The organism is Rhodospirillaceae bacterium, assembly GCA_018662005.1.
Taxonomy (GTDB): domain Bacteria; phylum Pseudomonadota; class Alphaproteobacteria; order Rhodospirillales; family JABHCV01; genus JACNJU01.
The window spans coordinates 1-176290 of the sequence record JABJHA010000008.1; the positions used below are offsets into that span (position 1 = coordinate 1).

183 protein-coding genes, 2 tRNA genes, 4 pseudogenes and 2 riboswitches are annotated in these 176290 nt (G+C 55.1%); of the genes and pseudogenes, 71 read left to right on the forward strand and 118 right to left on the reverse strand.

Annotated elements, in window-relative coordinates:
- Positions 1 to 64: 64 nt before the first annotated feature.
- Positions 65 to 139, reverse strand: a tRNA-Val gene (locus tag HOL66_04320).
- A gap of 107 nt (positions 140 to 246) precedes the next feature.
- On the opposite strand from HOL66_04320, the gene HOL66_04325 reads away from it, so the two are divergent.
- The 3 genes from HOL66_04325 to HOL66_04335 are packed head-to-tail and all read left to right on the forward strand — an operon-like array spanning position 247 to position 2587.
- Entirely contained in the window at positions 247 to 1131 is an 885-nt protein-coding gene (locus HOL66_04325; protein MBT5243449.1) for an N-formylglutamate amidohydrolase, read from the forward strand.
- The gene (locus HOL66_04330) at positions 1128 to 1655 is read left to right on the forward strand and encodes an N-acetyltransferase (GenBank protein MBT5243450.1); all 528 of its coding nucleotides are present in this window, start codon (positions 1128 to 1130) and stop codon (positions 1653 to 1655) included. The genes HOL66_04325 and HOL66_04330 overlap by 4 nt, the downstream gene beginning before the upstream one ends.
- A 53-nt stretch (positions 1656 to 1708) precedes the next feature.
- Positions 1709 to 2587, forward strand: coding sequence for a transglycosylase SLT domain-containing protein (locus tag HOL66_04335; protein ID MBT5243451.1), 879 nt, complete (start codon positions 1709 to 1711; stop codon positions 2585 to 2587).
- Here HOL66_04335 and HOL66_04340 read toward each other — a convergent pair.
- Entirely contained in the window at positions 2584 to 3798 is a 1215-nt protein-coding gene (locus HOL66_04340; protein MBT5243452.1) for a CoA transferase, read from the reverse strand. The genes HOL66_04335 and HOL66_04340 overlap by 4 nt on opposite strands.
- A gap of 117 nt (positions 3799 to 3915) precedes the next feature.
- Here HOL66_04340 and HOL66_04345 point away from each other — a divergent pair, with 117 nt between their 5' ends.
- The 4 genes from HOL66_04345 (at position 3916) to arfB (ending at position 8067) form a co-directional block, all read left to right on the forward strand.
- Entirely contained in the window at positions 3916 to 4599 is a 684-nt protein-coding gene (locus HOL66_04345; protein MBT5243453.1) for a class I SAM-dependent methyltransferase, read from the forward strand.
- A 131-nt stretch (positions 4600 to 4730) separates the two neighbouring features.
- Positions 4731 to 6926, forward strand: a complete 2196-nt coding sequence (locus HOL66_04350; GenBank protein ID MBT5243454.1) for an adenylate/guanylate cyclase domain-containing protein — start codon at positions 4731 to 4733, stop codon at positions 6924 to 6926.
- Between the two features lie 26 nt (positions 6927 to 6952).
- Positions 6953 to 7630, forward strand: coding sequence for a hypothetical protein (locus tag HOL66_04355; protein ID MBT5243455.1), 678 nt, complete (start codon positions 6953 to 6955; stop codon positions 7628 to 7630).
- Positions 7630 to 8067, forward strand: a complete 438-nt coding sequence (gene arfB / locus HOL66_04360) for an aminoacyl-tRNA hydrolase (GenBank protein MBT5243456.1) — start codon at positions 7630 to 7632, stop codon at positions 8065 to 8067. The genes HOL66_04355 and arfB overlap by 1 nt, the downstream gene beginning before the upstream one ends.
- 15 nt (positions 8068 to 8082) lie before the next feature.
- Here arfB and HOL66_04365 read toward each other — a convergent pair whose 3' ends face one another.
- Positions 8083 to 8751: an HAD family phosphatase gene (locus tag HOL66_04365; GenBank protein MBT5243457.1), complete on the reverse strand. Its 669-nt coding sequence runs from the start codon at positions 8749 to 8751 to the stop codon at positions 8083 to 8085.
- Between the two features lie 230 nt (positions 8752 to 8981).
- On the opposite strand from HOL66_04365, the gene HOL66_04370 reads away from it, so the two are divergent.
- On the forward strand, positions 8982 to 9452 hold the full coding sequence (locus tag HOL66_04370) for a YbaK/EbsC family protein (GenBank protein ID MBT5243458.1): 471 nt from the start codon (positions 8982 to 8984) through the stop codon (positions 9450 to 9452).
- Here HOL66_04370 and HOL66_04375 read toward each other — a convergent pair.
- The 3 genes from HOL66_04375 to HOL66_04385 are packed head-to-tail and all read right to left on the reverse strand — an operon-like array spanning position 9449 to position 13140.
- On the reverse strand, positions 9449 to 10069 hold the full coding sequence (locus tag HOL66_04375) for a glutathione S-transferase family protein (protein ID MBT5243459.1): 621 nt from the start codon (positions 10067 to 10069) through the stop codon (positions 9449 to 9451). The two genes, HOL66_04370 and HOL66_04375, sit on opposite strands and share 4 nt — an antisense overlap.
- A gap of 18 nt (positions 10070 to 10087) precedes the next feature.
- Positions 10088 to 12544, reverse strand: a complete 2457-nt coding sequence (locus tag HOL66_04380) for an FAD-dependent oxidoreductase (GenBank protein ID MBT5243460.1) — start codon at positions 12542 to 12544, stop codon at positions 10088 to 10090.
- 23 nt (positions 12545 to 12567) lie between these two features.
- On the reverse strand, positions 12568 to 13140 hold the full coding sequence (locus tag HOL66_04385) for a cupin domain-containing protein (GenBank protein ID MBT5243461.1): 573 nt from the start codon (positions 13138 to 13140) through the stop codon (positions 12568 to 12570).
- A 352-nt stretch (positions 13141 to 13492) separates the two neighbouring features.
- Here HOL66_04385 and HOL66_04390 point away from each other — a divergent pair.
- Positions 13493 to 13669: pseudogene (locus HOL66_04390) on the forward strand (sodium-independent anion transporter).
- On the opposite strand, the gene HOL66_04395 reads toward HOL66_04390, so the two are convergent.
- Genes HOL66_04395 through HOL66_04405 form a run of 3 tightly spaced genes read right to left on the reverse strand, consistent with a single transcriptional unit; the run spans position 13666 to position 17558 of the window.
- Positions 13666 to 14703: an adenylate/guanylate cyclase domain-containing protein gene (locus tag HOL66_04395; protein MBT5243462.1), complete on the reverse strand. Its 1038-nt coding sequence runs from the start codon at positions 14701 to 14703 to the stop codon at positions 13666 to 13668. The pseudogene HOL66_04390 and the gene HOL66_04395 sit on opposite strands and share 4 nt — an antisense overlap.
- Positions 14704 to 14726: 23 nt before the next feature.
- Positions 14727 to 16232: a CoA-acylating methylmalonate-semialdehyde dehydrogenase gene (locus tag HOL66_04400; protein MBT5243463.1), complete on the reverse strand. Its 1506-nt coding sequence runs from the start codon at positions 16230 to 16232 to the stop codon at positions 14727 to 14729.
- Between the two features lie 15 nt (positions 16233 to 16247).
- Positions 16248 to 17558 carry an aspartate aminotransferase family protein gene (locus tag HOL66_04405; GenBank protein MBT5243464.1) on the reverse strand — a complete coding sequence of 437 codons (1311 nt, stop codon included), beginning with the start codon at positions 17556 to 17558 and terminating at the stop codon, positions 16248 to 16250.
- A 161-nt stretch (positions 17559 to 17719) separates the two neighbouring features.
- Between HOL66_04405 and HOL66_04410 the strand changes: the two genes are divergently transcribed.
- Complete coding sequence (locus HOL66_04410) at positions 17720 to 19204, forward strand: PLP-dependent aminotransferase family protein (protein ID MBT5243465.1); 1485 nt, start codon at positions 17720 to 17722, stop codon at positions 19202 to 19204.
- On the opposite strand, the gene HOL66_04415 is transcribed toward HOL66_04410, so the two are convergent.
- Positions 19201 to 19662: an Lrp/AsnC family transcriptional regulator gene (locus HOL66_04415; protein ID MBT5243466.1), complete on the reverse strand. Its 462-nt coding sequence runs from the start codon at positions 19660 to 19662 to the stop codon at positions 19201 to 19203. The two genes, HOL66_04410 and HOL66_04415, sit on opposite strands and share 4 nt — an antisense overlap.
- 148 nt (positions 19663 to 19810) lie before the next feature.
- On the opposite strand from HOL66_04415, the gene ald reads away from it, so the two are divergent.
- From ald to HOL66_04430, 3 genes are all read left to right on the forward strand, one after another.
- Complete coding sequence (gene ald, locus HOL66_04420; protein MBT5243467.1) at positions 19811 to 20926, forward strand: alanine dehydrogenase; 1116 nt, start codon at positions 19811 to 19813, stop codon at positions 20924 to 20926.
- Positions 20927 to 20947: 21 nt separating this feature from the next.
- Complete coding sequence (locus HOL66_04425) at positions 20948 to 22318, forward strand: aspartate aminotransferase family protein (GenBank protein ID MBT5243468.1); 1371 nt, start codon at positions 20948 to 20950, stop codon at positions 22316 to 22318.
- 82 nt (positions 22319 to 22400) lie between these two features.
- Entirely contained in the window at positions 22401 to 23504 is a 1104-nt protein-coding gene (locus HOL66_04430) for an HD domain-containing protein (GenBank protein MBT5243469.1), read from the forward strand.
- On the opposite strand, the gene HOL66_04435 is transcribed toward HOL66_04430, so the two are convergent.
- The 3 genes from HOL66_04435 to HOL66_04445 all read right to left on the reverse strand — a co-directional run bounded on the left by HOL66_04435 (position 23501) and on the right by HOL66_04445 (position 25175).
- Positions 23501 to 23716, reverse strand: a complete 216-nt coding sequence (locus tag HOL66_04435; protein ID MBT5243470.1) for a SlyX family protein — start codon at positions 23714 to 23716, stop codon at positions 23501 to 23503. The genes HOL66_04430 and HOL66_04435 overlap by 4 nt on opposite strands.
- A complete protein-coding gene (locus HOL66_04440; protein ID MBT5243471.1) occupies positions 23713 to 24744 on the reverse strand; it encodes an N-alpha-acetyl diaminobutyric acid deacetylase DoeB in 1032 nt (343 codons plus the stop codon). Before HOL66_04440 ends, HOL66_04435 begins: the two co-directional genes overlap by 4 nt.
- Before the next feature lie 161 nt (positions 24745 to 24905).
- Positions 24906 to 25175 carry a hypothetical protein gene (locus tag HOL66_04445; protein ID MBT5243472.1) on the reverse strand — a complete coding sequence of 90 codons (270 nt, stop codon included), beginning with the start codon at positions 25173 to 25175 and terminating at the stop codon, positions 24906 to 24908.
- Between the two features lie 247 nt (positions 25176 to 25422).
- On the opposite strand from HOL66_04445, the gene HOL66_04450 reads away from it, so the two are divergent.
- The gene (locus HOL66_04450) at positions 25423 to 25644 is read left to right on the forward strand and encodes a helix-turn-helix transcriptional regulator (GenBank protein MBT5243473.1); all 222 of its coding nucleotides are present in this window, start codon (positions 25423 to 25425) and stop codon (positions 25642 to 25644) included.
- Positions 25645 to 25679: 35 nt separating this feature from the next.
- On the opposite strand, the gene HOL66_04455 is transcribed toward HOL66_04450, so the two are convergent.
- The 10 genes and pseudogenes from HOL66_04455 to HOL66_04500 form a co-directional block, all read right to left on the reverse strand.
- Entirely contained in the window at positions 25680 to 26558 is an 879-nt protein-coding gene (locus HOL66_04455; protein MBT5243474.1) for an EamA family transporter, read from the reverse strand.
- A gap of 58 nt (positions 26559 to 26616) precedes the next feature.
- Positions 26617 to 28176, reverse strand: coding sequence for a cytochrome C oxidase Cbb3 (locus tag HOL66_04460; GenBank protein ID MBT5243475.1), 1560 nt, complete (start codon positions 28174 to 28176; stop codon positions 26617 to 26619).
- A 4-nt stretch (positions 28177 to 28180) separates the two neighbouring features.
- Complete coding sequence (nirJ, locus tag HOL66_04465) at positions 28181 to 29383, reverse strand: heme d1 biosynthesis radical SAM protein NirJ (protein ID MBT5243476.1); 1203 nt, start codon at positions 29381 to 29383, stop codon at positions 28181 to 28183.
- A gap of 4 nt (positions 29384 to 29387) precedes the next feature.
- Entirely contained in the window at positions 29388 to 29894 is a 507-nt protein-coding gene (locus HOL66_04470) for an Lrp/AsnC family transcriptional regulator (GenBank protein MBT5243477.1), read from the reverse strand.
- Positions 29864 to 30319, reverse strand: coding sequence for an Lrp/AsnC family transcriptional regulator (locus HOL66_04475; GenBank protein ID MBT5243478.1), 456 nt, complete (start codon positions 30317 to 30319; stop codon positions 29864 to 29866). Before HOL66_04475 ends, HOL66_04470 begins: the two co-directional genes overlap by 31 nt.
- Positions 30316 to 31262, reverse strand: a pseudogene (locus tag HOL66_04480) (Lrp/AsnC family transcriptional regulator). Before HOL66_04480 ends, HOL66_04475 begins: the two are co-directional and overlap by 4 nt.
- 2 nt (positions 31263 to 31264) lie before the next feature.
- On the reverse strand, positions 31265 to 32380 hold the full coding sequence (locus tag HOL66_04485) for a protein nirF (GenBank protein ID MBT5243479.1): 1116 nt from the start codon (positions 32378 to 32380) through the stop codon (positions 31265 to 31267).
- A gap of 110 nt (positions 32381 to 32490) precedes the next feature.
- Positions 32491 to 32829 (reverse strand): cytochrome c, encoded by a 339-nt coding sequence (locus HOL66_04490; GenBank protein ID MBT5243480.1) that lies wholly within the window; start codon positions 32827 to 32829, stop codon positions 32491 to 32493.
- Positions 32804 to 33619 carry a uroporphyrinogen-III C-methyltransferase gene (gene cobA, locus HOL66_04495; protein MBT5243481.1) on the reverse strand — a complete coding sequence of 272 codons (816 nt, stop codon included), beginning with the start codon at positions 33617 to 33619 and terminating at the stop codon, positions 32804 to 32806. Before cobA ends, HOL66_04490 begins: the two co-directional genes overlap by 26 nt.
- A gap of 109 nt (positions 33620 to 33728) precedes the next feature.
- A complete protein-coding gene (locus HOL66_04500; GenBank protein MBT5243482.1) occupies positions 33729 to 35372 on the reverse strand; it encodes a nitrite reductase in 1644 nt (547 codons plus the stop codon).
- Between the two features lie 167 nt (positions 35373 to 35539).
- On the opposite strand from HOL66_04500, the gene HOL66_04505 reads away from it, so the two are divergent.
- A complete protein-coding gene (locus HOL66_04505; protein MBT5243483.1) occupies positions 35540 to 35932 on the forward strand; it encodes a hemerythrin family protein in 393 nt (130 codons plus the stop codon).
- 73 nt (positions 35933 to 36005) lie between these two features.
- On the opposite strand, the gene HOL66_04510 is transcribed toward HOL66_04505, so the two are convergent.
- From HOL66_04510 to HOL66_04535, 6 genes are all read right to left on the reverse strand, one after another.
- Positions 36006 to 36749 carry a hypothetical protein gene (locus HOL66_04510; protein MBT5243484.1) on the reverse strand — a complete coding sequence of 248 codons (744 nt, stop codon included), beginning with the start codon at positions 36747 to 36749 and terminating at the stop codon, positions 36006 to 36008.
- Entirely contained in the window at positions 36746 to 38314 is a 1569-nt protein-coding gene (locus HOL66_04515; protein MBT5243485.1) for a hydrogenase iron-sulfur subunit, read from the reverse strand. The genes HOL66_04510 and HOL66_04515 overlap by 4 nt, the downstream gene beginning before the upstream one ends.
- 101 nt (positions 38315 to 38415) lie before the next feature.
- Entirely contained in the window at positions 38416 to 39267 is an 852-nt protein-coding gene (locus HOL66_04520) for an SCO family protein (protein MBT5243486.1), read from the reverse strand.
- A gap of 73 nt (positions 39268 to 39340) precedes the next feature.
- Entirely contained in the window at positions 39341 to 41035 is a 1695-nt protein-coding gene (locus tag HOL66_04525; protein ID MBT5243487.1) for a cytochrome C oxidase subunit I, read from the reverse strand.
- A 12-nt stretch (positions 41036 to 41047) separates the two neighbouring features.
- Positions 41048 to 41590 (reverse strand): cytochrome C oxidase subunit II, encoded by a 543-nt coding sequence (locus tag HOL66_04530; protein MBT5243488.1) that lies wholly within the window; start codon positions 41588 to 41590, stop codon positions 41048 to 41050.
- A 21-nt stretch (positions 41591 to 41611) separates the two neighbouring features.
- Complete coding sequence (locus HOL66_04535) at positions 41612 to 41779, reverse strand: hypothetical protein (protein MBT5243489.1); 168 nt, start codon at positions 41777 to 41779, stop codon at positions 41612 to 41614.
- 291 nt (positions 41780 to 42070) lie between these two features.
- Between HOL66_04535 and HOL66_04540 the strand changes: the two genes are divergently transcribed.
- The 4 genes from HOL66_04540 to HOL66_04555 are packed head-to-tail and all read left to right on the forward strand — an operon-like array spanning position 42071 to position 47193.
- A complete protein-coding gene (locus tag HOL66_04540; protein ID MBT5243490.1) occupies positions 42071 to 42991 on the forward strand; it encodes a protoheme IX farnesyltransferase in 921 nt (306 codons plus the stop codon).
- Positions 42988 to 44481 (forward strand): carboxypeptidase M32, encoded by a 1494-nt coding sequence (locus tag HOL66_04545; GenBank protein ID MBT5243491.1) that lies wholly within the window; start codon positions 42988 to 42990, stop codon positions 44479 to 44481. The genes HOL66_04540 and HOL66_04545 overlap by 4 nt, the downstream gene beginning before the upstream one ends.
- Positions 44482 to 44533: 52 nt before the next feature.
- Positions 44534 to 45940, forward strand: a complete 1407-nt coding sequence (locus tag HOL66_04550; protein MBT5243492.1) for a threonine synthase — start codon at positions 44534 to 44536, stop codon at positions 45938 to 45940.
- On the forward strand, positions 45937 to 47193 hold the full coding sequence (locus tag HOL66_04555; GenBank protein MBT5243493.1) for an insulinase family protein: 1257 nt from the start codon (positions 45937 to 45939) through the stop codon (positions 47191 to 47193). The genes HOL66_04550 and HOL66_04555 overlap by 4 nt, the downstream gene beginning before the upstream one ends.
- A 10-nt stretch (positions 47194 to 47203) precedes the next feature.
- Here HOL66_04555 and HOL66_04560 read toward each other — a convergent pair whose 3' ends face one another.
- On the reverse strand, positions 47204 to 47779 hold the full coding sequence (locus HOL66_04560; protein MBT5243494.1) for a YqgE/AlgH family protein: 576 nt from the start codon (positions 47777 to 47779) through the stop codon (positions 47204 to 47206).
- A 218-nt stretch (positions 47780 to 47997) separates the two neighbouring features.
- Between HOL66_04560 and HOL66_04565 the strand changes: the two genes are divergently transcribed.
- Positions 47998 to 50127, forward strand: a complete 2130-nt coding sequence (locus tag HOL66_04565) for a hypothetical protein (GenBank protein ID MBT5243495.1) — start codon at positions 47998 to 48000, stop codon at positions 50125 to 50127.
- 35 nt (positions 50128 to 50162) lie between these two features.
- Positions 50163 to 50645, forward strand: coding sequence for a peroxiredoxin (locus HOL66_04570; protein ID MBT5243496.1), 483 nt, complete (start codon positions 50163 to 50165; stop codon positions 50643 to 50645).
- 19 nt (positions 50646 to 50664) lie between these two features.
- Here the strand turns inward: HOL66_04570 and HOL66_04575 are convergent, their stop codons facing one another.
- The 3 genes from HOL66_04575 to HOL66_04585 form a co-directional block, all read right to left on the reverse strand.
- The gene (locus HOL66_04575) at positions 50665 to 50856 is read right to left on the reverse strand and encodes a hypothetical protein (GenBank protein MBT5243497.1); all 192 of its coding nucleotides are present in this window, start codon (positions 50854 to 50856) and stop codon (positions 50665 to 50667) included.
- Between the two features lie 165 nt (positions 50857 to 51021).
- On the reverse strand, positions 51022 to 51855 hold the full coding sequence (locus tag HOL66_04580) for an NAD(P)H-binding protein (protein ID MBT5243498.1): 834 nt from the start codon (positions 51853 to 51855) through the stop codon (positions 51022 to 51024).
- 50 nt (positions 51856 to 51905) lie between these two features.
- Positions 51906 to 52313, reverse strand: coding sequence for a DUF4345 domain-containing protein (locus HOL66_04585; protein ID MBT5243499.1), 408 nt, complete (start codon positions 52311 to 52313; stop codon positions 51906 to 51908).
- A gap of 88 nt (positions 52314 to 52401) precedes the next feature.
- Here HOL66_04585 and HOL66_04590 point away from each other — a divergent pair, with 88 nt between their 5' ends.
- Positions 52402 to 52998 (forward strand): TetR/AcrR family transcriptional regulator, encoded by a 597-nt coding sequence (locus tag HOL66_04590; GenBank protein MBT5243500.1) that lies wholly within the window; start codon positions 52402 to 52404, stop codon positions 52996 to 52998.
- A 20-nt stretch (positions 52999 to 53018) separates the two neighbouring features.
- On the opposite strand, the gene rnhA is transcribed toward HOL66_04590, so the two are convergent.
- A complete protein-coding gene (gene rnhA / locus HOL66_04595) occupies positions 53019 to 53465 on the reverse strand; it encodes a ribonuclease HI (GenBank protein MBT5243501.1) in 447 nt (148 codons plus the stop codon).
- Entirely contained in the window at positions 53455 to 54423 is a 969-nt protein-coding gene (locus tag HOL66_04600) for a homoserine kinase (GenBank protein MBT5243502.1), read from the reverse strand. Before HOL66_04600 ends, rnhA begins: the two co-directional genes overlap by 11 nt.
- Before the next feature lie 111 nt (positions 54424 to 54534).
- Between HOL66_04600 and HOL66_04605 the strand changes: the two genes are divergently transcribed.
- The 6 genes from HOL66_04605 to gcvPB all read left to right on the forward strand — a co-directional run bounded on the left by HOL66_04605 (position 54535) and on the right by gcvPB (position 61641).
- On the forward strand, positions 54535 to 56256 hold the full coding sequence (locus tag HOL66_04605; GenBank protein MBT5243503.1) for a peptidoglycan-binding protein: 1722 nt from the start codon (positions 54535 to 54537) through the stop codon (positions 56254 to 56256).
- A 59-nt stretch (positions 56257 to 56315) separates the two neighbouring features.
- Positions 56316 to 56885, forward strand: a complete 570-nt coding sequence (locus tag HOL66_04610) for a hypothetical protein (GenBank protein MBT5243504.1) — start codon at positions 56316 to 56318, stop codon at positions 56883 to 56885.
- 67 nt (positions 56886 to 56952) lie between these two features.
- A riboswitch (glycine riboswitch) is annotated at positions 56953 to 57072 on the forward strand.
- A gap of 3 nt (positions 57073 to 57075) precedes the next feature.
- Positions 57076 to 57190: riboswitch (glycine riboswitch) on the forward strand.
- A 66-nt stretch (positions 57191 to 57256) separates the two neighbouring features.
- Complete coding sequence (gene gcvT / locus HOL66_04615; GenBank protein MBT5243505.1) at positions 57257 to 58369, forward strand: glycine cleavage system aminomethyltransferase GcvT; 1113 nt, start codon at positions 57257 to 57259, stop codon at positions 58367 to 58369.
- 22 nt (positions 58370 to 58391) lie between these two features.
- On the forward strand, positions 58392 to 58766 hold the full coding sequence (gene gcvH, locus HOL66_04620; GenBank protein ID MBT5243506.1) for a glycine cleavage system protein GcvH: 375 nt from the start codon (positions 58392 to 58394) through the stop codon (positions 58764 to 58766).
- Between the two features lie 14 nt (positions 58767 to 58780).
- Entirely contained in the window at positions 58781 to 60124 is a 1344-nt protein-coding gene (gene gcvPA / locus HOL66_04625) for an aminomethyl-transferring glycine dehydrogenase subunit GcvPA (GenBank protein MBT5243507.1), read from the forward strand.
- A complete protein-coding gene (gene gcvPB / locus HOL66_04630; protein ID MBT5243508.1) occupies positions 60124 to 61641 on the forward strand; it encodes an aminomethyl-transferring glycine dehydrogenase subunit GcvPB in 1518 nt (505 codons plus the stop codon). The genes gcvPA and gcvPB overlap by 1 nt, the downstream gene beginning before the upstream one ends.
- 3 nt (positions 61642 to 61644) lie before the next feature.
- Here gcvPB and HOL66_04635 read toward each other — a convergent pair whose 3' ends face one another.
- The 5 genes and pseudogenes from HOL66_04635 to HOL66_04655 all read right to left on the reverse strand — a co-directional run bounded on the left by HOL66_04635 (position 61645) and on the right by HOL66_04655 (position 65496).
- Positions 61645 to 62934 (reverse strand): aminotransferase class III-fold pyridoxal phosphate-dependent enzyme, encoded by a 1290-nt coding sequence (locus HOL66_04635; protein ID MBT5243509.1) that lies wholly within the window; start codon positions 62932 to 62934, stop codon positions 61645 to 61647.
- A gap of 166 nt (positions 62935 to 63100) precedes the next feature.
- A pseudogene (locus tag HOL66_04640) lies at positions 63101 to 63394 on the reverse strand (hypothetical protein).
- Between the two features lie 58 nt (positions 63395 to 63452).
- Entirely contained in the window at positions 63453 to 64403 is a 951-nt protein-coding gene (locus tag HOL66_04645; GenBank protein ID MBT5243510.1) for a glutathione S-transferase family protein, read from the reverse strand.
- A gap of 23 nt (positions 64404 to 64426) precedes the next feature.
- Entirely contained in the window at positions 64427 to 65038 is a 612-nt protein-coding gene (locus tag HOL66_04650) for an FMN-dependent NADH-azoreductase (GenBank protein ID MBT5243511.1), read from the reverse strand.
- A gap of 38 nt (positions 65039 to 65076) precedes the next feature.
- Positions 65077 to 65496, reverse strand: a complete 420-nt coding sequence (locus HOL66_04655; protein MBT5243512.1) for a DoxX family protein — start codon at positions 65494 to 65496, stop codon at positions 65077 to 65079.
- A gap of 139 nt (positions 65497 to 65635) precedes the next feature.
- Between HOL66_04655 and HOL66_04660 the strand changes: the two genes are divergently transcribed.
- The 13 genes from HOL66_04660 to HOL66_04720 all read left to right on the forward strand — a co-directional run bounded on the left by HOL66_04660 (position 65636) and on the right by HOL66_04720 (position 77627).
- Complete coding sequence (locus HOL66_04660) at positions 65636 to 66541, forward strand: LysR family transcriptional regulator (GenBank protein ID MBT5243513.1); 906 nt, start codon at positions 65636 to 65638, stop codon at positions 66539 to 66541.
- A complete protein-coding gene (locus HOL66_04665; GenBank protein MBT5243514.1) occupies positions 66538 to 67047 on the forward strand; it encodes a DUF1285 domain-containing protein in 510 nt (169 codons plus the stop codon). The genes HOL66_04660 and HOL66_04665 overlap by 4 nt, the downstream gene beginning before the upstream one ends.
- A gap of 10 nt (positions 67048 to 67057) precedes the next feature.
- On the forward strand, positions 67058 to 67678 hold the full coding sequence (locus HOL66_04670) for a CoA pyrophosphatase (GenBank protein MBT5243515.1): 621 nt from the start codon (positions 67058 to 67060) through the stop codon (positions 67676 to 67678).
- The gene (locus HOL66_04675) at positions 67675 to 67962 is read left to right on the forward strand and encodes a hypothetical protein (GenBank protein MBT5243516.1); all 288 of its coding nucleotides are present in this window, start codon (positions 67675 to 67677) and stop codon (positions 67960 to 67962) included. Before HOL66_04670 ends, HOL66_04675 begins: the two co-directional genes overlap by 4 nt.
- A 53-nt stretch (positions 67963 to 68015) precedes the next feature.
- Positions 68016 to 69254 carry a CCA tRNA nucleotidyltransferase gene (locus tag HOL66_04680; GenBank protein ID MBT5243517.1) on the forward strand — a complete coding sequence of 413 codons (1239 nt, stop codon included), beginning with the start codon at positions 68016 to 68018 and terminating at the stop codon, positions 69252 to 69254.
- A complete protein-coding gene (locus HOL66_04685; GenBank protein ID MBT5243518.1) occupies positions 69251 to 69889 on the forward strand; it encodes a lipase in 639 nt (212 codons plus the stop codon). The genes HOL66_04680 and HOL66_04685 overlap by 4 nt, the downstream gene beginning before the upstream one ends.
- Positions 69890 to 70178: 289 nt before the next feature.
- Positions 70179 to 70877 (forward strand): cytochrome c3 family protein, encoded by a 699-nt coding sequence (locus tag HOL66_04690; protein ID MBT5243519.1) that lies wholly within the window; start codon positions 70179 to 70181, stop codon positions 70875 to 70877.
- 26 nt (positions 70878 to 70903) lie between these two features.
- On the forward strand, positions 70904 to 73132 hold the full coding sequence (locus HOL66_04695; GenBank protein MBT5243520.1) for a molybdopterin-dependent oxidoreductase: 2229 nt from the start codon (positions 70904 to 70906) through the stop codon (positions 73130 to 73132).
- Positions 73133 to 73135: 3 nt separating this feature from the next.
- Entirely contained in the window at positions 73136 to 73987 is an 852-nt protein-coding gene (locus HOL66_04700; protein MBT5243521.1) for a 4Fe-4S dicluster domain-containing protein, read from the forward strand.
- Positions 73987 to 75423: a polysulfide reductase NrfD gene (gene nrfD, locus HOL66_04705; protein ID MBT5243522.1), complete on the forward strand. Its 1437-nt coding sequence runs from the start codon at positions 73987 to 73989 to the stop codon at positions 75421 to 75423. Before HOL66_04700 ends, nrfD (HOL66_04705) begins: the two co-directional genes overlap by 1 nt.
- Before the next feature lie 4 nt (positions 75424 to 75427).
- Positions 75428 to 75973 (forward strand): DUF3341 domain-containing protein, encoded by a 546-nt coding sequence (locus HOL66_04710; GenBank protein ID MBT5243523.1) that lies wholly within the window; start codon positions 75428 to 75430, stop codon positions 75971 to 75973.
- 38 nt (positions 75974 to 76011) lie between these two features.
- Positions 76012 to 76545 carry a c-type cytochrome gene (locus HOL66_04715; protein MBT5243524.1) on the forward strand — a complete coding sequence of 178 codons (534 nt, stop codon included), beginning with the start codon at positions 76012 to 76014 and terminating at the stop codon, positions 76543 to 76545.
- Positions 76546 to 76583: 38 nt separating this feature from the next.
- On the forward strand, positions 76584 to 77627 hold the full coding sequence (locus HOL66_04720; protein MBT5243525.1) for a hypothetical protein: 1044 nt from the start codon (positions 76584 to 76586) through the stop codon (positions 77625 to 77627).
- On the opposite strand, the gene HOL66_04725 is transcribed toward HOL66_04720, so the two are convergent.
- Positions 77615 to 78061, reverse strand: coding sequence for a tRNA (cytidine(34)-2'-O)-methyltransferase (locus HOL66_04725; protein ID MBT5243526.1), 447 nt, complete (start codon positions 78059 to 78061; stop codon positions 77615 to 77617). The two genes, HOL66_04720 and HOL66_04725, sit on opposite strands and share 13 nt — an antisense overlap.
- Positions 78062 to 78238: 177 nt before the next feature.
- Here HOL66_04725 and petA point away from each other — a divergent pair, with 177 nt between their 5' ends.
- The 3 genes from petA to HOL66_04740 are packed head-to-tail and all read left to right on the forward strand — an operon-like array spanning position 78239 to position 80823.
- A complete protein-coding gene (gene petA, locus HOL66_04730; protein MBT5243527.1) occupies positions 78239 to 78793 on the forward strand; it encodes a ubiquinol-cytochrome c reductase iron-sulfur subunit in 555 nt (184 codons plus the stop codon).
- 12 nt (positions 78794 to 78805) lie between these two features.
- Positions 78806 to 80035: a cytochrome b/b6 gene (locus HOL66_04735; GenBank protein ID MBT5243528.1), complete on the forward strand. Its 1230-nt coding sequence runs from the start codon at positions 78806 to 78808 to the stop codon at positions 80033 to 80035.
- Positions 80032 to 80823: a cytochrome c1 gene (locus HOL66_04740; GenBank protein ID MBT5243529.1), complete on the forward strand. Its 792-nt coding sequence runs from the start codon at positions 80032 to 80034 to the stop codon at positions 80821 to 80823. Before HOL66_04735 ends, HOL66_04740 begins: the two co-directional genes overlap by 4 nt.
- A gap of 181 nt (positions 80824 to 81004) precedes the next feature.
- On the opposite strand, the gene HOL66_04745 is transcribed toward HOL66_04740, so the two are convergent.
- The 6 genes from HOL66_04745 to HOL66_04770 all read right to left on the reverse strand — a co-directional run bounded on the left by HOL66_04745 (position 81005) and on the right by HOL66_04770 (position 84912).
- Positions 81005 to 81409, reverse strand: a complete 405-nt coding sequence (locus HOL66_04745) for a hypothetical protein (protein MBT5243530.1) — start codon at positions 81407 to 81409, stop codon at positions 81005 to 81007.
- 41 nt (positions 81410 to 81450) lie between these two features.
- The gene (nrfD, locus tag HOL66_04750; GenBank protein ID MBT5243531.1) at positions 81451 to 82653 is read right to left on the reverse strand and encodes a polysulfide reductase NrfD; all 1203 of its coding nucleotides are present in this window, start codon (positions 82651 to 82653) and stop codon (positions 81451 to 81453) included.
- Positions 82653 to 83429, reverse strand: coding sequence for a 4Fe-4S dicluster domain-containing protein (locus tag HOL66_04755; GenBank protein ID MBT5243532.1), 777 nt, complete (start codon positions 83427 to 83429; stop codon positions 82653 to 82655). Before HOL66_04755 ends, nrfD (HOL66_04750) begins: the two co-directional genes overlap by 1 nt.
- 42 nt (positions 83430 to 83471) lie before the next feature.
- Positions 83472 to 83951, reverse strand: coding sequence for a hypothetical protein (locus HOL66_04760; protein ID MBT5243533.1), 480 nt, complete (start codon positions 83949 to 83951; stop codon positions 83472 to 83474).
- A 41-nt stretch (positions 83952 to 83992) separates the two neighbouring features.
- The gene (locus HOL66_04765) at positions 83993 to 84367 is read right to left on the reverse strand and encodes a c-type cytochrome (GenBank protein MBT5243534.1); all 375 of its coding nucleotides are present in this window, start codon (positions 84365 to 84367) and stop codon (positions 83993 to 83995) included.
- Between the two features lie 143 nt (positions 84368 to 84510).
- Entirely contained in the window at positions 84511 to 84912 is a 402-nt protein-coding gene (locus HOL66_04770; protein MBT5243535.1) for a methylglyoxal synthase, read from the reverse strand.
- Positions 84913 to 85048: 136 nt separating this feature from the next.
- Between HOL66_04770 and HOL66_04775 the strand changes: the two genes are divergently transcribed.
- A complete protein-coding gene (locus tag HOL66_04775; GenBank protein ID MBT5243536.1) occupies positions 85049 to 86236 on the forward strand; it encodes an MFS transporter in 1188 nt (395 codons plus the stop codon).
- Here HOL66_04775 and HOL66_04780 read toward each other — a convergent pair.
- Genes HOL66_04780 through HOL66_04805 form a run of 6 tightly spaced genes read right to left on the reverse strand, consistent with a single transcriptional unit; the run spans position 86223 to position 92239 of the window.
- On the reverse strand, positions 86223 to 86978 hold the full coding sequence (locus HOL66_04780) for a VOC family protein (protein MBT5243537.1): 756 nt from the start codon (positions 86976 to 86978) through the stop codon (positions 86223 to 86225). The two genes, HOL66_04775 and HOL66_04780, sit on opposite strands and share 14 nt — an antisense overlap.
- A gap of 1 nt (position 86979) precedes the next feature.
- Positions 86980 to 87906, reverse strand: a complete 927-nt coding sequence (lsrF, locus tag HOL66_04785) for a 3-hydroxy-5-phosphonooxypentane-2,4-dione thiolase (GenBank protein ID MBT5243538.1) — start codon at positions 87904 to 87906, stop codon at positions 86980 to 86982.
- Positions 87907 to 87931: 25 nt separating this feature from the next.
- Positions 87932 to 89956, reverse strand: coding sequence for a bifunctional aldolase/short-chain dehydrogenase (locus tag HOL66_04790; protein ID MBT5243539.1), 2025 nt, complete (start codon positions 89954 to 89956; stop codon positions 87932 to 87934).
- Positions 89953 to 90264 (reverse strand): PilZ domain-containing protein, encoded by a 312-nt coding sequence (locus tag HOL66_04795; protein MBT5243540.1) that lies wholly within the window; start codon positions 90262 to 90264, stop codon positions 89953 to 89955. The genes HOL66_04790 and HOL66_04795 overlap by 4 nt, the downstream gene beginning before the upstream one ends.
- Complete coding sequence (gene mtnA, locus HOL66_04800; protein ID MBT5243541.1) at positions 90261 to 91355, reverse strand: S-methyl-5-thioribose-1-phosphate isomerase; 1095 nt, start codon at positions 91353 to 91355, stop codon at positions 90261 to 90263. The genes HOL66_04795 and mtnA overlap by 4 nt, the downstream gene beginning before the upstream one ends.
- Positions 91352 to 92239, reverse strand: coding sequence for an S-methyl-5'-thioadenosine phosphorylase (locus tag HOL66_04805; protein MBT5243542.1), 888 nt, complete (start codon positions 92237 to 92239; stop codon positions 91352 to 91354). Before HOL66_04805 ends, mtnA begins: the two co-directional genes overlap by 4 nt.
- Positions 92240 to 92388: 149 nt before the next feature.
- Here HOL66_04805 and HOL66_04810 point away from each other — a divergent pair, with 149 nt between their 5' ends.
- Genes HOL66_04810 through HOL66_04820 form a run of 3 tightly spaced genes read left to right on the forward strand, consistent with a single transcriptional unit; the run spans position 92389 to position 94028 of the window.
- Entirely contained in the window at positions 92389 to 92844 is a 456-nt protein-coding gene (locus HOL66_04810; GenBank protein MBT5243543.1) for a PaaI family thioesterase, read from the forward strand.
- 2 nt (positions 92845 to 92846) lie between these two features.
- On the forward strand, positions 92847 to 93272 hold the full coding sequence (locus tag HOL66_04815) for a PaaI family thioesterase (GenBank protein MBT5243544.1): 426 nt from the start codon (positions 92847 to 92849) through the stop codon (positions 93270 to 93272).
- A gap of 12 nt (positions 93273 to 93284) precedes the next feature.
- Entirely contained in the window at positions 93285 to 94028 is a 744-nt protein-coding gene (locus HOL66_04820; GenBank protein MBT5243545.1) for a peptidylprolyl isomerase, read from the forward strand.
- Here the strand turns inward: HOL66_04820 and HOL66_04825 are convergent, their stop codons facing one another.
- On the reverse strand, positions 94029 to 94451 hold the full coding sequence (locus tag HOL66_04825) for a GFA family protein (GenBank protein MBT5243546.1): 423 nt from the start codon (positions 94449 to 94451) through the stop codon (positions 94029 to 94031).
- Between the two features lie 164 nt (positions 94452 to 94615).
- Here HOL66_04825 and HOL66_04830 point away from each other — a divergent pair, with 164 nt between their 5' ends.
- Complete coding sequence (locus tag HOL66_04830; GenBank protein MBT5243547.1) at positions 94616 to 95698, forward strand: M48 family metalloprotease; 1083 nt, start codon at positions 94616 to 94618, stop codon at positions 95696 to 95698.
- Between the two features lie 10 nt (positions 95699 to 95708).
- On the opposite strand, the gene ychF is transcribed toward HOL66_04830, so the two are convergent.
- The 4 genes from ychF to HOL66_04850 all read right to left on the reverse strand — a co-directional run bounded on the left by ychF (position 95709) and on the right by HOL66_04850 (position 99257).
- Entirely contained in the window at positions 95709 to 96809 is a 1101-nt protein-coding gene (ychF, locus tag HOL66_04835; GenBank protein ID MBT5243548.1) for a redox-regulated ATPase YchF, read from the reverse strand.
- 6 nt (positions 96810 to 96815) lie between these two features.
- Positions 96816 to 97412, reverse strand: coding sequence for an aminoacyl-tRNA hydrolase (locus HOL66_04840; protein ID MBT5243549.1), 597 nt, complete (start codon positions 97410 to 97412; stop codon positions 96816 to 96818).
- 27 nt (positions 97413 to 97439) lie between these two features.
- Entirely contained in the window at positions 97440 to 98141 is a 702-nt protein-coding gene (locus HOL66_04845; GenBank protein MBT5243550.1) for a 50S ribosomal protein L25/general stress protein Ctc, read from the reverse strand.
- 183 nt (positions 98142 to 98324) lie between these two features.
- Complete coding sequence (locus HOL66_04850; protein ID MBT5243551.1) at positions 98325 to 99257, reverse strand: ribose-phosphate pyrophosphokinase; 933 nt, start codon at positions 99255 to 99257, stop codon at positions 98325 to 98327.
- Positions 99258 to 99701: 444 nt separating this feature from the next.
- Here HOL66_04850 and HOL66_04855 point away from each other — a divergent pair, with 444 nt between their 5' ends.
- Positions 99702 to 100268 (forward strand): FABP family protein, encoded by a 567-nt coding sequence (locus HOL66_04855; protein ID MBT5243552.1) that lies wholly within the window; start codon positions 99702 to 99704, stop codon positions 100266 to 100268.
- A gap of 105 nt (positions 100269 to 100373) precedes the next feature.
- On the opposite strand, the gene HOL66_04860 is transcribed toward HOL66_04855, so the two are convergent.
- The 6 genes from HOL66_04860 to HOL66_04885 form a co-directional block, all read right to left on the reverse strand.
- Positions 100374 to 100739: a response regulator gene (locus HOL66_04860; protein ID MBT5243553.1), complete on the reverse strand. Its 366-nt coding sequence runs from the start codon at positions 100737 to 100739 to the stop codon at positions 100374 to 100376.
- A gap of 322 nt (positions 100740 to 101061) precedes the next feature.
- Complete coding sequence (locus HOL66_04865; protein MBT5243554.1) at positions 101062 to 102000, reverse strand: hypothetical protein; 939 nt, start codon at positions 101998 to 102000, stop codon at positions 101062 to 101064.
- 78 nt (positions 102001 to 102078) lie between these two features.
- Positions 102079 to 103230 carry an aminopeptidase P family protein gene (locus HOL66_04870; protein ID MBT5243555.1) on the reverse strand — a complete coding sequence of 384 codons (1152 nt, stop codon included), beginning with the start codon at positions 103228 to 103230 and terminating at the stop codon, positions 102079 to 102081.
- 4 nt (positions 103231 to 103234) lie between these two features.
- Positions 103235 to 104002, reverse strand: coding sequence for a peptidoglycan editing factor PgeF (gene pgeF / locus HOL66_04875; GenBank protein ID MBT5243556.1), 768 nt, complete (start codon positions 104000 to 104002; stop codon positions 103235 to 103237).
- Between the two features lie 66 nt (positions 104003 to 104068).
- Positions 104069 to 104548 carry an SRPBCC domain-containing protein gene (locus HOL66_04880; protein ID MBT5243557.1) on the reverse strand — a complete coding sequence of 160 codons (480 nt, stop codon included), beginning with the start codon at positions 104546 to 104548 and terminating at the stop codon, positions 104069 to 104071.
- Between the two features lie 2 nt (positions 104549 to 104550).
- A complete protein-coding gene (locus HOL66_04885) occupies positions 104551 to 104868 on the reverse strand; it encodes a winged helix-turn-helix transcriptional regulator (GenBank protein MBT5243558.1) in 318 nt (105 codons plus the stop codon).
- Positions 104869 to 104994: 126 nt separating this feature from the next.
- On the opposite strand from HOL66_04885, the gene HOL66_04890 reads away from it, so the two are divergent.
- Entirely contained in the window at positions 104995 to 105303 is a 309-nt protein-coding gene (locus HOL66_04890; protein MBT5243559.1) for a hypothetical protein, read from the forward strand.
- 96 nt (positions 105304 to 105399) lie between these two features.
- Positions 105400 to 105710, forward strand: a pseudogene (locus HOL66_04895) (hypothetical protein).
- 56 nt (positions 105711 to 105766) lie between these two features.
- Here HOL66_04895 and HOL66_04900 read toward each other — a convergent pair.
- Genes HOL66_04900 through rfaD form a run of 3 tightly spaced genes read right to left on the reverse strand, consistent with a single transcriptional unit; the run spans position 105767 to position 108629 of the window.
- Positions 105767 to 106840: a class I SAM-dependent methyltransferase gene (locus HOL66_04900; GenBank protein ID MBT5243560.1), complete on the reverse strand. Its 1074-nt coding sequence runs from the start codon at positions 106838 to 106840 to the stop codon at positions 105767 to 105769.
- An 8-nt stretch (positions 106841 to 106848) separates the two neighbouring features.
- Positions 106849 to 107646, reverse strand: coding sequence for a prolipoprotein diacylglyceryl transferase (locus tag HOL66_04905; protein MBT5243561.1), 798 nt, complete (start codon positions 107644 to 107646; stop codon positions 106849 to 106851).
- Positions 107643 to 108629, reverse strand: a complete 987-nt coding sequence (rfaD, locus tag HOL66_04910) for an ADP-glyceromanno-heptose 6-epimerase (protein MBT5243562.1) — start codon at positions 108627 to 108629, stop codon at positions 107643 to 107645. Before rfaD ends, HOL66_04905 begins: the two co-directional genes overlap by 4 nt.
- Before the next feature lie 138 nt (positions 108630 to 108767).
- Here rfaD and HOL66_04915 point away from each other — a divergent pair, with 138 nt between their 5' ends.
- From HOL66_04915 to HOL66_04940, 6 genes are all read left to right on the forward strand, one after another.
- A complete protein-coding gene (locus HOL66_04915; protein MBT5243563.1) occupies positions 108768 to 109073 on the forward strand; it encodes an accessory factor UbiK family protein in 306 nt (101 codons plus the stop codon).
- 219 nt (positions 109074 to 109292) lie between these two features.
- Positions 109293 to 109796: a hypothetical protein gene (locus HOL66_04920; GenBank protein ID MBT5243564.1), complete on the forward strand. Its 504-nt coding sequence runs from the start codon at positions 109293 to 109295 to the stop codon at positions 109794 to 109796.
- A gap of 2 nt (positions 109797 to 109798) precedes the next feature.
- Positions 109799 to 110611: a pyrroline-5-carboxylate reductase gene (locus HOL66_04925; GenBank protein ID MBT5243565.1), complete on the forward strand. Its 813-nt coding sequence runs from the start codon at positions 109799 to 109801 to the stop codon at positions 110609 to 110611.
- Positions 110612 to 110781: 170 nt separating this feature from the next.
- Entirely contained in the window at positions 110782 to 111261 is a 480-nt protein-coding gene (phaP, locus tag HOL66_04930) for a TIGR01841 family phasin (protein ID MBT5243566.1), read from the forward strand.
- 100 nt (positions 111262 to 111361) lie between these two features.
- On the forward strand, positions 111362 to 112252 hold the full coding sequence (locus tag HOL66_04935) for a DMT family transporter (protein MBT5243567.1): 891 nt from the start codon (positions 111362 to 111364) through the stop codon (positions 112250 to 112252).
- A gap of 14 nt (positions 112253 to 112266) precedes the next feature.
- On the forward strand, positions 112267 to 112611 hold the full coding sequence (locus HOL66_04940; GenBank protein ID MBT5243568.1) for a tRNA-binding protein: 345 nt from the start codon (positions 112267 to 112269) through the stop codon (positions 112609 to 112611).
- Positions 112612 to 112663: 52 nt separating this feature from the next.
- On the opposite strand, the gene HOL66_04945 is transcribed toward HOL66_04940, so the two are convergent.
- From HOL66_04945 to HOL66_04965, 5 genes are all read right to left on the reverse strand, one after another.
- Complete coding sequence (locus HOL66_04945; protein ID MBT5243569.1) at positions 112664 to 114196, reverse strand: SAM-dependent DNA methyltransferase; 1533 nt, start codon at positions 114194 to 114196, stop codon at positions 112664 to 112666.
- A 5-nt stretch (positions 114197 to 114201) separates the two neighbouring features.
- The gene (locus HOL66_04950) at positions 114202 to 114855 is read right to left on the reverse strand and encodes a restriction endonuclease (protein ID MBT5243570.1); all 654 of its coding nucleotides are present in this window, start codon (positions 114853 to 114855) and stop codon (positions 114202 to 114204) included.
- Positions 114856 to 115024: 169 nt separating this feature from the next.
- On the reverse strand, positions 115025 to 116341 hold the full coding sequence (locus HOL66_04955) for a HAMP domain-containing protein (protein MBT5243571.1): 1317 nt from the start codon (positions 116339 to 116341) through the stop codon (positions 115025 to 115027).
- A gap of 1 nt (position 116342) precedes the next feature.
- On the reverse strand, positions 116343 to 117026 hold the full coding sequence (locus HOL66_04960) for a response regulator transcription factor (GenBank protein ID MBT5243572.1): 684 nt from the start codon (positions 117024 to 117026) through the stop codon (positions 116343 to 116345).
- Positions 117027 to 117042: 16 nt separating this feature from the next.
- Complete coding sequence (locus tag HOL66_04965; protein MBT5243573.1) at positions 117043 to 117549, reverse strand: MarR family transcriptional regulator; 507 nt, start codon at positions 117547 to 117549, stop codon at positions 117043 to 117045.
- Positions 117550 to 117667: 118 nt separating this feature from the next.
- Between HOL66_04965 and HOL66_04970 the strand changes: the two genes are divergently transcribed.
- The gene (locus HOL66_04970) at positions 117668 to 118555 is read left to right on the forward strand and encodes a branched-chain amino acid aminotransferase (protein MBT5243574.1); all 888 of its coding nucleotides are present in this window, start codon (positions 117668 to 117670) and stop codon (positions 118553 to 118555) included.
- 17 nt (positions 118556 to 118572) lie between these two features.
- On the opposite strand, the gene HOL66_04975 is transcribed toward HOL66_04970, so the two are convergent.
- The 31 genes from HOL66_04975 to HOL66_05125 form a co-directional block, all read right to left on the reverse strand.
- Positions 118573 to 119400 carry a TIGR00730 family Rossman fold protein gene (locus HOL66_04975; GenBank protein MBT5243575.1) on the reverse strand — a complete coding sequence of 276 codons (828 nt, stop codon included), beginning with the start codon at positions 119398 to 119400 and terminating at the stop codon, positions 118573 to 118575.
- Between the two features lie 12 nt (positions 119401 to 119412).
- On the reverse strand, positions 119413 to 120132 hold the full coding sequence (locus HOL66_04980; protein ID MBT5243576.1) for an HAD-IA family hydrolase: 720 nt from the start codon (positions 120130 to 120132) through the stop codon (positions 119413 to 119415).
- On the reverse strand, positions 120038 to 120511 hold the full coding sequence (locus HOL66_04985; GenBank protein ID MBT5243577.1) for a molybdenum cofactor biosynthesis protein MoaE: 474 nt from the start codon (positions 120509 to 120511) through the stop codon (positions 120038 to 120040). The genes HOL66_04980 and HOL66_04985 overlap by 95 nt, the downstream gene beginning before the upstream one ends.
- Before the next feature lie 2 nt (positions 120512 to 120513).
- Positions 120514 to 120765 (reverse strand): molybdopterin converting factor subunit 1, encoded by a 252-nt coding sequence (gene moaD, locus HOL66_04990; GenBank protein MBT5243578.1) that lies wholly within the window; start codon positions 120763 to 120765, stop codon positions 120514 to 120516.
- A gap of 18 nt (positions 120766 to 120783) precedes the next feature.
- Positions 120784 to 122040 (reverse strand): molybdopterin molybdotransferase MoeA, encoded by a 1257-nt coding sequence (locus tag HOL66_04995; protein MBT5243579.1) that lies wholly within the window; start codon positions 122038 to 122040, stop codon positions 120784 to 120786.
- On the reverse strand, positions 122037 to 122546 hold the full coding sequence (gene mobB / locus HOL66_05000; protein ID MBT5243580.1) for a molybdopterin-guanine dinucleotide biosynthesis protein B: 510 nt from the start codon (positions 122544 to 122546) through the stop codon (positions 122037 to 122039). The genes HOL66_04995 and mobB overlap by 4 nt, the downstream gene beginning before the upstream one ends.
- A gap of 1 nt (position 122547) precedes the next feature.
- Entirely contained in the window at positions 122548 to 123117 is a 570-nt protein-coding gene (pgsA, locus tag HOL66_05005; protein ID MBT5243581.1) for a CDP-diacylglycerol--glycerol-3-phosphate 3-phosphatidyltransferase, read from the reverse strand.
- A gap of 52 nt (positions 123118 to 123169) precedes the next feature.
- Complete coding sequence (uvrC, locus tag HOL66_05010; GenBank protein MBT5243582.1) at positions 123170 to 125074, reverse strand: excinuclease ABC subunit UvrC; 1905 nt, start codon at positions 125072 to 125074, stop codon at positions 123170 to 123172.
- Between the two features lie 497 nt (positions 125075 to 125571).
- Complete coding sequence (locus tag HOL66_05015) at positions 125572 to 125997, reverse strand: dihydroneopterin aldolase (GenBank protein MBT5243583.1); 426 nt, start codon at positions 125995 to 125997, stop codon at positions 125572 to 125574.
- A gap of 15 nt (positions 125998 to 126012) precedes the next feature.
- Positions 126013 to 126768: an SDR family oxidoreductase gene (locus HOL66_05020; protein MBT5243584.1), complete on the reverse strand. Its 756-nt coding sequence runs from the start codon at positions 126766 to 126768 to the stop codon at positions 126013 to 126015.
- A 31-nt stretch (positions 126769 to 126799) separates the two neighbouring features.
- The gene (locus HOL66_05025; GenBank protein MBT5243585.1) at positions 126800 to 127774 is read right to left on the reverse strand and encodes a calcium/sodium antiporter; all 975 of its coding nucleotides are present in this window, start codon (positions 127772 to 127774) and stop codon (positions 126800 to 126802) included.
- Positions 127775 to 127778: 4 nt separating this feature from the next.
- Complete coding sequence (locus tag HOL66_05030) at positions 127779 to 128270, reverse strand: RNA pyrophosphohydrolase (GenBank protein MBT5243586.1); 492 nt, start codon at positions 128268 to 128270, stop codon at positions 127779 to 127781.
- Positions 128267 to 129742 carry a hypothetical protein gene (locus HOL66_05035; GenBank protein MBT5243587.1) on the reverse strand — a complete coding sequence of 492 codons (1476 nt, stop codon included), beginning with the start codon at positions 129740 to 129742 and terminating at the stop codon, positions 128267 to 128269. Before HOL66_05035 ends, HOL66_05030 begins: the two co-directional genes overlap by 4 nt.
- Positions 129743 to 129768: 26 nt before the next feature.
- Positions 129769 to 131076, reverse strand: coding sequence for a S41 family peptidase (locus tag HOL66_05040; protein ID MBT5243588.1), 1308 nt, complete (start codon positions 131074 to 131076; stop codon positions 129769 to 129771).
- The gene (locus HOL66_05045) at positions 131073 to 132260 is read right to left on the reverse strand and encodes a peptidoglycan DD-metalloendopeptidase family protein (GenBank protein MBT5243589.1); all 1188 of its coding nucleotides are present in this window, start codon (positions 132258 to 132260) and stop codon (positions 131073 to 131075) included. Before HOL66_05045 ends, HOL66_05040 begins: the two co-directional genes overlap by 4 nt.
- Positions 132257 to 133816, reverse strand: a complete 1560-nt coding sequence (locus tag HOL66_05050) for a 2,3-bisphosphoglycerate-independent phosphoglycerate mutase (protein MBT5243590.1) — start codon at positions 133814 to 133816, stop codon at positions 132257 to 132259. Before HOL66_05050 ends, HOL66_05045 begins: the two co-directional genes overlap by 4 nt.
- 9 nt (positions 133817 to 133825) lie before the next feature.
- Positions 133826 to 135535 (reverse strand): aldehyde ferredoxin oxidoreductase, encoded by a 1710-nt coding sequence (locus HOL66_05055; protein ID MBT5243591.1) that lies wholly within the window; start codon positions 135533 to 135535, stop codon positions 133826 to 133828.
- Between the two features lie 26 nt (positions 135536 to 135561).
- On the reverse strand, positions 135562 to 136026 hold the full coding sequence (gene rlmH, locus HOL66_05060; protein ID MBT5243592.1) for a 23S rRNA (pseudouridine(1915)-N(3))-methyltransferase RlmH: 465 nt from the start codon (positions 136024 to 136026) through the stop codon (positions 135562 to 135564).
- A gap of 42 nt (positions 136027 to 136068) precedes the next feature.
- Positions 136069 to 136422, reverse strand: coding sequence for a ribosome silencing factor (gene rsfS / locus HOL66_05065; GenBank protein MBT5243593.1), 354 nt, complete (start codon positions 136420 to 136422; stop codon positions 136069 to 136071).
- 86 nt (positions 136423 to 136508) lie between these two features.
- Entirely contained in the window at positions 136509 to 137111 is a 603-nt protein-coding gene (locus tag HOL66_05070; GenBank protein MBT5243594.1) for a nicotinate-nucleotide adenylyltransferase, read from the reverse strand.
- The gene (locus HOL66_05075; protein ID MBT5243595.1) at positions 137099 to 138373 is read right to left on the reverse strand and encodes a glutamate-5-semialdehyde dehydrogenase; all 1275 of its coding nucleotides are present in this window, start codon (positions 138371 to 138373) and stop codon (positions 137099 to 137101) included. Before HOL66_05075 ends, HOL66_05070 begins: the two co-directional genes overlap by 13 nt.
- Positions 138370 to 139479 carry a glutamate 5-kinase gene (locus tag HOL66_05080; protein ID MBT5243596.1) on the reverse strand — a complete coding sequence of 370 codons (1110 nt, stop codon included), beginning with the start codon at positions 139477 to 139479 and terminating at the stop codon, positions 138370 to 138372. Before HOL66_05080 ends, HOL66_05075 begins: the two co-directional genes overlap by 4 nt.
- 17 nt (positions 139480 to 139496) lie before the next feature.
- Positions 139497 to 140528 carry a GTPase ObgE gene (gene obgE, locus HOL66_05085; GenBank protein MBT5243597.1) on the reverse strand — a complete coding sequence of 344 codons (1032 nt, stop codon included), beginning with the start codon at positions 140526 to 140528 and terminating at the stop codon, positions 139497 to 139499.
- Between the two features lie 190 nt (positions 140529 to 140718).
- A complete protein-coding gene (rpmA, locus tag HOL66_05090; GenBank protein ID MBT5243598.1) occupies positions 140719 to 140979 on the reverse strand; it encodes a 50S ribosomal protein L27 in 261 nt (86 codons plus the stop codon).
- A gap of 6 nt (positions 140980 to 140985) precedes the next feature.
- On the reverse strand, positions 140986 to 141522 hold the full coding sequence (rplU, locus tag HOL66_05095) for a 50S ribosomal protein L21 (protein MBT5243599.1): 537 nt from the start codon (positions 141520 to 141522) through the stop codon (positions 140986 to 140988).
- Positions 141523 to 141741: 219 nt separating this feature from the next.
- A complete protein-coding gene (locus tag HOL66_05100; protein MBT5243600.1) occupies positions 141742 to 142734 on the reverse strand; it encodes an ABC transporter substrate-binding protein in 993 nt (330 codons plus the stop codon).
- 48 nt (positions 142735 to 142782) lie between these two features.
- The gene (locus tag HOL66_05105) at positions 142783 to 143916 is read right to left on the reverse strand and encodes an ABC transporter permease (protein ID MBT5243601.1); all 1134 of its coding nucleotides are present in this window, start codon (positions 143914 to 143916) and stop codon (positions 142783 to 142785) included.
- On the reverse strand, positions 143913 to 144836 hold the full coding sequence (locus HOL66_05110; GenBank protein ID MBT5243602.1) for an ABC transporter permease: 924 nt from the start codon (positions 144834 to 144836) through the stop codon (positions 143913 to 143915). Before HOL66_05110 ends, HOL66_05105 begins: the two co-directional genes overlap by 4 nt.
- Positions 144826 to 145647, reverse strand: a complete 822-nt coding sequence (locus HOL66_05115) for an ABC transporter ATP-binding protein (protein ID MBT5243603.1) — start codon at positions 145645 to 145647, stop codon at positions 144826 to 144828. The genes HOL66_05110 and HOL66_05115 overlap by 11 nt, the downstream gene beginning before the upstream one ends.
- Before the next feature lie 20 nt (positions 145648 to 145667).
- Entirely contained in the window at positions 145668 to 147107 is a 1440-nt protein-coding gene (gene hydA, locus HOL66_05120) for a dihydropyrimidinase (protein MBT5243604.1), read from the reverse strand.
- A gap of 24 nt (positions 147108 to 147131) precedes the next feature.
- On the reverse strand, positions 147132 to 148382 hold the full coding sequence (locus HOL66_05125; GenBank protein ID MBT5243605.1) for a Zn-dependent hydrolase: 1251 nt from the start codon (positions 148380 to 148382) through the stop codon (positions 147132 to 147134).
- A 109-nt stretch (positions 148383 to 148491) separates the two neighbouring features.
- Between HOL66_05125 and HOL66_05130 the strand changes: the two genes are divergently transcribed.
- The 10 genes from HOL66_05130 to preA all read left to right on the forward strand — a co-directional run bounded on the left by HOL66_05130 (position 148492) and on the right by preA (position 159006).
- Positions 148492 to 149124 (forward strand): TetR family transcriptional regulator, encoded by a 633-nt coding sequence (locus HOL66_05130; protein ID MBT5243606.1) that lies wholly within the window; start codon positions 148492 to 148494, stop codon positions 149122 to 149124.
- 126 nt (positions 149125 to 149250) lie between these two features.
- The gene (locus HOL66_05135; protein ID MBT5243607.1) at positions 149251 to 150243 is read left to right on the forward strand and encodes a BMP family protein; all 993 of its coding nucleotides are present in this window, start codon (positions 149251 to 149253) and stop codon (positions 150241 to 150243) included.
- Between the two features lie 75 nt (positions 150244 to 150318).
- Positions 150319 to 151848 (forward strand): ABC transporter ATP-binding protein, encoded by a 1530-nt coding sequence (locus tag HOL66_05140; protein ID MBT5243608.1) that lies wholly within the window; start codon positions 150319 to 150321, stop codon positions 151846 to 151848.
- Positions 151845 to 152894, forward strand: a complete 1050-nt coding sequence (locus HOL66_05145) for an ABC transporter permease (protein ID MBT5243609.1) — start codon at positions 151845 to 151847, stop codon at positions 152892 to 152894. The genes HOL66_05140 and HOL66_05145 overlap by 4 nt, the downstream gene beginning before the upstream one ends.
- Positions 152895 to 152913: 19 nt before the next feature.
- The gene (locus HOL66_05150; GenBank protein ID MBT5243610.1) at positions 152914 to 153858 is read left to right on the forward strand and encodes an ABC transporter permease; all 945 of its coding nucleotides are present in this window, start codon (positions 152914 to 152916) and stop codon (positions 153856 to 153858) included.
- 3 nt (positions 153859 to 153861) lie between these two features.
- Entirely contained in the window at positions 153862 to 155133 is a 1272-nt protein-coding gene (locus tag HOL66_05155) for an amidohydrolase family protein (GenBank protein MBT5243611.1), read from the forward strand.
- 13 nt (positions 155134 to 155146) lie between these two features.
- On the forward strand, positions 155147 to 155782 hold the full coding sequence (upp, locus tag HOL66_05160) for a uracil phosphoribosyltransferase (protein ID MBT5243612.1): 636 nt from the start codon (positions 155147 to 155149) through the stop codon (positions 155780 to 155782).
- A gap of 4 nt (positions 155783 to 155786) precedes the next feature.
- Complete coding sequence (locus tag HOL66_05165) at positions 155787 to 156248, forward strand: DMT family transporter (protein ID MBT5243613.1); 462 nt, start codon at positions 155787 to 155789, stop codon at positions 156246 to 156248.
- 99 nt (positions 156249 to 156347) lie between these two features.
- The gene (locus HOL66_05170; protein MBT5243614.1) at positions 156348 to 157703 is read left to right on the forward strand and encodes an NAD(P)-dependent oxidoreductase; all 1356 of its coding nucleotides are present in this window, start codon (positions 156348 to 156350) and stop codon (positions 157701 to 157703) included.
- Position 157704: 1 nt separating this feature from the next.
- Positions 157705 to 159006, forward strand: coding sequence for an NAD-dependent dihydropyrimidine dehydrogenase subunit PreA (preA, locus tag HOL66_05175; GenBank protein MBT5243615.1), 1302 nt, complete (start codon positions 157705 to 157707; stop codon positions 159004 to 159006).
- Here preA and HOL66_05180 read toward each other — a convergent pair.
- The 8 genes from HOL66_05180 to HOL66_05215 all read right to left on the reverse strand — a co-directional run bounded on the left by HOL66_05180 (position 159003) and on the right by HOL66_05215 (position 167234).
- Positions 159003 to 159935, reverse strand: coding sequence for a sensor domain-containing diguanylate cyclase (locus tag HOL66_05180; GenBank protein MBT5243616.1), 933 nt, complete (start codon positions 159933 to 159935; stop codon positions 159003 to 159005). The two genes, preA and HOL66_05180, sit on opposite strands and share 4 nt — an antisense overlap.
- Before the next feature lie 36 nt (positions 159936 to 159971).
- A complete protein-coding gene (locus HOL66_05185) occupies positions 159972 to 160775 on the reverse strand; it encodes an HAD family phosphatase (protein ID MBT5243617.1) in 804 nt (267 codons plus the stop codon).
- Positions 160776 to 160835: 60 nt separating this feature from the next.
- Positions 160836 to 161183, reverse strand: a complete 348-nt coding sequence (locus HOL66_05190) for a fumarate reductase subunit D (GenBank protein ID MBT5243618.1) — start codon at positions 161181 to 161183, stop codon at positions 160836 to 160838.
- Positions 161184 to 161185: 2 nt separating this feature from the next.
- Entirely contained in the window at positions 161186 to 161575 is a 390-nt protein-coding gene (locus HOL66_05195) for a fumarate reductase subunit C (protein MBT5243619.1), read from the reverse strand.
- Entirely contained in the window at positions 161572 to 162315 is a 744-nt protein-coding gene (locus HOL66_05200) for a succinate dehydrogenase/fumarate reductase iron-sulfur subunit (protein ID MBT5243620.1), read from the reverse strand. Before HOL66_05200 ends, HOL66_05195 begins: the two co-directional genes overlap by 4 nt.
- Entirely contained in the window at positions 162312 to 164066 is a 1755-nt protein-coding gene (frdA, locus tag HOL66_05205; GenBank protein MBT5243621.1) for a fumarate reductase (quinol) flavoprotein subunit, read from the reverse strand. Before frdA ends, HOL66_05200 begins: the two co-directional genes overlap by 4 nt.
- Before the next feature lie 111 nt (positions 164067 to 164177).
- Entirely contained in the window at positions 164178 to 166472 is a 2295-nt protein-coding gene (locus HOL66_05210; GenBank protein ID MBT5243622.1) for a PAS domain S-box protein, read from the reverse strand.
- 15 nt (positions 166473 to 166487) lie between these two features.
- Positions 166488 to 167234, reverse strand: coding sequence for a transporter substrate-binding domain-containing protein (locus tag HOL66_05215; protein MBT5243623.1), 747 nt, complete (start codon positions 167232 to 167234; stop codon positions 166488 to 166490).
- Positions 167235 to 167516: 282 nt separating this feature from the next.
- Here HOL66_05215 and HOL66_05220 point away from each other — a divergent pair, with 282 nt between their 5' ends.
- The gene (locus HOL66_05220) at positions 167517 to 168014 is read left to right on the forward strand and encodes a hypothetical protein (GenBank protein ID MBT5243624.1); all 498 of its coding nucleotides are present in this window, start codon (positions 167517 to 167519) and stop codon (positions 168012 to 168014) included.
- A 237-nt stretch (positions 168015 to 168251) separates the two neighbouring features.
- On the opposite strand, the gene HOL66_05225 is transcribed toward HOL66_05220, so the two are convergent.
- From HOL66_05225 to HOL66_05255, 7 genes are all read right to left on the reverse strand, one after another.
- Complete coding sequence (locus tag HOL66_05225; protein ID MBT5243625.1) at positions 168252 to 169502, reverse strand: sodium:proton antiporter; 1251 nt, start codon at positions 169500 to 169502, stop codon at positions 168252 to 168254.
- Between the two features lie 204 nt (positions 169503 to 169706).
- Positions 169707 to 171539: a DEAD/DEAH box helicase gene (locus HOL66_05230; GenBank protein MBT5243626.1), complete on the reverse strand. Its 1833-nt coding sequence runs from the start codon at positions 171537 to 171539 to the stop codon at positions 169707 to 169709.
- A gap of 406 nt (positions 171540 to 171945) precedes the next feature.
- Positions 171946 to 172022 (reverse strand) — tRNA-Met (locus HOL66_05235).
- 102 nt (positions 172023 to 172124) lie between these two features.
- The gene (locus HOL66_05240; GenBank protein MBT5243627.1) at positions 172125 to 172718 is read right to left on the reverse strand and encodes a hypothetical protein; all 594 of its coding nucleotides are present in this window, start codon (positions 172716 to 172718) and stop codon (positions 172125 to 172127) included.
- A gap of 141 nt (positions 172719 to 172859) precedes the next feature.
- The gene (locus HOL66_05245) at positions 172860 to 173864 is read right to left on the reverse strand and encodes an oxidoreductase (protein MBT5243628.1); all 1005 of its coding nucleotides are present in this window, start codon (positions 173862 to 173864) and stop codon (positions 172860 to 172862) included.
- Positions 173865 to 175112, reverse strand: a complete 1248-nt coding sequence (gene ccrA, locus HOL66_05250; protein ID MBT5243629.1) for a crotonyl-CoA carboxylase/reductase — start codon at positions 175110 to 175112, stop codon at positions 173865 to 173867. It abuts the gene before it with no gap.
- Positions 175113 to 175157: 45 nt separating this feature from the next.
- Positions 175158 to 175772 carry a TetR family transcriptional regulator gene (locus HOL66_05255; protein MBT5243630.1) on the reverse strand — a complete coding sequence of 205 codons (615 nt, stop codon included), beginning with the start codon at positions 175770 to 175772 and terminating at the stop codon, positions 175158 to 175160.
- Positions 175773 to 175994: 222 nt separating this feature from the next.
- Between HOL66_05255 and HOL66_05260 the strand changes: the two genes are divergently transcribed.
- Positions 175995 to 176290 (forward strand): ATP-binding cassette domain-containing protein (locus tag HOL66_05260; GenBank protein MBT5243631.1); only part of this gene is annotated, 296 nt, incomplete at its 3' end.

Consider the following 176290-nt stretch of genomic DNA (forward strand, 5'->3'; position numbering starts at 1 on the left):
CATTTTTTGATAACGTCGTGCTGATCCAACATAAAAACCCCAGGCTTTAGGCCTGGGGTTTTTATGGTGGGCACGACTGGGATTGAACCAGTGACCCCTGCAATGTCAATGCAGTGCTCTCCCGCTGAGCTACGCGCCCTTTTATCGGCGGCTGTTGGTGCGCCGTAAGGAAGGGGGTTTTAGTCCGATCCGGCGAGCTTGGCAAGTCCTAGTGCACCGTAAAGCATCCTGTGTTATTAGAAAACAATGTCTGGCTCCCCGAACAACACCCCGTCCTCACCTTTGGACATCCTGCGCCCCGGCAAGTGGTCGGCACCGCTGGTCTTTGCCTCGCCCCACAGCGGCCAGGATTATTCGCAGGCGTTTATCGATGCCTCGCGGCTCGACCCGCTTGCTTTGCGCCGCTCCGAAGACGCCTTTGTCGATGAAATTTTCGCCGCCGCGACCGCTTACGGAGCCCCCCCGCTGCGGGCCCGTTTCCCCCGCGTCTATGTGGACCCCAACCGGGAACCCTTCGAGCTTGACCCCGCCATGTTCAAAGACGCCCTTCCCGCCCACGTCAACACGACCTCGAGCCGGGTCGCCGCGGGGCTTGGCACCATGGCCCGGGTGGTCACCAGTGGTGAGGAAGTTTACAACGACAAGCTGCACTTTGATGATGCCAAAAGCGCCATCGAAGCCACTTACATCCCCTACCACGAGGCCCTGAAGGGGTTGCTTGAAGAAGCCCGCCAGCAGTTCGGCGGATGTTTGCTCGTTGATTGCCATTCCATGCCGTCGGTCGGCGGCCCCATGGACCGGGATCCCGGTTTCCGGCGTGTCGATTTTATCCTTGGCGACCGCTACGGGGCGTCGTGCGCGCCTGAACTCACCGATCTGGTCGAACAGACCCTGCAGTCCATGAATTACGTGGTCACCCGCAACAACCCGTACGCTGGCGGCTTCACCACCGAGCATTACGGAAAGCCCGAAGCCGGCTGTCACACCCTGCAAATTGAAATCAACCGGGCGCTCTATATGAACGAGATGAAAATTTCCCGCAGCGACGGCTTTGAGAAATTGACAGAAGACATCAACCGATTGATGGAGGTTCTCGCCACAATCGATCCCAAAACCCTGGTGGCCACATGAACAACACGCTTGTCCGTGACGTCACGGAAGATGACTGCGCCGCCATTCAGGCTATTTACGCCGACCATGTCCGGGACGGGCTGGCCAGTTGGGAAGAAACACCGCCGGACGTGGCCGAAATCAACCGTCGCATGGCGGAGATAAAAAAGGGTGGATTCCCTTACCGTGTCATCGAGCTTGATGGCGTCGTCAGGGGCTACGCTTACGCAGGTTCCTACCGGCCCCGGCCAGCCTATCGCTTCACCGTTGAAAACAGCGTCTATGTGGATAGCGCCAGCACCGGAAAAGGCCTTGGCGGGCGCTTGCTGGAAGACCTGATTGAACAATGCACAAGCCTTGGATTCAGGCAGATGATCGCCGTCATCGGGGATTCGGCCAATACCGCCTCGATTAAGCTTCATGCCCGTTACGGCTTCGCCCATAGCGGTGTTATGGGGGCGCTCGGCTTCAAGCACGGACGCTGGCTTGATCAGGTATTGATGCAATTACCGCTGGGCGAAGGCGACAAAACCCCGCCCCAGTGAGTTTTTGGCACGACCATTGCTAGATACCTTACGGGTATTTGGAGCAACGGTTTATGTTTATACGGTTTTTACTGGTTTTAACGGCGTTGACGGCGGCCTTTGCGGGCTCCCGTACCGTCCATGCTGAAACGGTTCAAGCCATTGGAAACGCTCAAGAATTATGCGATATCCAGGTCGCCCGGGTCGAACGGGCCAGAAGCATCCCGCAGCACCTTCTAAAAGCCATTTCACTGGCTGAAACTGGTCGCTGGGACGCGCTCCGGCAGGAAAATTATGCCTGGCCATGGACCGTAACGTCCCTTGGTAAGGGTCATTTCTTCCCTGACAAGCAATCCGCATTGCGATTCGTTCATCGCCTGAAAGCGCGCGGTATCACCAATATTGATGTCGGTTGTATGCAGATAAACCTGTTTTACCACGGTAGCGCCTTCGCCAGCCTTGAGCAGGCCATGGACCCGGCCACAAACGTCGCTTACGCCGCCCGTTATCTGAACGGGCTGTACAGGACGACCCGGTCATGGACCAAGGCGTCGGGCTTTTATCATTCGACCACCCCCAAGCGCGCCAAGGCCTACAAGATGAAAGTTTTGAAGTACTGGAACCAGCAACGCAAATACGCAGCACTTCAGGATCGCAAATCTGTCGACTACGCCCGCATGGCGACCCTGAACAAAAACCACAAGGCGCAAAAAGAAGCCGCCCTGAGCAGCGCCGGCAAATCGGTTCGCGGCAACCAGATGGCGGCCTGGCGGACGGATGATCCGTCCGGCCACGACATGGCGACACTGGCGGCCATGCGACGGGTTTCAAAACAGGCCCAGTGGCATGAAAAGTATTTTGGCAGCACCAACAAGGGCAAAGGCGAGGCCTTCGCTAAAAAGCGCCGCAAACAGCTTGATAAGTGGCGGCTGACACGGGTAGCCGCAAACTAGACCACCCCGGCCTTCCTCAAGGCGGCAATTTCCCCCTCATCAAGGCCGAGCATGTCTTCTAAAATCTGGACTGTGGCCGCGCCCAGCGCCGGGCCCAGACTGTCGACCCGGCCCGGCGTTTCCGACAATTTGGGCATCACGGCCGGGATAACCACCTCGCCAATGGCCGTATCCTTATCGGTGATCGTCGCCAGGTTGCCGCGGGCATCAATATGGGGATCTTCAAAAATGTCGGCGATGGTGTTTAAGGGGGCGCACGGAACCTCGAACTTCAGGCACAGTTCCATGACCGCCTGTTGGTTCAGTGAACCGCTCCAGGCGGCTACCAGTTTGTCGACACGATCACGGTTGGCAAGGCGCTTGCGTTGCTCGCCATAACCTTCTTCGCCACCCAGTTCGGGACGCGCCATAGCCGCGACAAGGCGCTCGAACATTTTATCGGTGGTGCAGGCGATGGCCACCCATTTGCCGTCACCTGTCGGGAAGTGTCCATGCGGACAGGCATTGGCGGTTCCGACCCCTTCGCGACCACGCACGGCGCCGTCTTTGGCATAAACCGGGGCGATTTCATCGAGCACCCGGAACACGGATTCATAGAGCGCCACATCGACCATCTGACCGGTGCCGCTGGTATCACGCTGACGCAGGGCCAAAAGCACGCCAACCGCCCCGTACAGGCCGGACAGGTAATCGGCAAGGGATGTCGAACCCGGTGTCACCGGTGTCTCACCGGGCATCCCGGCGAGATGGCTTAGACCGCCAAAAGCATGGGCGATCCGGGCAAATCCGGGGCGATCGCTATAGGGGCCTGTTTGCCCGTAGCCCGATACCCTGAGCATCACAAGCCTGGGATTGATCCGGGATAATTCATCCCAGCCCAGACCCCATTTCTCCATCGTGCCAGGGCGAAAATTTTCGCACACCACATCGGCCTCACAGGCGAGCTTTTTGAATATATCGGCGCCTTCAGGGTGGGAAAGGCTAAGGGTCAGCGAGCGCTTGTTGCGCGCTTCGGACAACCAGGCCAGGGTCGAATCGGGACGCCCCGAAGGGGTGCCGAAACGACGGAACGGATCGCCACTGCCGGGCTGTTCCACCTTAATAACCTCGGCCCCGAATTCTCCCAGGATGGAGGCCGCATACGGGGCGGCAATAAAGGTCGCCACATCAAGCACGCGGATACCCGTAAGTGGTAAGTCTTGCATTGTCATCGAATCATCTCCACATCAGATAACAACAACCGGAAACAAAATAAATTCAAGACTTTTCATTTACGGCCCTTTGAGTCTACAAGGTGCGTCGTTAAACTTGCAGAAGATCCCAAGACAATGAAATCACGCCAAAACGCCGACGTTCTGCCCTCCATGATCGAACTCAAAGGCAAGAAAGTCGCCGACATCGGTTGCGGTGATGGCTCGCTGACCCGCCTGATGACCCGCCACGGCGCCGATGTTATTGGCGTCGAACCTTCCCAAGAACAGTTGGAGCGGGCACGCGCCGCCAAACCGGCGGGCAATGAGATCTATACCGAAGGCCAGGGCGAGGATCTTTCCTTCAAGGATAACAAGCTGGACCTGGTGGTTTTTTTCAATTCCCTGCATCACATCCCCATCGACAGCCAAGACAAGGCGCTTTCGGAAGCGGCCCGGGTTCTTAAGCCCGGCGGTATGGTTTATATCAGCGAGCCCATGGCCGAAGGCGAACACTTTGAACTGATGAAGCCGGTCCACGACGAAACCAGCGTCCGCAACGCCGCCTGCAAAGCCATCGGCAAAGCCGCCGGGCACGGCCTGACCCCGGAAACCGAAACCACTTACCTTCATCAGTCGCTCTACCCGGACTACGACACATTTCGCAACCGCATTCAGGCGATCAACCCTGGTCTTGATGATGATTTTGACAAACTTGAAAAGACCCTGAAAAACAACTTTGACAGCCTTGGCCACAAAACCGAGGAAGGAACCTGCTTTGGCCAACCCATGCAGGTAAACTTGCTCGTTAAAACCGGCTAATCCCCCGTCGTTATCTCCTCTATTGTTCGGTCAACCAAATATGATACCTTTTTGAGGCGATCAGGGACGAAGAAGTCGGTTCTGTCCTGGGTGTTATGGCGTGTCTGAAACACGCTAACGGACTGGGTTAAATGAGCAAAAAGATAACTTTTGAAGTTCAGATCCTGCAAGGCGGGCGTTGGGAAACCCACGCCTCGTATCCGGGCGACCAACAGGGTCAGGCGATCCAGGACGCCAAGGCGCTGGAGAACATTTCCACCGTCACCAGCGTCAAGGTCATTCGCGAGGAAATTGACCCCGATAGCGGGGCGGCACAGGAAAACAACATCTTCGCCAGTTCCAACTTGCCCGATGACCAGCAACCGGTCGGCAAAATGGAAGCCAAGAAAGCCAAGGTAGCCGGTGGCGGGGGTGGGGCAAAAAAAGCCGCCCCTGCGGCAAAAAGATCGGCCAAAAAAGCAGCACCCAAGAAATCATCCGGGATGATGGCCGGGGCGGAAATTCCACAGCAAATTGAAAGCTTCAACCCCGACGATGAAAAGGAAGAAGCGACGTTTTCTATCTTTGGCTTGCTGATCAAGCTGTTGATGGCGTTGATGTTCAGCACCATCATCGCTTCCTTGATTTCCAGTCTGGTTGGTGTGTGGTTGCGTGAATCATCGTTCCGGGCCAATACCCAGTCCAATATTCTTTTCGGGCTGTTCATCGGCACCTTTGCCATTTCTTTGATTTCCATGGGTATGTCGCTTATTTCCAAGGCGAGATTGAAATCCGCCGGCAGGCCCAGGCCGGTCAGGGCGGCGGCCCCTGCCAAAGCCAGCACTGCCAAGCCGAAACCGGTTGATAGCAAGAAAGATCACTTACCCACCAGCTTCCGCGATGAGGCCGAAAAAACGGCGAAAGAAAGCAAGGAAGACGCTGATCCGGAAGAAGAAAAAAAGAAAGACCTGGAAGAAAAGAAAGAGGAAGAAAAGAAGGAAAAAGAGGAAAAGGCGACGCCTGAAGCAGACGCCGAAGCCGACGCCGAAGCCGACAGCGAAATCGGCGCCGAGGTCGGCGCCGGGATCAACGCGCCCTGGGTCAAAAAGCAACAAAAGTTTGTTATGGATTATCTGCTCGCTGCCATGGAGCAGGGCGGCGTCGACAAAACAAAACTCGACAATTTCAACAAGTTCGGGGTCAACCTGTTCATCGCCGGGGCCTGTGAAACCCTGTCCCAGGAACACAATCTGGACGGCAAGACCATGTCGATGGTGATCAGCAAGCCGGTCAGCTATATGGGCTTCAAGCAACGCGATGCCGAGGCCTTCGCCGACCGGATTCAAGGCTACCTGCTTGCCGATTCCAAATATATGCAAGCCTATCAGGCCGGTCGCAGCGCCATGAAGAGCCACCTGGAGGAAGACCCGGAAGCCTCTGAACAACTTCAAAAAGCGCTCGAAGAATGGAACAAGCCGAAAGAAAAGGCTGAATCCTCTGGGCCTGTCACCGTTCTGTTCACCGATATCGCCGGATCAACAAACATGACCCAGACCATGGGTGACGCCGTCGCCCAGCAAGTTGTGCGCGCCCATAACCGCATCGTCCGCGATGCCCTGGCGCAGTTCAACGGCACTGAAATCAAGCATACCGGTGACGGTATCATGGCGTCCTTCTCGACCACATCCAACGGCATTGACGCGGCAGCGGACATGCAAATGGGGACGCTCAAGCACAATGCCAACAACCCGGACCTTCCCCTGGGGTTGAAGATTGGCCTTAATGCCGGTGAGCCGATCGCCGAAGACAACGACCTGTTTGGCACCACCGTTCAGTTGGCGGCGCGTATTGTCGACAAGGCCCAGGCCGGGCAAATTTTCGTCTCTGCCACGGTCCACGGTATATGTGGAGGCAAAAATTACGCCTTCGTCACCCGCGGCCCCTTCGAGATGAAGGGCTTCGACGGTGGCCTGACCCTGCACGAACTGATATGGGACAAGGATGGCGTTATGCCCGAACCGGATCCCGTGCCTGTTCCTGAACCGGAGCCAGAGCCGGAGCCGGAGCCGGAGCCAGAGCCAGAGCCAGAGCCGAAACCGGAACCGGAACCGGAACCGGAACCCGAACAGACCCCGGAGCCGGAGCCCGTTGCCGAACCAGCCCCGGCGCCAGCGCCTGAACCTGAACCGGCTGCAGAGCCCGAAGACATCGAAACACCCGCCCCACAACCAGCCCCGGATGCTGAACCCGCTGCCGCGCCTGCACCTGAAGAGCCGCAACAAGCAGCCCCAGCTCCCGCAACCGCCAACGGCGACACGCTCGAGGCAGATGAAACCAAGGATCAGTGACCCCTCGTGTGATGGGACAAGGGCGCATGAAACGTTGGTATTCCCTGTTTTTACTTCTTCCCGCACTTGTCCTTGCGGGCAGCCATGCGGCTTTTGCGGCCCCCCGCTGCCCGCCTCCTGCGCAACCGGCTCGCGTTAACATCACGACCGCCCCGGCCAAGGTGGTTTATAAAACCGGCCACAGCCGCAGCGACCTTAAGCGTATGCAAAGGGCAAAGGGTAGACATCAGGGGGCCGGAAACTGGCGGGTTCTGGGTCTGACCCTGACCGAATTCAGGTACGCCATCAAGACTTCGGCGAGGCTCATCCCGATCAACGGCGGCGGTTATTGCGCGCAGCCGGTATCCTACGATCTGACCATCGGGTTTTCCGATTTTCTGGTCCATATCGACCGCCAATACCGGCGTGGCAGTTGTGAATTTGCCGCCATCCGCGACCATGAGATTTCTCATGTGACGCTTTTTCGCAGTAATCTTTCGCGTTACATGCCGATCATCAGGCGTCAGGCCAGGGAGGCGGCAGCCAGGGTCAGATCGGTGAGCGTGCGCGACCCGAACAGCGGCGCGGAACGCCTTCAGGACCAGATGCAGCGCCGCATGAACCCGCTGATCAGTAAACTCAACCGCGAGGCCGATAAATCCAACGCCCGCATCGATACACCGGGCAGCTATCGCAATGTCCACATGCTCTGCGATAATTGGTGATGGCAAAAACCCCGATCCAGATTACTGATGACCTGTTTCTCGACCCCGGTGAAATCGAAGAGACCTTCATTCGCGCCGGTGGCCCTGGCGGTCAGAACGTCAACAAGGTTTCCAGCGCCGTCCAGTTGCGCTTTGACGCCCGCCACAGCAAAGCACTGTCCAATGCGGTTTATTTGCGCCTGAAGTCTCTGGCCGGACGGCGGATGACATCCGAGGGCATCATCATCATCGAGGCGAAACAATTCCGCTCCCAGGAGCGCAACCGCGAAGACGCCCTGAACCGGCTGACCGCTTTGATCCGCGAAGCGGCAGAACCGCCAAAATACCGCCGCCCGACCAGGCCCAGCAAGAAAGCCAAAGCCAAACGGATGGATACCAAGAAACAGCGAGGACAAACAAAAAAAGACCGCGGGCGGGTTTCAAAATTTGACGAGTGATCTTGTTTAAGAACCTTAAATCAATTGAGCAATGGTCGGCTTGAGATTGGCAAAATTATCGATCACCCTGTCTGCGCCGGCTTGCATCAGGTCGGCTTCATGGTCATCCAGGCAATGATCGCCGCCGCTGAAACCGACCACCACCATGCCGGCCGCTTTGCCAGCCAGGACACCATTGCAGCTATCTTCCACGACAAGACAATTTTGCGGCTTCACATCCATGGCCTTCGCCGCATGTAGGAAGAGATCCGGTTCGGGCTTGCCCCTGCTCACCATATCGCCGGAAAACACCGCATCTGTAAAAAGGTCGGCAAGCCCGGTATGGCCCAGTTTCCAATGCAGACCTTCATTGCCTGTGCTGGAGGCGACACATCGGTTGATACCCAAGGAGAGAATGGTTTCCCGGACACCTGAAATCACGCTCAGACCGGTTTCAAATTGTTCCCTGATATAGTCATTCAGGGCCTCAAAAAAGTCCTCCGCAAGCGGTTCGCCAAGGCGCTTCTCGGCTTCGGCGGCCAGTTTCAGCTGCCAGGCGTCGTACGGCATGCCGGTGAAGTCTTTCATATATTGCCGACGCTCATACGCCAGTCCCGCATTTTTGAGGAATTTCAGTTCCGCCGGAATTAAGATTGCCTCGCTGTTTACCAGCACCCCGTCACAGTCAAAAATCACCAGTTTCATAGAAGACCATACCTTGTTGCCGGGAACATGAGCCTGTTTGAATTGACCATAGAAAGGTCTTATCGACCAATCACGATTTATTACGGATCGATGATCATATTCGCCAGAACCACACTGGTTTTTACAGCCTTTTTCATGTACAATAATCTATTGGAGAATGTCCCTCTTTCAAGCGGCGGGGATGGTCTTCCAATCCACGATCTCCGCCCGGAACCATAAGGAGACGGATCATGGGTATGGCCATCACACTTAAACAATATCTCAACGACTGTCAGGTCAGTTTTGAAGAGATCGAGCATCCCTATCAGGCGACATCCATCAGCACCGCTAACAGCGCCCGCGTCGCCAGCGAGCTTCTGGCCAAAGGCGTCCTGTTGTATGACGAGGAAGCCTACGTCATGGCCGTCCTGCCAAGCGATCACATGATTGACCTGGACAAGATGAATAGCTGCTTCGACCGGCGTTTCAAAATGGCCGATGAAAAGGAAATAGAAGCCCTGTTCGAGGATTGCGATCCCGGCGCGGTTCCCCCCATCGGCGCTGCATACGGCATGAAAGTGATGTGGGATGACAGCCTGTCAGGGAAACCGGATATCTATTTTGAAGGCGGCGATCACCGCACCCTTATCCATATCTCGGGCGATGATTTCAGCAAACTGATGACCGGCGCCAAACACGCGGGTTTCAGCACCCACGTTTAATCCTGTGACGGATGCGTCGATGAGAACCCTTCGAGGGCGTTCATGCGCCCGACAAGCGCCCCAAGGCGCGGGAATTTCGCCTCGTCGATGAGGTCCGGCAGGACGATGTTGATGAATTCGTAAGTCACCGCGGTGGTGATGTCGACTTGGCTCATTTCAGGCCCGGCCAGCCAGCCGCCGTCTTCGGGGGCCGCTGCTTCGAGCGCGCTTAATCCCGCCAATGCCTGCCCGGTGGCAGCGTCGAACCACTGATCCCAGAACTTGTCTTCGGGACGGCGGTTCTTCTCGTAGTGGGCGACAACGCCCTTTTCAGCTGCCCCGACAGCCAGCGACAAGAGCCTGAGTGCTTTGCGGCGTTCAGGCCCCGCAGCCGGAAGCAAGGCCCGCTCAGGGCCCACCAATTCGTCGAGATACTCAAGAATGGCGATACTGTCGATCAGCACTTCGCCATCATCAAGAACCAGCGCCGGGACCCGCCTGAGCGGGTTGAGTTCACCAATGGCCTGCACGTCGGTGGCGGTGCTCAACGCTTTGCGCTGACATTCAAAACCAAGCACGTTAAGGCTCACCAGTGTTCGCCTGACAAACGGCGACAACAATCGACCGATAAGTATCACGTCTTGTATTCCTTTCTTCTAGGCCTTGATCCGTTCACTTTTGGGATCATAGAACGGTTTTAGCGAGGCCGTTGCCGGGAAACGCTGGCAAGAGACTTCGATTTCATAGCTTCCGGCGTTAACGTAATCCGCATCGACACCGTCATCACATTCCACATACCCCATGCCGAGGGATTTACCGAGCGCATGGCCGAACATGCCTGATGTGATGTAACCGACGATTTCGTTGTTGCGCCAGATCGGTTCGTTGTGAAACATCAGTGGTTCCGGATCATCAAGGGCGAACTGGACAAGCCGTTTCTTGACACCATTCTTGCGTTGCTCTTCGAGCGCATCCTTGCCGATAAAGCCGCCCGGCTTGTCCCAGGCGACGGCGAAGCCAAGGCCCGCTTCAACGGGGGTGTCTTCACCGGCAATGTCATGGCCCCAGTGGCGGTAGGCTTTTTCGGTGCGCAGGGAATTCATGGCGTGCATCCCTACGTGTTGCAGCCCATAATCTTCCCCCGCCGCGACGATCAAGTCGTATACGCCGGTGGCGAATTCTGTCGGGATATAAAGCTCCCAACCCAGCTCACCAACATAGGTAATGCGCGAGGCCCGGACCATGGCGTAACCAAGCTCAATCTGCTGACTGGTGGCGAACGGGAAGGCCTCATTGGACAGGTCCGCCGGGGTCAGGGTTTGCAAAAGCTCGCGGGATTTCGGCCCCATGACGCTGACCATGGCCATACCGGAGCCAACATCGGTCAGGACGGCGTGAGCACCTGTCGGGATATTCTTCTTCAACCAGTTGAAATCCTTAGCTGCCGACGAGAAAGCGGTGACGACCATATAGCAGTCTTCGGCGGTCCTGGTGACGGTCAGATCGGCCTCGATGCCACCCTGTTCATTAAGCCACTGGGTGTAGACGATCTTGCCCACGGGCACCGACATATTATTGGCGGCAACCTTGTTGATAACCGCCTCGGCGTCGCGCCCCTGCAGCAGGAATTTTGCAAACGAGGTTTGGTCCAGCAAGCCGACGTTTTCACGGATGGCCATGTGTTCCTTGCCTGAATGGGGGAACCAGTTTTGCCGCCCGTATGAATATTCATAAACGGGCTCGACCCCTTCGGGTGCGAACCAGTTTGCCCGCTCCCAGCCACCGGCCTCGCCAAAACAGGCGCCTTTGGCTTTCAGACGGTCATGCAGGGGGGAGGTTCTGGCCATCCGTGCCGATTCAAACTGACGGAACGGCCAGTGCATGGCATAAAGAAGCCCCAGCCCTTCGACCGTGCGGTCATGCAAATACTTGGCGTTATTCTGAAACGGCAACATGCGGTTGATGTCCACATCCCACAGGTCCATCGGCGGGCGCTTGTTGACGATCCAGTCGGCCAAAACCTTGCCTGCCCCGCCAGCGGACTGGATACCCGTCGAATTGAAACCGGTGGCGACGTAGAAATTTTCGACCTCCGGCGTCGGCCCCAAATAATAGCGATCATCGGGGGTGAAGCTTTCCGGCCCGTTAAAGAACAGCTGGATGCCGACATTTTCCAAGGCTGGCAAACGGCGCATGGCGGTTTCCAAAATCGGCTCGAAATGGTCGAAATCATCGGGCAGCTGGGTGAAGGAGAAATCATCGGGGATGCCGCCCATGCTGGCCATACCCCACGGCTTGGCAACCGGCTCGAAGGCTCCCAGCAACAGTTTGCCGGCGTCTTCCTTGAAATAGGCGCAGTTGTCCGGATCGCGCAATACCGGCAGGCCGGGAGTCATGCCTTCAAAATTATCGGTGACGATATAAAAATGCTCGGCGGCGTGTAAGGGAACATTGGCCCCGGCCATCAAACCAAGCTCGCGCCCCCACATGCCGGCGCAATTGACGACGACCTCTGCCTGGATGTCGCCCTTGTCGGTGGCGACGCCGGTGATCCGGCCATCCTTTTTATGAACAGCGGTGACCTTGGTGTCTTCAAAGATTTTGGCACCGCCCATTTTCGCACCCTTGGCCAGCGCCTGGGTCAGGTCGATGGGATTGACCTTGCCGTCTTTGGGCAGGTAGACCGCGCCGACCACATCGTCAATGTTGATCAGCGGCCACTTGGCTTGCGCTTCCTTAGCCGATATGACGTCAACTTCCAGGCCAAAAACCCGGGCCATTGATGCGCCACGCTTGAGTTCCTCGAAACGGCCTTCGCTGGTGGCAAGCGAAAGTGAGCCATGCTGGGCGAAGCCTGTCGCCTGCCCGGTTTCTTCTTCAAGACTGCCAATCATCTCGGCCGTGTACTGGGCCAGCTTTGTCATGTTCTGGGTTGCCCTAAGCTGCCCGACAAGACCGGCGGCATGCCAGGTGGTGCCACAGGTCAACTGCTTGCGCTCAAGCAGCACGACGTCACTCCATCCCAGTTTGGTCAAATGATAAGCCAGTGAACAGCCAACAATACCGCCGCCAACGATGACGACCTGGGCCTGGGTGGGGAATTGTTTCGACATGACGTTACCTCGTTTTTAAATGTTCAATATGATGGTGGGGTAACAACCCAGACGACCGCCGTTGGCACGTCGCCGGGATTGTGACAGGTGTGAGGAAGATGGCTTTCAAAGGCGAAGCTGTCACCGGTCGCCAGAGTTTGAGTGTTACCGGCAACGGTCAGCTCAAGGACGCCTGAAACCACATAGCCGCCCTCCTCGCCTTTTCGGGAATAGGGCTCGCCGGTGCTGGCCCCGGGTTCCAGGGTGGTCATCAGCATCTCGATTTGACGACTCAGGTTTGGCGACAACAGCTCTTCACTGACCCCGGTTCCCGTGTAACGCAACTGTCGCCGGGTATCCTTGCGGACAATGAAATCACGCTCGTCTTCTGCGGCCACCGCATTGCCCTGAAAGAACCAGGTGATCTGAACAGCCAGCGCGTCGCTGATCAATTTCAGATTGGGAATGGTGACCGGGGAGATATTGCGTTCAACCTGGCTTAACCAGCCCGTCGAACGACCGACTTTAGCAGCCAGCTGCGGTATGGTCAGGCCCTTGGCCTTGCGCAGATCGCGGACCTGAAAGCCAACGGGGATTGAGTCATTGTGCTTGATCATCTGACTGTCTTCTGATCACCGGGAGATCGTGTTGACGGACAACTTCAAGGGAAAAATTAGGCCTCATCCCGGCAAAAGTAAATGAAATAAACAATGTAAAATTTCATTTTTATGAAAAATATTGAAAAAACAGACCCTTGGCGGCGCATTTTTTACACTTGCCAAATCTCTAATACACGATATGAAGAGCCCCTCTTTCCTCGCCCCCTGAAAATGGACATGCCAAACCGTGATCAAGCCAACGCTTGCAGCTTTTGCCGATCGCCTTTCGGCAGCCGATTGGCGAGACAGGGAACTTCCCCCGTTCACCCCCGGCCGCATCAAGACCGAGGTGCTTTCGGGGCTGACCGTTGCCCTGGCCCAGAAATACGAAACCCTTGGCAAGACCATCCAGTTGCGCCATCTGTCGCCAGACTGTCACCGGTTGCTCAATCGGGCCGGTCAATTGATGGTCGATTCAGATGATGATCCCAGTTACGGCATCGCCGTCGACTATTCCATCAAAACCGGAATCATGGGCAGCCATTAGGCGGCTGTCCGAACAAGGGTGAACAATTCCGTTTCGTGGGCCCGCCCACGCAACTGAACAACGCCCTTTGAGACGGCCTGAAAAGCTGTGTCCAGGGTGATGTGTTCGAGTAATTCACCTGAAATCAAAAGTCCACTTTGCAACGCCTTGCACTGTTGCTCGATACGCGCCGCCGTGTTGACGGTGTCGCCGAAATAGGAAATTTCCTGTTTCTGGTCGCCGATCTGACTGATCACCACCGGGCCGCCGTGCAGGCCAATGTGGTAAGACGGCACGGCCCCGAACTCAATTTCATACTGGTCAGCCTTGCCAGCCACGTAATCGTCAATGGCGAAGCAACAGCGGATCGCGCGCATATTGGCGGCCCCGGTTTTAAGTGGCCACGTCACCACCACCTGATCACCCACATAACGATGAATATCGCCACCATGTTCGATGATCGGTTCGGTGATATCGAAAAAAAATTTGGTGATCAGCTTTTGCACCCCAACATCACCTAGACGCTCGGCCAGCGCGGTCGAACCGGCCAGATCAAGAAACATGAAAATCTTGTCCTCGCGAACTGGCTGGCGGTATCTGCCGAGGATAATATTTACCAGGGTATGACCGCCTAGAATGCGGATAATCTGATTGATCGTCTGAACCACGAAGACGACCGACAAGACGACAATCAGGATGCGAAGGAATTCGGGTTTGAAAATAAAGTCCAGGCTATAAAGCCCATGGAATATCGCCCGCCCGAAGATACCACCACCGATGACGATAAACACCAGCACCAAAGACTTTAAGGCGATGGCGGTGAGAAAATAGAGCTGCCTGATCCTGGCGCCATAGCGGCTTGGAATCAGAACAATTTCGAAGAACCAGACCAAAGACCCACCAAACAGCCACATAATGCCGCCATGGACCATGGCCGTGGGCCGATCCACTTCGCTGCCCAAGTCACCCACAGAGGCGTAAAAGACTCCCGTCAGTCCGGCCAGGATCGACAGAATGACGAACAGTCGAAGCCGGGATGCCATCAATCGGGACAAATCAACTCCCCTGTTTTAGGATCTCAGTGGTCGGAGCCGCGCTTGAAATTGAATTCGGCGCCCTCGCGTATGCCTGAAGGCCAGCGCGTGGTCATGGTTTTCAGGCGGGTGTAAAAGCGTACGCCCTCCATGCCATGGATATGGTGATCACCGAAAAGCGAGCGCTTCCAGCCGCCGAAGCTGTGATAGGCGACGGGAACCGGGATCGGCACGTTAATACCGATCATGCCGATTTTGGCGCGGCTGGCGAAATCGCGGGCCGCGTCACCGTCGCGGGTGAAGATCGCGGCACCGTTGCCATATTCATGATCGTTAACCAGGCCAATGGCGGTGTCATAGTCCTCGGCGCGAACGACGGAAAGAACAGGTCCGAAGATCTCGTCCGTATAAATGGACATGTCAGGGGTGACCTTGTCGAACAGGCAGCCGCCAACGAAGTAACCGTTCTCATACCCTTGAAGGGATATATCACGGCCATCAACGACCAGTTCGGCACCGGCGGCGACACCGGCATCCACGTAACCCTTGATACGATCCTGTGAGTCCCGCGAAATAACCGGACCCATTTCAGAGTCTTCATCGGAATAGGGGCCAACTTTCAGGGCACTCACTTTTGGCGCAAGTTTTCCGACCAGCGTATCGGCGGTCGCGTCACCGACACAGACGGCGACGGAAATCGCCATGCAGCGCTCACCGGCTGATCCGTATCCGGCACCCATCAGGGCATCGGTGGCTTGATCCATATCGGCGTCGGGCATGACGATCATGTGGTTCTTGGCGCCGCACAATGCCTGCACCCGCTTGCCGTGGGCGCAACCGGTTTTGTAAATGTATTCACCAATCTGGGTCGAACCGACAAAGCTGATGGCGTCAATGCGCTCATCTGTCAGCAACACATCGACGGCTTCCTTGTCGCCGTTGACGACGTTGAGAACACCATCGGGCAGACCGGCCTGGCTTGCCAGTTCGGCAATCCGAATGGCGACAGATGGGTCACGTTCGGACGGCTTCAGGACGAAGGTATTGCCACAGGCAAGGGCCACCGGATACATCCACATGGGGACCATGGCCGGAAAGTTAAACGGCGTGATACCGGCGACGACGCCGACAGGCTGACGAATGGTGTAGCTGTCAACGCTGGAGCCGACATTTTCGGAATACTCACCCTTCAAGGCCTGCGGGATACCGCAGGCGAATTCGACAACTTCAATGCCCCGGCCAAGCTCTCCACGGGCGTCGGGCAGGGTTTTGCCATGTTCCGCCGACAGCAGTTCAGCCAGTTCGTCCGTATGCTCGATCAGCAGTTCACGCAATTTGAACAGCACCTGGGTGCGTCTGGCTGGCGGGGTCGCGGCCCAAGCCGGAAGGGCGGCGGCGGCGGCGGCTATAACATCACGAACCTCATCGGCGCTTGCCAATGGAACCTGGGCCGTCACATCGCCGGTTGCCGGGTTGAAAACGTCGCCCAGGCGGCCGCTTTTCCCTTCGACTAATTTACCATCGATAAAATGGTTCAGCGTCTTGGTCATCTTTCTTGATCTCCTTTAGAGGTTCGCCAGAACATCGCGCAGGATGCCGCCGATTTCGTCAATATCACTCTTTTGGGCAATAAATGGCGGGGCGACCAGGGCGCAGTCCCCGGTAAATTTAACATGCAAGCCAGAAGCAAAGATCTTCTTCATGGCCCGGGTGCCGGCGATGCCGGGGGCCTCGCCGGTTGAAATGTCGATACCGGCAAGCATCCCGTAACCACGAATATCGGTAACCTTGTCCAGATCCTGCATATCATAAATCATGTCGAGGAAATATTCGGACATTGCCGCTGACTTATCGAACAGGCCATCATTTTCATAAATGTCCAGGGTCGCCAGGCCAGCCGCGCAAGACGCCGGATTGCCCGAATAGGTGTAACCGTGGAAGAATTCGACCGCCCCGTCGGGTGCGGCATCAACGACGGTGTCGTAGATTTCATCCCTGACGGCGACAGCGCCCATGGGCAGCACGCCATTTGTCAGGGCCTTGGCCATGGTCATGATATCCGGGGTGACGCCGAATTCCTGGGCGGCGAATGGCTTACCCAAACGCCCAAAGCCTGTGATCACTTCATCAAAAACAAGCAGGATGCCGTGGGTGTCACAAATTTCGCGAAGCCGTTCAAGATAGCCCTTGGGTGGCACCAGACAACCTGTTGAACCGGCAACCGGCTCGACAAAACAGGCCGCAATGTTACGCCCACCGAGCAACTGGGCGAAACGTTCAAGGTCTTCAGCCATTTCGGCGCCGTGTTCGGGCTGGCCGCGACCAAAGCGGGCTTCCGGCGTCCAGGTGTGGCGCATGTGCGCGATACCGGGCATCACGGAGCCAAAAATTTCGCGGTTTTTCATCAGGCCGGAAAGCGAAGTGCCGCCAATGTTGACGCCATGATAGGCGCGCTCGCGCGAGATAAACCTGGAACGGTGCCCCTCGCCGCGGGCGCTGTGATAGGCCATGGCGATTTTCAGGGCAGTGTCGATGCTTTCAGAACCGGAGTTGGTAAAGAACACATGGTTGATTTCATCGGGGGTCAGGGCGGCGACACGGCTTGCCAGCTCGAAAGACGGCGGCGAGCCGATCTGGAAATGCGGGCTGTAGTCGATTTCCATCAACTGCTTGGCCACGGCGTCGGCGATTTCCTGACGGCCATGACCGGCAGCGCAACAGAACAGGCCGGATGAGCCATCTATGACGCGGCCGCCGTTATGATTGGTGTAGTGCATGCCCTCGCCCTTGACGACAAGCCGGGGGTCGGCCTTGAAGTCGCGGTTGGCGGTAAATGGCATCCAATGGCTTTCAAGACTGTTGGTCGTATACTGCATTGGATAAGCTCCTGTTTCACGCACCCTGGTTTGGCCCATCGGTGCAGATCATTTCAATGATAAATAAGGGCGTCTAACTTGTCCCCGTATAGCAAACACCGTAGTCTTTCCGGCTTCGGATATTGTAGAGCCAATTAACGTTTTTTGCCTAGGCCAACACCATGCGAGACCAGCTTTTTCATCTTCGCCGCGAGGCGGGAAGCAGCATTCAGGTGCAAATCCGTGAAATGCTGGTTTCGGCTATCCTTAGTGGCCAGATGCCCGGCGGCGACCCACTGCCGTCCAGCCGCAAGATGGCGAAAATCCTGAAAGTTTCCAGAAACACGGTGGTCCTCGCCTATCAGGGGCTGGCCGATGACGGTTATCTGATATCGAAAGAGCGCAGTGGCTTTTACGTCGATGAAGATATCCTCGCCGGTCGCCTGATCCCATCGGATGGGACAAAAGAGAAAACAGAAGAACCGGCCACAGCCGATGCCCCGGACTGGGAAGGCCGCTTTCGCCTGCGCCCCTCGCAGGGGCGCAGGGTCAATCGACCGGTCGACTGGATGGATTACCCCTACCCCTTTATCTTCGGCCAGGTTGACCACACCCTGTTTCCGCTTGCCGCTTGGCGCGACTGCAACCGCCAGGCCCTGGGCTCGAAGGAGCTGGAAGCCTGGACCCGGGACGCCTACGGCGCCGATTATCCAATGCTGATTGAACAAATCCGAACCCGCCTTTTGCCGCGCCGGGGCATCCGCGCTGATAATGACCAGATCCTGATCACCATGGGCGCACAAAACGCCCTGTACATGCTCGCAAGTTTGCTGGTTTCAGAAACCACCACTGTCGCCCTTGAGGAACCGGGCTACCCGGACGCCCGCAATATTTTCAGCCTGAAGACACGGCACCTGAAACCCATTGCTGTCGACGAACACGGATTGCCCGTCGATGATCGCCTTGACGGTTGCGATCTGGTTTATGTCACCCCCAGCCATCAATACCCGACCACCGCGACCATGCCCCTTGAACGCCGTCAGGCGTTGCTCAAGCGCGCGGCGGAAAAAGATTTCCTGATTATCGAAGATGATTACGAACCCGAAGCCAGTTACGTGGCCGAACCGACACCGGCCCTGAAATCACTGGATGACAATGGCCGGGTGATTTACATGGGCAGCATGTCAAAATCCCTGTTTCCGGGCTTGCGCATCGGCTATCTGGTCGCCTCCAAAACCTTCATAGACGAGGTCAGGGCCCTGCGTTACCTGATGATGCGTCATTCACCGACCAACAACCAGCGAACAACCGCCCTGTTTCTGTCGCAAGGCCATCATGACTCGCTGGTCCACCGCCTGCACCGGGCTTACCGGGCGCGCTGGGAACGCATGAACGAAGCCCTGTCCCGACATCTTCCCCGGTCCTCGAAAGCACCATCCATCGGCGGCACCAGTTTCTGGGTCGAAGGCCCTGACGGACTTGATGCTGAGAGGCTTGCAAAAACCGCAGACGGGCGCGGCCTTATCATTGAGCCCGGGCGCATCAATTTTCTGGAAGCGGACGCACCAAGCAATTTCTTCCGGCTCGGCTTTTCGTCAATCCCGACGGAACGAATTGATCCCGGCATTGAATTGCTGGCGCAACTGATCGAAGAGCAAGTCGGTTAGGACAGAGGAAAGACAGATTTCTTGCACACGGTCCTGAGAGCGAAGTTGGACTGAATGCGCAAAACGTTGGGAAGCCGCGACAGGTAAAGCGTGTGAATACGCTCGTAGTCAGAAGCATCCGATGCGGCGACCCTGAGAAGATAATCGAAACTGCCTGCCATCAAATAGCACTCCATGATTTCAGGACACTCCGAAACCGCCGCCTCGAAATCACCGAGATTTTTCTCGCTTTGCGAGGTCAGCGAGACCTCGACAAAAATATTTGACAACTTGCCGATAGCGGCCTGATTGACGAGCATCGTATAGCCTTCAATGATACCCGATTCCTCCAGCAGGCGGACCCGTCGCAAACACGCCGAAGGCGACAAGTTAATGCGCTCGGCAAGCTCTGCATTGGACAGGCGGCCTTCCATTTGCAGGTTTTTTAAAATCGTAAAATCTATGTCATCAAGTTTCATAATTAGAATATTATTCTACTAAATACAGATAAATCAAAATAATTCGCGTCTTTTAGCCCTTTATCCCATCAAATTTTGAAAGCACCTTCAACGCCAATCCTCCTACACTCGGTCCATTATTTTCTTAAACCAGATTATGGAGGCAGCAATGTTGATTGGCGTTCCCAAAGAGATTAAAAACCATGAATACCGGGTCGGCATGACCCCGACAGCGGTCAGAGAGCTGATCCATCACGGTCATAAGGTGATTGTCGAAACCAACGCCGGTATGGGCATTGGAATGGACGACGGAACTTATGAAGCCGTCGGCGCAACGGTCCTTGGGACCGCAGCGGAAGTTTTTGAAAAAGCCGACATGATCGTCAAGGTCAAGGAGCCCCAGCCCGGCGAATGCAAAATGTTGCGCGAGGGGCAAATCCTGTTCACCTATCTGCACCTGGCCCCGGATCCGGAGCAAACCAAACTGCTGGTCGAATCCGGCTGCATTGCCATTGCCTACGAAACCGTGACCGACCGCAAGGGCGGCCTGCCGCTGCTCGCCCCCATGTCGGAAGTCGCCGGACGGATGTCCATTCAGGCTGGTGCCAGTTGCATGGAGAAAGCCCACGGCGGCGCCGGTGTCCTGATGGGCGGTGTTCCGGGTGTCGCCCCTGCCGAGGTTGTCGTTATCGGCGGCGGTGTGGTTGGCACCAATGCGGTAATGATGGCCATGGGCATGGGCGCGCACGTCACCGTTCTGGATCGTTCCATCGACCGCATGCGCGAACTGGACACGGAATTTGGCAGCCACCTGAACACCATTTATTCGACCGTCGATGCCATCGAGAATTATGTTCTGGCTGCCGATCTGGTCGTCGGAGCGGTGCTGGTGCCGGGTGCTGCTGCACCCAAACTGGTGAGCGCGGAAATGATCAAGAACATGCATGCAGGATCGGTCATCGTCGATGTCGCCATTGATCAGGGCGGTTGCTTTGAAACGTCCCACGCGACGACCCATGCCGACCCCACATATATCGTTGATGACGTCGTCCATTACTGCGTCGCCAACATGCCCGGCGGTGTCGCCCGCACATCGACTTTTGCGCTCAATAACGCTACCCTGCCCTTTACCACGGCACTTGCCAACAAGGGCTACGCGCAGGCATTGCTTGATGATCCGCATTTCCTTGAAGGACTGAATGTCCACACCGGAAATGTGACATACAAAGCGGTTGCAGATGATCTTGGTTACGCGTATCAACCTGCTAAGGAAGCTCTTGGATAAATCCTATATGGAGAAACGTCGATGACCCACGCACCCAACTCGCTCGCCGCCAGGGATCTTGCCTATAGCTTGCATCCTTACACCAATCTGGCAGTCCATCAGGAGCGAGGCCCCATTGTTATCACCCGGGGCGAGGGAATCTACGTTTATGACGATCAGGACAATCAGTACATCGAGGGCCTTGCCGGCCTTTGGTGTACTGGCCTGGGCTTCAGCGAAAGCCGCCTTTTCAAAGCAGCCCAAACACAGTTTGAGCAGTTGCCGTTCTCTCATTCGTTCGCCCACCGGGCAACCGTGCCGGTCATCGAGTTATCTGAAAAAATGGTCGAAATAGCCCCGGGTGACTTATCGAAGGTCTATCTGGTCAATTCCGGATCCGAAGCCGTTGATACGGCCATCAAGATGGTCTGGTACTATCACAACGCCATCGGCAAGCCCGAGAAGAAGAAAATCATTTCACGCAAGCGGGCCTACCACGGCGTCACCGTCGCCGCCGGTTCCCTGACCGCGCTTCCTTACGCCCAGGACGGATTTGATTTACCCATCGACCGCATCCTGCACACCGATACGCCTTGCTTCTATCGCAATGGCGAGGAAGGCGAGTCCGAAGAAGATTTCGCCACCCGGTTGGCCGACAATCTGGATAAACAGATTGAGTCTGAAGGCCCTGATACAGTTGGCGGTTTCATCGCCGAACCGGTGATGGGCGCGGGCGGCGTCATGTTGCCGCCCAAGACCTACTTTGAAAAAATCCAGAAAGTGCTTAAAAAACACAGTGTTCTTATGATTGCCGATGAAGTCATTTGCGGCTTTGGGCGGACCGGCCAGATGTGGGGCTGCGACACCTATAATATCAAGCCCGATCTTCTGACCTGCGCCAAGCAATTGTCATCGGCGTATCTGCCTATTGGCGCTGTCATGGTCACCGAACCCGTATATGAAGCCTTTGTCGAGCACAGCCGCAAACTGGGTATTTTTGGAACCGGCAACACTTACGGCGGCCATCCGGTCGCCGCCGCCGTTGCCCTTGAAACCCTGAAAATTTACGAAGACGACGACATCATGGGCCATGTGCGTGACGTTTCGGTCAGGTTCCAGCAACGCCTTGCCGGACTTGCCAGCCATCCGTTGGTCGGCGAAGCCCGCGGTGTCGGCTTGATCGGTGGCGTGGAAATCGTCGCCAACAAGGAAACCCGGGAACAATTTCCGCCTGCGACCAAGGCCGCTGCGCTCGTTGCCGAGAAAATTCTTGGCGAAAAACTGATCATCAGGCCCCTGCCCGGCGACGTTATCGGCATTTGCCCGCCGCTGATTGTCACCGATCAGGAAATCGACGATATCTTTGATCGCATCAAACGTGGATTGGACGCCGCCCAGGAAGCTCTCGGTTAAAGGTAAACAGGCTTGCAAGGGCATTAATGGCTTCTTACATTAGTACGCACTCGTTGTTTTTTAGCCGATGAGAAAGCGTCTGATGGACGGAAATCCAAACCTCACCGTACCCCATATCTATATCGTTAATGATGAGCGCGTGCATCTCGAAGAAATTCGCCTTGTCCTGAGCCACCTGTTCGAGGTGAGATCTTTCGATAGCAACAATGCAGTCCTCGAAGCCATGGCTGTAAGCAAGCCCGATCTGGTCATCGTTGATGAGAGAATGCTTGAAAGTGGCAAGGGCTGCCTTTTCGACAAACGCAAACATTCTGATCTGAAATCAGTCCCATTTATCGTCTCGGGCCATGCAAGCGCCAGTCAATATATAAGCGGCGAGGGCTCCGGGGCTGATCGCCTTCTGATCAGGCCGTTTTCCAAAAACGCCATCCTCATGCAGGTATCGGACGCCATCAGCTACAACTTTGAACAGAAATGGGAAAATCTGCCGGAACTTGAAATGACGACCCTGCAAAGCACGCTTGGGGAATTTCAGGATATTTCCAAGGCAATCGAGGAAAACCGGCCTCTTGACCTTCAGGCTTCAAGCGATAGCTGCCAACCGCTGGTCCAGTCCGTCAACGATCAGAATTTCCATGGCATTCTCGATAATATCCGCGGCCACCACAACTACACCTACGTTCACTCACTCAGGGTGGCCACGTATCTGTCTATTTTTGGTCACGCCATTGGCATTCGCGATGACGACCTGCTGACCCTGGCCACCGGCGGCCTGCTCCATGATGTGGGCAAGATGGTGACACCCCAGGAAGTGCTCAACAAAAGCTCCAAACTGGACGACACCGAATGGCAGTGTATGAAGCAGCACGTGGAGAATTCTTCAAAAGTCTATGATCAAACACCGGATATCACCCAAGGCATCCGGATCATCGGCGAACAACACCACGAAAAGCTCGATGGCAGCGGCTACCCCTTGGGCCTGAAGGGCAAGGAGTTAAACGAACTGGCCCGGATGTCGGCGATTGTCGACATCTTTGGCGCACTGACTGACGAGCGCTCCTACAAAGAGGCATTCCCGCCTGAAATGGCCTTTGATATTCTCGGCGAAATGACGGCCCAGCTTGACCAGCGACTTGTCGGGATATTTCGCGAAGTTCTGGAAGGGCATGGAGAGCTGGCCGCCTAATAATGGGGCGGCGGCGGATCACCCGATTCGGGTGCGTCAGCGGCGGCAATACGGGTCGCCACTTTTTCTTCCAGTTCCTTTATACGGCGGGTCAGGCGCTCAATGGTCTGCCATTGTTTGGCCAGCTCGTCGCTCAAATCATGGCTCATCACCTCTTGATGGGCCAGCGCTTCTTCCAGCTGATTAATCCGTCCCGACTGCTCCTCACTCATTGACCATCCCCGTAATCTTCGGCGACAACCGCCAGACAATCGCCTTTGCCGACAAGCCCCGGCACCCCTTTACACAGGATAACACCGGAACGTCCGGCATGATGCACAAGGGGTGAGCGTTCGGGCGTTTCGATAAAATGGATCTGCCCCAGCGGCTGGTCCTTCTCAACATCATCGCCAAGCCCCATGAAGGGCTCATAAAGACCATTATCCCGGGCACTGGTGAAGCACGCGCCGTCCGGCGTACACATCAGGCGTGTCGGTGGCAGGCCCAGCTCTTCGCGGCTAACCGGCTTTTCATCAACAATACCAAGGTGGGCGAGAATGTTCCTGACCCCGGTTTCGGCAATGGCGATGGTTTCAGGCGTTGCCGTACCGCCGCCGCCAAGTTCCGTTGACAGGAAGACCTTGCCCATTTCTTCGGCCGTTGTGTCGATCATTCCCGCCGCGTCCAGTTCCCGCAAAACTAGTCCGGTCGGGGCCGCGAAGGCTTTCATGGCGGCCAGGGTTTGGCTCATTTGCTTTTCGTCGTCCAGTTCATGGATAACCGCGCAGGGCATGAAATCCAGGGTCTTGCCACCGGCGTGAAGATCGACGGCCACATCGACCATCGGCAGGATGTGGTGGCTGACAAAGTGGGCGATCATCGAGGTGACGGTGCCATCACGGCTGCCCGGAAAGGCGCGGTTCATGTTCATGCCATCAAGGGGCGACAGGCGCTGGGCGGCGCGAAAGGCCGGCAGGTTCAGCGCCGGCATGATGATAACCGTTCCACGCACCTGACCCGGTTCCAGTGAACCCATCAGTTTTGCCAGGGCTATCGGGCCTTCGTACTCGTCACCGTGGTTGGCGCCGGTGAAAAAGACCGTTGGACCCTGACCACCGGAAATCACGGCGACGGGAATTTCAATGGCCCCCCAGGCGGACTGGTTGGTTGAATGGGGGACGACCAGATGGCCGTACTGTTTTCCCGTAGCGCCAAAATCTACTGTGGCGGATATTTTTGATGTTTCTGTCGACGCTTTCATGACCCTGCCCGGTTGCGGCGTAAAAAATTAATCCGTAACCGATTTAGGCCCTTGGGCCCGCCATCGTCAAGAAAGATGCGCTCTAGAGCCGATCACACATAAACGGAATCACTACTTGATTCCATTTAAGTGTGTGAATCGGCTCGCTCTTTTAAAATCGATCAGTTTTTCACGTTTCGTTTGAACACAATGTGTTCAAACGAAACGTGAACTGATCTAGTCATTGTTCTTTGCAGGATTGGATTTTCTTTTTTTGGAAAGTTTTGAAGCATAAAGAAGGGTCTCATCAACCATGGACGCACATTCTGATTGGCGCTGACAGACCGGGCAATTTCCATCGCCAAAAAAATAATTCTGGCAAATAGCGTTGCGGATGCCATTTCTTGCATCACTGTCTTCCCCCATCCCCATTGACGTTTTTCCTTTAACATCAAGATAACTAAATCGAAACTTGTAACTATTCTTAATTGGTTACTTTTACGGGAAAAACATTGGAATTGACACTGTCACTTATGACAGTTTCTACAACGCTGTTTTAAAATTACTATGAGAACTTGTTACATGGCTGAAAAGGAGTCTGAAGACTGATCACGATGATCGGCAATGTTGAAAAACATCACTTAAAGATGCCCCAACGGCTTTCTATCAAACATCCAGCAGCAATAGGGTGAGCCAAAATTGGATAATAACGACAACATTAGCACTTTAACCAGCAGACAGCTGGAATGCCTGACCTGGAGCGCCGCCGGCAAAAGTTCGTTCGAGATCGGCCAAATTCTTGAAATTTCCGAACGTGGTGTCAATTGGCACATCAACAACGCCAAGAAGGCGCTCAGTTCAGTATCCCGCATTCAGGCCGTTGCCCGGGCCGTTCACCTGGGCCTGATTTCTGTAAAATAAAAACCAGATTTCGAGCGCCACAGCCTGGGGAAATTCTATTTCCCTTCTTCAACATCCACTTGATCCCTGTGGGTGGTGACAATCCAGACCCCCAATATCACGATGACACCGCCCATGAGTTCGACCAGTGACAGGCGTTCGCCCAGGAACAGCATACTACCGATAATGGACATAACCGGGACCAGCAACAGAAACGGCATCACCTGATTAACCTTGTAGATGCCAAGCAATCTATACCAGATCGCATAGCCAAGGGCGGTCATGATCAATCCCATATAGATAACGACGCCCCAGCCGATCCAACCGGCGTTCTGAATGGCTTCCCACTGGCCATCCTCGAACAACCAGGAGGAAACAAACAGTTGTGGCGCTGCAAAGACGGCGACCCAGGCGATCAGGGTAAAGCCGCCGAGCTTGCCGCCCAGGCCCTTGATCATAATCTGCCCGAAGGACCACACACAGGCGCCGCTGGCAACCAGAAGAACGGGCAGCAGATCACCCTGCAAGCGCGGCTGTCCAGCGATCAGCATGACACCGGCAAAAGCCAACGCCATGCCAACGGCGCGGCGCCAACCAAGATGTTCCTTTAGAAGAATCGTTGCGAACAGGGCCAGGAACGGCGCTTCAAGCTGCACGATGATAACGGCGAGGGATGCGTCAATGCCGTTCAGGCCTGTAAACGTCAAACTATACTGAAAGCTGGCACTGACTATAGCGATCCAGAAAATTTTCCACATCAGCCCCCATGGCGGTCGGACAAACCAGACCAAGGCAAGAGCCGTGACGCTAAAGCGGAAAGCCATCAGCAGGATCGGCGGGAAGCTGACATAAACGAACGCGACCTTGGCAAGGGTAAAGCCAAGACCCCATAACATGGGAACGGTAATCGCCAACAGAATATCGACAGGTTTCACACGCAAATCCTTTTTTTCCTTCTTAAACCAAGAAGGAAAACATAGCTAAGGAAATGCTCTAGTGACTTGTGCCGCTGGAATAGGTGATCTTGTTGAAGACATTATACTTTCCTGAAGGCTTGACCATCTTGATGCGCTTGACCTCTTTAAAGGTCTCTGCGTCGTAGATAACCAATGCCCCGTCCATATCCCAAACACTGACCAGGGCGAATTTGCCATCACGGGTAAATTCAACATGGGCGCCGGTTTTGCCCGGTGCCGGTTTCAGGGTTTTGACGATTTCCAGGGTTCGCTTGTCGATAATGTGCAACAAGTCCTTGTTGGGGCCGAAGAAAACATCAGTCCAGGCGTAGGGGGTGTTGTCGTGGCTGCGCATGAAAAAGCCGGGGCCTTTGGTTTCAATACGCTTGATGGTTTTCCATGACTTTAAGTCAATAACGCTGATCACCGCATCCTTCAGGTGCGGGGTCGCCATCACCGGGCGGCCTTCGTATTCAAAGGTGATGCCAGAACCCAAATGGGGCATCCCCGACAGATCAAGATCGGCGATTTTTCGTCCCACCCGCATGTTGACGACCTGGCCGTTTTTACCGTTGCGGGCCGCACCAATCAGGTTGACGTAGGACTGGTCGAAAAAGAAATCGTCAAGATAATCATCAAGGATAATCCGCCGCACCGGGAACGGTCCGTAATCGAATGCCCCCTCCTCCATGCCCGGCTGGTAATTATGGATCAGGCCCTGGGGCACCGGTTCGGGATCGTCCTCGTATGACATTTCCCAAATTTCCGGAATATCTTTCAACGCCGCGATAAAACTGTTGCGCGGCGGGGCTGTGTAAACGGCGCTGACGCGCGAGGGTGTTCCGTCCTTGCCGATAACAGGAATAATCTTGACCGGCTTCAGGGTTTCACTGTCCATGATCACCAGCGTATGAGGCAGGGTATTACCGGCCGCCACCCAGCGACCATCGCCGGAAACGGCAATATTGCGGGTATTGATACCGATACGGATTTCGGCCACCGTTTTAAAACTGAACAGATCGTACTTGCTGACCCAGCCATCGCGGGAAGCCAGATAGACAAAACGCCCGTCCGGTGAATACTTGGCCCCGCCATGCAAGGCGAAGCGGGATTTAAACCGCCACAGGGTCTCGAAACTGTCACCGTCAAGAATACTGACATGATGATCGCCGGTTTCGACCACCGTAAACAGGTTCAGTGGATCGGCGTTATGTTTTGGCGTCTCTGGAAGTCCAGCGGGGTCGTTGTGGATGATATGGCTGGCGTTCATTTCAGGCAATTTCCACTGCGGGATAGCGTCCAGAGGGGTGTAAATGAAATCCACCAGCGCCTTGATCTCGGCATCGTCAAGGGAGCCTTCGTAAGCAGGCATTTGCACCGCCGGGCGACCATCGGCAATGACCTCAATCGCCTTGTCTTTGGGCAAGCGGCCAAGATTTTCAGGAAGCAGCGGCGTGCCCATGCCGCCCAATCGATCCGCGCCGTGGCATTCAGCACAGTGTTCAGCGTAAAGGGCCGCGGTGTCAGGGGTTTCGGCGCGCGCCACAACAAGGCCGCCAATCAACAAGGCGGCAACAATAGAAATCAAGAAACGCATAAGTTCAGCCTGCCTTGCGGGAAGCGGAAAACGGCGTCATTTTGATTCTTCCGGTGGCGCTGTTTTCGTCAATTCCGATTTCATCATCATCCAGATAACAGGCCGGATCTTCGGCCCACGGATCGCCGGTGATCTGATCGGCCCGAACCCGGGTATTGCCGCCGCAAATATCAACATGGCAACAAGCCGCACAACGGCCTTTCAGGGGCCTGGGACGGCTTTTCAGGCCCGCCATCAGCGGATCGGAAGTATCTTGCCAGATTTCCGAGAACGGCCTGTCCTTGACGTTGCCAAGGCCATAATGCCACCACATGGTGTCCGGGTGCACTTCCCCGACGTTATCAATATTGGCGACGTTGACACCCGAAGCGTTTCCGCCCCACTGAACCAGCTTGGCGCGCATGTGTTCTGCGTGATCGGGGTAATTTTTTTCAATCCACTTGAGCAGATAAACCCCATCGGCATCATTGTTGCCGGTAACGAATTCCTTGGTCTCACCTTTACGGATTCCTTCAAGACAGCGCTCGAACAGCATATCCATGGCGTTGCGGGTCATCTGGAAAATGGCGTCGTCCTTGCGGTTATGGTTGCCGCGGCCAGCGTAATTCAGATGCGAGAAATAAAACCTGTCGATATTTTCCTGATCGAGAAGGTCCAGCATATCACCCAACTCTGCGGCGTTGTCCTGGGTCATGGTGAAGCGCAAGCCGACTTTAAGGCCCTTTTCACGACACAGGCGCACCCCTTCCATGGATTTATCGAACGCCCCTTCGAGACGACGGAACTTGTCGTGGGTGTCGGCCATACCATCGATGCTGACGCCAACATAGTCGTAGCCGATGTCGGCGATTTCATCGATCCGGGTTTCGTCGATCAGGGTGCCGTTGGTTGACAGCCCGGCGTAAAAGCCTAAGGATTTTGCCTGCCTTGAAATCTCATAAATATCTGGGCGCAACAGCGGCTCGCCACCCGATAAAATCAGCGCCGGCACCCGAAAAGTCTTCAAATCGTCCATCACCGCAAAAATCTGCTCGAGCGACAGCTCACCTGGGAAATCCTTGTCGGCCGAAATCGCGTAGCAGTGCTTGCAGGTCAGATTGCAGCGCCGGATCAGGTTCCAGATCACGACGGGACCGGGTGGATCACGCCGAACGCCAACCGGGGTCGGGTTGTCTATTTCGCTGAGGAATTTGGTTAAACGGAACATTTCTTCAAGCCTGCAGTCTAAGACCGGATTTCTTCAATATCCGGGTGGAGTATAATATTCTGTGATCGCGGGCGGCGTCGCCCAAAATCGTCAAAATTTGCCGGGTATGATTTTCGACACTTTCGTGATCCCGGCCATGGACCATGCAAAACAGATTGTAGGGCCAGTCGGGCAAATGCCGGGGCCGGTGATAACAGTGGGAGACAAAATCCAAAGCCCCGACCCGGCGACCCAGGGCGCTGATTTGATCATCGGGAACATCCCACACGGTCATGCCGTTGGCCTTGTAGCCGAGCGCGTAATGGTTCGGCACCACGCCGTTACGACGAATGACGCCGGATTCCAGCATTTTTTTCATACGGGTCATAACTTCTGACGGTTCCGCCCCGACAGAGCGAGCAACATCGTCATAGGGTCGCAAGGAAAGCGGCAGGCCTTCCTGGGTGGCGACGACAATGGCGCGATCAAGATCGTCCATGATCAGGCCTCGAACCTGAGGCCGATAAAGAATTCTTCCTTTTTCGGCATGTTGTGAACGACAAGCCCGGTCGCTGCTTCGATTTTGGAAATGGTTTCAGCCACCCCTTCCGGCGTTTCAGTGGCGAGAACGAACCACATGTTAAAATCATGGTCGCGGGCGTAGTTGTGGGCGACTTCATCAAATCCGTTGACGATTTCGGCAATTCGCTCGTAGTCATCTTCGGGGACTTCCAATGCCGCCAGGGTCAAACCACCACCCATTTTTTCGGCATGATACATGGGCCCGAAACGGCTTAAGGTTCCGTCTTCCAGCAGGCGTGTTACCCGGGCCAGGGCTTCTTCGGCGTCGATACCAAGGCTGGCCCCGACTTCGGCGAACGGTTCCGCTGACAGCGGAAATCCGCCCTGATAATCGTTGATCAGGGCGCGATCGATGGCGTCCAGTTGAGCGCTCATGCCACCGACTCCAGTTTTTGCGGGCTGTTGCCATAATGGGCACCGCGTTGTTTGAAACGGCGGCTGCTGAACAGCACATCCCGAGCAGCCGCATCGGCGCCACAGGTGCGGGCAAGCTGTTCGACCTGCTCAAGAACATCGTCGCGCTTTTGTCCGTGGACCATGCAAAACAAATTGTAAGGCCAGTCAGGCAAGCGGCGGGGACGGTGGTAACACAGGGTGACAAAATCAAACTCACCGAAACAGCGGCCGACCTGGGCGACCTTATCATCGGCGACATCCCAGACTGTCATGGCGTTGGCCCGGTAACCCAGTTCGTGATGGCGGACGATCAGGCCAAAGCGCTTGATGCGCCCGTCAACCTGCATGGCCGACAGGGTTTCAATGACGGCGGCTTCGCTGATGCCGACCTGTTCTGCGATAACGGCAAAAGGTCTGGAAACCAGTGGCAAACCGTCACCAAGGGCGGCTACAAGTTTTTTTTCGTGGTCGCTTAATTCCATTGCAAGTCAAATCCCAAATCAAGGTGGTAATCTTCCAGCATTGGCAGATTGAGCACCTTGATCCCGGTCATGTGTTCGATGTCGTCAATCACCTGATCGACGCCCTGAGCGTCAGCGGCGGTGACGACAAACCATAAATTCAGTCGGTGCTCGCGCTCATAGTTGTGGTTGACCGCGTCGAAATTACTGACCACCGCGGCCACTTCCTCCAGCCGGTCAGGCTCGACGGCCATCGCCGCCAGGGTGCTGTGACCGACCGTGTTGGGTTTGAAGACAGCGCCGACGCGGCTCAAGGTACCGTTTTCTTTCAGCACTTTCAGGGCCTCGATGACATCGTCCTCGCAGACCCCCAGCTTTTCGGCAATGGCGGCGTAAGGACGTTCAACCAGCGGGACGCCGCGCTGAAACCCGTCGATCATTTTCTTGCTCAGCTCGTCCATTTTCAAAGTCCGGTCTTGTGGGCGCGTGCCGTGAAAAAGATACCGCTTGGCTTGAGAGCCGGAAGTTCTTTTATGACTTCTGCCGTTTTGGTGTCGTAAACCTTGACCACATCCAGATCGCGCACCGATAGCCACACTTCTTCGCCGCGTGGCGTAAATTCCATGTGCAGGACGCCTTTGCCGGGGGTCAGTGTCTTAACCAGTTTCATGGTTTCCGCATCGATGACCTGCACCGTATCGTTACGGGGAACGGCGAAGTTGACCCACACCTGGCGTCCGTCAGGGCGGGCCATGACAAACACCGGCTGGCCATGAACCGGGATACGGGCGACCTGTTTCCATGTCGTCATGTCGACGACCAGAACCTCGTGATGGCCGACCGCAGGCATGAACGCGTAGCCACCGGCGACGGCCCAACCTTCCAGATGCGGCATCTTGTAAACGGGCAGCTTTTCTTCACCCCTGCCATAATTATCAAGAATACGGGTGACGCCTTTTTCAAGATGCCACAGGTCGAGCATGGCCATACCATCCTCGCCGAACAGCCCTGAAATATAAGTGCGACCGTCAGGCGTTATCAGGCCGTCATAGGGTTGATGGCCGATGTCGGTGAACTTGGTAATGGCAGGTTCTTCAGGGTTGCTCATATCGGCGACCCAGATTTCGTCACTGTCATAAAGGGCGAAGACGAACAACTGCCCCGGCGCGTCAACCAGACCGATGACTTTTGACTGTGTTGGCAGATCGGCGACCAGTTCCAGCGTTCCCGTATCAAAAATTCGCACCCCGCCGGGTTCATAATTGGAAACGGCGACGAGACTGCCATCCTGTGAAATCGCCCCGCCGATGGCGTTACCGGCCTGGATGACACGGGCAACCACTTTGGCCTTAAGCATATCAACCTTGCTGAGGCCGCCGTCACGGCCAAAGACGAAGGCGTAGCGTTCATCGCGGGAGAAAACCACCGAGGCGTGACTCAAATCACCCAAGCCATGAACCCGCGCCAGACGCTGACGGTTGCTGCTATCGACGATCAGGGCAGAGCTGTCGGCGCGTTCGATAATCAGGCCAAGATCGCCAGTCCCCCGTAACGGCGTGCCCGAACAGCCGCTAACCATCAAAACAAATGCGAGGACCGCCAATATTGGCTTGGCTTCCAGAGGCCCAAAAAGCCAAGCAAGCGGAGCGCGCGCCCGGCACCTGAGGGGCAACGCACTTAACCGAATTCTTATTTTTTCCATTTGTTTTCCTTTATCGCCCGGACCAGCCAGCGCGCCTCTTCCTCGCTCAACAGTTCTTTCCATGGCGGCATCGGGGTTCCGGGCAATCCCTCCATAATGATCTGCGTCAAATCATCATCACTGCGCGTGGCCATGGTTTCAGGCAACAAGGGCGAACCAAGACCACCGCTACGGGTGAGGCCATGACAGGAACCGCAATCATGTTTGAGGAAATACAACAACTCTACTTGTCGCTCAGCCGAAATTCCGGCCCGGGCGGGGGCGGCCAACAGCAACAAGACAAACAGCAGCAGAGCTCCCTCAGGCTTGAGCCGAAAGGACTTCATCACAGGCAAGTTCCAGCTGGCTGTAGGCATCTTCATAGATCATTCCCTGCCAATTCAGCATATCAGCCAAACTGACCACTTTGCCGACGATAACAAGTACCGGCGACGGCAAGTCAAGATCATCAACCATCATCGGCAATCCGGCAAGGGTGCTGATGCACTGACGTTGCCCATCGACGGTTCCCTTGGAGATCGCGGCAGCCGGCGTATCAGAAGGCAGGCCCTGGGCGATCAAATTGCTCGATATGTCAGGAAGATTGGAAAGTCCCATGTAGAAAACAAGGGTCGTTTGCTCACAGGCGAGGCTTTTCCAGTCAAGATCCAGACTTTCGCCAGCCCGGGCGTGGCCGGTAACGAAGCGCACACCGGTGGAAAGGCCGCGGTGGGTCAGCGGAATACCAAGCGCCGCACTGATCCCTGAAGCGGCCGTGACACCGGGCACCACTTCAAAAGCGACGCCGCGATGGGCCAGATATTCGGCTTCTTCGCTGCCGCGCCCGAAAATAAACGGGTCCCCGCCCTTAAGCCGGACAACCATGTGATTGCTGTGGGCCAACTTGACCAGTAAGGCGTTAATGTCCTCCTGGGCAAGATGATGATTGCTGGCCGCCTTACCGACAAAAATGCGGGCGATGCCGGGTCCGATAAGATCAAGAATTTGTTGGGAAACCAGCCGGTCATAGACAATCACGTCGGCCTTTTTCAAGGCATTCAGCGCTTTGACCGTCAGCAGTTCCGGATCGCCCGGACCAGCCCCAACCAAAAATACTTTGCCAGTTTTTTCAGCCATCTTGATCTCCGATGTTTTGTTTATTGTCACAAAAAAAATTTATTCGGGGATGTTCTTAAAAATAAATGTCTAAAGCGGGGGCAAGACCTTGAGCCCTGCCCCCAAAGTTTTAGTAGATGTCGTGCTGTGTGTTATAGACGTTGAACTTGCCGGTCGGGGTCACAAGGCGCTTGTCCTTGATGACCTTTTTCAGCTTGCGCGTCTTGTCGTCGACAACAACAATCGCCGATGTTTGGGCTTTGCCGTTCCAGACAGAGAACCAGACTTCCGTGCCAGCCTTGTTGTATTCAGGCTGAACAACACGCTTGGCGCCCTCACCCAGTTTCGCCCACTTGGCGATAGGAAGGATTTCCGGGCCCTTGGCCAGGTTGTTGACATCAAAGACGCTGACCGACTGATAGACTTCTTCATCTGAATTCAGCGGCGCATCAACCCACAGGTTTGTCGATTTCGGATGGGTTTTGATGAACAGCGAACCGCCACCATGACCATCAATGCTTTCGACAACTTTCCAGGCGCTCTTCGGATGGCCCTTGGGATCGGTGCCGATCATGGCAATGGAATCGTCGCCTAAGTGAGAGGTCGACCAGACAGGCCCAAACTTCGGATGCATGAAATTGGCGCCACGACCAGGATGAGGCGTTGCGCCTACACCTTCGCTGATTTTCTTGACCAGCTTACCGGTCTTGGTATCGATGACGACAATCGTGTCACGGGCATTGGCCGCCGACATGAAGTAGCGATCGGTGGAATCGAAACCACCATCATGCAGGAAACGTTCCGCATCAATGGTTGTGACGCTCAGGTTATCGATGTCTTCGTAGTTAACCAGCAGGATTTTGCCGGTTTCCTTGACGTTGACGACGAATTCCGGACGATAGTGCGAAGCAACAATCGCCGCGACACGTGGTTCGGGATGGTATTCCTGGGTATCCCAGGTGGTACCGCGGGTGGAAACAACCTTGATCGGCTCAAGCGTATCACCGTTCATGATCACGTACTGCGGTGGCCAGTAGGTGCCGCCGATGGCGTACTTGTCTTCAAAACCTTTCATTTTCGAGGTTTCGACCGAACGGGCTTCCAGGCCAAGTTTGATCTGGGAAACCGTCGCCGGTGGGTCCATCCACAGATCGACCATGTTGACAAGGGCGTCACGACCAACCACGAAAAGATAACGGCCGGATGCAGAAAGCCTTGAAATATGAACCGCGTATCCGGTTTCGATGATCGTCTTGATTTTATAATCATCGCCGGAAATCAGGGCAACCTGACCGGCGTCACGAAGCGTGACCGAGAACAGATTGTCGAGATTGAGCTTGTTCATCTGTTTGGTTGGGCGCTTTTTCGGGGGATAGTACAGCGTCCACGAGTCCTTCATCTCTTTAAGGCCCCATTCAGGCGGCGCAACGGGATCTTCAAGAAGGTAGCGGGCCATAATACTGATTTCAGCTTCGCTCAAATCGCCCGACGTTCCCCAGTTGGGCATACCCCCGGGTGAACCATAAGTGATGAAATCGCGCAAGTGCTCTATACCAAGGTCCTTGGTCCGTTTGGGTTCAAGGTTTTTACCGGTTGCACCTTTGCGCAACACGCCGTGACAACCGGCGCAGCGTTCAAAATAAATTTTATCGGCAGTTGTTTTTTCTTCCGCCGACAGTTTCCCTTCTGCCGCCTGTGCCATAGATACCGAAAATGAAGCAGCAATAACCGCCGCCATTCCGACACCGGCCAGGCGAAGTCCATATTTAGCCATGGTGAATCTCCAACATCGTGGTTTAACATTAATTGATCGCAGGATACCCGAGACCGTATTACCCATATCCTCCTGCCCGCATTGACTTGGGTCAAAGGAGGCAAAAATGTGGCAGTGTATTAAGCAGCTCGGTGTTGATAGAATTGACGCCAAGGAAAGGACACAACATGGCGTTGCTTGAATGGAAAGATGAATACAGGACTGGCTTCCGCTCCATCGATTACGAGCATCAGACCCTGATTCTGGCCATCAATGACATCTTCGGGGACAGCAACAGCGATCAGGAAAGTCTGCTCGCGGCGCTGGCGGAAATTCACGCCCTGATCGAGGCCCATTTCGCCCTGGAAGAAAAGATCATGCGCGACCAGCGTTACCCCGCCTACGTTCCCCACAAGCAGGACCACGAACGCCTGCTTGATGAGATTCGCGATATTATGGACGCGGTGGATAAATACGGCGAGATCGATACGGGCGTCGCCCTTGGCGAACGCCTGAGCGCCTGGTTCGCCATCCACTTCGCCTCTCTTGATAAAGACCTGCACGCCATGACCGGCGCCTAGATAAAACGCAGGTTGCTCGTTATTAATAGAATCGAGCAACTTACCTGCATTTGATAAAACGCAGGTTGCTCTTTTACTCCAGCGTAAAATGCCCGGCGGCGTTATCGAAACCGATCACCAGAATTTCACGGGCCGCCAGATCGACGTCCCGCTCAAGGATAAAATCATGATCTCCCGGGGAAACCGTATCGCGGGAATCCCACATACCGACCTTTACCCGGTGTTTGCCCGCAGTGACCGGGAATTGCTGATAAAAACTGGAATGGCCGTCCTTCGATAAACCCGCAGGCCGGGCGGCACCCCGATAGACATTTTTACCATCCAGGGCGAGATCGATAATCAGGGGCCAGCGTTCGCGCGAGCATTTCATCGGCGCACGCATGTTGGCGGCCAGTTTGGCCAGCTCCTCACGGGTGCGCTTCTTGCACTCTTCCCGGTGCTGGCCTGCATGGGTGAAACTGAGCATGACCTGTGCCTGTTCAGGCGGATGGGCGACGTAGACCGGAGAGCTTGAGAAATAAACAACCAGCAGCGCAAACAGAGCAAAGAAAATGGTCTGACCAAGTAATTGCAGGGGGGTTTTTCTGGCCACCTTCATTTTCAGGCCCGACGCCTTAATTTTGGCGTGACGATCATTGGCCTGGCGGGCCTTTTCTTCCTTAAATAATCTTTTTTGCTCGCGCACTTCCGCTGAAGGATTGATGATTTCTTTCAGTCCCAGATGATAGAGAACCAGAAAGAAAATCGGGCTGAAAACAATAAATGGCACCAGATGGAAAATCGGAATGCTGGGATCAATGCCTAAAAACTCGTTCATGAGGCATCACCCTTATCATCGGGGAGCGCATCAAGGGTTTTCCTGAAATCGTCTATTTCGTTGCATAAGGGTTGTTCCTGAACCCGCGACGCCCAGAACACCTTGATACGGTCACGTTCGACCCGCTTGCGCAAATAGGGATCGCGAACACCGGCAATGCGTTCTTCTGTCCAACGGTTGCCAAGGCGGTTAAAGCAATCGCAGGACTGGCAACCGGTAATCAAAATTCCGTCAACGCCGTCCTGGCTTAACGTGAAATCCATGAAAGACGGCGGCAACATGCCAATACAGGGCATACTTAAACCGGCAACCCCTGGCTCTTCGACAGTGTTGGTGTCGGCACCAAAATCGCAGCCAAAGACTATAACACCGGGCTGCCCTTCGGCGCCGGTTGCTAACCTTTCAACGGCTTTGACGGTTTTGTCGCGAAGCTGCTTCAGGTTCAGGTCAGGCAGGTCGATACCGGTGATCAGTTCTTCGGTGCGCCTGAACGGGGTTGAAACCGGGCACGAGCCGACGCAAATTCCGCAACTCGTACACAGGTCCGAATCGACGACGGCTTCACGCTCGAAGGGCCTGCCGTCGGTTCTTGGAACCATGCTTATCGCCCCGAACGGGCAATCCACGAAGCAGCGCGTACAACCGTTGCATTTTTCCAGATAGACGACCGCCGGTTTCGGGCGTTTAAGTGGTGGCATCCACGGCATTGCCGCAACAATGATTGACACCCCGATGGCCAGCGCCCACAGGGTTCCCGCACCCCAGGCATCGAAAACCGGATACAGGAACATATAGAACCAGTCCAGATTGAGTTCGCTGGGCACCATGCTCAAATCAGCCGGCGCATGGCTGACAGCCGGTTTGGCAAGCGCCAGGGCGACAAACATGACAAGCGAGCCAATGGCCAACCCGCGCGGCGGGTTGATTTTAGGCTGACTGACCCGCATCACGTGGATCCACATCACGAACAGCAGGAACAAGGGGCCAAAGATGTGCATGAACACCAGCAGGGTGAAGAACCTGTCTGTCAGGCTGCTGGGCGTCAGGAAATTATTGGCCACCGGTTCACCAAAAATCCCCAGCCAGTCAATCCATTCCATGGAACTGATGGCCACATACTGGGCCAGCATGTCCCAGACCAGCCAGTAACCGCTGATCCCGGAAATAAACAGCATCCAGATAATCGGCACCCCGGTGAACCATGTGAACCAGCGAACATCGCGGTAACGATCCATGATGAATTCACGGCTCAGGTGAAACACCATGGTCACGATCATCGCGTCTGAGGCGTACCGGTGCAGGCTGCGCACGATGCCGCCCAGATACCATTGCTGATGGGTCATCACCTCAACGGATTGATAAGCCCCGCCAACGGTGGTGTCGAAAAGGATATAAACATAGATGCCGCTGGCGGCGACAATCCAGTAATAGAAAAACGACAGGGTTCCCATCTGGCGCAGTGGATTCCACTCCGGCCCGAAAGGCCGGTCCAGCGCTGCCTCAAGATGCAGAACAGCATTTTGCAGGCGTTTTCGGAAACTTAAATGAGATAACGATGATGGCAACAAAAAGCCTCCGGGGGGAAAATCGGGTCGATAGGTGCATCCTTAATGAAGCCCAATAGGGCACATTACATTGATGCTGATCAAGGGGGTTATAAAGGCCCTCAGGCCGATGACTGACGATGAGATGATGAACCGGGTTTACGACGGCGGGCCCTGAATATGCGAACCCATTCGCGGACGACAAAGATGAACATCCCGCCGACGATCAGGGTGCCGACAAAAAGCTGGATGAAAATCGAATAGTCAAAACGGTAGCGGTCCTGTGCCGGGTCATAAATGGTGCAAAACAGCCGCACCTTCTTGATCAGGTCGCCAACACTGGCAAACGGCGTCGGCGTACCGAAAACAAGTTCCTTCAATGGTTCGACCAGCAGCGGCAAGTCAAAAGTCTGGCCATAAACCTGCCGGTAGACGACCCCCTTGCCATCAAGAACCGTCACTTGCGATAAGTGATCGTAACCCTTGGGCGAGGAATAGAAAATAAAGCCCAGGTTTTCAGCCAGGCCCACCATGGATGGCAAGTCGCCGCTCAGAAATTTCCAATCGGCAACGTCAATACCTTGCTGGGTGGCGAAGTAGCGCATCCGGTCGGGGCTATCCGCGGCGCTGTCGAAGCCGACGGAGACAACGGAAAAACTGTCATTCCCCAGGGCGTTGCGGGCGCTGGCGGCGGCGTCGGCCAGGGTCTGGGTGATGATCGGGCAGCTATCGGCGCAACTGGTGTAGATAAAGCTGACAACCAGTGGTTTGCCACGGAAATCAGCCATCGTCACCGCCTCGCCATGGCTATCGGTGAAGGCGTAATTGGCAAGGGTGCGGCCAATGGCGGCTTGTGAATAGGTCAGCGCCTGTTCTGGCGTGTAATCGGATTTGTCAGTTGCGGCCAGCGGCGCGCCCGGCAAAAAGGCGACCCAGGACATCAGTAAAATTAAAAGTGAAAATGATCTTTTCATAACCCTCAGCTCATTCCCCCCGAAATGATAAAAGCGGGACGGGCGGCATGATAACCGCCCGTCCTTGTTGCCTTTAGCTTAAGCCCCAAACGCTGCTCAAATACTTCCAGTTAACGAAGTAATAGAGAACGAACGAGACCAGGAAGATCATCGCCAACACGAAGGTTCCGGGAACCTCCATGGTTCCGGCGCTGCCATAACTGGTGGCGGCTCCGGTGACGTTGGGTTCTGCCGGTGCTTCTTCGGCAGGTGCAGCAGCTGCTGGCACCTTGGCCTTACCCCACAGGATCGTACCGACCATGTTGAGGATGAAGATCGCAGCACCTATAGAGCCCATGACCGCGGCGACACCGTTCAAACCCATCATCAGGTTGGCGGCTGCCGGGAAGTCATAGCCCATGGCGGAGTCGGCAAAGGTCATATCCCAGTGCCGGCGCGGAACACCCAGTGTACCCGCCCCCATCATGAAGGTCGCGGCCAGTCCCATGCCAATACCGAACAGGTAAGGTTGCCATTTGGCGAGACCGGGGAAGACCAGCTCTTTTTGCCACAACGTCGGCACGATCCAGTACGAGATCGCCATAAACGTTAGCGTCGTACCGACCACCACAGTGCCATGGAAGTGACCGGGCACGTAGATGGTGTTGTGGGTGATCAGGTTGAGCTGCTCTGTGCCCATCATGACGCCCGAGATACCACCCAGGAAGCCGAACAGGACCACCGACAGGGCCATACCGGCAAACACCGGGTTACCCCACGGCGCCTTGGTCAGCCATTCAAACAGACCCTTGTTAAGACCCTTCTTGCGCTGCGCCGCCTCGATGGCGCCAGGAACGGTAAGCCCGTGGATCATCGAACCCAACACCGCCAGATACAAAGCGTATGAGGTGTTGAAGATCTTGTATTCCGAGCTCAGTCCCGGGTCGACCAGCAGATGGTGGGCGCTGGCCAGTTGCAGGAACAGGATGTACAGCAGGAAGGCCGTACGGCTGACCTTTTCGCTAAGCGGTTTGGCACCGAACAGGATCGCGGCAATCGCATACCAGCAAGCAATCTGGGCGGCGACGTTGACCTGTTGGGAAGAGTGACCCATGCCCCACCAGATCACCCGATACATGATGGTGTCGATGTGAGACAAAAGCCCCAGGGACCAGAACCAGGTCGGGACCAGGATAATGGCGCCGGACAGGATCGTGAAGACGGCGATAATCGCCGCCGTCATGGCCCCGAAAGTGACCAGCGGAATAGACCCTTCATAGGTTTTTTCCTTGCGCGCCATGTGCAGAGTGGCAAAAAATACCAGACACCCCAATAGCGCACCGACGGCGAACAGGATAATACCCAGATAGAAGTCCTGGGCCGCCATCATTGGCGGATAGGATGTGAACATCACCGAGCTGTCGCCCCTGAGCACCGCAATATTGGTAATGACGGCGCCTATCAGCATCATCCAGTAACCAATCCACGCGATCTTTGGAAAGACCATGCGTGCATTGAGAAGAATGGCCGAGGTGAAATACAACAATGCAATTTCAAAGAAAATGCACCAAACCAGCAAAACGTCCAATCCGTGCGCAGTTAGCGCCAGATAGAACAGGTCTGCATCAAGAAGGTGAACTGCGGGCCAGCGGGTCAAAGCGACCAGCAGGCCGAACAAGCCACCAACCAACAAGAAAACAACAGCCGTTACCGCGTTCCATTTGATCAACTTGTCAGCATTAAGATCAATTTTGAAACCAGTATCGGGACACGTTCTGAATTCTGCCATGATTGCCTCCCTCTACTTAGCAACTACGTGGATTTTGCCAACCATTGTATGGTGGCCAATCCCGCAGAATTCGTTACAAATAACGCCAAACTCGCCAGAACTGGTCGGTTTGACAGTGAAGATCATCTCGTAGTTGGGGTGCACCTGAATATTGATGTTTTCAGGCAGCAGTGACCAACCGTGCATCCAGTCAAGTGACGACAGATGGAAACGATAAGATTGCCCCTCTTCCAACTCGATAACCGGCCACCATTCCCACAACCGGCCAAGCATATAGACGTCGCCTCCGGCAGGTGGATGAACGACCGGGATGCCGGTATCGCCTTCTTCGCGGACCGTATACTTGGCTGCCCACGTTTCGACTTTTTCGGCATAAACGTCCGGTTTGATCTTATAGGCCTCGTTCGACAGATTCTGTTCGCCGACAAGGTGCCAATACGGCATCATGAAAAACATCACCAGGGCCCAGATAAAGGCGATGGTGATCCACATGACCTCCGATTTTTCGATTGGTTGGTTCCACCAAACCCGCTGTGGTGGAGGAAAAATACCCATAATAAAAATTCCCTCTTTTTCTTATTGAGCCAGCGGGATGGCGATGGTTTCCATCACACCCCATACGATATACAAAACCATCGGCGAAACGATGCCGATGACGAGCAACAGAAGCGGGCTATCCAGCAGCTGTTGCATAAATGGAATTTTTTCGTCCGTTCCACCGGGACCGGTGTCAAAATCGCTCATAAGTCCCCTCTCCTTCCTTATCATTGACAATCCCCGAGCATGCTCTGGCGGGGCCTTAACCTCATAAAAGCGCGTTTTAGCTTGCTCCAATCAGCCATGGTTACCCGGTGGCTTCCTTAACCGAGGTCAAATGGGCGCACTTTTTCTATTTTTGCCGAGCCGCCGAATCTGTCGAAAAAGCCAACTAATCCTTGCCTTTAGCTGTGCCAACGGGCACATAAAGTAAAGACCGGAACATTCCGCGCCTGATGGAGAATTCAACCCGTGCCCGCCAACGACGACTCCGACACCATCAACAACAATGACGCAGCCGAACAGACGCGTGCGCCAAATTTGCGGGTTGTTGAATATGCCCTGCTGTTAAAGCCCAGGGTGATGTCGCTGGTCGTCTTCACCGCCTGGACCGGCATGATGATGGCGCCGGGTTCGATTGACCTGCCCACCGGCGTCATTGCCATCATCTGTATCGCCGTCGCCGCAGGGGCGTCTGGGGCGATTAACATGTGGTATGACCGCGACATCGACATCATCATGAAGCGAACCCAGCACAGGCCGCTGCCAGCGGGCCACCTTGAACCGCTCGAAGCGCTCGGTTTTGGCGTCTTCCTGTCCGTCGCCTCGGTCTCCGTCATGGCTATTTTTGTCAATATCGCCGCTGCCGGCTGGTTGATGACGACCATCGTCTATTACGTTTTCATCTACACCATCTGGTTAAAACGGCGGACCCCGCAAAACATCGTCATCGGCGGCGCTGCCGGTGCCTTCCCGCCAATGATCGGCTGGATTGCAGTCACCGGCGGGGTTGAATCCAACGCCTGGATTCTGTTCCTGATTATTTTTCTGTGGACGCCGCCCCATACCTGGGCCCTGGCCCTGTTCAGAAGTGGCGATTACGAAGCCGCCGGGGTGCCGATGATGCCGGTTGTCGTCGGCCACCACAAAACCGCTGTGCAGATGCTGATTTACACGCTGGTTCTGATACCGGTGACCCTGTTGCCAACGATTCTGGGCCTTTCCGGGCGCGTCTACATGGCCGCGGCTATCGTCTTAGGCGTCGGCCTTCTGCGCCATGCCATCATTGTGCTGAAAGACGACGACGCCAAAAAGGCCCGCTCGATGTTTCTATTTTCGATCCTCTACCTGTTCATGATCTTCGTCTTCCTGCTCGTCGACAAAGGCCTGATGCTGTGGTTGCCTGATTACTTCTCATGACCGCTACTGCTTACGAAAAGCTTGAGCAACGTTTCCGTCGTATTCTGGTTCTTGGCGATGCCGGCGAGGCCCTGCAATGGGACTACGCGACGATGATGCCCGCCGGAGGCGGCCCCGGTCGCGGTGAACAACTGGCCGAATTAAGCGGCGTCTGCCATTCCCTGCTCAGCGACAGCGAAACCGGTGATTTGCTGGAAGAGGCTGATCAGGATGGCAATCTGAATAACTGGCAATCCGCCAATTTACAGGCCATGAAGCGCAAGTGGGTCCACGCTACGGCCCTGTCGGAAGATCTGGTGCTGGCTTTTTCAAAAGCCTGTACGGGGTGTGAAACCGTCTGGCGCGAGGCCCGCGCAGCAAGTGATTTCGCCGCCGTCCTGCCCCATATGGAGGCCCTGCTGGGGCTGGTTCGCCAGTGCGCCAGTGCGAAGGCGGAAAAACTGGGCCTTTCCCCCTATGACGCGCTGCTTGACGAATTCGAGCCTGGTGGCCGCAGCGCCGATATCGACGTGCGCTTCGCCGAACTGGAAGCCTTCCTGCCGGATTTTTTGGGCAACGTGCTGGAAAAACAGAAATCCGATCCGGCCCCGGCCTTTCCGCAAGGGCCATTCGCAGCTGAAACACAGCGCCAGCTGGGTCTGAAACTGATGACCGCGCTGGGCTTCGATTTTAACCACGGCCGTCTTGATGTCAGCCTGCATCCGTTTTGCGGCGGCACCCCGGATGATGTCCGCATCACCACCCGCTTTGACGAAGATGATTTCTCCTCGGCCCTGATGGGTGTCCTGCATGAAACCGGCCACGCCCTGTATGAGCGCGGCCTGCCCGCCCGCTGGCGTTACCAGCCGGTCGGTCAAGCCCTTGGCATGGCGATCCACGAAAGCCAGTCGTTACTGATCGAAATGCAAATGAGCCGCTCGCGCGGATTTCTGGAATTTGCCGCCCCCCTGATGCGCGACGCCTTCAACGGTTCGGGACCGGCCTGGGATGTCGAGGCGCTTTACAGGAACCTGATAAAAGTCGAGCCGGGCTTCATTCGCGTCGATGCCGATGAAGTGACCTACCCGCTGCATGTGATCCTGCGCTACCGGTTGGAAAAACAGATGATCGCGGGCGATCTTTCCTTGTCCGACTTGCCAGCCGCCTGGAACGACGGCCTCGAAGACCTGCTTGGCATCCGCCCAGCCAATGATCGCGAAGGATGCCTGCAGGATATTCACTGGTATGACGGGGCCTGGGGCTACTTCCCGACTTACACACTGGGCGCAATGACGGCGGCCCAGTTATATTCTGCGGCTCTGGAAGAAAAGCCTGATATATCAACAAGCATCCCGCAGGGAGACTTCACCCCCCTGACCGATTGGCTGATTCACAATGTTCACGCATTGGGCTCGTCGCTTGGCGCCGGTGAGATGGTCGAAAAAGCAACCGGACGGCCCCTGGATGGCGCCGCCTTTACCCGTCACCTCAAATCCCGCTATCTGACTTGAATGGCGCAACCGCCGGGTATAGGTTGTGCCGCTTGAAAGGTCGGTTATCCATTTGAAATATGTCAGCACCCGGGGACAGGCCCCGATTTTGGATTTTGACGATGCGTTGCTGAGCGGCCTGGCCCGCGACGGCGGCTTGTATGTGCCTGAAAACTGGCCCAGCTTCAGCAGCGGCGATATCAGCGCGCTGAATGATTTGAGCTACGCCGAAACTGCCTTTCGCGTCATGCGCCCGTTTACCGGCGAGAGCATTTCCGATGATGAACTGGGGTGGTTGATCGAAGACGCCTACGCCAGCTTTGATGATCCGGACGTCGCCCCCATGAAACAACTGGCTGAGGGCGAATGGCTGATGGAATTATTCCACGGCCCGACCCTCGCCTTCAAAGACGTCGCCATGCAGTTCCTGGGACGCATTTTTGACCATGTTTTGCAAAAGCGCGGCAAGCGGGTGACCATTGTCGGCGCAACATCGGGTGACACCGGTTCGGCTGCCATTGAGGCCTTTCGTGGTCGCGACGCCATCGAAATCTTTATCCTTCACCCTGAAGGACGGGTTTCGGACGTGCAGCGTATGCAAATGACCACCGTTGTTGATGCAAATGTTCACAACATCGCGCTCAAAGGCACCTTTGATGACTGCCAGAATATGGTCAAGGCGATGTTCAATGACACCAGCTTCCGTGACCGCTGCAATCTTTCTGCCGTCAATTCCATCAACTGGGCGCGGGTGATGGCCCAGAGCGTCTATTACTTTTATGCGGCCGTCAGGCTGGGAAACCCACTGAGGCCGGTTTCCTTCGCTGTGCCGACGGGTAACTTCGGCAATGTCTTTGCCGGTTACGGTGCCGCCCGCATGGGTCTGAACATCGAACAGCTGATTATTGGGTCCAACAACAACGATATCCTGACCCGCTTTTTCGAGACCGGCAGTATGGAAATGACAGGCGTCAGCCCAACCATCAGCCCCAGCATGGACATTCAGATTTCCAGTAATTTCGAGCGACTTTTGTTTGAACTTTACGGGCGCGATGGCAATATCATTAAAACCATGATGGACGACTTTAACGATACCGGTTCCTTTAGCGTCGGCCCCGAACAAATGGAGCAGGCCCACAAGCTGTTCAGCGCCCAGCGCTTCAGCGACGATGAAACCCGCCAGATGATTGCCCGGGTGTTCGCCGAAAACAATGAGCTTCTCGACCCCCATTCGGCCATCGGCGTTGCCGCCGGCAGGGCCAGGCGCAGCAATCCCGAAACCCCGCTTGTCGCCATGGCGACAGCCCATCCGGCCAAGTTCCCTGACGCTGTCGAGCAAGCCAGTGGCCAGTATCCGACGCTGCCGGAAAAACTATCCGGTCTGTTTGATCGCTCCGAACATTTCACGATCCTTGAGAACGACATGAGCCAGGTTCAGGCCTTTATCGAAGCCCACGGCACCGATGGTGCCGTCAGATGAGTATCCGGACGACAACCCTGAAGGGCGGCCTTCGGGTCGTCTCCGACCCCATGGCGACGGTTGAGTCGGTTTCACTGGGCGTTTGGGTCGGCGTCGGCACCCGCCACGAGAAGAAGGAAATGAACGGTGTTTCCCATCTGCTCGAACATATGGCTTTCAAAGGCACACACCGGCGTTCCGCGATAGCCATCGCCGAGGAAATCGAGGCCGTTGGCGGCCACATTAACGCCTACACAACCCGCGAAAGTACTGCCTATTACGTCCGTGTCCTGAAAGAAGACGTCCCCCTGGGCGTCGACCTGATTGCCGATATCCTGCAACACTCGACCATGGAGAACGAGGAACTGGAGCGCGAGCGGACAGTCATCCTGCAGGAAATTCATCAGGCCCAGGACACCCCGGAAGATGTCGTCTTCGACAATTTCCAGCAAGCCGCTTTTCCCGACCAGCCGCTTGGTAGGCAAGTGCTTGGCGATGCCGGAATCGTCGGCGCCATGGACCGGGAAACTATCGTTGACTACATGAACGCCCACTATAATGCGGATTCCATGATCCTTGCAGCTGCCGGGCGTGTCGATCACGACCAACTGGTCGCCCTGGCCAGCGAGGCTTTCTCCGTCTTGCCACAGGGCCCTGAAGCCGAACGCGAGGCAGCCCACTACACCGGCGGCCACATCATCGAGGAACGCAAGCTGGAACAGGCCCACCTGCTGCTCGGCTTTGAAGGTGTCGGCTACCGGGATCCGGATTTTTACTCCGTTGCCGTTCTCTCGACCCTGTTCGGCGGCGGCATGTCTTCAAGACTGTTTCAGGAAATTCGCGAAAAGCGCGGCCTCGTCTATTCTATTTATTCCTTTGGTTCCAGCTATAGCGATGGCGGCCTGTTTGGCATCTATGCCGGCACCGGCAAAGATGAAACAGCCGAATTGATTCCGCTGGTCTGTGAGGAAATTCACAAAATGATGGACAGCGTCGGTGAGCAGGAATTGACCCGGGCCCGGGCCCAGATCAAGGCCTCGATCCTGATGGGGCTGGAAAGTTCGTCTTCGCGCTGTGAACAGCTGGCCCGTCAAATGATGGTCTTCGGACGGCCGTTGCCGACAGAAGAAACCGTCGCCCATATCGAAGCGGTCGACGTGGAAGCCATCCTGCGGGTCGCCCGACGCATTTTCACAAGTTCCCTGACCGTCGCCGCCCTCGGCCCGGTCTCAAAGCTTGAAGCTTATGGTGATATTCAAAAACGACTTGCCTAGTGGCGAGCATTCAGGCGTGACCGGCTTCGTCCGAGAGCATACGCGGGTCGATGCCTATTTTGGCCATCGCCTGCGACCATTTGCATTCCAGGTCTTCGCCGAAGACCAGATCGTCGTCGGCATCGACATTGAGCCAGCCATTATTGAGAATTTCCGTGTCCAGTTGTTCGGGGCCCCACCCGGCATAACCCAGAGCCAGCAAACAGCGGCGCGGGCCGAAGCCATCGGCGATGGCGCGCAGAATGTCCAGGGTCGCGGTTAAGGCCGTGGCCTCATCGACGACCAGAGTCGCCTCGCGAATGTAATCGGGGCTGTGCAAAACAAAGCCACGGGAAACCTCGACAGGTCCGCCGCACTGGATATCAATGCGGTTTGTACCACTGCAATCGGAAACACCCAGTTGTTCAAGAAGGTCGGGGAATGAGATGGCGTCGAAGGGTTTGTTGACGATCAGGCCCATGGCCCCATCGGAACTGTGGGCGCAAACATAAATGACGGATTTCTCAAAGCGCGGGTCGGACATTCCGGGCATGGCAACGAGAAGCTGCCCGGAAAGTGAATTTTCGATGTCCTCGCGATAAGCCATGTGATCTCTTTCAAGTCGGTTTTTGCCGTCCCGAACGCCCTATAATGCCATAACAGGCTGCCTTAAACAAAACACTTCGAGGCAATAAACCGTTTCCATATGTCATAATTTGGTCACAAAACCCTCTTAATTCAAGGGATAACCTGCTCTCTCAACAGTCTGTGAAGAAAGCCATCTTTCACTTCGTAAATACGCAAAAAAGGGTATCATCCGCGGCTATGACGTTGCTTTCCCGGTTTTTCCGATTCGCCGCCCTGGCCCTGATCCTGTCCCTGTACGCCCTATTTCCGGCGATGGCCCAGGACGTGTCGGCTTCATCGCAGACCATTAAAACAGATCACACGACCCTGCGCCTGATTGCCGCCAGTGAAGGCGTGGGCGATGCCGAAAGCCTGAAACTGGGCCTCCATTTTACCTTGAAGCCGGGATGGAAGGTCTACTGGCGCAGCCCCGGCGATGCGGGCTATCCGCCGAGCATCGACTGGACCGGATCGGACAATGTCGCAGAGGCCCACATGTTGTGGCCAGTGCCCCATCGCTTTTCCGTGCTCGGCCTTGAAACGCTGGGCTACAAGGATGAAGTCGTCTACCCGATCACCCTGACCCCGACGCATCCCGGCCAATCGGTCAACGCCGTCGCCAACGTCGACTACCTGACCTGCAACGACATCTGCGTGCCTTATCAGGCAAAATTGAACCTGACGCTACCGGCGGGACCTGCGAGCCCAAGCGCCTTCGCCCACCTTATCAACCGGTTTGCCGTACAGGTGCCGGGCGACGGCCTCGCCCACGGCCTGTCCATGGATAAACTTGAGGTTCTGGGACAAGGCAAGGAAGCCCTGCTGCGGCTTTCCTTAAGCGCCCGAACGCCGCTTGTCGAACCGGACGCCTTTTTTGAAGGTCCCGACATCCTTGCCTTCGACAAACCGACAATCCGCCTGATCAACAATGGCCTGTCGGCCGTGTTAACGGCCAAGGTCTATGGGGCCGAGGAACTGGCGGCACCGGGCTTGCCGGATATAAAGATCGGGGTGACGCTCAGCGATGGCGAGCGCACCGCCATGGGCACCCTTAGCGTCATTCAGGGAACCGGCAGCGCCGCCGCGGCAACCGACTTGTCGCTGCCGGTTATTTTGGCGCTGGCCATTCTTGGCGGCCTGATTCTCAACCTGATGCCCTGCGTGTTGCCGGTGCTGTCGATCAAACTGCTCAGCATCGTTGGTCATGGCGGGGCCGAAAGACGAAAGGTTCGAGCCAGTTTCGTAAGCTCTGCCGCCGGTATCGTGTTTGCCTTCCTGAGTCTGGCGGCCGTCCTGGTGGCTTTGAAAAGCGCCGGCATGACCATCGGATGGGGCATCCAGTTCCAGCAACCCTGGTTCCTGATCGCCATGACCCTGATCATCACCCTGTTCGCCTGTAATCTTTGGGGATTGTTTGAATTTCGCCTGCCCGGCTGGCTTGGCGATATGGGGGCGCGGACAGCCCATGTTCACGGTATGGGCGGGCATTTCCTGACCGGTTGTTTCGCGACGTTGCTGGCGACACCCTGCTCGGCGCCGTTCCTGGGCACCGCCGTCGGCTTCGCGCTGGCCCGGGAAGCAGGTGATATCTTCGCCGTCTTTGCCGCCCTTGGGCTTGGACTGGCCGCACCCTACCTGTTGATCGCCCTGATGCCGGGACTGGCGACCCGGTTGCCGAAACCCGGCCCCTGGATGCTGACATTACGCAAGTTCATGGGTTTTGCCCTCGCCCTCACCGGACTTTGGCTGGTCAGCGTTCTTGCTGCGGTGATCGGCCTGAATGGCGGTGCTGTCGTTGGCTTGTTGATGGTCGGCGTCATTGCCTTTGTCTTCATGGGATTTCGTGCGGGCAAACTGTGGCAAATCGGTGGCATGGGCGTCATGGTGATGGCGTTGCTCGCTTTTGCCGTCCCGACCCTGCTCCCCAACACAACATCGGGGGCGCGGATGCTTGATAAAGACCCGCGTTTCACCGGCCTGTGGCAACCCTTCGATGCGGCGGCAATACCTGTGCTTGTCAGTGAAGGCAAAACCGTGTTCGTCGATGTCACCGCCGACTGGTGCCTGACCTGTCAGGTCAACAAAGCTTTCGTGCTGGCCAAGGACGACATGATAAAGCGGCTGGGGGCGCAAAACGTCGTTGCCATGCAGGCCGACTGGACGCTCCCCGATGACGCCATATCCGCTTATCTGGCGACGTTTGGTCGCTACGGCATTCCGTTTAACGCCGTCTACGGCCCAAACTTGCCGGGAGGCCTTGCCCTGCCCGAATTGCTGACTCGCGATATTGTCACAGAAGCCCTCGACAAAGCCGCCGCCAGTAATTAGATATCCATCACCATGACTCATAAGGGATAAGCAAAATGACCATTAAAGCAGGCGATAAAATTCCTTCAGCCACCCTCTACGTGATGACCGCCGACGGCCCGGACGGCCTCTCCACCGATGAGCTTTTCGGCGGCAAGAAAGTCGCCATGTTCGGTCTTCCCGGCGCTTTCACGCCCACCTGTTCGGCCCAGCATGTGCCGAGCTACCTGAGCAACGCGGCAGCGCTTAAGGAAAAAGGCATCGATACGATCATCTGCCTGTCCGTCAACGACGCCTTCGTGATGGGTGCCTGGGGCAAGGATCAGGGCGTCGGCGACACCATTGTCATGGCCGGTGACGGAGCGGCTTTATTTTCCAAGGCGATGGGCCTGGACATGGACCTGACAGAACGTGGCATGGGGGTGCGCTGCCAACGCTTTTCAATGGTCGTCACTGACGGCGTAGTCACCGTGCTCAACCACGAAGCCCCCGGCGAATACCGGGTCAGCAGCGCCGAGGCGATGCTGGAGCAGCTCTAGAGGCAATGTTGGATACGCTCTAGACGCTGCAGCTCATATCCTGGCCGCAGCACATGGGTGATTTGATCTTGCCGTGATCGTTGGGGCATTTGGAAACCTGAACTTCGCCGCCATCTGGCAGGGTCAGGGTATCGTTTACCAAGGGGGCGTCGCATTTGCCGCAGCTGGCGTTGACGCTCATACCGCATTTATCGCATTCGTAGGTGGCCATTTTTTTTATTTCCCCGTCTCTGATTGTTAGTTTTGTATCCGGACTCAATATATGGACACGCCGGGGCCTGTTCAAGCATCTTTAAGAGACCCGGAAATCAAGAATTTGGCCGATCTGTGGGAGCGGACGTAAAGTCTGTCCGCCCCACATATCAAATGCAAACAATCAGGCAGCCCAGGCACCTGTTTGTGCTACGTCACGGGCGTAATCCGTGAAGTCCTTGGGCGGACGCCCCAGGGCGCGCTGAATACCGTCGTTCACATGCTCATTACGACCGTCCAGAACGGTCGTAAACAAATACATGATCAGCCAAATCATATCTTCGGGAAGCTGATGGGCGATCAGGAGTTCCTTGTACTCATCGGGGGAAACCTCGATGAACTCGATGTCCCGGCCACAAGCGGCGCTAATTTCCCTGAGCCCGTCGGCAAAAGTCATCAACCGTGAGCCCGTCACCTCATACAGTTGACCTATATGATGATCGTTTAACAGGGTCTCGACAACCACGTCCGCAATATCATCGGCATCGACGAACGGTTCTTTTGTCGAAAGCGCCGGCAGCACAACCTGTCCCGCGAGGACGCCATCCATCAGGAAACTTTCGCTGAAGTTCTGGGCAAACCAGCCCGCACGAACGATTGTCCAGTCGGCACCGCTGTTCTGCAAGACTTGTTCGGCGCGCTGCGCTTCCTCTTCGCCGCGTCCCGACAACAGAACAAAGCGGGCAATCCCCGCCGCCATTGCCTGTTCAACGAATTGTTTGACGGTTTCGACGGCCCCCGGAACGGCAAGATCCGGCTGATAGGTAATGTAGACAGAGCCTATGCCTTGCAACACGTCCGCCCAGGTTTCGGGATCATTCCAGTCAAAACCCGGAGTCGTTGAACGTGAGACGGCACGGACTTCTCGTCCCCGGCTGTGAAGGCGTTCAACCACCCGACGACCGGTCTTTCCTTTTCCGCCAAGCACGAGGATCGGCCTTTTTGTTACATTTTTCATTGTTCTTTCCTTTTCATATTGGATGATCTGAGAGAAATTTTTCTGATGGGTTAGGTTGGCCGGTTTTGTTTTTTGTGAAAGCGCAACAGCGCGCAAAGGCTCATTAATCCGATGATGATTTCGCAAGCCGTGGCGGCGACAACAGCATTGCCCGGAACACCGTCAATCATCACACCAACAAGACGGGAAGCTCCGTACGAAAGATAAAACAGGCAAGATAACAAGATTGACGTCTGGGTGATTTTTTGAACAAAAGCACCAGACACAATGATGATTCCGGCGGCCAATAAGGCGCCCCCGGGGGCTCTGATTTCGCTTAACAGATTGACATCATCTGCAAGGTTGATGCCTGAAGATGCCTGAAATTCTACAGGCGTGAACAAGAGAGCGCCGCCAATAGCGATTCCAATGAGGCCAGAGACGGCCAGGAACACTCTCGTCGATAATGAAATTTGCATATCCCATTCCTTTTAAATTGTAGCGTTTTCAATGTTTACTTGACACGGTGTCAATTGACAGGGTGTCAAATACGAGTTACTTTACACCATGTCAAGAGATATTAATGAAACGCGCAATCGTATTTTGAACGCCGCCTGGAAACTGCTGGAGGCAGGACAGGGTAGTGGCGTCAGAATGAGCGACATTGCAAAAACCGCAGGCATCAGTCGTCAGGCGGTTTATCTTCACTTTCCCACCCGCGCCGAATTGCTAACGGCAACAACCCGCTATCTGGATGAAATCAACAACGCTGACGAGAGGCTCATGGCCAGTCGGAATGCAGCCACGGGCCTTGAGAGGTTGGAGGCTTTCATTGAAGCCTGGGGAAACTACATTCCCGAAATATACGGCGTTGCCAGGGCCCTTATGGCCATGGAAGATACGGACGAGGCCGCAAAGCTGGCCTGGGCTGACCGCAAGGCGGCCATTGCCCATGGCTGCCAGGCAGCGGTAAAGGCACTGAAGAATGATGGCGTGCTGTTACAAGAACACACCATTAAAGAGGCAACGGATATTCTCTTCTCATTGCTATCGGTACAGACCTGGGAAAACCTCACCCAGGACTGCGGATGGTCGCAACGTCAATATGTTAAAAAAATGAAAGCCTTGGCAAAAAAGATGCTGGTTGCCGAAAAAGGTTCTTAAATTCCCGCACCAAGGACCCCCTACTCACCCCGATAAAGCGTCATCCCCTGACGGGCCAGTTCGTCGGCGCGTTCGTTCTCCGGGTGTCCGGCGTGACCCTTGACCCAGTGCCACTCGACCTGATGGTCTCCGACGGCCGTCTCCAGCCGTTGCCATAAATCAACATTTTTGACCGGCTTTCTGGCCGCCGTTTTCCAGCCGTTTTTCTTCCAGCCGTGAATCCACTTGGTGATGCCATCGCGTACATAGGTGCTGTCGGTATAGAGATCGACCGCCATCCCGCGCTTCAACGATTCCAGCCCCATGATTGCAGCCATCAGTTCCATGCGGTTGTTGGTGGTCTCGAACTCGCCTTCGCACAGTTCCTTTTCGTGGTCGTTCCACAACATCAAAACCCCCCATCCACCGGGGCCGGGGTTGCCGCTGCAGGCGCCGTCGGTATAAAGCTGGACGCGCTCAGAGGCCATAGTCGCCGGGCCCTTTGACGCCTTGATGAAATTTCAGTTTTTCCAAATATTCAAGGGGATCCTTTGGCGTCACCAGCGCGTCCTTGGGTGTGTTCAGCCAATCATACAAACGGGTCAGCAGGAAACGCATGGCGCTGCCCCGGGCCAACAGCGGCAGGGCGGCCAGTTCGGCGTCAGAAAAATCACGCTGCTTGCGATAGGCGGTCAGCAACCGCCGCGCCTTGGTCACGTTGAAGCTGCCATCGGCCTCGAAACACCAGGCGTTCAGACAAATGGCCACGTCATAGGCGAAGACATCATTACAGGCGAAATAAAAGTCGATCATCCCCGACAGCGCCCCGGACTTGAAAAATACGTTGTCGGGAAAAAGATCGGCGTGGATAACGCCCGCAGGCAAGACCGACCCGGAGTCAGGCCAATCGGCTTCCAGTTCGTCGAGTTCGCGGGTCAAAAGATCAGCAAGACCGGGCTTGACCTCGTCGGCGCGGGCCCCTGACGCCTGCAACAGGGAACGCCAGGAATCAACAGACAGGGCGTTAGGGCGTTTAATAGCAAAATCAGCCCCGGCCAAATGCAACCTGGCCATGGCGGCGCCGACACCGGCGCAGTGTTCAGGGGTGATCCGGCGCGGCCACATACCGTCCAAAAAGGTGATGATCGCGGCGTGACGATCACATAACTGCCCCAGGGCCTCGCCCTTGTTGTCTTCAAGCGGCGTTGGGCAGGCAATGCCCTTACCCGCCAGATGGGCCATCAGGCCGAGAAAGAACGGCAGGTCGTCCGGATTCACACGCTTTTCATAAAGCGTCAGAATGTACGAGCCGCTTGTCGTGTTGAGCAGGTAGTTGGAATTTTCCACCCCCTCGGCAATGCCCTTGCACGAGGTCACCTCGCCGATGCCATAAGCGGCAACGAAAGTGATTAATTCCTCGTCTGAGACCTCGGTATAAACGGCCATGGCACCCTCGTTAATCTCTGCACAGGCATTCTTTAGCACCACCGGCGGGCCAGCCGCAACGAAACAACATCTTGTCTCGAAGCGCCGGTAGCGCGATAGTCCTTTTCTGTTATGCCCTTATTCCCTTTCATAGGCCTTCTGGCCATTCTCCTTGCCTTGCCGGTAAGCGACGCTGTTGCGGCGCGGGCCAGGGATGAACTGCCTGCTGTCACCTACAACCCGCTGGAACTTCCCAGCTTCAACGCCACAGTTCAAAGGGTGCAACGGGCACTCATCGAAGCCGGATACTACAAGGGCGAGGCTGACGGGGCCTTCAACGAACAAACCGACAAGGCCATCCGCACTTACCAACGCCGTGAAAGATTGCCGCAAACCGGCATTGCCGACGAAGCGTTGGCTATTCATATCGAGACCAGCGCCAAGGTTCAGTCGCTACTCAAGCAACTGCAACGCCAACGCTTGAGTAAAATGGACGAAGCCCGGGCGGCCCTGCTGGCAAGACCGGAAACCCGCGATCTGGTCACCGATCCCGACCAGCGTCAAAAGCGCGCGACGCCTGAGCGCGATCCGACAGAGTGTTTTGCTGATCCGGCCCCCAAATGCCTGCTCGACGAGGCATCCCAGAGCGCCATCGCCATTTTCAAGAATGAGCTTCGCGACTGGGCGCTTGGCGAAATCCTTGTCGCCGAAGCCAAAGCCGGGCTGGTCGGCGAGGCGATGGATACGGTACGGCTGATTGGCGATCCGCGACTGGTCATGGTGGCGCTGCGTGACATTGCCACAGCCCAGGCCAGCGCCGGCAGGCCCGTCGAAGCGCTGGCCGCCGCCGAAATCATCCCCGATGCCGTCAAACGGCTGGAAGCGCTCGCCGCCATCGCTGCCATTCAGGCCAAAAAAAATGATCTAGAGGGAGCCCAGGAAACCGCCCAACTGCTGCTTGACGGACTTGTTGAAATTGATGACAGCCTGAAACGGGTTTCACTGGCAAGCGGCACGCTCAGCATTCTGACGCAAGCAGGCAAAACCAAAATCGCAGAAAGGGAACTCGATAAAATCAGGGAAATGGCCCGGGCGGAAGAAGACCCCACTCATCGCAGCGCCGCCTTGCGCCATCTGGCAAGCGCCCTTGCCGAATCCGGCAAGCCTGATCAAGCGCTGGCGATACTCAAGGATTTGCCTGACGTTTCCGAACGAACACCGGTGCTGGTTTCCGCCGCCGCGGCACAAGCCAGGGCCGGTCATGCCGAACAGGCGATTTTGACGGCCCAGACCATTAAAGCCGTTCGCTATCGCGCCGTTGTCCTGACCCGCATCGCCCTGGCCCAGAAAAAATCCGGCGACAGAGCCGGCGGTCGCAATACACTTGATGCAGCCCTGCAAGCGGCGTCGACAATCAAGCGTCCTTTTGCCAAAGCCTACGCTTATGAGCGCATCGCCCTGGCGTTGATGGAAATTGACGGATTAAAAGAAGGCCGCAACTTCGATCAAGCTATAGATACCGCCATCTTGATCAGCGATGACAAATTACGGGCGCAAACCCTGTGGACACTGGCCACTGGCCAGCGCATGGCGGGGGATGGCCCGGGGGCCGATGAAACCATGGCCCTGGCCGAAACCGCCACGGCGGAAATCAAAAGTCCGTTTACCCGGGTCTGGATGTTTTCGGAAATCGCCCTTAACCATTTGTCGGCAGACAGGGAACAGTCCGCCTGGGCCGCCTTTAATCGGGCATTGGGAATTGCAGAAGGTATTGACGGTGCCTGGGGGCGCGCGCGGGCCTTGGCGAGACTGGCCTCGACTTTAAGTGAACTGTCGGAATATGTGAAAAAATAATGACACAGAGGGCAGCGGATATTAGGTTTTGGTTTCTAAAATTCTTTAGGGGAGCGGTAATGAGAGTGACGACGGGCAAGCTAGCCAAACTGATCCGACCTGCCATACTGGCCGGTCTGCTGCTGTTGCCCGCCTGCACATATCTTCCCGGTTCCGAAAATGCGCCACCCTGCCCGCTGGTTTCAACACTGGGCGACGCCGAAATCATCACCCGCTATATCGACGGTCCGGGTCGCGATTTGGTCGATCTTGATTTCACCGGTCGGATCAGCAATTTGAGCGGTAAATGCTTTTATGAAATTGATGATGACACTGGCGAAGGTGTCGTTAGGGTCAAGATTAATACTGAATTCAAAATGGAACGCGGCGCCGGCAACAAAACCCGCGAAGCGGCTTTTGAATATTTTGTCTCGTTGCTTGATGGCGATGGTAACGTTCTCGACAAACTGAGCTTCCCGTTCACGGCGAAATACTGGAAAAATCGCTACGTCGTGACCGAAAGGGACGCCCCGGTCGAGCTTTCCATTCCCTTGACAGGTGGCCTCACCGGGGATGATTTTTCCATCTATGTGGGCTTCCAGTTAAACCGCGAGGAACTTGATTTCAATCGCGGCAACATCGTGCAGTAACAATCTGACATTTCGCGCTGTTGACCTGACGGACGGAAACGCTAAACTGACTGAAAGATTACTCAACTAGACCTCTACGGGAGAGATCGTTTGCTCCAAGCACTGGCAAGGTGCAAGACGACGAGTGAACGACGCCGAAGGAGCAACCGCCCCGGAAACTCTCAGGCCCCCGGACCGTAGTGGAATGAGTCTCTGGAAAGCAGATCTTTGATACCAAGGCTTTGAAGATCTCACCGAAGATGTAACCTGGTCATCGAATCCGTCCGAGAACGGGATCAGGGAATCTTTCAGGTTCAAAGACAGAGGGGGCACCATTAAGCGGTCGTGGTTTATCGACCGGGTGCGCCCTGAATTTACTGTTGGAGAACCAAATGACCGACCAATCACAAGAATTGAAAAAGACACCGCTGGATGCCCTGCACAGGGAACTGGGCGCTAAAATGGTGCCTTTCGCTGGATACGATATGCCCGTCCAATACAGTGCCGGGATTCTTAGCGAACATCTGCACACCCGCGAACAGGCTTCCCTTTTCGACGTCTCGCACATGGGCCAGGCGGCTATCCGGGGCGAGGACCCCGTCGCCGCCCTCGAAACGCTGGTGCCGGGCGACCTTGCCGCTTTAAGCGACGGGCAGATGCGCTACACCATGTTCACCAATGATCAGGGCGGCATCCTTGACGACCTGATGGTGACCCGGCGCGGCGATCATCTGTTTCTGATCGTCAATGCCGCCTGCAAGGATCAGGACTACGCTCTTATGGAAGCGGGTTTACCCGCGGGCAACACCCTTGAGGTCATCGAAGGCCAGGCCCTGCTCGCCTTGCAAGGACCTAAGGCTGCCGCGGTTCTGGGACGCCTTGCCCCGGCCGTGCGGCTGATGGATTTCATGACCTCTGAACCGATCAGCATTGGCGATATCCACTGCATTATTTCGCGTTCCGGCTACAGCGGCGAAGACGGTTATGAGATTTCGCTACCGGCAGAAGACGCCGAGCGCCTGGCCCGTTTGCTGCTCGATGAGCCAGAAGCCAGGGTCGCCGGTCTGGGGGCCCGCGACTCGCTCAGGCTGGAAGCCGGGCTTTGTCTTTACGGAAACGACATCGACGAGACGACAACCCCTATCCAGGCCGGATTGATCTGGACCATTTCCAAGCGTCGCCGGGCCGAGGGCGGTTTTCCTGGGGCCGCTGTCATTCAGGGCGAAATAGAAAACGGCGCGCCAAGAAAACGCGTCGGCATCAAGCCCGAAGGCAAGGCGCCAGCCCGGGCGCACACAGAAATCACTGACAAAGACGGCACTGTTATTGGCGAAATCACCAGCGGCGGCTTTGGCCCCAGTGTTAACGGTCCCGTCGCCATGGGCTACGTGAAGACGGAATTCGCAAAGGTTGATACGGCCCTCGATCTGATGGTTCGTGGCAAAGCGCAACCGGCACAGGTTTTCAAACTACCATTTAGCGAACATCGATATTACAAAGGTTGATAGCAAAAAAAGGATAAGACCCATGAGCATGAAATTTACCAAAGATCACGAGTGGATCAACGTCGATGGCGACACCGCGACCATCGGCATTACCAGCTACGCCCAGGAACAACTGGGTGATGTTGTGTTCGTTGAAATCCCCGATGCGGGTAAGGATGTCGATCAGGGTGATGACGCCGGCGTCGTCGAATCGGTCAAGGCGGCCAGTGAAATTTTCGCCCCGATCAGTGGTCAGATAACCGAAGGTAACGCCGTTCTTGAAGATGCCCCGGCGACCATCAACGCCGATGCCGAAGGCGATGGCTGGATTTTCAAGATGACCATCAGCGATGCCTCACAGCTTGATGACCTGATGGACGCCGACGCTTACAAAACTCACCTCGCCGAGTTGGAATAAGGTTTAGCAATACCATGCGCTATCTACCGCTCACCGATGCCGACAGGAGCCAGATGCTGGCTGCAACCGGGTCGAAATCCATGGAGGACATCTACTGTGATGTCCCGGCCGAAGCCTTGCTCGCCAAGACCATTGATCTGCCCCCCCATCAGGGCGAAATGGAAGTCGAGCGGGCTATTTCGGCAATGGCGGCAAAAAACCTGAATACCGCAGAAGCCCCTTCGTTCCTGGGTGGCGGGGCTTATCGTCATCACGTTCCGGCCACTGTCGATGCCATGATCCAGCGTGGTGAGTTTCTGACTGCCTATACGCCGTACCAGCCGGAGGTATCCCAGGGCACCTTGCAATACCTGTTTGAATTCCAGACCCAGGTCGCCTTGATGACCGGAATGGAAGTCGCCAACGCCTCCATGTACGACGGGGCGACTGCCTGTGCCGAAGCGGTGTCGATGGCTGGGCGGGTCAGCAAACGTAAAGGAGCCGTCGTCTCGGGCGGTCTGCATCCCCATTACCGTGATACCACCAGCACCATTTCCGGTATTCACGGCATGGACATCAATCTGGCCGAAGCAAATTACACCGGCGATGAAGACCTGATCTCCCTGATTGATGACGACACTGCCTGTGTGGTTGTCCAGAACCCGGATTTCTTCGGCCATGTCAGCGACTTAAATCCCTTGGCAACAGCCTGTCATGAAGCCGGTGCCCTGCTAATTGCCGTGGTTACCGAAGTCGTTTCCATGGGCGCTATCACCTCCCCCGGTGCCATGGGGGCGGACATTGTCGCCGCCGAAGGCCAATCCATCGGCAACGCCCTCAATTACGGGGGGCCGACAGTCGGCCTGCTCGCCGTTCACAACAAGCACCTGCGCCAGATGCCGGGCCGCGTTTGCGGTCAAACCACCGATACGGATGGCAAACGAGGTTTCGTGCTGACGCTGTCGACCCGTGAACAGCACATTCGCCGCGAGAAGGCGACGTCAAACATTTGTACCAATTCGGGCCTGTGCGCCCTGGCCTTCACCGTTCACATGACGCTGCTGGGCGAGACCGGGTTCGCCCGTCTGGCCCAACTGAACCACGCAAGCGCCGTGACATTGGCCGACAAGCTGTCGGGCATCGCGGGGGTCCAAGTAATCAACGAGACCTTCTTCAACGAATTCACCCTCAGGCTTTCTGGGCCTGCCGCTGCGGCGGTTGAAGCGATGGCGGCAAAAGGGGTACTGGGCGGCATTCCCGTTTCGCGCCTGTATCCGGATAATCCTGATATGGAAAACCTGTTGCTTGTCGCCGCCACCGAAGTCACCACCGGGGACGACATGGACGCCCTGGTCTCTGCATTAAGCGAGGTGCTGTAATGGCTGATACACTTGGGACCATCACCGGCAACCGTGGCCTGCATATAGAAGAACCACTGATTTTCGAGCAGAACTCGAAAGGTCGTCTAGGTGTCGATCTTGCTGAAGCGCCGCAAGTGGAAAACCGTCTTGGCGGGCTGGAACGCAAAGACCCTGTCGGTCTTCCCGATTTGTCCGAGCCGCAAACCGTGCGTCATTACACCCGCATCAGCCAGAAGAATTACGGCATCGACTCCGGATTTTATCCGTTGGGTTCGTGCACCATGAAACACAATCCCCGCCTGAACGAGAAAATGGCCCGTCTGCCGGGCTTTGCCTCATTACATCCCTTGCAACCGGTTTCAACGACGCAAGGCGCGCTTGAGGTGATTGACGCCTGTGCCCATTGGCTGAAAGTGATTTGCGGGATGCCCGCCGTCACCATGTCTCCGGCGGCAGGGGCGCAAGGCGAACTGTGCGGCATGATGGCGATCCGCGCCGCCCTTGAAGACCGCGGTGACGTTCGCAAACGGGTGCTGGTTCCCGAATCCGCCCACGGCACCAACCCGGCGACGGCGGCGGCCTGCGGTTACGCTGTCGATACCATTCCCGCCAACGAGCGCGGGCGTGTTGATTTTGACGCCTTCATGGCCAAGCTCGACACCGATGTCGCCGGTATCATGCTGACCAACCCCAACACCTGCGGCCTGTTTGAAAATGACATCATCAAAATCGCCGATGCCATCCATGATGCCGGTGCTTTCTTTTACTGCGACGGGGCTAATCTGAACGCCATCATGGGCCGGGTCCGTCCCGGCGACCTTGGCATCGATTGTATGCACATCAACCTGCACAAGACATTCTCCACCCCCCACGGTGGCGGCGGTCCCGGTGCCGGTCCGGTGGTCCTGTCCGAAGCGCTGGCCGACTACGCCCCCCTGCCCTTCGTCACCCACGGCGAGGATGGTTTCGGGCTGGTTGAGCACAAGACCGGCGAAGGCGCCAAGGCATTTGGCAGGCTCAAGGGTTTCCATGGCCAGATGGGTATGTTCATCCGCTCGCTGGCCTTCATGATGAGCCATGGTGGTGACGGCATCAGGCAAGCCAGCGCCGACGCCGTGCTTAACGCCAACTACCTGCTTGCCCAGTTGAAGGACACCTTGAGCCCGTCCTTCGACGGACCGTGTATGCACGAAGCCCTGTTCGACGACTCATTCCTGAAAGACACCGATGTCTCCACCCTTGATTTCGCCAAGGCGATGATCGATGAAGGCTTCCACCCGATGACCATGTACTTCCCGCTGGTTGTCCACGGAGCGTTGTTGATGGAACCGACAGAGTCCGAAAGCAAGGAGACCCTGGATCAGTACATTGATGCCTTAAAAGGACTGACCGCCAGGGCTAAGGCGGGCAACGCCACTTACTTCCACGACGCGCCCAGGCTGACGCCGCGGCGCAGGTTGGATGAAACTTCGGCCGCCAGGAACCCGATTCTGCGCTGGCGTCCGCCGGTGGATGAGGCCGAAGCGGCGCAGTAGCTATTAAGCGATTGCAGCGTCCAGGGCTTCCAGATAGGCGTCGACGGCGGCAGCGTCGTGGGCCAGGGAAACGTAAATTTTAGTCAGCATGGGATTGATGAAAATACCCAGCCGGACCAGTTCCAGGTCAATCTCCCGACGCCGCTTACGGTCACCAGTGGTCTCGCTTTGCATGTCGACAACGGCGATATCGGTCAGTTGAAACTGGGCCAGCGGCCCTTGCCCGTATACCTGGGCGGCAATTCCCCGTTTGGCGAAAGTGGCGGCGATGCCGTCTCTCAGGCGTGCCCCCATGGCGAACAGGTGTTCATACGCGCCCGGCGCGCCCAGCACATCCAGAACCGCATGGGCCGCAGCCGATGTTACCGGCCCGCCGCCGGTGGTTGATGCCGCCCACACATAGCGATCGGTTTCGTGTCGATCCTCGCGGACCTCATCCATGACATCGGCGCGACCGCCAAGGGCGGCGATGGGGAAGCCGCCTCCCAGCGCCTTGCCGTAAGCCAGCAAGTCCGGGGTGACGCCGTAGTAGGCGCAGGCGCCGCCCAAGTCCAATCGAAACCCGGACACCACCTCGTCGAAAATCAACAATACGCCGTGGCGTTCTGTTATTTGACGCAAGCCGGTCATAAATTCCTGGGTCGCCAGCACCGAACGCTGAACCGGGTCGATGATGACGGCGGCCAGATCATCCGCATTGTCGGCAATCAGTTGTTCTGCCGCGCCCAGATCATTATAGGGTGACACCAGAAGGTCCATGACGGCGCTGGCGCCGCCTGTGCCGGTTGCTTCGGCGGCAGGCAGGCCGCCTTTACGGGACCAGAAAAAATTGGCCACGCCCTCGACGTGTGAGCCATGAAAAGCGCCCTCAAATTTCAGAATCTTGGATTTTCCGGTCGCCCCGCGGGCAATGCGGATACAGGTCATGGTCGCTTCGGTGCCGGTTGAAACGAAGCGCATACGCTCAAGACACGGCGAAATTTCAGCCAGCCGTTCGGCAAGTTCGACCAGTGGCGTGCTCATGGCGGCAAAATTGATGCCCAGGGCGGCCTGGCGGGCGACCGCTTCGACAACCTGCGGGTGGCCATGGCCGATCAGGGCCGAGCCCCAGGCCATGGTGTAGTCAAAATACTCGCGGCCCTCAGAATCCCAGATCCGGCAACCCTGACCGTTCTTGAAGACCCGCACCAGATCATTTGGCAAGTCGTATTCGCCGTTTGATCCGGCCGGGAAAAGCCTCTTCGCCCGTTCGGCCCAGTCAGATTGAGGGGGGTTTTTGTTAGCCGCTTCCATTGTCCACTCCCATCCTTGCCGTCACGTTAGCCGCGCCCGGTCTTCGTAGGCGGAGTAGCAATTACGGCACCGGGATATAAAAAGCCCCTTAAATATACCCGCCTTCATCGTTGCCGGGAAATTCTTCTTCATCTTCTTCGCTGCCGAACAGGGTTTCGACATAAGCAAATTCCTTGCGCAGACCGCGCCTGGCGAGCAGTTTTTGCTGCGCCGGTTCGGGCAGGTCGGTGAAGCGGAAGGTGCCTTTTTCGATCAGTAAGTCGATCAAATCTTCGAGAACACGGGCAAGGCCCAGATCGGATTCAATCATATCCTTCTTGGCGGCGGCGTCCGTATCGCCATCGTAGAGGAAGTCGATCAATTGCGGATCATTGGAATTGACCTCGTCCAGACCCGGTATTTCAGCCGACGAATAAACGGCAATAATTTTTCCGGTGTCGTCGCGTTTGACGAAAGGCATTGATAAATTCCCCGCTAATTTCACTTGCAACCAAGTGTAACGTCCGGGGGCGTACCTGTCACGTGATCGTGTCGCGCCGGTGCGGGCTAGTAAAGTCGATGTCCGGCCCTTTGGGGACGATACCCGATGGGTTGACCATGGTGTGGCTGGCGTAATAGTGGCCCTTGATTTGATCCATATTGACGGTTTCTGCGACACCCGGATGCTGATAAAGCTCACGCAGATAGCCCCACAAGTTCGCATAGTCGACAATACGTCGCAGGTTGCACTTGAAGTGACCAACATAGACAGCGTCAAAGCGTACCAGTGTCGTAAACAGGCGCCAGTCGGCTTCGGTAATCCGGTCACCGACAAGATAGCGCTGACCCGACAGGCGTTCTTCCAGCGCGTCAAGGCAATCGAACAAGGCGTCAAAAGCCTCTTCATAGGCTTCCTGGGTGGTCGCGAACCCGGTTCGGTACACGCCGTTGTTGACGCGGCTGTAAACGTCTTCATTGATAGCGTCGATATCGGCCCGCAGGTTCGGGGGGTAATAGTCAGTCGTGTTATCGCCGAAAGCGGAAAATTCGCTGTTCAGCATACGGATAATTTCAGAGGACTCGTTGTTGACGATGGTTTCGCTTTGCCTGTCCCACAAAACCGGAACCGTCACCCGGCCGCTGTAGTCAGGCTTGGCTTTCAAGTAAACCTGATAAAGCGTATCCAGACCATACAGCGGATCACCGCCTTCTGCGAAAGTCCAGCCTTGCTTCCCCATAAACGCTTCAACAAAGGAAACACTGACGACATCTTCAAGTTTCTTCAAGCTGCGCATGATCAGCGTCCGGTGAGCCCACGGGCAGGCCCAGGACAGATACAGGTGATAGCGTCCGGCCTCGGCCTTGAAGCCACTCGTGCCGTCGGTTGAGACCTGTTGACGAAAGGAAGAGTCCCAGCGAACAAATCGACCGTCTGTATTGCTGGTGTCGTAGCCTTCGTCCCGCCACACACCTTCAATCAATTTACCCATACTTGTTCTCCTTGATGCCGGCTTTAAGCGGCCAGCGCACTAACCGCTGATTTTACAGCTTCGTGGGCAACGGCAACGCCCTCATTACCAGAGGCAACGCCTTCGGCGTTGATGAACGTGACATTATCCAGTCCAATAAAGCCAAGCACGGTCTTAAGATAAGGGGTCACAAAATCCATTCCGTGGGCTGGGCTTTCGGGGCTGTAATCGCCACCCCTGGCACCGAGCACAAAAACCTTCTTGTCGTTCAACATGCCTTTCGGTCCGGCTTCCGTATAGGCGAAAGTGCGCCCGACCCGGGCAACATGATCCACCCAGGTTTTAAGACCCGAGGACGGACCGAAATTATGCATCGGGGCACCAATGACAACCACGTCGGCAGCCTCAAGCTCTTCAACAAGGGTGTCTGAAAGGGCAATACTCTCGCGGGCCCCCTCATCGCGCTGTTCAGCCGGTGTATATATAGAGCCGATGGTCGCACCATCAAGGTGCGGAGGAGGGCTGATGCCGACATCACGACGGACGACTTCGGTATCCGGGGAGGCGGACATCTGGGCGTCGATAAAACTGTCGACGAGCCCATTGGTGACACCTTGCGGGTTGGGACTGCTGGTGATGGCAAGAATGTGGGTCATAATTAAAAGACTCCTGTCTGAATGTTTCGGAATTGGCTTTAAGCGTTGATGCGGGCCTGTCCGGGAATCGGCAGACGAACTGCATAAAGGCCCTCGCCTAAAAGCGCCTGAACAACCGTCGCCACGCTCAGGAATATCGGATATTCCCAGCCGCCGCCTTCGGCGCTGAAGACCCAGCCATTACCGAAATGAACCTGAGCCGCGCCCAGCAAAATCGGAATGATGACGATAGAGACAGGGCGCACATAAAGCCCTGCAATCAGCATGAGGCCGCCGCCGACCTCAATAAAGGTTACAACATAGGCGAAGAAACCTGGGTAGCCGATGGACTCGAAGAAGCCAACGGTACCGGGCATGGTGAAGACAAAAATCTTCAGGAACCCATGGGCAATCAACATGACGCCCAGAGCCAGGCGCAATATCAGTGCTGCATATGAGGACGAATTTTCGGTGGACATGGTCTTTCTCCTTAAACTTTTGGGTGATGGATAATCATTTCAATCATCTTCATGGGAATGTATGGCCCATTAAGCCCGTAGACAATTATGCAATTTTGATTATAATTGTTTCCATATTGGAAACGATCAAGGGTTCATCATGGACACGCTGAACGGCTATACGGTTTTTACCAAGGTTGTCGAAACCGGTGGCTTCTCTGCGGCTGCCCGTGATCTCAACATCAGCAAATCGGCCGTCAGCAAGCACATCGCCAAGCTTGAAGATCACCTGGGCGTCAGGTTGCTTAACCGGACCACCCGCAAACTGTCACCAACTGAGGTCGGTGCGACTTTTTACGAACGGGCCCGGCGGATTGTTCAGGATGTGGAGGAAACCGAGCAAGCCGTCAGCGCCCTTCACGTCGAACCGCGCGGCACCTTGCGCTTGAACGTACCAATGTCGTTTGGCATCTCCCATGTCGCCCCAATCCTGGCAGACTTCAGCAAACGCTACCCGGACCTCAACATCGATATAGTCCTTAATGACCGTGTGGTCGATCTTCTTGACGAAGGGTTTGATGCCGCCATCCGCATCGCCCGCCTGCCAGACTCTACACTGATCGCCCGCAAGCTGGCGCCAATGCGGCTGATCCTTTGCGCCACCCCCCAGTACTGGAAAGAACACGGCATTCCGGAACATCCTTCGGATTTGCAAAACCATAATTGCCTGATTTACAGCTACCTGCTTAAAAAGAATGAATGGTCATTCAAAGGCCCGGACGGTGATATTTCGGTCAAGGTATCGGGCACCATCAGCGCCAATAATGGTGACGCCCTTCGGGGCGCGGCCCTTAAAGGTGTCGGCGTCTACCTGAGCCCAACCTTTATCGTCGGTGATGATCTGCGCAGTGGCCGCCTGCAAAGCGTGCTCAACCATTTCATGGAAACGGATCTGGCCATCTACGCGGTCTATCCCCACAACCGCTATCTTTCTGCTAAAGTACGTGCCTTCGTTGATTTTCTGGCCGAACACTATGGCCCCGAACCATACTGGGATGGTCCATGAGCAAGCAGAAAAACACCCTTCCCCTGGACGCCGTCTGCGGTGAAATCGATATCCGTATTGACCGCACCGGCCAATGGTTCCACGAAGGATCGCCGATTGGCAGGAAGGAACTTGTCAAACTGTTCGCCACGGTCCTTAAAAAGGATGAAAATGGCGATTACTGGCTGCAAACCCCGGTCGAGAAAGGCCGCATCCAGGTCGAAGACGCACCGTTCATTGCCATCATTATGACCATCGATGGAAACGGCGAGGATCAGATCCTTCACTTCGAGACCAATGTCGGTGACACCATGAGCGCCGGCACTGAAAACCCAATCAGGGTCGAGACCGATCCGGAAACCCGCGAGCCCTCGCCCTATGTACTGGTTCGCGACAATCTGGAAGCCAAGATCGCACGGCCGGTGTTTTATGATCTGGTTGCCCTGGGCGTCGATCACCAAGGCGACTTCGGTGTGTGGAGTGGCGGCTTGTTCTTCCCCCTTGGCCGTCTTGATGACGGACTTTAAGATGATCAGAATGACCCATCCCCTTTCCCCCCTGGACAAAGACTGGCTTGCCGGAAATCTTGATCAATCGACGGCGACACTTGAACAGGCGCCGCGCGGCGACCACGATCTAAATCCGGGCACCCGCTTGGCAAGCCCGCTGACCGCTGCGGCGGTGCTGGTGCCGCTGGTCACCTATCCCGACACGACAACAGTACTGCTGACCCGGCGCACCGATCATCTTGCCAATCATCCGGGTCAGGTCAGCTTCCCCGGCGGCCATATTGAACCGGACGATGGTTCGCCCGAAGAAACCGCTATTCGCGAAACCGAAGAAGAAACCGGCATGGCGCGCCGCCATATCGAAGTTATCGGTAGACTTGACGATTATGAAACCCGCACTGGTTTCAGGGTGACGCCGGTTGTTGCCATGGTGTCTCCGCCGTTTGAGCTGACCCCCGACGTCCATGAAGTCGCAGAAGTTTTCGAGGTGCCGCTTGCGTTCCTGCTCGACCCGGCCAATCATCAACGTCATGCTCGTGAATTTGAAGGAACGGAGCGACAATTCTTCGCCATGCCCTACAAGCAGCATTTTATCTGGGGGGCGACTGCCGGTATGTTGATCAATCTGTACGAGGCCTTAAAAGAATGATCCGTGTTTTTCTGCTTTATGTTTTGCCCATCGCCCTGCCCAGCCTGATGTACTTCTGCTGGGCCGCCTACATCCACAAATTCGACGAGGGTGAACCCGACAAGGCGGCGATAATACGCCAGGGACCCTGGTTCCGGCTTGTCCTGGCCGGCCTGTGCCTGATGGCTGTTGGCCTGGTGACCGCCGCCATAACCGGCGGCATGAGCCCGGATGGCCAGTATCAAGCGCCTTACGCCAAAGATGGCGAAATCGTACCCGGCCGGATGGTTCCCAAGCAGGAGTAACGTTCGTGAGCACTGGCCTGCAACCGACCGGTAAACTAGCGCCGCAACCGTGGATGACCGCGCCGCAAACCTTCGCCCTTTTCAAGGCCCTGCAGGCCGGTGGCAAGGAGGCTCGTTTTGTTGGCGGCTGCGTGCGAAATGCCGTCTTCGGGCTGCCGGTCACCGATATTGATATCGCCACCCCCGAACTGCCCGAGCGGGTGCTTGAACTTTTGCAAGCAGCCGACATCAAGGCCATTCCAACAGGGATCGAGCACGGCACCATTACCGCCGTCATTGACCATTGGCGCTATGAAGTCACGACCCTGCGCATTGATGTTGAAAGCCATGGACGTCATGCCACCGTTGCCTTTGGTGACGACTGGCTGGCCGATGCCAAGCGCCGCGATTTCACCATCAACACCCTGTCGAGCACACTTGAAGGCGATATCTATGATCCGTTAACCGGCCTTGATGACCTTGGCCAGCGCTGGGTTCGTTTCGTCGGTCGGGCCAAGGACCGCATTGAAGAAGATGTCCTCAGGTTGCTGCGCTTTTTTCGCTTTCAGGCGACCTTTGCCGGGATCACGGTTGACCGCGACGCGCTGGCCGCCTGTCGCCTGCTCGCCCCCAGACTGAATGAACTGTCCGCCGAAAGGGTCCGCGATGAACTGTTTAAAATTCTTGAAGCGCCCAACCCGGCTGACACCCTGGGGCTGATGAGGGGCGAGCGGGTGCTCGAACATGTGCTGCCGGAAGCTGAAAATTTTGGCCGCCTGCGCATGATCTGCTGGCTTGAGACAACGGCGATCAAGGTTCCATCGGTACAGCCCGATACGCTCAGGCGTCTTGCCGCCACCCTCCCCTGTGATCCATCGGGCCATCAGCCGCTGGCCGGAAGATTGCGCCTGTCCAACAAACAAACGGTGCGTCTGTCGACGATGACAAGCACCACGGTTACGATAAACCCGGAAATTGACGTACCCACCCAACGCAAGGTCTTGTATCAACTGGGCGCAGATGACGTTCGTGATCAGTTGTTACTTAACTGGGCCCAGGAAATGTCCATCGAACCGCGCCATAGCCCCCAGCGTACTGAAGCATGGCTGGCTTTACTTAATGTCGCCGACAACTGGACGCATCCCGTCATTCCGATTAAGGGTGATGACGCCTTGACCCTTGGAATGAAGCAAGGTCCCGGTGTCGGTGAGGTTCTTGGCGCGGTTGAAGACTGGTGGCGTGAAGGCGACTTCAAGGCCGACAGAGATCAATGCCTGGACCGTTTATCAACAATAATAGAGGAAATAACATGACCGCCTTGCGCATCTGTTTTGTTGGCGACAGCCTGATCAATGGAACCAACGACGAGGAATTTCAGGGATGGCCCGGACGCCTGTGCGCCGCCGAATGCGCGCGCGGCCATGAGTTGACATATTATAATCTGGGCGTGCGCGCCGAAACATCCGAACAGATCGAAATGCGCTGGCGCGCTGAATGCGAACCCCGCCTGCTTGATATTCATCCCGGGGCGCTGGTGTTCTCCTTTGGCGTCAATGATATGGCGATAGAAAATTCCGGTGAGGTCCGGGTTTCCAGACAACGTTCCCTTGAGGTCGCCAAAAAGATGCTTGGACAAGCCCAGCAATGGAAGCCGACCTTGTGGATTGGACCGGTTCCGGTCGATGAAACACAACAGCCCTTCCAGTCCGCCCCCGGCGTCGCCTACCATTTTTCGACCGGGCGTATGGCCGAACTTTGTCGGGACTATGAGACCCTGGCTGCCGAGATGGGCATTCCCTACCTAAAACTCATCGAGCCCCTTGCCGGCGAAAAAGTTTGGCAAGAGTCGTTTCGGCAAGGTGACGGGGTCCATCCCGCCGGGCCCGGTTACCAATTGATGGCAGACAGAATCAGCACTTGGACGGCCTGGCGCAACTGGCTGGATTAAAGCTGCACCTTTTATTAAAAATCAGTCCAATTATTATATTAGAATTACTTAATAAAGGTAAATAAGTCGCACCGGGAACAGTCACTAGCACCCACCTGACAAGGTAGTTCTATTCCTCCTCACAGAAGCAGTAGTAATTGATGACACTTTTATACTAAGGTGCTTCCGAATCATTTAAGAAGTTACGTGCTGAGGACTGATTTTTGATTACCATTACTATATTATCTAATTCTAATATTGCGACTAACTTGCGCCGTACTGCGACCTCCCATTTTAGAGAGTGTCGTTCGTGAAGGCTGAAGCGAAAACCTGTCACGAACAATCCCACCGTCCGTCATTCAAATGGACACGGATGTGGGTTGTGCTCGTGCTCGCCGGTCTGCTTGGCGGACTGTCGCTGTCCGGCTCGCCTTCCGCCGATGAACTTTTGGCGCCACCACGCGTTCATACGCCGCCGGGCGCAGCCGATAGCGAGGATGAACCCCTGGGCCCGTTCCCCGGTGTTGTCGCCCCTGAAGGCACATACGATGGCAAGAATGTCGAACAACCGATCGAATTCCCCCATGACCTTCACGCCGACACCAACAAGATCAATTGCCTGTACTGCCATACCTACGCACGCCGTAGCGCCGTCGCAGGAATTCCGCCGACGTCAAAGTGTATGGGCTGTCACAGCGTTATCGCCACGGATCGCCCGCGCATCAAAAAGCTGACGGAATATTGGGAAAAGGGCGAATCACCACCGTGGAAAAAAGTTCATGACCTTCCCGATTTTGTCCGCTTCACCCACGAGAGGCATTTAAAGAAATTCCTGTTCGACAATCCCGACATGGATGTTGAGCGTGTCGACGAGGTCTGCGCCCTGTGTCATGGAGACGTCAAGAAAATGACTGTCGCCAAGAAACAAAAACCACTGACCATGGGATTCTGCACCCGCTGTCACGAGGCCAATGACGGTCCCTTCGATTGCCAGAAGTGTCACAAGTAGAGCATTTTAGAGGAAGTATACCGGCAATGAGCAAAATCGAATTTGATCGCAGGGATTTCCTCAAAGTTATGGGCGTCAGTGGAGTCGCGGCCACCGTTGCCGGTTGCGATATGCCCTCCTACATCACCTCCGAAGAAGGCGTTGAAGAAGTCATCCCTTACCTGTCGCCGGAAGAATTCGTTATTCCCGGTGTCGGTGTCCATTACGCCTCGACATGTCTGCAATGCCCGGCAACCTGCGGAATCCGCGGTCGGGTTCGCGAAGGGCGGGTGTTGAAACTTGAAGGCAATCCGAAGAGCGCTTTAAACACTGGCAAACTGTGCCAGATGGGACAGGCCGGATTGCAGGCCCACTACAACCCGGACCGCCTGACAAAGCCCCTGGTTCGCAAGGACGGCGCGCTTGCCGAGGCCACCTGGGAAGATGCCCTGGCCCTGATAGAAGAAAAAACCGGTCCGTCTTCGGGGATTTCGGGCACCCGCTTTGCCTGGCTTACCGGCACCACCAGCGGTCACCAAAGCGTCTTGCTGAAGGCCCATCTGGAAAGCCTCGGCTCGTCCAATCATTTTGTCCACGAAGTCATAAACAGCAAGGTTTGGCAGGCCGTCTGCCAGGATATGCTGGGCCAATCCATGCCCCGCTTGCGCATCGACAAAGCCAAAATGGTGTTGTCCTTCGGCGCCGATTTCCTGGGCACATGGATGTCGCCTATTCATTTTTCCGCCGACTACGCCAAATTCCGTTCCGGTGAAGACCGCGGCATGTTGGTACAGGCCGAGCCGTCGATGTCGCTGACCGGCGCCAACGCTGATCTGTGGGTCGCCCTGCGCCCCGGAACCGAGGGCGTTATGGCTTTGGGACTGGCTAATGTTCTGATTAACAAGGAACGCATGGACGCATCGGCCCTGCCCGCCGACGCCCTGCAACTGATCAACCAGTACGGCGTTTCGAGGACCACTAGAATAACCGGTATCGCCGGTGATCGCCTGATCCGCATTGCCCGGCACTTGAAAGAACGTTCGCCAAGTCTGGTTCTGGCTGGCCAGTCAGCCGCGGCCCACGCCGATGGTTTTCAGTCCGTACAGGCGGCGATGTTGTTGAATGTTCTGCTTGGTAACATCGACCAAACTATTGAAGCCAATGGCGGTTTTGCTTTGCCGCAACTGGCCTCGGTCAGTGGCGGAACCTCTGATCTGGCGCGTTTTGCAGACGCCGCCGGGGCCGGAAAGCTCGATGCCGTCTTCTTTGATGGCAGCAACCCGCTTTTCGCCGCACCCAGCCACCTTGGCCTGAACGAAAAATTCGACGCCATCCCCTTCAAGGTTGCCTTCAGCCAGTTCATGGACGAAACCACGGCCCACGCCGATGTCGTCCTGCCCATGGCCTCACACCTTGAAGATTGGGGAACCCACGTCGCGGCTTATCAAGGGGCTGATCACGAAATTGCCTTCCAGCAGCCACTGATGGAATCAATTCATCCCGGAACCCGCAGTTTTGGTGACATGTTGCTGGCCTTGAATTCCATGCGCAACCCTGGCCCATTTGACGGGCTGGAAGACTACTACGCCTATCTGCAAAGTGCTGTTGGATCGATCCCCGGCGTCCTCAGGGGCGAGGATGATGAAGGTATCAACACCAGCGCCTGGAACCGGATTTTACAAGACGGACGCCTGCAAATGCCAATCGACACCAGGGCCCTTGCCAGCAACATTTCCGCCAATGACATGGACGTCAAGGAGGCCGACCCGGCGTTCCCTTATTATCTGGTGCCGACCCCGCGCAGCACTCTTTACGATGGCCGCCACGCCAACATACCGTGGCTGCAGGAATCACCTGACCAAATCAGCAAAGTGGTGTGGAATTCATGGGCTGAAATCCATCCGGTTACCGCCGCCAAGCTGGGTGTCGAGGAAGGCGATGTCATCACCGTCACAACCACCGACGGCTCACTTGAAGTGCCGGTCTACATTCATAAAGGCATTCACATTGACGTTGTCGCCGTGCCCATGGGACAGGGCCATAAGGAATATGGCCGTTACGCCAAGGGACGCGGAGTCAACCCGTTGAAAATTCTGAGCCCCGGCAGCGACGCCAAAACCGGCGAACTGGCCCTTTTCGGCAGCCGGGCGGCCCTTGCCGCGACTGGCCGGGCCGGTCGTCTGGTCAAAATGGGCAACACTGAAACACAACATGGTCGCAAGATTGTCGCCACCATCACCGCCGAACAACAACGCCGCAACGAAGGGGACTCTTAAGCAATGTCTCTCGTCAGAAACTTTATCGAAGACTGGTCGCGTTATCGCAGAAGCATCGACGAAGGCGGCTTCCACGAATATGAACACATGTGGGGCATGGTCATCGACCTTGATAAATGCACCGGCTGCAATGCCTGTTCGGTCGCCTGTTACGCCGAAAACAATCTGGCCGTGGTTGGCGAGGACAAGTTTGAAAACGGCCAAGGTATGCACTGGATGCGTATCGAACGCTATTGGGACGAGCCGAACCTGGGCAACGAGCGGGTCCGCGATACCCAGGAGCATGGCGCTTCGTTCATGCCGATGATGTGCCAACAATGTAATTCAGCGACTTGCGAACCGGTTTGCCCGGTTTCGGCCGCCTACCACACCCCAGATGGCCTTAACGCCCAGATTTATAACCGCTGTGTCGGTTCGCGTTACTGCGCCAACAACTGCCCGTATCGTCTGCGCTATTTCAATTTCTTCTCTTACTACGAAGACAGCTGGCCGTCGCCGCTGGATATGCAGTTGAACCCGGATATTTCCGTGCGCGACAAGGGCGTTATGGAAAAGTGCACCTTCTGCGTTCAGCGCATCAGGTCCACCAAAAACGCCGCCAAGATGGAAGACCGTGATGTCATCGACGGCGAAGTGCAGACGGCGTGTCAACAAACCTGCCCGACAACGGCGATTGTTTTCGGTGATCTTCTTGATCATGAAAGCGATGTTCACAAGCTTTGGCATAAACACCAGACCCGCCTTGGCACGACGAAGCAGAATAAAGATAACCCTGAATTGCGCGGATACAGGCTCTACGAACAACTCAATACCGAGCCCTCCGTCACCTACCTGGAACGGGTGCGAGACGTTTAATGGCTGAGGAAACACACGTACACGCGACCAAGGATATCGACGAGAAAATCGCCTGGGCGAAGATCAACACCGATGTCCTAAGGAGTATGGAAAACCCGCGCATGGGTTACTGGCTGGCTGTTGGCGTCAGTATTTGCATGTTGATGGTCGGCGTCTATTCGGAAGTCTACCAGTACAACGTCGGCATGGGCCCGGCGCAGTTGAACAATCCGCACATGTGGGATTTGTATATATCTACCTTTGTGTTCTGGATTGGCATGAGCCACTCAGGCACGTTGCTGTCGGCTATTTTGCATTTGTTCCACGCCGACTGGCGCAAGCCGATCTACCGTTTTGCCGAGGCCATGACCACGTTCTCGCTGATGACGGCGCTGGTCTTCCCGATCATTCACTTAGGGAGGGTCTGGAACATGCACTGGGTTATTCCCTATTACAGTGACCGTGGCATCTGGCCGAACTTCAGATCACCGCTGGTTTGGGATGCTTTCGCCATCACCACCTACCTGACCGGATCGGTGCTGTTCCTGTATATTGGCATGATCCCTGATCTGGCGATTTGCCGTGATAACGCCATTGGCTGGCGCAAACGCCTGTACACCTTCATGTCCGTTGGCTGGCGCGGCGATGACCGGCAGTGGCGCAACTTCCGCAAGACTTATCTTCTGATGGCCTGTTTCCTGATCCCGCTGGCGGTGTCCGTGCACTCCATCGTTGCCGCCGATTTCGCCATGGCGATCATGCCGGGCTGGCACGTTACTTCATTCCCGCCCTACTTCGTTTCCGGGGCCCTGTATTCTGGCTGTGCGGCGATTATCACCCTGTTCGTGCTGCTGCGGTATTTCTTCAAGTTCGAGCAGTACATGACCCTGCCGATTCTCGACAAAACCTGCAAGCTGACCTTCGCCATCGCCATGGTCTGGTCCTATTTGAACCTGATTGAGTTCGCTTCTGTCTGGTACGGCCATGACATACCGGCCAAGGAAGTGCTGATCGCCAAGTTCACCGGCCCTTACTCACCCTTCTTCTTGGGCATGTTATTCTGCGGTTCGGTGCTGCCCTTTACCCTGGCTTTTGAGAAAATCCGCCGCAACCCGATGTTGCTGCTACCTATTTCCATCTTCCTAAACGTCGGCATGTGGCTGGAACGCTACATGATCGTCGCCCCGACCCTGTCCCTGTCCTATCACCCCTGGAGTTGGGATGTCATGTGGCCGGGCTGGGTTGAGTGGGGCATTGTCTTTGGCAGCTTCGGCTGGTTTGGCCTGCTGTTCCTTATCTTCGTCAAGGTGTTCCCGTCGGTGTCCATGTACGAGGTCAAGGAAATGGTCTACCACCGCCGTCGTGTGGTCTATGAAGACGCCGAACTGAGAGCCCATGAGTATAAGACGGGCGCTTCGGGCGCCAGCAGCGCCGCCCCGGCGACGGAGGGCTCTTAAGGTTATGGCTAAAAAAACCCCCAAGAAAAGGCTGCTCGGGCTGTTTGGCGATTTTGAACAAGCGATCAAGGTGATTATCGATATCCGCCAATACGAAGTTCCCGGCGTCAATGTCGACAATATCACCATCAAGTCGCCCATCGAACATCCCGAGATCGAGGAAATCCTTGGCGACCGGCCCTGCCATGTATCCAAATTCACGTTGTCGGGCGCCCTGTTCGGCTTGATTTTTGGCGCCTTCTTCCTGGCCGCTGCCCAGGCCAACTTCCTGATCCAGCCGCAAGGCGGAAAGCCGGTTATCACCATCACCTCGAATCTGGTGCTGATATACGAAATGCTGATCCTGTTCGGAATGCTGGCGACCTTTATCGGCTTCCTGTTCGGGGCTGGCCTGATGCGCAAGCGTTCGACCCTGGATGATGAAATGATCAGCCTTGATCAGGTCGGCATCGTTATCGAAGTCGAAGATGAAAACATCGACCCGGTCATGGCGTTGTTTGAAAAACACCATGTGCTTGAGGTCAGGGACAGGGAGCTCACGGACATATGAGACATCTTTTCCCGTTCCCGCTTGCATTCGTCTGCCTGATGCTGGCCGCTGCCGCCCTGTTGGCGCCCACCCCGGCCCATGCATGGCCCTGGTCGACCGACATGATGAACCAACCCAACGTCAAGCCACAGGAAGGCCCCATGCGTCCCTTCCCAAGGCGTTCGGTTCCGGTAAGCGGCATCCCGACAGAAATCATCGACCGCGACGAGGCCGAAGAAATGGCTAATCCTTATCCGCCAAGCCCGGCATCCATTGGAACCGGGCGGACCCTGTTCAAAATCTATTGTGCTGCCTGTCACGGCATTGCCGGGCGGGGTGATACCCCCGTCGCCGAACTGATTGGCACCGTTGATTTGACCGACCCCGATATGGTCGGCGACCTGACAGACGGCTGGATCTTCGGCACCATCACCTTCGGCAGCGCCATTATGCCCGCTTACGGCGTCACTAACGAAGAAGGGGAATATCGCGGTTCTAACGATTTAAATGTCGAGGAACGCTGGCATGTCGTTAATTACATTCGCAACGGCCTGGTTGCCGACGCCGAAATGCGCGAGGCAGCTGCACAATGAAGAAAACCTGTTTTTTTAACAAAATGAGCGCCTGAGCCATGGAAGATTTCGGTAGCTGGTCGATCATCACGACGAATTTCCTCATTGTTCTATATTTGGCCTTGGGGGGCGTTATCCTTTCGTCACTGCTGCATCTGGTGAACGCCAAATGGCGCTTTCAGATCCGCTGGCTGGCCTGCGCCAACATGGCGTTATTCCCCATCGCCTTTGTCCTGTTGCTGATTTTGCTATCCAACGGCGAGGCCACATTCCCGTGGCTGGCCACGGCCCATAATGAAGGCGTACATCTGCCGGGATGGCAAAACTATACCTTCCTGGTGATCCGCGAGATCGGTGGCTTTATCTTCGCCTTTGGCCTCTGCTACGCCTACGTCAAATTGCAGAAACAGGCCGAAATTGACCCGGCACCCGCCGTCCAGCGACGCTTCCGCAATGTGGCCCTGACCATCCCCTTCCTTTATGTCATCTACGGCAGCATGGTCGCCTGGGATTTTGAAATGACCATGGAAGCCGGATGGCACAGTGCCAGTTACGCGGCCTATCAGTTCCAAAGCAACTTCCACGGCTTTCTCGCCTATTTTGTCCTGATGCTCTACGTCATGGATAAAACAGGCAATATGAAGGACGACTTCGAGCGTAAAATTTACAACTATCTGGCCCAGCTTATTCTTGGCATGACCATTTTGTGGATTTACTTCTACTTCACCCAGTACCTGGTTTTCTGGTATGGCCGTCTGCCCTTCGAGATGGATCGCTTTATTCGTATGCTCGAGGGTGGTTACTACCCGCTTATGGCGCTGTTCCTGACCTGCAAGTTCATCATTCCGTTCTGTACCTTTATCTTCACCCCGGCCCGCCACAGCCGTCCGACTGTGGTTATTGTGGCGGTGTTCATTCTTGCCGGGACATGGCTTGAACGTTACGTGTGGATTTCAGGGTCCGTTGCCAGCCGCTATTTCCACACGCCCCTGTCAAACTCCTTTGACCTGCTGGTCACCGGCTTGATCATGGCGGCTGTGTTCATGTCACTGCGTTGGCAACTGAACCGCGAGAATTTGCTCAAAAACCGTCAATCGGTCTGACGCAAGGCCTCTCCCAGAACCATAGCCGCTGCGATGGCGACGTTGAGTGAGCGCGCGCCGGGCGCCATTGGCACCTGCAATTGCGCATGGGCGGCGGCAAAAACATCGTCCGGAACCCCGGCGCTTTCACGGCCGACCATGATGATGTCGTCGGCCCGGAAGGGAAAATCCGTATAAACGGTTTCAGCTTTCGTCGACAACAACACCAGCCGCACCCCTTGAACATCTATTTCCTGCTTGAAGGATTGCCAGGAGGAATGCCGGGTGACATCGGCATCTTGCAGATAATCCATAGCGGCGCGTTTTAACTGCCGGTCGGAAAAAACGAACCCACAGGGCTCGATAATATCGACGGCGATATCAAGACACATGGCTGTACGCAGCAAGGTGCCGGTATTTTGTGGAATATCCGGTTGATAGAGGGCGAGACGCATGTTTTATTCATTCAGACTGTGAAAATTGATCCATGTTAAGGCATAATGCACGAAAGACCTGATTTTATCCCTTTGCATCCAGGATTGTATTGATTATACCCTTCTGCCAATCTAGGGCGCGCCCGGCAACAAGATCAGATTTAAATCGTCCCGAACGGACACCTAAGAGGTTCTTTCATGACCGACCAAGCAAGTGACGACACGGCAACCCCTGAAGAAAGTGCCAGCAGGCGTGATTTTCTGCAAATAGCCACCTATACGGTTGGCGCGGTTGGCGCCGGTTTGGCCGTCTGGCCAATTGTTGACAGCATTAACCCGCCGGCAGATGTTCTCGCCCTTGCTTCGACAGAGGTTGATCTTTCACCCGTCGAAGTCGGACAGAGCATCACTGTTATCTGGCGTGGCCGTCCGGTCTTCGTTCGCCACCGTTCGGAAAAGGAAATCGAAGACGCAAGGGCCGTCCCCCTGGACGCCATGCCTGACCCGCAAAGCGATGATGACCGAACGCAAAAGCCGGAATGGCTGATTATGGTCGGCATCTGCACCCATTTAGGATGCATTCCCAACGGCCAGCGGCCAACTGATCCTAAGGGAGACTTCGGCGGCTGGTTCTGCCCCTGTCACGGTTCCCACTATGATTTGTCCGGACGCATACGAAAAGGCCCGGCCCCGACGAACCTTGAAATTCCGACTTATGAATTCGTTGACGATACAACCATCAAAATCGGCTAAGGGAATTATAAAATGAAACTATCAAAATCCATCATTTTGCCCTTTCTTGACTGGGTTGATTATCGTCTTCCGGTATTTTCCTATGCACGGGAAAACCTGATTGATTATCCGACGCCAAAGAACCTGAACTACTGGTGGAATTTCGGATCGCTTGCCGGCATCGTCCTGATGATAATGATCATCACCGGGTTTTTCCTGGCCATTAACTACACCCCGCACACGGATTACGCCTTTTCCAGCGTCGAGCACCTGATGCGCGACGTTAACTATGGCTGGCTGCTGCGCTTTATGCACGCCAACGGCGGCTCCATGTTCTTTATCCTGGTCTACATTCACATGTTCCGCGGCCTGTATTTCGGCTCTTTCAAAGCGCCGCGAGAATTGCTGTGGATCATCGGCGTGGTCATCTATCTGTGCATGATGGGCACCGCCTTCATGGGTTATGTGTTGCCCTGGGGACAAATGAGCTACTGGGGTGCTACCGTTATCACCAGCCTGTTTTCCGCCGTCCCCATTATTGGCGATACAATCGTCACCTGGCTGTGGGGTGGCTTCGTCATCGATAACAACACCCTGACCCGCTTCTTCGTTGGTCACTACCTGATGCCGATGGTTATTTTCATGCTGGTTGTTGTTCACATGTGGGCCTTGCATGTCCATAAATCGAACAACCCGCTGGGCGTTGATATGCGGACCCCGGCTGACAGCATTCCCTTCCATCCTTATTACACCATCAAGGATATGGTCGGCATGGGCGTGTTCTTTATCGTCTACTTTGGATTTGTCTTCTTCGCCCCTGACTTCTTCGGCGAGCCTGACAACTATATCGAGGCCAACCCGCTGGTCACACCGCCGCACATTGTCCCCGAATGGTACTTCCTGCCGTTCTATGCAATCCTGCGTTCCATCGACAATAAACTGATCGGCGTTATCGCCATGTTCGCCGGTGTCTGCATTCTGTTCGCCTTGCCGTGGATGGATCGTTGCCGGGTTCGCAGCGCCAAGTTCCGGCCGATTTACCGGCAGTTTTTCTGGCTGTTCTTCGCCGATTGCATCCTGCTTGGCTATATCGGCGCACAAACCGCCGTCGAGCCGTTTGTCACCATCGGCCGTATCGCCACCGCCTATTATTTCGCCCACTTCCTGATTATTTGCCCGCTTATCTGTAAGTTTGAACGACCCCTTGTGCCGCCGGAAAGTATCAGTGCGGGTGTTCTGAAAGCCCAGAAGGGAGCTGAATGATGCGTATCAACATGACGTTCCCGCGCACCATTGGCGCCGCCTGTGCCGGTGTTCTGCTTGCCACAGCGATCAGCACAGCGGCCCAGGCATCCGGTGACAGCGTCAAACTGGAAAAACAGGACTGGTCCTTCAATGGTATTTTCGGCACTTATGACAGAGGTGCCTTGAAACGCGGTTATCAGGTTTATTCCGAAGTGTGCGTTAGCTGCCACTCCCTGAATTATGTCGCCTATCGTAATTTGATGGATATTGGCTTCGAGGAAACAAACGTCAAGGAAATCGCCGCCGAATTCGAGGTCGAGGACGGCCCAAATGACGAAGGTGAAATGTACCTGCGTCCGGCCCGCCCCTCGGACCGCTTCGTCGCCCCTTATGCTAACGAGAAAGCCTCCCGTGCAGCCAACAACGGTGCTTTCCCACCTGATTTGTCGCTGATGGCGAAAGCCCGTAAGGGTGGTCCGGATTATCTTTTCGGCCTTCTGACCCGTTATCATGAAGAAGCGCCCGAGGGCATGGAACTGGCCGATGGCATGAGTTATAACGAGGTCTTCCCTGGCCATCAGATCGCCATGTCGCAGCCCCTGGAAGATGAGTCGGTTGAATACGAGGACGGCACGCCTGCGACACTGGTTCAGCACGCAAAAGACGTCACCACCTTCCTGGCCTGGGCTGCAAGTCCGGAAATGGAGCACCGCAAACGTCTTGGCATCAAGGTCATGCTATTCCTGTTCGTGTGGACAGGCATGTTGATCGCCCTGAAGAAAAAAATCTGGGCAAAGCTGCATTAGAGCATTCATATCGATCAAATTACCCACCATTAAATTAAGTGATTTGATGGCAGTTTGATCTTTGTATGATCGATCAAATTTCCCGCCATTATATGAAGTCATTTGATGGCGGTTTGATCTTTGTATGATCGATCAAATTTCCCGCCATTATATGAAGTCATTTGATGGCGGTTTGATCTTGCTAGTTGTTCAGGGCGCCCCGGTTAATCCAGCGGCGTAGCATCAGTTTTTCCCATTTGCTCAACTCTTTGCGGCCACCGTGGGGCATCTTCAGCATGGCGTTGGCGCGTCCTTCGATCAACACCATCATGTTACTTGAGAATGCGTCACCCGGAACAATGATCGAGCCATATTCTGTGCCCTTCATCAGGCTTTCATAAGTACTCATATCCAGTTTGCTTTTCTCGTAACCTTCCTGGCCGGGAACATGACATTCCAGACAATGCTTTTCCAGGATCGGCATAACCTCAGCTTTAAAGGTGGCGTGATCGGCGCGCGCACTTGTCGACAAAACCAGTCCAATGAGCCCGGCCCCAAGCAGAAGTCCTTTGGGGAAACATAAACATCGTGATTTCCGCACAAACATAGCAACCTCCTTTCGCTTTCTAACTCTCCCTTATTCAGCCCTTACATCTGGGCCCGTTTTGGTTCCGTATCCATGCTCTTGCCTTCAAAGATCGGAATGAAACGGCTGATCACGTAATACGTCACAAACGGTGCAACCATGATAGTCCCGGCTGTCAACAACCCTTCCTTGGCAAAGAATTCAAACTCGTAATGGACGAACCCGCGTTCTGATTTTGAAATCAACTGACCGCCGACAACGACATTGAAGCGCATCACCAGCACCTGGAAGATCAGCATCAGGCTGCCCAGGTTGCCCAGATAAAGCAGCGCCTTATCCCTGATATCCAGAAGCGAGACAATGCCAAGCACCAGTATCGGGCCAAGCGACAGGAAGCCCATTTGGCCAAGCACATAGGAATTATACAAAGGTCCCATCAGCAGCGGCTTGATAACGGCCCAGTGGGCTCCTTGCTCATAACTGACGAAGGTAATTTCCAGAATCTCCAGCGCGTAATCCAGAATAAACGCTATCCACAAGGTGATGATGAACTTCTTGATCAGGACGTAGTCGTAACCCTGTCCGCGCCGCCACATAATAAAGCTGTACATAAGAAACATCATGGCGATGCCACTGACAATGGCAGAGGACAGGAAGATAAACGGCTGCAGCGCCGTCGCCCACCAGGCGACCGCTTTCACAGAACCGAAGACAAACCCCACATATCCATGCAACAGGCAAGCCCAGGGAATACCGATGCCGGCCAGGAATTTGGCTAATTTTTTATCGAACGCGGCCGATTCCGGATTGTAGGTGGTAATACCCAGGCACAGGATTTTCCAGAAAATTGCCATGTTTCCGGCGGCTTCATTGGCTTTTTCGATGAACACCTTCCGGTAGATAACCCAGATTTCGATCATCAGAAGCACCAGATAACTGGAGTACACATAACCGAAAATACTCATCGCCGAGGTTGTGTGTGGTGTGGTGTAGATCTGGTAGGCCCGTTGCGGTTGGCCCAGATGAACCAGCAGGGGCATGGCCGCAAACAGGCCGAAACTGAACGCCGCAACCAGCGCAAAATTGGCAATCGGCTTGAATTCCTTGACCCCAAAGACATGGTACATCGATGACAGCACAAAGGCGCCCGCGACCAGCCCTGTAATGTAGGGGTAGATGACAATCATGATCGACCAGGTGACATGGGCGTTATTGGGAAAGATGTAATTGACCAGGGCACCATCAGGCAGTCCAAAGGCTTCCATCACACAACCTCCCTTGGCAAGCCGATATAGAAGCAAGTCGGATCGGTATGCATTTCAGGTTTCAAAACCATCCACTGATCGGCTTCAAAAAGTTTCGAGACTTCACTGTCGATATCATTGAGATCGCCAAACAACCGCGCCTTTTGCGGGCAGACAGTGACACACGCCGGCAGCAGACCCTTTTTCACCCGGTGATAGCACCAGGTGCACTTGTCTGACTTATGCTCGACAGGATTAATGAAACGCGCCCCGTAAGGACAGGCCTGGACGCAGTAGCCACAGGCCATGCAGTAATCCCGGTCAACCAGCACGAACCCTTCGGGTGATTTGAAGGTGGCGCCGACCGGGCAGACCTGAACACATGGCGGGTTGTGACAGTGATTGCACATTTTGGGTACCGTGCGGCTGAGTTTGATATTTTCCCGGAACCGCTTGTTGAGCTTTTCAAAACCCTCAATTGCTCCCTTGGGCGAGTCGACGTAGACGCCTTCATCCCTGACCACATAGCGTTCGACCCAGGTACGGAAATAATCAGTCGGCACGCTGTTTTCACGCTTGCAGGCACGCACGCAGTTGCCGCAACCGATACACTTGCTGACATCGATGATATAGGCATATTTGTGTTCGGCTTGATCCCTGTGCTGCGAGCCCCCTGTTTCGGGTCCGTGTGCCATAGCACCCGGTCCAAAAACCATCAGCACGGTCGCCGTCGCCGTCCCTTCGAGCAGACGCACCAGGAATTCCCGTCGGGAGTCGGGTATTTTGGAATTTTCCATATCGATTAATTCCTTCGCGATTTTATTTTGCTTCTGCATGGCCTAAGGCGTCGGGTCATGCGGCGTGTGACAGGCGGTACAGACCATGTCGGGTTCAATTTCCCCATGCTCCTCGACCTTTTTCAGGTCGAATTGAGGGAAGTTTTCGGGCTTGCTAACCCGTGCGTCATGACAATTCAGGCATTGCCATGTCGATTCGTCGTCAACCACCGCGTCAGCGATTTTCTCGCCTTCTTTAACATGATCGGCAAGCGCCCCGTGGCATGACTCACACGACAGCGCCTGATGCTTGAATTCGGCGAGTTCCTGGTTAACTTCCTCGTGACAGGTGACGCAGGACTGATTGCCGCCATAAGAAACCTCGTAGCTTGCGTTGAGCGTCAGGGCGTCGCTACGGTACCAGTCCTTGTAATTCCAACTCGATGGCGTCGCCACTTCCTTGATAACAAGAAACACGAAAATGGCGCCGATAAGGACCGCCGCGAGTCGAACGATGTGGGCTTTTGGGCCTGGTAACGACATGGTTTTCTTCTCCCGGAAAAAAGCCGGACAAATCCGAAGTCTTATTTAAGAGTCTTCAGGTAGGCGATGATGACGGCGCGCTGATCTTCTTTTTTCAGCTTGTAAGCCATGGTTTTGGCGCCAACGAATTTCTTCGGATTAGCCAAAAACTGATCCATGTTCTTATCATCCCAAACCACGTCAGAGCCCTTTAAACCCTTGTATTTGGCGAAGTCTGTGGAGCCCGCTTTGCGACCGATAATACCGGCCAATGAAGGGCCGTTTTTATGCTTTCCGGCCTCTGTCGAGTGACAGCTGCCACATCTTTTCTTGAAAAGTTTCGCCCCGTCTTCTGCGTCGGCAAAGGAAATGGAAGGACTGGAAATTAATGTCAGAACAAAAATTCCAGAAAGAACCGTCAACCATGATTTTTTCATCGGACTGCACCTTAAATCTGACCATAATTAAAATTACAAATTGTAAGGTTAATATAGATGGATGATTCAGGGGATCGTTGACGTAGATCAAAAATGATCAAATACGATCTTTAAAATAAAACTAAATCATATGAGTTTCGCACTCAGGAATCTTCATTTGTCTCCTTGCGCCCCAACCAGGGCATCAACGCTGCGCCCGCAACGATGTTTGTCGCCAGCGGCACCTTGTTCAGGTCACAAACCCTGTAGAAAGGTGAAATATCGGGCTGACGCTCACCTGTGGCCAGCGGATCACGCAGAAAGAAGACCGCCCGGATGACACCCGTCGTACAAATCAGTCCACACAGATGAATCTCGCCACCCTGGGAATTTGAATGAAGGGCGGAAACTTCAAGCCCCAACTCTTTTTCAATGATGGCACCTGTTTCCTTCGTTGATAACAGGCGGTAGGACTCGAAAATTGGCCGATTGGTCTTGATCAGCTTGACCAATTGATCTGCCATTGCCTCGTGGGCGATCAGGATCAGGGATTTGGCCGTCGTCATGGTATTTTCTTACAGTTAGAAATTATTGTTTCGATTATGAAAAATCCGTTTAATTGAAGTCTATATTCTACTAAAAAGGGGCAGCCCCGCCTTGATAATGATCAAAGCCGCTCCGCAAGCGGTCATTGGAAAATAAATGCACCTGTCCCGCGATCATCGTAACGTCACTGTGCTTGCCCTTTGTCAGGCGTTGTTCATAACCGGGCAGTCGATAATGTTTATTCTCGCAGGCCTTGTCGGGGCCGACCTGACCGAAGAAAAGGCACTGGCGACTTTGCCCATTTCGGTGATCATTATCGCCACCACCCTGACAACCATTCCCGCATCGTTGCTGATGAAACGAATTGGTCGCAAACCGGGTTTTATGATTGGTGCAACATTTGGCGTGATCGGCGCGCTTATTGCGTCTTACGGTATTCAACAGTCGAATTTCTGGATATTTGTCTTGGGCACCGGGACCATCGGCACTTACGGCGGCTTCGCCCAATACTACCGTTTCGCCGCCGCCGATGTGGCCGAGTCCAACTTCAAGGGCAAGGCCATCTCGCTGGTCATTTCAGGCGGCATCGTCGCCGCTTTCACAGGCCCGCTTTTAACTAATTATACCTTTGATATCAACGTCATACCCTTTCTTGGCTCTTTTGTAACCGTGGCCATACTGGCGGCAACGGCAATCCTGATGTTGACCCTGATTGACATCCCCCGCCCCGATATTGCCGAGCGCAGCTCAAGCGGTCGACCCCTGACTGAAATCGTCCGCAATCCGGAACTTCTGGCCGCCATCTTCGTCGGCATGATCGGCTATAGCGTTATGAGTTTGCTGATGACCGCGACGCCGCTTGCCATGGTCGCCCACGGCTATATGGTTCACGACGCCTCGTTTGTCATCCAGTGGCATTTGATCGGCATGTTTGCGCCGGCCTTTTTCACAGGATCGCTGATCGTCCGCTTTGGGGTGCGAAAAGTCATGTTCTCAGGCACCATATTGCTCGCCGGGGCGATCATCGCCGCCCTTGTAGGGGAAACGGTGACTCACTTCTGGGTGGCGCTGTTCGCCCTTGGCCTGGGATGGAACTTCACCTTCATCGGTGCTTCTACCCTGCTGACCGAAACCTATCAACCCGAAGAACGGGCCAAGGTCCAGGCCTTGAACGATTTCATGGTTTTTGGAACCGTCGCCCTGGCCTCGCTGACTTCGGGCACGATATTGCACTTCTTCGATTGGCGGACGGTGAATTTGGCGGCTATTCCGCCCATCACACTGGCTGCGGCGGCGATTATTTTCCTGATTATCAGGAACAGACGAATTATCAGGAACAGATAAAATGTAGCCTAGCGCCGTTGGCGTGCTGTGGCTGCACGGACAAACCTTCGCCGTCCTCTGTATATGAAATTCCCGCATCATCAAAGAACACCGCAGTGGCCGTAAGGTCAGCCACCTCAATGCCAAGATCGCTAAGCCCCGCACCGTCCTCTGCTTGAACCAGACACACCTTGCGGCTGACAAAGTCCGCACCAAGTACCTGCCCATAGGCGACAGTGGCCGCAGCCACGTCCTGCACGGCGATGCTCATCCAGGCGATGCCCCTGGCGCCATTTGCATGGATCAGCCATTCGGGGCGGCGCATCAGTTCCGGGGTCAGGTGCCGGCAAAAGAACCCGGACAAGCCCGGTAATGTTCCGGCAGGGGGATGGAGCAGCCTGAAACGCGGCTCGACAGTACCATCTGGTAATTCCAGTAGCCGTTTCAGGTCTTGCGGCTGACCACCCAGTTTTTCCGCAAGCGCCTCAAGATCGGAACTGGCGAAGGCCATGCCGAGCAAACCCTCGCCATGACTTTCCAGAAATGCATCAAGATTATTGGTGAACTGGCTGGCGTCGACGATGCCCAGCAGTTCAAGATAATCAACGGCGAACATGATGCAGTAATTGGCCGTGCCCCAGCCGATGTGCTTGCCGCGCGGGCAGGTGGTGAAGCCAAGCCGCTGCCAGTCAAGCCGCGCCGCCTCAAGATCGGCAACCCCGACAAGGGCGTGATCAAAACCGTCGATAAGGTCTCTCAGCACCCTATTTCCGTCGTTTGGCTCTGGCCGCCTGCCTTTTGCTCTTCTTCTTTTCTTCGGCCAACAAGGTCTGATACAGGTCCAGGGCTTTCTTGGGACGCATATTTTCATGAACCACCGCACGAACCGCCTGGATCATGGCCACAGGGCTGTCGGCCTGGAAGATATTGCGGCCCATATCGACACCTGCCGCGCCCTGATCGATGGCCTTGTAAGCCATTGTCAGCGCCTCAAGTTCCGGTAATTTTTTGCCACCGGCAATGACAATGGGAACCGGACAGCTGGCACAAACGTTTTCGAAACCCTTGTCGAAGTAGTAACTCTTGACGTAATGAGCCCCCAGTTCGGCGGCGATGCGGGTAGCCAGCAGGAAATAGCGCTGATCGCGCTTCATGTCTGCGCCAACGCCGGTGACGGCCATGGTCGGGATGCCGTAACCATTGCCGCTGTCGATCAGCTTGATCAAATTGGCGATGGATTTATGTTCGTATTCAGCGCCGATGTATATCTGGGTCGTAATGGCGGCGACGTTGAGGCGGATGGCATCGTCTATATCGACGGCGATGGTCTCATTGGACAGCTCGCTGAGGATGCTTTGACCACCCGAACAGCGCAAAACCACCGGCTTGTTGATGGACGCCGGAACGATGGCCCGCAAAGCGCCGCGCGTGCACATCAAAACGTCGGCATGCTCCATCAGGGGGACAATTGTCAGGTCCATGCGTTCCAGGCCGGATGTCGGACCCTGGAAGTAGCCATGGTCGAAAGCCAGCATCACAGTGCGCCCGCTGTCCGGGTTGAAAATACGGCCCAGCCGGTTCTGCATACCCCAGTCCAGGGCGCCTGCCCCCTTGACATGAAATGGTTTGTTTTCCTGGGGGATGCCGATGCCGAAATCCTTGCCTTCTTTGATGCCGTCTTTGTCAGCCATGTTTATTCTCCTAAATTCAAAAAAATTATCTTAGCGATGCCTCAATATTGCCGCCATCAACGGTCAGAGTCGCAGCGGTTGTCGAGGGTGATAACGCCAAATGCAGAAACGCCCGCGCAACATCAAGGGCGCTCACCTCGCGGCCCAACAGATTGCCGGACATATAATCCTTTTCACTTAACTTCCGAGCTTTGGAGCGCGCCGCAATCATATCATCGGACAACAGCCCGGAGCGGATACGATCAGCGTTAACGGCGTTGCTGCGGATACCATCGGCCCCGTGATCAAGGGCGTATTGCTTCATCAGAAACAGCGTCGCCGCCTTGGGTAGGCCATAGGGGCCGAAATCCTTACCCGGATTGAGCGCCTGTTTGGAGGTGTTAAACAACAGGCAGCCGCCTGTGCCTTGCGCCTTCATGACCTTGACAGCCGCCTGGGCTACCTTTTGATGGCCCCAGAAATTAAGCTCGAAGCTTTGCCGCAGCACCGCCTCGTCAACGTCACCAATACGCCCCTGCCAGGCCGCACCGGCATTGGAAATGACAATATCAATGCCGCCAAAAGCCCCGGTTACCCTTGCCATGGCGGCCTCGACCGCATCCCCATCGGTGACATCACATGCCAGGCCAAGGCCTGCAAATTCGGCTGCCGCTTTTTCGGCATCGTCACCTTCAAGATCAAGTACCGCCACCGCCGCCCCGGCATCGGCAAACAGGCGCGCCGTCGCAAGTCCAATGCCCGAAGCAGCCCCGGTCACCACCGCCACCTGCCCGACAAGCGGTTTTTCGTCTTGCCATGGCAGCTTGGCTTGTTCAGGGGCCCAGTATTCAATATCGAACAGGTCAGACTGGGCAGCGCCTTCAAAATCACCCAGACCTTCAGCCGCCATCACCACCCCTGCCGTGCATTCTGCCAGATCGGCGGCGACGACTGCCTCCCCGGTTGATCGACCAAGCCCGAACAAGCCCAGTCCCGGAACCAGAATGACACGGGGTTTGTTATCAAGCATGACTTGTGAACCTTCACTATAACGTTCGAAATAGGCCTGGTATTGATTTTCATAAGCCTCCATGGCCACCCTCGCCGCCTTGGCGAAAGCCTCAAGATTTCCGGCTTCGGGGGGCGGCACGATAAGGGGGCGGGGTTTGATGCGAATGACATGATCCGGCGTCACATTACCGGCGTTGGCGTAACGTTCGACATCGGCCCCGTTGACGAAGGCCACGACATCCGGACCATCACGAAATTCCAGAATGAAATTCTTGAAGGTTGCGGTTTCTGCGTCAGACAGGGCGCACAAACCGCGCAAGATTGGCGCTACCTCAGTGACGGGGGCCAATTTACCTGGAATTTTTGCCAATTTGAGGGCACGATTTGCAGACGTGGCCAAATATTCTTCTGCCACACAGACCAGATCAATCATGCGCGTGTAGGCCTGCTGGGCGGTCTCACCAAAGGTAAACAGGCCATGGCGGGGGATCAGGATGCCCTGTTCAGCGTCACCGGCTTGCAATACGGTTTTGGCCAGGGCGAATCCAGACATGGTGTAGGGCGCAACGGCGACCTTGTCGCCAAACACCTGTGCGCTTAAGTCCTCACCGTCAGAGCGGTTGGTCAGGGCCAGGACGGCGTTGGCGTGGCTGTGAAAAATAAACTTATGGGGCAGGAAGGCATGAACAAGGGTTTCAACAGACGCCATAGGCTGGCTGGCATCCATCATCGCCGCCTTTACAGCAGTTGTCAGTTCGGCGTCGGACAAGGCGTCAAGCCGAGACAGGTCGTGCAGGGGCTCAAGTCGCAAAGTCGTAAATCCCTGCGTCTGGATGGACGCCATATCGTAACCGCTTCCCTTGACGTAAAGCACTTCCGTATCGCGACCATGGATATCCTTCAGGGTCGTCTTAACCGAAGTGTTGCCGCCGCCGTGCAGAACCAGTGCCGGATCGCCGCCCAACAGGCGCGTGGCATAAACGCACAGGGCCAGATCAGCGCCCTGCCTGGCATCTTTTATCGCCGCTTTGGCGTTTTTTTCAGACCAGTTGTTTTTCATTCATCTTTCTCAAACATGGATTTCAAATGTTTGGCCAGGCGAATGCGCTCTTCTTCAACCGGATCGAACCTGACAGCAAAGCTGTCATCGCTCGTCCTGACGACGTGGCCGGTCATCTCGCCGATGGTTTCAATGTGCATATGGACGAAGGCATCATTGCTGAGGTGGTTTTCGGCAACCACCGAGACGCCGCCCTGGGAAATATCAGACGTTTCACCAACAATCACTTCGTTACCGATTTCGATGCGCACATTTTTGTGCAACTCGTGGCGGGGAAACTGTCTTTTTTCTGAATGATCGTTGCTCATGCGTGCTCCGGATACAGCGCCGCCAAACCTGCTTCAGAGGCTTCGGCAACGCCGCGTTCTGTGATCAGGCCGGTAACCAGCCGCGCCGGCGTGACATCGAAGGCAAAGTTGGCGGCCGGGCTGTCTTTTGGCGAGATCGTCACCGTATCGACGCGACCATCATCAGTCAGACCGACCAACCGGGTGACCTCGCCGGGATCGCGCTCTTCGATGGGCACATCGCGGACACCGTCCTTGATCGTCCAGTCGATGGTCGGTCCCGGCAGACCAACATAAAACGGGACATCGTTATCAAAAGCCGCCAGCGCCTTCAAGTACGTGCCGATCTTATTGCAGACATCGCCCGCCGCCGTCGTCCGGTCGGTGCCGGTGATCACCACGTCGACCATGCCGTGCTGCATCAGGTGGCCGCCCACGTTATCAACGATCAGTGTATGGGGGACGCCGTGCTGGCCCAGTTCCCAACAGGTAAGCGACGCCCCCTGATTGCGCGGCCGGGTTTCATCAACCCACACATGAACCGGGATACCGGCGTCATGGGCCTTGTAGACCGGGGCCAGTGCGGTGCCCCAGTCCACCGTCGCCAGCCAACCGGCGTTGCAATGGGTGAGCACATTGATGCGCTCCGGTTTGCCCTTGTCGTTCCAGATTTTCTCGATAATTCCACGTCCGTGTTCACCCAGCGACGAGCAAATCTCCACATCCTCGTCGCAGATTTCCACAGCTCGCGCGTAGGCGGCGGTCTGTCGTTGATCAACCGGTAGCGGCGCCAAAAGGGCCTTCAGGTCATCCAGCGCCCAGCGCAGATTAACCGCCGTCGGGCGGGTCGCGTAGAGCACCTTGTAGGCGTTTTCAAGGCCGTCGTCGGAGGCATCGCCGCGCATCGCCAGGGCCATGCCATAAGCCGCCGTCGCCCCGATCAGCGGCGCCCCGCGAACCAGCATATCGAAAATCGCCCTTTCGGCGTCTTCAAGGGTGTCCATGGCGACGACGATGTATTCGTGCGGCAATCGGGTCTGGTCGATGATCTCGACCGTTTCACCGTTATCACCAAGCCAAATGGTACGGGTCGGATTTCCGTTAACGATCATCCTCTCAACACCCGACCGGCGACCGCATCAAGCTTTTCGACCATGGCCGGGTCGCGGGCTTCGGGTGCTGTGATGATGGCGCATTCAAGGGCCGTGTGACAGCCTGATGAGCAGCTATCCGTTCGTCCACTTAGGCTGGGGGCGACCTGTTTGACCAGCGAGCGGCCCTTGTCGGCGTTATCCAGCAGCACCTTGATGATGGCGTCGACGGTGACATGATCGTGGTCCGGGTGCCAGCAGTCGAAGTCGGTGACCATAGCGACGGTCGCGTAACACATTTCCGCCTCGCGGGCCAGTTTGGCCTCCGGCATATTGGTCATGCCGATAACATCGCAGCCCCACGAGCGATACAGTTCGGATTCGGCGAGGGTCGAAAACTGCGGTCCTTCCATGGCCAGGTACGTACCACCGCGCTGGTAGGGAATGCCCAGTTCCTTGATCGACGCTTCAAGGGCGTCGCCAAGACGGCCGCAAACCGGATGCCCGAGGCCGACATGGGCGACCAGACCGGTGGAGAAGAAACTTTTCGCCCGGTCAATGGTGCGGTCGATAAATTGGTCGGCGATAACAAAATGACCGGGTGGCAACTCCGCTTTCAGGGAACCACAGGCGCTGACCGAGATAATTTCGGTCACGCCGACCCTTTTTAAGGCGTCGATGTTGGCGCGAAAGTTCAGTTCCGCCGGTGGAATGCGATGGCCGCGGCCATGGCGTGGCAGAAAAACCATCTTCTGACCGTCCAGTTCGCCCATGAGCAACGCGTCGGACGGCTCGCCGAAGGGTGAAGAAACCTTCTCCCAGCGCGTGTTTTCCAGTCCTTCAATATCGTAAATGCCACTGCCGCCAATGACGCCAATGACTGTGGGCGTTCCCGGTTCCGACATAAATTCCCCCATTTCCTTGAAAACTGCTGATGATCAACTAATTGACAGTTTTTCAGGTTCCGACGTCCGCTTCAAGACAGGTTTTTGCAAACTCGAAAAAGAGTCTTATACTCCGCTCCCTCCGAAACACGTAAAGCCGAACCCCCGCCATGCCCGAAACCGCCGACCTGAATCAACTGGCTGAAATGTTCTCGAAAATCCCCCATTGCCGTGAAATGGGAATCAACATCACCGCCCTTGAGGCTGGCAGGACATCCATGCGCCTGGACTATCATGAGCGGCTGGCCGGTAACCCGGAAACCGGTGTCGTCCATGGCGGTGTGATCTCGACCCTTCTGGATACCGTCGCGGGGCTGACGGCGATGTCCGCAGTTTCTGCGACAACCCCGGTTGCGACCCTTGATCTGCGAATCGACTACCTGAAACCGGCCCGCCCCGGCGACGCCATTTACGCCGATGCCGACTGTTTTCGCTTAAGCAGATCCGTCGCTTTCGTGCGCGCCACAGCCCACCACGGCGACAACGCCGACCCCATTGCCCACTGCATCGCCACCTTCATGCTCAATGCCGCCGGGTTCACCTCCGGCGGACAAGGGACGGGCTAACCATGCTGAAAGACATCCAAAGGCTCAAGGAACAGGGCGATTATGCATCAATAAGCGAGCTTATTCCCTATACCCGTGTTCTTGGTCTTCAGTGCGCGGTTGAAGACGATGCCATGGTGACCCGCTTGCGCCACCAGGACAGCAACATCGGCAATTACCAATTGGGGGTGCTGCACGGCGGCACGGTGGCGGCACTTATGGAACATGCGGCGATTTTTCAATTGCTGTTTGAACTGGATATCAAGACGATCCCGCGCATTATCAATATATCTGTCGATTTTCTGCGCCCGTGCCGGGCCATGGATACCCAGGCCAGCGCTGTCCTGGTCAAACAGGGCCAGCGCATCGCCAACGTCCGGGTTCAGGCCTGGCAGAACGACCCGGCAAAACTTGTCGCCACAGCGCACGCCCACTTCCTGCTCTCTTAAGAAAGAAAGACTATGAAAACTTTAAAAAAAGCTGCTCTTTTCGCCATTATATTGCTTCTTACCCCGCTGGCCGCACAGGCGGGCGAAGAAGAAATGACCATCACCGACCAAGTCGTTGGCAGCGGTGATGAGGCGAGTAATCTGGCCAAGGTGACGGTCAACTACACGGGTTGGCTGATGGATGGGACCCAGTTTGATTCCAGTATCGGCAAGCAGCCCTTCGTCTTCACTTTGGGGGCCGGCATGGTCATTCCCGGTTGGGACCTGGGCGTCAAGGGCATGAAGGTTGGCGGCAAACGCGAACTGATCATTCCGCCGCATCTGGCTTACGGAAAGCGCGGCGCGGGAAATGTTATCCCGCCGGGATCAAAACTCCGCTTCCAGGTCGAACTTTTGGCCGTGGCGCCGCCGACATTTAACAACATCGACAACGCCGAACTGAAAGCATTACAGGCCAAGGGGATCAAGCTGATCGACGTTCGCCATCCGGAGGAGTGGCAGGAAACCGGTGTTGTTGAGGGATCAATCCTGATTGAATCGTTCAAGAAATCTGGCCGCCTGCGCCGCGAATTCATCGAGGAACTGGCCAAAACCGTCAAGAAGGATGAACCGGTAATCCTGATCTGCCGCACCGGTAACCGCACGGCCATGCTGTCGGAGGGTTTAAGTGACCGTTTTGGCTACACCAACATCTACAACGTCACAAACGGCATCGAGAACTGGATCAAGGCAGGCAACCCGGTCGTAAAACCCTGATCAATCAGCAGGCTTTGGCGGCATCCCGGGGAACGTCTTGATTGACGGATCAATGTCATCCCAGCTTTGGGCGCTTTCGGCATACAACGAGAAATTGGCCTCGAAAATAGCAGGGTCGTCCAGGCCGCCGACACGCACCATGACACCGGCCGGATTGCCGCTGCTGGCACCGTAAACCGGCGAGCCGCATTTGGAGCAGAAAAAGCGGGTCATGGTGTTGCCGCTATCGGCGGTGTACTCGTAACACGTTACCTCGCCGGTTACCGTGAAGGCGTCTTTCGGTAACATCATGTTGGTGGCATGACCGGTGCCACTGAACTTTTGGCAATTGGTACACTGGCAATGCCCGGCAAACATCGGCTCTGCATTACATTCATACCTGACAGCCCCGCACTGGCAGCCACCCGTAATTTTCTCAGCCATGAGCTTTTCCTTTTCGGATTGTTACAGGCTCCCAGTATTGGGCATGGCCTGGACATTGGCAAGGGTGGGGGATTTCTCGACAAACATAAATTTGTAACCTATGGTCGAATATTACGAATATTAATCTCTTTTTCACAGACTTCGCACCCATCGAGAATTATCAGATGTCTACTCTACGCACCCTCTCAATTGTCACGATCTTTATCCTTTCTGCTTGTGCTACTCCACAGACGAGCATTAATAAAGTTGATTCAGTTGCCGCTGAAATTGAAGCAAAAAAACAACGTGAGCTCGTTGTTCAGGATTGGGTCGAGGCCGATCAACGGTTGTTCCGTATCGGTTACCCCATCCTTGTCAATAGCATCTCGTTTTGCGAGAAAACCTCCTTCCAGACCGGCATGATCGCCGGGTCCGCTACTGGCTTAAAAAAAGAATGGGAAGAGGCTTTTCGATCTGTTTATGGATTATCAGATATTCTTGAAGTTACCTACATTGCCCCAGGTGCGGCTGCGGCTGTTGGCGGGTTGAAAATTGGCGATGTCTTAATAACTGTGAATGACTGGTCAGTTCCCGTTGGCAAGACGGCGAAGAAAAATTTCGACAAAAAGCTTAAAGATATTTTAAAAAACGAAGACCCCATCGAATTCAAGGTTCGACGCGACGAAAATGATCTGACACTCACCATTTATCCTGAGAAAGCCTGCGATTATCAGATCGTTCTTGATCCCCAGGATGACTTAAACGCTTTTGCCGATGGAAAAACCATTACCTTTCATAAAGGCTTGATGGATTTCTTCCGAACCGATCAGGAAGTGGTGCTGGTTTTCTCACACGAACTCGCTCACAACACGATGAAACATGTAGAATCAAAAACTCAGAATGCGGTGATTGCCGGAGCAGGTGGCTTCATCGTTGACTTGCTGGGAGCACTGGCAGGGATAAACACACAGGGACAATTTACCGACATGGCTATGCGTGCCGGTGGTGGCGCATTCTCGGCAGCATTCGAGGCGGAGGCGGATTACGTCGGCCTCTACATCATGGCCGCATCGGGGCATGAAATTGAAAAATCGTCCCACTTCTGGCGGCGAATGTCTTTGAAAAATGTACAAGGTATTTCCATGGCAACATCGCACCCTTCCAATGCAGACCGGTTTGTCGGAATCGAAAATACAATAAAGGAAATTAAGGTCAAAATCGCAGCCGGGGAGCCTTTAGAACCTGAAATGAAAAATAAAACTCAGTAAGTTTACTGCCTCAAACATTAAACCTGAACAACATCAGGTCGCCGTCTTGGGTTGTGTAGTCGCGGCCTTCCTGGCGCATTTTTCCGGCTTCCTTGGCCCCCTGTTCACCGTTACAGGCGATGAAGTCGTCGTAGGCGATGGTTTCGGCCTTGATAAAACCCTTTTCAAAATCCGTGTGGATGGCCCCGGCGGCTTGCGGTGCTTTTGAACCGGCGGGCACGGTCCAGGCGCGGGTTTCCGTTGGCCCGACAGTGAAGAACGTAATCAGATGCAGAAGCTCGTACCCGGCGCGGATCACCCTTGTTAAGCCGGTTTCCTGAAGGCCGATGGCGTCAAGGAACTCCTGCTGTTCGGTGGCGTCGCCCAGAGCCGAGATTTCCTCCTCGATACGGGCCGAGATAACGACCGAAATGGCCCCCTGACCCGTCGCCATTTCGGCGACCTTTTCCGATTGCGCGTTGCCTTCGCCCGCCGCGTCCTCTTCGACGTTGCAAACGTAGAGAACAGGCTTACCGCTTAACAGGTGCAGCATCTCAAAAACCCGCTTGTCATCTGCGCTTATGTCCATGGTGCGGGCCGGTTTGCCCTCGCCCAAGACCGCCAGAACACGCTCGACCATGGCAAGCTGGGCGCTCGCCTCCTTGTCGTTGCCGCGCGCTTTCTTGGTCAATGGCGTGACACGTTTCTCGAGGCTTTCCAGATCAGCCAGCATCAGTTCTGTCTCAACGGTTTCCGCATCCCGGACAGGGCCGATGTCGCCTTCAACATGAGTGACGTTTTCATCCTCGAAGCAACGCAGCACATGAATAATGGCGTCGACTTCGCGGATATTGGCAAGAAACTTGTTGCCCAACCCCTCACCCTTGGAGGCGCCGCGCACCAACCCTGCAATATCAACAAATTCAAGTTGCGTCGGAACGATTTTGGCCGACTGGCCAATAGCGGCAATCTTGTCCAACCGCTCGTCAGGAACCGCCACCCGACCGGTGTTGGGCTCGATGGTGCAAAACGGAAAGTTGGCTGCCTCGGCAGCCGCCGTCGCCGTCAATGCGTTGAACAGGGTCGATTTACCAACGTTGGGCAAGCCGACGATGCCACAATTAAAACCCATGATTCGTTATCCTTCGTCTTTGTTTTTATTTTTTGGCGGGTTTGTATTGAGCGCGACCTTGTTCAAAAATCCGGCGTCATCGCCTTGCAAGGCCATATCAATATGATCGGCGATGGAAACAAGCAGCGGCTCAAGCCATTGCTGGTCGGCTTTGGCGAAGTCCTTGAGCACATGATTTGTGACTTGCGACTTGTCACCCGGATGGCCGATGCCCAGCCGCAGGCGGCGGTAACCTTCGCCTAAGTGTGCGTGGATCGAACGCAAGCCGTTGTGACCGGCATGGCCGCCACCTGATTTAAGCTTGAGCTTTCCCGCTTCCAGATCAAGCTCGTCATGAATAACCAGAACGTCGGCGGGATCTATTTTGTAGAAGTTGGCAGCCGCCGCAACCGAACGACCACTTTCGTTCATATAAGTGGCAGGTTTCAGGGCCAGCACCTTGGCATTGCCGATGCGTCCTTCGGCAAGCGCACCATTGAATTTGGCGCGGAATGGCTGAAAGGAATGGCGGCGGACGATTTCGTCCACCGCCATAAATCCAATATTGTGACGGTTCCTGGCGTAGTCCCCACCGGGGTTACCCAGGCCAACAAGCAGCAGCATGATGATGGCTCCTGCGGGGCAAAAGGATTAGTCCTTAGACCCGCGTTCTTCGCCTTCGCCCTCGCCTTCGCCGCCTTCTGCACCTTCTTCACCTTCTTCGCCTTCGACGCCTTCTTCGCCCTCTTCGCCCTCTTCGCCTTCTTCTTCTTCAGGCTCGACGTTGATGGTCGGGGCGGCGATGGTGGCGACGGTAAAGTCACGGTCGGTGATGGTCAGCTCGACATCGTCGGGCAGTTTGATGGCGCTGATGTGAACACTGTCGCCGACTTCAAGACCCGTCAGATCGACAATCAGGCTTTCGGGAATGCTGTCGGGCGAGCACAAAAGTTCAATATCATGGCGAACGATGTTAAGCACACCGCCACCACGCAAGCCGGGGCATTCCTCTTCGTTTTCAAAAATCACGGCGACATCAATGTTGAGGCGTGTTTTGGCGCTGAAACGCATGAAATCGACGTGAATGGGCCGGTCAGTGACCGGGTGGAGCTGCAAATCACGGGGCAGGACGCGGTGTTTATTTCCACCTGCTTCAAGCTCATAGACGCGCGAGAAGAAGCCGGGGCCCCTTAACTGCATCATCAGTTCAACAGGTTCGAGGGAAATCATAACCGGGTCTTGTTTGTTGCCGTAGATAACGGCTGGCACCCGACCAGCCCTGCGTATGGCACGGGCTGCCCCCTTACCTGCCCGTTCGCGCAGCTCGACACTCATAGTAGCGGCTTGAGCCATTGGAATAGTCTCCTAAAAATCCGTTTCTAAATTGTCGACCTCCAGGGGTGTCGACGGTTTTGATTGCGCCTGAAAACAGGCACATCAAGGAGTGGCGTGTCTTTTAAAGGGATGTCAGCCAACAGTCAAACACTGAAAGCCGAAAATTAAGGGTTTTAGCGCACTGGGCCGACATCCAGGCCCTCACTCAAACAGGCTAGAGACCGAGCTTTCGTCACTGATGCGGCTGATCGCTTCGGCGATCAGCGGGGCGATGGTCAGTTGCTTGATGTTGTGGGAGATGCGAACCGCTTCGGTTCCCTGGATAGAATCGGTGATAACAAGACTATCCATCGGGGATGAGGAGACCCTGGCAACAGCACCGCCGGACAGAACCCCGTGGGTCACGTAAGAAGAGACCGATGAGGCGCCTTTAGCCTTCAACGCCACGGAGGCATTGCATAGGGTGCCCGCCGAATCGACGATATCATCGATCAGGATGCAGCGGCGGCCATCGACCTCGCCGATAATGTTCATGACTTCCGAAACACCGGCCTGTTCGCGCCGCTTATCAATAATCGCCAGGTCCGCATTCAGGCGCTTGGCCAACGATCTGGCGCGAACAACGCCGCCCACATCGGGTGAGACGATAACCAAATCTTCGCCGTTCATGGTGTCTGCAATATCCTTGGTCAGCACCGGGGCGGCGAACAGGTTATCGACGGGAATGTCGAAAAAGCCCTGAATCTGGCCCGCGTGCAGGTCCATGGTCAGCACCCTGTCGGCACCGGCGGTGGTGATCAGGTTGGCGACAAGTTTGGCTGAAATCGGCGTCCTGGGCCCGGATTTACGGTCCTGACGGGCGTAGCCAAAATAAGGAATGACGGCGGTAATGCGGCGCGCCGAGCCACGCCTGAGCGCGTCCAGTGCAACCAGAAGTTCCATCAGATTGTCATTGGCCGGGTATGATGTGGATTGAATGACGAAGACATCCTCGCCGCGCACGTTTTCCTGAATCTCGACAAAGATTTCCATATCCGAAAAACGGCGGACGCTGGCTTTCGTCAATGGCAGATTCAAATATGCAGAAATAGCTTCGGAAAGTGGCCTGTTTGAGTTGCAGGCAAGAATTTTCATCTTGGCGGTTCCCCCTGGGGCCTTAATCCAGATCTGGTCGCCGAATCACACGGCGGCATCATAAGAATCTGGTCGTCCAACCCGGAACAGGGCGAAATCTATCAGCGTCCCCAGCCCCTGTAAACGGGTATCTCACGTTCACCCCAAATTAACACTCAAATCTCCTGCAACCCATAACCACTATAGGTTACAGATGATTTGAATGGTGCTGCAAAGACGCAACGAACCTGTAAAAAATGTCTCGCGTGTCAATTTCTTGTCAATTTCGTGTAAGACGTATCAGCTTGTTCCTACTTCGTACTCATCCCATCCATCCTGGCAATGAATTCTCTAGCCCTACTATTGATCCATCCCGGACATTCTACGGTCTATTTTTGTGCACCCCATTCGCTAATTTGGTACTCTGTGAAACACCTTTAACTCTGACAGAAGACAGGAACAAAAATGGCTAATCACTCCGATGTCGATTATGGCCCGATTATACAGCTTTTGGGTTGCTGGAAAGGAGATCAGGGTACCGATATAGCCCCCGAACCTGATGGAGAGGAACACAACCCCTATTATGAGACGATAACATATGAAGACATCGGCGATCTGAGTAACGCCGAAGAACAAAAACTCGCCGCCGTCTACTACCGCCAGATAGTAAAGCGGAAATCAAATGACGAAGCCTTTCACGACCAAACGGGATATTGGATCTGGAACGCTGCAAATAAAACTGTCATGCATTCCTTTGTTATTCCACGCGCCGTCAGCGTTATTGCGGGTGGAGTATATTCGGACGAAACAGATGATGAAGGGCATATCGTTTTGGAATTATCAGCAAAACTTGGTGATCCGGAATGGGGAATTATTCAGTCGCCCTTTATGAGAAAAAAAGCATCATCCTTGGAATTTCGTCAAAAAATCACCGTTGGTAGCGGAAAGATGACTTATGCACAAACGACACTTGTCGATATTTACGGTAAGGTGTTTGAGCATACAGATAACAATGAATTGAGCCGCGTGTAAGCGGACATTAATCTGGAAAACGTCTGCTATGAGGCGGTAGAGGGGACCTCTTTCAAGGCTGGTGAAAAGGGCTGCTGTTGACCCAAACCGGAACTTTGTGAAGGTTTACGACAGGTGCTTTGTCACTGTATCAAGGAAGACGGGAACGCTTATCGGCTTGGCTATGTAGTCGTCACATCCCGCTTCAAGTATTTTGCTCTCATCGCCCTTCATAGCAAAAGCAGTTACGGCAACAACAGGTATGTGTTTGAGGTTGTTATCCGCCTTTAAATCGGCGGTAATTTCAAGACCAGAGCGTCCCGGTAGTTGGATGTCCATAATGATGAGGTCTGGGTTCTGATCTTTTGCAAGATCAACAGCATCACTCCCATCAACCGACTTGATCGTATCATAGCCATTGGATTTTAGAAGTTGATCGAACAACCGCATGTTCAATTCATTGTCTTCAACGATCAATATAGTCTTTGCCATGAGCGACCTTGTTCATTTTAAAATGATCGATCCGGAAGGATACATTGCCTTGTTATTTAATCCAAGGCTTCCAGATCTTTCCTAATATCCTGCTCCCTACCCTTGGCGGAAGACGTTATTTTAATATCCTCATTAAGGATATGATCGAACAGCCAGTTCTTCAAAAATTTACGAAGTTGATTTAGGTTTTCCAGATTCTGTTCGTTACCCCATTTTTTAGCTTGATCATTTACATCAACGATAAGTTCCCGATGAAGGTCACGATGTTTTTCAAACCGCCTGTAAACGGGATTCAGGGTTGTTGGCCAAGGAAAGGTGATTTTTATTCAGGCGGTGGTGGGGCACGCCCCGGAATCCGCTGTAAATCGGGTGCCGGTGGTGGCGTTCCCTGCTGGCCGACCGATGAAGGCGTCGCCCGTTTATTGTCTGCGCCGAGAATCCGTTCGATCCCGATGAGCGCGGCAGCGGCGACGTTTTCGGCCTGCCCTGCCCAAGGACCGTTCAGGCTCCCCGCTGGCACGACATTTTCCTGGGTCGCCCGGCCAACCTCGAAACCATCCATGGTCAGGACTCGCCAGACAATCAGTATCTTGTCCTGATTTGTCTGCAGGGATTGGATGCCGACCTGACCCGAAAGCATCAAGCTGGCCTGACGTTTATCCTCGGTAATCGAAACATCGGCCTCGCGCAGGGCGCTGACAATAGCCTGCCGCAGGGCGTCGTTGCCATCGCCGGGCGCACCGCTCACCGGACCCACCAGAATTCCCGCCCCTAGCAACAACACCGGCAGTGGGTCTTCCACATCATCAATGATCATCGCCGCCAACGGCTTGGCCGCACCGTTGCCGACGGCCCGGATAATTCGCGGGTCACCGTATTCCCATTTCCAACGCGCCCCGCGCACGCCCTGGGTATAATCGCCGACGCTATCGCCCTTAAGATCAACAAGGGTCCAGTGGATCAGCATGACAAAGGGAACCCGGGCGTCATCCCAATTGGCTTTTGCCTCGCCTTTAAGCACATAACGGCTGATCTCATTGTCCTTGATAGAGGTCTTCACACCGTGCTCGATGAGGCCAGCGGCGACGGCGCTGGACAGCAATTTGGCCATTGGCAGGGCCGGCCCCTGAACCAGTTCAACACGCACATCGGTCATCTTGGCGACCTCAACCCGCGCTTCAAGGGGCTCGAAGGTCAACGGGACTTCGCTCGGCGTACAGGCCGCCAGCATCAACACCAACAGGGGCAAAATCAGACGCATCGCCTACCCCGCAACACACATGACAAGCATGAAAACGACAGGAACCAGCAACATGAACAACAGGTAGGGCATGTTGGTTTACTTCCTGATCATGTCCAGCGAGGACCGGGAAAGGCGTTCCGGCGTCGTATCAGTGACCCGCACGGTTTCGCCAAGGGTCATCGCCACACCGGCGTCGCTGTCGAAAATAATCATGTGCAGAAAGAAGACCATGTCCGGGGCGGCAAGCACCGGATTGCCATGATAAAGCATCGGCCAGTCCATCCAGTTGGGGGCAAAGGTGGTGCCCAGCGAATAACCACAGGCATTGAGCCTATGGGCTGCCAGACCATGCCGGTCAAGAACCGTGGCGTGGGCATCGAAAGCCTCGCCGACAGGGCGACCGGGAACCAGCGCCGCGGTGACCGCTTCAAGGGCCTCGCGGGCCGCGTCATACAACGCCAGTTGTCGATCCGGCGGCGGCCCGATGCTAATCGTCCGGATCATGCAGGCGTGATAATGACGATACACCCCGGCCCACTCCAGGGTCAGCTGGTCGGCAGGGTCGAGATGCCTTCTGCCGGTGAAATAACGACACAGCAGGGCGTCCGGGCCTGAGCCAATAATGGTTTCATTGGCCGGGTCATCGCCGCCGCCACGAAACACGGCGGATTGCATGGCCGCCAGTATATCGCCTTCAAAAGCGCCGGGACCGGCAAGCGCTACCGCCGCGTCCAGGGCGTCATCGGCCAGTTCCGCAGCCCGACGCACATAGGCGATCTCTGCCGGACTTTTGACCAGCCGCAGGCGAGTGACCAGGTCGGAGGCATTCTCCAAAGTGCAGAAGCCGTCCAGGGCGGCGCTCAGCTTTTGACCGTTCAGGGCGGTCAGCCCGTAGGAATCCCACTCGACGCCCAGCCGCTTGCCCTTCAGGCCGTGGCCATCAAGTATCTGCGCCAGTTCCCGGGCCGGGTCAGCGTCAGGGCCATCGACCCAGATACGGATATCTTCAATGACAGAGGTATGACGGGCCTGACGCAAATCCGCCGCTCGGGTCAGCAGGGTCATGGCCCCGTCGGCGCTTAACAAAAGGCACTGAAAATAGACATAACCGAAGGTGTCGTAGCCGCTCAGATAGAACATGCTTTCCTGACGGAAAATCAGCAAACCGTCGAGACCGCGCTCAGCCATTTCGGCGCACGTCCGCTTGCGGCGTTCGGCCAGTTCCTGTTCGCTGAAATGCAGGGCCACGGATTCAGTCCTCTATCACTATCGCTGACAACAGCCGACCATAATCCTTTTCGCCGTTCAAGGTACAGCGGCGGTAACTGTAGAAGCGTTCAGGATCGGCGCAGGTATCGACGTTTAGCGCCGTCACCGAAGCCAGCCCCTGCCTCGACAAGCGCCGTTCGATATAGCCCGAAAGATCAAACTGAAAGTGGCCGGGCCGCTTCGAGGCCTTGAAAAAATCATCATGGGCGGCATCCTCGTCCATAAAATCCTGATAGAACTCAGGTCCCACTTCATAAGACGCCTGAGCGATGCAGGGGCCGATAGCGACGTCAATATTTGAAAGCGTGCCACCCATGGCAATCATTTCATCAATGCAGGCTTCGACAACCCCTGCCCTGGCCCCGCGCCAACCGGCATGGGCGGCGCCGATGATGCCGGCGGTCCGATCAGCAAACAATACCGGTGCGCAATCGGCGGTCAGAATGCCCAGCACCATACCGCTCTCGCCTGTGACCATGGCGTCGACCTGCGGCGCATCCTCGGGTGCCCAGGCTCGCGTCACCCTGACCACCTTGGCCGAATGAACCTGATAGGCGGTCACAAGATCGCAGCCCTGGACGCCCAGCCGGGCAACAGCAAGACGACGGTTCTCGGCAACACTTTCAGGACTGTCATCGGAACCAAAACCACAATTCAGCCCGTCCATATCACCAACACCATCGGCACTGACGCCACCCTGACGGGTGAAAAAACCATGCCGGACGCCGTTTAAATTTGATGCAGTCAACATGACGCTATTATGCTTTTTTTGTGGTCACCAGGGGAAGAGATGCATCGACCCATCAAGAAGCAGCTATCAACTTTCGGATTCATCAAGCGCATCGGCCATGAATGTAAATGCCGCGATCCAGCCACCGCCAATACCGCGACGAGCATCCTCGCTTCGAACTGCCGAATGAACAAGGCGGACATATGTGCCCTTTCCTTTCGGCGTAAACTCCACTTCGACCCGCGAATCTGGCGTTACTTCACACTTTCCGTTTGCGTACCGGATCACATGAGACCATGAAAAAACGAGTTTTTCGCTGGGCTGAATGTCATGATACAGACCCTCGAAACAAATCGACTTGTCATCGTCCTTTGACTTCAGAAAACTCCACCCGCCCCCCGGACGCAGATCAATCGTCGCGGAAAAAAGCGAATTTGGCGCCATTCCAAACCATTTCACGACGATCTTCGGATCAGTCCACGCTTTAAAAACCTTTGCCGGGGTTGCGGCAAAATAACCCTCGACAACAATCGGGTCATCGCCGGGTTCGGATTTAATCAACTCCATTGTCAATCTCCCTCAGTTACCAAATATTGAGCAAGATTGTCAAATTGGTGGGTCCAAAATTCCTGATAATCAGTTAGCCAGTCAGTTGCCTGTTTCATAGGTTCCGCAACGAGGCGGCAATGGCGGGTGCGGCCGCGTTTTTCAATAATCAGCAAGCCCGCATCACTGAGCACACGCACATGTTTGGAAACCGCTGTTTGTGACATGTTGAAGGGCTCTGCCAGATCAGAAAGTCTGGTTTCCCCCTGCATGAGTTGCCCTAAAATGGCACGCCGCGTGCCATCACTGAGCGCCGCAAAGGTTGTATCGAGGTTTTCCATGTAAAATCCGTTATTAGTGAACTATTTGGTTGACTATGTGTCTCTCAGATTATAGTAAACCAAATAGTTAAGTTTCGAAAGCCTGAACGACTGACAAACAACATATTGATAACAGGAGAAATTATTATGTCTAACTACATCTATGCCTTTCACGGGGGGAAAATTCCTGAGAGTCCCGAGGAGGGGGCCAAACTTATGGCGAGATGGGAAACCTGGATGGCTGGCCTAGGCGGTGCCTTGGCCAACCCCGGCGCGCCTTTAGGATTATCCAAGACCGTTAGCGCCGGTGCTGTTACGGACGATGGCGGGTCCAATCCCTTGTCGGGATATACAATTGTGAAAGCTGACAGCATGAACGATGCCCTGGAGAAGACAAAAGGCTGCCCACACCTTGAACACGGCACGATTGAGGTCGCAGAAGAGATGCAAATATGATTTCCGACAACAAACAAGGACTTCTGCTACGTTCGGCGCAGCTATCAAGACTTTAAAGCGTCTTGCAACCAAAATTGAAATTCGGAGGAAAGTATCATGCCAAACTACATCATCGCCTATCAAGGGGGAAGTAAGCCTGAAAGTCCCGAAGAGGGTGCCAAACATATGGCGAAATGGAAAGCTTGGGTCGATGCCCTTGGCGATGCCGCAGTCAACCCCGGCACTCCCTTGGGGAAAACCAGGATTGTAAGCACCGCAGGTGTGTCCGAAGATGGCGGCCCAAATGCCATGTCGGGGTTTTAACCGTCAAGGCCGACAATATCGATGCGGCTCTTGAAATGGCCAAGGATTGCCCGTTTCTTGAAACCGGGGGCACACTTGAGGTCGCCGAGATGATGGAAATGTAGTCACCAACACCGTGATCCGGTCAATGTGGACGCAAAAATAACGTCGTTAATTTTCCCTATTCAAATCCTGGCGGTGGCGGGGCCTCAAGGCCGGTCACCGCCATGACCTTGAACAGGTCGCCCATTTCTTCCGGATCGACCAGCCTTTGCAAGGCCCGGGCGATGTCCTCGGCTTGTTCAGATGTGGCGTTTTCACGCAGGGTTTCGGCCCTCTCAATAATCCCAAGGGTAGTCAGGAAATTCCCTTGCGTAACCGGCCCCAGGGCCCGCGCGCCGGAGGCAAATACGCGCTGGGCCAGCGCCCCGAAATCCACATGAGCCGTCAGGTCGGCGGTGCCCGGATCAACCAGCGGATCGTGGAAATTGTGACTTTTTACCGCTTGCAAGGTTTCACCTGGCGCGCTTTGACCATGGCCATAATCGACAAACAGGGCGGCGCCGCCGTGATCGGCAATCCGGCGGGCGATGTCTTCGCTAATGTCAAGGGCCGCCGGGCAGACCTCGACCATGACATCGGCCGGCGCATCGATCAGTCCGGGCGGTAATTCCGGCGTATCGAAAGGCGGCAGCAGGACAAAACACAAACCATCGCCATCGGGCTTGATATCGACCATGCGCGGGCACCAGAAATCCCCGGCGTGGAAATACTGCTCGATGGGCAGGGCGTCGAAGAATTCATTGGCGATGACAATCAGGGGGCCTTCGGGCACATCGGTAAAAGCGCGATGCCAAACCACATCCCTGCCCTCAAGTTTTTGCTGCTGGATTTCCTGCAACGCCGGACTGGTTTCAACCAGATGAACCTCAATGGCATCACTAAAGCCATCAACCAGCGGTGCGGCGCGCAGCATATCGGCCATCAGGGTTCCCCTGCCCGGCCCCAACTCGACCAGGTTGATGGTCGTGGCGCTGCCCGCCGTCATCCAGGCGACACCGGCCCACAGTCCAAGCAGTTCACCGAACATCTGCGAGACTTCCGGCGCGGTGACAAAATCACCGCTGACCCCGAAAGGATCACCGCGCATATAATAGCCGTACTCGGGATGGGCAAGCGCCTGCTCCATGTACTCTGCAATGGTTAAGGGTCCGGTTCCCCTTATTCGTTCAATAAGGATTTCTTCCAGCGACATAGAGTCTCTCAACTTTCTTTTTTAGCCCGGGTTATCAGGTAAAGGCCGCCCAAAATCATTGGTATGGACAACCACTGCCCCATGGTCAGTCCGGCGGCGAGGAAGCCCAGGTGGGCGTCTGGCTGGCGGAACAATTCAACAAAGGCCCGCGCCAGCGCGTAGCCGATCAAAAAAACACCGGTCAAAACGCCGGGGCGATTGCGAATGTTTTCATTTTTTGACAACAGATAAAGCAGACAAAACAGCACCAGCCCTTCAAGAAAGGCTTCATATAACTGGCTGGGATGGCGCGGCGCCTCCCCACCACGGGGGAAGACCATGGCCCACGGCACGTCAGAGACCCTGCCGAACAATTCACCGTTGATAAAATTGGCCAGCCTGCCCAGCATCAAGCCAACCGGTGTCGCACAGGCGACGATATCGGCGAAACGAAGCGCCGGAATATGACGCCGTTTAACAAAAATCAATCCGGAGACAATGACCCCCAACACACCGCCATGAAAAGACATGCCGCCTTTCCAGATTTGCAGGGCCGCCAGCGGGTTATCTGCGTAATAGTCGAAATTGTAAAACAGCGTATAGCCAACCCGGCCACCCAGAACAACGCCCAGCGTGGCCCAGATCAGAAAGTCATCAACGGCTTCCCGGCTGGCCACTTGCGGGGAAAGGGCTGCAAGACGGATCATGTAGCGCCAGGCGAACAACAGGCCGCCGATATAGGCCAGCGAATACCAGCGAATGGCGAGGGGCCCGACCTGAAAAATAATCGGGTCGATGCTGGGATAGGGAATGGCGAGAAGGCTCATCGGTAACGGTCTGCAGTGCTTAAATAATCACCAACATAAGATCCGATACCATCCTCAAGCGAGGTGAAAGGCTTCTCATACCCGGCAGCCCTGAGGCGGCTCATATCGGCCTGCGTAAAATACTGGTACTTGTCGCGAATCTCTTCGGGCGTCGGCACAAATTTGATAGCCGGCTCTTTGCCCATGGCTTTGTATACAGCGCTGACAAGATCATGGAAGGAGCGCGCCTGACCGGTACCGCAATTGAACAGTCCGCTAACATCCGGATTTTCCAGCAGCCAAATAACAATATCGACACAGTCACCGATCCAGACAAAATCCCGAAGCTGGCCACCGTCGGCGTAGTCGGGATGGTGGGATTTGAACAACGTCGCCGTTTTCCCGGCGCTTGCGTCGGTGAAGACTTTCGAGGCGACGCTTTGCATGGAACCCTTGTGGTATTCGTTGGGGCCATAAACATTGAAGAACTTGAGCCCGGCCCATTGCGGCGGGGTTGGCTCTTCGGCATCAATCATCCGCATCACCCGGCGGTCAAAAAGCTGTTTGCTCCACCCGTAAGGATTAAGCGGCCTTAGTTTAGCCAGGGCGTCGCGGGCAGGATCATCAACAAAGCCGTTGGCGCCGTCCCCGTATGTCGCCGCTGATGAAGCATAGATAAACGGCACATGATGGCGGGTGCACCAGTTCCACAGGTCAATGGACAGTTTGAAGTTGTTTCTGAAAATCAAGTCGACATCGGTTTCCGTGGTCGCGGAAATTGCGCCCATGTTGATGACGCCCTTGATGCCGTATTCATTACCGCCCAGATATTCAAACAATTCTTCGGGAGGGATAATATTGGTCAGGTCGCGTTTGGCTACATTGCGCCACTTATCGTCCTGGCCAAGCCAGTCGCTGACGACGACCTTGCCATGGCCGCGCTCTTCGATGGCGGCGGCGATGTTGGAGCCGATGAAACCTGCCCCGCCCGTTACCACGTACATGGACTATCCTTAATCATTAAAGTTATCTGGCTGGGTTAAGTTTATAAAGCCAGCGACAACGCTGAGCAAGCGGTGAGGCGTTGCTAACGCACCGGCCAAGGGCCATAATAGTCGCCTTAAAACTTCGGAGAGAGAGCCATGCAGACTTCCAACCGTATTCTCGATGACCTGGCGAAAGTCGCAGGTGGCGCCGCGTCAACCATTGCCGGTGTGAAATCCGAAGCCGAAAACCTGATCCGCCAGCAGCTGCAACGTCTGCTTGCCGATGCCGATCTGGTCAGTCGCGAGGAATTTGAAGTCGTCAAAGCCTTGGCTACCAAGGCCCGCACGGAACAGGAAAAGCTGACAGCCCGGGTCAAAAAGCTGGAAGCCAAGCTGGTGGCAAAGAAACCCGCCGCTAAAAAATCCAAACCAGCCAAAGCAAAGAAAACCAAAAAGGCTTAAGGTCGGTCAACCCAATGGGTAAGGCTGACTGTCTTATCCACAATAAATATTCCCTTTAAGCAATTCGGTCCTTGCGTCCGGACTCCCCTATTGGCTAGGCTATACCTAGTGGTGTACGGGGGGTCAATCCACCATATATCGGGTTTCATCCCATATTTTGTGGTTTAGCTTCCCTAAAGCGCTATTTCGACCGCCCGAGACAGCAATGGGAGACCGATCATGAACAACCTCAACATTGCCCAAACCAAGCAGTCCTCACACCCGCTGGATATTATTGAACGAATCGTTGACGACAACGACTGGATTTCCGATCGCCGCAGCGATCAGGAAATGGCCGTTCAGGTGCCCGGGCACTGGTGTGATTATTCCATGTTCTTTGCCTGGAACGACGCTGCCGACGCCATCCACTTCACCTGCGCCTTCGACATGCGGGTACCCCCCGAATGCCGGGGCAAGGTCCATGAATTGCTGGTCATGATTAACGAAAAGCTGTGGCTCGGCCATTTCGGCGTCTGGGATGAAGAGGGCCTGCCCATGTATCGTCACGCCCTGCCCCTGCGTGGCACCGGCGGTCCCAGTCAGGGCCAGATGGAAGACATGGTCGAAACGGCACTGATGGAATGCGAACGGTTTTACCCGGCTTTCCAGTACGTGATCTGGGGCGGCAAAAGCGCCATTGATTCCATCTCTGCGGCCATGGTCGATACCGTCGGCGAAGCCTGATCATGACTGTCAACTTGTTGTTGGCCGGTTGTGGCAAGATGGGCGGTGCGATGCTCGCCGGTTGGCTCGACAAAGGCTTCGAGGCCAACGCCATTACCGTCGTCGAACCCAATGAGGACACCGCAAACGATTTGCGGCAAAGATACGGTGTCGCCACCGTCGCCAGCCCCGATGACCTGGACTTCAATGCCAATCCCCATGTCGTAATTATTGCCGTCAAACCACAGGTCATGGATGATGTCGCCCCTGCCTACGCCCGCTTTGCAGGATCAGGCGTGGTTTACCTGTCCATCGCCGCTGGCAAGACCATTGGTTATTTTGAAGAAAAGCTTGGGGACACCGCCGCCATCGTCCGCGCCATGCCCAACACCCCTGCCGCCGTCGGTCGGGGAATTACCGTGTGCTGCGCCAATGGCCATGTGACGAACGATCAGATTTCCCTGTGCGGTGATTTGTTGAGCACGGTCGGCGAAGTTGCCTGGGTTGATGATGAAGATCACATCGATATCGTCACCGCAGTATCAGGCGGGGGCCCCGCTTATGTGTTCCTGCTGGCTGAATGTTTGGGGCGGGCCGGCATCAACGCCGGTCTGCCGGAAGATCTGGCAAACCGTCTGGCCCGGGTAACCGTCGCCGGATCCGGCGAACTGCTGCACCGCTCACCCGAACAACCCGAAACCCTGCGCCAGGCTGTCACCAGCCCGGGCGGCACCACCGCCGAAGCCTTACGGGTGCTGATGGCCGATGATGGTTGGCAGCCGCTTCTCGACCGGGCCATTGCCGCCGCTACTGCCAAATCCCGCGATCTGGCCTGACATTTTTCAACTTTATTTGAATTTTTTAATCAAGCACCCATAACTGATTGATTCCAGGGCTTTTTTATTTATGGTGCAGTGCAACATAAATGTTGACATATGCCATGCTGTGCCTCATATTATGCTCATTGTGCAGTGCAGCATAAAACGAATTTCAGGAGACTATTATTATGGCTAAGCAAACCAACCCGTTCCTCAATTTTGACGTCACCAAGATGATGGCTGACTTCGATCCGTCCAAGATGGCTGACGAATTCACCAAGTTCGCCGGCAACTACAAACTTCCTGCCTTTGATGTCGAATCCGTTATGACATCTCAGCGCAAGAACATCGAAGCCCTCGCCGCCGCCAACAAGGCCGCGACCGAAGGCATGCAGAACGTCGCCACCCGTCAGGCTGCGATCTTGCAGGAAACCCTCGACGAAGCAACCAAGAGCTTCTCCAACTTCGGCAAAGCTGGCGATCCGTCAGCCGCCGCCGCCAAGCAGGCAGAACTCTATCAGGCTGCTTTCGAAAAGGCCCTGGCCAACATGAGCGAACTGGCTGACATGGTTGCCAAGTCAAGCAACGAAGCGACCACCGTCGTCAACCAGCGCATCAGCGACAGCCTGGACGAAATCAAGGCTCTTTCCAAGAAGTCTGCCAAGTAATCTCGACCCTCCCCTTCGAGACTGCCAAGGCCGCGCCCTTTTCAATAAAGGCGCGGCCTTTTCTTTTGCCCTTTGGGTTGCCTTCTATATAAGTTGCGTCATGCAATCGGCTGACCCTCAACAGAATTCGCCAGCACTGGCAATCGTGCTGATCCTGATTACCGGGATTATCCTTGCGGGTATGGACGCGACGGCCAAACATCTGGCCCTTGAGTTGCCCATCCTGATGGTCATCTGGGGCCGCTATTTCTTCCACACAGTTATCACCTTTTCCATCTACGCCGGACGCACCCGTTCGCTGGGCTTCCTGCGCGCCCGAAGACCCGGCCTGCAATTGATCAGAGCCAGCGCCCTGTTCGGCGCCACTTCGTGTATGTATGTGGCGATCACCCACATGCAACTGGGTGACGCATCGGCCATTCAGTTCCTGGCTCCGGTCCTGGTTACGGCCCTGTCTGGCCTGGTGCTGGGCGAACATGTGGGACCAAGGCGATGGGCGGCTGTGGTGTTTGGTTTTATTGGCGTCCTGATCGTCGCCAGGCCCGGTTCGGGGGTGCTTGGCTGGTGGGCCTTACTGCCGCTGATGACAGCCGCAATGCTGGCCGTCTATATGCTGATGACGCGGATCATCCGCGACAAGGACGCGGCCGCCACAACAACCTTTTATTCGACCGCCGTGGGGGCCTTTGTGCTCAGCGCCCTGGTCCCGTTTGTTTGGCAAAGCTTAAGTCCGGGCCAATGGGGATTGATGCTGCTTATGGGCTCGGCAGGCGCTCTTGGTCATTTCATGCTGGTCAGGGCCTTCTTTACGGCGGAAGCTTCGATGCTGGCGCCCTTTACCTATTCACAAGTCGTCGCCTCGATTATTTGGGGCTTGTTGATCTTCGCTGACGTGCCAAGCGCCTGGACAATTTGTGGGGCGCTCGTCGTTAGCGGCAGCGGTCTTTATGTATGGTACCGGGAAGCCGCTTTGCGCCGCGCCACTTCTTGAATTGGAGAAAGCTCATGGATTCAGAAATAATATCTTACGATGATTTTACCCGCGTTGACATCAGGGTCGGCACCGTTGTCCGCGCCGAGGCCTACCCCGAAGCCCGGGTTCCGGCCATCAAATTGTGGATCGACTTCGGCCCCGACATTGGCGAGAAAAAGACCTCGGCCCAGATCACCAAACACTACAGCCCTGAAACCCTTAGCGGACGTCAGGTTTGCGCCGTGGTCAATTTTCCACCGCGTCAAATTGGCAAATTCATGTCCGAAGTACTGGTCCTGGGTTTGCCTGATGATGAAAACGAAGTGGTGATGATCGGCCCCGGCAAGCAAGTCGCCAATGGCGGCAGGCTGTACTAGGGTTGCTGAGAGACTATGTGTCTGGAAAGGGTGCGTACAGGTGTTCAATTGACTAAGAAGCAAATAAAACTTGTTGCAGGGAATCTTTCTGCCTTAAGGCATTTCGCTGAGCTTTAAACACATCTAGCTCTTTCTGACGCCCAAGTTTTGTTGCAAGCGCTACAATGTTCAATCGTCTGAGAATTTCAATCGTTATAGGGCGCTTCTCTGACCAAAAAATCATCGAACTTAGAAATTCTTGAGCAGGCTCAGAATTTAGCAGACTGCATATGAGTTCGGCTTCATCTTTGGAGCCACACGGTAAAAAGTTCACCGTGTCATCAAGCATTACAGGCCGTCCCTTTAACGGAGTAATAATCTGAAAACTAAGGTTCTTATAGAATCCTGAGATAGCCACCTTCCAAGGCGCAAAAGTATAGTCACCGACGCCGAAAATAGAGAACGGAGGTCGCTTTTTGTAAATTACGCTACCGCGTTTATCTAACAGCGATTTGTTTTCATTGAGATATTTCCAAGTTTTAGGTGCATCGTCTTTAATGTGAGCAGTATCTTCCCCAATCACGTGCTGGGTAACAATTACATACTTCCTGCACTGCTTGACGCGACCATTTCCAACATCAGAACTCTTGTAGAGCGGGAATACGTACTCTTCTTCCAAACTCACATTTTGTCCAAAACCGTTAATTAATCCGTCATCACCTATTGTCAGTTCCATGACCTTTGAGCAATCGTGTTTAAGACCCGAACGCCACACATGGTCTTTGTCAGTTCCTCTTAAAAATTGCCATCTCTGATAAGCCTCTACGTCCGCAATCAGGGTGTTGTCATGATAACCGAGGGTATGAGAAGGGGTGTGCGACTGAATGTCGTCATAAACTTCGCAGTCTTTAGACTTAGCCTCTCTAGTGCAGTCGATAAAGAACAAGCAAGCATCAACTGATGCATCAAAATTTTTCAATGCATCTATGCTAAAAAATTTTGCTGAATCTATTCTTTGGTCTTTCTTCCAGGCTTGAATAAGAACTTTCCGCGCAACTGATGTCTTACACAACATAGCCAACGCACCCTTCCGGGTTTGAAGCCAATCTAAATGCTTAAGAAGCATCCACTCGGATATATCAAAGTTAGCTTTTCCGGTTATTGCATCGAAACCTTTTCGATTTTGGAAGTTGGATTTCTGAGGCAAATTCTGGCTGCCTAACATTCCCAACTCAGAACTTGTCACCCAAGGGGGGTTCCCAATAATCAAAATCGGTTCAGGCAAGTCATCAAGAATTTCTGGCCAATCTTGTGTAAAGAAATCAGCGTGTAGGAGATGGATTTTACTCTCCCAAGATGTTCCTTCTAATTGTTCACGGCAATGTTCTATGTGCGATTTGTTGATTTCAACACCAACCAAACTTTTTGCATCTGAAAAAATACTAGAAGCGGCCCGTATGAAAGCGCCGCGTCCGCAAGTTGGCTCAAGAATCGACGCTGGTTTAAGGCCCAGTTGCTGGATCAATTCGACTGCTGCGGTGGCAAGTGTATCCGGAGTTTGAAAATCTCCAAACTCCCATACCTGTTTTGACTTTTTCGAGGCCATATCAACTATCTTACGCGTAGGACACCAGAAACATCACCCGCTTTTTGTATAACTCTACGATATTGTAGCCGCCATTGTAGTGCGTTCGAGATCGTCAAATATCCTAGGTTTGGGGGAGTGGCTATAATTTGCTTGGCAATATTGTTAGCCTCTATCTCATCGACTGGAAGATTTTTGTCTTGCATGAAGGCGATAAGATCATCTTCATTTCCATCGCGTTCGAGGATTTCTAGGATTCCCCTCGTCATCTGAAAATCAGCAGTGCGAGACTTATCAATAAAAATTGTGTGTTGCATATTTAGTTGACCGGTTTGGTTTTCGTGGTCATCAGATTTCTCATACACAAATACGAGAAGATTATAGCCAAGCCCGAACACCTTCTGGCGCGCCGCCTTATATGGGCAAGAAGATTGAGGTTGGCGAATGCTGGTGACTTTCATATCAACAGATAGTCCTGGGAAATCGATTCCTGACGCCGCGTTGCAAACCTCATATTTATATTCATCTGCTAGGTGGTCATTAAACTTGTGCTCTAGGTAGGTTCCAACTGCCTTCCCATCAGTAACTCCATATAGAGTAGGTTCGTCATGTGTACTCTCGATCTCAGCAAATTTTTCCGCTTCTTCCAAAAGTAGTTTTAGCGTGAGAGTATTTTTCATATGACACTCGATATTATGATTTGCGTTAAATTAGACAGTACATTTTGGTGTAACGCTACTGCTTGTGCAATGTTCAAACTCGTGTGACGCTAATACCTCTTTCTTAAGGCATATGAAAATATCGAAAGCTTCACAGCGATAATCAATGATGAATAAGATAAAGCTAACCCTAAAGCGGCAACTTGATACGTGCCCGCAGGCCGCCGTTGGGACTGTCGTCCAATTCAATATCGCCACCGTGTGCCCGCACCACATCGCGGGCGATGGTCATCCCCAGGCCAACGCCGCCGGTACCGGGATTTCTTGACTCGTCAATACGGAAGAACGGTTTGAACACATCCTCGCGCATTTCTTGGGGAATGCCCGGACCATCATCATCAATGGTGATATCGACCAGATCACCACGTTTACCGGCCTTGACCGACACATGCTCGGCGTAACGCATGGCGTTGTCGATCAAATTGGTCAGGCAGCGCCTGAACACCTTGGGTCTGAGCGGAACCGTGATGGCACTTTCAACATGCAGGTCGATAATGCCGCCCTGGCGACGGGCCTGGGCGGAAACGCTGCCTAAAATTTCACCCAGATCGGTCTCTACAGGTTCCTCGCCGCCCTCGCCCCTGGCAAAGGCCAGATACCCTTCAAGCATATGCTCCATCTCGCCGATGTCGTTTTTCAGTTCGGTCAGGCTATCATCTGCGGCAGCCATTTCCAGTTGCAGTTTCATGCGCGCCAGGGGTGTCCTGAGATCGTGGGAAACACCGGCCAGCATTTTGGTTCGTTGCGAGATCTGGCGCTGGATGCGGTCACGCATGTCAATAAAGGCAGCGGCGGCCTGACGCACTTCGGTGGCACCCTCCGGCTTGAACTTTGGCGCGTCGCGCCCCTTGCCAAAATCATCGGCGGCTTCAGCCAGCCGCCGGATCGGCTTGACCTGATTGCGCATGAAAATGGTCGCGACGGCAAACAGGACAAGCGAACTGCCAACCATCCAGATAACAAATACATAGGTGGTCGAACTGAACAGACGTTTGCGCGAAGTGATCACATGCAAGACGCCGTCGGAAAGTTGCACATCGATAACCACATCACGGGCCAGACTTTCAGAATCCACATAAAAAGGCCGCCCGACAGCTTCGCGCATGGCCTTGACCAGGGTTTCTTCCATTTTCCCCGACATCACGGATTGCGAGCTGGGGATGATTGCGTCCTTTTTGAAGCTCATCAACATGTTCATGTTTTTTGCCGGCAGCTCCAGTATCCAGTCGATATTGTCCTTATCGGGATTACGGCGCATCAAATCAATGACAGAGGCGATGTCCCCTGCAACGCCGCGAGACAGGGTCAGCGACACCTTGTGCCAGTGACTTTCGTAGAAAATAAGCGCCGCAATCACCTGCAGAATGACCAGCGGCATGATGATAATCATCAGCGAGCGGCCCAGCAGGCTTTTTGGTAACAGGCGTTTGATAAAGGGCGTCGACATATTAATCCGGACGCAGTACGTAGCCTTTGCCACGCACTGTCTGCAGGTAAGTTGGAAGTTTCGGGTTTGGTTCTATCTTGCGGCGAAGGCGGGTCACCTGCACGTCAATGGCACGGCTGCCGCCACTGGCGCCGGTCATTTCGGTCAGCTCTTCACGACTTAACACCGCCCCCAAGCTGGCCGCCAATACCTTAAGCAACGCCGCCTCTACATCGGTCAGGCGGATAACTTCGCCGTCCTCGCTAAGCACCTCCCGGGCCTGGTCATAAACCACATCGCCGAGCTTGATTTCCACGGGCGCCACTTTTGGGGCCGGGACGCGGCGCAGGATGGCGTTGATCCGCAACAACAGTTCGCGTGGCTCGAAGGGCTTGCTCAGGTAGTCATCAACGCCGCCCTCAAGCCCGTCAATCCGGTCTTCTGGTTCGCCCATGGCCGTCAGCATCAGGATCGGCACGGTGCTTGTCTTGCGCAGATCGGCGGCGAAATCCAGGCCACTTTCCCCCGGCATCATGCGATCCAGAACCAGCAAATCAAAGGTCAGACCTTTCAGGCGTTCACGGGCGTCCGTGGCATCGGTCGCCGTCGACACCCAAAAGCCGCTCTCGGTGAGGAACTGGCGCAACAATTCACGCAGACGATCATCGTCGTCGATCACCAAAATATGGGGCTGCTCGCTATCCATGACTGACTATAACACCCTAAACCCGTTGCCGATCCTTCTTGTTGATTATACCGCGCAACACATCCTTGAAACCGCGCGGTGCATCTGGCCCGGCATTTTGATAAGCGGCGGCGATACGTTCTGCCTGACGGGCCGTCAGCAAGGCTTCAATTTCAATGCCTTTTTCGCACAGATGAAGCAAGCGGCGGCGGCCATCGCCGACGTCCTGACGTTGTTCAATAAAACCCTCATCGACCAACTGGCGTAATACCCTGGCCAGACTCTGCTTGGTGATTTGCAGGATATCGAGAAGCTGGCTGACAGTCATGCCGGGACTGCGGCCAACAAAATAAATGACCCGGTGATGAGCGCGACCAAAACCATACCGGGCAAGGATGGCATCCGGTTCGGCGGTGAAATCCCGATAGGCGAAGAACAGCAGTTCAATGGCCTGACGCAAATCCTCCATATCCTCCATATCCTCCATATCCTGGGGTTCTACAGGGGGGGCGTCGTGGTCCGGTGGGGTCCTGGATGCGGTCATCTGCGCCCCTTAAACAGGTTACATGAAATATATGTCAGCCTTATTGACATATATGCCTCATCCTGCTAGAAAACGCAAGATACTTTTGCATTAACGGGACTTTTGGAAAGATAATTTCATGTCGGCACCTTCTTTCGACGATCGCGATGGTCTTATCTGGCTTAATGGTGAACTTATTGACTGGCGGGATGCCAAGTTGCACATCCTGAGCCATGCCCTTCACTACGGCTCGTCGGTGTTCGAGGGGGTCCGTTGTTACAGCGGCAACGTCTTCAAACTGACCGAACATTCCCAGCGCTTGATTGATTCGGCAGCACTGCTGGGCTTTGAAATCCCCTATTCCCTGGAAGACATCAACAATGCCTGCATCGAAACCCTGAAGGCCAACAACATCACCGAAGGTTACCTGCGTCCGGTCGCCTGGCGGGGCAGCGAAATGATGGCGATCAGCGCCCAGAACACGACCATCCACTTGTCGGTGGCGACCTGGGAATGGCCATCCTATTTCTCGCCGGAGGCCCGCATGAAAGGCATCCGCCTGAAAACCGGCCCGTGGAAGCGTCCGTCGCCTGAAACAGAGCCTGTCCATTCAAAGGCAGCCGGCCTCTACATGATTTGCACCTTATCAAAGCACGCCGTCGAAAAAGACGGTTACGACGACGCCATGATGCTCGACTGGCGCGGCCAGATCGCCGAGGCAACCGGCGCCAACATCTTCCTCTATATGGGTGATGGTAAATTGCACACGCCGACCCCTGATTGCTTCCTCAACGGCATCACCCGCCAGACTGTCATCGAGCTTGCGAAAAACCGCGGCATCGACGTCGTCGAACGCGCCATCATGCCCGAAGAACTGGCCGACGCATCAGAAGTGTTCCTGACCGGCACGGCAGCCGAGGTGACCCCGGTCGGCGAGATCGACGAGCACACATTCACACCGGGCGATATTTGTAAAACGCTGATGGAAGACTACGACAAGGCGGTCGGAAAGTGGCCTGCTAACTAGAGGCGGCAAGCAGCCTCCTACAAGCTGCCGCCCGGGCGCTTTAGGGCGGCTTTGTTGAGCTCGCCGGTAATATAGTCGAAGGCTTCGTCGACAGTTTCCAGTCGCTTGAACAATTTCAAATCATCGGCCGAGATGGTTCCGTAACGGACCAGCGCATCGAAATTAATGACCTCGTTCCAGAACGACGCCCCGTAGAGCACAATCGGCATTTTCTTGCTCAGTTTCTGGGTCTGAATAAGGGTCATCAGCTCGAAAAACTCATCCATGGTGCCAAAACCACCGGGAAAGGCGATCAGCGCCTTGGCCAGATAGGTGAACCAGAATTTGCGCATGAAGAAATAATTGAATTCAAAATTCAACTCGCGCGAGATATAGGGATTGTCGGACTGTTCGTGGGGCAGGGAAATATTAAGGCCGATGTTAAGGCCCCTGGCTTCCGAGGCGCCGCGGTTGGCGGCTTCCATCAGCCCCGGTCCGCCGCCAGTGCAGACAACAAAACGCCGCCGGCCTTTCTCGAGCCCTTTCGACCATTTGGTCAGGCGCTTGGCCAGTTCGCGGGCCTCTTCATAATAACGGGCCATGGAAAGGTCGCGCTGGGCATTTGAAACCCGGGCGGCATCACCACTTTCCCTGGCTTCCTTCAGGGCAGCGCGGGCTTCCCTTCGCGGCAGCATCCGGGCGGAGCCGAAAAAGACGATGGTGTCGCTGACATTGAAATCCTCGAAGCGGGACTCAGGTTCAAGGTATTCCGACAGAATCCGCATGGTGCGAGCCTCGCGCCGCTTCAAAAAGCCGGTATTTTTGTAGGCCTTGACCGGCCAGTCGTCTGCGTCCTGTTCGGACATGGTGGGCATCTCCTATATCGATAAACCGGTCAGGTCGGGGATGATCGTCGTTCCGTCGGGAAATGGATTGACGTCGCCACGACCGACCCGGCCAATGAATTGAAGTCCGGTTTCCTCTGCTGCGTGGTAGTCGGTCATGGCGTCACCGACAAACAGGCAATCCGGCCCGTTTAAAGAATGCTCGAAAAGCAGGTCCATGACGATCGGCCCCTTGCGCCGGGGTGATCCGTGGATCGAGGTAAAATAATCCGCCATATCGCGGCGCTCGATAATATCCCGCAGTTCCGTCTCAGGCGTCCCTGAGATAACGAAAATCGGCAATTCCTTGATGTTTTTTTTAAGAAATTCGAGGGCCCCAGGAACCCCGTCACAGGCGATCACAGCTTCCTTAACGAGAGCGCTGTAACGCCCTGCAAGGTCCGCCAGTTCATCCTTATTCAACTCAATGTCGAGAAATTCCCGGTGACAATGGAGGATTTTATCAACCCTTGAGATGCCCTCATGGGCCAGATGATAAGCCACAGTCTGCTCAAGAACGCTCTGCCCGTGTTCCCCGTAAAGGGTGCGGAATGCCTGGGATTTTATTTCTGCTGATTCAACCAGAACCCCGTCGAAATCGAAAAATATTGCCTGATACTTAATCGGACGAATCCTCCTGATTTTTTTCCAGCCAACGGGCCTGGGCCCGGGTGTCGCTATCCTTGGCCTCGACCCAATTGGCGCCCTTTTCAGATTCTTCGAGCTTCCAGAAAGGGGCTTCGGTTTTGAGCCAGTCTATCAAAAAGCGGCAGGCATCGAAGGCGGCGTCCCGATGGGCCGACGAAGCCGCGACCAGGACGATTTGATCAGCCGGCTCGAGACGACCATAGCGATGAATAATCAGGGTTTTTTCCAGCGGCCAGCGGGCCTGGGCCTGGGCCTCTATTTCAGTCAACGCTTTTTCGGTCATGCCCGGATAGTGCTCCAGGGTCATGGCGCTGATTTTGGTATCGCCTGCTATCTCGCGGACCAAGCCTGTGAAGGCGCAAACACCCCCGACGCTCTTGTTCCCGGCGCTTAAAGTCGCAACTTCCTGAGCAAAATCGAAATCCTCGCGCTGCAACCGGATCATGGTTACCCCCCCGTCACAGGTGGAAAGAAGGCGACTTCATCATCGGGGCCAACGGGGTGTTGCAGCTTGACGTGTTCCTGATTGACGGCGGCGCGGATTACGCTGACATCGGCAAAAGCCTGGGCATGGCCGGCCCCCTGCTCTTTCAGCCAGTCGATCAGGCTCTCCACGGTGGTGACGCTGGCCGGCGGGTTCAGCTCTTCACTTCCGACACCGGTTTTGTCACGGACCCAGGAAAAATAAATTATTTTCACGTCTTCTCCTTGATTAATTTAAGGGCACATTTCCGGGAAAGGCAGAAAATCAACCAGCTCTCCCTCCTCTATCCGGGTCTGTTCCTCGCCCACTTCAACAAGCCCGTCTGATGCGACCATCGAGGTTAGCACCCCGGAGCCGGTTGCCGGATACAAATGAGCGCAGAAATCGCCATCGGCGTTTTTCTCAAGGCGGGCCCGCAACCATTCCCGGCGCTCGCCCTTGCCTTTGAAGGAAAAAGCGGCGCGCACTTTATATGTCGGGGCCGCCACATCGAGCGCCCCGGATAACCTGAGGACCAGCACCCGGGCGATACACATGAAGGTGACCATGGCGGCCACCGGATTGCCTGGCAGGCCGACAAACGGTGTCCCTGCGACCTGACCAAAGGCGATAGGCCGCCCCGGCTTGATCGCCAGACGCCAGAAATGCAGGGAGCCCAGCTTTTCCACCGCCGGTTTGATGTGATCTTCATCACCAACCGACACCCCGCCCGATGTAAACAGCAGGTCGTGATCACCGGCAGCCGCGGACAAGGCATCTGCGATCACGGTTTCGTCGTCTTCAAGAATGCCAAGGTCCGTGACCAGACAGCCCAGACGCTCAAGCAACCCCATGATGGTGAAGCGGTTAGCATCGAAGATACAGCCTTCCGGCGCTTCCCCACCCGGGTCGCGGACTTCGTCCCCGGTTGAAAAGACGGCCACCCGCAGGCGCTTGTAGACGGTTAATTTACTACGCCCAACAGAGGCCGCGAGACCAATTTCCTGTGGCCTGAGGCGCTTTCCCCGGCTCAGAATAACCGATCCGGCCTGCACATCCTCGCCCTTGAAGCGGCGGTTGGCGCCCGCCTTGATACCGGCGGGCAAGATCACATCGTCGCCATCAAGGCGCACATCTTCCTGCATGAACACCGTATCGGCGCCTGCGGGCATGGGCGCACCGGTGAAAATCCGGTAGGCTTGGCCCGGTTTAGCCACGTCATCCAGCTTATGCCCGGCGGTGATCCGACCGCCTATGGGCAGGCTGGTATCGGCATCCGGCATTAGATCCTGATGGATCACGGCGTAACCATCGACGGCGGAATTGTCATGGGGTGGCACATTTCGCTCCGCCTTGACATCCTGCCCGAGAATGCGGGCCAACGCAGCGCTCAAAGGCACCTCTTCGGTGCCGACGACGGCCTCCACGGTTTTCTGCAACTGCTCAAGGGCAAGATCAAGCGGCGTCAGATCATCACCGTGGGCGAAGCAGTCATCCTTAAGCTGGGTCATTGCTTGCCCCCCTCAAGCCCACAGCAGGCGACGATAAAATCGGCAATGGCGGCAATATCATTGATGTCGATCACCGGAATGTCGAGATCGTCAACGACACTGTCACAAGCAAGGGCGACGATTTCCTCGTCTTCCCTGCAACGCAACGGCTTTCCTGTCGCCTGACGGGAAACCTCCAGCTTGTCATAGTGACGGCCTTTAAAGCCTTCAACCAGCAGAAGATCAACCGGTGTCATCTGGGCGATCAGTTCATCCATATCCGGTTCGGGAACGCCACGCAGCTCGTGCATCAGGGCCCAGCGATTTGACGAGGAAACCAGCACTTCACTGGCCCCTGCCTGGCGATGCTCAAAGGAATCCTTGCCCTTACGGTCCAGATCAAAACGGTGATGGGTATGCTTCATGGTCGATACGCTGTAACCCCGCTTGATCATCTCTGGCAACAGCTTGACCATCAGGGTGGTCTTGCCACTGCCACTCCAACCGGTAATGCCAAATACTTTCATTCTACTCATCGGATTCAGTTATATGCTGTATGCCAGCCTGCAGGTAATCGTAGCCTGTGCCGACGGTAAGGGCGGCGGCGACCCACAGGCCGACGATGCCGATTTCCATGGTTGTAACAGGGCCAAAATCCGGTCCGGCGGCACCGACCAGCAAGAACCCCAGAGCCAGCATCTGAATAAACGTCTTCCATTTCGCCAACACCGTGACCGGAACCTTGACCTGAACTTCGGCCAGGAATTCGCGTAAACCTGAAACCAGTATTTCCCTGAATAAAATGACAACCGCCGGGATCAGCGTCAGGTCCGCGATTGCGTCACTGGCGACCAGCATCAACAGCACTGCCGAAACCAGCAGTTTGTCGGCAATGGGGTCAAGGAACCGGCCCATCGCCGATTGCTGTTGCCAGGCGCGGGCCAGATAGCCATCGAAAAAATCCGTGATACAGGCGTAGGTATAAATGCCAAACGGCAACCAGTTGCCAAGCGGCGAAGGCAGGAACATCAAGCCGACGATCACGGGTATCGATCCAATCCGCGAAAAGGTCAGAATATTTGGCAGGTTTACCCGCATGTGCGTCTTCCAATTTCAAGTTCTGTCATGATGCCCAGTTACTTTTATAAGTTTAACCCTCTGTGTGGAACCAGTCATAGATTTTCTTGGCCATCGCCTTACTGACCCCTTCGACGGCTTCCAGATCGGCAAGTCCCGCTCCCTCCACCGATGGCGCCGAACCAAAGTGGTGGAGCAGCGCCTTCTTTCGCCTGGGGCCGATGCCCGGAACCCCGTCGAGGCTTGATTTGGTCACCGCCTTGCCCCTTTTTTGACGATGGAAGCCAATGGCGAAACGGTGCGCTTCGTCGCGAAGTCGTTGCAGGAAATACAGAACAGGGTCGCGCGGGGCCAGGCTGATCGGTTCGCGGCCGGGCAGGAATATGCGTTCGCGCCCGGCATTGCGATCAACACCTTTGGCAATCCCCGCGACAACCACATCGTCGATTTCCAGTTCTTTAAGAACATCCAGGGTGACACTCAGTTGCCCGGCCCCGCCATCGATTAACACCAGATCGGGCCACTGGCCGCGCGAACGCTCCGGATCCTCCTTAAGGGCGCGGGAAAAACGCCGGGTCAGGACTTCACGCATCATCGCGTAATCATCGCCGGGGGCGGTGTCAGGATTTTTGATGGTGAACTTGCGATAGGCATTTTTTATCATGCCCTCAGGACCGGCGACAATCATGCCGCCAATCGCCTTGGTGCCTGAAATATGGCTGTTGTCGTAGACTTCGATGCGTTCGGGAGCGGCATCAAGGTCCAGCACCTCGGCCAGGCCCTCCAGCAACCGGCGCTGGGAGGCGCTTTCGGACAAGCGGCGTCCCAGGGCTTCGCGGGCATTGTTAAGGGCGTGTTCGACGAGATTGAGTTTCTCGCCACGTTGCGGGCAGACAACCGAGACCTTGCGTTCGGACTTGACCCCCAAAGCATCGGCTATCAAGGCCTGATTGGGAAGCCGGTGGGACAGCAGCAACAGGCGTGGTGGTTCCTTGTTGTCATAGAACTGACCGATAAAGGCCTCAAGAACCTGAGCTTCATTTTCATCCTTGGCATGAGAAGGATAATAGGCCCGGTTGCCGAAATTGCGGCCGCCGCGAAAGAAGAAAACTTCGACACAGGTGTGACCACCTGCCTGATGGGCGGCGATGACGTCGGCCTCGTCCACACCTGAGAAATTAATGTCCTGATGGGCCTGAACCCGGGTCAGGGCGCGAATACGGTCACGAAAACCCGCGGCGGTCTCGTAATCCTGCTCGTCGCTGGCCTTTTGCATGCGCCCTGCCAGATCACGCTGGATTTTTTGGCTCTCCCCGGTCAGGAAGGCACGCGCTTGTGACACCAGCTCTGCGTATCCGGCAGTGTCAATGCGATCGACGCAAGGGGCAGAACAACGCTTGATCTGATACAGCAGGCAGGGCCGGGTGCGGTTTTCAAAGACACTGTCCGAACAGGTCCTGAGAAAAAATGCCCGTTGCAGGATGGTTAGCGTCTCGTTCACCGCCCAGACCGAGGCAAAGGGACCAAAATATTCACCTTTGCGGCTTTCGGCCCCACGATGCTTCATCACCTGGACGAAAGGATGGCCACTGGTCAGCAGGATTTTAGGAAACGACTTGTCGTCACGCAGCAGAATATTATAGCGCGGCTTGTAGCGCTTGATCAGGTTCGCCTCAAGCAGCAACGCCTCGGCCTCCGTATGGGTGGTGACGAATTCCATGGAGGCGGTTTCGGAAATCATCCGCAGCAACCGGGTCGGCTGGCGTTTCAGGTTGGTATAACTGGCGACCCGCTTGTTCAGGTTTTTCGCTTTGCCCACATAAAGCACATCGCCGCCACTGTTGATCATCCGGTAAACGCCCGGGGCGGCGTCCAGGGTACGCAGATGGGCTTCGATAATCTTCACGCCAGCGGGTCGAGCATCGGCCTGTTTGGCGGAACTTCCGGCTTTGTCCTTGTCGGTGTGTTTTTTCGCCATCACTGGTATTTGAACGAAACCGGACCCCGCGTCAACGGATGCTCTAGATCAGTTCACGTTTAGTTTGAACACGTTGTGTTCAAACTAAACGTGAAAAACTGATCGATTTTTTAAAGATCGAGCCGATTCACACACTTACGACTCCGAAAAGCTTTTATTGAAGAGTTCACCAAACATATCCACGACTCTTGTGGATAAAACTGTTGAAAACCCGCCATCTGAAGAAAAGTTACCAAATAAGCCATACAGTTTTCCAATTTGCTTAAAAATTGTGCAAATTTGTAACTGCTTGTTTTTAAAGGGGAAAAATTAAAGCAAGTGGAAAATGATACAACAGGCACTTTTTCAAGGAATATTTTGCTATCGATACAACAGAAAACCCTTACCTGTGCACAACTCGCTATGTTTCCATTCAATGAATCTATTTATTGCAATGGGTTGCAGGAATTTTTGGAAACTCATCAAGGGCCAACGGCGGGCCAAAAACAGGGCCAGAATCAGACGTCGGGATTAAATCTTTCGATCTCGACACCGACGCTGACGGCGTCTTCCAGAATGTCAAGTTTCTCGATACGGATTCTGGCAGAGCGGACGCGATTATCTGTCAGGCACATGGCGGCCACGTCCTCGGCCAACGTCTCAACCAGATTGACATGATCCCTGGCGATCAGTTGACGAACGCCTTTAGTCAGTTCCTCATAACAAACCACATTGGCCAGATCATCGTTTAACTGGCCATTTGTTTCACCTTCACGGACGGCAAGATCCAGGTTGATGCGCACCCGTTGGCTGGCTTCACGTTCAAACTGATGGACGCCGATCGAGCAATCAAGGACCAGGTCACGAATAAAAACATGACGAAGGGCGGCCCTCGCATCGGCTATATTTCGGGGTTGTACAAGTTCCATCTGACTGCCAGTCATCATCTTTACCTCAGGTTATTCGCTTGTCCCGCCACCTGGCGGTTCCTGGCTCCAACCCAAGTGTTGGCCACCATCAAGGGCGATCATTTGTCCGGTCATCGATGGCGCATCAAGGATGAACCTGACCGCATCGACTATCTCTTCTAACGTGATGTTACGCCGCATTGGAAGCGACGACCACTGTTTGATAAACGCCTCTTCTGATTGCCTGGAACTAGCCAATACCGGCCCCGGGCCAATGGCGTTAACGCGAATATGGGGGGCCAGGGACATGGCAAGGGTCTGGGTCAATGTCCACAAGCTGGCCTTGCTCAGGGTGTATGAGAGGAAATGCGGCGTTAGATTCCACACCCGCTGGTCAATAATATTGACCACATTGCCTTCCAGTTCGTCCGGCAACTGTTCCCGGAATGACTGAACCAGGACAAACGGCGTGCGCAGATTGACCTGCATATGGTCGTCCCATGACTGGCGGCTGGCGGTATCGACGGAATCTTCTTCAAAAATCGAGGCATTGTTAATCAGGCAGGTGATCGGCCCCCCTTCTTCAGCGCTTTTGGGAATGAGGTTCAAGACCTGCTGTTCATCATTCAGATCAGCCTGGATCGTCACTGCCTCGCCACCCTGCTCGCGGATGGTCCGGGCCAGGGTTTCCGCGGCATCCCCGGATGTGCCGTAATGCAAGATCACCCGCCATTCATCGCTGGCCAATCCAAGGGCGATGGCTTTTCCTATACGGCGGGCGGCGCCTGTAATCAGTGCTGTCTTCATGGGCCGACTTTGCGCGATAGCCGGAGACGTTTCAACCCAGAATCTCCAGCACCGCAGAAACCCCGTAAGCCTGGGCGAAAATATAGGCCCCGTAGACGCTTAAAAAGGCGACCGCTGTCACCCGGCCGATCCGCCATCCACCCATCAGGAAAGGCATCAACACAATGGTCGTCCCCAGCATTATCCATAGATCAAAATCAAGCAATTGCGCAGGCGCCTGAAGGGGCGTCACCAACGCCACCGTACCGATCACCGCCAAGACGTTAAAAAGGTTTGAGCCGACCACATTTCCCAACGCCACTTCCGTATGGCCACGCAGGGCAGCGACAATGGAGGCCGCCAGTTCGGGCAAGGAAGTGCCAAAAGCCAAAACTGTCAATCCGATGACTTCTTCTGCAACACCGAAGGTTCTGGCCAGATCAACCCCGCCATCAACCAGCATATCGGCACCAAAGACAACACCTGCAAGCCCCGCCAGTATCGCCATCCAGATCAATTTCAGGGATGTAATCCCTTCAAAATCCTTGACTTCCTCCACATGAATTTCGGCGCTAACACCGCCATCACGGGAATCCCGCAGATAGGCACGGATCAGGAAACCGGCCAGCAGGACAATCAGGACGACGCCTTGCCAGCTACCAATCGGCCCCGACCAGCAAAACCATCCAAACAAGGCGCTGGCGACAAGCAGCATCACGGCATCGTTCTTTAAAGCGTAGGGTTGAATGGAAATTGGCATGAACAAAGCTGCAGACCCCAGTATCAGCAGCATATTGGCCATATTGGAGCCGATAACGTTACCAAGGGCCATCGCCGGTGATCCGGAGAGCGCCGCGTCCATACTAACCAGCAGTTCGGGGGCCGAGGTTCCGAAAGCAATAACCGTCATGCCAATGATCAGCGGTGAAATATCCAGCCTGCGCGCCAGCCCAACGGCGCCACGAACAAGAATATCAGCGCTGCCCAACAGGAAGACAAAGCCCAGCAAGACTTTCAAATACATCATGGGGTTATTTACTGCCTTCAATAAAGGGGCGGAATTCGCTGACAATATCCGCATACAGGGCGCGTTTAAAGGGAACAATCAAATCAACAATTTCATCGATCCCGGCCCATTTCCAGGCGCTGAATTCAGGCTCTCCATGGGCACAAAGATCAATATCCCCGTCCTCGCCCGTGAAGCGCAGAAGGAACCATTTTTGCCGCTGGCCGCGAAATTTACCACCCCAGATAGCCCCGACAAGTTCGTCGGGCAAGTCATATTCCCGCCAGTGTTGGCTCTCGGCGATAATGTCCGCCTTGTCGGTGCCGGTTTCTTCCGCCAGTTCGCGCAACACCGCTCGCCCCGGGTCTTCGCCATCTTCAATACCACCTTGCGGCATTTGCCAGGCATCACTGGGAAAATCGATTCTTTTGGCGACAAACACCTGGCCCACGGAATTAATCAGCATCGCCCCGGCGCATGGACGAAACGGCAAGTTTTCTTTCGACGCGTTGATCATTGCAGGAATTGCTTATCGACCAGTGCGGACAAAGGTGCCAACACCATATTTTTTGCTTCAAGACCGCCCGTCCAGTTCGCCAGTCGCTCGATCGATGAAGGATAGGCATGGGCAATAGCGACAGCCGCCGGTTGATTGGTGAGGATACTCTCCAACTCGACCAATTGATCATCAATAGCCCCTTTGGTCGGGATTGTATCGACGATGATATTGGTAAGGGCACGCGGCACCCCCATTTCCGTGGCTAGTTTCGGGCCCAGGGAATCCGCCTCCATGGCCCCTTCAAGGAACATCAGGCCGCGGGTTTTGATCTCGTTAAGTAACGTCTTTAAATGATCTTCCGATGTATTGAACTTCGAGCCCAGCACCGTCATCACGCCGATATAGCCGGACATCCGGCTGAGCACATATTCCAGCCGCAGACGGTTTTCTTCCGGCGCATTGGTGGTCATCTGACCTTGTGGACCCGGATCGACGACCGGGAAGCCGACAGGCTCCAGTGGCACCATGATCAAGGCTTCATGTCCGGCCTGCCGGGCCTTGGCGATCCAGTCAAGCAGGCCTGGAGCGTAGGGATCAAAAGCCAGGGTGACATTTCCCGGCAACAACTGAATTGCTGCGTCGGTGGCGATGGCGCTTAAACCAAGGCCACTGACGACGATTGCGACCCGGGGTCGGGCATCCTGATTTTCAAAGGGTTTGGCATAAACCTGCCAGGACATGCGGCCATCTTCGGAAATGATCGGCAAGGGGCCCTGCGGGCTGGTTTCGCTTAAAGCCGGATCGTTTCCTTCAGCCAGCGGAGAATCGCTGACGGCTGGCGGGGTAACGCTCGAGAACGCCACCGCCGGCATGGCCGCGACAAGCACCCCGGAACCCGGCCCCGTCGCACCGGCAGCAATGGCGTTGAGAGAATTAGTCCCCAAAGCTTTCTTTTTAGGAGCGATATCCATGGTCACGGTGGGAATACCGGTTTCCTCTTTTGCCGCTTTTTCCGCTTCGCCGTCGCCGGACATAAAATACCACGCCGCACCGCCGATCAGCAGCAACGCCGTGGTCGCGCCGCCACCGATAAGAAGCATCTTGCGTTTGGACTTGCCGCCGCCTTCTTCATCATCGTCGTCGTCATCATCGCCGAAATCGATGTCTTCAAGTTCTTCGCTTGCATCCAGACCGTCGCCGGGTTCATCCGACGCTTCCCCTTCAGGCTCACTCAGAGCATCACTCGGGGCATCACTCGGTGCTTCACCTTCATCTTCTGCACCAGATTCGGAAGGCGGTTGTTCCTCTGCACTGTCCTCAGGCCCCCCTTCGGCGGCAGGGGAAACCGCCGCCTCGCCCGAAGGCGCATCATCGTCACCCTCAAAATCGGAAGGATCGAAATCGTCGTCATCATCATCGTCATCGTCATCGGTTTTTTTCTTGCCGAATTTCGGAAACTTGATGCTGGGAATTTTGAAGGGCAGTTTCACTTATGCCACCAGCCTTATTTTCAACGTCACTTACTAACAGCATCCATGCCCGTGAACATGGCAACGCCCCGGATCAGATCAAGCGCCCGGTCGAGTTGGTAGTCACGGGGCTTGCTCTGCACCGCCTTGTCAGTATCCGCCGGCGTGGTGTCCTCGCCATCCTTGGGTTTTTCGCCTTCGCTGTTACCATTATCAAGAGCGCCGCGCAAATCAGCCTCACGGCGGGATTTGGGCCGGGTAATCTCTTCGATCTTGGCCAGTTCAACGACAATATCAGGATCGATACCAACGGCCTGAATGGAACGACCAGATGGCGTGAAATACCTGGCCGTGGTCAGGCGCATGGCGCCCTGCTTGGACAGGGGCATGATGGTCTGCACCGAACCTTTGCCGAAGGACTTCGTGCCCAGCAATATCGCCCGGTTGTGATCCTGCAAGGCGCCGGCAACAATTTCCGAGGCCGAGGCTGAACCACCATTGATCAACACCACCAGCGGCAAGCCGTCAATCATGTCACCCTTGCGGGCATTATAGCGTGATGTGTCTTCTGGTTTGCGCGAGCGGGTCGAAACGATTTCGCCCTTGTCGAGGAAGATATCGGTGACCGAAACCGCCTGATCGAGCAATCCGCCCGGATTGTTGCGCAAATCGAATATGACGCCTTGCAGTTCGTCACCGACAGCCTCGCGGAATTTGTCGATGGCCTTCTTGACCCCCGCGTCTGCCTGGGCGCTGAACGAGGTAATGCGTAAATACCCGACATTACCTTCCATGCGCGAGCGCACCGCCCTGATCTTGACGATGGCGCGGGTGATGCTGACGTCAAAATCTTCAACACCTTCCCGGCGCACCGTGAGTTTGATATCGGTGCCGACCTTGCCGCGCATCTTTTCGACCGCCTGTTGCAGGGTCAAGCCGAGCACCGGTTCTTCATCGAGATGGGTAATCAGGTCGCCAGCTTCAATACCAGCACGGAAGGCCGGTGTATCGTCAATGGGCGAGACAACTTTGACCAACCCGCTTTCCATTGTCACTTCAATGCCCAGCCCGCCAAAACGGCCACGGGTCTGAACCTGCATGTCACGATAGTTCTTGGAATTCAGGTAACTGGAATGCGGATCAAGAGATGACAACATGCCGCCGATAGCCGCTTCAATAAGTTCCTCGTCGGTGAGTTCTTCCACATAGTCCGAACGGACACGCTCGAAAACATCGCCAAACAGGTTCAGCAACCGATAGGTTTCGGCGTTGTTGTCGGTTTTTTCCTGGGCGAAGGCCACGAGGGGCGCAAAAACAACCGCCAGGAGAGTGAGTTTGAACAATCGATTTTTCATCCGTTTACCTTAATTTTGCGCGCTGCCAGCCACGGCACTGGATTGATTGGCTGCCCGTTGCGTCGTAATTCCACATAGAGTACAGGCGGGCCATTTTTCAGATCGCCCATGATACCCGCTGGTTCGCCCGATAGCACCTGTTGGCCGATGACGTTATCGATACGCTCGAGTCCGGCAAGCAGGGTATGATATCCCTCGCCGTGTTCGATGATCAAGAGCCGCCCGTATCCCTTGAAAGGACCGGCAAAAACCACCGTCCCGTCATGGGGGACAACGACTTGCGCCCCGACCCCCGTTTCAATGGTAATTCCCTTACGGGTCAGCCCGGTTTCCATGGCCTGACCGTAGCGCCCGACCAGCCGCCCAACCGCAGGATAGGGCAGCGTTCCCCTGGCTTTGCTGATCAACGGTGCGGTCGATTTTTTAGTCTCCGCCGGTGTTGTTGAAACACTTTCAGATTCGTTCTTTTTCCTTTTTAGTTTGTCGGCTTTCAGGCGGGTCATCAGGTCTTGCAGATTTTTTGATTTCTTGACCAGGGCGCGGATTCTCTTTTCCGCCTGCAGGGTTTTCGAATCCGTCGATTTTTTCAGCTTCAGTTTTTTCGCCAGCAAACCATCAAGCCGCTGGCGTTCGACATCCAGACCGGCACGAACGGAAGCCAGTTGCTGGCGCTTTTCAACGGTCTGTTTGCGGGCCTGGGTCAGCGCTGCCAAATCCTGACGCAGGCCCAAAGCCCGGTCTTCAATGGCCGGCACGGCGGCGCGCAACAAGATGGCCCCGCGCACTGTATCGGACGGGCTCATGGGGGCGGCAATCATCGCTTCGGGAGGGTGACGGGCCATGCGCTGCAGGGCCATCAGAACATGGCCGAATTGTTCGCGTCGTTGTTCCAGAAGAAGGCGTTTGTCTTTTTCCGTAAGCGCCAGCTCTGCGAGTTTGTCCTGCAGATCAATAACCGCCATTTCATGACCTTGAATAGCCGCCGCCACTTTCACGGTTTCGGCTTTCAGGCGATTCAGATCGCGAGCCAGGTCGCGGGATTTGGATTTCAGGGTATCGCGTTGCTTTTTGTCTTTATCGAGAGCCTTCTCGATTTCCTTAAGCTTTGTACCGGTTTCCGCCGCAAGGACAATATCCGGCAAAGCGATCCCCCACATTAAAATCAGCAGGGCAAAAATTTTCAACGGCCCTGTTCCTTAATCAGGCTTTGCCCGGTCATTTCCGGAGGCTGCTTCAATTCCAGCAGTTTGAGCAGGGTCGGTGCGATATCAGCCAGCGATCCGTCATTAAGACCTTGGGCCCAATCGGGCGGGTTTACCATCAATAGCGGTACCGGGTTGGTGGTGTGGGCGGTGTGCGGCTGGGCCGGGTCTTCCGACGCATCCCACATTTGTTCGCAGTTGCCGTGATCGGCGGTGATCAAAAGCACCCCGCCCGCCTTTACAACAGCTTCTTCCAGCTGACCCAGGCTGTTATCGAGGGTTTGTGCCGCCACCTTTGCCGCCTCCAGTACACCCGTGTGACCAACCATGTCACCATTGGCAAAATTGACGATAATCAGATCAAATGTCCCCCCGGCGATAGCCCCGGTCAACTTGTCAGTGACTTCCGGGGCCGACATTTCGGGCTGCAAATCATATGTCGCAACCTTCGGCGAAGGTACGAGAATCCGTTCTTCGCCAGCAAATTCCCTCTCCCTGCCGCCATTGAAGAAAAACGTCACATGCGCATACTTCTCGGTCTCGGCGATGCGCAGTTGCTTTAATCCGGCATCGGCAATGATCTCACCCAAAATGTTCTTCAATTCCACCGAGGGGAATAATGCGCTTAGATAAGGATCCAGGGCCCGTGAATAGCGAACCATGCCTGAACAGGCCGCGAACTGAACCGTGCGCGAACGCTGAAAACCATCAAAGTCAGGATCAACCAGAGCCGCCAGAATCTCACGCGCCCTGTCGGCCCGAAAATTGGCCATGAACAGACCGTCGCCATCGTTCATACCTTCGTAGCCGTCGATGGCGCTGGGCAGGACGAATTCATCAACGGTGTCAGCCGCGTAGCTGTTGGTGATCGCTGCCAGGGCATCAGCCGCCGCCTCGCCCTCGCCGTCGACCATCACATCGTAAGCCGTGCTGACACGCTCCCAGCGATTATCCCGGTCCATGGCGTAATAACGACCGGTCACCGTGCCAACGCGTACCCCCTCGAGCGAGGAAAGGCTGGTGAGGAAATCATCCATATAACCTCTTCCGCTTTTGGGTGGTGTGTCGCGGCCATCAAGGAAGGCGTGGATAATCACCGACACCCCTGCCCCGGCAATGGCCGCTGCCAGCCCAGTGATGTGGGCGCTGTGGGAATGGACGCCGCCCGGTGATAACAGGCCCATCAAGTGACAAGCGCCGCCGCTTTGCTTCAATGCCGAAATAAAATCACCTAAAGCAGGGTTTGTCGCAAGTGAGCCATCGGCGAGGGCGGCGTCGATACGCGGCAGATCCTGCATGACGACACGGCCCGCCCCCAGATTGGTATGGCCAACTTCCGAATTTCCCATTTGACCTTCAGGCAAACCGACATCAAGGGCCGACGCTTGCAATTGTGCTTTCGGCAAGTCAGCCACATAACGATCCCAGTTGGGAGTCGTTGCCAGGGCAATGGCGTTGTTGTCACGCTCAGACCTTTCCCCCCACCCATCAAGGATGCAAAGGACGACGGGCTTGGGTCTGTGTTGCGAATCTGACATGGCTCGATTTTAGCCGATCAAATCGTTGATGTATTGGTTGACTTCCCTGGCATGAAGACGCGCCTTGCGATCTGTTGGCGGCAGCGCTTCCTGATGGAAGAAGTCCGGCAATTCATCATCTTCTTCGGTGAAACCTGCGGCTTCATTGAACTGGTTTTCCATGCGCAGGGTGTCGACGCCGATTTGCCAGATAAAAGCCGGGTCCAGATCGGTGCCGTGGGCATTGTTGACGCCGTTGGCGATCAACTGATGATGGGTGTTGGTTACCGAACGGCCAAAAATACACAGGCCGAAACTATCAGCGACGGCGCTGTGCACCTGCATCTCGAAACTTTGTTCGGCCAGTTCCTCGACAGTCTTGTCGGCGCATTCATAGGCTGGCAGGTTGCCAACCGTGTGGTCCGCACCCTGGGCCGTCACCATCATTGAAATGGCGGTCACTTCGATAACCCGGGGGTCGTAGGCGCTAATGGCCTGTTGCTTGATAACCGGAACCCGTTTGATGCCGTAATGTTCACCGACACGGGCCGTGCCTTTGGCCAGCAAGCGACCGTTTTCATTGCCCAGACGGATGTCTTCAAGGGACGACACCATAAAGTCCACATCACCATATTCGGCCTTGCCGCCATCCATCAGGATACCCAGCGTCGCCCCGGTTTCGATGGTGTCGATGCCGAGGTCGTTGGCGATGTTGTTGACCCGTGCGATATCGTCAGGATCACCGACCCCGCAGTTGGAGCCCATCAGGCCCAGGGTTTCATATTCCAGTGGTGAAACCATTTCCTTGCCGTCTTTATCCACATAAACGTTGGAACACATAATCACGCAACCGGGCATACAGGCGTGCGAAGGATCGCCGCCGCGTTCCACATTGCGCTCATAGACATGCTGGCCGCCCAGCAGCAGGGTGTCGTTGTCGATATCGACAAACTGCCCGGCGCTGAAATTGCGGGTTGGCAAGCCGCCGGTGTAGTTGGTCATGTCGGCGACCATGGCGGTGCCCAGTTTTTTCATATTCTGAACGGCGGGCTCTGCTTCCAGTTTGGCGGCGTAGTCACGCACCACGGCGATGGTTTTCTTCTTGTCATGAAGCGGCGGCATACGGTCCATATCGACAATCACAGCCTTGACCTTTTTTGACCCCATAACCGCGCCAACGCCGCCACGCCCGGCCAGTCGCACAGGCCGGTTTTCCCGGTCACTAAAACTGATGCCGGCAATAAGCCCCTGATACTCACCAACCGGGCCACACAGGCCAATGCTGACTTTCTTGCTATACTTTTCATGGAGCAGGGCGGCGGCCTCGAAATTGCCTTTTCCCATGTAGGGGCTCGCATCATCAAAACGGATGCTTCCGTCCTTGGCCAAGTGAATAACCAGCCAATCCTCGGATACCCCGTGCAGGGTGAACCCGGCCAGTTCCAGGTGTCCCAGCGCCACGGCGAACGTCCCACCAACATTGGATTCCTTGATGCCGCCGGTCAGCGGGCTTTTGCAGCCGACGCTGAGGCGGTTGCCATTGGACATGTTGGTTCCGGCGAAAGGCCCGGCAGAAAACATCAGCGGATTGTCCGCCGATAACGGATCAACCGTGGCGACGTCATCCGCCAGCAGGGTTTTGGCGATCAGGTGACGACCGGCGCGGGCGATATCTTCACCGTGCAATTCGGTTGTTTCGTGGGAGCGATCAGCCAGTTTGATATTCAGATATTTCCGCATGTTCTAACGTATTCCTGTTTCAAGTTTTATTGTCGATGATAGGGATGGCCAGCCAAAATACACTGGACCCGATAGACCTGTTCAGCGAGCAGCCCCCTGACCAACATGTGTGGCCAGGTTTGTTTGCCAAATGACAACGCCAACCGCGCCTGTTTGCGAACGCTTTCGTCAAGACCATCAGCGCCGCCAATTAAAAAAACCAGATCGCGTTGTCCCTCGTCCCGCCACTTGCCTATTTGATCGGCAAATTCCGGACTGCCAAGGGATTTTCCGCGCTCGTCCATGGCAATGAGCAAAGCCCCTTTCGGTGCGCTGGCCAGTAACAAAGCGGCCTCGCTGGCTTTTAATTCAGCACCTTGCAGGGGGCGTTTTTCCTCGACCTCTTTCAATTGCAATGAAAAGGGTTGTTGGATGCGGCCCTGGTAGTGCTCGAACAAAGCCCTTTCAGGGCCCGCCTTGGCGCGGCCAACCGCAGCGATCAAAATTCGCATAATTTTTTCCATGTCTTTTTCCGGTTGCCCGGAAAAAGACTTTTAAATCAAGCCTGTCGTAGCGCTCTGGCTATCAGCTCCAGCGGGCACAGGAACACCCCACATCTTTTCGATGTTGTAGAATTCCCTGACTTCCGGTCGGAACAGATGAATGATGACATCCCCGGCATCAATCAAAACCCAGTCGCACTGTGTCTGCCCTTCGACAGACACGGTTTTAATACCGCCTTGTTTGATTTTTCTCCGGAGATTCTCAGCCATCGCGCCAACATGGCGCTGTGAGGTACCGCTGGCAATGACCATATAATCGGTCAATGACGTTTTGCCTGCGAGATCGATGACAACAATTCCTTCAGCTTTGTCGTCATCCAACGACGTTTCCACCAGGTTCAGCAAATCTGCCGGCGCCGGTGGCGATTTTTTCATGCGAGGTATGGTCGGCTCCTAACATTTTGTTCGATTTCGGGACCATCCCGAAACCGTTAGTCTTTGCCTGCGCGGCGGGCTTCGGCGCGAAGGCGGGTGGCGGATTGTGAGTTTAGCCGGGTCCTTAAAAAAGCCCACGCCGGCGCTTTCATATCCACCAATGAGCGAGCGCGAAACCGGGCGATCCTTGAGCCCCTGAAGCGCCGCGCCGCCCTTCCGGTCAGCGCCCTTGAAGAATAGGCGGGACGGGCGAAAATCGCAATGGGAAGCGTGCGAAAAAGCTGACGCCAACGCTTCCAGTGAGGCATCTGCGGTAACAGGTCCGAACCCATCACCCAGACAAAGGAAACCCCGGGAAACTGAGCTTTAAGGGCGGCAATGGTATCGACCGTGTAGCGGCTTGAAGCCTTTTCCTCGAAATCGCTTACGACAATGCGCCGATCTACGGCGGCGATTTTTCTGGCCTGCCTGAATCGATCTGCAAAGGACGCCATCCCGGCAAGAGGTTTCAGAGGATTCTGCGGGCTGACCAGCCACCACACCTGATCGAGATTGAGTTGCTCCAGAGCAAGGGTGGAAATATGCAGATGCCCTTCGTGGGCCGGATTGAAAGAGCCGCCCAGCAAGCCAATGCGTTGAGGGGTGGTCACGGGCGACACTGCCCTGTTCCGCGCACGACGTATTTAAAGCTGGTCAGTTGCTCAACACCTACGGGTCCGCGAGCGTGCAGTTTTCCCGTCGAAATACCAATTTCCGCACCCATGCCGAATTCCCCGCCGTCGGCGAACTGGGTCGAAGCGTTGACCATGACGATGGCGCTATCGACAGTATTCAGGAAAATTGCGGTGCTGTCCGCGTCTTCGGTGATGATGCAATCGGTGTGTTGTGAGCCGTGGTCGGCAATGTGACGGGCGGCAGCGTGGACATCATCAACAACCGCCACAGAAATGATCGAATCCAGGTATTCCGTATCCCAATCTTCCTCCGTGGCTGGGATGATTCGTTGATCGAGAGCCTGGGCCGCCTGATCGCCGCGAATCTCGCACCCGGCCTGGCTTAAATCATCGACGATGCCGGCAAGCATGGTCGCCGCGGCAGAGCGTTCAATAAGCACGGTTTCTGCAGAACCGCAAATGCCGGTGCGGCGCATTTTAGCGTTGACGATGACATCACGGGCCATTTGCTCGTTGGCCGCAGCGTCGACATATATATGACAGATGCCTTCCAGGTGCTTGAACATGGGAATCCGGCTTTCTTCGGTAATCCGTTCAATCAGCGACTTGCCACCACGCGGAACAATGACATCGATAAATTCGGACAGTCGCAGCATTTCACCAACCGCGGCGCGTTCGCGAGTCGGCACCAGTTGGATGGAAGCTTCAGGCAATCCCGCCGCCTTCAAGCCTTGCGCAAGCGAGGCCATGATCGCGCTCGCGGAATGGAAACTTTCCGAGCCACCGCGCAGGATTACCGCGTTACCCGCCTTCAGGCACAAGGAACCGGCGTCCGCGGTGACGTTTGGCCGCGATTCGTAAATGACCCCAATAACCCCGAGCGGTGTGCTGACCCGCTCGATCTTAAGTCCGTTCGGTCGATCCCACTCGCTTAAAGTGACGCCAACGGGATCAGGCAAATCGGCGATGGATTCAAGTCCAACGGCCATCGCTTCGATGCGCTCACCACTCAGAAGCAGACGATCAAGGAACGAACCTTTCAGACCTTTCTCCTCACCGGCTGCCATATCGAGGGCATTGGCTTCAAGAATGTCGGCGCTGTGATCGCGCAATGACTGGGCCGCCTGACGCAACGCCGTATTCTTGGCATCGGTGGAGGCAACCGCGAGTTCGGCGGCTGCGGCTTTGGCGGCTTGCCCCAAGTCCAGCATCAGGGCCGGAATATCGTTTGTTGCAAGTGTGCTCATGACAACACCAGATCGTCCCTGTGGATCAGCTCATCTGCTCCACGGTAGCCCAGCAAGTCTTCAATTTCACTGCTTTTATGGCCAATCAGCAAGCGCGCCTCACCTGCCGAGTAAGCGACAAGGCCGCGTGCGACTTCCCGGCCCGCGCCATCGACAACAATAACCGCGTCACCTTTATGAAAATCGCCTTCGGCGCCGGTGACACCGGCAGGCAACAGGCTTTTACCGCTTTCAAGGGCGCTTAACGCCCCGTCATCGACGATCAGTTTGCCTGACGGACTCAGGGTTCCGGCAATCCAGTGTTTTCGCGCCGTGCGTGGATTGGCCTTGGGGATAAACCAGGTGCAGGGCGCGCCGTCCTCGATCCGGGTGACCGAACCCAGTTCGTGCCCGTTGGCGATGACCATTCGGCAACCAGCCCCCATGGCGACTTTGGCGGCGGCCAGTTTTGTCACCATGCCACCGGTGCCGACACTGCTTTTTGACTGACCGGCCATGGCCTCTATTTCCGGGGTGATTTCATGGACTTCAGGAACCACCGTGGCACTTTTGTCGCGGCTGGGATCGGCTGTGTACAGGCCATCCACATCGGAAAGCAGTATCAGCGTATCGGCGCTGACCATGGCGGCAACCCGCGCCCCCAAACGGTCATTGTCGCCAAGCCGGATTTCATCTGTGGCGACGGTGTCGTTTTCGTTGATCAGCGGCACCGCGCCTAGCCTTAAAAGCGTTTCCAGGGTATTGCGGGCATTGATGTAACGCCGCCTGTTCTCGCTGTCATCAAGCGTCATCAACACCTGCGCCACCGTCAGATCATGACGGGCCAACTCTTCCTGATAGGCATGGGCAAGGCGGACCATGCCGGTCGCGGCTGCCGCCTGCTTCTCCTCAAGACGCAAATTACCATCGGTGAATTTCAGGTGTCTGCGACCGACTGCGATCGCCCCCGAAGAAACAATCACCACTTGCTGACCCCGGGCGTGCAGACGCGCCACGTCGTCGGCAAGGGCGGCAAGCCATTTGCGGTGAATGGTGCCATGTTCCTCGTCGACCAGCAGGGCCGAACCAATCTTGATAACGATCCGCTTGGCCGCGCTCAGGTCCATTGTTTGGCGATGCGGGCTCATGGTTCATACACCTTGCGTTCTTCGATGACGTTATCGCCGCGTTCCTCGTGGATGACGGCATTCAGGGCGCGCAGCATCTCTTCAACGCCAAGCCCCGCAATACCGGAAAGCTTCATAACCTCCCCCGCCGATGCCTTTTGCAGGGCCGCATATTTTTCGGTGATGTCATCAGGGGTCAGGGCGTCACATTTATTGAGGGCGACAATTTCGACCTTATCCTTAAGAATGCCGCCGTAGGCCTCAAGTTCGCCACGAATGATCTTATAGGACTCGGCCACGTCATCCGCCGTGCCGTCAACCAGATGCAACAGCACCCCACAGCGTTCCACATGTCCCAAAAAGCGGGTGCCAAGCCCTGCCCCTTCATGGGCGCCTTCGATCAGGCCGGGGATATCGGCGATCACAAATTCTTCCTCATCGACACCAACGACACCCAGATTCGGGTGCAGGGTGGTGAAGGGATAATCGGCAATTTTTGGGCGAGCCCGCGAAACAGCGGCCAGGAAGGTTGATTTACCGGCGTTAGGCAGGCCGACAAGGCCCGCATCGGCGATCAGTTTCAGGCGCAGCCAGACCCACATCTCCTGACCCGGCCAACCCGGATCATAGCGCCTGGGCGCCTGGTTGGTTGAGGTTTTAAAATGGGCATTGCCAAAGCCCCCGTCACCGCCATGGGCTAGCACCTGGCTCTGGCCGACCTCGGTAAAGTCCGCAAGGGTCCCCTCATTATCCTCATCCAGAATCTGGGTGCCGACGGGAACCTTGATGACCATGGTTTCGCCCTTCGGTCCGTCCCGGTTGGAACCCATACCGTGGATGCCGCGTTTGGCCTTGAAGTGCTGCTGGTAGCGAAAATCAATCAGGGTGTTCAGGCCATCGACGCATTCAACAATGACATCGCCGCCACGCCCGCCGTGGCCACCATTGGGGCCGCCAAAAGGGATATTTTTCTCACGCCGAAAGCTGACGCAACCGTCACCGCCGGCGCCACTTTTGATAAAGATTTTCGCTTCGTCGAGAAACTTCATTGGTGTCCATTTCTTCGGGCCATCTTTCGCTTCGCGGATGGACCTTGTTTTGTCGGGTCATCTTTCGCTTCGCGGATGGACCTTGTTTTGTCGGGCCATCTTTCGCTTCGCGGATGGGCCTGTCCAGAATCAAAAAGGGGAATGGCTGACCATTCCCCTTAAATTGATACGAGCGAATGGCCGAGTCCCGTTAACCTGCGGCTGGCTCCACACCGACAAAAACCTTGCCTTGGGCCTTGTGCTGGAATTTCACTTTGCCTTCGACCAATGCGAAGATGGTGTGATCCTTGCCGATGCCGACGTTGGCCCCGGGGTGCCACTTGGTGCCGCGCTGACGGATGATGATGTTACCGGGAATGACGGCTTCGCCACCGAATTTCTTGACGCCGAGACGACGGCCCGCTGTATCGCGGCCATTGCGGGAACTACCACCTGCTTTTTTATGTGCCATCTTAACCTACTCCTTGGATTTCGCTTTAGCCGCGGCCTTGGGCTTTGCTTTTGCCTTTGTTTTGGCTGCGGGCTTGGCTTCAGTCTTGGCGGCGGCCTTCTTTGGTGCGGCCTTTTTAGGCGCTTCCTTCTTTGCTGCTGCCTTTTTTGGCGCTTCCTTGGCGTCGTCGGCCTTGGCTGCTTCTTTCTTCGGTGCAGCTTTCTTTGCTGCTGCCTTCGGCTTGGTGCCGGTAGCGCTGATACCGGTGATACGCAACACTGTCTGATGCTGACGATGACCAGCCTTGCGGCGATAGTTCTGGCGGCGCTTCTTCTTGAAGATGATAATCTTGTCGGCGCGGCCCTGCTCGATCACTTCGGCGAAAACGGCGGCCTTGCTCAGATCGCCTGCGGCGGTCTTGGCGGCCTTGCCCTGATCACCGATCATCAGCACATCATCAAGGGCGACGGTGGAACCTGCTTCGGCAATGAGTTTTTCAACAACGATGACGTCGTTTTCAGCAACTTTGTACTGTTTTCCGCCGGTTTTAATAACTGCGTACATGACAATTCCAATAGTGGGGCACTCAGTACCCGTTTTATCAACAAGTTTTAAGGGCCCATCGCAGCTTTTGCGGGGCCCCTGAAATGGAGGCGGCAATATACCCGTAAAACCCCGGATGTCAACGCCATTTGGCAATAAATATCAGGCTTGAAACTGACGCCTGTAAAGGCCCGCCCGGCGCGTTTGTGCACGCCGGGCGGAATTGCTCGAAAGTTTCCCTTACATGCCCATGGCTTTATCGATAACCGCGTGCGACCAGGCGCCAACCGGTTTTTTGGATATCACCGGATCAGAACCACCACCCATCAGGGTTGCGACGGTGCGCTCGTAAGCCGCCGGGTCAAGTTTACCGTTGGAACCGGCTGTCAGCTTGTTGATTTCACCCATCATCCGAATCTGGTGTTTTTCAGTCTGGGCGCCGGTGGAGTCGTTCTCCAAAACGATCATCGCCGCTTCTTTCTGGTTGCTGCGCGCCCAGTCCCAGCCTTTCATACTGGCTTTGACGAAACGCGCCATCTTGTCCACGAAGGCTGGGTTTTTCAGGTTCTTTTCAAGAACATACAGACCATCTTCCAGGGTCGAGACGCCCTGGTCTTCATATTTAAAGACGACCAGTTCATCAGCGCCCAGGCCAGCATCAATGACCTGCCAGTATTCGTTATAGGTCATGGTGGAGACGCAATCGGCCTGTTTTTGCAAAATTGGGTCAACGTTGAAGCCCTGCTTCAAGACCTTGACGCCGCTGTCGCCGCCCTTGGTCGAAATGCCCAATTTCGACATCCAGCTTAAGAACGGATACTCATTGCCATAGAACCAGACGCCAAGGGTGCGGCCGGGGAAATCTTTGGGTGATTTGATACCCGAATCCTTGCGACAGGTCAGCATCATGCCCGAACGTTTGAAGGGTTGGGCGATGTTGACCAGGGCCACGCCTTTTTCGCGTGACGCCAGGGCCGAAGGCATCCAGTCGATAATCACATCGGCGGCGCCACCGGCGATCACTTGCGGCGGGGCGACATCGGGTCCGCCCGGATTAATGGTCACGTCGAGACCGGCGTCACTGTAAAAACCCTTGTCCTTGGCCACGTAATACCCGGCGAATTGCGCCTGGGTGACCCATTTCAATTGCAAGGTAACAGCATCGGCGGCCATGGCGGTCGTTGCCGCAAAACCCACAGCCAATGCGCTGAGCATCGGAATTATTCGTTTCATGTTTTCTCTCCCTAGTATTGATGTATTTTCTTTATTTTATCCCGCCTATCAATGCTTCCTGCGATAGGACGGATGCCAAAATGTGACAGCCCGTTCACTTAAAGCCATAACACCATAAAACGCCGAACCGGCCACGGCGGCAATAAAAATCTCCGCCCAGACCATATCCACGTTCATTCTCCCCACTTCCGTTGAAATGCGGAAACCCATGCCGACAATCGGTGTGCCGAAGAACTCGGCGACGATAGCGCCAATCAGCGCCAGTGTAGAATTAATTTTCAAAGCGTTGAAGATAAACGGCATCGCCGCCGGTAGCCGCAGCTTGATTAATGTTTGCCAATAACTTGACCCGTAGGAGCGCATTAATTCGAGTTCGAGGGAACCGGCGGCGGCAAGTCCGCTGGCCGTGTTCACCAGCATCGGAAAGAATGTCATAATAACCACGACGGCAGCCTTCGATTGCCAGTCAAATCCGAACCACATGACCATGATGGGGGCGACCCCGACAATGGGCAGGGAACTGACCATGTTTCCAAGGGGCATCAAACCGCGCTTCAGGAACGGCACCCGGTCAATCAATATGGCGATGATGAACCCGGCCCCGCAGCCCATGGCGAACCCGCTGATCACCGCCTTCATGAAAGTTTGCACGAAATCATCCCACAGAATGTCGGGGGAGCCTATCAACCGGATAAATATGGCGCTGGGTGGCGGCAGCAAAACTGTTGGCACGCCGAACCCCTGACAACCCATTTCCCACAGGAACAGCAGCCACAGGCCAAAGGTCGCAGGAACAATAAAGCCTGTTAGTCGCATACGTTTTTTATCCAGCGAGCGATAGCTGGCGACTTCCGCCAGACCGCGCCAGGTCAAAGCCCAAAGGGCAAAGATAAAGAACCAGAAGCCCCAACTGGCCTCTCCGGCGACACCGTTGTCAGATAAATTGATGGCCACCAAAGCGCCCATAAAGACGGCCGTCAAAACGCCGAAAGCCGGAACAATGCCGTGCACGCCCCTGGATGCGACAACTGCGCCAATGAGCGCCGCGCAAACAAGGCTGGCAAGGCCAATGGGACGGTCGCTCCAGGCTAAAGGATTTTCGCCGCCAGCAAGTGGCAGAGCGACGGCCAGCACGGCAAAGGCCAGCGCCGCCAAACCAAAGCCGTCGCGATTGCCGATCATCGGGCCATCCCCATTTTTTTAAGAACGACACGCTCAATAACGCCGATCGTATACACCAGCAACCCGGCCAAAATGGCGGCTGTCACCAAAGCTGACCAGATCTGGATGGTTTGACCATAATATGATCCGGCCAAAAGTCTGGCCCCAAGCCCGGCCTGTGCGCCGGTCGGTAACTCGCCGACAATGGCCCCGACCAGCGAGATGGCGATAGCCACTTTCAGGCTGGTGAACAGATACGGTAGCGAGGCCGGCCAGCGCAGCATCCAGAAAGTCTGCCACGAACTGGCGCTATAGGTACGCATCAAGTCCATCTCCAGTACACCGGGCGAGCGCAAACCCTTGACCATGCTGATGGTGATGGGGAAAAAACAAAGGTACGTGGAAATAATCGCCTTGGGGACAAGCCCCTTTAAGCCGATGGCTCCCAGGACGACGATAATCATCGGGGCGATGGCCAAAATGGGAATGGTTTGCGAAGAAATCACCCATGGCATCAGGCTTTTTTCCAAAGTTCGGTTATGGACGATGCCGACAGCCAGCAAGACGCCAAGAATGCCGCCGATGGCAAAACCCAGCAAGGTCGAAGACAGGGTTACCCACGAGTGATAGATCAGACTGCGCTTGGAGGTGATGTTCTTTTGCACGATGGTTTTGTTCATTTCCGCCAGCACCTGATGGGGGGCTGGCAGGATTGGGCGTTTCTGGGCCATGGTCGCGCGCACCAGATCACCGGCTGACCAGTCAATTTTGTTCTTCTCAAAACGGTCGATTTCCCAGGTCGAATTCATCCACACAGCGCCGCAGTACCAGATGGCGATGAACACCATAAGAACGACGCTGACCGGGCCGACCTGCCCGGCCATGAGGATGGCCAGCAGCGAAGGTCTTCTCGGTTTCAGGGTGGCGCTATCAGTCGTCATCACCATGCCCTGCCCGAAGACCTTCGCGAACCCTGTGCGCGATTTCGACGAATTCCGGCGTTTCCCGAATGTCGAGGGTTCTATCCGGGGGGAAATTGCACTCGATGATATCGATAATGCGCCCCGGACGTGGTGACATGACGACAATCTTTGTCGACAAAAAGACCGCTTCTGGGATGGAGTGAGTAACGAAGACGACAGTTTTTTCGGTTTGATGCCACAGACTTAAAAGCTGTTCGTTCAAATGATCCCGGACGATTTCATCCAACGCCCCGAACGGTTCGTCCATCAATAATAATTCAGGGTCAACACAAAGGGCCCGGGCAATCGAGGCTCGTTGTTGCATACCGCCTGATAACTGCCATGGATACTTGTTCTCGAACCCGGCAAGATTGACCAGTTCAAGATACTTTTTGGCTCGCTCGCGGCGCTCGGCCTTGTCCACCCCCATCACTTCCAATGGCAAGGTGACGTTGCGATCGATGGTTCGCCAGGGATAAAGGGCCGGGGCCTGAAACACATAACCATATGCCCGCGCCGTGCGGGCTTCGTGGGCTGAAACGCCATTGACCAGAATCGAGCCGTCCGTCGGTTGTTCCAGGTCGGCGATGACCCGAAGCAGCGTCGTCTTACCACAGCCGGAAGGGCCGATGAAGGAGACGAACTCGCCGTGATTGACCTTCAGATTAATATCGGCCAGCGCGAAAACCGGACCGTCGGCCGTTTGGAAGGTCAGATTAAGGTTTTCGGTTTCCACGACACGGCGAGGGGTGCTGGCGCCATCGCTTGCTGTTGGTTCTACCTCGGCCACGTGCCCCCCCTCCCTTGTATTTATCTGGATACGGCGCTGGGCGTTTTGTTTTTACGGGTAATTTCCATAGCCCCGTAGTAAGGCGCGTAGGTCGGCCTGTTCACATAGCGCCCTGCTCCCTTGACCGTCCTGACCTCGCCGTCTTGATAAACGACATTGCCCTGACTGACGGTGACCACGTTAATGCCTTTGACCGTCATCCCCTCAAAGATATTGAAATCGATATTCTGATGATGGGTATCCTTTGAGATGGTCCGTTCTTTTTCAGGGTCCCAGACCACCAGATCGGCATCCGCGCCAACCTCAACGGCGCCTTTGCGCGGATATATATTGAAAATCTTCGCAGCATTGGCAGAAGTAATAGCGACAAATTCATTCATCGTTATCTTGCCGGTGCCGACACCGTGGGTCCACAACACGTGCATCCGGTCTTCGACACCGCCGGTGCCGTTGGGGGTCAGGGTGAAATTATCCTTACCGGCCCGTTTCTGATCAGTGCAGAAGCAACAGTGATCCGTCGCCGTGGTTTGCAACATGCCCGATTGAATACCGCGCCACAGGGCTGCCTGATGATGTTTGGGCCTGAACGGCGGGCTCATCACATGGTGCATGGCGAAGTTTTCATCCGGGTGGGTGTAAACACTGTCGTCGATCAACAAATGACCGGCCAGCACCTCACCAAAGACCCGTTGCCCCTCGCTGCGGGCCCGGGTAATCGCCTTCAGGGCGTCAACGCAGGATGTATGAACCACATACAGCGGCACATCGAGAACCTGGGCGATCCTGATGGCGCGGTCGGCGGCTTCGCCTTCAACGGCGGGTGGCCGCGACAGGGGATGGCCTTCAGGGCCGGTGATGCCTTTTTTGATCAGTTCCTGTTGCAGGTGAAAGACCAGTTCGCCGTTTTCGGCGTGGACGGTGCAGATAGCACCCAGATCACGGGCCTGATTGAAGCTGTTCACCAGAATTTCATCATCGGCCATGATCGCACCCTTATAGGCCATGAAGTGCTTGAAGCTGTTGACTCCATGATCAGTGGTCAGGGTTTGCATGGCTTTTTTGACGGTTTCATCCCACCAGGTAATGGCGACGTGGAAACTGTAATCTGTGGCCGCTTTTTCAGCCCAGCCGCGCCAGGTGTGATAGGCCTCCATAACATCCTGTTGGGGGCCGGGAATGACAAAATCGATAATCATGGTGGTACCGCCAGCCGCACCGGCGGTGGTGCCGGTGAAAAAATCTTCCGACGCCACCGTGCCCATGAAGGGAAGTTCCATATGGGTATGGGGGTCAATGCCTCCCGGCATAACGAAACAACCACCGGCATCGACGACTTCAGCGCCGCCGGGGGTTTCCAGATCTTCGCCAACCGCGACAATTTGACCGCCATCGGTGATGACGTCGGCGCGCACTGTCTTGTCAGCCGTGACAACGGTTCCGCCTCTGATATGTAGTGCCATTTTGACCTCCCAATCTTTATTGACTCAAGAATTCACATGCCCGGCTTTATCCAGAATGGCCCGCAGCAGGACATCGCCACCGGCGGTAATCCATTCCGGTTTGGCGTCTTCGACCTCGTTGTGGCTGATGCCGTCAATGCAGGGCACAAAGACCATCGATGTCGGTGCGACCTGGGCCATATAACAGGCGTCATGGCCGGCACCAGCGACGATATCGCGGAACGAATAGCCGCAATCTTCGGCCCCCTGACGCACCGAATCGACACAACCCTTATCAAACGGTACCGGCGCATAATAGAAAATCTGCTCAAGCTCAGTTGTCAGACCGATATCATCGGCTATTTTGGCAATTCCCTCGCGAATTGCCTTGTCCATACCGGCCAGTACATCATCATTGGGATGGCGAATATCTATGGTCACAAACGTGCGCCCGGGGATGACATTTCGCGAGCTTGGAAAAACATTCAGCATACCGACGGTGGCGCAGGCGACCGGGGCATTATCCAGGCCCACCTTATTGACCAGTTCAACAACCCGTGCGGCGCCCAGCAAGGCGTCTTTGCGGATGGGCATGGGAGTTGGCCCGGCGTGGGATTCGACGCCGGTCAGGGTCAGTTCATACCAGCGCTGGCCCTGGGCATCGGTGACCACGCCAATGGTTACATCTTCATCCTCAAGGATCGGGCCCTGTTCGATATGAACTTCAAAAAAAGCGTGAACGTCGCGACCACCGACTTCATCCTCACCGGCGTAGCCGATGCGCTCAAGCTCCTCGCCCATGGTCTTGCCGTCTTCGTCGGCGCGGCTGAGACCGTATTCAAGATCATAAACACCGGCAAAAACGCCTGAGGCAACCATTGCCGGGGCGAAGCGCGAGCCCTCTTCGTTGGTCCACACAGCGGCTTCGACAGGATGTTCGGTCTCATAACCCAAATCGTTGAGGGAGCGAATAACCTCGAGCCCCGACAACACACCATAAACGCCATCAAAGCGTCCACCGGTCGGCTGGGTGTCCAGATGTGATCCTGTCATCACCGGGGGCAGGTCGTTGTTGCGACCGGGCCTACGGGCAAAAATATTGCCCATCTTGTCAACCCGTATGGTGCAGCCCGCGTCCTTGCACCACTTGACGAACAGGTCGCGGCTTTGACGATCAAGGTCGGTTAAGGCCAACCGGCAACAGCCGCCTTTTTCCGTCGCCCCGATCTTGGCCATTTCCATCAGGCTGTCCCAAAGACGTTGCCCATCAATACGCAAGTTTTTATTGTCTGACATACCCGGCTCCCTGCACGAAATAAAACTGACCATATGGTCAAAAAACAGTATAGACTCTTTTCTTTCCAATCAAATGGAATCTGGAAATTAAAAAGTGAGAGAGACCTGAATGAGCGATCAACAACAAAAAAAATCCAAACCGAGGCGTAAAAATGAAGAGGCGATTCTCGCCGCGGCCGAGGAAGTTTTCGCCGACCTGGGCTTTGCCGGGGCAACAACCGGGCTGATTGCCAAACGTGCAGGCATTCCCAAAGCCAACCTGCATTACTACTTCCCGACAAAGGAAGCGCTTTACCGTACCATCACCAGTAAAGTTTTCACCACCTGGTTTGAAGCTGCCAAGACCTTCGATGACTGTGACGACCCAACCGAGGCTCTGACACGCTACATCCGCGCCAAAATGAACATCTCGTTCAAGCATCCCCTTGGCTCCAAGGTCTGTGCCCAGGAAATAATGCAGGGAGCACCACAAATTCAGGATTTTCTTGAAAAAACCCTCAAAGATTGGACGGCCTCTCGGATCCTTGTTATCGAACGATGGATTGCTGAGGGAAAAATCAATGCGATTGACCCTCATTACCTGCTTTACATGATTTGGGGGACGACCCAGCACTACGCGGATTTTGCCCATCAAATTACCACACTCAATAATGGACGGCCCTTGTCCGACCAACAAAAGGAAGAGGCTCAACAGACAGTTATCAACATCATTTTGCGTGGAATTGGGCTTTCACCCCAATAAGGCCAATTATTAAACTTGACCAATCGGTCAAAATTTGTTCCAGTACGAAAGTGAAGAAGGGTATTAATTAATTTAATACACGAAAAAGCGATTCAAATTCGCGCGATTCAAACAGGAGGGTACGACATGCGACTTTTCAAACTTGTCTTAATGGTTCCGCTGCTGGCATTGCTGGCCTTAAGCATTCATTCTGCCGAGGCCGCCAAAATCAAGGTGGCCGGCATTTACACACAACCGATCCAGCAAAAATGGGACGCCCGTCTGCATCAGGCACTGGAGAAGGCCTCCAAGGCCGGTGAAATCGAGTATGTCTTTTCAGAAAAGGTTGCCAACACGGACTATGTCCGGGTGCTCAGGGAATATGCCGAAAGCGGCGTCAGTCTGGTTGTCGGCGAAGCCTTCGGAATTTCAAAGGAAGCCCGCCAGGTTGCCGATGATTATCCAAAAATCGCCTTCCTGATGGGCGACCCGTTCAAGCCCCACGGTTCCAATTTTTCGGTTTTTGATAACTATATTCACGAGCCCTGCTACCTGATGGGCATCATCGCCGGTTCCATGAGCAAGTCCGGTAAAATCGGCATGGTTGGTGGTTATCCCATTGGCGAAGTCAACCGCCTGTTCCATGCCTTCATGGCCGGAGCCCTTTCGGTTAACCCGAAGGCCCAGTTCAAGGTCAACTTCATTGGTTCCTGGTACGACCCGCCAAAAGCCAAGGAAGCCGCTTTTGCGCAGATTGAGACCGGCGTTGATGTGCTGTATGCAGAGCGCGCCGGTGTTGTCGATGCGGCTCGCGAAAAAGGCATCCTCGCCTTTGGCAACGTCAATGACATGAACAAGGAAGAAAACGGCAAGGACGTGGTTGTCGCATCTGCCCTGTGGCATATGGAGTCAGCCATCAACAACGCCATCGCCGAAGTTAAATCCGGCTCCTTCAAGGCAGCCGATTACAAGGAATGGACGATGATGGCCAAGGGCGGGGCCAGCCTTTCCCCGTATTATGAATTTGAAGGTAAAATCTCAGGCGACATCAAAGCCAGGGTCGCCAAATTGCAAGCCGACATCATGGCTGGCAAATTTACCGTCGAAATCAATGACGAAGAACCTAAATCGACCTTCTAAAAGCCTGTCATAAAGGGGGAAATTTAAAAACTTCCCCCTTTTAACCAGCGCACGATAGTCAGGGGTCGGGGGACGATGACGGTACTGAACATCAACGGCATAACCAAGAATTTCGGATCCTTGGTCGCCAATGACAATATCTCACTAAACCTGGATGCAGGCGAGGTGCTGGCCCTGCTTGGTGAAAACGGTGCTGGCAAAACAACCCTGATGAATATCCTGTTCGGTCACTACGTTGCCGATCAGGGGGGCATCGAAATCTTTGGCAATCCCCTGCCGGCTGGTGCCCCGGAAGCCGCCATTGAAGCGGGCGTCGGCATGGTCCATCAGCACTTTACCCTGGCCGAAAACCTAAGTGTTCTGGAGAACATCATCCTGGGCACCGAACCCTTGATGGCGTGGAAATCCGACACCGCTGCGGCGCGGGCCAAACTGGACGCACTGGCCGAAAAATACGGTATGAAGATCGAGCCCGACAAACTGGTTGTCGACTTGTCCATTGGCGAGCGCCAGCGCGTCGAAATTCTGAAGGTTCTGTACCGGGACGCTAAAATCCTGATCCTTGATGAACCAACCGCCGTGCTCACGCCGCAGGAAGTCGATCACTTGTTCGAGACTCTGCGGGTTATGGTTTCAGGCGGCCTTTCAATTATCTTTATCTCCCACAAACTGCATGAAATTCTGGCCATCAGTGACCGTGTCAACGTCCTTAGACGGGGCCGGATGGTTGGTGAAATCGCCACCAAAGATGCCGATCGCAACACCCTGGCCGAAATGATGGTCGGGCGTGAAGTGTCGCGGCCAAAAGTCGAGCATATGAAAGCCGGTCCGCCTGTCGTCGAACTGGACCAGGTGACCCTGTCAGGTGGCCGCGGCGACAAGCCCTTGCTGGACGGGGTTAACCTGACCATCCATGGTCATGAAATTATCGGCCTGGCCGGGGTCGCCGGAAATGGCCAGTCAGCCCTGGGCGACTTGCTGAGCGGATTGAGCAAACCGACATCCGGAAAGCTTCGCATCAGCGGTGACGTTGTCGAAGATTATTCGCCGCGCGCCTTCATTGGTATGGGCATGGGCCGCATCCCCGAAGATCGCCACGAGAAAGGCGTCGTCGGCGACATGACCATCTGGGAGAATTTGATCAGCGAAAATCTGCGCGAACAACCCATGTGGGATTATGGCCGCCTGATTAATTTCAAGGCCTGCCGGGAATTCGCAAACCACCTGATTGAACAGTTTGATGTGCGCTGTGATTCCATGGAAATGCCCGCCAAACAACTTTCGGGCGGCAACATGCAGAAACTGATTCTGGCGCGCACCCTGCAAAATAATCCCCGCTTTATTCTCGCCAACCAGCCGGTTCGGGGTCTGGATGAAGGGGCCATTGCCGCCGTCCATGAACGCCTTCTTGACGCCAAACGAGACGGTGCCGGTATCTTGCTGGTGTCCGAAGATCTGGATGAACTGTTCGTCCTGGCTGATAAAATCGCGGTCATTTATCACGGCCAGATCAGCGCCCCACTGCCCGTCAAGGATGTGAACGTTCGGGATATCGGCATCATGATGGCGGGCGACCTTAAACACATGCCGGGAGCATCCCCATGAGGCTGGAACCGCGCGAGCATGTCCCCATGTGGATGGTCCTGTCGGCACCCATCGCCGCCATTGCCGTGGCCATGGTGTTGGTGTCGGGCCTTGTTTTGTGGACCGGCGAGTCTGTCTGGGATGCCTATGCGGCATTGTTTAAAGGGGCATTTGGCTCACGTTTTGGATTTGCCGAAACCCTGACGCGGGCGACTCCGGTGATGTTAACGGGGCTTGCCGCGGCGGTCGCGTTCCGGGCCCGGTTCTGGAATATCGGTGCCGAAGGTCAGCTTTATTGCGGGGCATTGGCTGCGACATTTTTCGGTACCGGTCTGATCACCTTGCCACCGGTGCTGATGATCCCGTTCCTGTTTCTGATGGGCGCACTGGCCGGTGGGGCCGCCCTGGCATTGCCGGTTTATCTGAAGACCAAACTGAAAGTCGATGAAGTGGTCACCACACTGCTTTTGAACTTTATCATTCTGCTGTTCGTCAATTATCTGCTGGAAGGCCCGTTGCGCGATCCCATGTCCATGGGCTGGCCGCAGGCCGCGCCGATCATCGATGAAGGCGTATTGCCGCGTATTCTGGCCAAAAGCCGCCTGCATTTGGGGCTGATTGTCGCCATTGTGTCGGCGGTGCTGGTTTGGGTGATCATGCGCTTCACGGTCTGGGGATACGAAATTCGCGCCGTTGGCCATAATCCTTCCGCCGCCACATTCACCGGTATCAGCATTAATTTGACGGTCTTGCGTGTCGCCTTGCTAAGCGGCGGGCTGGCAGGTTTTGCCGGCGTGACGGAGGTCGCGGGCCTAAAGGGTTATCTGACCCTCGACCTGTCGCCGGGATTTGGTTACTCGGGCATCGCAGTAGCCATGCTGGCCAATTTGCACCCGCTGGGGGTTATCGCCTCTGCGATCTTCCTGGCTGGTATTTATGTCGGTGCGGATTCCATGAGCCGCGCCATCAACATCCCTAATTACATTGCTGACGTGCTGGTCGCGGTGTCCGTGCTGGCGGTTCTGGTCAGTCTTATGCTGACCCATTTCCGCATCAAGTTCCGCTAAGGCGAGGAGGTTTGAAGTGATTGATATACTGGAAGTCTTCCTTACCGCAGGGTTCTGGGCTGCGACCATCCGTATCGCCTGTCCACTTATTTTAGGCACCATTGGCGAATTGATTTGCGAGCGTGCCGGGGTCTTGAATTTGGGTATTGAGGGCATCATGACAATCGGCGCCATGGCTGGCTGGATGTGGGTCTATCAGGGCGGCGACCTGTATTCGGGCCTTCTGTTTGCGGCCTTCATCGGGGCCATGTTTGGCTGGCTGCACAGCCTGTTTACGGTCCATCTTGGCCTGTCCCAGCATGTCTCGGGCATTGGCATCACCATGCTTGCCTCTTCCTTAAGTTTCTTTGTTTTCCGGATGATGCTGCCCTCCAGCACGACGCCGCCGAAGATCGTCCCCTTCCAGCCGGTCAACATTCCCGGGCTTTCCGATCTGCCGTTCCTGGGCGAGGCGCTTTTTTCACATACCCCCTTCACCTACATGATTTTCGCCATCGTCCCCATCGTCATCTACGTGCTTTACAAGACGCCGGTCGGCCTGGCCGTGCGCATGGCCGGTGAAAACCCCATGGCCCTGGAAGCACAGGGCATTAACGTGCTGTCCATCCGCACCGGCGCCGTCGTTACCGGCAGCGCGCTGATGGCGGTCGGTGGTTCGTATCTGACCATGTCGGCCTTTGACGCCTTTTTCTTCGGCATGATCAATGGCCGCGGCTGGATTTGTGTAGCGCTGGTAATTTTTGCTTCCTGGCGACCCGGCAAGGCGCTGCTGGGCGCTTTGCTGTTCGCCGGTCTTGACGCCATGCAGGTGCGCGCCCAGCAATTTTCGGCGGGCCTTATTCCCTATCAGTTCTTCCTGATGTTACCCTATGTTTTAAGTATTGCAGCTATGGTGGTGATGGCCCGCCGGGCCAGCTATCCAAAAGCGCTGCTTACACCATTCCGGCGTGGGGAGCGGATATAGCCTATGTTTGATCTGATCGTCCGAAATGCCCGTCTGGCCACCCACGACAACCTTGTCGATATCGCCATCAAGGACGCCAAGATTGCCGATATTGGTGCGAACTTAAGCGGTGAGGCGGGTCAACAAATTGACGCCGCCGGACATCTGGTTTCACCGCCCTTTGTCGATGCCCATTTTCACATGGATGCGACCCTGACCTACGGCCAGCCACGGGTCAACGCCAGCGGCACACTTCTGGAAGGCATCGCTCTGTGGGCCGAATTGAAACCGACCCTGAGCGTTGAGGAGATCAAGGCCCGGGCCTTACGTTTTTGCCGCTGGTCCATCGCCCGGGGCACCTTGGCCATTCGCAGTCACGTCGACATTTCAGATTCCCGCCTACTCGCCGTAGAAGCTCTTCTTGAGGTTCGCAAGGAAATCAAACCCTGGCTCGATCTGCAACTGGTCGCCTTTCCCCAGGACGGTTTTCTGCGCCTGCCCACGGCCCGCGATAACCTGCTCAAGGCCCTCGATATGGGTGTCGATGTGGTTGGCGGGATTCCACATTTTGAGCGGACCATGGCCGATGGCGCCCAATCTGTTACGGAACTGTGCGAAATTGCCGCCGAACGCGGATTGCTGGTTGATATGCATTGTGACGAAAGCGATGATCCGATGTCGCGCCATATCGAAACCCTGGCCCGCGAGACCCAGCGTCTGGGCTTGAATGGTCGGGTTTCAGGTTCGCACCTGACCTCCATGCATTCCATGGACAACTATTATGTCTCCAAGCTGATGCCGTTGATGCTTGAAGCTGACATCCACGCCATCGCCAACCCGCTGATCAACATCACCCTTCAGGGTCGTCACGACAGTTATCCCAAACGCCGCGGCATGACCCGTGTCAAAGAATTGATGGAGTTCGGTATTAACGTCGCCATGGGCCACGATTGTGTAATGGATCCATGGTACAGCCTTGGCAGCCACGATATGCTGGATGTCGCCCACATGGGCTTGCATGTGGCGCAAATGACCGGGCTTAGTCAAATGAACGCCGCCTACGACGCTGTCACCAAAAATGCCGCCCGGGCCATGTGTCTTGATGGTTACGGCCTGGAAATCGGCTGCCACGGCGATATGGTCATCCTGCAATGCCACGACCCTGTTGAGGCATTGCGTTTGCGCCCTGCACGGCTTTTCGTTATCCGGCGTGGTCAGGTGATCGCCAGAACAGAAGCCTCTGAACCTGTGGTAACACTTGGCAACGGCGATGAAACCGTCTCATTTTCGCTTTAGGAGAATTTAAATCATGTCAGATAACGATGTCACCGTAGTCCACCATCCGCTGGTCCAGCACAAACTGACATTAATGCGCGACAAAACGACGCCGACGGCGCTGTTTCGCCAGTTATTGCGCGAGATCAGCCTGCTGCTCGCCTATGAAGTCTGTCGCGATCTGGAAATCAAGATGGTCGATACGGAGACGCCGCTTGAAACCTTCCCCTCACCGAAACTGGGCGGCAAAAAATTGTGCCTGATTTCCATTCTCAGGGCCGGCAATGGTTTGCTCGATGGCATTCTTGATTTGATCCCCTCTGCCCGCGTCGGTCATGTCGGGCTCTACCGTGACCCAGACACCCTTAAGCCCGTTGAGTACTATATGAAGATGCCCCACAGCCTGAACGAACGCTTGTGCATCGTTGTCGACCCCATGCTGGCGACCGGCAATTCGGCGGCCGCGGCGGTTCAGAAGGTCAAGGACGCGGGCGCCAAGAAGGTCAAATTCGTCTGTTTGTTGGCCGCCCCAGAAGGTATTAACAGCTTTCAGAAAGCCCACCCGGATGTGCCGATTGTGACAGCCGCCATTGACCGGGAACTCAATGATCACGGCTACATCATGCCCGGCCTGGGCGACGCTGGTGATCGCATGTACGGCACCAAGTAAGCCCATGGGATCTTTAACTTCGCTTGGAACATTTGCCCTGCTGGCTTTTATGTGCGGCGTCGTGCTGGTCACCCAACCGGGCTTCAACAGCACCTTATCGGCAAATATCGGCGGCCCGCTTAATGCGGCGACTGTTTCACTGTGCGTCAGCGCCGTTGTTGTTTCGCTTTTGCGGCTATTTGTAGCGCCTGAGTTTTCCTTTACAGCGGCCCTCGAAAAAACCCCTTACTGGGGTTGGCTGGGAGGTTTTCTGGGTGTCTTTTTTGTCGCCGCATCCATGTATGTGGCTCCTCGCCTTGGCGCTACTTCATTGATATCACTTGTTTTATGCGGTCAGATTATTGCCGCCCTGATCTACGATAAATTCGGCCTGTTTGGATATGGCGAACAACCGATCACCCAACTTCGGCTGCTGGGCGTCGCCCTGATCGTCGTTGGAACCGGACTTGTTCTGGTCAAACACTAGGTTTCTATTAAATCCGCACACATAAAAGACTTGACCGTTTGGTCAAGTTTATGTTTGATAGAGATCATCAGATAAAAATCGTCTTTGGGAGGGCAGATTATGGCTAACGCTTCAGCCGCGACGGGAATTTCAACAGGCCGCTTGCAAGCGCAAGAGTACGACAGCAATTTCAATGATCTGCATGATCCCCTTAACAATCATCAGGCAAGTATCGAGGCTTCGCGGTGTTATTTCTGTTTTGATGCGCCGTGCATGACCGCCTGCCCGACCAGCATCGACATCCCGCTTTTCATCCGCCAGATCACCACCGGCAATACCGGTGGCGCGGCCCGCACCATTTTCAACCAGAACATCATGGGCGGTATGTGCGCCCGTGTTTGCCCGACCGAAACCCTTTGTGAAGAAGCCTGCGTTCGAGCGACCGCCGAAGACAAACCCGTCAAAATCGGCCACCTGCAACGCTATGCCACAGACGCTTACATGGAAACCGGGGACCACCCCTTCAAGCGGGCGGCCCAGACAGGCAAAAAAATTGCTGTCGTCGGCGGTGGTCCCGCCGGCATGTCCTGCGCCCACAGGCTGGCATCCTTGGGCCACGCGGTCACTGTGTTTGAAGGCCGGGGCAAAACAGGCGGTCTTAACGAATTTGGCATTGCTTCCTACAAATCAACCAACAACTTCGCCGCCAGGGAAATTCAGTTCATCCTTTCCATTGGCGGCATCGAGGTCAAAACCGGCTCGATGCTGGGCAGCGGCCTTGACCTGAATGATCTGCGTGACGAATTCGACGCCGTGTTTCTGGGTTTAGGTCTGGGCGGCAGCAACGATCTGCGGCTTGACGGCGAAGACCTGGACGGAGTCATCAATGCCATCGATTACATAGCCGACCTACGCCAGGCCATCGATTTAGGCAAACTGCCCGTCGGTCGCAATATCGTCGTCATTGGTGGCGGAATGACCGCCGTGGATATCGCCGTGCAAACAAAGTTGCTGGGCGCCCAGGATGTGACCATCGTTTACAGGCGCGGCCAGGAACAGATGAAAGCCAGCCGGTATGAGCAGGAGCTGGCGCAAACCCGGGGCGTCAAAATCATTCACTGGGCCAAACCGTCTGAACTGGTCGCCGATGGCGACTCTGTCAAGGCGATCAGCTTTGAAGGCACTGAGTTGGACGGGCAGGGCAAACTGAACGGCACTGGTGAAACCTTTGAACTGGCTGCCGACATGGTCTTCAAAGCCATCGGCCAGATGTTCCTGAGCGATGCTTTCACAGGCAATGACGGGCCGAAACTGGAAAACGGGCGCATTTCAGTTGATGAGACAAGAAAAACATCCCTGCCCGATGTCTGGGCCGGTGGTGACTGCATTGATGGTGGCGATGATCTGACCGTCGCTGCGGTTGAAGACGGAAAAGTCGCCGCCATGTCCATCGATAAGTATTTGGGAGAGAAATAAAATGGCTGATCTAAGAAACAACTTCCTTGGCATTAAATCTCCCAACCCGTTCTGGCTTGCCTCGGCGCCACCGACAGACCGCGAAACCAACGTGGTGCGTGCTTTTAAGGCAGGTTGGGGCGGTGTTGTCTGGAAAACCCTTGGCGAAGAACCTCATGTGGTCAATGTCAACGGCCCGCGCTACGGAGCCCTTCATGGTGCTGATCGGCAGGTCATCGGCTTTAACAATATCGAGCTGATTTCCGACCGCCCGCTGGATGTCAATTTACAGGAAATCAAAAAGGTCAAACGCGAGTGGCCGGACAGGGCGCTGGTTGTTTCCCTTATGGTGCCGGTTACCGAAGCATCCTGGAAAGCCATTGTGCCGCTGGTTGAGGAAACCGAAGCGGATGGCATCGAACTTAATTTCGGCTGCCCGCACGGCATGTCCGAACGCGGCATGGGTGCGGCCATCGGCCAGGACCCTGAATACATTGAAAACATTGCCCGCTGGTGCAAGCAATCCACATCCATGCCGGTTATCGTCAAGCTGACGCCCAATATCACCGATATCCGCAACCCGGCTAAAGCGGCGCAAAAGGGTGGCGCCGACGCTGTCTCGCTGATCAACACCATCAATTCCATCATCGGCATTGATCTGGATGATATGGCCCCCAACCCCAGCACCGATGGCCAAGGTTCACACGGTGGCTATTGCGGCCCCGCCGTCAAGCCCATCGCCCTGAATATGGTTGCCGAAATTGCCCGTGATGCCGAAACCGCCAATTTGCCGATTTCCGCAATCGGTGGCATTTCCACATGGCGAGATGCGGCGGAATTTATCACCCTGGGTGCCGGCAATGTTCAGGTTTGCACCGCCGCCATGACCCATGGCTTCAAAATCGTCGAGGAAATGATCGATGGCCTGAACACCTGGATGGACAGCAAAGGCTATTCCAGTATTGATGATTTCAGGGGTGCGGCGGTTAAGAACGTCGTCGACTGGAAATATCTGAACATGAACTACGTGGTCAAGGCGCGTATTGATCAGGATAAGTGCATCCAGTGTGGTCGCTGCCACATTGTTTGTGAGGACACATCCCATCAGGCCATCTCGATTGAAAAAGACGGGATCCGTTATTTCGATGTCAAGGATGAGGAATGCGTTGGTTGCAACCTGTGCGCCAGTATTTGCCCCGTCGAAGGTTGTATCGACATGGTACAGATGACCGAAGGGGACGACCCCCGCACCGGCAAGCCGATTGTCATGGAGTACGCCAACTGGACAACCCATCCCAACAATCCCAGCGCCGGCGAAAGTTAGATTTCCAGCTTCTTGTCCTGATACATGGCCTGATCGGCGATGTTGATCAGTTCTTCAATATCCGCTGAATCCTGCGGGTAGCGACTAACGCCGATGCTGACGCTGACATCGTGATCCTTGCCATCGACGGTAAAGGGTTTATGGAAAACGCCTTGTAGTTTTTCGACCACCATATCCACCTCTGCCTCGGATTTAAAATCTTCCAGGATGGCGATAAATTCGTCGCCGCCGACACGGGCAACGGTATCAACACTGCGGATCGTGCGGGTCAGTCTTTCGGCAATGGCTTTCAGTACCTTGTCTCCAACCACATGGCCAAAACTGTCATTAACCGGCTTGAATTTATTGAGATCCATAAAGATCAGGGCAATCATGGTTTTGTGGCGACTCGCCCGGGCAATGGCTTCATCCAGACAGGTTTTGAACAACGTCCTGTTGGGCAGGCCGGTCAACACATCAAAATGGGCAAGCTGACGGATACGGTCGATTTCTCTGCGGTTTTCGGTAATGTCCCTGACCGTGCCGGTAAACTTTATCGCCTCGCCATCTTCACCGAAAAGCACATCACCGGTTTCGCGAAGCCACCTTATGGTGCCATTGGGCCAGATCACCCTGTACTCAATGTCCTGCGTATCTCGGCGCTTGATACATCTCTCTTCAGCTTCCTTGACCCGCTGCCTGTCTTCGGGATGAACGGCTTTGCCAAAAAGCTCATAGGACGGCGTAACCTCGCCCGGCTTATAGCCGAACATCGCGTATACCTCATCAGACCAATGCAAGGTTTCAGCCTCAAAAGATAAATCCCAGGTTCCGATATTGGAAAACGCCTGGCTTCTGCGATAACGCTCCAGTTCCTCCAACTCAGGCTTTTTACCATGCCAGCGCATCCAGCCGACGCACAACACAGCGCCGCAGACGAACCCAATCATGACAAGAAAAAGTTAAACATCATTGCGTCGATTATCTTATTTGTTCGTTTTGGTGGTTAATAAAAAATTGGCAAACTCCGCGAAGCCGGTGCCGCCTGATCCTTGGGTTACCCATGCCGGTTCGGTGCTTAATTGCCCTTCAAATTCCATAACGTTGGCAACACCGACCGACAGTGGAAAGAAGGCAAACATCGGTTGATCGTTGGGGGAATCGCCAACAAAAGCAATGCTCTGGGCTTCTTTGTCTATATCAATTTGAAAAATTTCAGCCAGGGCGGTTCGGGTCATCGCCAGTTTGTCGTAATTTCCAAACCAGCCATTGACATGGATCGAACTGACCTTGGCGATCGCGCCTTCCTCTTCAAAAATAGCGACGATGCGGGCAATATCTTCGGGCCCAAGGGCGTCAACATCTTCACAAAAATCGACCGCCAGATCGGCCTCGCGGTATGCCTGATCGGCTGAAATCGCCGCCCCGGGCACCTCCCTTAATATGCGCCCGCCAATCTGTTGCAGCTTGATTTGATCCTGCTGACGTTCGGCGTCACTGCGCCAGTAGCGGCGAACCATCTTGCGGGCGGCATCGTCATAATGAAAATAAAAAGCGCCGTTTTCGCCGACCACACCGTCAACCGGCCACATGCGGGCAATATGATCGCACCACCCGGCCGGGCGACCGGTAATCGGCATGACAATAAACCCCTGCCTGCGAAGGGCTTCCATGGCCCCGTATGCATCCGCCCCCAGACGGCCTTGCCAGGTCAGGGTATCGTCAATATCGCACAGCACGACCTTGATGGCCTTTAGGACATCCGGCGTACACTCTTTCAAAGGCTGCATAGAGTCTTTTCCCGCGACTGGTTATGAATGAGAGAATACTAACGAAGATCGGCGCTTGCCTCAAAGACTGAGTAAGGCATAGGCAGCAATCACGGTCGCAGCACTGGCCAGACCATAACAGACAATACTCACCAGACCATCTTCACGGACGCCGAAGTCATGGGCGGTGATGCGCAACCTGTGGGCGGCGTGCCAGGCAGGCAGGAAGATGGTCAGGAAGACGACCCCTTTTGCGATGGGATTTTCGATCAGACCCGACAGGCGCTCGTAGGATAGGGCCTCTGGCGGCAAAAAGCCGAAGGACAGCGCCAACCCGGTGATAACAATCATCACCGGCGTGACGAAGGCGGCAAAAGTGCCACCAGCGGCGAACAGCGACCAGACGATGGGTTTATTGGAACGGGCCATGGTTACACCCCCGCCAGGAAAAGAAGCAGCGCCGAAACCACGATCCAGCCGGCGTAGTGGGCACCGATAATGACGCTTCCGGGAACCTGGGTATCGCCAAATTGCAACGGCATCGCCTTGGGCGTGACGTTGAACCAGGTCGTCGTGTGGTAAAGAGCAAATGCCAGGGCGAGCAGATGGAAGACGATACTGACGGGTGTTTGAATGGCTTCAAGGAAACCGGCCCAGGCTTCAGCGCCTTCCGACAGGCGCAGCAATCCAACAACAACGACCCCGGTGTAAGCACCGATCAGCACACAGCTGACTTCACGCGCCATGTAGCGAATATAGCGCGGCTGGGCGAGCCACCATGAGGTGGAGGAAATCGTGCGGATATATGGATTGCGGCTCATTTATCCCTCCCCGGCGTGATCAGGTCCTGAAAATAGTCGAGCGTACTGGCGATCTTGGTCTGCTGGATGGCCCCGGCAGGGTCAACGTGTTCCGGGCAAACTTCCGAGCAGGCCCCAACAAAACTGCACTCCCAAATGCCTTCGTTGCTGGCGACAACATCGGCGCGGACTGAACGTCCGACATCACGGGAATCCAGATTATACCGATGCGCCAGCGCCAGCGCCGCCGGTCCGACAAACCCCTCGTTATGTGCGTACTGTGGACACGCGGAGTAACACAGCGTGCAGTTGATACATAAGGTGTACTGCTTGAACTTTTTAAGCTGGGCCGGGGATTGCAGGTACGAACCATCCTCGAGCGCTTTTTGCTCTACCGGAACAAGGTAGGGCTTGACGCTGCCCAGCTTGTTCATGAAATCATCCATGACAACGACCAGATCACGCTCAATGGGGAAATTTGCCAAAGGCTCGACCCGGATTTTGTCGGGCAGGTCGCGGATAAACGACTTGCACGACAAAGTCGGCTCGCCATTGATCATCATGCCGCAGCTGCCGCAAACGGCCATGTGACAGGACCAGCGGTGACTTAAGGTTCGATCCAGTTCGTCCTTGACGTAGTTGACGGCGTCGAGCACGACCCAGTCTTCCGGACAGGGCACCTGATATGTCTGGAAATGAGGTTCGCTGTCCTTATCCGGATCATAGCGCAGGATTTCAAGCTCGATTAACCGTTCGCTCATTTCTGTTTGCCCCCGTAAACCCGTTCGCCGGGTTGCGAACGTGTGATGATGACATCGCGGTAATCGATGCGCGGGTCGGCGCTGACATCGTAGTAGGCAAGAGAATGCTTGAGGAAGTTGTCATCGTCACGCTGTTCAAAATCGAGGCGCTGGTGAGAACCGCGCGACTCTTTACGTTCGAGAGCGGAGACGGCGATGGCCCCGGCGACGTCAATCATCGCACCCAGTTCCAGCGCCTGGATCAGGTCCGTATTGTAGACGTTGCTTTTGTCTTCCAGTTCAATGTTTGCAAAACGGTGACGGATGCCGACAAGCGTGGAACACGTTTGGCTCAGGGATTCTTCGGTCCGGTAGATGCCGGCCCCGGCTTCCATGGTTGTGTTCATTTCCCGGCGCAGGCCCGAAACGCTCTCGCCGCCGCCAGCGCTTTGATACAACCGGGTTACCCTGTCTTGAGCGCTTTGTGCCTGCTGACGGATGTCCGCTTCATCAACGTGGGATGTTTCCGCTGCCGCCAGTTTAGCGGCTGCCAGTCCGGCCCGTTTGCCAAAGACCAGAAGTTCGGTCAGTGAATTGGAACCCAGACGGTTAGCGCCGTTGATGCTGACACAGGCGCATTCACCGGCAACGAACAAACCCGTCAGGCTGGTCTTGGCATCAATGTCGCTGTCAATGCCGCCCATCGTGTAATGGACAACCGGACGCACCGGGATGGGTTCATGGACAGGATCAACGCCGACATAACTGATCGCCAAATCACGAACCAGAGGCAGCCGTTCGTCGATTTTCTTTTCGCCCAGATGGCGAATATCCAGATGGACAACGTCACCATGTGGCCCGCTAATGGTTCGCCCCTTTTGCTGCTCATGCCAGAACGCCTGACTTAAGCGATCACGGGGACCAAGCTCCATAGCCTTCTTGCGCGGCCATGGATCGGGCGGGCCCAGATTGTAATCCTGCAAATAACGATAACCATCCTTGTTGACCAGAATACCGCCTTCCCCGCGAGAGCCCTCGGTAATCAGAATGCCGGTGCCGGGAAGTCCTGTCGGATGATACTGGACGAACTCCATATCCTTCAAAGCGACCCCGGCCCGGTAAGCCATGGCCATGCCGTCGCCGGTTTTAATGGCGCCATTTGTTGTAAACGGGAATATCCGCCCGGCCCCACCGGTGGCGATAATCACCGCCTTAGCCCTGAACAGCCGCAATTGCCCGCTGCGCATTTCAATGGCAGCGACACCACGGGCATGGCCATCCACGACCAGAAGGTCAGTCGAATAAAATTCATCATATCGTTCGATAGAGGGGTATTTAAGCGAGGTCTGGAAAAGCGTGTGGAGCATGTGAAAGCCGGTCTTATCAGCCGCGTACCAGGTTCGCTCGACCTTCATGCCGCCAAACGGGCGCACCGAAACGCTGCCGTCCGCCTCGCGACTCCAGGGACAACCCCAATGTTCCAATTGGGTAAGTTCCCTGGGCGCTTCCTTGACGAACAAATCGACCGCGTCCTGGTCGCACAGCCAATCGCCACCGGCCACCGTGTCGTTGAAATGATTTTCAAAACTGTCTTCATCCTTGGCGACCCCGGCAGCACCGCCTTCAGCTGCGACAGTATGACTGCGCATGGGATAGACCTTGGACAACAAGGCAATTTTAACATCAGGACTGGTTTCGGCGATGGCAATGGCAGCCCGAAGCCCGGCGCCACCCGCACCGATAATAACAACATCTGTCGTTATCATTTCCATAACAACTGCTCCGGACAATTAGATACATGAACGCCCTAACCGTAGGGTAGGGGTCAAAATAATGAAATGATGTGCATCAAATTAAAAAATAAATATCGGGCGAAGGATTCTTCAGCTTGCCCTAACGACGCGATCAGGCGGCAATATTACAGTCACTGTTGTGCCTTCATCCTTTTCGCTTTTTATGGAGAACGTGCCGCCGTGCAAATCGACCAGTGAATTGGTCAATGGCAATCCAAGTCCCGTCCCTTCTTCTTTACGGTTAAGACCACCGTCAACCTGACCGAATTCACGCATCGCCGTCTGCAAACCCTTGTCATCCATGCCAATCCCGGTGTCTTTGACCGACATCATCATGCCGCCATCATTGTTGATACGGGCGCTCAGGGTGACGCTTCCGCCGGGCTTGGTAAACTTGACGCCATTACTCAACAGATTCAGCAGGATTTGCTTCATGCGGCGTTCGTCGACGAAAACGTTGGGAAACTCCGAATCGATATCTGTAATCAGGGAAACCTTGCCGCTGTTTGCCCTTGGGGTGATCAGGCGTACGGTTGATTTGGCCAGATGTATGAAGGAAATCTCTTCTTCCTGAAGGTGAACTTTTCCGGCCTCAATGGCCGACATGTCGAGGATATCGTTGATCAAATTGAGTAAATGATTGCCCGATTCATTAATATCACCCGCATATTCCATGTACTTGTCATTTTCCAGCGGACCGAAGAGCTGCCCCAGAATGGCTTGCGAAAAGCCAATGATCGCATTGAGCGGGGTACGCAGCTCGTGGCTCATATTGGCTAACAGTTCGGTCTTGGCCCGGTTGGCCAGTTCGGCACGCCGGGTTGCTTTTAGCAGGTTGTATTCGGCCTCTTTCCTTACGGAAATATCTTCGTGGGTTGCGACAAAATGCGTGATCTCGCCGTCTTCGCTCTTGATGGGCGAAATATTGGCGTTGGCCCAAAACAAAGTGCCGTCCTTGCGCGTATCCTGAATTTCGCCACGCCAGGTTTCGCCGTTGGTAATGGTTTCCCAGATTTCCTTGTGGACATACGGGGCCGTTTCAGCGGATTTCAAAATACGCGGGTTTTGGCCAACGGCTTCGTCTGTCTCAAAAAGGGTCATCTTGGTGAAGATGTCGTTGACGTATTGGATATTTCCCTGATTGTCGGTGATAAACACCATGCTGGGGTTTTGTTGAATGGCCGATGACAGAACACGCAATTGATCATTTGCTTTTTTGATACGATCCTCGGCTTCAATTTGCTGGGTGATGTTGGTCCCGATGCCCCGGTAACCAATAAACACACCCTTTTCGTCAAAAGCCGGTTTTCCACTGATGCGAATGTGTGTTATCCCGCCTTCATTGTTCTTCATTTGGTAACAGAAATCCCGGAATGGCCGCTGATTTTGCAAATCATCCATGTGCTGGATGCGGATTTCATCATCATCGTCGGAAAAAAATTCGTTGCGATGGCGACCGATAACGGAATCCAGATCAAGTGCGCCATGAGTCTTGGCGGTATGAGAAATATAGGTGAAGCGAAGCTCCGCATCCATTTCCCACATCCAGTCTGATCCGGCTTCTGCAATGTCGCGCAGTCTATCTTCGCTTTCTGCGAGTTGTTTTTCCGTGCGTTTATGCTCTTCAATTCTATCGCTCAGTTTTTGGGTGCGATCCAGTACCCGGCTTTCCAATTCATCGTTCAGATCACGAACTTCGGTAAAACTGTCATAGAGTTTTTTTTGCATGTTGTTAAAGGCATCGACGAGTTCATCAATTTCATCGTGCTGATTAAGCAATGCCCCGCGCTCGACAGTCACAGGATCGGGCTTTATAGAAAAATCGAAGCCACGGGTAGCATTGGCGATGACGTCCAGATGACGGGTCAGCAACCAATAGACAAGGCTATACATGAAGACCGCGACCAGAAATGTCTTGATGGCGTTTGAAACGAGGATCAGCCAAACCCTGTCGAAAACACGACCGTAAACTTCACTGAGGCCCGCCGTGACTTCCAGGACACCTATGTCATGAACGGCGCCACGAAATTTATAACTCAGGGGATATTCTCTTATAATCACGTTTTCATCATTGACGATGCCTTGGGCGGCCAGGACAACGCCATTTTCATCGCGGATTTCCGAATGAATGAAATTGGGAAATTCAATAATCCCGCCGATGAGCAAGTCCAGCCTTCCGGTGTCGGCCTCCCAGACATTTTCGGAGACCGAATTAATGTAACTTTTTTCCACCTGATCGAAACGCATCTCGATGGCGCTGATATCACGGCCATATTCCGTATAAAGCTGTATGGCCGTCGTCACGATTGTGATCAGCGAGGAAAACACGACCATAGCCGCGATGATCTTCCAGGCGATTTTGTTTGGGTGGGAAAGATTCAACATGATGTTGTCGGGCGACTAACGACCTGCCTCGCTTAAAGGGGTCAATATTTCGTCAAATATTTTTCGGTATGTTCCATCGGCCTTCATATCCTTCAGCGCCTGGGCCAATTTAGGCACCAGGTGGGCATGTTCCTTGTGCATGTACATGTACATGTCGACACTGGCCAGGGGCGGCTCATGGACTTTCACCTTAACGCCGGTGCTGGCGGCCCGTGAAAAACCCTGCCAGCGTTCATAAAGCACAACATCGAGCCGTTTTTTGTCCAGCATGGTGAACATCTGCGAGGGTTCCTTGAGCGTGGTGCTTTCCTGCTCTGCAACCAGATTGCGCTCGAAAATCTGCCAACCGTTGATATAGCCGACAACGTAAGGAAGCAGGCTGTCCCAGCTGTCTGTTGTTAAATCGAGACCACGGGAATAGGCGACAAAATCATTCTCGATCAGGCGTTCGGGAATGCGCACCAGATTGGGAAATTTTTTTTCCAGTCCGGCAATTCGCATGGCGACACCATGATCGACATTATTATTGGCGTTAAGCAGGGCGCGCGCCGACGCTTCATAGATTTCAACCTTGCCTTTAAGGCCGATGCGACGAAAAACCTCGGCAACGACCCTGTCCTGAAAGCCATCGCGGGCACTGGTGGCGTAGGGGGGGCCGGTGCTGGTATTTAAGATATAAACTTGCTCATCAGCGTGCGCACCGGGAATGTTCGCAACGATGAAAACAAACAGAGAAAACGCCAAAAAATTTCGATTAAACAAGTAAATTCTCCAGCTGCAAGGCGATATCCCCCTGATATCTCCGGTGCCAGATGTGACAGTATACACACAACACAGGTTGGAGAATACCGATCTGAATTTACGTAATTCTGGCCCCAGGACACCTTTATATTACAATAGATTTATATTAACGGGGTTCTTCAATCAACCGGGTAGCAAATTATTAACCAATTTTCCCGATACTTTCTGCCCTGACCAACACGCATGGGGAAATTATTGGCGTGATTGGCAACGGAAACGTTAATCAGCGAGAAAGGGCCTCGCATGAGCGACGAAAGCGGAAACCAAAACGCAGCAGAAACGCCAAGTCACGGTGACGAACGTCGCAAGGGCGGTCGTCGCCATGATGACCGGCGTCAAGGTGATCGCCGTCAGGCGACAGATCCGGCTGACGAAATTGCCCGTAAACTCGAAGCCAGCAAACAGAAACAATTTGAGGAAAAGCGCCGGGTTGAAGGCGCCCAGGCCGAACGTCGCAACCAGGACCGCAGGCGCGTTTCCGAACGCCGCAAACAAATCCTCAGCGAGGAAGAAGATAACCTGGCCAAAGAGAAGGAAGAGGCCGAAGCCAGGAGGCTGAAAAAGCGAAATAAAAAGGCCAAAAGGCGGGTCACCGATCGCAAAGCCAGGAAAAAGCGCCGCCGCGCCACCATCAAAAAAATCATCGGCTGGATTGTCCCCATGATCTACCTGACCCTGCTCTTCGGGATCATTTACGGCGTCGTCGTCTACTGGCCCCAATTCGCCAAAATGCTCAAGTAAGGCAGCAAGGGCATCGACGCAATCCGCGTAGCCCATGAAAACCGGGTTTTGAAATTAAAAAATCCTCAATTTTCCTAAGAAAATCAAGGGCTGAAAATGGTAGCCGAGGAGGGATTTGTTCAAGATCCTACAAACGCTCTAATACGAAGGGAAGTGTAGAAAATGCCTGCTTTTAGGGGTAAAGCGGACGTTTTTTCGAACAGGTGTTTAGGTCTGCTCCTGACCCAAAGCGGGCATTCAACGGACCATCCTTTTAACCAATGGTTTTACGGTCAGACCCTGGACGATTATCGAAAACAGGACGACGCCATAAGTGATGCTCAGAATGGCGGGCTTGTATTCAATGTCCGGCAGGGACAAGGCAAGGGCAACCGCGATGCCGCCGCGCAGTCCCCCCCATATCAACACCGGCACGGCGCCCTTGGTGAAAGTTTTCCAGCGCGAGAGGATTGCGATAGGGATGGTGACACTGAGCGCCCGGGCAAAGAGCGTCACGGGGATGGCCAGGAGGGCAACATCCAAAAGGTCGATGCTTTCGGCGACGACCAGCACTTCCAGGCCGATAAGCAGAAACAGGACTGAATTAAGGATCTCGTCGATCAGCGTCCAGAACGTCAGCACATAGTCACGGGTTTGCTCGCTCATGGCGTATTTAACGCCCCGGTTGCCGATAAACAGGCCAGCGATCACCATGGCAATCGGTCCGCTCATATGCAGATAGAGGGCTAACGCATAAGTGACCATCACCAGCGCCAGCGTGATTAGAACTTCGAGGCTCGGATCATCGATCCCGTACATGGCGCGGTAACCGATGTATCCAGCGGCCAAGCCCAGGACCGCGCCGCCAACCGCTTCGGTAAAGAACAGTTCGATGATTTCGATCGCTCCCATGTCGCCGCCCTGTTCGCCACCGGCAAGAGCGATCGCCACGACGACCGTAAAGACGACTACGCCGATCCCATCATTGAACAGCGATTCACCGGCCATCTTAGCCTGTAGGGTGTCGGGGACCTCGACGGTTTTGAAAAGACTGAGAACCGCGACCGGATCGGTGGGGCTGATCAACGCGCCGAATACCAACGCCCAGATAAAGGGGAACTCAATCTCAAACAATCCCAACAGGAACCACATCACCGTCCCAACCACGAAGGTCGAAATCAAAGTGCCAAGACACGCCATTACGCCGATTGTTAAACGCCGGGTCTTGATGGCGGAGAAATCGGCATGCAAGGCACCGGCAAACAACAGGAAGCTCAGCATCCCGTGCATCAGGGTTTCATTGAAATCGATTTGACGAAGTACGCCGGTGACCTTCTGAGCAATGTGAACGGAGGGTTGGATCAGATCAAATCCGATAATCGACAGCGAAGCAGCAAGCGCGATCACCACCAGCCCGATCGTGTGTGGCAGGCGCAAAAACCGGTGATTGATATAGCCGAACAAGGCAGAAAGCCCCACAAGGATCGCACTAATGCTGAATATGCTCATCGTTCCCTTTTTCTCATTCTTTAACGAACTTCGTCGGCAACACCCCCTGATCCTACAACATTTCAGGAAGGGTATCGGAATGTTCGCTTTTAGGCGGTAGAGCGGACGTCATTTCAAGTGGGTGATTAGGTCCGGAAATGACCCAAAACGGACACTGTTGATTAATGTCGCTCATGACTGTGTCACCACCTCCGTTTCCAACTATCATGCCGTCAAATGATCGGTGGCGTTGAAATAGGGTAAGCTGTCATGTGAAGAGCAGCCAAGCATGGCGAGCCTTTCAGCAATTTTGATAGCCTTTTGGTATTTGCGTTCATTTTCAGCAGGCGTGTGGGTTTGGAATGCAATGCCGCAAAGTGAAATTCCATAATGGGCATGTACGGTTCTAATTTGATTGCCGGCGAGCATGCCATCTGCGATGAGCGAGAGTTCAAAATCTTCCTGTTTTTTAATCCAGAATTTATTTTTCACCATATAGGTACGGATATGCGTTTCTGCTGCCAAGGCCGCGTCCCAATAATCGGATTCTGATTTTGTCTCATCGCCCGAAACCTCTGCGAAAGCCATACAAAAAACGAGAAATATCTTTTCTTTATCGGTTGCTGATTTCCATGCCGTCCCGCCGAGGCTTTCCCAAATAGACAGGTTCATCTCGCCATAAACTTTTGGCGCCCGCTCAAAGAACAGCCGGTGCAAGCCGCCTTCGTTCAGCGAACTTGCGAGTTTCTGCTCCTTGTAGATATCGGTTGCCGCATAAGTGCCACAGACAGGACAGGTGTCATCTTCATAGGCATTTTTCTTGTAAATGTGAGAGCAGCGCGTTTTATTCGCCAATTCATTTTTACACAGCAAATAAGTATCGGAGACTTCTTCACCGTCTTGCTGTCGACCGATCCAATTAAACCGGTTCATGTACTTCATATGAGAACGTCGTGTGCTCCAAAGGCTCCATTCTAATTTTTCCACTGGACCAAATGTGCTCCAGTTTGAGCTAACATCGATGACAATGCATTTGTCCTTGCCCGGTGCCGAACGCAATCCACGTCCCACTGACTGGCCCCACAGCACCTTCGACAAGGTAGGGCGAAGATGGACGATGATGTTGCAATAGGGATTATCCCAGCCCTCCGCGAGCACTCCCACCGATACCATGGCCTCAATGTCGCCGCGTTCGTGGCGGGCCAAAAGCTTCATTCGCTCCTTGATCGACGTCCCGGCGGTGATGATCGTGGCCTTGATGCCGAATTGCTGTATTTTGTGCAATGTTACTTCCGCAACACTGATATCGGCGCAGAACCAGGCCGAGATGGGTTTCCCTGAAACCTTTAATCGCTCTTCGTTATAACTCCATGTCGCATAGTCGATCATCGATGATTTGATGATTGCAGGAGCCAGTTTAGTGACCGGAAAATCACCCGAACTGATATCAATGCTATCCAGGTCCAGGTCATGCACAAAATGGGGCCGGTAGACCGGGTGCACCAGAACACCCTCTTCAATTAAGTCCTCAATATTTGCACAATCGATAATGGTATCGAAGGCAAGATTAAGCTGGTCACGCTGATCGTTTGTTATTCGTTCAGGCGAAGCTGTCAGCCCTATAAAGTGAGCCTCGGCTTTACCGTTCTCGTTGAAATTATCAATGATCCGTTTGTAGGCTGTTCCATTGGGCGATACACGGTGCGCCTCGTCGACAATGATGAGATCGGCCTTCGATATAGCGTCCGCTAACATCTCCTTGGCGCGCATATTTGTCGAGAGCAAAATATCGTAACCCTCAAAAGCATGCCCCGTGTCGGAAGTTGCTAACTTGCGAACAGTGTGTTTCTTGCTGAGAGCCTTTTCGAGTTGTTCCAACAGCACAAGTCGGTGGCAGAGAACGACAATCTTCTTGTCCTTATAGAACCGCTCCACAATCTCGCTCGCGAGCACGGTCTTGCCTGCGCCAGTTGGCGCTTTCAGGATAAATCTGCGGTATTGACTAATAATCGACGGGAATTTATCGATGATTTTTTGTTGCCAGTTCCTGAGATGCATTGAAAGCCCAAAATAATGAATGGATGAACGCGTCCCCTGAAAGGGGGGTGCCAGGGAAAATTAGCGTGAGTTGGGAACGATCCTTACGTCGCCTCTATTGAGGCAAAACACAATCGGACACCTTATACTTAATTATACCTCAGATTCACAACGTATTTTCGAAACCGCCATTTTCTCACAGATATCAATGTCCGCTTTGAGGGCGTTAGCAGACATTGAGGCTTAAACCTTTCATGCCCCCGTTATTTCTGATTAAACCTGTTGCTAAGTCGCAGGTATTCGTTATCGAAGAACGGACAATCATAAGGGTTTGTCTAGAAACCGTTACACCGGGGTGCTCCACATGCAACAGAGGCGGCTTAATAGCCGCCTCGTGAACCCGTTGAAATCCAGGCATTATGGAATTTGGTAGCGGAGGAGGGACTCGAACCCCCGACACGCGGATTATGATTCCGCTGCTCTAACCAGCTGAGCTACTCCGCCATTATGTCCTGCCGCCCTTATCGGGGGCGGCGGAGAGAGGGATATAGGGCGAAAGACAGAGGGGTGTCAAGCGGACTGACGGCCCCTAAGCAGCCGTCGCTTTTACAGGGTTCCCGTTTCCACCGGAATCAGCGGCTGGGCGGCGGGAGCCGGTTGCAGGGGCGGGCTGGCCGATGCCAGGGGTTCGATGGTCAAATCAACAGCCACAGGAACACTTGCCGGAACCGGGGCCGGAACAACAGCAACCGCCACCGGTTTATTGACCAGTTCAGGCTTGCCAAAGATCGAGCGCATCAGGCCATCCATGAAGGAAACGTCTGCGCTTTCAGGCGGGCTCGCAGCCAGTGTCGCTTGCGCCGCTTCAGCTTTGAGACCTGTGTCCTTCGCCGGTGCTGCCTGGGGAACGGGCTCCGGGTCCTTGACCCAGTAATCAATCATTTTGGGTGCCTTGGGCGCAGCGTAATCAGGCGCGTCCGGGGCGTCATAGGTTCTGGGCGCGGGGCCGTAGAAATTAACCAGGCGGCGGGAATCGCTGTACTTTGGTTCCTTGTAGCACTGCACTGAACCGATGGATTTATAGCAATAGACAGGCTCGAAATCCTCAACCTGTTGTTCATACTGGGTCATATTGCTGCAAGCTGCCAGCAAGGTTATGGCGAATAATGTGACGGCAAGCCCTGAAATTCGTTTCAGCATCTGTTCTCTCCCGATGTCCCGCGAGGGGCCCAATTGCGCCCTCACCTTAAAAAACAATGCAAATCGGGGGCCAGAATCAGAAAAAAGCCCATGCCCCGGCATTTGCGGGACAAGGACCTTTTTGAATCAAGGACTTAAAGATCAGCCGTTAACGTCGATAATGGTCCGTCCACGGACCTGACCCTGGAGAATTTTGCCGCCCAGGTCGATTGTATCGGCAAGTCCGACCCGGTTAATCATGGATTCCAACTTTTCTGTAGGGAGCTCCCTGGCCAGCCTTGCCCAGGCTGCCTGTCGCCGATCCAGCGAGCAGGTGTTGGAATCGATACCCAACAAATTAATGCCGCGCAGCAGGAACGGGATGACCGTCGCCGTAAACTTGATGCCACCGGCGTTGCCGACGGAGGCGCAACCGCCCCAGTAAGCCAGCCCGGTGAGAATATTGCCCAGTTGATCACCACCGACATTGTCGATAATGCCGGACCAGCGTTCCGTGGCCAGCGGGCCGCGTGGCGCTTCGGCCAGTTCGGCCCGATCAATGATGCTCGTGGCGCCCAGGGCGGTCAGGTAGTCATGGGTTTCGGCCCGGCCTGTCGAGGCCGCAACCCGGTAACCGAGCCCGGAAAGCACGGCGGTGGCGATGGAACCGACGCCGCCAGCCGCCCCGGTAATCAGCACATCGCCCTTGTTATCAGGGCTCAGGCCGTGTTCTTCCAGTGTCATGATTGCCAGCATCGCCGTCAGTCCCGCAGTGCCAATGGCCATGGCGTGTTCCAAAGACATGCCGTCCGGCAACGGCACCAGATGTTCCGCCATGACCCGCGTTTTCGTCGTAAGCCCACCCCAATGGAGTTCGCCAAAACGCCAACCGGTCATGATGACGTCATCTCCGGGTTTGAAATTGGCTGAGTCAGACGCGATGACGGTGCCCGAGCAATCAATGCCCGGAATATGCGGATAATCCCGCACGATCCGACCCAGACCGGCCAAAATCATGCCGTCCTTGTAATTCAGCGTCGAATATTTAACGGCGAGCGTGACATCACCATCAGGAAGCTGATCATCGTTCAATGTTTGGATAGAGGCATTCACGGCCCCGCCATCCTGCTCCAGCAAAATGGCGGTAAATTGATTGTCGTCGGTCATTTAGGACGCACCCTGCCCTTTTTCAGTGGCGTTCACAAGGCAGGCCATGTTGCCGTAGGGGTGCTTGTTGTCGTGCATCAGTTGATGGGCGTGGCCAATCTCATCAAACGAATAGGTTTCAGAAAGACAAGGGTCCATCTGTTTAGCGAGGACCAGATCATTAACCGCTTTGGCCTGATCGTCGTTGGCAAGGTGGGACCCCTGGAAGCGCTTTTGCATCATCCAATGATAACGTAAATCCATGGTCACGTTGTAGCCGCTGGTGCCGGCGCAAATAACGACCATGCCGCCAGTATCACAAACGAAATCAGAGGTCGGCAAAGTCGCTTCACCGGGGTGTTCAAAAACGATTTTCGGGCTTTTGCGTTCACCAACAGCTTCCCAGATGGCCTTGCCAAAGTTCCGGGCACCCTTGGCCCAGGCACCCCATTCATCTGACGCAGTGTCCGGCATGGGACCCCAATGATCAAAGTCGTTTCGATTGATCACCCCAACGGCCCCGTTATCCAGGCAGAACTGCTTTTTATCCTCGTCGGAAACAACGGCGACCGGCAGGCCGCCCTTGGCTTTGACGATCTGCAAGGCAAGCGATCCAAGGCCACCGGTAGCACCCCAGACCAGAACAACATCGCCTTCTTCAATAGTGTGTGGCGCCCATCCCATCAGCATGCGATAGGCGGTTGAAGCGCACAGCAAATAACACGCACTTTGTTCCCAGGTCAGGTGCTGCGGGCGCGGTTGGCACTGGTGTGACTGGGCTTTTGCAAACTGGCAGTATGAGCCGTAGTTGGTCTGATAGCCCCAGATACGTACTGACGATGCCAGCATCGGGTCTTTGCCTGAAAGCACCCATGGGTCTTCAGGCTCCCACCATCCGGAATGAACAACGACTTCGTCACCGATCTTTACATTTTCTACCTCCTCGCCAATCGCCCAAACGATGCCTGAGCAATCGGAGCCGCCAGCATGAAAGTCCTCGGGTTCACCTTTCTTTTGGCGGTCGGCAATAACATCGACAGGATAGCCAAGCGCCGCCCACACGTTGTTGTAATTGATGCCCGTCGCCATGACGTAAACCAGCACGTCCTTGGGGCCAATTTCAGGCACCGGAATGACCTCACGCTGCCAGGCGTCTTCAGGTACGCCAAAACGGTCTTGGCGAACCAGAAAGGCATGCATGTTTTCCGGCACGACGCCAAGTTCGGGTTTTTCGCCTAAGGCGACTATTTCTGGTCGTTCGCTTGTCATGGGTCTATTCCTTATTCCTAAGTAACGGGTTTCAGTAGGGATGATTTAGCGGGGAAGTCCCGCAAAAAAAGTGTCCGCAAAAAGATCAACCGGGCTGGTGTTGCGAACCAGTTTGGTGCGAAGGATCGCACCTTCCCAACCGATCCAGAAAAATGCCGCCAATTTGGCGCAATCAGCACCGGACGATAGCTCTCCCAAGGCGACGGCTTCTTTCAGGCATCGCTCGACACGCGATTGCCAGTCCAGGAAGACATCGTCTAGCGGTGCGCGGAATTCTTCGTGAGTGCCAGCCAATTCCTGTCCCATGTTGCCGATCAGGCAACCACGCTTGAATTCAAAACGCCTGAGGCCGTCCTTGCCGTCTTCGACAAAATCCCGAAGCCGCTGCAGCGGGGAACGGGTTTCATCGAGCAACCAACGGTCCAGCTTGTGGGCGAAGTAGGCGGCGTATCCGTCAATCACGGCCCGTCCAAAATCGTCCTTACTTGAAAAATAGTGATAAAACGATCCCTTGGGCACACCAACCTTCCTTAACACTTCGTCAAGGCCGGTGCTGGCGAAGCCCTTTTCGGTCAAAATCTCTATGCCGGAACGCACCAGCCGCTCACGGGTTTCAAGGCCCGAGCCGTCAGTCTTGGGGGGCCGCCCTGGGCCGCGCATGGGATTGTCTATGACAGTCACAGTGAAAATTTTAGACCGGTCGTCTAGAAAATGTCAAATTAATCATGATGCCCGGTCTTGACAGATTGGTCTGCGGCCTTTTGACTGTCTGAATAACAATGAATTCAAGGGAGCCGCCGGTTGGAAGCATCAACACCTGCTATCGATGTTCATGACATTCATAAAAGCTTCGGCAATGTCGAAGTTCTTAAAGGCGTCTCCATGACCGCCCACAAGGGTGACGTGATCTCGATGATGGGTTCATCCGGATCAGGCAAAAGCACCTTCCTGCGCTGCCTGAATTTGCTGGAAATTCCAAACGCCGGCACCGTCACCGTAAACGGCGAAGTGATTGCCATGACCAAAACCAAGAGCGGCCAACCCGAACCCGCCGACCAGAAACAAGTGGCGCGGATCAGAACCAAGCTGGGCATGGTTTTCCAAAACTTCAATCTGTGGTCCCACATGACGGTACTGGAAAACGTCATCGAAGCGCCGGTTCACGTCCTGAAAGTGCC

What these genes read in the sequence shown, in the direction of transcription:
- HOL66_04325 (MBT5243449.1), top strand. Translation starts at nt 247, where the DNA reads ATGTCTGGCTCCCCGAACAACACCCCGTCCTCACCTTTGGACATCCTG.
- HOL66_04330 (MBT5243450.1), top strand. Translation starts at nt 1,128, where the DNA reads ATGAACAACACGCTTGTCCGTGACGTCACGGAAGATGACTGCGCCGCC.
- HOL66_04335 (MBT5243451.1), top strand. Translation starts at nt 1,709, where the DNA reads ATGTTTATACGGTTTTTACTGGTTTTAACGGCGTTGACGGCGGCCTTT.
- HOL66_04340 (MBT5243452.1), bottom strand. Translation starts at nt 3,798, where the DNA reads ATGACAATGCAAGACTTACCACTTACGGGTATCCGCGTGCTTGATGTG.
- HOL66_04345 (MBT5243453.1), top strand. Translation starts at nt 3,916, where the DNA reads ATGAAATCACGCCAAAACGCCGACGTTCTGCCCTCCATGATCGAACTC.
- HOL66_04350 (MBT5243454.1), top strand. Translation starts at nt 4,731, where the DNA reads ATGAGCAAAAAGATAACTTTTGAAGTTCAGATCCTGCAAGGCGGGCGT.
- HOL66_04355 (MBT5243455.1), top strand. Translation starts at nt 6,953, where the DNA reads ATGAAACGTTGGTATTCCCTGTTTTTACTTCTTCCCGCACTTGTCCTT.
- arfB (MBT5243456.1), top strand. Translation starts at nt 7,630, where the DNA reads ATGGCAAAAACCCCGATCCAGATTACTGATGACCTGTTTCTCGACCCC.
- HOL66_04365 (MBT5243457.1), bottom strand. Translation starts at nt 8,751, where the DNA reads ATGAAACTGGTGATTTTTGACTGTGACGGGGTGCTGGTAAACAGCGAG.
- HOL66_04370 (MBT5243458.1), top strand. Translation starts at nt 8,982, where the DNA reads ATGGGTATGGCCATCACACTTAAACAATATCTCAACGACTGTCAGGTC.
- HOL66_04380 (MBT5243460.1), bottom strand. Translation starts at nt 12,544, where the DNA reads ATGTCGAAACAATTCCCCACCCAGGCCCAGGTCGTCATCGTTGGCGGC.
- HOL66_04385 (MBT5243461.1), bottom strand. Translation starts at nt 13,140, where the DNA reads ATGATCAAGCACAATGACTCAATCCCCGTTGGCTTTCAGGTCCGCGAT.
- HOL66_04400 (MBT5243463.1), bottom strand. Translation starts at nt 16,232, where the DNA reads ATGACCAAGACGCTGAACCATTTTATCGATGGTAAATTAGTCGAAGGG.
- HOL66_04405 (MBT5243464.1), bottom strand. Translation starts at nt 17,558, where the DNA reads ATGCAGTATACGACCAACAGTCTTGAAAGCCATTGGATGCCATTTACC.
- HOL66_04410 (MBT5243465.1), top strand. Translation starts at nt 17,720, where the DNA reads ATGCGAGACCAGCTTTTTCATCTTCGCCGCGAGGCGGGAAGCAGCATT.
- HOL66_04415 (MBT5243466.1), bottom strand. Translation starts at nt 19,662, where the DNA reads ATGAAACTTGATGACATAGATTTTACGATTTTAAAAAACCTGCAAATG.
- ald (MBT5243467.1), top strand. Translation starts at nt 19,811, where the DNA reads ATGTTGATTGGCGTTCCCAAAGAGATTAAAAACCATGAATACCGGGTC.
- HOL66_04425 (MBT5243468.1), top strand. Translation starts at nt 20,948, where the DNA reads ATGACCCACGCACCCAACTCGCTCGCCGCCAGGGATCTTGCCTATAGC.
- HOL66_04430 (MBT5243469.1), top strand. Translation starts at nt 22,401, where the DNA reads ATGGACGGAAATCCAAACCTCACCGTACCCCATATCTATATCGTTAAT.
- HOL66_04435 (MBT5243470.1), bottom strand. Translation starts at nt 23,716, where the DNA reads ATGAGTGAGGAGCAGTCGGGACGGATTAATCAGCTGGAAGAAGCGCTG.
- HOL66_04440 (MBT5243471.1), bottom strand. Translation starts at nt 24,744, where the DNA reads ATGAAAGCGTCGACAGAAACATCAAAAATATCCGCCACAGTAGATTTT.
- HOL66_04445 (MBT5243472.1), bottom strand. Translation starts at nt 25,175, where the DNA reads ATGTTAAAGGAAAAACGTCAATGGGGATGGGGGAAGACAGTGATGCAA.
- HOL66_04460 (MBT5243475.1), bottom strand. Translation starts at nt 28,176, where the DNA reads ATGCGTTTCTTGATTTCTATTGTTGCCGCCTTGTTGATTGGCGGCCTT.
- nirJ (MBT5243476.1), bottom strand. Translation starts at nt 29,383, where the DNA reads ATGTTCCGTTTAACCAAATTCCTCAGCGAAATAGACAACCCGACCCCG.
- HOL66_04475 (MBT5243478.1), bottom strand. Translation starts at nt 30,319, where the DNA reads ATGAGCGCTCAACTGGACGCCATCGATCGCGCCCTGATCAACGATTAT.
- HOL66_04485 (MBT5243479.1), bottom strand. Translation starts at nt 32,380, where the DNA reads ATGGTTAGCGGCTGTTCGGGCACGCCGTTACGGGGGACTGGCGATCTT.
- HOL66_04490 (MBT5243480.1), bottom strand. Translation starts at nt 32,829, where the DNA reads ATGAAGTCCTTTCGGCTCAAGCCTGAGGGAGCTCTGCTGCTGTTTGTC.
- cobA (MBT5243481.1), bottom strand. Translation starts at nt 33,619, where the DNA reads ATGGCTGAAAAAACTGGCAAAGTATTTTTGGTTGGGGCTGGTCCGGGC.
- HOL66_04500 (MBT5243482.1), bottom strand. Translation starts at nt 35,372, where the DNA reads ATGGCTAAATATGGACTTCGCCTGGCCGGTGTCGGAATGGCGGCGGTT.
- HOL66_04505 (MBT5243483.1), top strand. Translation starts at nt 35,540, where the DNA reads ATGGCGTTGCTTGAATGGAAAGATGAATACAGGACTGGCTTCCGCTCC.
- HOL66_04510 (MBT5243484.1), bottom strand. Translation starts at nt 36,749, where the DNA reads ATGAACGAGTTTTTAGGCATTGATCCCAGCATTCCGATTTTCCATCTG.
- HOL66_04520 (MBT5243486.1), bottom strand. Translation starts at nt 39,267, where the DNA reads ATGAAAAGATCATTTTCACTTTTAATTTTACTGATGTCCTGGGTCGCC.
- HOL66_04525 (MBT5243487.1), bottom strand. Translation starts at nt 41,035, where the DNA reads ATGGCAGAATTCAGAACGTGTCCCGATACTGGTTTCAAAATTGATCTT.
- HOL66_04530 (MBT5243488.1), bottom strand. Translation starts at nt 41,590, where the DNA reads ATGGGTATTTTTCCTCCACCACAGCGGGTTTGGTGGAACCAACCAATC.
- HOL66_04535 (MBT5243489.1), bottom strand. Translation starts at nt 41,779, where the DNA reads ATGAGCGATTTTGACACCGGTCCCGGTGGAACGGACGAAAAAATTCCA.
- HOL66_04545 (MBT5243491.1), top strand. Translation starts at nt 42,988, where the DNA reads ATGACCGCTACTGCTTACGAAAAGCTTGAGCAACGTTTCCGTCGTATT.
- HOL66_04555 (MBT5243493.1), top strand. Translation starts at nt 45,937, where the DNA reads ATGAGTATCCGGACGACAACCCTGAAGGGCGGCCTTCGGGTCGTCTCC.
- HOL66_04560 (MBT5243494.1), bottom strand. Translation starts at nt 47,779, where the DNA reads ATGGCTTATCGCGAGGACATCGAAAATTCACTTTCCGGGCAGCTTCTC.
- HOL66_04565 (MBT5243495.1), top strand. Translation starts at nt 47,998, where the DNA reads ATGACGTTGCTTTCCCGGTTTTTCCGATTCGCCGCCCTGGCCCTGATC.
- HOL66_04570 (MBT5243496.1), top strand. Translation starts at nt 50,163, where the DNA reads ATGACCATTAAAGCAGGCGATAAAATTCCTTCAGCCACCCTCTACGTG.
- HOL66_04575 (MBT5243497.1), bottom strand. Translation starts at nt 50,856, where the DNA reads ATGGCCACCTACGAATGCGATAAATGCGGTATGAGCGTCAACGCCAGC.
- HOL66_04580 (MBT5243498.1), bottom strand. Translation starts at nt 51,855, where the DNA reads ATGAAAAATGTAACAAAAAGGCCGATCCTCGTGCTTGGCGGAAAAGGA.
- HOL66_04585 (MBT5243499.1), bottom strand. Translation starts at nt 52,313, where the DNA reads ATGCAAATTTCATTATCGACGAGAGTGTTCCTGGCCGTCTCTGGCCTC.
- HOL66_04590 (MBT5243500.1), top strand. Translation starts at nt 52,402, where the DNA reads ATGTCAAGAGATATTAATGAAACGCGCAATCGTATTTTGAACGCCGCC.
- rnhA (MBT5243501.1), bottom strand. Translation starts at nt 53,465, where the DNA reads ATGGCCTCTGAGCGCGTCCAGCTTTATACCGACGGCGCCTGCAGCGGC.
- HOL66_04600 (MBT5243502.1), bottom strand. Translation starts at nt 54,423, where the DNA reads ATGGCCGTTTATACCGAGGTCTCAGACGAGGAATTAATCACTTTCGTT.
- HOL66_04605 (MBT5243503.1), top strand. Translation starts at nt 54,535, where the DNA reads ATGCCCTTATTCCCTTTCATAGGCCTTCTGGCCATTCTCCTTGCCTTG.
- HOL66_04610 (MBT5243504.1), top strand. Translation starts at nt 56,316, where the DNA reads ATGAGAGTGACGACGGGCAAGCTAGCCAAACTGATCCGACCTGCCATA.
- gcvT (MBT5243505.1), top strand. Translation starts at nt 57,257, where the DNA reads ATGACCGACCAATCACAAGAATTGAAAAAGACACCGCTGGATGCCCTG.
- gcvH (MBT5243506.1), top strand. Translation starts at nt 58,392, where the DNA reads ATGAGCATGAAATTTACCAAAGATCACGAGTGGATCAACGTCGATGGC.
- gcvPA (MBT5243507.1), top strand. Translation starts at nt 58,781, where the DNA reads ATGCGCTATCTACCGCTCACCGATGCCGACAGGAGCCAGATGCTGGCT.
- gcvPB (MBT5243508.1), top strand. Translation starts at nt 60,124, where the DNA reads ATGGCTGATACACTTGGGACCATCACCGGCAACCGTGGCCTGCATATA.
- HOL66_04635 (MBT5243509.1), bottom strand. Translation starts at nt 62,934, where the DNA reads ATGGAAGCGGCTAACAAAAACCCCCCTCAATCTGACTGGGCCGAACGG.
- HOL66_04645 (MBT5243510.1), bottom strand. Translation starts at nt 64,403, where the DNA reads ATGGGTAAATTGATTGAAGGTGTGTGGCGGGACGAAGGCTACGACACC.
- HOL66_04650 (MBT5243511.1), bottom strand. Translation starts at nt 65,038, where the DNA reads ATGACCCACATTCTTGCCATCACCAGCAGTCCCAACCCGCAAGGTGTC.
- HOL66_04655 (MBT5243512.1), bottom strand. Translation starts at nt 65,496, where the DNA reads ATGTCCACCGAAAATTCGTCCTCATATGCAGCACTGATATTGCGCCTG.
- HOL66_04660 (MBT5243513.1), top strand. Translation starts at nt 65,636, where the DNA reads ATGGACACGCTGAACGGCTATACGGTTTTTACCAAGGTTGTCGAAACC.
- HOL66_04665 (MBT5243514.1), top strand. Translation starts at nt 66,538, where the DNA reads ATGAGCAAGCAGAAAAACACCCTTCCCCTGGACGCCGTCTGCGGTGAA.
- HOL66_04670 (MBT5243515.1), top strand. Translation starts at nt 67,058, where the DNA reads ATGACCCATCCCCTTTCCCCCCTGGACAAAGACTGGCTTGCCGGAAAT.
- HOL66_04675 (MBT5243516.1), top strand. Translation starts at nt 67,675, where the DNA reads ATGATCCGTGTTTTTCTGCTTTATGTTTTGCCCATCGCCCTGCCCAGC.
- HOL66_04680 (MBT5243517.1), top strand. Translation starts at nt 68,016, where the DNA reads ATGACCGCGCCGCAAACCTTCGCCCTTTTCAAGGCCCTGCAGGCCGGT.
- HOL66_04685 (MBT5243518.1), top strand. Translation starts at nt 69,251, where the DNA reads ATGACCGCCTTGCGCATCTGTTTTGTTGGCGACAGCCTGATCAATGGA.
- HOL66_04695 (MBT5243520.1), top strand. Translation starts at nt 70,904, where the DNA reads ATGAGCAAAATCGAATTTGATCGCAGGGATTTCCTCAAAGTTATGGGC.
- HOL66_04700 (MBT5243521.1), top strand. Translation starts at nt 73,136, where the DNA reads ATGTCTCTCGTCAGAAACTTTATCGAAGACTGGTCGCGTTATCGCAGA.
- nrfD (MBT5243522.1), top strand. Translation starts at nt 73,987, where the DNA reads ATGGCTGAGGAAACACACGTACACGCGACCAAGGATATCGACGAGAAA.
- HOL66_04710 (MBT5243523.1), top strand. Translation starts at nt 75,428, where the DNA reads ATGGCTAAAAAAACCCCCAAGAAAAGGCTGCTCGGGCTGTTTGGCGAT.
- HOL66_04715 (MBT5243524.1), top strand. Translation starts at nt 76,012, where the DNA reads ATGCTGGCCGCTGCCGCCCTGTTGGCGCCCACCCCGGCCCATGCATGG.
- HOL66_04720 (MBT5243525.1), top strand. Translation starts at nt 76,584, where the DNA reads ATGGAAGATTTCGGTAGCTGGTCGATCATCACGACGAATTTCCTCATT.
- HOL66_04725 (MBT5243526.1), bottom strand. Translation starts at nt 78,061, where the DNA reads ATGCGTCTCGCCCTCTATCAACCGGATATTCCACAAAATACCGGCACC.
- petA (MBT5243527.1), top strand. Translation starts at nt 78,239, where the DNA reads ATGACCGACCAAGCAAGTGACGACACGGCAACCCCTGAAGAAAGTGCC.
- HOL66_04735 (MBT5243528.1), top strand. Translation starts at nt 78,806, where the DNA reads ATGAAACTATCAAAATCCATCATTTTGCCCTTTCTTGACTGGGTTGAT.
- HOL66_04740 (MBT5243529.1), top strand. Translation starts at nt 80,032, where the DNA reads ATGATGCGTATCAACATGACGTTCCCGCGCACCATTGGCGCCGCCTGT.
- HOL66_04745 (MBT5243530.1), bottom strand. Translation starts at nt 81,409, where the DNA reads ATGTTTGTGCGGAAATCACGATGTTTATGTTTCCCCAAAGGACTTCTG.
- nrfD (MBT5243531.1), bottom strand. Translation starts at nt 82,653, where the DNA reads ATGGAAGCCTTTGGACTGCCTGATGGTGCCCTGGTCAATTACATCTTT.
- HOL66_04755 (MBT5243532.1), bottom strand. Translation starts at nt 83,429, where the DNA reads ATGGAAAATTCCAAAATACCCGACTCCCGACGGGAATTCCTGGTGCGT.
- HOL66_04760 (MBT5243533.1), bottom strand. Translation starts at nt 83,951, where the DNA reads ATGTCGTTACCAGGCCCAAAAGCCCACATCGTTCGACTCGCGGCGGTC.
- HOL66_04765 (MBT5243534.1), bottom strand. Translation starts at nt 84,367, where the DNA reads ATGAAAAAATCATGGTTGACGGTTCTTTCTGGAATTTTTGTTCTGACA.
- HOL66_04770 (MBT5243535.1), bottom strand. Translation starts at nt 84,912, where the DNA reads ATGACGACGGCCAAATCCCTGATCCTGATCGCCCACGAGGCAATGGCA.
- HOL66_04775 (MBT5243536.1), top strand. Translation starts at nt 85,049, where the DNA reads ATGCACCTGTCCCGCGATCATCGTAACGTCACTGTGCTTGCCCTTTGT.
- lsrF (MBT5243538.1), bottom strand. Translation starts at nt 87,906, where the DNA reads ATGGCTGACAAAGACGGCATCAAAGAAGGCAAGGATTTCGGCATCGGC.
- HOL66_04790 (MBT5243539.1), bottom strand. Translation starts at nt 89,956, where the DNA reads ATGAAAAACAACTGGTCTGAAAAAAACGCCAAAGCGGCGATAAAAGAT.
- HOL66_04795 (MBT5243540.1), bottom strand. Translation starts at nt 90,264, where the DNA reads ATGAGCAACGATCATTCAGAAAAAAGACAGTTTCCCCGCCACGAGTTG.
- mtnA (MBT5243541.1), bottom strand. Translation starts at nt 91,355, where the DNA reads ATGATCGTTAACGGAAATCCGACCCGTACCATTTGGCTTGGTGATAAC.
- HOL66_04805 (MBT5243542.1), bottom strand. Translation starts at nt 92,239, where the DNA reads ATGTCGGAACCGGGAACGCCCACAGTCATTGGCGTCATTGGCGGCAGT.
- HOL66_04810 (MBT5243543.1), top strand. Translation starts at nt 92,389, where the DNA reads ATGCCCGAAACCGCCGACCTGAATCAACTGGCTGAAATGTTCTCGAAA.
- HOL66_04815 (MBT5243544.1), top strand. Translation starts at nt 92,847, where the DNA reads ATGCTGAAAGACATCCAAAGGCTCAAGGAACAGGGCGATTATGCATCA.
- HOL66_04820 (MBT5243545.1), top strand. Translation starts at nt 93,285, where the DNA reads ATGAAAACTTTAAAAAAAGCTGCTCTTTTCGCCATTATATTGCTTCTT.
- HOL66_04825 (MBT5243546.1), bottom strand. Translation starts at nt 94,451, where the DNA reads ATGGCTGAGAAAATTACGGGTGGCTGCCAGTGCGGGGCTGTCAGGTAT.
- HOL66_04830 (MBT5243547.1), top strand. Translation starts at nt 94,616, where the DNA reads ATGTCTACTCTACGCACCCTCTCAATTGTCACGATCTTTATCCTTTCT.
- ychF (MBT5243548.1), bottom strand. Translation starts at nt 96,809, where the DNA reads ATGGGTTTTAATTGTGGCATCGTCGGCTTGCCCAACGTTGGTAAATCG.
- HOL66_04840 (MBT5243549.1), bottom strand. Translation starts at nt 97,412, where the DNA reads ATGCTGCTGCTTGTTGGCCTGGGTAACCCCGGTGGGGACTACGCCAGG.
- HOL66_04845 (MBT5243550.1), bottom strand. Translation starts at nt 98,141, where the DNA reads ATGGCTCAAGCCGCTACTATGAGTGTCGAGCTGCGCGAACGGGCAGGT.
- HOL66_04850 (MBT5243551.1), bottom strand. Translation starts at nt 99,257, where the DNA reads ATGAAAATTCTTGCCTGCAACTCAAACAGGCCACTTTCCGAAGCTATT.
- HOL66_04855 (MBT5243552.1), top strand. Translation starts at nt 99,702, where the DNA reads ATGGCTAATCACTCCGATGTCGATTATGGCCCGATTATACAGCTTTTG.
- HOL66_04860 (MBT5243553.1), bottom strand. Translation starts at nt 100,739, where the DNA reads ATGGCAAAGACTATATTGATCGTTGAAGACAATGAATTGAACATGCGG.
- HOL66_04865 (MBT5243554.1), bottom strand. Translation starts at nt 102,000, where the DNA reads ATGCGTCTGATTTTGCCCCTGTTGGTGTTGATGCTGGCGGCCTGTACG.
- pgeF (MBT5243556.1), bottom strand. Translation starts at nt 104,002, where the DNA reads ATGTTGACTGCATCAAATTTAAACGGCGTCCGGCATGGTTTTTTCACC.
- HOL66_04880 (MBT5243557.1), bottom strand. Translation starts at nt 104,548, where the DNA reads ATGGAGTTGATTAAATCCGAACCCGGCGATGACCCGATTGTTGTCGAG.
- HOL66_04885 (MBT5243558.1), bottom strand. Translation starts at nt 104,868, where the DNA reads ATGGAAAACCTCGATACAACCTTTGCGGCGCTCAGTGATGGCACGCGG.
- HOL66_04890 (MBT5243559.1), top strand. Translation starts at nt 104,995, where the DNA reads ATGTCTAACTACATCTATGCCTTTCACGGGGGGAAAATTCCTGAGAGT.
- HOL66_04900 (MBT5243560.1), bottom strand. Translation starts at nt 106,840, where the DNA reads ATGTCGCTGGAAGAAATCCTTATTGAACGAATAAGGGGAACCGGACCC.
- HOL66_04905 (MBT5243561.1), bottom strand. Translation starts at nt 107,646, where the DNA reads ATGAGCCTTCTCGCCATTCCCTATCCCAGCATCGACCCGATTATTTTT.
- rfaD (MBT5243562.1), bottom strand. Translation starts at nt 108,629, where the DNA reads ATGTACGTGGTAACGGGCGGGGCAGGTTTCATCGGCTCCAACATCGCC.
- HOL66_04915 (MBT5243563.1), top strand. Translation starts at nt 108,768, where the DNA reads ATGCAGACTTCCAACCGTATTCTCGATGACCTGGCGAAAGTCGCAGGT.
- HOL66_04920 (MBT5243564.1), top strand. Translation starts at nt 109,293, where the DNA reads ATGAACAACCTCAACATTGCCCAAACCAAGCAGTCCTCACACCCGCTG.
- HOL66_04925 (MBT5243565.1), top strand. Translation starts at nt 109,799, where the DNA reads ATGACTGTCAACTTGTTGTTGGCCGGTTGTGGCAAGATGGGCGGTGCG.
- phaP (MBT5243566.1), top strand. Translation starts at nt 110,782, where the DNA reads ATGGCTAAGCAAACCAACCCGTTCCTCAATTTTGACGTCACCAAGATG.
- HOL66_04935 (MBT5243567.1), top strand. Translation starts at nt 111,362, where the DNA reads ATGCAATCGGCTGACCCTCAACAGAATTCGCCAGCACTGGCAATCGTG.
- HOL66_04940 (MBT5243568.1), top strand. Translation starts at nt 112,267, where the DNA reads ATGGATTCAGAAATAATATCTTACGATGATTTTACCCGCGTTGACATC.
- HOL66_04945 (MBT5243569.1), bottom strand. Translation starts at nt 114,196, where the DNA reads ATGGCCTCGAAAAAGTCAAAACAGGTATGGGAGTTTGGAGATTTTCAA.
- HOL66_04950 (MBT5243570.1), bottom strand. Translation starts at nt 114,855, where the DNA reads ATGAAAAATACTCTCACGCTAAAACTACTTTTGGAAGAAGCGGAAAAA.
- HOL66_04955 (MBT5243571.1), bottom strand. Translation starts at nt 116,341, where the DNA reads ATGTCGACGCCCTTTATCAAACGCCTGTTACCAAAAAGCCTGCTGGGC.
- HOL66_04960 (MBT5243572.1), bottom strand. Translation starts at nt 117,026, where the DNA reads ATGGATAGCGAGCAGCCCCATATTTTGGTGATCGACGACGATGATCGT.
- HOL66_04965 (MBT5243573.1), bottom strand. Translation starts at nt 117,549, where the DNA reads ATGACCGCATCCAGGACCCCACCGGACCACGACGCCCCCCCTGTAGAA.
- HOL66_04970 (MBT5243574.1), top strand. Translation starts at nt 117,668, where the DNA reads ATGTCGGCACCTTCTTTCGACGATCGCGATGGTCTTATCTGGCTTAAT.
- HOL66_04975 (MBT5243575.1), bottom strand. Translation starts at nt 119,400, where the DNA reads ATGTCCGAACAGGACGCAGACGACTGGCCGGTCAAGGCCTACAAAAAT.
- HOL66_04985 (MBT5243577.1), bottom strand. Translation starts at nt 120,511, where the DNA reads ATGATCCGGTTGCAGCGCGAGGATTTCGATTTTGCTCAGGAAGTTGCG.
- HOL66_04995 (MBT5243579.1), bottom strand. Translation starts at nt 122,040, where the DNA reads ATGACCCAGCTTAAGGATGACTGCTTCGCCCACGGTGATGATCTGACG.
- mobB (MBT5243580.1), bottom strand. Translation starts at nt 122,546, where the DNA reads ATGAAAGTATTTGGCATTACCGGTTGGAGTGGCAGTGGCAAGACCACC.
- pgsA (MBT5243581.1), bottom strand. Translation starts at nt 123,117, where the DNA reads ATGCGGGTAAACCTGCCAAATATTCTGACCTTTTCGCGGATTGGATCG.
- uvrC (MBT5243582.1), bottom strand. Translation starts at nt 125,074, where the DNA reads ATGGCGAAAAAACACACCGACAAGGACAAAGCCGGAAGTTCCGCCAAA.
- HOL66_05015 (MBT5243583.1), bottom strand. Translation starts at nt 125,997, where the DNA reads ATGACTGGCAGTCAGATGGAACTTGTACAACCCCGAAATATAGCCGAT.
- HOL66_05020 (MBT5243584.1), bottom strand. Translation starts at nt 126,768, where the DNA reads ATGAAGACAGCACTGATTACAGGCGCCGCCCGCCGTATAGGAAAAGCC.
- HOL66_05025 (MBT5243585.1), bottom strand. Translation starts at nt 127,774, where the DNA reads ATGATGTATTTGAAAGTCTTGCTGGGCTTTGTCTTCCTGTTGGGCAGC.
- HOL66_05030 (MBT5243586.1), bottom strand. Translation starts at nt 128,270, where the DNA reads ATGATCAACGCGTCGAAAGAAAACTTGCCGTTTCGTCCATGCGCCGGG.
- HOL66_05040 (MBT5243588.1), bottom strand. Translation starts at nt 131,076, where the DNA reads ATGAAAAATCGATTGTTCAAACTCACTCTCCTGGCGGTTGTTTTTGCG.
- HOL66_05050 (MBT5243590.1), bottom strand. Translation starts at nt 133,816, where the DNA reads ATGTCAGATTCGCAACACAGACCCAAGCCCGTCGTCCTTTGCATCCTT.
- HOL66_05055 (MBT5243591.1), bottom strand. Translation starts at nt 135,535, where the DNA reads ATGCGGAAATATCTGAATATCAAACTGGCTGATCGCTCCCACGAAACA.
- rlmH (MBT5243592.1), bottom strand. Translation starts at nt 136,026, where the DNA reads ATGCGAATTTTGATCGCTGCGGTTGGCCGCGCCAAGGCGGGCCCTGAA.
- HOL66_05075 (MBT5243595.1), bottom strand. Translation starts at nt 138,373, where the DNA reads ATGAGCACACTTGCAACAAACGATATTCCGGCCCTGATGCTGGACTTG.
- HOL66_05080 (MBT5243596.1), bottom strand. Translation starts at nt 139,479, where the DNA reads ATGGACCTGAGCGCGGCCAAGCGGATCGTTATCAAGATTGGTTCGGCC.
- obgE (MBT5243597.1), bottom strand. Translation starts at nt 140,528, where the DNA reads ATGAAGTTTCTCGACGAAGCGAAAATCTTTATCAAAAGTGGCGCCGGC.
- rpmA (MBT5243598.1), bottom strand. Translation starts at nt 140,979, where the DNA reads ATGGCACATAAAAAAGCAGGTGGTAGTTCCCGCAATGGCCGCGATACA.
- rplU (MBT5243599.1), bottom strand. Translation starts at nt 141,522, where the DNA reads ATGTACGCAGTTATTAAAACCGGCGGAAAACAGTACAAAGTTGCTGAA.
- HOL66_05100 (MBT5243600.1), bottom strand. Translation starts at nt 142,734, where the DNA reads ATGAAACGAATAATTCCGATGCTCAGCGCATTGGCTGTGGGTTTTGCG.
- HOL66_05105 (MBT5243601.1), bottom strand. Translation starts at nt 143,916, where the DNA reads ATGATCGGCAATCGCGACGGCTTTGGTTTGGCGGCGCTGGCCTTTGCC.
- HOL66_05110 (MBT5243602.1), bottom strand. Translation starts at nt 144,836, where the DNA reads ATGACGACTGATAGCGCCACCCTGAAACCGAGAAGACCTTCGCTGCTG.
- hydA (MBT5243604.1), bottom strand. Translation starts at nt 147,107, where the DNA reads ATGGCACTACATATCAGAGGCGGAACCGTTGTCACGGCTGACAAGACA.
- HOL66_05125 (MBT5243605.1), bottom strand. Translation starts at nt 148,382, where the DNA reads ATGTCAGACAATAAAAACTTGCGTATTGATGGGCAACGTCTTTGGGAC.
- HOL66_05130 (MBT5243606.1), top strand. Translation starts at nt 148,492, where the DNA reads ATGAGCGATCAACAACAAAAAAAATCCAAACCGAGGCGTAAAAATGAA.
- HOL66_05135 (MBT5243607.1), top strand. Translation starts at nt 149,251, where the DNA reads ATGCGACTTTTCAAACTTGTCTTAATGGTTCCGCTGCTGGCATTGCTG.
- HOL66_05140 (MBT5243608.1), top strand. Translation starts at nt 150,319, where the DNA reads ATGACGGTACTGAACATCAACGGCATAACCAAGAATTTCGGATCCTTG.
- HOL66_05145 (MBT5243609.1), top strand. Translation starts at nt 151,845, where the DNA reads ATGAGGCTGGAACCGCGCGAGCATGTCCCCATGTGGATGGTCCTGTCG.
- HOL66_05155 (MBT5243611.1), top strand. Translation starts at nt 153,862, where the DNA reads ATGTTTGATCTGATCGTCCGAAATGCCCGTCTGGCCACCCACGACAAC.
- upp (MBT5243612.1), top strand. Translation starts at nt 155,147, where the DNA reads ATGTCAGATAACGATGTCACCGTAGTCCACCATCCGCTGGTCCAGCAC.
- HOL66_05165 (MBT5243613.1), top strand. Translation starts at nt 155,787, where the DNA reads ATGGGATCTTTAACTTCGCTTGGAACATTTGCCCTGCTGGCTTTTATG.
- HOL66_05170 (MBT5243614.1), top strand. Translation starts at nt 156,348, where the DNA reads ATGGCTAACGCTTCAGCCGCGACGGGAATTTCAACAGGCCGCTTGCAA.
- preA (MBT5243615.1), top strand. Translation starts at nt 157,705, where the DNA reads ATGGCTGATCTAAGAAACAACTTCCTTGGCATTAAATCTCCCAACCCG.
- HOL66_05180 (MBT5243616.1), bottom strand. Translation starts at nt 159,935, where the DNA reads ATGATTGGGTTCGTCTGCGGCGCTGTGTTGTGCGTCGGCTGGATGCGC.
- HOL66_05185 (MBT5243617.1), bottom strand. Translation starts at nt 160,775, where the DNA reads ATGCAGCCTTTGAAAGAGTGTACGCCGGATGTCCTAAAGGCCATCAAG.
- HOL66_05190 (MBT5243618.1), bottom strand. Translation starts at nt 161,183, where the DNA reads ATGGCCCGTTCCAATAAACCCATCGTCTGGTCGCTGTTCGCCGCTGGT.
- HOL66_05195 (MBT5243619.1), bottom strand. Translation starts at nt 161,575, where the DNA reads ATGAGCCGCAATCCATATATCCGCACGATTTCCTCCACCTCATGGTGG.
- HOL66_05200 (MBT5243620.1), bottom strand. Translation starts at nt 162,315, where the DNA reads ATGAGCGAACGGTTAATCGAGCTTGAAATCCTGCGCTATGATCCGGAT.
- frdA (MBT5243621.1), bottom strand. Translation starts at nt 164,066, where the DNA reads ATGGAAATGATAACGACAGATGTTGTTATTATCGGTGCGGGTGGCGCC.
- HOL66_05210 (MBT5243622.1), bottom strand. Translation starts at nt 166,472, where the DNA reads ATGTTGAATCTTTCCCACCCAAACAAAATCGCCTGGAAGATCATCGCG.
- HOL66_05220 (MBT5243624.1), top strand. Translation starts at nt 167,517, where the DNA reads ATGAGCGACGAAAGCGGAAACCAAAACGCAGCAGAAACGCCAAGTCAC.
- HOL66_05225 (MBT5243625.1), bottom strand. Translation starts at nt 169,502, where the DNA reads ATGAGCATATTCAGCATTAGTGCGATCCTTGTGGGGCTTTCTGCCTTG.
- HOL66_05230 (MBT5243626.1), bottom strand. Translation starts at nt 171,539, where the DNA reads ATGCATCTCAGGAACTGGCAACAAAAAATCATCGATAAATTCCCGTCG.
- HOL66_05240 (MBT5243627.1), bottom strand. Translation starts at nt 172,718, where the DNA reads ATGCTGAAACGAATTTCAGGGCTTGCCGTCACATTATTCGCCATAACC.
- HOL66_05245 (MBT5243628.1), bottom strand. Translation starts at nt 173,864, where the DNA reads ATGACCGACGACAATCAATTTACCGCCATTTTGCTGGAGCAGGATGGC.
- ccrA (MBT5243629.1), bottom strand. Translation starts at nt 175,112, where the DNA reads ATGACAAGCGAACGACCAGAAATAGTCGCCTTAGGCGAAAAACCCGAA.
- HOL66_05255 (MBT5243630.1), bottom strand. Translation starts at nt 175,772, where the DNA reads ATGCGCGGCCCAGGGCGGCCCCCCAAGACTGACGGCTCGGGCCTTGAA.